The sequence below is a fragment of the Variovorax sp. OK212 genome, assembly GCF_900112425.1.
Lineage (GTDB): Bacteria > Pseudomonadota > Gammaproteobacteria > Burkholderiales > Burkholderiaceae_C > Variovorax.
Map to the genome: position 1 here is coordinate 337,534 of NZ_FOLP01000002.1, position 225,384 is coordinate 562,917.

At 68.9% G+C, this 225,384-nt stretch carries 209 protein-coding genes and 1 pseudogene (2 of these 210 cut by a window edge); 111 read left to right on the plus strand and 99 right to left on the minus strand.

The window, feature by feature from the left end; all coding sequences use genetic code 11:
• The 3 genes from BM004_RS08180 to BM004_RS08190 all read right to left on the minus strand — a co-directional run.
• On the minus strand, positions 1-811 hold the 5' portion of the coding sequence (locus BM004_RS08180; RefSeq protein ID WP_093212472.1) for a TIGR02391 family protein. The gene continues 8 nt to the left of window position 1, outside the view; only the first 811 of its 819 coding nucleotides appear in the window; the start codon lies at positions 809-811; its stop codon lies beyond the left edge, outside the window.
• Complete coding sequence (locus tag BM004_RS08185; RefSeq protein WP_093212474.1) at positions 811-1,746, minus strand: hypothetical protein; 936 nt, start codon at positions 1,744-1,746, stop codon at positions 811-813. The genes BM004_RS08180 and BM004_RS08185 overlap by 1 nt, the downstream gene beginning before the upstream one ends.
• A 102-nt stretch (positions 1,747-1,848) precedes the next feature.
• Positions 1,849-3,219: a hypothetical protein gene (locus tag BM004_RS08190; RefSeq protein WP_093212476.1), complete on the minus strand. Its 1,371-nt coding sequence runs from the start codon at positions 3,217-3,219 to the stop codon at positions 1,849-1,851.
• A gap of 505 nt (positions 3,220-3,724) precedes the next feature.
• On the opposite strand from BM004_RS08190, the gene BM004_RS08195 reads away from it, so the two are divergent.
• The 3 genes from BM004_RS08195 (at position 3,725) to BM004_RS08205 (ending at position 8,152) form a co-directional block, all read left to right on the plus strand.
• Positions 3,725-4,240 (plus strand): hypothetical protein, encoded by a 516-nt coding sequence (locus tag BM004_RS08195; RefSeq protein ID WP_093212478.1) that lies wholly within the window; start codon positions 3,725-3,727, stop codon positions 4,238-4,240.
• Positions 4,241-4,301: 61 nt separating this feature from the next.
• Complete coding sequence (locus tag BM004_RS08200; protein ID WP_093212480.1) at positions 4,302-7,406, plus strand: HsdM family class I SAM-dependent methyltransferase; 3,105 nt, start codon at positions 4,302-4,304, stop codon at positions 7,404-7,406.
• Complete coding sequence (locus BM004_RS08205) at positions 7,403-8,152, plus strand: Fis family transcriptional regulator (protein ID WP_093212482.1); 750 nt, start codon at positions 7,403-7,405, stop codon at positions 8,150-8,152. The genes BM004_RS08200 and BM004_RS08205 overlap by 4 nt, the downstream gene beginning before the upstream one ends.
• 5 nt (positions 8,153-8,157) lie before the next feature.
• On the opposite strand, the gene BM004_RS08210 is transcribed toward BM004_RS08205, so the two are convergent.
• A complete protein-coding gene (locus BM004_RS08210) occupies positions 8,158-9,519 on the minus strand; it encodes a sterile alpha motif-like domain-containing protein (protein WP_177206421.1) in 1,362 nt (453 codons plus the stop codon).
• 456 nt (positions 9,520-9,975) lie between these two features.
• Between BM004_RS08210 and BM004_RS08215 the strand changes: the two genes are divergently transcribed.
• The 8 genes from BM004_RS08215 to BM004_RS08250 all read left to right on the plus strand — a co-directional run bounded on the left by BM004_RS08215 (position 9,976) and on the right by BM004_RS08250 (position 20,058).
• Positions 9,976-10,179, plus strand: coding sequence for an excisionase (locus BM004_RS08215; RefSeq protein WP_093212486.1), 204 nt, complete (start codon positions 9,976-9,978; stop codon positions 10,177-10,179).
• A 123-nt stretch (positions 10,180-10,302) separates the two neighbouring features.
• Entirely contained in the window at positions 10,303-10,521 is a 219-nt protein-coding gene (locus BM004_RS08220; protein ID WP_093212488.1) for a helix-turn-helix transcriptional regulator, read from the plus strand.
• Positions 10,522-10,537: 16 nt separating this feature from the next.
• Positions 10,538-11,785, plus strand: coding sequence for a tyrosine-type recombinase/integrase (locus BM004_RS08225; RefSeq protein ID WP_093212490.1), 1,248 nt, complete (start codon positions 10,538-10,540; stop codon positions 11,783-11,785).
• A gap of 20 nt (positions 11,786-11,805) precedes the next feature.
• Complete coding sequence (gene mutS, locus BM004_RS08230) at positions 11,806-14,436, plus strand: DNA mismatch repair protein MutS (protein WP_093212492.1); 2,631 nt, start codon at positions 11,806-11,808, stop codon at positions 14,434-14,436.
• A 28-nt stretch (positions 14,437-14,464) separates the two neighbouring features.
• The gene (locus BM004_RS08235; protein WP_093128451.1) at positions 14,465-15,304 is read left to right on the plus strand and encodes a proteasome-type protease; all 840 of its coding nucleotides are present in this window, start codon (positions 14,465-14,467) and stop codon (positions 15,302-15,304) included.
• Positions 15,305-15,399: 95 nt separating this feature from the next.
• A complete protein-coding gene (locus tag BM004_RS08240) occupies positions 15,400-16,203 on the plus strand; it encodes an alpha/beta fold hydrolase (protein ID WP_093213042.1) in 804 nt (267 codons plus the stop codon).
• Between the two features lie 98 nt (positions 16,204-16,301).
• Positions 16,302-18,659, plus strand: a complete 2,358-nt coding sequence (locus BM004_RS08245; protein WP_143072415.1) for a hypothetical protein — start codon at positions 16,302-16,304, stop codon at positions 18,657-18,659.
• 10 nt (positions 18,660-18,669) lie between these two features.
• Entirely contained in the window at positions 18,670-20,058 is a 1,389-nt protein-coding gene (locus tag BM004_RS08250; protein ID WP_093212496.1) for an esterase/lipase family protein, read from the plus strand.
• 40 nt (positions 20,059-20,098) lie between these two features.
• On the opposite strand, the gene BM004_RS08255 is transcribed toward BM004_RS08250, so the two are convergent.
• The gene (locus BM004_RS08255; RefSeq protein WP_256219827.1) at positions 20,099-21,559 is read right to left on the minus strand and encodes an amidase; all 1,461 of its coding nucleotides are present in this window, start codon (positions 21,557-21,559) and stop codon (positions 20,099-20,101) included.
• A 136-nt stretch (positions 21,560-21,695) separates the two neighbouring features.
• Here BM004_RS08255 and BM004_RS08260 point away from each other — a divergent pair, with 136 nt between their 5' ends.
• The 6 genes from BM004_RS08260 (at position 21,696) to BM004_RS08285 (ending at position 27,779) form a co-directional block, all read left to right on the plus strand.
• A complete protein-coding gene (locus tag BM004_RS08260) occupies positions 21,696-22,958 on the plus strand; it encodes an RNA polymerase sigma factor (protein ID WP_093212500.1) in 1,263 nt (420 codons plus the stop codon).
• 78 nt (positions 22,959-23,036) lie between these two features.
• Positions 23,037-23,417 (plus strand): YciI family protein, encoded by a 381-nt coding sequence (locus tag BM004_RS08265; RefSeq protein ID WP_093212502.1) that lies wholly within the window; start codon positions 23,037-23,039, stop codon positions 23,415-23,417.
• A 108-nt stretch (positions 23,418-23,525) separates the two neighbouring features.
• Positions 23,526-24,329 (plus strand): SDR family NAD(P)-dependent oxidoreductase, encoded by an 804-nt coding sequence (locus BM004_RS08270; protein WP_093212504.1) that lies wholly within the window; start codon positions 23,526-23,528, stop codon positions 24,327-24,329.
• 103 nt (positions 24,330-24,432) lie between these two features.
• Positions 24,433-25,047 carry a GNAT family N-acetyltransferase gene (locus BM004_RS08275; RefSeq protein ID WP_093212506.1) on the plus strand — a complete coding sequence of 205 codons (615 nt, stop codon included), beginning with the start codon at positions 24,433-24,435 and terminating at the stop codon, positions 25,045-25,047.
• Positions 25,048-25,185: 138 nt separating this feature from the next.
• Complete coding sequence (locus BM004_RS08280; protein ID WP_093128442.1) at positions 25,186-25,947, plus strand: response regulator transcription factor; 762 nt, start codon at positions 25,186-25,188, stop codon at positions 25,945-25,947.
• Positions 25,857-27,779 carry a sensor histidine kinase gene (locus BM004_RS08285; RefSeq protein ID WP_093212508.1) on the plus strand — a complete coding sequence of 641 codons (1,923 nt, stop codon included), beginning with the start codon at positions 25,857-25,859 and terminating at the stop codon, positions 27,777-27,779. The genes BM004_RS08280 and BM004_RS08285 overlap by 91 nt, the downstream gene beginning before the upstream one ends.
• Positions 27,780-27,831: 52 nt before the next feature.
• On the opposite strand, the gene BM004_RS08290 is transcribed toward BM004_RS08285, so the two are convergent.
• Positions 27,832-30,192 (minus strand): cytochrome P450/oxidoreductase, encoded by a 2,361-nt coding sequence (locus tag BM004_RS08290; protein ID WP_093212510.1) that lies wholly within the window; start codon positions 30,190-30,192, stop codon positions 27,832-27,834.
• Between the two features lie 11 nt (positions 30,193-30,203).
• Entirely contained in the window at positions 30,204-31,178 is a 975-nt protein-coding gene (locus BM004_RS08295) for a Bug family tripartite tricarboxylate transporter substrate binding protein (protein ID WP_093128439.1), read from the minus strand.
• Between the two features lie 131 nt (positions 31,179-31,309).
• On the opposite strand from BM004_RS08295, the gene BM004_RS08300 reads away from it, so the two are divergent.
• On the plus strand, positions 31,310-32,119 hold the full coding sequence (locus BM004_RS08300; protein ID WP_093212512.1) for an IclR family transcriptional regulator: 810 nt from the start codon (positions 31,310-31,312) through the stop codon (positions 32,117-32,119).
• A gap of 42 nt (positions 32,120-32,161) precedes the next feature.
• Here BM004_RS08300 and BM004_RS08305 read toward each other — a convergent pair whose 3' ends face one another.
• Entirely contained in the window at positions 32,162-32,989 is an 828-nt protein-coding gene (locus BM004_RS08305) for an undecaprenyl-diphosphate phosphatase (protein ID WP_093128436.1), read from the minus strand.
• A 194-nt stretch (positions 32,990-33,183) separates the two neighbouring features.
• Between BM004_RS08305 and BM004_RS08310 the strand changes: the two genes are divergently transcribed.
• On the plus strand, positions 33,184-34,065 hold the full coding sequence (locus tag BM004_RS08310; protein ID WP_093128434.1) for a hypothetical protein: 882 nt from the start codon (positions 33,184-33,186) through the stop codon (positions 34,063-34,065).
• Between the two features lie 16 nt (positions 34,066-34,081).
• Here the strand turns inward: BM004_RS08310 and BM004_RS08315 are convergent, their stop codons facing one another.
• The 3 genes from BM004_RS08315 to BM004_RS08325 form a co-directional block, all read right to left on the minus strand.
• A complete protein-coding gene (locus BM004_RS08315) occupies positions 34,082-34,729 on the minus strand; it encodes an aspartate/glutamate racemase family protein (RefSeq protein ID WP_093212514.1) in 648 nt (215 codons plus the stop codon).
• A gap of 24 nt (positions 34,730-34,753) precedes the next feature.
• On the minus strand, positions 34,754-35,665 hold the full coding sequence (locus BM004_RS08320; protein ID WP_093212516.1) for a transporter substrate-binding domain-containing protein: 912 nt from the start codon (positions 35,663-35,665) through the stop codon (positions 34,754-34,756).
• A 67-nt stretch (positions 35,666-35,732) separates the two neighbouring features.
• Positions 35,733-37,067, minus strand: a complete 1,335-nt coding sequence (locus BM004_RS08325) for an aspartate aminotransferase family protein (protein WP_093212518.1) — start codon at positions 37,065-37,067, stop codon at positions 35,733-35,735.
• Positions 37,068-37,214: 147 nt separating this feature from the next.
• Here BM004_RS08325 and BM004_RS08330 point away from each other — a divergent pair, with 147 nt between their 5' ends.
• Complete coding sequence (locus tag BM004_RS08330; protein WP_093212520.1) at positions 37,215-38,081, plus strand: MurR/RpiR family transcriptional regulator; 867 nt, start codon at positions 37,215-37,217, stop codon at positions 38,079-38,081.
• Positions 38,082-38,105: 24 nt separating this feature from the next.
• Here BM004_RS08330 and BM004_RS08335 read toward each other — a convergent pair whose 3' ends face one another.
• Complete coding sequence (locus BM004_RS08335; protein WP_177225477.1) at positions 38,106-38,792, minus strand: GntR family transcriptional regulator; 687 nt, start codon at positions 38,790-38,792, stop codon at positions 38,106-38,108.
• Between the two features lie 460 nt (positions 38,793-39,252).
• Between BM004_RS08335 and BM004_RS08340 the strand changes: the two genes are divergently transcribed.
• Positions 39,253-39,618, plus strand: coding sequence for an SPW repeat protein (locus tag BM004_RS08340; RefSeq protein ID WP_093213044.1), 366 nt, complete (start codon positions 39,253-39,255; stop codon positions 39,616-39,618).
• Between the two features lie 94 nt (positions 39,619-39,712).
• Here the strand turns inward: BM004_RS08340 and BM004_RS08345 are convergent, their stop codons facing one another.
• From BM004_RS08345 to BM004_RS08360, 4 genes are all read right to left on the minus strand, one after another.
• Positions 39,713-41,188: an efflux transporter outer membrane subunit gene (locus BM004_RS08345; protein WP_093128423.1), complete on the minus strand. Its 1,476-nt coding sequence runs from the start codon at positions 41,186-41,188 to the stop codon at positions 39,713-39,715.
• Positions 41,189-41,201: 13 nt separating this feature from the next.
• Positions 41,202-44,462, minus strand: coding sequence for an efflux RND transporter permease subunit (locus BM004_RS08350; protein WP_093128421.1), 3,261 nt, complete (start codon positions 44,460-44,462; stop codon positions 41,202-41,204).
• 94 nt (positions 44,463-44,556) lie between these two features.
• Complete coding sequence (locus BM004_RS08355; RefSeq protein ID WP_093128420.1) at positions 44,557-47,673, minus strand: efflux RND transporter permease subunit; 3,117 nt, start codon at positions 47,671-47,673, stop codon at positions 44,557-44,559.
• Positions 47,674-47,710: 37 nt separating this feature from the next.
• A complete protein-coding gene (locus BM004_RS08360; RefSeq protein WP_093212522.1) occupies positions 47,711-49,243 on the minus strand; it encodes an efflux RND transporter periplasmic adaptor subunit in 1,533 nt (510 codons plus the stop codon).
• Positions 49,244-49,491: 248 nt separating this feature from the next.
• Between BM004_RS08360 and BM004_RS08365 the strand changes: the two genes are divergently transcribed.
• Genes BM004_RS08365 through BM004_RS08385 form a run of 5 tightly spaced genes read left to right on the plus strand, consistent with a single transcriptional unit; the run spans position 49,492 to position 53,396 of the window.
• Positions 49,492-50,103 carry a DUF6622 family protein gene (locus tag BM004_RS08365; RefSeq protein WP_371268923.1) on the plus strand — a complete coding sequence of 204 codons (612 nt, stop codon included), beginning with the start codon at positions 49,492-49,494 and terminating at the stop codon, positions 50,101-50,103.
• A gap of 45 nt (positions 50,104-50,148) precedes the next feature.
• Complete coding sequence (locus BM004_RS08370; protein WP_093213046.1) at positions 50,149-51,168, plus strand: sterol desaturase family protein; 1,020 nt, start codon at positions 50,149-50,151, stop codon at positions 51,166-51,168.
• Positions 51,165-51,458 carry a 2TM domain-containing protein gene (locus tag BM004_RS08375; RefSeq protein ID WP_093128413.1) on the plus strand — a complete coding sequence of 98 codons (294 nt, stop codon included), beginning with the start codon at positions 51,165-51,167 and terminating at the stop codon, positions 51,456-51,458. Before BM004_RS08370 ends, BM004_RS08375 begins: the two co-directional genes overlap by 4 nt.
• Before the next feature lie 53 nt (positions 51,459-51,511).
• Complete coding sequence (locus tag BM004_RS08380; protein ID WP_093128724.1) at positions 51,512-52,534, plus strand: sensor histidine kinase; 1,023 nt, start codon at positions 51,512-51,514, stop codon at positions 52,532-52,534.
• 19 nt (positions 52,535-52,553) lie between these two features.
• A complete protein-coding gene (locus BM004_RS08385) occupies positions 52,554-53,396 on the plus strand; it encodes a LytR/AlgR family response regulator transcription factor (protein ID WP_093212525.1) in 843 nt (280 codons plus the stop codon).
• Positions 53,397-53,477: 81 nt separating this feature from the next.
• Here BM004_RS08385 and BM004_RS08390 read toward each other — a convergent pair whose 3' ends face one another.
• Positions 53,478-53,822, minus strand: a complete 345-nt coding sequence (locus tag BM004_RS08390) for a hypothetical protein (RefSeq protein ID WP_093128409.1) — start codon at positions 53,820-53,822, stop codon at positions 53,478-53,480.
• 149 nt (positions 53,823-53,971) lie between these two features.
• Between BM004_RS08390 and BM004_RS08395 the strand changes: the two genes are divergently transcribed.
• Positions 53,972-55,798: a glutamine--tRNA ligase/YqeY domain fusion protein gene (locus BM004_RS08395; protein WP_093212527.1), complete on the plus strand. Its 1,827-nt coding sequence runs from the start codon at positions 53,972-53,974 to the stop codon at positions 55,796-55,798.
• Between the two features lie 69 nt (positions 55,799-55,867).
• On the opposite strand, the gene BM004_RS08400 is transcribed toward BM004_RS08395, so the two are convergent.
• Positions 55,868-56,173 (minus strand): hypothetical protein, encoded by a 306-nt coding sequence (locus tag BM004_RS08400; protein ID WP_256219828.1) that lies wholly within the window; start codon positions 56,171-56,173, stop codon positions 55,868-55,870.
• A gap of 295 nt (positions 56,174-56,468) precedes the next feature.
• Here BM004_RS08400 and BM004_RS08405 point away from each other — a divergent pair, with 295 nt between their 5' ends.
• The 3 genes from BM004_RS08405 to BM004_RS08415 all read left to right on the plus strand — a co-directional run bounded on the left by BM004_RS08405 (position 56,469) and on the right by BM004_RS08415 (position 58,352).
• Positions 56,469-57,029, plus strand: a complete 561-nt coding sequence (locus BM004_RS08405; protein ID WP_093212531.1) for a pseudouridine synthase — start codon at positions 56,469-56,471, stop codon at positions 57,027-57,029.
• Between the two features lie 96 nt (positions 57,030-57,125).
• On the plus strand, positions 57,126-57,995 hold the full coding sequence (locus tag BM004_RS08410) for a M23 family metallopeptidase (protein WP_093128723.1): 870 nt from the start codon (positions 57,126-57,128) through the stop codon (positions 57,993-57,995).
• 24 nt (positions 57,996-58,019) lie between these two features.
• Positions 58,020-58,352, plus strand: coding sequence for a hypothetical protein (locus tag BM004_RS08415; protein ID WP_093128402.1), 333 nt, complete (start codon positions 58,020-58,022; stop codon positions 58,350-58,352).
• A gap of 24 nt (positions 58,353-58,376) precedes the next feature.
• Here the strand turns inward: BM004_RS08415 and BM004_RS08420 are convergent, their stop codons facing one another.
• Together BM004_RS08420 and BM004_RS08425 are read right to left on the minus strand one after the other, a co-directional pair.
• Entirely contained in the window at positions 58,377-58,778 is a 402-nt protein-coding gene (locus tag BM004_RS08420; RefSeq protein WP_256219829.1) for a DoxX family protein, read from the minus strand.
• A gap of 10 nt (positions 58,779-58,788) precedes the next feature.
• Positions 58,789-59,724, minus strand: coding sequence for a M14 family metallopeptidase (locus BM004_RS08425; RefSeq protein ID WP_093212535.1), 936 nt, complete (start codon positions 59,722-59,724; stop codon positions 58,789-58,791).
• Positions 59,725-59,864: 140 nt separating this feature from the next.
• Between BM004_RS08425 and BM004_RS08430 the strand changes: the two genes are divergently transcribed.
• Positions 59,865-61,043 (plus strand): Fic family protein, encoded by a 1,179-nt coding sequence (locus tag BM004_RS08430; protein WP_256219830.1) that lies wholly within the window; start codon positions 59,865-59,867, stop codon positions 61,041-61,043.
• Here the strand turns inward: BM004_RS08430 and BM004_RS08435 are convergent.
• Together BM004_RS08435 and BM004_RS08440 are read right to left on the minus strand one after the other, a co-directional pair.
• Positions 61,033-62,235, minus strand: coding sequence for an ammonium transporter (locus BM004_RS08435; RefSeq protein WP_093128398.1), 1,203 nt, complete (start codon positions 62,233-62,235; stop codon positions 61,033-61,035). The two genes, BM004_RS08430 and BM004_RS08435, sit on opposite strands and share 11 nt — an antisense overlap.
• 151 nt (positions 62,236-62,386) lie before the next feature.
• Complete coding sequence (locus BM004_RS08440) at positions 62,387-63,346, minus strand: LytTR family DNA-binding domain-containing protein (protein ID WP_093212536.1); 960 nt, start codon at positions 63,344-63,346, stop codon at positions 62,387-62,389.
• Positions 63,347-63,511: 165 nt separating this feature from the next.
• Here BM004_RS08440 and BM004_RS08445 point away from each other — a divergent pair, with 165 nt between their 5' ends.
• Positions 63,512-64,771, plus strand: a complete 1,260-nt coding sequence (locus tag BM004_RS08445) for an acyltransferase family protein (protein ID WP_093212538.1) — start codon at positions 63,512-63,514, stop codon at positions 64,769-64,771.
• Here BM004_RS08445 and BM004_RS08450 read toward each other — a convergent pair.
• On the minus strand, positions 64,692-65,150 hold the full coding sequence (locus BM004_RS08450) for a PaaI family thioesterase (RefSeq protein WP_093212540.1): 459 nt from the start codon (positions 65,148-65,150) through the stop codon (positions 64,692-64,694). The two genes, BM004_RS08445 and BM004_RS08450, sit on opposite strands and share 80 nt — an antisense overlap.
• A gap of 170 nt (positions 65,151-65,320) precedes the next feature.
• On the opposite strand from BM004_RS08450, the gene BM004_RS08455 reads away from it, so the two are divergent.
• Positions 65,321-66,655: a WD40 repeat domain-containing protein gene (locus BM004_RS08455; RefSeq protein WP_093212542.1), complete on the plus strand. Its 1,335-nt coding sequence runs from the start codon at positions 65,321-65,323 to the stop codon at positions 66,653-66,655.
• Positions 66,656-66,665: 10 nt separating this feature from the next.
• Here BM004_RS08455 and BM004_RS08460 read toward each other — a convergent pair whose 3' ends face one another.
• The 7 genes from BM004_RS08460 to BM004_RS08490 form a co-directional block, all read right to left on the minus strand.
• Positions 66,666-68,846 carry a TonB-dependent receptor gene (locus BM004_RS08460; protein WP_093212544.1) on the minus strand — a complete coding sequence of 727 codons (2,181 nt, stop codon included), beginning with the start codon at positions 68,844-68,846 and terminating at the stop codon, positions 66,666-66,668.
• A 41-nt stretch (positions 68,847-68,887) separates the two neighbouring features.
• On the minus strand, positions 68,888-70,348 hold the full coding sequence (locus tag BM004_RS08465) for an ABC transporter permease subunit (RefSeq protein WP_177206427.1): 1,461 nt from the start codon (positions 70,346-70,348) through the stop codon (positions 68,888-68,890).
• A 20-nt stretch (positions 70,349-70,368) separates the two neighbouring features.
• Complete coding sequence (locus tag BM004_RS08470) at positions 70,369-71,769, minus strand: ABC transporter permease subunit (RefSeq protein ID WP_177206429.1); 1,401 nt, start codon at positions 71,767-71,769, stop codon at positions 70,369-70,371.
• A 1-nt stretch (position 71,770) separates the two neighbouring features.
• Positions 71,771-72,478, minus strand: a complete 708-nt coding sequence (locus BM004_RS08475; protein ID WP_093128389.1) for an ABC transporter ATP-binding protein — start codon at positions 72,476-72,478, stop codon at positions 71,771-71,773.
• Between the two features lie 136 nt (positions 72,479-72,614).
• Positions 72,615-72,764 carry a type B 50S ribosomal protein L36 gene (gene ykgO / locus BM004_RS08480; protein ID WP_093212546.1) on the minus strand — a complete coding sequence of 50 codons (150 nt, stop codon included), beginning with the start codon at positions 72,762-72,764 and terminating at the stop codon, positions 72,615-72,617.
• Between the two features lie 141 nt (positions 72,765-72,905).
• Positions 72,906-73,367 (minus strand): Fur family transcriptional regulator, encoded by a 462-nt coding sequence (locus BM004_RS08485; protein WP_093128386.1) that lies wholly within the window; start codon positions 73,365-73,367, stop codon positions 72,906-72,908.
• Positions 73,368-73,399: 32 nt separating this feature from the next.
• A complete protein-coding gene (locus BM004_RS08490; protein ID WP_093212548.1) occupies positions 73,400-74,521 on the minus strand; it encodes a suppressor of fused domain protein in 1,122 nt (373 codons plus the stop codon).
• A gap of 161 nt (positions 74,522-74,682) precedes the next feature.
• Between BM004_RS08490 and BM004_RS41365 the strand changes: the two genes are divergently transcribed.
• Positions 74,683-75,549, plus strand: coding sequence for a hypothetical protein (locus BM004_RS41365; protein ID WP_177206432.1), 867 nt, complete (start codon positions 74,683-74,685; stop codon positions 75,547-75,549).
• A 13-nt stretch (positions 75,550-75,562) separates the two neighbouring features.
• Here BM004_RS41365 and ylqF read toward each other — a convergent pair whose 3' ends face one another.
• Positions 75,563-76,546 carry a ribosome biogenesis GTPase YlqF gene (ylqF, locus tag BM004_RS08500; protein WP_093212552.1) on the minus strand — a complete coding sequence of 328 codons (984 nt, stop codon included), beginning with the start codon at positions 76,544-76,546 and terminating at the stop codon, positions 75,563-75,565.
• Positions 76,547-76,764: 218 nt separating this feature from the next.
• On the opposite strand from ylqF, the gene BM004_RS08505 reads away from it, so the two are divergent.
• The 3 genes from BM004_RS08505 (at position 76,765) to BM004_RS08515 (ending at position 78,434) form a co-directional block, all read left to right on the plus strand.
• Entirely contained in the window at positions 76,765-77,370 is a 606-nt protein-coding gene (locus BM004_RS08505) for a cell envelope protein SmpA (protein ID WP_093212554.1), read from the plus strand.
• Positions 77,371-77,527: 157 nt separating this feature from the next.
• Positions 77,528-77,956, plus strand: coding sequence for a CBS domain-containing protein (locus BM004_RS08510; protein ID WP_093128378.1), 429 nt, complete (start codon positions 77,528-77,530; stop codon positions 77,954-77,956).
• A gap of 118 nt (positions 77,957-78,074) precedes the next feature.
• Positions 78,075-78,434 (plus strand): HPF/RaiA family ribosome-associated protein, encoded by a 360-nt coding sequence (locus tag BM004_RS08515; protein ID WP_093128377.1) that lies wholly within the window; start codon positions 78,075-78,077, stop codon positions 78,432-78,434.
• Positions 78,435-78,761: 327 nt separating this feature from the next.
• Here BM004_RS08515 and BM004_RS08520 read toward each other — a convergent pair whose 3' ends face one another.
• From BM004_RS08520 to BM004_RS08540, 5 genes are all read right to left on the minus strand, one after another.
• On the minus strand, positions 78,762-79,694 hold the full coding sequence (locus BM004_RS08520) for an SDR family NAD(P)-dependent oxidoreductase (protein WP_093212556.1): 933 nt from the start codon (positions 79,692-79,694) through the stop codon (positions 78,762-78,764).
• Positions 79,695-79,913: 219 nt separating this feature from the next.
• Entirely contained in the window at positions 79,914-80,297 is a 384-nt protein-coding gene (locus BM004_RS08525; protein ID WP_093128372.1) for a response regulator, read from the minus strand.
• Between the two features lie 167 nt (positions 80,298-80,464).
• Entirely contained in the window at positions 80,465-82,024 is a 1,560-nt protein-coding gene (gene gshA, locus BM004_RS08530; protein ID WP_093212558.1) for a glutamate--cysteine ligase, read from the minus strand.
• A 165-nt stretch (positions 82,025-82,189) separates the two neighbouring features.
• Positions 82,190-82,507 carry a putative quinol monooxygenase gene (locus tag BM004_RS08535; protein WP_093128369.1) on the minus strand — a complete coding sequence of 106 codons (318 nt, stop codon included), beginning with the start codon at positions 82,505-82,507 and terminating at the stop codon, positions 82,190-82,192.
• 39 nt (positions 82,508-82,546) lie between these two features.
• Positions 82,547-83,218, minus strand: coding sequence for an alpha/beta hydrolase (locus BM004_RS08540; protein WP_093212560.1), 672 nt, complete (start codon positions 83,216-83,218; stop codon positions 82,547-82,549).
• Positions 83,219-83,404: 186 nt separating this feature from the next.
• Here BM004_RS08540 and BM004_RS08545 point away from each other — a divergent pair, with 186 nt between their 5' ends.
• Entirely contained in the window at positions 83,405-83,713 is a 309-nt protein-coding gene (locus BM004_RS08545; protein ID WP_093334542.1) for a hypothetical protein, read from the plus strand.
• 6 nt (positions 83,714-83,719) lie between these two features.
• Here BM004_RS08545 and BM004_RS08550 read toward each other — a convergent pair whose 3' ends face one another.
• From BM004_RS08550 to BM004_RS08570, 5 genes are all read right to left on the minus strand, one after another.
• Entirely contained in the window at positions 83,720-84,736 is a 1,017-nt protein-coding gene (locus tag BM004_RS08550; RefSeq protein WP_093212564.1) for a Bug family tripartite tricarboxylate transporter substrate binding protein, read from the minus strand.
• 74 nt (positions 84,737-84,810) lie between these two features.
• On the minus strand, positions 84,811-86,004 hold the full coding sequence (locus BM004_RS08555; protein WP_093213050.1) for an FAD-dependent oxidoreductase: 1,194 nt from the start codon (positions 86,002-86,004) through the stop codon (positions 84,811-84,813).
• On the minus strand, positions 86,001-87,191 hold the full coding sequence (locus BM004_RS08560) for an amino acid aminotransferase (RefSeq protein WP_093212566.1): 1,191 nt from the start codon (positions 87,189-87,191) through the stop codon (positions 86,001-86,003). Before BM004_RS08560 ends, BM004_RS08555 begins: the two co-directional genes overlap by 4 nt.
• A 26-nt stretch (positions 87,192-87,217) precedes the next feature.
• Positions 87,218-88,189, minus strand: coding sequence for a tryptophan 2,3-dioxygenase (locus BM004_RS08565; RefSeq protein ID WP_093212568.1), 972 nt, complete (start codon positions 88,187-88,189; stop codon positions 87,218-87,220).
• Positions 88,190-88,288: 99 nt separating this feature from the next.
• On the minus strand, positions 88,289-89,293 hold the full coding sequence (locus tag BM004_RS08570) for an AraC family transcriptional regulator (protein WP_093212570.1): 1,005 nt from the start codon (positions 89,291-89,293) through the stop codon (positions 88,289-88,291).
• Positions 89,294-89,415: 122 nt separating this feature from the next.
• On the opposite strand from BM004_RS08570, the gene BM004_RS08575 reads away from it, so the two are divergent.
• Positions 89,416-89,892, plus strand: a complete 477-nt coding sequence (locus tag BM004_RS08575; RefSeq protein WP_093128719.1) for a Fur family transcriptional regulator — start codon at positions 89,416-89,418, stop codon at positions 89,890-89,892.
• Positions 89,893-89,925: 33 nt separating this feature from the next.
• Here the strand turns inward: BM004_RS08575 and zigA are convergent, their stop codons facing one another.
• From zigA to BM004_RS08615, 8 genes are all read right to left on the minus strand, one after another.
• Complete coding sequence (gene zigA / locus BM004_RS08580) at positions 89,926-91,119, minus strand: zinc metallochaperone GTPase ZigA (protein WP_093212572.1); 1,194 nt, start codon at positions 91,117-91,119, stop codon at positions 89,926-89,928.
• A gap of 154 nt (positions 91,120-91,273) precedes the next feature.
• Complete coding sequence (locus tag BM004_RS08585; RefSeq protein WP_093212574.1) at positions 91,274-91,987, minus strand: DUF899 family protein; 714 nt, start codon at positions 91,985-91,987, stop codon at positions 91,274-91,276.
• Positions 91,988-92,111: 124 nt separating this feature from the next.
• Positions 92,112-94,265, minus strand: a complete 2,154-nt coding sequence (locus BM004_RS08590; protein WP_371268944.1) for a site-2 protease family protein — start codon at positions 94,263-94,265, stop codon at positions 92,112-92,114.
• Between the two features lie 16 nt (positions 94,266-94,281).
• Positions 94,282-95,658, minus strand: coding sequence for an efflux RND transporter periplasmic adaptor subunit (locus tag BM004_RS08595; RefSeq protein ID WP_256219831.1), 1,377 nt, complete (start codon positions 95,656-95,658; stop codon positions 94,282-94,284).
• Positions 95,655-96,494, minus strand: a complete 840-nt coding sequence (locus tag BM004_RS08600; protein ID WP_093213056.1) for an efflux RND transporter periplasmic adaptor subunit — start codon at positions 96,492-96,494, stop codon at positions 95,655-95,657. The genes BM004_RS08595 and BM004_RS08600 overlap by 4 nt, the downstream gene beginning before the upstream one ends.
• Entirely contained in the window at positions 96,494-97,999 is a 1,506-nt protein-coding gene (locus tag BM004_RS08605) for a TolC family protein (RefSeq protein ID WP_093128355.1), read from the minus strand. Before BM004_RS08605 ends, BM004_RS08600 begins: the two co-directional genes overlap by 1 nt.
• 38 nt (positions 98,000-98,037) lie before the next feature.
• On the minus strand, positions 98,038-106,323 hold the full coding sequence (locus BM004_RS08610) for an Ig-like domain-containing protein (protein WP_093212576.1): 8,286 nt from the start codon (positions 106,321-106,323) through the stop codon (positions 98,038-98,040).
• Positions 106,320-107,204 carry a sulfotransferase family protein gene (locus BM004_RS08615; RefSeq protein WP_093212578.1) on the minus strand — a complete coding sequence of 295 codons (885 nt, stop codon included), beginning with the start codon at positions 107,202-107,204 and terminating at the stop codon, positions 106,320-106,322. Before BM004_RS08615 ends, BM004_RS08610 begins: the two co-directional genes overlap by 4 nt.
• 177 nt (positions 107,205-107,381) lie before the next feature.
• On the opposite strand from BM004_RS08615, the pseudogene cysC reads away from it, so the two are divergent.
• A pseudogene (gene cysC, locus BM004_RS08620) lies at positions 107,382-107,909 on the plus strand (adenylyl-sulfate kinase); the annotation flags it as partial.
• Between the two features lie 38 nt (positions 107,910-107,947).
• Here the strand turns inward: cysC and BM004_RS08625 are convergent.
• Together BM004_RS08625 and BM004_RS08630 are read right to left on the minus strand one after the other, a co-directional pair.
• Positions 107,948-108,844 carry an SDR family oxidoreductase gene (locus BM004_RS08625; RefSeq protein WP_093212582.1) on the minus strand — a complete coding sequence of 299 codons (897 nt, stop codon included), beginning with the start codon at positions 108,842-108,844 and terminating at the stop codon, positions 107,948-107,950.
• Between the two features lie 57 nt (positions 108,845-108,901).
• A complete protein-coding gene (locus BM004_RS08630; RefSeq protein WP_093212584.1) occupies positions 108,902-109,795 on the minus strand; it encodes a helix-turn-helix transcriptional regulator in 894 nt (297 codons plus the stop codon).
• A 93-nt stretch (positions 109,796-109,888) separates the two neighbouring features.
• On the opposite strand from BM004_RS08630, the gene BM004_RS08635 reads away from it, so the two are divergent.
• Complete coding sequence (locus BM004_RS08635) at positions 109,889-110,542, plus strand: glutathione S-transferase (RefSeq protein ID WP_093212586.1); 654 nt, start codon at positions 109,889-109,891, stop codon at positions 110,540-110,542.
• Positions 110,543-110,545: 3 nt separating this feature from the next.
• On the opposite strand, the gene BM004_RS08640 is transcribed toward BM004_RS08635, so the two are convergent.
• Positions 110,546-111,448 (minus strand): LysR substrate-binding domain-containing protein, encoded by a 903-nt coding sequence (locus BM004_RS08640; RefSeq protein ID WP_093212588.1) that lies wholly within the window; start codon positions 111,446-111,448, stop codon positions 110,546-110,548.
• 155 nt (positions 111,449-111,603) lie between these two features.
• Here BM004_RS08640 and BM004_RS08645 point away from each other — a divergent pair, with 155 nt between their 5' ends.
• Both BM004_RS08645 and BM004_RS08650 read left to right on the plus strand, forming a co-directional pair.
• A complete protein-coding gene (locus tag BM004_RS08645) occupies positions 111,604-112,971 on the plus strand; it encodes an MFS transporter (protein WP_093212590.1) in 1,368 nt (455 codons plus the stop codon).
• Positions 112,972-113,023: 52 nt separating this feature from the next.
• Positions 113,024-114,127, plus strand: coding sequence for a M14 family metallopeptidase (locus tag BM004_RS08650; RefSeq protein WP_093212592.1), 1,104 nt, complete (start codon positions 113,024-113,026; stop codon positions 114,125-114,127).
• 28 nt (positions 114,128-114,155) lie between these two features.
• Here BM004_RS08650 and BM004_RS08655 read toward each other — a convergent pair whose 3' ends face one another.
• From BM004_RS08655 to BM004_RS08665, 3 genes are all read right to left on the minus strand, one after another.
• Positions 114,156-114,953 carry an enoyl-CoA hydratase/isomerase family protein gene (locus BM004_RS08655; protein WP_093128340.1) on the minus strand — a complete coding sequence of 266 codons (798 nt, stop codon included), beginning with the start codon at positions 114,951-114,953 and terminating at the stop codon, positions 114,156-114,158.
• A gap of 17 nt (positions 114,954-114,970) precedes the next feature.
• Positions 114,971-115,393 (minus strand): hypothetical protein, encoded by a 423-nt coding sequence (locus BM004_RS08660; RefSeq protein ID WP_093128338.1) that lies wholly within the window; start codon positions 115,391-115,393, stop codon positions 114,971-114,973.
• A gap of 62 nt (positions 115,394-115,455) precedes the next feature.
• Positions 115,456-115,728: a DUF2164 domain-containing protein gene (locus tag BM004_RS08665; protein ID WP_093128337.1), complete on the minus strand. Its 273-nt coding sequence runs from the start codon at positions 115,726-115,728 to the stop codon at positions 115,456-115,458.
• Between the two features lie 140 nt (positions 115,729-115,868).
• On the opposite strand from BM004_RS08665, the gene BM004_RS08670 reads away from it, so the two are divergent.
• Positions 115,869-117,074: a YncE family protein gene (locus BM004_RS08670; RefSeq protein ID WP_093212594.1), complete on the plus strand. Its 1,206-nt coding sequence runs from the start codon at positions 115,869-115,871 to the stop codon at positions 117,072-117,074.
• A gap of 30 nt (positions 117,075-117,104) precedes the next feature.
• Positions 117,105-117,317, plus strand: a complete 213-nt coding sequence (locus tag BM004_RS08675; protein ID WP_093128334.1) for a hypothetical protein — start codon at positions 117,105-117,107, stop codon at positions 117,315-117,317.
• Positions 117,318-117,347: 30 nt separating this feature from the next.
• Here the strand turns inward: BM004_RS08675 and BM004_RS08680 are convergent, their stop codons facing one another.
• The 3 genes from BM004_RS08680 to BM004_RS08690 form a co-directional block, all read right to left on the minus strand.
• The gene (locus tag BM004_RS08680; protein ID WP_093212596.1) at positions 117,348-118,256 is read right to left on the minus strand and encodes a DUF808 domain-containing protein; all 909 of its coding nucleotides are present in this window, start codon (positions 118,254-118,256) and stop codon (positions 117,348-117,350) included.
• A gap of 161 nt (positions 118,257-118,417) precedes the next feature.
• Positions 118,418-119,101 (minus strand): PepSY-associated TM helix domain-containing protein, encoded by a 684-nt coding sequence (locus BM004_RS08685; protein WP_093212598.1) that lies wholly within the window; start codon positions 119,099-119,101, stop codon positions 118,418-118,420.
• A 7-nt stretch (positions 119,102-119,108) separates the two neighbouring features.
• Positions 119,109-119,627 carry a GNAT family N-acetyltransferase gene (locus tag BM004_RS08690; protein ID WP_093128331.1) on the minus strand — a complete coding sequence of 173 codons (519 nt, stop codon included), beginning with the start codon at positions 119,625-119,627 and terminating at the stop codon, positions 119,109-119,111.
• An 87-nt stretch (positions 119,628-119,714) separates the two neighbouring features.
• Here BM004_RS08690 and BM004_RS41370 point away from each other — a divergent pair, with 87 nt between their 5' ends.
• The 3 genes from BM004_RS41370 to BM004_RS08700 are packed head-to-tail and all read left to right on the plus strand — an operon-like array spanning position 119,715 to position 120,468.
• The gene (locus tag BM004_RS41370) at positions 119,715-119,864 is read left to right on the plus strand and encodes a hypothetical protein (RefSeq protein ID WP_015866429.1); all 150 of its coding nucleotides are present in this window, start codon (positions 119,715-119,717) and stop codon (positions 119,862-119,864) included.
• Positions 119,865-119,911: 47 nt separating this feature from the next.
• On the plus strand, positions 119,912-120,184 hold the full coding sequence (locus BM004_RS08695; RefSeq protein WP_093128330.1) for a VF530 family protein: 273 nt from the start codon (positions 119,912-119,914) through the stop codon (positions 120,182-120,184).
• Positions 120,181-120,468: a 2Fe-2S iron-sulfur cluster-binding protein gene (locus BM004_RS08700; RefSeq protein ID WP_093128328.1), complete on the plus strand. Its 288-nt coding sequence runs from the start codon at positions 120,181-120,183 to the stop codon at positions 120,466-120,468. The genes BM004_RS08695 and BM004_RS08700 overlap by 4 nt, the downstream gene beginning before the upstream one ends.
• Here the strand turns inward: BM004_RS08700 and BM004_RS08705 are convergent.
• Positions 120,465-121,679, minus strand: coding sequence for an MFS transporter (locus tag BM004_RS08705; RefSeq protein ID WP_093212600.1), 1,215 nt, complete (start codon positions 121,677-121,679; stop codon positions 120,465-120,467). The two genes, BM004_RS08700 and BM004_RS08705, sit on opposite strands and share 4 nt — an antisense overlap.
• 209 nt (positions 121,680-121,888) lie before the next feature.
• On the opposite strand from BM004_RS08705, the gene BM004_RS08710 reads away from it, so the two are divergent.
• Positions 121,889-122,548 carry an RluA family pseudouridine synthase gene (locus tag BM004_RS08710; protein WP_093212602.1) on the plus strand — a complete coding sequence of 220 codons (660 nt, stop codon included), beginning with the start codon at positions 121,889-121,891 and terminating at the stop codon, positions 122,546-122,548.
• A gap of 23 nt (positions 122,549-122,571) precedes the next feature.
• On the opposite strand, the gene BM004_RS08715 is transcribed toward BM004_RS08710, so the two are convergent.
• From BM004_RS08715 to egtB, 5 genes are all read right to left on the minus strand, one after another.
• Positions 122,572-123,018, minus strand: coding sequence for a universal stress protein (locus BM004_RS08715; protein WP_093128323.1), 447 nt, complete (start codon positions 123,016-123,018; stop codon positions 122,572-122,574).
• 167 nt (positions 123,019-123,185) lie between these two features.
• On the minus strand, positions 123,186-123,941 hold the full coding sequence (locus BM004_RS08720; RefSeq protein ID WP_093212604.1) for a 2OG-Fe dioxygenase family protein: 756 nt from the start codon (positions 123,939-123,941) through the stop codon (positions 123,186-123,188).
• A complete protein-coding gene (locus BM004_RS08725) occupies positions 123,938-124,222 on the minus strand; it encodes a DUF427 domain-containing protein (protein WP_093128320.1) in 285 nt (94 codons plus the stop codon). The genes BM004_RS08720 and BM004_RS08725 overlap by 4 nt, the downstream gene beginning before the upstream one ends.
• A 772-nt stretch (positions 124,223-124,994) precedes the next feature.
• Entirely contained in the window at positions 124,995-126,014 is a 1,020-nt protein-coding gene (egtD, locus tag BM004_RS08735; protein WP_093128319.1) for an L-histidine N(alpha)-methyltransferase, read from the minus strand.
• Between the two features lie 2 nt (positions 126,015-126,016).
• Positions 126,017-127,279: an ergothioneine biosynthesis protein EgtB gene (gene egtB, locus BM004_RS08740; protein WP_093212606.1), complete on the minus strand. Its 1,263-nt coding sequence runs from the start codon at positions 127,277-127,279 to the stop codon at positions 126,017-126,019.
• Between the two features lie 167 nt (positions 127,280-127,446).
• Here egtB and BM004_RS08745 point away from each other — a divergent pair, with 167 nt between their 5' ends.
• Positions 127,447-128,793, plus strand: a complete 1,347-nt coding sequence (locus BM004_RS08745) for an NAD(P)/FAD-dependent oxidoreductase (protein WP_093212608.1) — start codon at positions 127,447-127,449, stop codon at positions 128,791-128,793.
• 26 nt (positions 128,794-128,819) lie between these two features.
• Positions 128,820-129,068: a hypothetical protein gene (locus BM004_RS08750; RefSeq protein ID WP_093212610.1), complete on the plus strand. Its 249-nt coding sequence runs from the start codon at positions 128,820-128,822 to the stop codon at positions 129,066-129,068.
• A gap of 28 nt (positions 129,069-129,096) precedes the next feature.
• Here BM004_RS08750 and BM004_RS08755 read toward each other — a convergent pair whose 3' ends face one another.
• Positions 129,097-131,025 (minus strand): PhoX family protein, encoded by a 1,929-nt coding sequence (locus tag BM004_RS08755; RefSeq protein WP_093212612.1) that lies wholly within the window; start codon positions 131,023-131,025, stop codon positions 129,097-129,099.
• Between the two features lie 108 nt (positions 131,026-131,133).
• The gene (locus BM004_RS08760; protein ID WP_093212615.1) at positions 131,134-131,703 is read right to left on the minus strand and encodes a thermonuclease family protein; all 570 of its coding nucleotides are present in this window, start codon (positions 131,701-131,703) and stop codon (positions 131,134-131,136) included.
• 122 nt (positions 131,704-131,825) lie between these two features.
• Here BM004_RS08760 and BM004_RS08765 point away from each other — a divergent pair, with 122 nt between their 5' ends.
• On the plus strand, positions 131,826-132,305 hold the full coding sequence (locus BM004_RS08765; protein ID WP_093128310.1) for a tetratricopeptide repeat protein: 480 nt from the start codon (positions 131,826-131,828) through the stop codon (positions 132,303-132,305).
• Positions 132,306-132,354: 49 nt separating this feature from the next.
• On the opposite strand, the gene BM004_RS08770 is transcribed toward BM004_RS08765, so the two are convergent.
• Positions 132,355-134,052, minus strand: coding sequence for a long-chain fatty acid--CoA ligase (locus BM004_RS08770; protein ID WP_093128309.1), 1,698 nt, complete (start codon positions 134,050-134,052; stop codon positions 132,355-132,357).
• Positions 134,053-134,340: 288 nt separating this feature from the next.
• Between BM004_RS08770 and BM004_RS08775 the strand changes: the two genes are divergently transcribed.
• Together BM004_RS08775 and BM004_RS08780 are read left to right on the plus strand one after the other, a co-directional pair.
• Positions 134,341-134,781: an OsmC family protein gene (locus BM004_RS08775; RefSeq protein ID WP_093128307.1), complete on the plus strand. Its 441-nt coding sequence runs from the start codon at positions 134,341-134,343 to the stop codon at positions 134,779-134,781.
• A 43-nt stretch (positions 134,782-134,824) separates the two neighbouring features.
• Positions 134,825-135,799, plus strand: coding sequence for a Bug family tripartite tricarboxylate transporter substrate binding protein (locus BM004_RS08780; protein WP_093212617.1), 975 nt, complete (start codon positions 134,825-134,827; stop codon positions 135,797-135,799).
• A gap of 42 nt (positions 135,800-135,841) precedes the next feature.
• On the opposite strand, the gene BM004_RS08785 is transcribed toward BM004_RS08780, so the two are convergent.
• Entirely contained in the window at positions 135,842-136,561 is a 720-nt protein-coding gene (locus BM004_RS08785; RefSeq protein ID WP_093212619.1) for a Crp/Fnr family transcriptional regulator, read from the minus strand.
• 141 nt (positions 136,562-136,702) lie between these two features.
• Between BM004_RS08785 and BM004_RS08790 the strand changes: the two genes are divergently transcribed.
• The 22 genes from BM004_RS08790 (at position 136,703) to BM004_RS08895 (ending at position 154,938) form a co-directional block, all read left to right on the plus strand.
• On the plus strand, positions 136,703-137,206 hold the full coding sequence (locus BM004_RS08790; protein ID WP_093212621.1) for an ester cyclase: 504 nt from the start codon (positions 136,703-136,705) through the stop codon (positions 137,204-137,206).
• The gene (locus BM004_RS08795; RefSeq protein ID WP_093212623.1) at positions 137,203-137,976 is read left to right on the plus strand and encodes an SDR family NAD(P)-dependent oxidoreductase; all 774 of its coding nucleotides are present in this window, start codon (positions 137,203-137,205) and stop codon (positions 137,974-137,976) included. Before BM004_RS08790 ends, BM004_RS08795 begins: the two co-directional genes overlap by 4 nt.
• Positions 137,977-138,179: 203 nt before the next feature.
• On the plus strand, positions 138,180-139,259 hold the full coding sequence (locus BM004_RS08800; protein ID WP_093212625.1) for an MBL fold metallo-hydrolase: 1,080 nt from the start codon (positions 138,180-138,182) through the stop codon (positions 139,257-139,259).
• 33 nt (positions 139,260-139,292) lie between these two features.
• On the plus strand, positions 139,293-140,663 hold the full coding sequence (locus BM004_RS08805; protein ID WP_093212627.1) for an MFS transporter: 1,371 nt from the start codon (positions 139,293-139,295) through the stop codon (positions 140,661-140,663).
• A gap of 99 nt (positions 140,664-140,762) precedes the next feature.
• The gene (locus BM004_RS08810) at positions 140,763-141,563 is read left to right on the plus strand and encodes a GntR family transcriptional regulator (RefSeq protein ID WP_093213058.1); all 801 of its coding nucleotides are present in this window, start codon (positions 140,763-140,765) and stop codon (positions 141,561-141,563) included.
• Positions 141,560-142,360, plus strand: coding sequence for a transporter substrate-binding domain-containing protein (locus BM004_RS08815; protein ID WP_093128294.1), 801 nt, complete (start codon positions 141,560-141,562; stop codon positions 142,358-142,360). The genes BM004_RS08810 and BM004_RS08815 overlap by 4 nt, the downstream gene beginning before the upstream one ends.
• A 15-nt stretch (positions 142,361-142,375) precedes the next feature.
• Positions 142,376-143,038, plus strand: coding sequence for an amino acid ABC transporter permease (locus BM004_RS08820; protein ID WP_093128293.1), 663 nt, complete (start codon positions 142,376-142,378; stop codon positions 143,036-143,038).
• Positions 143,039-143,057: 19 nt separating this feature from the next.
• Positions 143,058-143,711 carry an amino acid ABC transporter permease gene (locus tag BM004_RS08825; protein ID WP_093128291.1) on the plus strand — a complete coding sequence of 218 codons (654 nt, stop codon included), beginning with the start codon at positions 143,058-143,060 and terminating at the stop codon, positions 143,709-143,711.
• Entirely contained in the window at positions 143,695-144,474 is a 780-nt protein-coding gene (locus BM004_RS08830) for an amino acid ABC transporter ATP-binding protein (protein ID WP_093128290.1), read from the plus strand. Before BM004_RS08825 ends, BM004_RS08830 begins: the two co-directional genes overlap by 17 nt.
• A gap of 229 nt (positions 144,475-144,703) precedes the next feature.
• Positions 144,704-145,165: a P-loop nucleotide/nucleoside kinase family protein gene (locus BM004_RS08835; RefSeq protein WP_093212629.1), complete on the plus strand. Its 462-nt coding sequence runs from the start codon at positions 144,704-144,706 to the stop codon at positions 145,163-145,165.
• Between the two features lie 29 nt (positions 145,166-145,194).
• Entirely contained in the window at positions 145,195-145,692 is a 498-nt protein-coding gene (locus BM004_RS08840) for a GNAT family N-acetyltransferase (RefSeq protein WP_093212631.1), read from the plus strand.
• Positions 145,693-145,713: 21 nt separating this feature from the next.
• Complete coding sequence (locus BM004_RS08845) at positions 145,714-146,607, plus strand: LysR family transcriptional regulator (RefSeq protein WP_093212633.1); 894 nt, start codon at positions 145,714-145,716, stop codon at positions 146,605-146,607.
• Positions 146,608-146,706: 99 nt separating this feature from the next.
• On the plus strand, positions 146,707-147,687 hold the full coding sequence (locus tag BM004_RS08850; protein WP_093212635.1) for a Bug family tripartite tricarboxylate transporter substrate binding protein: 981 nt from the start codon (positions 146,707-146,709) through the stop codon (positions 147,685-147,687).
• A 2-nt stretch (positions 147,688-147,689) separates the two neighbouring features.
• The gene (locus tag BM004_RS08855; protein ID WP_371268969.1) at positions 147,690-148,661 is read left to right on the plus strand and encodes a M14 family metallopeptidase; all 972 of its coding nucleotides are present in this window, start codon (positions 147,690-147,692) and stop codon (positions 148,659-148,661) included.
• A gap of 164 nt (positions 148,662-148,825) precedes the next feature.
• Positions 148,826-149,368 carry a DUF1439 domain-containing protein gene (locus BM004_RS08860; protein WP_177206435.1) on the plus strand — a complete coding sequence of 181 codons (543 nt, stop codon included), beginning with the start codon at positions 148,826-148,828 and terminating at the stop codon, positions 149,366-149,368.
• Between the two features lie 53 nt (positions 149,369-149,421).
• Complete coding sequence (locus tag BM004_RS08865) at positions 149,422-150,381, plus strand: glycerophosphodiester phosphodiesterase (protein ID WP_371269117.1); 960 nt, start codon at positions 149,422-149,424, stop codon at positions 150,379-150,381.
• Entirely contained in the window at positions 150,378-150,656 is a 279-nt protein-coding gene (locus tag BM004_RS08870) for a hypothetical protein (protein ID WP_093212641.1), read from the plus strand. The genes BM004_RS08865 and BM004_RS08870 overlap by 4 nt, the downstream gene beginning before the upstream one ends.
• A 24-nt stretch (positions 150,657-150,680) precedes the next feature.
• A complete protein-coding gene (locus BM004_RS08875) occupies positions 150,681-151,121 on the plus strand; it encodes a hypothetical protein (protein ID WP_093212643.1) in 441 nt (146 codons plus the stop codon).
• A 137-nt stretch (positions 151,122-151,258) separates the two neighbouring features.
• The gene (locus tag BM004_RS08880) at positions 151,259-152,722 is read left to right on the plus strand and encodes a TolC family protein (protein ID WP_093212645.1); all 1,464 of its coding nucleotides are present in this window, start codon (positions 151,259-151,261) and stop codon (positions 152,720-152,722) included.
• 1 nt (position 152,723) lies between these two features.
• On the plus strand, positions 152,724-154,145 hold the full coding sequence (locus BM004_RS08885) for a multicopper oxidase family protein (RefSeq protein WP_093212647.1): 1,422 nt from the start codon (positions 152,724-152,726) through the stop codon (positions 154,143-154,145).
• A gap of 13 nt (positions 154,146-154,158) precedes the next feature.
• On the plus strand, positions 154,159-154,614 hold the full coding sequence (locus BM004_RS08890) for a DUF411 domain-containing protein (RefSeq protein WP_093212649.1): 456 nt from the start codon (positions 154,159-154,161) through the stop codon (positions 154,612-154,614).
• 33 nt (positions 154,615-154,647) lie between these two features.
• A complete protein-coding gene (locus tag BM004_RS08895) occupies positions 154,648-154,938 on the plus strand; it encodes a copper-binding protein (protein WP_093212651.1) in 291 nt (96 codons plus the stop codon).
• Here BM004_RS08895 and BM004_RS08900 read toward each other — a convergent pair.
• Positions 154,931-156,211: an NAD(P)/FAD-dependent oxidoreductase gene (locus BM004_RS08900; protein WP_093212653.1), complete on the minus strand. Its 1,281-nt coding sequence runs from the start codon at positions 156,209-156,211 to the stop codon at positions 154,931-154,933. The genes BM004_RS08895 and BM004_RS08900 overlap by 8 nt on opposite strands.
• A gap of 40 nt (positions 156,212-156,251) precedes the next feature.
• Between BM004_RS08900 and BM004_RS08905 the strand changes: the two genes are divergently transcribed.
• From BM004_RS08905 to BM004_RS08925, 5 genes are read left to right on the plus strand one after another with little or no spacing between them, the layout of a single operon-like run.
• Entirely contained in the window at positions 156,252-157,292 is a 1,041-nt protein-coding gene (locus tag BM004_RS08905; protein ID WP_093212655.1) for a P1 family peptidase, read from the plus strand.
• Between the two features lie 11 nt (positions 157,293-157,303).
• On the plus strand, positions 157,304-158,695 hold the full coding sequence (locus BM004_RS08910) for a TAXI family TRAP transporter solute-binding subunit (RefSeq protein ID WP_093128266.1): 1,392 nt from the start codon (positions 157,304-157,306) through the stop codon (positions 158,693-158,695).
• Positions 158,685-160,481 carry an aminodeoxychorismate synthase component I gene (pabB, locus tag BM004_RS08915; RefSeq protein ID WP_093212657.1) on the plus strand — a complete coding sequence of 599 codons (1,797 nt, stop codon included), beginning with the start codon at positions 158,685-158,687 and terminating at the stop codon, positions 160,479-160,481. Before BM004_RS08910 ends, pabB begins: the two co-directional genes overlap by 11 nt.
• Before the next feature lie 51 nt (positions 160,482-160,532).
• Entirely contained in the window at positions 160,533-161,030 is a 498-nt protein-coding gene (locus BM004_RS08920) for a MerR family transcriptional regulator (RefSeq protein ID WP_093128262.1), read from the plus strand.
• Complete coding sequence (locus tag BM004_RS08925) at positions 160,948-161,409, plus strand: carboxymuconolactone decarboxylase family protein (protein ID WP_093212659.1); 462 nt, start codon at positions 160,948-160,950, stop codon at positions 161,407-161,409. Before BM004_RS08920 ends, BM004_RS08925 begins: the two co-directional genes overlap by 83 nt.
• A gap of 4 nt (positions 161,410-161,413) precedes the next feature.
• Here the strand turns inward: BM004_RS08925 and ettA are convergent, their stop codons facing one another.
• Positions 161,414-163,075 (minus strand): energy-dependent translational throttle protein EttA, encoded by a 1,662-nt coding sequence (gene ettA, locus BM004_RS08930; protein ID WP_093128258.1) that lies wholly within the window; start codon positions 163,073-163,075, stop codon positions 161,414-161,416.
• A gap of 298 nt (positions 163,076-163,373) precedes the next feature.
• Here ettA and BM004_RS08935 point away from each other — a divergent pair, with 298 nt between their 5' ends.
• Together BM004_RS08935 and BM004_RS08940 are read left to right on the plus strand one after the other, a co-directional pair.
• A complete protein-coding gene (locus BM004_RS08935; protein ID WP_093212661.1) occupies positions 163,374-165,206 on the plus strand; it encodes a DEAD/DEAH box helicase in 1,833 nt (610 codons plus the stop codon).
• A 178-nt stretch (positions 165,207-165,384) separates the two neighbouring features.
• Positions 165,385-166,425, plus strand: coding sequence for an endonuclease/exonuclease/phosphatase family protein (locus BM004_RS08940; RefSeq protein ID WP_093212663.1), 1,041 nt, complete (start codon positions 165,385-165,387; stop codon positions 166,423-166,425).
• A 167-nt stretch (positions 166,426-166,592) separates the two neighbouring features.
• On the opposite strand, the gene BM004_RS08945 is transcribed toward BM004_RS08940, so the two are convergent.
• The 5 genes from BM004_RS08945 to BM004_RS08965 form a co-directional block, all read right to left on the minus strand.
• Positions 166,593-167,666 carry an ABC transporter ATP-binding protein gene (locus tag BM004_RS08945; RefSeq protein WP_093212665.1) on the minus strand — a complete coding sequence of 358 codons (1,074 nt, stop codon included), beginning with the start codon at positions 167,664-167,666 and terminating at the stop codon, positions 166,593-166,595.
• A gap of 19 nt (positions 167,667-167,685) precedes the next feature.
• Entirely contained in the window at positions 167,686-168,537 is an 852-nt protein-coding gene (locus BM004_RS08950; protein ID WP_093128250.1) for a carbohydrate ABC transporter permease, read from the minus strand.
• A gap of 82 nt (positions 168,538-168,619) precedes the next feature.
• Complete coding sequence (locus tag BM004_RS08955) at positions 168,620-169,507, minus strand: carbohydrate ABC transporter permease (protein ID WP_093128248.1); 888 nt, start codon at positions 169,505-169,507, stop codon at positions 168,620-168,622.
• A gap of 37 nt (positions 169,508-169,544) precedes the next feature.
• The gene (locus tag BM004_RS08960; RefSeq protein ID WP_093128246.1) at positions 169,545-170,927 is read right to left on the minus strand and encodes an ABC transporter substrate-binding protein; all 1,383 of its coding nucleotides are present in this window, start codon (positions 170,925-170,927) and stop codon (positions 169,545-169,547) included.
• Between the two features lie 115 nt (positions 170,928-171,042).
• A complete protein-coding gene (locus BM004_RS08965; RefSeq protein WP_093128244.1) occupies positions 171,043-171,786 on the minus strand; it encodes a FadR/GntR family transcriptional regulator in 744 nt (247 codons plus the stop codon).
• Between the two features lie 150 nt (positions 171,787-171,936).
• Between BM004_RS08965 and BM004_RS08970 the strand changes: the two genes are divergently transcribed.
• From BM004_RS08970 to BM004_RS08990, 5 genes are all read left to right on the plus strand, one after another.
• Positions 171,937-173,673 carry an IlvD/Edd family dehydratase gene (locus BM004_RS08970; protein ID WP_093128243.1) on the plus strand — a complete coding sequence of 579 codons (1,737 nt, stop codon included), beginning with the start codon at positions 171,937-171,939 and terminating at the stop codon, positions 173,671-173,673.
• Position 173,674: 1 nt separating this feature from the next.
• The gene (locus BM004_RS08975; protein ID WP_093128241.1) at positions 173,675-174,592 is read left to right on the plus strand and encodes a 2-dehydro-3-deoxygalactonokinase; all 918 of its coding nucleotides are present in this window, start codon (positions 173,675-173,677) and stop codon (positions 174,590-174,592) included.
• Positions 174,593-174,621: 29 nt separating this feature from the next.
• The gene (locus BM004_RS08980) at positions 174,622-175,263 is read left to right on the plus strand and encodes a 2-dehydro-3-deoxy-6-phosphogalactonate aldolase (RefSeq protein WP_093212667.1); all 642 of its coding nucleotides are present in this window, start codon (positions 174,622-174,624) and stop codon (positions 175,261-175,263) included.
• Between the two features lie 28 nt (positions 175,264-175,291).
• Positions 175,292-176,029: an aldolase gene (locus tag BM004_RS08985; protein ID WP_093212669.1), complete on the plus strand. Its 738-nt coding sequence runs from the start codon at positions 175,292-175,294 to the stop codon at positions 176,027-176,029.
• A 178-nt stretch (positions 176,030-176,207) separates the two neighbouring features.
• A complete protein-coding gene (locus tag BM004_RS08990; protein ID WP_093212671.1) occupies positions 176,208-176,519 on the plus strand; it encodes a hypothetical protein in 312 nt (103 codons plus the stop codon).
• Positions 176,520-176,609: 90 nt separating this feature from the next.
• On the opposite strand, the gene BM004_RS08995 is transcribed toward BM004_RS08990, so the two are convergent.
• The 4 genes from BM004_RS08995 to BM004_RS09010 form a co-directional block, all read right to left on the minus strand.
• Positions 176,610-177,323 carry an SDR family oxidoreductase gene (locus tag BM004_RS08995; RefSeq protein ID WP_093128234.1) on the minus strand — a complete coding sequence of 238 codons (714 nt, stop codon included), beginning with the start codon at positions 177,321-177,323 and terminating at the stop codon, positions 176,610-176,612.
• A 40-nt stretch (positions 177,324-177,363) separates the two neighbouring features.
• On the minus strand, positions 177,364-178,791 hold the full coding sequence (locus tag BM004_RS09000) for an MATE family efflux transporter (RefSeq protein ID WP_093212673.1): 1,428 nt from the start codon (positions 178,789-178,791) through the stop codon (positions 177,364-177,366).
• Between the two features lie 30 nt (positions 178,792-178,821).
• The gene (locus tag BM004_RS09005) at positions 178,822-180,135 is read right to left on the minus strand and encodes an MFS transporter (RefSeq protein ID WP_093128230.1); all 1,314 of its coding nucleotides are present in this window, start codon (positions 180,133-180,135) and stop codon (positions 178,822-178,824) included.
• A 117-nt stretch (positions 180,136-180,252) separates the two neighbouring features.
• Entirely contained in the window at positions 180,253-180,708 is a 456-nt protein-coding gene (locus tag BM004_RS09010; protein WP_093128228.1) for a MarR family winged helix-turn-helix transcriptional regulator, read from the minus strand.
• Between the two features lie 87 nt (positions 180,709-180,795).
• Between BM004_RS09010 and BM004_RS09015 the strand changes: the two genes are divergently transcribed.
• From BM004_RS09015 to BM004_RS09045, 7 genes are all read left to right on the plus strand, one after another.
• Entirely contained in the window at positions 180,796-181,350 is a 555-nt protein-coding gene (locus BM004_RS09015) for a PaaI family thioesterase (protein WP_093128226.1), read from the plus strand.
• A 203-nt stretch (positions 181,351-181,553) separates the two neighbouring features.
• Positions 181,554-182,624 (plus strand): Fe(3+) ABC transporter substrate-binding protein, encoded by a 1,071-nt coding sequence (locus tag BM004_RS09020; protein ID WP_093212675.1) that lies wholly within the window; start codon positions 181,554-181,556, stop codon positions 182,622-182,624.
• A gap of 34 nt (positions 182,625-182,658) precedes the next feature.
• Positions 182,659-184,347: an ABC transporter permease gene (locus BM004_RS09025; RefSeq protein WP_093212677.1), complete on the plus strand. Its 1,689-nt coding sequence runs from the start codon at positions 182,659-182,661 to the stop codon at positions 184,345-184,347.
• The gene (locus tag BM004_RS09030) at positions 184,344-185,027 is read left to right on the plus strand and encodes an ABC transporter ATP-binding protein (RefSeq protein ID WP_093212679.1); all 684 of its coding nucleotides are present in this window, start codon (positions 184,344-184,346) and stop codon (positions 185,025-185,027) included. The genes BM004_RS09025 and BM004_RS09030 overlap by 4 nt, the downstream gene beginning before the upstream one ends.
• Positions 185,028-185,143: 116 nt before the next feature.
• Positions 185,144-185,833 carry a glutathione S-transferase family protein gene (locus BM004_RS09035; protein ID WP_093212681.1) on the plus strand — a complete coding sequence of 230 codons (690 nt, stop codon included), beginning with the start codon at positions 185,144-185,146 and terminating at the stop codon, positions 185,831-185,833.
• A gap of 62 nt (positions 185,834-185,895) precedes the next feature.
• Entirely contained in the window at positions 185,896-186,309 is a 414-nt protein-coding gene (gloA, locus tag BM004_RS09040; protein WP_093128219.1) for a lactoylglutathione lyase, read from the plus strand.
• 1 nt (position 186,310) lies between these two features.
• On the plus strand, positions 186,311-186,841 hold the full coding sequence (locus BM004_RS09045) for a DUF1697 domain-containing protein (RefSeq protein WP_093128218.1): 531 nt from the start codon (positions 186,311-186,313) through the stop codon (positions 186,839-186,841).
• Positions 186,842-186,862: 21 nt separating this feature from the next.
• Here BM004_RS09045 and BM004_RS09050 read toward each other — a convergent pair whose 3' ends face one another.
• The 4 genes from BM004_RS09050 to BM004_RS09065 form a co-directional block, all read right to left on the minus strand.
• Complete coding sequence (locus BM004_RS09050) at positions 186,863-187,591, minus strand: haloacid dehalogenase type II (RefSeq protein WP_093212683.1); 729 nt, start codon at positions 187,589-187,591, stop codon at positions 186,863-186,865.
• Positions 187,592-187,593: 2 nt separating this feature from the next.
• Complete coding sequence (gene eda, locus BM004_RS09055; RefSeq protein WP_093128215.1) at positions 187,594-188,229, minus strand: bifunctional 4-hydroxy-2-oxoglutarate aldolase/2-dehydro-3-deoxy-phosphogluconate aldolase; 636 nt, start codon at positions 188,227-188,229, stop codon at positions 187,594-187,596.
• Positions 188,230-188,272: 43 nt separating this feature from the next.
• Positions 188,273-190,111: a phosphogluconate dehydratase gene (edd, locus tag BM004_RS09060; RefSeq protein ID WP_093213060.1), complete on the minus strand. Its 1,839-nt coding sequence runs from the start codon at positions 190,109-190,111 to the stop codon at positions 188,273-188,275.
• Between the two features lie 199 nt (positions 190,112-190,310).
• Positions 190,311-190,874 carry an OmpA family protein gene (locus BM004_RS09065; protein ID WP_093212685.1) on the minus strand — a complete coding sequence of 188 codons (564 nt, stop codon included), beginning with the start codon at positions 190,872-190,874 and terminating at the stop codon, positions 190,311-190,313.
• Between the two features lie 135 nt (positions 190,875-191,009).
• Between BM004_RS09065 and BM004_RS09070 the strand changes: the two genes are divergently transcribed.
• On the plus strand, positions 191,010-191,762 hold the full coding sequence (locus BM004_RS09070; protein ID WP_093212687.1) for a gamma-glutamylcyclotransferase: 753 nt from the start codon (positions 191,010-191,012) through the stop codon (positions 191,760-191,762).
• Complete coding sequence (locus BM004_RS09075; RefSeq protein ID WP_093212689.1) at positions 191,759-192,298, plus strand: superoxide dismutase family protein; 540 nt, start codon at positions 191,759-191,761, stop codon at positions 192,296-192,298. The genes BM004_RS09070 and BM004_RS09075 overlap by 4 nt, the downstream gene beginning before the upstream one ends.
• A 17-nt stretch (positions 192,299-192,315) precedes the next feature.
• Here the strand turns inward: BM004_RS09075 and BM004_RS09080 are convergent, their stop codons facing one another.
• Positions 192,316-192,903 (minus strand): nucleotidyltransferase family protein, encoded by a 588-nt coding sequence (locus BM004_RS09080; protein WP_093212691.1) that lies wholly within the window; start codon positions 192,901-192,903, stop codon positions 192,316-192,318.
• Positions 192,904-192,932: 29 nt separating this feature from the next.
• Here BM004_RS09080 and pdxH point away from each other — a divergent pair, with 29 nt between their 5' ends.
• On the plus strand, positions 192,933-193,598 hold the full coding sequence (gene pdxH / locus BM004_RS09085; RefSeq protein WP_093213062.1) for a pyridoxamine 5'-phosphate oxidase: 666 nt from the start codon (positions 192,933-192,935) through the stop codon (positions 193,596-193,598).
• Between the two features lie 24 nt (positions 193,599-193,622).
• Here pdxH and BM004_RS09090 read toward each other — a convergent pair whose 3' ends face one another.
• The 3 genes from BM004_RS09090 to BM004_RS09100 form a co-directional block, all read right to left on the minus strand.
• Positions 193,623-194,573 (minus strand): AEC family transporter, encoded by a 951-nt coding sequence (locus BM004_RS09090; RefSeq protein WP_093128207.1) that lies wholly within the window; start codon positions 194,571-194,573, stop codon positions 193,623-193,625.
• Positions 194,574-194,733: 160 nt separating this feature from the next.
• Positions 194,734-196,839 (minus strand): TonB-dependent receptor, encoded by a 2,106-nt coding sequence (locus BM004_RS09095; protein WP_093212693.1) that lies wholly within the window; start codon positions 196,837-196,839, stop codon positions 194,734-194,736.
• Positions 196,840-196,917: 78 nt separating this feature from the next.
• On the minus strand, positions 196,918-197,298 hold the full coding sequence (locus tag BM004_RS09100; protein ID WP_093213064.1) for a hypothetical protein: 381 nt from the start codon (positions 197,296-197,298) through the stop codon (positions 196,918-196,920).
• 151 nt (positions 197,299-197,449) lie between these two features.
• Here BM004_RS09100 and BM004_RS09105 point away from each other — a divergent pair, with 151 nt between their 5' ends.
• From BM004_RS09105 to BM004_RS09120, 4 genes are read left to right on the plus strand one after another with little or no spacing between them, the layout of a single operon-like run.
• Positions 197,450-198,172, plus strand: a complete 723-nt coding sequence (locus BM004_RS09105) for a TetR/AcrR family transcriptional regulator (RefSeq protein WP_093128203.1) — start codon at positions 197,450-197,452, stop codon at positions 198,170-198,172.
• Positions 198,173-198,193: 21 nt separating this feature from the next.
• Positions 198,194-198,871 (plus strand): protein-L-isoaspartate O-methyltransferase family protein, encoded by a 678-nt coding sequence (locus BM004_RS09110; RefSeq protein WP_093128201.1) that lies wholly within the window; start codon positions 198,194-198,196, stop codon positions 198,869-198,871.
• A 16-nt stretch (positions 198,872-198,887) separates the two neighbouring features.
• A complete protein-coding gene (locus BM004_RS09115) occupies positions 198,888-199,223 on the plus strand; it encodes a rhodanese-like domain-containing protein (protein WP_093212695.1) in 336 nt (111 codons plus the stop codon).
• 21 nt (positions 199,224-199,244) lie between these two features.
• Positions 199,245-200,789: a TolC family outer membrane protein gene (locus BM004_RS09120; RefSeq protein ID WP_093212697.1), complete on the plus strand. Its 1,545-nt coding sequence runs from the start codon at positions 199,245-199,247 to the stop codon at positions 200,787-200,789.
• Positions 200,790-200,926: 137 nt separating this feature from the next.
• On the opposite strand, the gene BM004_RS09125 is transcribed toward BM004_RS09120, so the two are convergent.
• Positions 200,927-202,309, minus strand: coding sequence for a 3-deoxy-D-manno-octulosonic acid transferase (locus BM004_RS09125; protein ID WP_093128196.1), 1,383 nt, complete (start codon positions 202,307-202,309; stop codon positions 200,927-200,929).
• Positions 202,310-202,330: 21 nt separating this feature from the next.
• Positions 202,331-203,713, minus strand: a complete 1,383-nt coding sequence (locus BM004_RS09130; protein ID WP_093212699.1) for a phosphomannomutase/phosphoglucomutase — start codon at positions 203,711-203,713, stop codon at positions 202,331-202,333.
• Between the two features lie 112 nt (positions 203,714-203,825).
• On the opposite strand from BM004_RS09130, the gene BM004_RS09135 reads away from it, so the two are divergent.
• The 3 genes from BM004_RS09135 to BM004_RS09145 are packed head-to-tail and all read left to right on the plus strand — an operon-like array spanning position 203,826 to position 206,984.
• On the plus strand, positions 203,826-205,436 hold the full coding sequence (locus BM004_RS09135; RefSeq protein ID WP_093212701.1) for a DNA-3-methyladenine glycosylase 2 family protein: 1,611 nt from the start codon (positions 203,826-203,828) through the stop codon (positions 205,434-205,436).
• A 6-nt stretch (positions 205,437-205,442) separates the two neighbouring features.
• Positions 205,443-205,940 carry a methylated-DNA--[protein]-cysteine S-methyltransferase gene (locus BM004_RS09140; protein WP_093128191.1) on the plus strand — a complete coding sequence of 166 codons (498 nt, stop codon included), beginning with the start codon at positions 205,443-205,445 and terminating at the stop codon, positions 205,938-205,940.
• Between the two features lie 39 nt (positions 205,941-205,979).
• Positions 205,980-206,984, plus strand: coding sequence for a DMT family transporter (locus BM004_RS09145; RefSeq protein ID WP_371268996.1), 1,005 nt, complete (start codon positions 205,980-205,982; stop codon positions 206,982-206,984).
• 31 nt (positions 206,985-207,015) lie between these two features.
• Here the strand turns inward: BM004_RS09145 and BM004_RS09150 are convergent, their stop codons facing one another.
• Positions 207,016-207,678, minus strand: coding sequence for a DUF1345 domain-containing protein (locus BM004_RS09150; protein ID WP_093212703.1), 663 nt, complete (start codon positions 207,676-207,678; stop codon positions 207,016-207,018).
• A 260-nt stretch (positions 207,679-207,938) separates the two neighbouring features.
• On the opposite strand from BM004_RS09150, the gene BM004_RS09155 reads away from it, so the two are divergent.
• Together BM004_RS09155 and BM004_RS09160 are read left to right on the plus strand one after the other, a co-directional pair.
• The gene (locus tag BM004_RS09155; protein ID WP_093128187.1) at positions 207,939-208,775 is read left to right on the plus strand and encodes a hypothetical protein; all 837 of its coding nucleotides are present in this window, start codon (positions 207,939-207,941) and stop codon (positions 208,773-208,775) included.
• A 103-nt stretch (positions 208,776-208,878) separates the two neighbouring features.
• The gene (locus BM004_RS09160) at positions 208,879-210,507 is read left to right on the plus strand and encodes a class I adenylate-forming enzyme family protein (RefSeq protein ID WP_093212705.1); all 1,629 of its coding nucleotides are present in this window, start codon (positions 208,879-208,881) and stop codon (positions 210,505-210,507) included.
• A 43-nt stretch (positions 210,508-210,550) separates the two neighbouring features.
• Here BM004_RS09160 and BM004_RS09165 read toward each other — a convergent pair whose 3' ends face one another.
• From BM004_RS09165 to BM004_RS09175, 3 genes are read right to left on the minus strand one after another with little or no spacing between them, the layout of a single operon-like run.
• Positions 210,551-212,092 carry an AMP-binding protein gene (locus BM004_RS09165; protein WP_093212707.1) on the minus strand — a complete coding sequence of 514 codons (1,542 nt, stop codon included), beginning with the start codon at positions 212,090-212,092 and terminating at the stop codon, positions 210,551-210,553.
• A 14-nt stretch (positions 212,093-212,106) separates the two neighbouring features.
• Positions 212,107-213,267 (minus strand): DUF5938 domain-containing protein, encoded by a 1,161-nt coding sequence (locus BM004_RS09170; protein WP_093212708.1) that lies wholly within the window; start codon positions 213,265-213,267, stop codon positions 212,107-212,109.
• A gap of 26 nt (positions 213,268-213,293) precedes the next feature.
• Positions 213,294-214,097 (minus strand): SDR family NAD(P)-dependent oxidoreductase, encoded by an 804-nt coding sequence (locus tag BM004_RS09175; protein ID WP_093212710.1) that lies wholly within the window; start codon positions 214,095-214,097, stop codon positions 213,294-213,296.
• Between the two features lie 201 nt (positions 214,098-214,298).
• Between BM004_RS09175 and BM004_RS09180 the strand changes: the two genes are divergently transcribed.
• Entirely contained in the window at positions 214,299-215,015 is a 717-nt protein-coding gene (locus BM004_RS09180) for a TetR/AcrR family transcriptional regulator (RefSeq protein WP_093212712.1), read from the plus strand.
• A gap of 15 nt (positions 215,016-215,030) precedes the next feature.
• Here BM004_RS09180 and BM004_RS09185 read toward each other — a convergent pair whose 3' ends face one another.
• From BM004_RS09185 to BM004_RS09200, 4 genes are all read right to left on the minus strand, one after another.
• On the minus strand, positions 215,031-216,011 hold the full coding sequence (locus BM004_RS09185) for a LysR substrate-binding domain-containing protein (RefSeq protein ID WP_093212714.1): 981 nt from the start codon (positions 216,009-216,011) through the stop codon (positions 215,031-215,033).
• Between the two features lie 120 nt (positions 216,012-216,131).
• Complete coding sequence (locus tag BM004_RS09190; RefSeq protein WP_256219835.1) at positions 216,132-217,775, minus strand: tannase/feruloyl esterase family alpha/beta hydrolase; 1,644 nt, start codon at positions 217,773-217,775, stop codon at positions 216,132-216,134.
• A 58-nt stretch (positions 217,776-217,833) separates the two neighbouring features.
• Positions 217,834-219,273, minus strand: coding sequence for an FAD-binding oxidoreductase (locus tag BM004_RS09195; protein WP_093212716.1), 1,440 nt, complete (start codon positions 219,271-219,273; stop codon positions 217,834-217,836).
• Positions 219,274-219,347: 74 nt separating this feature from the next.
• The gene (locus BM004_RS09200; protein ID WP_093212718.1) at positions 219,348-220,688 is read right to left on the minus strand and encodes an MFS transporter; all 1,341 of its coding nucleotides are present in this window, start codon (positions 220,686-220,688) and stop codon (positions 219,348-219,350) included.
• Between the two features lie 265 nt (positions 220,689-220,953).
• On the opposite strand from BM004_RS09200, the gene BM004_RS09205 reads away from it, so the two are divergent.
• Together BM004_RS09205 and BM004_RS09210 are read left to right on the plus strand one after the other, a co-directional pair.
• Complete coding sequence (locus BM004_RS09205) at positions 220,954-221,793, plus strand: phosphate/phosphite/phosphonate ABC transporter substrate-binding protein (protein ID WP_093128170.1); 840 nt, start codon at positions 220,954-220,956, stop codon at positions 221,791-221,793.
• Positions 221,794-221,886: 93 nt separating this feature from the next.
• On the plus strand, positions 221,887-222,591 hold the full coding sequence (locus BM004_RS09210; RefSeq protein ID WP_093128168.1) for a glutathione S-transferase N-terminal domain-containing protein: 705 nt from the start codon (positions 221,887-221,889) through the stop codon (positions 222,589-222,591).
• Between the two features lie 55 nt (positions 222,592-222,646).
• Here the strand turns inward: BM004_RS09210 and BM004_RS09215 are convergent, their stop codons facing one another.
• On the minus strand, positions 222,647-223,933 hold the full coding sequence (locus BM004_RS09215) for a glutamate carboxypeptidase (protein WP_256219836.1): 1,287 nt from the start codon (positions 223,931-223,933) through the stop codon (positions 222,647-222,649).
• 164 nt (positions 223,934-224,097) lie between these two features.
• Here BM004_RS09215 and BM004_RS09220 point away from each other — a divergent pair, with 164 nt between their 5' ends.
• A complete protein-coding gene (locus tag BM004_RS09220) occupies positions 224,098-224,736 on the plus strand; it encodes a TetR/AcrR family transcriptional regulator C-terminal domain-containing protein (protein WP_093212720.1) in 639 nt (212 codons plus the stop codon).
• 22 nt (positions 224,737-224,758) lie between these two features.
• Here the strand turns inward: BM004_RS09220 and BM004_RS09225 are convergent, their stop codons facing one another.
• On the minus strand, positions 224,759-225,384 hold the 3' portion of the coding sequence (locus tag BM004_RS09225) for a siderophore-interacting protein (RefSeq protein WP_093212722.1). 145 nt of this gene lie beyond the right edge of the window; the window shows 626 of its 771 coding nt (coding positions 146-771); its start codon lies off the right edge, out of view — the gene reads right to left on this strand; its stop codon occupies positions 224,759-224,761.

The following is a 225,384-nucleotide window of genomic DNA, read 5'->3' on the forward strand; positions in this document are numbered from 1 at the left end:
AAGCTACCGCCGCTCTCTGCGTGCCATCCAGTTTGCGATGAATCAATGAGACCAGCGTCAGGATGTCGAGTGCATCCTGTTCAGACATGGGCCAATTCGTCTTGGGCGCATGCGCCAACGGATTGCGAACAGCACCAAACAGTCCGATCAACAGATTTGCGAAGCCCCTCTGTTCGCTCTTCTCGGAGTCGGTGGTCAGCGGCCCTAGGACCAGGATGGGCTGCTGGCCCGCGAACACCTTGTTCACCAGGTCGGCGCCGTCTCCTGTCAAACCCGACAGCGTGCGGATCCGCTCCGCCACACCTTTGGTCGCCTCGAAGACCGCGTGGAAGTAGTTTTCGTCCAGCAACTCGGCGCGGCAGTAGTTCAAGACCTCCACATGGACGACGCGGCTCTCCAACGCAGCCTTGAGACGGCCCGCGCGAGCGCGGGCCGCGTCCAGCGTCGTCGCCTTGTCGGCATACCCCACCCTGCCGTCATCGCGCACACAGAACCCAGAGAACGCGAGCACCACGTTGAGTTCATCGCGTCGCCAGGCAAACGTCCTGGGCTCGCGCGCGTAGTTCACCGGATCCATCGCGCGGTTGATGAACATGATGAGGTGGTTGCCGATCTGATGCTTGTTCTGCGCCTCGGCGAGCGCGTTGAACAGCCGCTTCCACTTCGTCATGCCGGGCGACGGATCGGCCACCTCGATCTCTTGCAGCAGGCGCTCGATCTGCGTGCCGCTCAGGCCGCGCTCGGTGTCGGCGAGAACGCGGCAGGCGGCCTCGAGGTGCTGCGAACTGAAAGGAGCGATCCGCGCGGCCATTACCGAAGGGCGACATCGAACGGCGCATGCACCGAACGAAACGCGGTGAGGAGGCGGTCGCGGGCATCATCCAGTTCATCGGCGACACCCTGAGTGAGCATGTACGTGGGGCAATCAGGCTGGCCGCATTGGCAGTGCCGAATCCCGCCCTCCCGAAGGCGAGCAACGAAGATGCGACGCAACTCGTCCACTTGGCGAAGAACCTGAGTCAGCACCTTGCGCACGCGCTGGTCCCTGATGTGATGAATCGAAGGAATGCGCCTGATTTCGGTGCCTTCGCGTGTTCGCCACACGCCGGTGTTGAGCGCCCCGATGGTGTCCTCGATGGCTTGCTGGAAAGCCGGGAGCGAACTTTCCTGGTGGAATGGCGTGCGGAAGGCCGGCCGGTCGAACACGGCGGCCATCAGCCCCAGCGCATCGGCGTCGGACAAGTCCGGAAAGTCGTCGACGAACTTGCGGATCTCCACTTCGGCGTCGGGGAACTCGACGCCTCGCACGAAGCGGTGCAACAGGTACTCGGCACGAAGCCGAAGGTTTTCCTCGAACTCAACGCCCGACCATATCGTCACGTGCTTCACGCCGAGCACGGCCGCTGCTTCTCCGATCCGTGTTCTGCTCGCGTCGGAGACAGCACCGCGGCAGACGAACTTGAATGCATCGGGCTTGCCACCGACAGCCGCGGCAGCCTTCTCCATGTCGGTGCGGGCTTTCGCCAGCGTCAGCGTTCCACGGTTGGCGCACTGGATGATCGTCCTGCGTGCGGGCCGATCGTCAGAGTCCTCGATGCCGGAGATGTCCCTCCCCTGATCGCCGCCCGACTGGCCATGCCAGATCAGGTCATGCCAGCCAGCACGAACGTGGTACGCAAGGACAAGGCGTTCGAACTGGACGCCACTGTAGTCCTCGAAGTGAATTGGATGGACGGTGCTGGCCATGAGAAGGGATTATGCGGGCCTGATTTCGTCCAGCAGTTCGGGGCGGCGTCCAGCATGTTGAGCAGCTTGACCAGCGCCAGAGTCGCTGGCCGCCGGTGCCTGCTATTCCTGCCAGTGCGGTCCGGCCCGGTTGTCCGCAGCGGCAGGCAACACCAGGAAGATGTCGCCCAGTGGCCTGGGACGACTCTTGTTGATTGCACACCACTGCGTGGTCTCGTCAAAAGCCCAGCACTCGTCGGGCGGGCTCTCCGGGACGAAATAGTGGCAGTAGACGTAGTCCAACTGCTTGCCTGCCGGATTGAACTGGCGCGCGGTTGCCATGATCTTCTCGTAGCGAAGCCGCTCCACACGGTCCCCTTCGACTGCTTCGAAGCCGATGTGCACGATGCTCGGCCGTCCATCGGGCAGTTGCGCTGTGGCTTCGGACAACTTCTTGCGAATGTCGCGCGCCTTGGCACCGATGGCGGCCTCGGCCAGACTCTCCCAATGCAGCACCACCGCCAAGTCGCAGGCGTCCACGTAGCGGGGGTTGTCGCCCGGCTTGGTTCTCAGCATCGTTCGATAGTTGGCATGGCGCAGATAGCGCCCCGTCAGGAGTTCCAGGATTCGCATGCTGCTGCCCAGCACGAGGTCCGTCGCCAGCACCTGCTGCAGAGGGCGCAGGTCCAGCCGCAAGATCTCGCCCGAACCGATGTCATCGTCCCACGCCATGGGCGACTGGCCGGAGGCGAGCCAGCGATGTACCTTGGCGGATAGGTAGTCGGTAGGGACGGCAGCAAGCTCGACGCGGAAGCTCACGCGGCACAGCGTGTTCCTCTCGATGTTGGCAAGATGCCCGCCGCATCCGTCCCACAGCCGGCCGAGCTGCAGGCGTTCCCGCTCGCCGTACTCGCCAACCTCCATGCGCTTGCACTCAACCGCCCAGGTTTGGCCGTTCAGGATGACATCCATGTCATGCGTCTGAGCCTTGCCAGGCTGTTCCTCGACGAAGGCGACTTGAGCACCCGCGCGCCGATAGCACGCCGCGACCAAGAGCTCAAACAGGCTTCCATTGGGTTGTGCACGGTCCTCGGCGACCATGCGGCGAACCCGCGACTCAATACCCCCAACCTGCAGCAGAAGGTCAAGGTCACGTCCGATGGCCTCGAGCACGGGGACGACGCGTGAGCCAAAGACGTAGTCATAGTTGCCGATGTGGTCCAGCAAGGCGTCGGCGAGGAACAGGTACCAGCCGAAGCTGTCGCGTTTGTCGAAGAAGCGCCCATCGCTCGATTCGTCCTTGCGGCCCATCGCGGAGAGGTAGAGACGGCGGGCTGCGCGCTCGCGCCGCTGTTTCCATTCCTCGGGAGGAATGAAGCTTTTGAACCAGTCCACGGCGCGGCGCAGCACGGGGTTGTCGGGCCAGAAATCCGGACGGGTTGCCGGCGGATCGAAGAAATCGGGCGGGAACTCCAGATCATCGGGCGTGTTCATGGTTCTTGGATTCTGGTGGGCATGTGATAGCGACAGCTACACCTCTTTGCGCTCTACACAAACGTGCAGTGTAGGCATCGACTTCCGTGGCAGCCTTCTGTCAGGACAAGCCACGGAATGCCACGGGGTTCGCGCCGGACGCGAAAGCGCGAATGTCCGGCACGCGCTGACACAGCCATCGGCTTCGTGAAGCCACCGCGGTCGGGACGCTTGTCGATCACTTGCGCCGGTTCAGCAGGCATCAGTGCATCGACGCGGTTGACTTCAGCGGTCACCCCATGGCCGTGGCGCAGTTGCGCGCCTTCCTGGGGTTGATCGCTGTGACTCGAAAGCCCGCGGTCTGCAAGGCGCAGGCCCAGGCAAACCGGTAGCTGCCATCAAGCCTGTTCGGGCCTTGTCAAGCGCCCCGATCGAGGCAGCTGCGAAATCGGGTACGTTACCCGACCTAGGGGGCAGATCGGGTACAATACCCGATCTAGAAACCCCTCGTCGAAAGGAGCGGATCGTGCGCCTCGTGCCGACCCCGGTAGCGTCCCAGCTTACCGGTCTTTCGACGGAAAAACTGCGCGAATGGACCAGTCGCCGAGCGCTGGTGCCCGCTGACGTGCGACCCCAGCAGAAGGGCTCGCCTGCGCAGTTCAGTTGGCAGACCATTCTGGTCCTTCGCGTGGCGGTACTTCTGCGGGACCGTTTTGGCGTCGAGCTTCAGTTCCACAAAGAGAACTTTGCGAAGCTGCGCGAGGAGTTGCGCTCGGCGTCCTTCATCGCGCTGTGGGGGCGGCGCCTTGCGCTGACTTCGCAGGGCGAGTTGTCACTCCTTGACGATCAGGCCCCTCTGCCGGCGGGCGATGCCATTCTCATTGGCCTCGACCCGCATTTGTCGGTGATCCGGGACGGATTCGCTTTGCCCGACGCTGCGGCTGCTGCCGGACAGCTTGACATGTTTTCGCTTCCTTCCGTGCATGCCGTGACGCGTCCGTTGAAGGCTGCGAACGGCCGTGAGCGGAGGCGCTCGGCATGAATGACCATCGTGTCGGACGCGGGTTGTTCCTGTCCGAAGTTGCCTCCTTGGAGGTTTAGCCATGGCCAGTGCGTCCGTGCAGCAATGGCTCGACAGGCTCGGTTATTCAGCCGATCCTGCGTCGTTGCACGTGCGCGGAACTGCGGTCCCGGCCGCGCACCCGTATGCTATGGAGATCACCGGTCTCTTGAAGCCGAACGGGGCGATTCGGGCGCAGGCGGTGTTCGATGTCGAAGGCGTGCCGACTGTGGTCTTCGTGGGCGAAGACGGACCCCTGATGTCGTCGGCGCTCGACGACGTGCGCAAGCGCATCTGGAACCAGAACCTTGCAACAGTCGTGATCGAGCTGAGGGGTTCAGAGGCGGTCGCCTTGCCAGCGCGAAAGCTTCAGGCCGAACAACGGCTGCAGTTGGACGACGCGAGACCTGACGGGCCGTTCTCCGCGCTCGATATCGCAACGGCCAACCTGTCGCGCAGGCTACCGAAATGGTTCGATGTCAAGGCGCGGGTCGATCGCAAGCTGCTGGCCAATCTGTCGACCACAGTGAGCAAGCTGACCGACGACGGGCTGCGTGGCAACGCATCCATCGTTCCGCGCAGGCGTTTGGCCGAACTGCTCATGGGACAGGTGCTGTTTATCTCGTACCTGGAGCATCGAGAGATCGTCGGAGCGACCTATCGCGAACGTCGCGGCGTGACCCCACTGCACGAACTCGTCGCGCGCATGGATCGGGAGGGCGTTCGGGCTCTGGTTGATCGGTTGCGGGGCGACTTCAACGGTGACTTCCTAGGGGACGATCGGCACGATCCCTGGACGGCGCTCGCGGACTCGGGTTTCGAGTTGCTGAACCAGTTTCTAAGTCGAACCGACATGGAAACCGGGCAAGGGGATTTCTGGAACTACGACTTCAGCTACATCCCGGTAGAGCTGCTGTCGGGGTTGTACGAAAAGTTCCTCACACCCGAGCAGCAGGCCAAAGAAGGCGCGTACTACACGCCCCGCAACCTGGCCATGCTCGCGGTCGAACAGGCGCTCATGGCATCTCCGGATCCCTTGGCGGAGACGATCTTTGACGGGGCCTGTGGGTCCGGCATCCTGCTCACCACCGCTTACCGTCGCCTCATTGCGCTGTCGGAGGCAAATAGGGGGCAACGACTCGGGTTCGCTGAGCGCGGCGATCTGCTGGTGCGGAGCATTTTCGGCGCCGATATCAATTTCATGGCCTGCCGCGTCACGGCCTTCAGCCTGTACCTGTCGCTGCTGGAGGGACTTGATCCGGCGGACATTCTGGAGGCCCAGGAGCGTGACGGCACCAAGCTGCCGTCCTTGAGGGACACCAACCTGGCCCATGGCAAGGTGCAGGGGGATTTCTTCCGCAACTCGCACGCTTTCCATGGCCGCCGCTTCTCTCTGATCATCTCCAACCCGCCATGGGCGGAACCTGAAGGTGAGACTCGCACGTCGGCGGATGACTGGGCGGAGCGTGCACGTGTGCCCTTCGCTCGGCGGCAGATTGCAGGGGCGTATGCGTTGCGCGCGCTGGAGTTCCTGTCGGAGGGTGGTCGGGCTTGCATCATCCTGCCGATCGGCCAATTCCTCGGCGCTTCCGCTTCGAATGCCAATTTCGTGGCGCACACCTTGCGCAGCTACCGGCCGCTGCGGTTGATCAACTTCGGTGATCTGCAGGGCTTGCTGTTCCCGACGGCGGAAAACACCTGCCACGTCTTTCTCGGTGAACGCCGCAGTGGTGATCGCAGTCTCGTTCCCTTCGACGAGACCTTCGAGTATCTGGTCCCCAAGGCTGACCTGAGCCTCGCCCTGGGCAGGCTGACGATGCAGTCCGCCGACCGCCATACGCTGCAGACCCGCGCGGTGGCCGAAGATCCGCAGTTGCTGGTCACGATGATGTGGGGCGATGCGAACGATCTGGCCATCTGGACCCGGCTGACCTTGCGTGGCACCTTCGCCGATTTCTGGCACGGGCCGAAAGAGTTTCGCCGCTGGACATACCGCAAGGGCATCCATCTGCATGACAAGAGCCGTGAGGCCGTTGATGCCGGCGTGCTCCGCAAGAAACCGCACGTGCCAATCGCCGCTTTGCGAGTAGGTTCGCCGGTCCTGCACCCGGACCTGCTGGCCAAATGGCCTGCGCACCAGGACACCGTGGTGGGCCTCGGTGCGGACATCTTGAAGGTCTTCGATGGACCGCGGGTATTGTTCCCAGATGGTTTCTCGAAAGACGAGCAGAACGTGCGCGCCGTCTACTACGACGGCCCCGCCTCGTTCACGCACAGCATTGGAGTGATTGCAGGCCCGAAGGCCGACTCGGACTTGCTGCAGTTCGTCGCGGTCTATTTGCGCTCAACCCTGGCCCGCTACTTTCTGATGATGCGCGGCTGGAAGATGCTTTGCGAGCGCAACGGCGTGCATCTGAGCGATGTGGAGACCTTCCCCTTCTTCGCACCGGACGATGCGCCTGATCCTGACGCGGCACGAGCCGCGTTGCAGTCGGTCCAGGCCCGCATCACCGAACTCACCTCGCTTGCCGAGTTGGAACAGTTGCCGCGTTATGGCACGTTGCGCGGTGAACTCGACGAAGCGATCTTTGCCTACTTCGGCCTCACGAGCGAAGAGCAGATGCTGGTGCGAGAGACCGTGGACATCCTGATGCCTTCGGTGCGGCCGCGAAGTTTCAAAAGCCTGGATACCCCCGCGCAGCACCGCGTCGAGGCTGGCGATTTCGACATCTACGCCGGTGCACTCGCAGAGGCACTGACGGCATGGCGAACGAAGACGCAAGGCCAAGGACGGTTCCGGGTTGATGTCGTCGCCACTGATCCCCGGCGCGCCGGCCCCTGCGGCATTGTGCGCGTGTCCTATGTTCAGCAACCAACCGGCAAGCCAGAGGTCAGCACCAAGATCAACGATGAGGTGGTGCTTGTGAGCCTGGCGGAACTCCGACGCCTTGGGCTGCATGCCATCCCGTCGGGGAACTTTCTGACCCTGGTGCCAGACGTGCATCTGTGGATCGACGAAGCCCTGTACCTAGTGCGTCCCCTCGCCAGGCGCAATTGGACCCGAAGACAAGCCCACCGGGATGCTGAGCATATTGTGCGCAGTGTGCAGGCGCAGCCGTATGGCCAGAAGAGAGCGGAGACGGCATGACGCCAGCGAGCGCCCCGACGGAGACTCCTGCAACGAACTGGCTGGCCGCTTTCCCGATCCAGGCGGCCACGGAAGCCGTAGAGGCCTTGCGACAGGGATGGATGGAGTTGGCGCAGCGACCGCGGGCCGAATTCAATCCAAAGACGAAGGAAGATGCACTGACCAAGCGCCTGAAGGTCTACGTGGAGAACCATGTGGCCCGACAGCATGGTCTCCTTGGCATGTGGGCTGCGGAGGACATCATCGGGGAAGTGGATCCCGTCACCGGAGCGATGATCGAGGAACGCCGAACCGATATCGTGTACGGCTGGAACGATGCGGCCCGAAGCATGAAGCTCGTCTTCGAGTTCAAGCGCCTGGGTCGTCAGAAGAAGCATCGCGACCACTATCTGCTGGACCAGGGACTCGGACGTTTCGTCACCGGCATTTACAGCCGCCGGCAGGCGGTTGCCGCAATGGTGGGGGTCTTGCTCGATCCGGAGCTCGAGGTTGTGCCTCCGATCAGAACGGCGCTGGAGCAGACAACCCTGGCGACTGCGTTGCGCCTGCGCAAGACGGCTGCCGGTCTCGCATATGCACAACCTTCCGCACTTTTTGCTCATGCGGACTTCGACACCGAGCACGAGCGGGATGCCGCGCTTGCGCCCTTGCACGGCACGATCCGCGTTTCGCATTTCTTCTTCAGCTTTGGCTACCCGACCACGACCTTGAAGCAGAAAAAGTCGGCGCCCGCCGCCAAAGCCTAGCTACTCTATTTGGCGCCGTTGAACTCGCGCCAAGCGTCTTTGAACGTGGGCATCACGTCGGGCGTGCGCGCAACTGCCTCCAAATAGCGCAGCACGGCCTCTCGGGACGACGCGGCCGCCGGAAACGCCTTGTCGCGACGAATGTCGCGCGCAAGGTCACCGATGGGGTCATTGCGCTGCGACTGCTGCCCAAGCCACCGGTGAAATGGACTGCGCGATTCCTCATAGGCAGCCTGATGGGCCAAGGCTGCGGGTGCGACGACGTTCACGGGGTTGGCGGGACGGCGCACACCGCCTTTGCTCCGAGCCGGCCGACGCTGCCAGCGCTGAAGATCGGTGAAGTACCGTTCGTATGATTTGGTCGCATGCTCGCGGTCAAAGTGATCGGCCTCCACAGGCCTGTCGCACGAAGCACAGAAATACACCCCCGGCTCGTCTTCGATCTCGTCACCATGCAGGTAATGGCGGCGGGGGTCTCGGTCGAACTCCTGGACGCGGTCAAAGAAGTCCGGCCCGACCCTCACCTGCAGGGATCCATGACGAGCCTTCACCTGCTCAAGAACGTCGTCGTCGACGTTCACCTCGCTGAAGTCAAACTCCCACCCGTACACAAGCCCGTCCTCCGATGCGAGCTGCTGCAACGGCGCATCGGTCAACTCCTCAGCAGCTCCAATGTCCACATCAAGGAGATCTGCCAGCGCCTCGGCGAGCGTCAAGATATCCGGCCGGTCCCAGTTGGTATCGAGTTCGGCATCGTTGATGCGACAACCCGCCGCCCAAAAGGCGCGCCCCTGCCTCACCAGCCACAAGATTGCGCGTACATCCACGTGGTGCCCCCAGTAGGGACGCTCGGGGTCCTGTTCCATCGCGATGTGACCCGACATCTCGATCTCGTGGGGGTCTCCGTTAGACGGTACGTCATCGAATTCCAGACCTTCGATGGGCATGTAGATTTCCCGGATGCCATCGGAGTTCGTGGTTGCCGTTTGGCCGGACACGATGCCGTCGTTGGCCACGGTCAGGTTCACTTCCTCCTGCAATGAACTGCGGAACGCTTCCAAGGACATGTGCACGGGCGTTCCCACCCAGGTCTTGGAGATTGCGTCGCGAACCATGACGCAAAGTTCTTCGCCCCCAACAACCAGGCTCAATTCATGTGCTCGATCGAGCAACGCAGCCACGTCGAGCACGACATGCGTTTCTCGGTCAGGCAAGAAGCCAGCATCGGGGGACGCCTGCAGCGCCGCCAAGGAGTTGTAGCCCAGCGCCGCGGCAAAGCACTGCTGGGCGTGCCCGTGCTTGATCCGACTATCAGCTTTGGGATGGTGGGTGATCGCGAATGCGACCGATGAAATGTCGATAGCCATGAAAGCTCCATATTGGGCACAGGACGTTCGAGCGATTACCCGTCCTGCGCCATGCGAGCTCGCATGGGTTGGACAAATCATTCCAGAATCGGGACTGCTGCCTGGGCAGCGTGTCTGTTTTGAGCCGCTCGAAGCTCCGGCGGACGCCTTGCACATAAGTCTATCGTGAAATTGCGGGCAATTATTCTTGGTGAGTGCGCAACACGCTCAAAGCCTTTGGGCGTTGTAGGCCGGTACGAACCCCATGAGACCGATGGCCCGCCCGGGGCGCCTCGCGACTGACAATGCGAACTGTCGCCAGGCAGCACGACAGTTCCGGCCGGCCTGCCCACGCCCTCACGCGCCCACGCACGCCCACGTGGGTTTTGCCTTCGGCCAGTCGTTCGGACAATTCGATCCATACAAGGCCGCCATCCCTTTTTCTGCTCCTGTGGCCCGCCTTGAGCGGAGGTCATCATGGGCAATGCGAGCCAGTGGGTGCTCATCAAGCGCTTCGCCGAGATCACGGGCTACAGCGAGAACGCCGTGCGGCACAAGATCAAGGGCGGTGTCTGGATCGAAGGGCGCGTCTGGCGCAAGGCGCCGGACGGCCGCATCTTCGTGAACCTCGGCGAATTCGAGCGCTGGGTCGAAAGCGATGCCCTCATCAAGGCCTTCTAACGGCTGTCGGAAACAGCGGCGCCATGTCCAACGCACGAACGGCGCGTATGCGCTCAATGAGCGTATACTTTGACCCGTAGTACCTCCCGGTCGCAGCTGCGGCTCGGGCTTCGCTGCCGGCGCATGAACGACCCGAAACCTCACAACCCGAAACCCGACGCCATCCGCAAAGCCCGCCTCGCCGTGGGACTCACGCAAACAGAAGCCGCCCACGTGGTGCAGGCATCGCTGCGTGGATGGCAGCAATGGGAGGCTGGCGATCGAGCGATGCCGCCTGGTTTGTTCGAGCTGTTCATGCTCAAGACCGGCCAGTGGCCACTCGATGGCAAAGCGGAGAACTGAACAGTGAGGTAAGCAGATGGCGAAAACAGCGGCAACCACTACGGAATACCCCGGCGTCGAGGTACGCGGAAATTCGATCCGCGTCTTCTTCATGTTCAAGCGCGCCCGCCACAGTCACACGCTTCGGCTGGAGCCGACCCGCAACAACATCAAGCACGCCATCAGCCTGCGCAGCGCAGCGCTGTTCGCGCTGAGGAACGGAAGCTACAACGAGGCCGACTTCTTTCCTCACGCGCGCTCGGCCGCAGGCACGGCGTCCGGCAAGCGCGTGGGCGAGCTGTGCGACCGCTACAAGCCCCTCAAGGCGGTGGACATCACCCCGGAGACGCAATCGCGCTACGAGGTCGCGCTCGGCATCTGTGTGGACACCCTCGGTCGCAATCGCCTGGTGGATTCGTTGCTGCCCGAGGACATCCAGAAACTGCGCGTGGACCTGATCGCCACACGCGCCGTCTCCACGGTGAACCACTATTTGGCGACCTTCTCCGGCTTCCTCTACTGGTGCGAGAACAACCACTACTGTGATGAGCTCGGCAAGCATTGCGTGCGCTTCACCAAAAGCATCAAGGATCCGGACCCGCTGACCTACGACGAATACTTGTCGCTGATCGAGAAGGGTTGTCTGCACCCAGTCGACAAGGCTGCCGTGACCGTGGCCGTCTACACCGGCCTGCGGCCAGGCGAGCTGCTTGCTCTGGCCGTCGAGGACGTGGCGCCCGACTTCAGCCAGATCACGGTGCGCCGCTCCATCACGCAGTCGGTGACGTTCAAGGTGCCTAAGACGAAGAAGGAGCGCACCGTGTTGCTTCAGCCGCCGGCGCGCGAAGCATTGAAGGTGCTGGTCGCCGATGCCGAGCAACGCGAAGCGGCCAGTCTCACCGTGTGGCTGAACCGCCATGAGTCGCGCATCGACCATGTGCGCGTGCTGCTGTCGCCGAAGACGCAAGCCCGCAAGACGGTGGTCAACGACTACTTCGTGCCGAGCGCCTGGAACACCAAGTGGATCAACCTCGTGCGCCGCGCCGAGATCCGTCCTCGTCCGCCTTACCAGACCCGGCACACATACGCCTGCTGGAACCTCACCGCGCGGGGCAATCTCGCCTTTATCGCCAACCAGATGGGGCACAAGGACTACTCCATGCTCGTCACGGTCTACGGCCGCTGGATAGATACGGAGTCTTCCAGAGAGCTTGAGCGCATCTGGGAGGGCATGCAAAACATGGCCCAAATTACACCAAAATTACCCCAAAAACTGCCGGCTTGATCGCTAAGTAATTGATTTAAATGGACAAATTAGACTACTCAGCGCACACGCCCATGATGGCGCAGTACCTCGGCCTGAAAGCCGACCATCCGGACACCCTGCTGTTCTACCGGATGGGCGATTTCTACGAGCTGTTCTGGGCCGATGCCGAAAAGGCCGCGCGCCTGCTCGACATCACGCTCACGCAGCGCGGCCAGTCGGCCGGCCAGCCGGTGGTGATGTGCGGCGTGCCCTTCCATGCGGTCGACACCTACCTGGGTCGGCTCATCAAGCTGGGTGAGTCGGTCGCCATCTGCGAACAGGTGGGCGAGGTCGGCGCGAGCAAGGGGCCGGTCGAGCGCAAGGTGATGCGCGTGGTCACGCCCGGCACGCTGACCGATTCGGAACTGCTCAGCGACAAGAGCGAATCGCTGCTGCTCGCGGTGCATGCGGGCACACGCAATTTCTGCGGGCTGGCCTGGCTCAGCGTGACCGGCGCCGAGCTGCGGCTGGCCGAGTGCCCGGCCGACGCGCTGGAAACCTGGATCGCCCGCATCGCGCCGAGCGAACTGCTGTACAGCGCCGAAGTGACGCCCGCGTTCGAGCAGCGCCTGAAGGCCGCGCGCAGCGCCACGCCTTTCACGCTGTCGATCCGCCCGGCGTGGCAGTTCGACGGCGGCCTGGGCGAGCGCAAGCTCAGCGAGCAGATGGGCAGCAACAGCCTGGCGGCCTGGAACGCCGAGTCGCTCACCAACGCGCATGCCGCCGCGGCCGCGCTGCTGGGCTATGCCGAGCACACGCAAGGCCGCGCGCTCTCGCACGTGCAGCGCCTGTCGGTGGAGCGCGACGGCGACCTGATCGAGCTGCCGCCCACCACGCGGCGCAACCTCGAGCTGGTGCAGACGCTGCGCGGCGAAGAGTCGCCCACCATGTTCTCGCTGCTCGACACCTGCATGACGGGCATGGGCAGCCGGTTGCTCAAGCGCTGGCTGCTGTCGCCCCGGCGCGACCGCGCCGAGGCGCAGGCCCGGCTCGAAGCCATCGGCGCGCTGCAGTCCACGGTGCTCGGCGGCACGGCCGCGCCCTGGCGCACGCTGCGCGAGCAACTGAAGAACACCAGCGACGTGGAACGCATCGCCGCGCGCATCGCGCTGCGCCAGGTGCGCCCGCGCGAGCTGCTGGCGCTGCGCCTGGCGCTATCGAAAGCGGAGCAACTGGCGCCCCTGCTGCCCGCGTCCGCCGAACTGCTGGGCCGCATCACCGAGCGCCTGGCACCGCCGCCCGGCTGCGCCGACCTGCTGGTGAGCGCCATCAAGCCCGACCCGTCCGCACTGGTGCGCGACGGCGGCGTGATCGCCACCGGCCACGACGCCGAGCTCGACGAGCTGCGCGCCATCAGCGACAACTGCGACGACTTCCTGCTGAAGCTCGAAGTCAGCGAGCGCGAGCGCACCGGCATCAGCAACCTGCGGGTGCAGTTCAACCGGGTGCACGGCTTCTACATCGAGGTGACGCAGAGCGCGCTCTCGAAGGTGCCCGACAACTACCGCCGCCGCCAGACGCTGAAGAACGCCGAGCGCTTCATCACGCCCGAGCTGAAAGCCTTCGAAGACAAGGCCCTGAGCGCGCAAGACCGCGCGCTGGCGCGCGAGAAGTGGCTGTACGAACAGCTGCTCGACGCGCTGCAGCCCTCGGTGCCCGCGCTCACGCAGCTGGCCGGCGGCATTGCCACGCTGGACGCGCTGTGCGCGCTGGCCGAGCGCTCGCACACGCTGCACTGGCGCGCACCCAGCTTCGTGTCGCACCCCTGCATCGAGATTTCGCAAGGGCGCCACCCGGTGGTGGAGGCGCGGCTGGCCGAAAAGTCGTCGGGCGGTTTCATCGCCAACGACACGCAGCTCGGCCCGCAACAGCGCATGCAGGTCATCACAGGCCCCAACATGGGCGGCAAGTCGACGTACATGCGCCAGGTGGCCATCGTGGTGCTGCTGGCTTCCATCGGCTCGCACGTGCCGGCGGCCGCCTGCCGGCTCGGGCCCATCGACGCCATTCACACCCGCATCGGCGCGGCCGACGACCTGGCGAATGCGCAGTCGACCTTCATGCTCGAGATGACCGAGGCCGCGCAGATCCTGCACAGCGCCACGGCCCAGTCGCTGGTGCTGATGGACGAGATCGGCCGCGGCACCAGCACCTTCGACGGGCTGGCGCTGGCCGCGGGCATCGCGGCCCAGCTGCACGACCGCAGCAAGGCCTTCACGCTGTTCGCCACGCACTACTTCGAGCTGACCGAGTTCCCGGCCACGCACCACGGCGCGGTGAACATGCACGTGAGCGCCACGGAAGCCGGCCGCGACATCGTGTTCCTGCACGAAATGCAGCCCGGCCCGGCCAGCAAGAGCTACGGGATCCAGGTGGCGCGCCTGGCGGGCATGCCCGCGGCGGTGGTCAACCATGCGCGCCAGGCGCTGGAGGCGCTCGAGTCGCAGCATGCGCAAACGCGTGCACAGGTCGACCTGTTCGCACCGCCTCCGGTGGCCGAAACCCCCATGGCCAGCGCCGTAGAATCCGCCCTGGCTGCACTAGACCCCGACGCCATGAGCCCGCGCGAGGCGCTCGACGCCTTGTACGCCCTTCAAAAATTGAACAAACGCGAACAGGCCGCCGGCTGACCGGGCACTGTTCATGCGAGATGAACTCATGACTTACTGCGTAGGCATCAAACTCAACGCCGGCCTGGTGTTTCTGTCCGACTCGCGCACCAATGCGGGCGTGGACCACATCAGCACCTTCCGCAAGATGATCGTCTACGAGCAGCCGGGCGACCGCGTCATGGTGCTGCTGTCGTCGGGCAACCTGAGCATCTCGCAGTCGGTGCGCGAAATCCTCCAGATCGAGGAGCTGCGCGAAACCCGCGAGGACGGCTCGCAGGGCGAACCCATCACCATCTGGAACGCCAAGAGCATGTTCGACGCCGCCCGCGTGCTGGGCTCGGCGGTGCGCCATGTGTACGACCGCGACGCCGAGGCGCTCAAGCATGCGGGCCTCGACTTCAACGTGTCCTTCATCTTCGGCGGCCAGGTCAAGGGCGAAGGCATGCGCCTGTTCCTGGTGTACGCGGCAGGCAACTTCATCGAAGCCACCACCGAGACGCCCTACTTCCAGGTCGGCGAGTCGAAGTACGGCAAGCCCGTGCTCGACCGCGTGCTCACGCCCGAGACCCCGCTGGACGAGGCCGCCAAGTGCGCGCTGGTGTCGATGGACTCGACCATGAAGTCGAACCTGTCGGTCGGCCTGCCGCTGGACCTGGTGGTGTACGAGGCCAACAAGCTCGAGACCGACCGCGTGATCTGCATCGACGCCGACAACCCCTACTACCGCATGATGCACAACAGCTGGGGCCAGAAGCTGCGCGAGGTGTTCGACAGCATCGAAGACCCGGTGTGGGACGACAGCCATACCGAGCATCCGCTGAAGATGCCCGCCACGCGCCACGGCGCGCTGCGCAAAATTTCCACGCCCGACGAAAAGCTGATCTGAGCAATGGAGCCCCCCGGCTTGTCACTTCGTGTGCTTCGCCACCCCCCGAGGGAGAGGCTCGGCCGCCTTGGGGCGGCCCGGCGGCGGCCTCGATGATGCCCCCGGTCGTTTTCTCGCACGGCAACAGCTTCCCCGCCAGCACCTACCGCGTCGTTCTCGACAGCCTGCGCAACCGCGGCTTCGAGGTCGACGCCATCGAGAAGTTCGGGCACGACCCGGAATACCCCGTCACCGACAACTGGCCGCACCTGGTGCAGCAGCTGGCCGACTTCGCCAAGGCGCGCGCCGACCGCGCGGGCGCCCCGGTGTTCCTGATCGGCCATTCGCTCGGCGGCTTCCTGAGCCTGATGTGCGCGGCACGCCACCCCGAGCTGGCGCGCGGCGTGGTGCTGATCGATTCGCCCATCCTTGGCGGCTGGCGCGCGAACACGCTCAACGTGGTCAAGCGCACGCCGCTCATGAAGAGCATCTCGCCCGGTGCCATCAGCCGCAAGCGGCGCAACAGCTGGGAGCACCGCGAGGCGGTGTTCGAGCACTTCCGCAGCAAGAAGGCATTCGCGAAGTGGGACGAGCAGGTGCTGCACGACTACATCGACCACGGCACCTTCGATACGGATGACACCCGCTCGCTGAGCTTCGACCGCGACGTCGAGACCGCCATCTACAACACCCTGCCGCACAACCTGGGTGCACTGCTGCGCGCGCACCCGCTCAAGTGCAGGGCCGCCTTCATCGGCGGGCGCCAGTCGGCCGAGATGAAGCGCGTGGGCATGGCGATGACGCAGCTGGTCACCAAGGGCCGCATCGCCATGATGGACGGCACCCACCTGTTCCCGATGGAAAAGCCGCTGGCGACCGCCGCGGCGGTGGAAGCGGCGCTGCGCAACCTGATGGGTTGAGCGACCTGTCGGTTGGGTGGTTTCCGACCCACCTTATTTAAGGGATGCACGGCTGGCCCACGATTGACTAGAGTCGCCCTCCACCACTGGAGGGCTCCATGGCAACCAAAGAAAAGCAGCGGGCACCGGCAAGCACATCGCCGTCCGAGAAAACCAGCGCCGACGACGTAGTCATGACTGTGGGTTGGCCCGGCAAGCCGCAAGCCCTGCGCACGAGCGGCAGCCGGGAAATCGATCGCCAAGCGCTCTGGTGGAACTACGCACTGCTCAACCGCGAGCGCTGGCAGGGCAGCGACGTGCTCAACGTGGCGCAGCAAACAAAGGCGGTGCTGATGTGGGGTCGGCTGTTTCACCGCGACAAGAAGCAGTCGGCCCCTCCCATGCCGGAGCCGGAGGCGCCGGTCGTCGAGGTAACGATCCGCTACACCGTCGAGGATGACAACTGGCAGTACCGTGTCATGCCCTGGGAGTTCGTGCTCAATTCCGTGATTCGAGCGAACCGGCCGCACGAATTGCGCGAACTCAATCGACTGCCAGCCATCCGTCGACTGGATATGACTGGCGCCAAGACCAAGGCTGCAGCACAGACACTGCCCCCGGGCAACTGGAAGGTGTTGATCGTTCTCTCGGCGCCCGGCTTCATCAGCCGCAAATACACGCTGAAGTCCGAGCTCGACAACATCAAGGCTCAGTTGCCCAAAGCAGAGATCGAGGAGATCTGGACGCCTAAGTTCAAGGCCCTCCAGGAGAAGATTGCCGAATTCCGACCTGACATCGTGCACTTCGCGGGATGCGACACCCACCAGGCACGCGCCCTCGCCGAAAGCAACGATTGGAGGGCGAAAGAGAGCGAAGTCATCCTTGGCCAGTTGGGTGAGTGCGGGCCCGATCCGAAGATCGAAGGCATGGAGGAAGCCGACGGGTACGCGATGCTCCACGAAGAGTCCGAGTTGATGCATGGAACCAGCGCGCGGATTGCCTGCGTTTCGTATATGCGGCTGCCCGATCTGTTCAAGACGCACAAACCTGCGCTGGTCTGCTGGAACCTGTATCACTCGGCCAACCGCATTGCCGCTTTGACTGTAGGCGAGGCGCACGCCGGCGCCTCGATCGGCTTCCAGGACTTCATCGACGACGAACTGGCCGAAGAGTACTTCAAGGAGTTCTACAAGGGCCTTGCGGCGAGCCGAGGCCGCGTTGCAGTCGCTCACGTGCGTGCGTTGAAGGGATTGTGGCGGCTGCCCGAGAGCCTGCGCGGTTCGGGCATCGTGCTGTGGTCGCATGAATCCAGACTGGAGGAGTTCAATGGCATGGACACCTCAGCCGACGAACTCCAGCCTACGCGAAACGAAGAACACGAAGGCGGCCTGCTGACATCCGAGCAGTGGGAGTGCTATGTGAAGGTGCCACCCGGTCTCAACTACGCGCAATTGCATCAGAAAGAGTACCCGTTCGAGAACTTCCGCGTCTTCCTGAAAGAACCGCTGATTCTCCGCAACATGAATATCGAGGTAAGACTGAACGGCGAAGACCGCGAACTGGTCTACCGCCACCAGTTCGACATCGAGGCGCCCTTCATCGACTTGCGCAGCGACATCGAGTTTCCGCTGACATCGCCGCTCGCGCGGTCCTGCGGTGAAAGTGTGGTGACCACGCTTTACGTCAAGCTCACCTATGGCGCCCAGGTGCTGCTCAGCAAGACATACCGCACCCGCCTGCTACCCACTGACCAGTGGCGCTTCTCGATACAGAGCGCGCACACGCTGGCGTCTTTCATCTTTCCGCGCGATCCCGAGGTCGAGGCCCTCGTCTTGAAGGCGCAAAAGTACGTGCGCGTGCTGCGCGACGACGCCACGGCCGGGTTCGAAGGCTACCAGGCCGATTCGCCCGAAGCCGTCGACTTGCAGGTGCGTGCGCTGTGGTCCACGCTCGTGCACGAGTACCGGCTTGGCTACATCAACCCGCCGCCGGCTTACAGCAAAGACACCGACAGCCAACGCCTGCGCACGCCCACCATGGTGCTCAAGGGTGGCTGGGGAACTTGCATCGATCTGGCACTCCTGCTCGCTGCGGCGCTCGAGTTGGTGGACATCCAGCCAGTCATCTTGGTGCTCAAGGCGCATGCTTTCGTGGGCTACTGGCGCAGCATGGAAGGACGCGATCGCTTCCTCGAGATGACCGACAAGGCCGACGCCGGAGAAAAGTGGAGCTTCCTGCCGCGCCGCCCGATCTACGGAATGTTCCTGAGCACCTCGCTGCGCGAGATCCAGCACTACATCGACACCGGAGAGTTGGTGACGCTGGAGTCCACGCTGCTGACCATGATGGGCGGCTTCGACGAGGCCATTGCCCATGGACAGGACAACCTCAGCGATCCGCAGGACTTCGACTACATGATCGACCTGGCGAGTGCGCGCACGGCGCAGATCACGCCGCTTCCGCTGAACTTCGCCTGAGGAGCGCACCATGAACACACCGGCTTCCGTCCAGGCGAAAAGCGGTTTCCAGCTGCTGGCCACCGAGCAGCTTGCACGTGGTGCCTCGGTCACCTTCGAGGTGGCAGCGGAACACGAGGCACAGCAGCGCGCAGCGGGTGCGGCAAAGCGCGGCGTCCGCGCGACACGTAATGGCGCAGCCAGCGCCGAGGTGCTGCTGATCGAGGACAGCCGCGGCGTGCTTCACTGGGACTATCGCGTCGGCACCATGAGCAGCGGCGCACCCAGCCTGCGCCGCACCGCACTCGGTGGGCGTGGGCGTTACCGTGGCGGCTTGTTTTCGTTCGGCCGCACCATCACCCGCTCGGAGGTGGCGGAGGTTGGGCCCAACGCCATCGGCGCTGCGCTGCAGAAGCTCGACGAAAAGCTCACGCCGAACCAGGGCCTGCGTCTCTTCTCGGAGGCAACGCTCGGCGATCCCGTCAAGCCCGCCGGCCAGTTGAACGAGTGCAAGCGACTTTTGCTGCTCGTGCACGGCACCTTCAGCAAGGGCGACGTGTACTTCGAGGCGCTGCCGCCGTCGTTCTTTGCCTCGGCGCTGGCAAAGGTCTACAGCCATGTGGTGAGCTTCGACCACCCGACGCTAAGCGTAAGTCCGATCCTCAACGCCATGGACCTGGAGAACACGTTGAGCGCAGCCGGCCTGCCACTGGCCACGCCGGTGGACGTGATCTGCCACAGCCGAGGCGGGCTGGTGGCGAGTTGGTGGATCCGTTCGACGCGCTACACGGTCGAGACGCTGGTGGCTGCGGGCGCACCGCTGTCAGGTACCAGTCTCGCATCGCCGTACCGCATTCGCCATCTGCTCGACTACTTCGCAAACTACGCGCAAATGCTCAGCAACGGGCTCCAGACCAGCGCCGCATTCCCCACTTTCGCCAGCGGCTTTCTGGCCGGCGCAGGCGGATTGGTGGGCATTCTGGGCGGCATCTCGGGGACGCTCTCGGCGCTGCCGGTGGCCGACGCGGCCATTGCGCTGGTGCCGGGCCTGAACGGCCAGTCGCGCGTAACCAACAACGCCGAACTCAGGCGGCTCTGGGACGATCCGCGCTGGACCGCGGCCAGCGGCAATCCGGCGTGCTACGTGCTGAGCTCCGACTACGAGCCCAAGCGCGATGAGCCGTGGTGGAATATCGTGGCACAACTCAGGCAGCTGCCGTGGATCGCGGCGAACGGCGTCACCGACCGGCTCTTTCCGAGCGGCAATGACCTGGTGGTTGACACCGAATCGATGTCCCATCGCCGCTGGGAGCCGACGGACACGCTGTCGTATGCGAGGACCGACGGCGTACACCACTGCGCCTATTTCACGCAGCCCATGACGGTAGCCAAGCTGCGGAGCTGGCTCAAGATTCCCTGAAGGATGGGCCGGTCGCCCATACCACTCACGTCACCTCACGTCATTTGCCGGTGACATGCACCCCGGGCCGCTCGCCCGCATTCCACTTCCCACCCAGTGCCCGCTCGATCTGCGCGGCCAGTTGCAGCAGCAGGCCGTCGTTCGCCTGAGCCGCCTGCGCCTGGATGCCCAGCGGCATGCCGTTCTCCTGCGTGGCCATCGGCAGCGAGATGCCGGGCATGCCGCACAGGTTGGCCAGCGGCGTGTACGCGAAGTTCTGCCACAGGTTGGCGAACCAGTCGTGCACCGACGGGTTGGTGCTGGTCGTCAGGTACTCGCTGGTGCCGACCCGGGGCGTGGGCAGCGCGGTGATCGGCGTGAGGATGATGTCCCAGCGCTGGAAGAAGTCGCCGAAGGCGCGCGAGGTGGTGTTGAACACGGCCTGCATCTTCGAGCGCTCGGTGTACGAGGTGTTCAGCCCGGCTTCCCAGATCTTGATGTTGATCGGCTCCAGCAGCTCGGCCGGCGGACGCGCCAGCCCGAGGCGGTGCAGGTGGCCGTCGATGACCTGTGCGAAGTTGCTGATGTAGCAGGTGGTCTGCGCGGCAAAGGCGGTCTGGAAGTCGACCTCGGGCAGCACCCATTCGACGTGGTGCCCCAGCTCTTCGAGGAACTTGCCCACGCGTTCCAGCTCGGCCACGAAATGCGGCGTGGCGCGGAAGTCGCCCCACTCGTGCGACAGCGCGATGCGCAGGCGGCCCGGGTCCTTCCTGATGAGTTCGCTGTACGGCTCGGCCGGCGACCAGAAGGGCATGAACTCGCCCGGCGCGCCGCCGCGGCAGTTGTCGACGAAGGCCGCCGTGTCGCGCACGGTGCGGCTGTGGCAGCCCTGGATCGACACCAGCCCCGACAGGTCCGACAAGCCGGGTGCCAGCGAGAACACGCCGCGCGACACCTTCAGGCCGATGTTGCCGTTCACGCCGGCCGGAATGCGGATGGAGCCGCCGCCGTCGGTGGCATGCGACAGCGGCAGCACACCGGCGGCGACGATGGCAGCGGTGCCGGCCGACGAGCCGCAGGTGGTGTAGCCGAGGTCCCACGGGTTGCGCGTGACGTTGTACGCGTTCTCCACCGAGCTGCACACGCCGAACTCGGGCGTGGTGCTGCGGCCCACGATGTTCAGGCCGGCCTTGCGCAGCTGCTGCGTGAGGAAGCTGTCGGCCGCCGGGCGCTGGCCCTGCATCATGGCGGAGCCGAATTCCTGCAGGCGGCCCTTCAGCGTGGGGCCCAGGTCCTTCATCAGGTAAGGCAAGCCGGCGAACACGCCCTCGGGGTTCATGCCGTCCTTCAGCGGGTCGGCAACCACGTCGCCAAACACCTCGACCACGGCGTCGAGCTGCGGGTTGACCTTGGCGATGCCGGCCGCGGCCTGCGCGGCCAGCTCGGCGGCCGTCACGTCGCCCTTGCGGACCCGCTCGGCCAGCCCGATGCCGTCGTGCGCGGCCCATTCTTCCCAACTCATTGCAAACGTCATCTGGCGCGTTCCATTTCTATTCAAGGACATTTAGAAAACTGCTCGTCTTATTTTGCCGAGCGTGTCGGTGCGACGCATACTCGTTCGTCCTTGGGTGAGCAAGAACGAGGGACAAGCGCTTCGCATGACCGACACCGCCTGGATCGCCACCACGCTGACCGCATCGCGCCCGCGCGCGATGGCCGCGTTGCTGCGCCGCTTCCGCGAGCTCGACACGGCCGAGGAAGCCTTCCAGGAGGCCTGCCTGCGCGCCCTGCAGCACTGGCCCGCCGGCGGCCCGCCGCGCGACCCGCTCGCGTGGCTGATCTTCGTGGGGCGCAACGCGGGGGTCGACGAGCTGCGGCGGCGCAGCCGGCATGAGCCGCTGCCCGACGACGAAGACAGTGACGCTCTCTCACGCACCCTGGCCTTCGGCGACAGCGAGGCATCCCGCATCGAGCAGCTCGACCACGGGCACTACCGCGACGACGTGCTACGCCTGCTGTTCGTGTGCTGCCACCCCGCGCTGCCGCTCACGCAGCAGATCGCGCTGGCGTTGCGCATCGTCTCGGGGCTGTCGGTGCGGGAGATCGCGCGCGCCTTCCTGGTCGGCGAAAGCGCGATGGAGCAGCGCATCACGCGCGCCAGGAAGCACGTGGCCTCGGCCGGCATTCCGTTCGACACGCCGGGGCGGCGCGAGCGCGACGAGCGGCTGGCCGCCGTGTGCACCACGGTCTACCTGCTGTTCAACGAAGGCTATGCGGCCGGCGGCGGCACCGAGCATGTGCGCGCCGCGCTGTGCGAAGAGGCGATACGGCTCGCGCGGCTGCTGCTGGCGCTGTTCCCCGACGAGCCCGAGCTCATGGGCCTGGCCGCCCTGCTCCTGCTGCAGCATGCGCGCGCCGGCGCGCGGCTCGACGCCGGCGGCCTGGTGGTGCTGCTCGAAGACCAGAACCGCGCGCTGTGGAACCGCGCGCTCATCGGCGAAGGCCTGGCGCTGGCCGAGGCGGCGCTGCGCCAGCGCCGGCCGGGCCCCTACCAGCTGCAGGCCGCCATTGCAGGCACGCACGCGCAGGCCGCGCGCGCCGACGACACCGACTGGGGCGAGATCGATCGCCTCTACGCCGCGCTCGAAACCCTGCAGCCCTCGCCGGTCGTCACGCTGAACCGCGCGGTGGCCGTGAACAAGCTGCACGGGCCGCGCGTGGCGCTGTCGCTGGTCGAGCCGCTGGCCGATGCGCTGGGCGGCTACTTTCACTTTCACGGCCTGCGCGGCGCGCTGCTGCTGCAGCTCGGCCTGGGCGAGGAAGCCCGCGCGGCCTTTGCGCGCGCCCTGGCGCTGGCCCGCACGGCGGCCGAGGCGGCGCACATCCGCGGCATGCTCGACCGCGCCGGCGCGCCGCACTGAACCCGCGCCCCCTTCACCTCGCTCTTCACCTCGCTCTTTACCTCGCTCTTCACCTCCCCCAGCCTGCAAAGGAAGACCATGCTCTATTCCATCCTCATCTACGGCTCCGAATCGGCGGTGGCCGCCTGGGAGCCCGGCGTCGAAGAGGACATGCTCGAACGCCACGCCGACCTGCGCGACGACCTGCAGGCGCAAGGCCGCCTCGGCATGGTGCTGCGGCTGATGCCGGACGTGGCGACCACGGTGCGCCGCGCCGGCGACCTGCACCCGCTGGTGACCGACGGGCCGTTCGCCGAGACCAAGGAGCAGTTGATGGGCATCTACATCGTCGAGTGCGAAACGCTCGATGACGCCACGCACGCGGCGCACCGGCTGGCGTTCGAGACGGGCGTGTTCGAGATCCGGCCCGTCACCTGGTACGACCCGGGCACGATCGCGGCGCGCATTCCGCAGGTCTGAAAAAAGAATCCGAAGAAATTGCGCCGGCGTTGTCGGACCGCGCCGCCGCCGTCCGTCCTTGGCTGGAACGCCCGCACGCCGCGGGCGGCAACCCGAGGAGAAAAGACGATGTCACAGGCATTCAAGCAACGGTGCGTGGTGGTTCACGGCGGCAGCGGCGCCATCGGGGCGGCGGTGGCCCGCGCCTTTGCACGCGAAGGCGCGCGGGTGTTCGTCACGGGCCGCAACCGCGCCAGGCTCGACGCGGTGGTGCGCGACATGGTGGCCGCCGGCGGCCAGGCCGAGGCGGCGGTGGTCGATGCGCTCGACGAGCAGGCCATGCTGCGCCACGCCGCGGCGGTGGCCGAACGCGCTGGCGGCATCGACATCGCGCTCAACGCCATCGGCGTCGTGCATGTGCAGGGCACGCCGCTGTCGGCGCTTTCGCTGGACGACTACTTCCTGCCCGTGCACGTCTATACGCGCAGCCCGTTCCTCACGGCCAAGGCCGTGGCGCCGCACATGGCGGGGCGCGGCGGCGGCGTGATCCTGTCGGTGTCGACGCCGGCCTCGCGCCTGCCGGGGCCGGGCTACCTCGGGCATGCGGTGGCCTGCGCGGGCGTGGAGGCGCTGTCGCGCCACATGGCGGGCGAGCTGGCGGCGTTCAACATCCGCACGGTGTGCATCCGCTCGCACGCCATTCCCGAGGCGGCCCTGGGCGGCTCGCACAGCCATGAAGTCTTTCGCCCCGTGGCGCAAGGCATGGGCCTCACGGTCGAGGAGATGCTGGCGGCCAAGCCGGCCGGCCTGCTGGTGAAGCGCCTGCCGTCGCTCGACCAGCTCGCGGCCGCGGCGCTGTTCGCCGCGTCGGACGGGGCCGGTGCGATGACCGGCGCGGTGCTGAACCTGAGCGGCGGGGTCACGCTCGACTGAGCAAGCGTCGAATGCCAGAAGGGGAAAAGGGGCCGCTGCCTAGAATCGTGCGGACTCCCCTGCTCCCGAACCCCATGCACCCTGTGCACCCCGCACGCTCCGAATGCCGCTCGAACACCTGTCCACGCCCGCACTCGCCGACGCGCTGATCGTCGATCCCTTCTACCTGGCGATCTCCGCCGACTTCGCGCACGACATGCCGCGGCGCAAGGCCGTGCTGGCCTCGTACTTCGCCTACTCGCTGGGCGAGGCCCAACGCACCGGCCGTTGCCTGGTGCCGCAAGACCGTGAACTGGGTGCCGCGGCCTGGCTGCTGCCGCGCGCGGCGGCCGTGGACGCGGCAGAGTCGGCGGCCAAGAACGCGTTTCTCGCGGAAGCGCTCGGGCCGCTGGGCCACGCCAACTACCACCGCATCGTCGAGTTCATGGCGGCGCGCGCACCGGCGGCGGTACCCGAGGGCGCCTGGTACCTGTCGATCCTGGGCATCGCGCCCGCCGCACAAGGCCGCGGGCTGGGCGGCCAACTGCTGGTGCCGACGCTGGCCGAGGCCGACGCGGCGGGCGTGCCCTGCTTCCTGGAAACCTTCACGCCGCCCAGCGTGCCGTTCTACGAGCGCCTGGGCTTTCGCCGCGAGGCCGCGCACCGCGAGCCCGTGACCGATTCGGAGTACCTGATCATGTGCCGGCCGCCGTGCAAATCGGCCTCCGCCGCAGCCTGATGCGCAAGGATGCCGCCGCCCCGAAGCCCACGGCCTCAGGAGGGCCAGGGGATACAACCGGCAATACTTGGCAACAATCCTTGAAAATAAGTAAATACGTTCTGGCTGTCCTGCTTCGTTAGCCGAAAAATCCGCTTCATGTCCTCTTCCCTGATCGACGGCGCCGAGCCCGTGCTGCTGTCTCCTGCCCTGGTCGTCGAGGACGATCCGGCAATGCAGGAGCGGCTGCGCTACGTGCTGTCCACGCTGGGCTGCGACGAGGACCGCATCGCGGTGACCGACAGCGTTGCCGGGGCGCAGCAGCTGCTCGGGGAGCGCAACTACGGCGTGGTGCTGGTCGACATCGGGTTGTCGGACGGCAGCGGCCTGGAGCTCATCGGCTGGATGCAGGCGCACTGCCCGCGCGTGCCGGCGGTGGTGATCTCGGCCTGGCGCACCGAGGAAATCATCTTCGCGGCGCTGCGCGCGGGTGCCATCGGCTACCTGCTGAAGGAGCGCGACGACCTGGAGCTGAGCATCGCGCTGCGCAGCATCGAGCAAGGCGGCGCGCCGATCGACCCGACCATTGCGCGGCGCATCCTGTCGTGGCTGGCCACGACCCAGACGCAGCTTGCCGCGCCGCCGGCGCCGAGCGAGCCGGGCGACGCCGCCGCGGTGGCGGGCGGGCCCGAAGCGCCTGGGGCCCCCCAGCCCGCCGCCCCGCCAAGCGCCCTCACGCCGCGCGAACACAAGATCCTCGAGCTCGTCTCGCACGGGCTGAGCAACCGCGAGATGGCCGAGTCGCTCTCGATCTCCAGACTGACCGTGGAATGCCATACCAAGAACATCTACCGCAAGCTGGCCGTGAACTCGCGCACCGAGGCCGTCTTCCAGGCGCGGCGGCACGGCTTGCTGCGCTGATCGGGGCGCTCCTCTCCCTTTTTCTTCTGCTCGCGGCCACCACCGGTGCGGCCGCCGCGGCACCGCTGCAGGTCGAAGCCGTGCGCGCCGCCGGCTGGCACGACACGGCGCCACCCAGCGAAGGCTGGACACCCGTCACCCTGCCCGACAGCTGGGCCACGCGCTGGCCCGGCTTCGACGGCGTGGTCTGGTACCGGCTGACCTGGCAGCAGCCCGCGCAGCTGCGCGAAACCGGCCTGCTGCTGAACTACCTCAACATGGCCGGCGAGGTGTCGCTCAACGGCACGACGATCTCGCGCGACCCGAGCCTGGTCGAGCCGCTCACGCGCGCCTGGAACACACCGCGCTACTGGCTGCTGGCGCCGCCGCTGCTGCGGCCCGGCACCAACACGCTGCTGGTGCGCGTGTCGGGCCTGGCGGCCTACCAGGCCGGGCTGGGGCCGGTGGAGCTCGGCGAGCCGGCCGCGATGCAGGCGCGCTACGAGCGCGAGCAGCTGGTGCGCCGCGACCTGCAGGTGCTGGGCCTGGCGGTCAGCGCCGCGGTCTCGGCCTTCTTCGCGGCGTGGTGGTGGCTGCGCCGGCGCGAGACGGCCTACGGCTGGTTCGCGGCCATGTCGGTGCTGTGGCTGCTGTTCGCCTGCAACCAGGTGGCAACCAGCCCCTGGCCGTTCAGCACCAACCACGCCTGGCAGGCGCTCAACACCTCGCTGCTGCTGGTGTTCAGCGTGGCCTACATGGTCTTCGTGCTGCGCTACGGCGGGCGCCGCCTGCCGCGGCTGGAAGGCGCGGCGCTGTTGGTGGCGGTGGCCGGCGTGCTCGACCTGTGGCTGGCGCCGCTCTCCACGCTGGCCGCGCACCGCGCGGTGTGGACGCTGGCGGGCGGGCTCACCGTCATCGTGGTGAACAGCACGGCCATCGTGCATGCCCTGCGCCACCGCGGCAGCCCGTTGCGCTTCATCGCACCCTTCATGGCGCTGTCGGCGGCAACGGGCGCGCACGACCTGCTGGTGTTCACGCAGGTGATCGACAGCAACCTCTACTACACCAACATGTCGTCGTACGTGCTGCTGCTGGGCATGGCGCTCACGCAGGCGGCGCGCTTCGCGCAGAGCCTGCGGCGCATCGAGAACTTCAACACCGAGCTGATCGAGGAAGTGAACGCGGCCAAGGCCGAGCTGGCCGCCACGCTGGCGCAGCAGCATGCGCTGGAGCTCGCGCATGCGCGCATCGGCGAACGCGTGAACCTGGTGAGCGACCTGCACGACGGCCTGGGCGGCATGCTGGTGGGCAGCATCGCGACGCTGGAGCGCCAGCCTGGCAACCTCGGCGCGCCCGAACTGCTGGCCATGCTCAAGCGCCTGCGCGACGACCTGCGGCTGATCATCGACGCCACTGGCCGCGACGACGGCGCGCGCGCGCTGGGCGAGCTGCTGGCGCCGATGCGCCACCGCAGCGCGCAGCTGCTCGACGCCAACGGCATCGACTGCCGCTGGAAGGTGACCGACATCGACACGCTCGAACTGCCGCCCTCGCAAAGCCTCGACCTGATGCGCTTCCTGCAGGAGGCGCTGACCAACGTGCTCAAGCACAGCGGCAGCCAGCGCGTGGACGTGACCGTGGCGCGCACGGGCGCCGAGCTGCAGCTGAGCGTGCGCGACGACGGACGCGGTTTTGTGGTCGACAACACAGGAGGCACGAGGAGCACCGGAAACACCAGCGGCGCCGGCCTGCGCAACCTGCGCGCGCGGGCGCGCCGCCTCGGGGGCGAGCTGCAGCTGCACTCCCGCCCCGGCGAAACGCAGGTGGCGCTGCGGATGCCGCTCGCCACCTAGCCACCCGGTCACCCGGCCGCGAGGCCCGCAGCGGCCGCAGCGGCGGCCGCGGCTACAGCTCCAGCACCAGCCGCCCGCCTTCGCAGGCGCGCGAGCAGCAGGTCATCATCTTGGTGTTGGCATCGCGCTCGCTGCGCGTGAGCACCACGTCGCGGTGGTCGACCTTGCCGGCCAGCACGCGCACCTCGCACGAGCCGCACAGGCCCTCTTCGCAATCGCTCTGCACGTCGACGTTCGCGGCGCGCAGGGCCGACAGCAATGTCTGGCCGGGCGGCACGGTGAGCAGGAGGCCCGAGTCCTTCAGCTCGACCTCGAAGGCCTGTTCCTTCGACGGGTCGAGCGTGGCCAGCGTCGATTCGAAATGCTCCACGCGCAACGCGCCTTCGGGCCACGCGGCGCAGCAGCCCTCGAGCGCCTCGAGCATGCGCAGCGGGCCGCAGGCGTACACCTGCGCGCCGGGCACGGGCTGCGCGAGCAGCGCCTGCAGGTCGTTGCGGCGGCCTTCGTCGGCGGCGTGCACGTGCAAGCGCTCGCCGTGCAGCGCGGCCAGCTCGTCCACGAAAGCCATGCTGGCGCGGCTGCGGCCGCTGTAGTGCAGCTCGTAGTCGATGCCCAGCGCCTTGGCGCGGCGCGCCATCGCGCTCACCGGCGTGATGCCGATGCCGCCGGCAATGAAGATCGCCTTCTGCAGCGTCTCGTCGAGCCGGAAGTGGTTGCGCGGCCCGCGAATGCGCAGCCGGTCGCCGGCCTTCGCGTTGGCATGCACCCACGCCGAGCCGCCGCGCCCTTCGGGCTCGTGCAGCACGGCAATCTCGAACACGCTCGCCTCGTCGGGGTCGCCGCACAGCGAGTACTGGCGCGAGAGTTCGCTCGTGCCGCACTCCACGTCGATGTGCGCGCCGGGCGTCCAGCGCGGCAGCGGCTTGCCGTCGAGCGACGCCAGGCGCAGCTTGACGATGCCGTCGGCCACCGGCGTCACGCGCTCCACCACCACCGGCCGCGCAATGGCCTGCGCCGACGGCTCGCCGATGCGAACGGGCACCTGCACGTCGCGCAGACCCTTGTTCGTGCGCTCGGGGTTCGCCGCCGGGTCCCACTCGACCAGCAGGTGCTCGGGCCCGCGGAACGAGGTGTTGGGCACGTAGGTGAAGCGCTGCTGCGAAAGCCGCATGTGCGGCATGCGGCGCGTGAACTCCTCCAGGAAGATCTGCATCTCCATGCGCGCCAGGTTCTTGCCCATGCACTGGTGCGAGCCGTAGCCGAAGGTCAGGTGGTCGCTGGCGTTGTCGCGGCGGATGTCGAACAGGTCGGCATCCTCGAAGTGCCCCTCGTCATGGTTGGCCGACGAGGTCACGATCAGCAGGCGCGAGCCCGCGGGCAGGTCGACGCCGCCCACCTGCGTGTCGCTGGTGACGAGGCGGCGCCACGCGGCAACCGAGCCGTTGTGGCGCAGGCACTCTTCCACCGCGTTGGGAATGAGCCCCGGGTCTTCGCACAGCTCGCGCCACACCTGCGGGTGCTGCAGCAGCAGCTTCATGGCATTGGCGGTGGCGTTGGCCGTGGTCTCGTGCGCGGCCACGATGCCGGCCATCATCATCGAGTGCAGGTACGAGTCGGTCACCACCTCGGGGTGCAGCGCCTGCTTGCGGATGCCGTACTGCATCCAGCCGGGCGCGTCGGGGTCCTGGCGCATCTTGTCGAGCACCTTGCCCGCGTACTGCCAGAAGTTGCCGACCGCGTGCGCCACGGCCACCTGCTCCTCGGGCCTGGGGCGGCCCCAGGTGTTGACGGTGTGCGCAATGGAGTACTTGCGCAGCGTGTCCATGTCTTCCTCGGGCACGCCGAGGAAGTGCAGCGCCACGGTCAGCGGGATTTCCCACAGCATCTGGTCGACCAGGTCGGCGCGGCCGTCGTCGATGAAGCGGTCGACATAGCTGCGCGCGAGCTCGCGCACCATCGGCTCGTGGTGCTTCAGCGCCTCGGGCGTGAACGGGTCCATGAGCGCGCGGCGCCGCGGCATGTGGGCCGGCTCGTCTTCGTTGACCAGCGTGCGGTTCAGCGCGAAGCCGTAGGAGGCCAGCACCGCGTTGGCTTCGTCGCCGGTGGGCGTGATCTTCTCCAGCGCGTTCGACGGGCTGAAGGTGATGTTGTCGCGGAACACCGCCTTGATGTCGGCGTAGCGCGTGATCACCCAGTAGCCCAGCTTGGGGCTGTAGAAGATCGGCTCCTGCTCGCGCGCCCAGCGCACGTACTCGGGCGGGTCCTGCTGGTAGCCGTCCTCGAAGGGATCGAACTCGGCGGCGCGCATGCTCACGGGGCAGCCGGTGGGCGTGCGCTCGGCAGACAGCGCGCCGTGCGCGACGGGGCAGCCGGAAGTGCGCTGCGCGGGCGCGGGGTGTGCGGTGTCTGGCATGGCGTGCGGCTTCAGTCGAGGGTGATCTTGAGGTCGCGGATCAGCTTGTGCCAGCGCACCGTTTCGTTCTTGAGCAGCTCGGTGTATTGCGCGGGCGTGTTGCCCACAGGCTCCACGCCGAAGTCGATCATGCGCGTGCGCACCGAAGGCTCGTTGATGGCCGCGACCAGCTGGCGGTTGAGCGTCTTCACCACCTCGGGCGGCGTGGCCGAGGGCACCACCACGCCGACCAGCGCGGCGGCCTCGACGTTCTTGTAACCGAGCTCGGCGAAGGTGGGCACGTCGGGCAGCTGCGGCAGGCGGGTGGGGTTGGCCACCGCCAGCGCGCGCACCTTGCCGCCCTTGATGAAGCCGGAGCCGGCCGCCAGGTCGACCATCATGGCCGGCAGCTGTCCGCCGACCACGTCGGCCAGCGCGGGCGCGGCGCCGCGGTACGGCACGTGGACCATGAAGAGCTTGGCCTCCACCTTCAGCAGTTCCATCGCCAGGTGGTGCGGGCTGCCCGCGCCGGCCGAGGCGTAGTTGATGCCGCCCGGCTTGGCGCGCGCCTGCGCGATGAAGTCCTTGGCCGTGTTGAAGCCCGAGTTGGTGCCCACCACCAGGATCATGGGGAACTTGCCCATCAGCGTGACGGGCGTGAGGTCCTTGGTGGGGCTGTAGCTCAGCGACTTGTACAGCGCGGGGTTGAACACCAGCGTGCCGTTGTCGGCCGACAGCACGGTGTAGCCGTCGGCCGGCGCACGCGCGGTCTCGGCGGCGGCCAGCGCGGTGTTGCCGCCGGGCTTGTTGTCGACCAGCACCGGCTGGCTCACCTGCGTGGACAGCGTCTGCGCGACGGTGCGCGCCAGGAAGTCGGAGCCGCCGCCCGCCGCGTACGGAACGATCCAGCGGATGGGCTTGGCGGGGAAGGTCTGCGCGCCGGCACTGGCGCTCGCCACGGCAGCGAAGGAAAGAACGGCGAGGCCGCGGGCGATCTGCTTCTTCATGGGGTGTCTCCGGGGAGGATATTGTGTATTGCGTAATTATCATACGCATTGCGTAATTCAATGCCCACGGGTTTACCCGGCCGGGCCGAGCCGCCCGGCCGCTTGCGCCGACCCCCTAACATCCACCCGACATGACCTCATCGCCGGAACCCACCCCCTCCCCCGCCCGTGAACGCCGCCAGCGCGTGCAGGCCGCCGAAACCGGCATGGCCGTGCTCAAGGGGCTGGCGCACCTGGGCGGGCGCAGCAGCCTCACGGCGCTGTCGGCCCATGTCGGCGAGAGCCCGGCCAAGGTGCACCGCTACCTCGCCAGCCTGATGGAAGAAGGCCTGGTGCTGCAGGACGCCGCCTCGCAGCACTACTACCTGGGCACCGAGGCCATCCAGATCGGGCTGGCCGCGATGCGCCAGGCCGACCCGATCCGCGCGGCCGAGCCCTGCCTGATCCGCCTGCGCGAGTCGTTGGAGGTGACGTGCTTCGTCGCGGTGATGGGCAACAAGGGCCCGACCATCGTGCGTTTCGAGGAGCCGGGCCTGCCGGTGACGGTGAACGTGCGCGTCGGCTCGGTGATGTCGATGCTGTGGTCGGCCACGGGCCGGGCCTTCCTGGGCCTGCTCGACGAGTCGCGCGTGCTGGCGCTGGCCGAGCAGGAGCTGGGCGACGCCACGCCCGACATGCGCGCGCAACTCGACGCGAAAGACCCGATCGGTGAATTGCGCCGCGAGGTGCGCCAGGCCGGCTGCGCCAGCGTGAAGGACACCTACCTGCGCGGCATCAGCGCCGTGGCGGCGCCGGTGTACGACTATGCGGGCCGCGTGAGCGCGGTGATCACCGCGCTGGGCGCCACCGGCGGCTTCGACCCGGCGGTGGACGGCCCCATCGCCACGGCCGTGCGGCGCGAGGCCCGGGCCGCGAGTACCCTGCTGGGCGCCGCGGCCTGAGGAGTCATCGGGACCTCGGGGTCCCAACCGGCGGATGGGACGTCAGTCGGCCCAGACCACCACGCCGCTCCACGCGGTCGCCAGCACCACGATGCCGAAGGCGATGCGGTACCAGGCGAAGGGCACGAAGCTGTGGCTGCTGATGTAGCGCAGCAGCCAGCGCACGCACAGCCACGCGCTGATGAACGAGAACACCAGGCCCACCGCGAACAGCGGCAGGTCGGCCATCGACAGCGCCGCGCGCTCCTTGTAGACGCTGTACACGCCTGCGCCGATCAGCGTGGGAATGGCCAGGAAGAACGAGAAGTCGGTCGCCGCCTGGCGCGACAGGCCCAGCAGCATGCCGCCGATGATGGTCGAGCCGCTGCGGCTGGTGCCGGGGATCATGGCGAAGCACTGCACCAGGCCCACCTTGAGCGCGTCCCAGGGCGTCATGTCGTCCACGTGCTCGACGCGCACCGAGCCGGGCGGACGCTTCTCGGCCCACAGGATGATGAAGCCGCCGATGATGAAGGTGCTGGCCACCACGGTCGGAATGAACAGGTGCGCCTTGATGACCTTGCCGAACAGCAGGCCCAGCACCACCGCCGGCAGGAAGCCGATGAAGATGTTCAGCGCCAGGCGCTGTGCCTTCGGCTGGCGCGGCAGCGCCACCACGGTCGAGCGGATCTTCTGCCAGTACACCAGGATCACCGCGAAGATGGCGCCGGTCTGGATGGCGATCTCGAAGACCTTGCCCCGATCGTCGCCGAAGCCGCCGAGCAGCGAGCCCGCAAGAATCAGATGGCCTGTGGAAGAGATGGGAAGAAATTCGGTCAGCCCCTCCACGATGCCCATGATGGCGGCCTTGACCAGCAAAACGATGTCCACGCGTACTCCTTGAAAGAGCGGCAATTATCGCGAGGGCACCGGTCAGGTCGCGTTCAGGTGCGGGCCCATGTGCGGGCCCATGTGCGAGCCCATGTGCCGCCGGGCACAAGATACCCAGTTCTGGTGATGTTCGGATGTATCGCGCCGATACACAGTCGGACTTGCGCGGGCGTCCGCGCGCGCAGGAGTCTGGAATGCGAACGTTCATCCCCGGGAACGGACTCGAAGAGCACGTCTCGACCGCCGCCGACCACGGCGAGGACCGGCGCAAGAACGTGCACGACATCGAGCGCGAGCAATGCGACTCGGTGCGGCGCGTGGCCCAGGCCACCGGCGCCTCGGCGCACGAGCTGCGCCAGCTCATGCAGCGCCTGCTCGACATCGAGCGTTGCGGCTCGTGCGCGGGCATCGTCGCGCAGGGCCACATCGCGGCCGACCGCATGCAGTCGGGCATGCCGCTGCTCGACCTCGGCGACGGCGGCACGGCCGAACAGCGCACGGACGCGGTGCAGAGCATCGACTTCTGGCTGCTCGAGCCGCTCGACCCGGCGCACGACAAGAAGTGGTACGCGCGCTGGAAGTTCTGGAGCTTCCTTCTCGGCGCCTCGGGCCCCGACGTGGCGCTCACCTTGCAAGGCCTGGCGCTGCGGCCCAGCGAGCCGGGCGACACGCATGCCGACCTGGTGGCCAAGGCGCGCAAGGTGCTCGAAAGCTGGCGCCGCACCTCCGAGCCGATGTTCTGGGGCGCGGTCGAGTGCTATGTGCGGCAGCAGTCGTTCTCGCTGGAAACGCAGGCCTACCTGATGCACTGCATTGCCGCGGTGTTTCCGGGCGATGCCATGAAGCTGTCGAACGCGCAGAGCGAAGCGCTCACCACCGTGCTGACCGACACCTACTGCGACGCGCTCGGCACCTCGGCGACGATGCCGTCGGCCGACCTGTACCGCCGCCTGTCGCGCGGCCTGCAGGCCACCGACCGCGAGACCGCGCGCACGCGCGACCTGGGGCGCAGCGACGCGGCGCAGATCGCGATCACGGCGCTGTTCGCCATCATCGAGAACACGCGGGCACGCTGAAGCGCTGGCGCAAGTGTCAGTGCGACGCCGTGCGGCGGCGCAGCGCGCGCACCGCGCTGTCGACCGTGGTCAGCACCGGCAACCCGCTGGCGGCCTCGCACGCGGCACGGGCCCGTGCCATGCTGAACTGCGCCAGCGCGATGCGCGTGCAGCCGCGCTCGCGCAACGCCGCCGCCTGCGCGGCGATGAGCGCGTCGTGGCGCTGCGTGTCGCCGGCATTGAGCGCGTCGAGCGCGCCTTCGGCCAGCGCCAGTTCGAGCGCGGTGCCATCGGAAAACTCCGGCGGCATCGACGCCAGCGTGGGCGCGAAGGTGGCGATGAGCCCGAGCCGCCCCTGCCCCTGCGCCACCTCTTCGACCATGGCTTCGTTCGGCTTGAGCACCGCGATGCCCGCATGCCGCCGCGCCACCGCTTCGATGCATGGCCCGAAGGCCGAGCAGGTGAAGAGAATGCCCTGCGCGCCCGTGTCGACCGCGTACTGCGCGAGCCGCTGGAAGCGCTCGTGCATGGTGTCGTCGAGCCCCTTGCCGTTGCGCGCGAGATCGGCCGAGAGGCTGTCGTCGAGCAGGTTCATGCGCTGCGCCTCGGGCCAGTCGCGCGCGAAGGCGTCGTTGATGGGCGCGACCGAGTGCGAGAGTGCGTGGATCAGGGCAATGCGGGTCATGGGTGTGTCACAGGCGCCAGGCGTTCAGATGCCCTTGGACGACGGGTTCGCGAACGCGTCCTTCGTCTCGGCATTGAGCGGGTAGTTGATGTTGATGCCCTTCGGCGGAATGGGCGACATGAACCACTTGGTGTACAGCTTTTCCATCTCGCCCGACTTCATCATGCCCGACACCACGCGGTCGACCAGCGCCTTGAAGGCCGGGTCGTCCTTGCGGAACATGAGCGACTGGTTCTCGGTGCGCAGGCTCTCGCCGGTGATGACGAAGTCCTTCGGGTTGCGCGCGTTCGCGAGCTGTCCGGCCAGCAGGATGTCGTCGAGCACGAAGGCCTGCGCGCGGCCGCTTTCCACCAGCAGGAACGAGTCGCTGTGGTCCTTGCCCGCGAGGTTGGTCACGTCGAGGCTGCGGCCGCGGTCGGCCTCGCGCAGCAGGCGGAACGAGGTGGTGCCGGTGGTGGTGGCCACCGTCTTGCCCTGCAGGTCGGCGATGCCCTTGATGCCCGAATCGGCCTTCACCAGCATGCGCACGTTGTAGCGGAAGATGTCCGGCGAGAACGCCACCTGCTTCTGCCGGTCGACCAGGTTGGTGGTGGAGCCGCACTCGATGTCGACCGTGCCGTTCTGCACCAGCGGCATGCGGTTGGCCGAGGTGACGGCCTGGTACTTGATCTCGATGGCCGGCATCTTCAGCTCGCTCTTCACGGCCTCGACGATGCGGTTGCAGATCTCGATGCTGTAGCCCACGGGCTTGAGGTTGCCGTCGAGGTACGAGAAGCCGAACGACGACTCGCGGTAGCCGAAGGTGATGGCACCGCTGGCCTTGATCCTGGCGAGCGTGTCGCCTTCCTGCGCTTGCGCGGCGTGTGGCAGCAGCACCGCGAAGGCCACGGCGAGCGCGGCGGCGACAGACGAAAACAACGGACGTGGCTTGGGCATGGAACGCTCCTGTGAAGGACGGTGGAGGGGAAGGGACGCGAAAGAAAGGCGGAAGGAAAACGTGCGCTCAGCGCGCGGCGGCGCGCGTCACCGCATCGATCGATTCGGCAAGGCGCGCGGCGATCAGGCGCAGGTCGTCGCGCGTCGCGATGAACGGCGGCGCCAGCAGCACGTGGTCGCCCTGGCGGCCGTCGACCGTGCCGCCGAAGGGGTAGCACAGCAGGCCGCGCGCCATCGCGTCTTTCTTGAGGGTGGCGTGGAGCTTCAGCGCCGGATCGAACGGCGCCTTGCTGGCGCGGTCGGCCACCAGCTCGACGCCCCAGAAGAAGCCGCGCCCGCGAATGTCGCCCACGTGCGGATGCGCGCCCAGCGCCTCGGCCAGCATCGCGCCGAAGGCCACGCCGTCTTCGCGCACCTTGGCCACCAGCCCGTCGCGCCGGATCACCTGCTGCACCGCGAGCGCCGCGGCGCAGGCCATCGGGTGGCCGAGGTAGGTGTGGCCGTGCTGGAAGAAGCCGCTGCCCTTCGACATCGCCTCGACGATGCGGCGCTGCGCCAGCACCGCGCCCACCGGCTGGTAGCCGCCGCCCAGGCCCTTGGCGACGGTGATCAGGTCGGGCACCACGCCTTCCTGCTCGCAGGCGTGCAGCGAGCCGGTGCGGCCCATGCCGCACATCACCTCGTCGAGGATGAGCAGCACGCCGTACTTGTCGCACACCGCGCGCACCGCCTTGAAGTAGCCCGGCACGGGCGTGAGCACGCCGGCGGTGGCGCCACCCACCGTCTCGGCCACGAAGGCGATCACGCGGTCGGCACCCTGCGCGAGGATGGCCACCTCGAGCTCGTCCGCCAGCCGCAGGCCGTAGAGCTCTGCGCTCTCGTCCGCGCGCTGTTCACGGTACGGATAGCACGGCGACACGTGCGTGGCCGGCACCAGGATCGGCGCGAAGGGCTCGCGCCGCCACGCGTTGCCGCCTACCGCGAGGGCGCCCAGCGTGTTGCCGTGGTAGCTCTGGCGGCGCGCGATGAAGTGCGTGCGTTGCGGCTGGCCGATTTCCACGAAGTACTGGCGCGCCATCTTCAGCGCCGACTCCACCGCTTCGGAGCCGCCGCTGACCAGGTAGACGTGGCTCATGCCTTCGGGCGCGCAGCCGATCATCTCGTCGGCCAGCTGCTCGGCCACCTCGCTGGTGAAGAAGCTGGAGTGGGCGTAGGCCAGCTTGTCGATCTGCGCGTGCATGGCGGCCATGACCTCGGGGTGCGCGTGGCCGAGCGAGGACACGGCCGCACCGCCCGAGGCGTCGAGGTATTCGCGGCCTTCGGCGTCGCGGATGTACATGCCGTGGGAGCCGGCGGCAACGGGCGGGGTCTGGCGAAGGTGGCGGTGGAAGACGTGCGTCATGGCGGTGGAAGGCTCGACTTGGCTTGAGCTTGGGATTGGAACTAACGTTTCGACCGAATTATTGTTTGGAACATTTGTTCCGTCAACTGTTCCGGCAAATTGCGTCCGGTACATTTGTTCCAACGACAGCCGAAGAGAGACACCGCCATGGGCGCCCGAGACCAGATCCGCCAGCGTTTCAACGAACTGAGCCCCGCGCTGCAGCAGGTGGCGCGCTATGTGCTCGACCACCCCAACGAGGTGGTCACCGGCTCGATGCGCAACGTGGGCACGCTTTCGCAGAGCACGCCGGCCACGCTGGTGCGCTTCGCCCAGCACCTGGGTTTCGACGGCTGGCCGCAGCTCAAGGAAGCCTTCGCGGCCGACATGGGCCTGGGCTCGGAGACCTACGGCGGGCGCGCCAAGCAGCTCGTCGGCCGCGCCAGGGACCAGAGCCTGACCGGCGAGATGTTCGAGGTGCAGCGCCGCAACCTCGAGGCCACGCACCAGCAGAGCGAGCAGGCGCTGCAGAAGGCCTGCGCGCTCATCGAAAAGGCGCCGGCGGTGCATGCCGCGGGCTTTCGCGCCTGCTTTCCGATCGCCTTCTCGTTCGTCTACGTGTACCGCATCTTCCGCACCAGCGTGCACCTGGTCGACGGCCAGGGCGGCTCGCTGGAAATGCAGCAACGCGCCTTCGCCAAGGGCGACGCACTGGTGGTGGCCAGCTTCGCGCCCTACTCGCGCGAGGCGCTTCAGGTGACGCAGGCGGCCAAGGCGGCCGGCTGCCGCATCGTGGCCATCACCGACAGCGTGACCTCGCCGCTGTCGCTGCTGGCGGACGAGACGCTGCTGTTCACCATCCACAGCCCCTCGTTCTTTCCGTCGGTGGCGGCGGGCGTGGCGCTGACGGAAGCGCTGGTCGAGCTGCTCGCCAGCCGGGCCGGCAAGCCGGTGGTGAAGCGCATCGACCAGGCGGAGGCGCAGTTGTTCGAGTCAGGGGCGTACCTGGCGCCGCCGCCGGCGCGGAGCGGGTAGCCAAGGCCCTCGAGACGATTCGGCTCAGGCCGTCGTGCGGATGCGCTCGGCGTTCTTGCGCAGGTGCAGCACGAGCAGGTCGCGGTTGGACGTGATGTGCTCGCGCATCAGGGCCTCGGCCTCGCCGGCGTCGCGCCGGACCAGCGCATCGACCAGGCGGCAGTGGTCCTCGAAGGCCAGCTGCGCCTGCTCGCGGCGGAACAGCAGCATGGACGCGTCGCGGTTGTGCGGGCGCAGGTTGCTGTCGAAGATGATCGGCAGCTGCCGCGCGCGGTGCACCGCCTCGGCCAGCCAGCGGTTGTCCGCCAGCACCATCACCTTGTCGTGGAACGCCACGTTCTGGTCGTGCCAGCACAGCGCGCGTTCGTCGTCCCATTCGTTTTGCAGCAGCTCGCGCTGCGCGTCCATCATGGCCTGCAGGCCATCCTGCGACTCGGTGTCCAGGCCGCGCTCGGCAATGAGCCGGCAGGCCATGGCCTCCAGGTTGGCGCGCACGCTGAAGGCGTCGAACACGTCCTTGGCGTTGAAGCGGCGCACCTGGAACCCCTTGTTCGGCACGTAGACCAGCAGTCCTTCGTCGGCCAGCCGCGCCATGGCGCCGCGCACAGGCGTGCGCGACACGCCGAGCTCATTGGCGAGCGCGATCTCCATCAGGTGTGAACCGGGAGCAAAGACGCCGTCGAAGATGCGGTTGCGCAACGTCTCGGCCACGGACAACGCACGTGTCCGGGAAGGATCTGGGGGGGTCATCGAAGGTTGGAAACTGGGGGCCACCAGGGAAGTGGCCGCGCGGATGGTACGGCGGCGTATCGTTACTTGATATACCCAATTTCCGTAAAGAGCGCATAAACGGCAGTTTTTGGATAAATACGCAAAATTTCTTAACTGTTGTTAACAGTTGTCAACTTTCAGTTGCACATCTCCAACATGCCGATCCGCATGTTTTCCGATGGTTTGGGCGCCACGCTTCCCTGGGATCGGCCGGCTCAGCTCGTGCGGCACGCATGACGCGCGCCCGCCTCGCGGCCCGGTGCCTCTTCCGCGACCATTTCCGGACATCCCTGCGTCATCCCCGGTTCGGGAAAGCCACGACCCCGGCCACGGAACCCTTGCACGGAACCTGGAGTCGAACCCCTGTCGCGGCGCCTTGTCGCGACAGGAGGTAATGACCATGAAGCAAGTGAAGCATTGGCAAGACCCCGTCAACGCCGTCGCCGGCGCCTGGCTGATCGTCTCGCCCTGGGTTCTGGGCTTTTCGGACATGACGCCCGCCATGTGGACCATGGTGGCAACGGGCATCCTGCTCGGCGCCGTGGCACTGGGTGCGACCTTCGTGCCTCGACAGTGGGAAGAGTGGACCGAGGTCGCGCTGGCCGCCTGGCTCGCGATTTCTCCCTGGGTGGTCGGCTTCCGCGGGATCGAGTCCGCACTGGTCAACGCGGTTCTTGTGGCCGCGGTGATCCTGGTGCTCGCGCTGTGGGTGCTGGTGACCGACAAGGACTACCTGGGCCACGCGATCGATCGTCCGGCGCATTGACCACCGATGCGCCGTGACACCAGAAAGCCGGGGCGCCGCGCGCCTCGGCTGAAAGGATGAGCCCCATGTGGGGCTCGTCCGCAAGATCAGCCGATCACTGCGCGCGGGGTGCGGTGGCCTGGTCCGCGTTGATGCTGCCCCCCATCCACCCCGCCTGCCAGCCACCGCCCATCGCCTGGATCAACGCGATGGCGGTGGTCTGGCGGTTGACCTGCAACTGCACCAGGGTGCGCCGTGCGCTGAGCGCGGCGGCCTGCGCCGTGACCACGTCGGTGTAGCTCACCTGCGCCGCACGGTAGCGGTTGAGCAGTTGCTGCTCGGTCTTGTCCGCGGCCGCCGAAGCCTCGCGCCGCAGGCCTTCCTGTTCGGCCAGCGTGGCGCTCGCGGTGAGCTGGTCCTCCACGGCCTGGAAGGCGGTGAGCACGGTCTGGCGGTAACGCGCCACGCTCGACTCGTAGCCGGCCTTGGCCGAGTCGACGTTGGCGGCAATCGCACCCGCGTCGAACACCACCTGCGCCACCGAGAAGCCCAGCGACCACAGCGAGTTGGCCGAGCCGAACAAATCCTTCACGCGGCTCGCGTTGCTGCCGACCGACGCCGTGAGGTTGATGTTGGGAAAGTAGGCCGCGCGCGCAATGCCGATCTGCGCATTGGCCGATGCCACCGTGCGCTCGGCCGCCGCGATGTCGGGCCGGCGCTGCAGCAGCGTCGACGGCACGCCCAGCGGCACGCCCGGCACCACCGGCGTCCAGCGCGCGGCCTGCAGGCTGAAGTCGGCCGGCGCCACGCCCAGCAGCGTGGCAATCGCGTGCTCGTAGGTGGCGCGGGTGCGCTGCAGGCCCACGCGCTCGGCCTTGGCGTTCACCAGTTGGGTCTGCGCCTGCAGCACGTCGGTCTGCGCCGAGATGCCCGCCGCATAGCGGTTGCTCGTGATCTCGAAGGCGCGCTGGTAGCCCTGGATGGTTTCGTCCAGCAGCACGATCTCGGCATCGGCCTCGCGCAGCGAGAAGTAGTTGGTCGCCAGCTCGCCGATGGCCGACAGGCGCGCCGCGGCCAGGTCGGCCTCGCTCGCCTGCGCACTGGCCTGCGCGCTGCTCACGGCTTCGCGCAGGCGGCCCCACACGTCGGGCGTCCAGCTGGCGCCCAGCGACGCGCCGAACGCGTTCGACGGGCTGGCCGTGCCGTTGCCGCCCACCGTGCCCGTGCGCTTGCCGGTGCCGTCGAACGACACCGACGGGAACAGCGCCGCGCGCTCGCCGCGCACCAGCGCCTGGGCCTGCGTGTAGTTGGCCACCGCCGCGGCGATGTTCTGGTTCGACACCTGCACGCGGCCGGCGAGCTCGTCGAGCGTGGCGTCGCCGAACAGCTTCCACCATTCGCCGCGGTCCAGCGCATCGGCCGGCGCGGCCGGCAGCCAGCCTTCGGCGGTCTTCTGCTCTTTCCACGCGGCGGAGGCGGAGGCGGCGGTGGCGGGCCGCTCGTAGCGCGGCCCGACGGCGCAGCCGGCAAGCACCGCGGCCAGCGCGAGCGCCGAGAGTGAAAAGCGGGAGGTGGAAAGCAGTGCGTTCATGGCAGTGTTGTTCTCAGACCGGCGTTGCACGGCTCAGTTCTTGTTCGTTCCTGCCGCGGCGACGCAGCTTGTCGAGCAGCAGGTAGACCACCGGCGTGGTCAGCAGCGTGAGCAGCTGGCTCGCGATCAGCCCGCCGATGATGGCCACGCCCAGCGGCCGGCGCAGCTCGGCGCCCTCGCCGAAGCCGATGGCCAGCGGCAGCGCGCCCAGCGCGGCGGCCAGCGTGGTCATCAGGATCGGGCGAAAGCGCAGCAGGCAGGCCTCGCGCACCGCCTCCAGCGGCGTGAGCCCGCGCGAGCGCTCGGCCTCCAGCGCGAAGTCGATGATCAGGATGGCGTTCTTCTTCACGATGCCGATCAGCAGGAACACGCCGATCAGCGCAATGATCGAGAACTCCATGCGGAACATCAGCAGCGCCAGCACCGCGCCCACGCCGGCCGACGGCAGCGTCGACAGCACGGTGATCGGGTGCACCAGGCTCTCGTACAGGATGCCCAGCACGATGTAGATGACCAGCAGCGCCGCCGCGATCAGCATGACCTGCTGGCCCTGCGACTGCTGCGCGCTGGCCGCCGTGCCCGCGAATGCGCCGCGCACGTTGGTGGGCATGGCGATGTTGGCCTCGGCCTTGGCGATGGCCTCGCGCGCGTCGCCCAGGTTGGCGCCTTCGGCGAGGTTGAACGAGATGGTGGTGGCCAGCTCGCCGTCTTCGTGGCTCACCGAGGTGGCCACCGACTGCTCCTCGAACTTCGCGACCGCCGACAGCGGCACCAGGTTGGTGGCCGTGTTGCTCAGCACGTTGCCCGACGAGGCGTTGCGCAGCGCCGGGTTGGCCGACACGGGCACGGCGGCGCTCGAGCTGCTCGACGAAGACGATGTCGACGCCGTCGCGGTCGATGCCGCCACCTGCGTCGTCACCGTCTGCCCCGCCACCACCGAGGTCCTGGTGGCCGGCACGTAGATGTCGCGCAGCGCGTTGGGGCTGCGCGTGTAGCGCGGCGCCCATTCCATCACCACGTGGTACTGGTTCAGCTCGGTGTAGATGGTCGCCACCTGCCGCTGGCCGAAGGCGTTGTACAGCGCGTTGTCGATCGAGGTCGAGGTGAGGCCCAGCCGCCGCGCGCTGTCGGGGTCGATCTTGGCCACCGTCTCCACGCCGTTCTGGTCCTGGTCGGTGTCGATGTCGGTCAGCACCGGCTGCAGCTTCAGTTCGTCGGACAGCTTCACGGCCCAGGTGCGCAGGTCGGCCAGGCTGTCGCTCTTCAGCGTGTACTGGTAGGTGGAGTTGCTCGCGCGCCCGCCCGAACGCACGTCCTGCACCGTGCCCAGGAACACGCGCAGGCCCGTCACCTCGTTGAGCTGCGGACGCAGCCGCGCGATGACGGCCATGCCGCTGTCCTTGCGCTGGTTGGCGGGCTTGAGGTTGACGAACATGAAGCCGCCCCCGGCCCGGCCCGCGCCGGTGAAGCCCACCACGGTGTCGACCGCCTCGTCCTTGCGGATGATGTCCACCACCTGGCGCAGCTTGGCGGCCAGCGCCTGCGACGAGATGCTCTGGTCGGCGCGCAGGCCGCCGTTGAGCTGCCCGCTGTCCTGCTGCGGGAAGAAGCCCTTGGGCGCGGCGGTGAACAGGTACACGTTCAGCCCCACCACCGCCACCAGGATCAGCATCACCAGCCCCTTGCTGTCGAGCGCCCAGTCCAGGCTGGTCTCGTAGCGCTTGAGCACCCAGTCGTAGCTGCGCGCGGCCATGCGGCCGAACCGGCCCTGCGGCTTGCTCTTGTCGTGCTCGCCGCCGGGCTTGAGCATCCACGCGCACATCATGGGCGTGGTGGTCAGCGAGATGACGAGCGAGATCATCACCGCGGCCGACAGCGTCACCGCGAACTCGCGGAACAGCCGGCCCACCTGGCCGCCCATGAACAGCAGCGGAATGAACACCGCCACCAGCGACACGCTGATCGACAGCACGGTGAAGCCCACCTCCTTCGCGCCGAGCAGCGCCGCCTTCATGCGCGTCATGCCCGAATCGATGTGCCGGCTGGTGTTCTCCAGCACCACGATGGCGTCGTCCACCACGAAGCCCGTGGCCACCGTGAGCGCCATCAGGCTCAGGTTGTTGAGGCTGAAGCCCAGCAGGTACATGACCCCGAAGGTGCCCAGCAGCGCCGCCACCGTGGCCACCGCCGGCACGATGGTCGCGCGCACGCTGCGCAGGAACAGGCTGACCACCAGCACCACCAGGATGACGGAAATGACCAGCGTCAGCTCGACCTCGCGCAGCGAGCCGCGGATGGAGTTGGTGCTGTCCGAGGCCACCTGCAGCGTGACGTCGGGCGGCAGCTGCGCCTGCAGCTCGGGCAGCAGCGCGCGCACGCTGTCCACCGTCTCGATGATGTTGGCCGAGGGCTGGCGCGTGATGAGCACGATGATCGCGGGCTCGCCGTTGAACAGGCCGAGCGTGCGCGTGTCCTCCACGCCGTCGAGCACCTCGGCCACGTCCTGCAGCCGCACCGCCGCGCCGTTGCGCCAGGCGATGACCATCGAGGCGTAGTCGCTCGCGCGCAGCGCCGGCGTCTGCGTGTAGATCTGCAGCTTGCGCCCATCGCCCTGCACCGTGCCCTTGGGCCGGTTGGCGTTGGAGGCCTGGATGGCGGCGCGCACGTCGTCGGTGCTGATGCCGTAGCGGTTGAGCGCGAACGGCAGCAGCTCGACGCGCACGGCCGGCAGCGAGCCGCCGCCGATTTCCACGTCGCCCACGCCGTCGACCTGCGACAGGCGCTGGCTCACGATGTTCGACACCGCGTCGTAGATCTGGCCCGGCGTCTTGGTCTTGGACGTGAGCGCCAGGATGATCACCGGCGACGCCGCGGGGTTGGCCTTGCGGTAGGTCGGGTTGCTTCGCAGCGTGGCCGGCAGGTCGACGCGGCTGGCGTTGATCGCGGCCTGCACTTCTCTCGCGGCGCCGTCGATGTTGCGGCTCAGGTCGAACTGCAGCGTGACGCGGGCGGAGCCGACGGAGCTGGTGGACGTCATTTCGTTGACGCCGGCGATGGTGCCCAGGTGCCGCTCCAGGGGGGTGGCGACGCTGGTGGCCATCGTTTCCGGGCTCGCGCCGGGGATCGATGCTCTGACCGAGATGACGGGGTAGTCGACCTGGGGGAGTGGGGAGACTGGCAGGACGAAGAATGCGGCTATGCCCGCGAGCGCCACACCTATCGTGAGCAGTACCGTGCCTATGGGGCGGCGGACGAACGGCTTGGAGAGATTCATTGCTGCTCTCCTTGCGGAGGGCGGGGGCCGGGTCTCGCCCCGGCGGGCGAGACCCGGCCTCGGGAAGCAAACAAGCAGCAGGAGGCAAAACGATTCAAACCGCCTCCTCCTCGATCACAGCCCGCCGAGACCCTCCACCCAACCGATCGAACGCCAGATAGATCACAGGCGTGGTGAACAGAGTCAGCAGCTGGCTGACAATCAGCCCGCCAAAGATCGCAAGCCCCAGCGGCCGCCTCAACTCCGCCCCATCCCCAAAGCTCAGCATCAGCGGCACAGCGGCAAACAAGGCCGCCAGCGTGGTCATCAGGATCGGCCGAAACCGCAGCAACGCAGCCTGGTGAATCGCCTCACGCGGCGACTTCCCCTGAGTCCGCTCGGCGTCGATCGCAAAGTCGATCATCATGATCGCGTTCTTCTTCACGATGCCGATCAGCAGGATGATCCCGATGATCCCGATCACCCCAAGGTCGTTGCCCGTGATCATCAGTGCCAGCAGCGCACCCACGCCGGCGGAAGGCAGCGTGGACAAGATCGTCAGCGGATGCACGTAGCTCTCGTACAGCACCCCCAGCACGATGTACACGCAAACGACCGCCGCCAGGATGAGCCACAGCTGGTTCGACAGCGACTTCTCATAGGCCCCCGAAGCCCCCAGGAACGTCATCGTCACGCTCCCGGGCAACCCGATCTCCTTGGCAGCCGCGCGAATCGCATCCACCGAAGTGCCCAGCGACACCCCCGGCGCCGTATCGAAGTTCAGCGTACTGGCCGGGTACTGCGCCACGTGCGTGATCTGCAGCGGCGCCTGCTGCTCGGAGATCTCGGCAATCGCGGACAGCGGCGTCGCCGTGCCGGAGCCGGCGATCAGGTTCAGCTGCCCCAGCGTCTGCGGCGTGTTCACCATCCCCGGACGGGCTTCGAGAATCACCCGGTACTGATTGGTCTCCGTGAAGATGGTCGACACGATGCGCTGCCCGAACGCGCTGTACAGCGCGTCGTCCACCGTGCTGGCCGTGATCGACAGCCGCGCCGCCGTGTCGCGGTTCACGTTCACGAACGCCGCCAGGCCCTGCGCGCCGGCATCGCTGCTCACGTTGCGCACCTTGTCCGAGTCCTGCAGCCTGGCCACCAGCTTCTTCATCCACTCGGTGATGGCCGCGCTGTCCACGCCTTCCAGCGACACGCGGTACTCGGTGGGCCCGGTCTCGGCGTCGATCGTCAGGTCCTGCGTGGGCTGCAGGTACAGCGTCACGCCGGCCACCTGGCGCACGCGCTCGCGCAGCCGGTCCATCACGTCCTGCTGGTGGCCGCGGTCCTTCTTCAGGTTGATGAGCATGCTGCCGGTGTGCAGCATCGTGTTGTTGGCCGCGTCCACGCCCACGAACGAGCTGAGGTTCTCGACGTCGGGGTCTTCGAGGATGGCGCGCGCGGCCTGCTGCTGCAACTGCGCCATGCGGTCGAACGACACGTCCTGCGCGGCCTGCACGCGGCCTTGCAGCTGGCCGGTGTCCTGCGTGGGGAACAGGCCCTTCGGGATCGACAGGTACAGCACCACCGTCAGCACCATGGTCAGCAGCGCCACCAGCAGCGTGAGCGGCTGGTGCGCGATCACCCAGTGCAGCGAGCGGTCGTAGCGCACCATCACGCCGTCGAAGAAGCGCTGCGCGCGCGCGCCGAAGCCGTGGCCGGCCGGGTCTTTCCTGGGCTCGTGCTTGAGCCAGCGCGCCGACATCATCGGCACCAGCGTGAGCGAGACCACGGCCGAGATCAGGATGGTGATGGCCAATGTCACCGCGAACTCGCGGAACAGCCGGCCCACCACGTCGCCCATGAACAGCAGCGGAATCAGCACCGCGATGAGCGACACGGTCAGCGAGATGATGGTGAAGCCGATCTGCGTGGCGCCCTTGAACGCGGCCTGCAGCGGCTTCTCGCCCTCCTCGATGTAGCGCGCGATGTTCTCGATCATCACGATCGCGTCGTCCACCACGAAGCCGGTGGCAATGGTCAGCGCCATCAGGCTCAGGTTGTTCAGGCTGTAGCCCAGCAGGTACATGAGCCCGAAGGTGCCGATCAGCGAGATGGGCACCGCGATGCTGGCGATGACGGTGGCGCGCAGGCTGCCCAGGAACGCGAAGATCACCAGCACCACCAGCAGCACGGCCAGCACGAGTTCCATCTCGACGTGCTCCACCGACGAGCGGATGCCGGCGGTGCGGTCGCTGAGCACCTCGATCTTCAGCCCGGCGGGCAGGCCGGCCTGCAGGTCGGGCAGCTGCTTCTTGATGGCGTCGACGGTGGCGATCACGTTGGCGCCGGGCTGGCGCTGCACGTTCATGATGATCGCGGGCGACAGCCTGGCGGTGCCGTCGGCCTTGTTGCCGGCCCAGGCGGCGAGCTGGTTGTTCTCGGCGCTGTTGATCACCTGCGCCACGTCGACCATGCGGATCGGCGCGCCGTTCTTGTAAGAGACGATGAGGTTCTTGTAGTCCTCGACCGTGAGCAGCTGGTCGTTCGAATTGATGGTGTACGCGCGCTTGGGGCCGTCGAAGCTGCCCTTGGCGCCGTTGGAGTTGGCCGCCGAGATCGCCGTGCGCAAGGTGTCCAGCCCGATGCCGTTGGCCGCCAGCGCCTGGGTGTTGGCCTGGATGCGCACCGCCGGGCGCTGCCCGCCGCTGAGCGACACCAGCCCCACGCCGGAGACCTGGCTGATCTTCTGCGCGAGGCGGGTGTTCACGAGGTTCTGCACCTCGGTGAGCGGCAGCGTGTCGGACGTGATGGACAGCGTGAGCACCGGCGCGTCGGCCGGGTTCACCTTGGCGTACACGGGCGGCGCCGGCAGGTCGGCCGGCAGCAGCGAGCCGCCGGCGTTGATGGCGGCCTGCACCTCCTGCTCGGCCACGTCCAGCGTCTGGCCCAGCGAGAACTGCAGCGTGATGATCGACACGCCGGCGGCGCTGGTCGAGCTCATGCGGTCGAGCCCCGACATCTGGCCGAACTGGCGCTCCAGCGGCGCGGTGACGGTGTTGCTCATGACCTCGGGGCTGCCCCCGGGGTAGAGCGTCTGCACCTGGATGGTCGGGTAGTCGACCTGCGGCAGGGCCGACAGCGGCAGGAAGCGGAACGCCACCAGGCCGGCCAGCACGATGGCGACCATCAGCAGCGAGGTCGCCACCGGTCGAAGAATGAACGGGCGAGAAGGACTCATCGGGCGCGGCGCTTGGAGGAACGGGTCGGCGAACGGATCAGCGGATCGCGCCGCCCTGGGCGGGTGGCGGCGAGCCGGGCTTCAGGTCGGGCGCGGCCGGCGGCACCGAGGTGGCCGGCGGCGAGGTGGGCGACTCGGCCGGCGGGGCGCTGCGGGCACCGCCTGCACCTGTACCCGCTGCGCCTTGGCCGCCCTGCCCTGCTGCACCTTCACGGCGACCCGCACCGCGTTCGCCGCGCTCGCCCCGGTTGCCACGGCGCGCACCCGATGCCGCGCCCGACGCCGGCACCGCCGGCCGGTCGGCCATGGTCTGCACCCGCGCGCCGTCCTTCAGCCGGTCGCCGCCTTCGGTCACCACCTGCTCGCCGGCTTCCAGGCCCGACATGATCGCCACGTTGTCCACGCTCGACTCGCCGCGCGTCACCGTGCGCTGCGACACGGTGCTGTCGGTGTTCAGCACGTACACGTAGTCGCCGTTGGGGCCGTGGCGCAGCGCCGTCACCGGCACCACCACCGCGCCGCTCACGGTGCGCAGCAGCAGCCGCAGGTTGACGAACTGGTTCGGGAACAGCGCGTTGTCGGCGTTGGTGAAGCGGGCCTTGGCCTTCACGGTGCCGGTGGCGGTGTCGACCAGGTTGTCGAGCGTGGCGAACATGCCGCCGGCCAGCCGGCGCGTGCGCGTGCGGTCGAAGGCGGTGGCGTCCAGCTTGGCGCCCTGCGCCAGCCGCTCCTGCACCTCGGGCACGCGGTCTTGCGGAATGGAGAACTCGACGTCGATCGGCGCGATCTGCGTGATGGTCGCCACGCCGTTGGTGGTGCCGGTCGAGATGTAGTTGCCCGCGTCCACCGGTCGCAGGCCGATGCGCCCACTGGCCGGCGCGGTGATGCGGCTCCAGGTCAGGTTGAGCTTGGCGGTGTTCTCGTTGGCGCGGTCGATGGCCACGGTGCCTTCGAGCTGCTTGACCAGCGCGGCCTGGGTGTCGACGTCCTGGCGGGCGATGGAGTCCTGGCCGAGCAGCGTCTGGTAGCGCTGCAGCGTGACGCGCGCCGCGGCCAGCTGGGCCTCGTCGCGCTGGCGTGCGCCGGCGGCCTGCGCCAGCACGTTCTGGAACGGCTGCGGGTCGATGGTGGCGAGCACGTCGCCCTTCTTGACCATCTGGCCTTCCTGGAAGAGCACCGCGGTGAGCACGCCCGAGACCTGCGGCTGCACGATCACGTTGGCCACCGGGGTGACCGTGCCCAGCGCCTCGAGCTGCACCGGAATGTCGGCCTGCTTGGCGGTGGCGATGCCGACCGTGCTGGAGGCCGCGCCGCCGCCGCGCCCGCCCGGACCTCCAGGGCCGCCGGGGCCGCCTGGACCTCCGGCGCCTCCCGGCCGCCCGCCGCCCGGCCCCGCACCCGGACCGGCCGCCGGCGTCTTCGAGCGCTGGATCAGATACCAGGCGCTGCCGCCCAGCGCCACCAAGAGCAGCAAGGTCAGCAGGCCGCCCACCCAGCGGCGCCTGCGCACCGGGGGATGTGTCGGCGACACGTTGGAAGGCAGGGGCTCGGTTGGTTTTTCTTGTTCCATGGGCGGTGCGTGCGGAAGGTGCAGGGGTGCGAACCAGCGTAGTACACGCGGAATGGTAGTCGGGCTGTTTGCTGGGCCGTAAAGCGACGGTAAAGCTGTCACATGTTGCCAGCGCCGCCGCCCGCGGGCCGTCAGCCATTGGCGCTGTTTGGCGCTGTTTGGCGGCAACTCGCGCCGCCGGCGCGCATTCCGTCGCACGCCGGTGGCGGGTGCGTCCGGGCGCCGGCACAGTCCGCTCCATCGATTCGATGCCTGAACGTCCCCTCGTCGCCCCCTCTTCGCCCCCTCTTCGTCTTCCCTTCCAGATCCCTTCAACCTTCTGTCACCGGAGCGCCACCATGCTGATGCAAATCGTCCTTCACACGCCCAAGTGGGTGTTCGCCGTCTTCTTCCTGCTGCTGTGGATCGGCGCCAAGCAGCTGCTCACCAACAGCGTGGGCCTGAGCCGCGTCACGCTGATGCCCGTCGCCATGGGCGCGCTCTCGGTCTACGGCGTGGTCTCGGTGTTCGGCGACTCGTTCGGCGCGCTGCTGGGCTGGGCCGCCGCCGCGGTCGCCATGCTGGCGCTGGTGCTGCAGCGCCCGCTGCCCGCCACCACCCGCTACGACGCCGCGCAGCGCCGGTTCCACGTGGCCGGCAGCCCGGTGCCCCTGATGCTGATGATGGGCATCTTCCTGACCAAGTACGTGGTGGGCGCCGCCCTGGCCATGCACCCCGAACTGCGCCAGCAAGCCACCCTCGGCCTCGTGATCCCGGTGCTGTACGGCGCGTTCAGCGGCGTGTTCGCGGCCCGCGCGGTGCGCCTGTGGAAGCTCGCCATCCGTACTGACGCCATGTCGGGCGCGGTTCGCGCGGCCTAAGATTCCTTGGCCACCCGCCGCCAGGCCCCTCACGACACCACCGCCATGAACGCACTCCTGCTGATCCTCAAGATCTCCGTGACGGTGGTGCTCGCCGCCTCCATTGCCGAGGCGCTGGTGCTGTCCTGGCGCAACGGCTGGCGCAGCTACGACTGGAAGGCGGCCGGCATCTCGGTGTTCGACTTCCTGGTGCGCGAATACCCGCTGCGCTGGCTGCTGCCGCTGGCGTTCTGGACCGGCGCGATGGACTGGTTCTACGCCCACCGCCTGTTCACCCTGCCGATGGACCACTGGAGCGGCTGGGCCGCCTGCTTCCTGGGCCAGGAGTTCTGCTACTACTGGTACCACCGCGCGGCCCACCGGGTGCGCTGGTTCTGGTGCACCCACTCGGTCCACCACTCGCCCAACCAGCTCAACCTGTCGGCCGCCTACCGCTTCGGCTGGACCGGCCGCCTGACCGGCACGCTGGCCTTCTTCATGCTGGCGCCGCTGCTGGGCATGCCGCCCAGGGTGGTGCTGCTGATGCTCACGCTGAACCTGCTGTACCAGTTCTGGATCCACGCCACCTGGATCCCGCGCCTCGGCCCGCTGGAATGGGTGCTGAACACACCCTCGGCCCACCGCGTGCACCACGCCTCGAACCTCGAGTACCTGGACGGCAACTACGGCGGCGTGCTCATCGTGTTCGACCGCCTGTTCGGCACCTGCATTCCCGAGCGCGCCGACCTGCCCTGCCGCTACGGCCTGGTGAACCCGATCACCTCGCACAACCTGCTGGAGATCGAGTTCGGCCAGTGGCGCGCCCTGCTGCGCGACCTGGCCTCGGCCCGCTCGCTGCGCGCCTTCGCCGGCTACCTGGTGAAGCCGCCGGGGTGGAAGCCCGACGGGCCGGGCGATACGACCGAGGAGCTGCGCCAGCGCGCGGCGTTGAACGTGGCACCGGCGCACGCGCAGGCCGCGCCAGCCGCAACGGCCACGCCAGCCACAGCGGCGGCAACGGCAGCAACGGCAGCAACGGCAGCGTCCGATTTCATTCCCGTGCAGTACAACAAGGAGTTGTCATGAACTACACCTCGCCCACTCCCTCCGCTTCGGACATCGAACGCCGTGCCCGCCGCCGCGCCGGCGCCAAGATGGGCTGGTACATCCACGCCTTCGTCTACGTGCTGGTCAACCTCGGCCTGGTCACGATCTCGGCCGCCCGGGGCCACACCTGGGCCATGTACCCGCTCATGGGCTGGGGCCTGGGGCTGCTGATCCATGGCGCGGTGGTCTGGTTCGTGGCCGGCGGCGGCTTCTACGAGCGGCTGGTGGAGCGCGAACGCCGCGCGCTGGGCGCCGGGGACCGCGGATGAGCGTGGGCCCACCTGCAGCCTTCCCCAGGTTCGGGGGCGAGAACCTGCGGGACATGCTGCGGCATGGCCTGATCACCGCCGTCTTCTGCTGCCTCATTGCCTGCGCGCTCACCATCACCGACGGCGGCGGCTGGGCGGCGCACCTGGTCTATTCGCTGTCGATCGGCCTCATCAGCTGGCTGTTCATCGACACCACCCGGCTGCTGATCACCGGGCACCGCGACATCCGCTGGCCGCTGGGCGGCCGGGGCTACGTGGTGGTGGTCGTCGGCGTGACCTTGGGCTTCATGGGCGGCAACTTCATCGGCGACGCATGGACCGGCGCGCCGGCCTTCGACTTCCTGGCGTTCGGCGGCCACAAGCTGGCCACGGGGGTCGTCATCACCGTCGTCGCGACGATCGGCATGTGCTTCTTCTTCTACAGCCTGGGCAAGAGCAAGCACCTGCAAAGCCAGATCGACCTGGCGCAGCGCGACGCCACCGAAGCCCGGCTCAAGCTGCTCGAGACGCAGCTGGAGCCGCACATGCTGTTCAACACCCTGGCCAACCTGCGCGTGCTGATCACCATCGACCCGCCGCGCGCCGTGGCCATGCTCGACCGGCTCAACAGCTACCTGCGCGTGACGCTCAGCGGCTCGCGCGCGCTGTCGCATCCGCTGTCGGCCGAGTTCGACCGGCTGGGCGACTACCTGGAGCTGATGTCGGTGCGCATGGGCGAGCGCCTGCGCTACACGCTCGAATTGCCGGACGACCTGCGCGACGTGCCCGTGCCGCCGCTGCTGCTGCAGCCGCTGGTGGAAAACAGCATCCGCCACGGGCTGGAGCCCAAGGTGGAGGGCGGGCGCATCGCGGTGCGCGCGCACCGCGACGCCGACCGGCTGGTCATCGAGGTGAGCGACACGGGTGTCGGGCTCGGTGCGGCTGCGCCGTCGGACGGCGGCAGCGGCTTCGGCATGGAACAGGTGCGCGAGCGCCTGGCCACCGTGTACGGCGAGCGCAGCCGCATGGCCCTGGCACCCTCGCCCGACCCGGCCGGCGGCACCTGCGCCACGCTGAGTTTTCCGCTGCCTGCCTGACCCCCCTCACAAGAACAACATGCAAGCCACCGCCCTCATCGCCGAAGACGAACCCCTGCTCGCGCAGGCCCTCAAGGCCGAACTGGCCGCCGCCTGGCCCGAACTGCAGGTCGTGGCCACCGCCGGCGACGGCCGCAGCGCCGTGCGCGAGGCGCTGCGCCTGCTGCCGCAGGTGCTGTTCTTCGACATCCGCATGCCCGGCCTCGACGGCCTGGGCGCCGCCGCCGAACTGGCCGACTGCTGGCCCGCCGACGAGGCGCCGATGCCGCAGCTGGTGTTCGTCACGGCCTACGACGAATACGCCGCCCGCGCCTTCGAGGCCCAGGCCATCGACTACGTGCTGAAGCCCGTGCAGCCCGAGCGCCTGCGCAAGACGGTCGGCCGGCTGCAGCAGGCGCTGGCGGCGCATGCATCGTCGCCATCTCCTTCTTCCCCCGTGCCCGACGAGGCGCTGGAACGCACGCTCGCGCAATGGCGCCAGGTGCTCGGCGCCGCAGGAGGCGGCGCGGCGGCGTCCGCGCCCGCTGTCGCCCCGCTGCGCATCATTGCCGCGAGCGATGCCGGCGGCAGCACCGTGCGCATGGTGCCCATCGACGAGGTGCTGTATTTCGAGGCGGCCGACAAGTACCTGCGCGTGCTCACCGCCACGCACGAATACCTGATCCGCACGCCGCTGAAGCAGCTGCTGCCCCAGCTCGACGCCGACACCTTCTGGCAGGTGCACCGCGCGGTGGTGGTGCGCAGCGCGGCCATCGAGTCGGTGCACCGCGACGAGGCCGGCAAGATGCACCTGACGCTGCGCGGGCGGGCCGAGAAGATTCCGGTCAGCCGGCTCTACGCCCACCTGTTTCGTGCGATGTGAAATTCCAGGGCCTTGCGCCCACAAAAAAGCCGGCCCTTTCGGAGCCGGCTTTTTTCATTCAGTCACGAATGCTGTGGCAATTTAACGCCAGTGGCCGTGGCCGCGGTAGTAGCCGCGGTTGTAGTAGCGCGGGCCGTAATAGGCCGGCGGGCCGTAGTACACGGGGGCCGGACGGTAATACACCGGCGGCGGAGGTGCGTAGTACACCGGGGCCGGCGGGTAATAAGCCGGAGCGGGCGGGTAGTACGCCGGAGCCGGCGGGTAGTAGGCGGGAGCGCCCACGCCCACCGCCACGCCCGGCACCCCGACACCGATCGACCAGCTCACGTCGCTGCGGGCGCTGGCCGAAGTGGCTGCAAACAATGCACCGGCTGCCACGGCTGCGGCGGCGGCCCATTTGAAGAAATTGGAACGTGTGACGCTCATGATGTTGGACTCCTTGTTTCGGTGGGCCCGGTTCGGGTCTGAACCGCCCATGTGTGTATTGAACGCGGCAATTGCAAAGGGGGTGCACCCGGCAATGTGAAGAACGTTGCCAAAGGTAACGCGCAGGGGGTGCCCTCTAGAATGAGGCAATGACCTCCCCGACCGACAAAAACGGCGCCAAAACGACCGCTGCACCGAGCAATTTCCTGCGTCACGTGATCGAGAACGACCTCGAACAGGGCGCCTACGCTGGCCGCAAGTGGGGCGGATCGCCCGGCAGCGCCGCCCACCACGCCCAGGGCATGGCCGACCCGGCCAAGGTGCGCATGCGCTTCCCGCCCGAGCCCAACGGCTACCTGCATATCGGCCACGCCAAGAGCATCTGGCTGAACTTCGAGCTGGCCAAGGAATACGGCGGCGTGTGCCACCTGCGCTTCGACGACACCAATCCCGAGAAGGAAGACCAGGAGTACGTCGACTCCATCCGTGACGCCGTGAAGTGGCTCGGCTACGAGACCTACCTGGCCGACCGCCCGAGCGCGCCCGGCACGATGCAGCCGCACGAGTACTTCGCGAGCAACTACTTCGACTTCATGTACGAGGCGGCCGAGTACCTCATCGGCGCGGGCCTGGCCTACGTGGACGAGCAGACCGCCGAGGAAGTGCGCGCGAACCGCGGCGACTTCACCACGCCCGGCAAGGACAGCCCCTTCCGCACCCGCAGCGCGGAAGAAAACCTGGCGCGCTTTCGCGCCATGCGCGACGGCCAGGTGGCCGACGGCGCGGGCATCCTGCGCGCGAAGATCGACATGGCCAGCAGCAACATCAACATGCGCGACCCCGCGCTGTACCGCGTGCGCCGGGCCCACCACCACAACACCGGCGACAAGTGGTGCATCTACCCGATGTACACCTACGCGCACCCGATCGAAGACGCGCTCGAGCAGATCACCCACAGCATCTGCACGCTGGAGTTCGAAGACCAGCGCCCGTTCTACGACTGGCTGCTCGACCGCCTGGCCGAAGGCGGCCTCATCGCAAGTCCGCACCCGCGCCAATACGAATTCGCGCGCCTGAACGTCACGCACGTGATGACCAGCAAGCGCAAGCTGCGCCAGCTGGTCGAAGAAAAGCACGTCGACGGCTGGGACGACCCGCGCATGCCCACCATTGCCGGCCTGCGCCGCCGCGGCTACACGCCCGAGGCGCTGCGCCTGTTCTGCGAACGCAGCGGCACCACCAAGTCGGGCGGCTGGATCGACTACGCCAGCCTCGAAGCCGCGCTGCGCGACAGCCTCGACCCCATCGCCCCGCGCGCCATGGCCGTGCTCGACCCGGTCAAGCTGGTCATCACCAACTGGGGCGAGCTGATGGGCGGCCCCAACAAGGATGAAGGCGTGCTCGACGACTGCTCCGCGCCCGTGCACCCGCACCACCCCGAGATGGGCAAGCGCGAGTTCAAGCTGGGCCGCGAGGTGTGGATCGAAAGCACCGACTACGAAGACGTGCAGCCCAAGGGCTTCTTCCGCCTGTTCCCGGGCAACAGGGTGCGCCTGAAGTACGGCCACGTCATCGAGTGCACCGGCGCCACGCGTGACGCGAACGGCAAGCTCGTCGAAGTGCAGGCCACGCTGGTGCCCGACACCAAGAGCGGCACGCCCGGCGCGGACGCGATCAAGGTCAAGGGCAACATCACCTGGGTGGCCGCGGCGGATGCGGTGAAGGCCGAAGTGCGGCTGTACGAGCGGCTGTTCTCCGAAGCCAACCCGGGCAGCGGCGAGCTGCTGGAAGAGCTGAACAAGACCAGCCTGGAAGTGTGCTCGGCGTTCGTGGAGCCGTCGCTGGCAAAGGCCGAACCCGGTGTCGGCATCCAGTTCGAACGGCACGGCTACTTCGTGCGCGACACGAAGGCCGGTGCGGATGGCAAGCCGGTGTTCAACCGCGCGGCCGGCATGCGGGACAGCTGGGGCAAGTAAGCCCGCCCGCACCTTCATCCGGAAAGCCGGTGCCGTGATGGCGCCGGCTTTTTTCGTTTCAGCCCTTCGTCATTCCGGCCGCTTGTAGACCACGCCCAGCACCGCGCTGTTCTCGTCGGTCGTGCACACGGCCGAACGGCCTTGCGGCCCGACCTTCAGGTTGATCGTGTAGACGCCATCGCGTGGCGTCGAGCCGCTGTCGACAGCGATGGTGCCCGGCGGCACCCGCAGTTCACGCGCGGCCGCGGCCACGCAGTTCTTGACGCTGGCCTCGGGCGCGCCGCCGACGCGAAGCGAGGTGCTGTTGCATGCGGCCAGCAGCAGCCCTGCGGACGCAGCACATGCGACGCACGCGATGTTGATGGAGCTTCGCATCGTCATTCCAGTCCCAGGTTGTCAAGCCAGTCTTCATTGGCGCGCACGACTCTCCGATCCTGTGCAGGACAGGTCCTCGCCTGCATGTGGCCCGTCGCCGTTTTCTGAACTGAAGCAGGACGTTCTAGCTTCGGCGCTGTTGATAACGCTTTGATCTACAGAAGATTTCCGCATGGATCGGATTGGCCGGGATTTCCTTGGAAATCTCGGCGCCTGCGACGACAGTGAACAGCGTGCAACTGGTGCGAGACTATCGGCCGCGGTTGGCCAAAGGGCCACGCGACGCTCCCATTCCATGAACCAGCCCACCTACCAGCCCACCTCTTCCCGCCTGATCCGCTTCAACAAACCCTACGGCGTCCTCAGCCAGTTCACGCCCGAGGGCCGCTGGCGCGGGCTGAAGGATTTCATCGACATCCCCGGGGTCTACGTTGCCGGCCGGCTCGACGCGGACAGCGAAGGCCTGCTGCTGCTCACCGACGACGGCAAGCTGCAGGCGCACATTGCCGATCCGCGCTTCAAGATGGAGAAGGTCTACTGGGTGCAGGTGGAAGGCGTGCCCACCGACGCGGCGCTCGCGGCCCTGCGCAACGGTGTGCAGCTCAACGACGGCCCCACGCGCCCGGCCCGGGCCCGCCTGCTCGATCCGCCGCCTGCCGTGTGGAACAGAGAGCCTCCGATTCGTGAGCGCAAGAGCATTCCCACCGCGTGGCTGGAGCTGGCGATCAGCGAAGGCCGCAACCGCCAGGTGCGGCGCATGACGGCGGCCGTGGGCCTGCCGACGCTGCGCCTGATCCGCGCCGCCATCGGGCCGCACACGCTCGACGGGCTGGCGCCCGGAACCTGGCTGGACTGACGGCGCATCGGCACCGCTGCAAGAACCTTCATTCGAATTCTTCCCATGCACAAATCACTTCCCTTTTCCGGTCTCGCCTCCCTCGCCTCCTTCGACATGACCCGCCGCGGCGCCGTGCTCGGCACCCTCGGCTGGCTTGCGCTGTCGGCCACCAACGCAGGCGCGGCAACACCCGCCAGGACAAAGAAGAAGCCCGCTGCCCCCGATGTCTGGCCACACGCCTCGCAGGTGCCCGGCGGTGTGGCGCGCCTGTCGCTCGGCCCGTCTGCCAAGCGGCCGCAGGCCTTCGCGGGCGACGTGCCGCTCTTGGTTGTCGGCGACCCCATCGAGTGGACCGCGCTGGTCGGCATTGCGCTCGCGGCGGAACCCGGCGAGGCCGGCATCACGGTGCGCGCCGAAGGCAAGCCCGAACGCCAGGTCGCCTACACCGTGGCGCCCAAGCAGTACCGCGAACAGCGCCTGACGGTGGCGCCGCGCACGGTCGACCTGTCGCCCGAGGACGAAGCCCGCTACGTCAAGGAGCGCGACCACCTCACCGGCGTGATGGCCACGCTCACCGACATGCGCGCCGATGCGGCGCTGCAGATGCGCGTGCCCGTGCCGGGCCGCCGCTCCAGTTCCTTCGGCCTGCGCCGCGTGTTCAACGGGCAGTCGCGCAATCCGCACAGCGGCATGGACATCGCGGCGGGCACGGGCACGCCGGTGCTGGCGCCGCTGCCGGGAAAGGTGATCGACACGGGCGACTATTTCTTCAACGGCGGCACCGTGTGGCTCGACCATGGCGGCGGCCTGCTGACGATGTATTGCCACCTGAGCCGCGTCGACGTGAAGGTCGGCGACGTGCTGAAGACCGGCGAGGCGCTGGCCGCGGTCGGCGCGACCGGGCGGGTGACGGGGCCGCACCTGCACTGGTCGGTGATGCTGAACCGGGCGATGGTCGACCCGGCGCTGTTCGTTGCGGCCTGAGGCCATCGGGCACCCACGTCTCTCATGGCCAGCAACGCAGCACCGCCCCTGTTCGACGAGACCTGCCTCGCCGCGCCCGTCGCGCGCGCCACGTACGGCGGCATCCTCGCCCTGCTCAACGCCCGCCTGCACCCTGCCCTGCAGGCCATCGTGGCGGCCGAGGTCGCCTCGGGCAACCGCGTGATGGATGCCGGCGCCGACTGGCCCGATGCGGGCTCGGTGCACGTCACGCTCGCCAAGCGGTTCGACGACCGCCACGCGAGCACCGAGGCCATCTTCAGCCCGTGCGACGACCCGCATTACTGGCACGCCGACTACAGCACCGCAGCCAAGCCGCGGCACCTGCTCATCTGCTAGCCGTTACCCGTTAGCCGTTACCCGTTAGCCGCCAGCCGGCTTCGGGCGCGCCGTGCTCCACGCGATCAACGCGAGCAGCGCCACCTGCACCGGCAGCCGCGCGACCAGCGCCCAGTGCGGCACGTTGGCGAACAGGTCAGCGCGCTGCAGCATGTAGACATTGGCCGGCGTCACGGCCAGGGTCAGCAGGAACAGGCCGATGCCCGCCGCCCGGCGCGTCGGGCGCCACAGCAGCCCGGCCGCGCCCAGCAACTCGAATGCGCCGCTGACCCACACGGTTTCGCGCGGCCATGGAATCCACGGCGGCACGATGCGCATCTCGGCATCGGTCGCCACGAAGTGCGCGACGCCGCCGATGGCGAACCACAGGAAGACGAACGCCAGGCCCGCCACGCGCCAGCGGCCCATGGCAGGGGCCTGGTTCAAGGCACCGACCTCAGAGCGGCTTGGTGAGGTACACCGCCTCGCGCCCGACGATCGTGCGCTGCGCGGGCATGAAGATGGTGCAGTCGTCGCACAGCGCGCGGATTTCCTCGTCGCCGTTGGTCGCGATCAGCTCGCCCTTGGCGAAGGTCTCGAAGCCGATCAGCGGGCGCACGAAGGCGAAGTCTTCCGACTTGATGACGTACGTCTGCAGCAGCTGGAAGCTGCGTTGCGGCTCGGGTGCGGGCGTGGCCGGGTCCTTCTCGACGAGGCCGAAGTACGCGAGGAAGTCGTACGTGACGGCCGTGGCCAGTTCCGACGCGGAGCGCAGGAAGTGCTGGCCGCATTCGACCACCATGGCCACGCCCTTGCCGTCCGGCCCGCCGTGGCTGCCGTACTGGATCAGCGGCGTGCCCGAGCCCAGGCCGTCGGGCATCACGAGGTGCACGGAAGGGCGGCCGATGGCCAGCGCCACCTTGGCGTTGCGCTCGAACGCCGGGTAGACCCAGAACGGCACCACGGGCTGGCTGGTCGAGTGGATGTCCAGGATGTGGTCGGCCGCGTCCACCACCGGGCGCAGGATGCGCGCGCGGCGCAGCTCGGGGCTGTCTTCGCTGCCGTCGAGCCACTCGGGCGACCAGATGCGGTTGAGGTTGTGCACGATCTGGCGGCTGTCGTACGGCGACTCTTCCTTGAACGACTCGTAGGCGTCGATGTTGGCGAAGGCCACGGTGAGCGTGCCGATCTGCGGGCGCACGTTGTTGTCCAGCAAATGCGTGGCGGCCGTCATGCCGCAGATCTCGTTGCCGTGCGTGAGCGCGTTGATCAGCACGTGCGGGCCGGGCTTGCCGGACTCGAAGCGGTGCACGTAGTCGATGCCGGTGTTGCCCTCGCGGTAGGCGGAGAGGTCGCGGGGGAGGACTTCGAGGGCGGGGGGCGATTGGGTCATGGATTTGCAGGAAGTGAATCGGTCGTGGTCCGGTTCGGAAGTTTGCTACAGGTAACCAATCTGTGCATTTCTTCCCGGAAGCCCGAGCATGCGCTGCAAATTCACATTTGCGAATCATTTATTGAGCCGATTCTTCTAAGATGCGGCTCATGACCTCTTCAGCCCCGCTCTACATCTGGCAGCAGCCGGACTGGCCGGCGCTGCGGTATGACGCCGTGGCAGCCGGCCCCGCGCTCTCGCGCGCTCGAGAGCTCAAAGGCGAAGTGAGCGGTCTGGGCCGGGCCATCGGGCTGGACGGGCTGGTGGAGGTCGAGCAGGCACTGTGGATGCAGGAGGCCGTGGCCACGGCAGCCATCGAAGGCGAACGGCTCGACCTCGCGGCCGTGCGCTCCTCGGTGCTGCGCCGCCTGGGTGCAAGCCATGCGGGTCCCACCGACCGGCATGTGGACGGGCTGGTCGAAGTGATTCACGACGCCACGACGCGTTTCGACGAGCCGCTGGACGCAGACCGCTTGTGCCGCTGGCAATCGGCGCTCTTTCCGGGCGGCACCTCGGGCATCCAGCGCATCGCCGTCGGCCGGTACCGCGACCATGCCGACGCCATGCAGATCGTGAGCGGCCTGCCGGGCAGGGAAGTCGTGCACTACACCGCGCCGCCTTCTGCCACGGTCGCACGGGAAATGGATGCGTTCCTGGCATGGTTCGCTCAGACGCGGCACTGCGCGATGGACGGCATTGCACGTGCCGCCATCGCTCACCTCTGGTTCGAAACCATCCACCCGTTCGAAGATGGAAACGGCCGTGTCGGCCGCGCGGTGGCCGATATGGCACTGGCACAGGACACCGGTGCGGCAACGCGGCTCTTCAGCCTTTCGCGCCAGATGCTGGCGGACCGCAAGGGGTACTACGACGCGCTGGCAGCGGGCCAGTCGGGCGGCATGGACGTGACGGCCTTCGTGCAATGGTTCGCCGGGGCCTTCGGGCGTGCATGCATCGCGTCCGGCAACACGATCCAGTCATCGCTGGAACGCTCGCGCTTCTGGGCGCGGCATGCACAGCACGACATCAACGAGCGGCAGCGGCAGTTGCTGCAACGGCTGCTCGAGGCCGGCGACGGCGGCTTCCTGGGCGGCCTCAACGTAGAGAAGTATCTGAAGATGGTGCGCGTCTCGAAGGCCACGGCCACGCGCGACCTGTCTGACCTCGTGCGCAACGGCATGTTGTATGCGGCGGGTCAGGGCAAGGCGGTGCGCTACTACGTGAACATGCCGGGATGGACACATGGAGTGGCAGGGTCCGGCAGCCGGATCACCAGTTGACCTCCCGCTCCGGCGTGGCCGAAATGTGGTGAATCGACAGGTCCGCCCCGTCGTATTCCTCCTCCTGCGTGAGCCGCAACCCGACCGCCTTCTTCAGCGCGCCGTACACCGCCCAGCCCGCCAGCCCTGCCCACGCCACGCCCATCAGCGTGCCGATCAGCTGCGCCCACACATTCACCCCGCCGATGCCGCCCAGCGCCTGCGTGCCGAAGATGCCCGCCGCAATGCCGCCCCAGGTGCCGCACAGGCCGTGCAGCGGCCACACGCCGAGCACGTCGTCGATCTTCCACTTGTTCTGCACCAGCGTGAACATCTTGACGAAGATGGCGCCGGCCACGCCGCCCACCACCAGCGCGCCCAGCGGGTGCATCAGGTCGGAGCCGGCGCACACGGCCACCAGCCCGGCGAGCGGGCCGTTGTAGACAAAGCCGGGGTCGTTCTTGCCCATGGCCAGCGCCACCAGCGTACCGCCGACCATCGCCATGAGCGAGTTGACGGCCACCAGGCCCGAGATCTTGTCGATGCTCTGCGCGCTCATCACGTTGAAGCCGAACCAGCCCACGCACAGCACCCACGCGCCCAGCGCCAGGAACGGGATGTTCGACGGCGGGTGCGCGCTGAGCGAGCCGTCGCCGCGGTAGCGGTTGCGGCGCGCGCCCAGCAGCAGCACGGCCGGCAACGCGAGCCAGCCGCCCACCGCATGGACCACCACCGAGCCCGCGAAGTCATGGAATTCATGACCCGTGAGCGAGGCGATCCAGCCCTGGATGCCGAAGTGCCTGTTCCAGGCAATGCCCTCGTACAGCGGATAGACGAAGCCCACGATCACCGCGGTGGCGATGAGCTGCGGCCAGAACTTGGCCCGCTCGGCGATGCCGCCCGAGATGATGGCCGGGATGGCGGCGGCGAAGGTGAGCAGGAAGAAGAACTTCACCAGCTCGTAGCCGCTTCTTGCCGACAGTTCCGTGGCGCTCACGAAGAAATGCGTGCCGTAGGCCACGCCGTAGCCCACCAGGAAGTACACGATGGTCGATACCGAGAAGTCGACCAGGATCTTCACCAGCGCATTGACCTGGTTCTTCTTGCGCACGGTGCCCAGCTCGAGAAAAGCAAAACCGGCGTGCATGGCCAACACCATGATGGCGCCGAGAAGGATGAACAGCGCATCTGCGCCCTGTTTGAGTGCGTCCATGGAAGCTTCTTGCAGTTTTTGATTTGAATTGGTGCATCGCACCCGAATCAGTCGGAGCGGCGGCCAAAGAAAGCAAAAATGGTGCCTAAAGCTCGTTGATGGTGCGGAATGAACCAAACAAGGGCCTGCCAGAGCCCTTGCGCGCACCGGTTCAGCCCGCGCCGGCGCTCAATGCGTCGCGGTAGCGGCGGCTGCAGGGCACGGTGGTGCCGTCGTGCATGTGCAGCCGGGCGTCGCCACCGTCCAGCGGCTCGATCTCCTTGATGCGCCCCAGGTTCACCGCATGGCTGCGGTGCACGCGCACGAAGGTCGCGGGGTCGAGCTGGGCCAGGAAGTCGGTCAGCGTGGCGCGCAGCAGGTAGTCGTGGCCGTTCACGTGCAGGCCGACGTAGTTGCCCTCGGCCTGCAGCCAGTCGATGTCGCCGGCGGCGATGAGGAATTCGCGGCGCAGCTTGCGCACGAGGAAGCGCTCGGGGCGGGTGGGCGGCGGCGGTGGGGCCGGTGGAGGTGCCTCCGGCATCGCGGATTCGACGCCCTCCGGTTCCGTCGAAGTCCCCGGTGGCGACGGGGGCTGCAGCGGTGCCGCCCTTTCCTCCGGCGCATCGAGCACCCGCGCCTCGCCCTGCAGCCGCAGCATGAACAGCCGGTAGGCCCAGATCCCGAACACGATCGACGCGTACGCGCGCACGTCCTTCAGGTATTCGTAGCCCCACTGGCCGCTCCAGCCCGCGAAATCGTAGCGCTCGCCGACCGCCGCGTAGGCCAGCGCACGCAGCGCGAACATGGCCACCACGTGCACCACGCTGAAGGCCACGCTGGCCAGCGCGTGACCCGCGAGGTAGCGCAGCAGCTGCCGGCGCGGCAACGGCGAGAGCCAGCGCTCGACCGCCACGATGGCCGGCACCAGCGCCAGCAGCACGAGGTGGCTGGAGCCCTCCCAGACCAGGATCTGCCAGGTGGCGGGCGGCTCGGCGCGGGTGCGCGCGTCGACCAGCGCCACCGAGGTGTTGAACACGGCCTGCAGCGCCATCACAGCGATCCAGAAGCCCACCTCCACGTAGCGGCGCACCGGCTCGTAGCGCTCGTACAGGTTCTTGCGAGGGTCTGCCATGGCGGGAATTCTCGCGAAAACAGCCCCTGGGACGGCCTGCTTTCGCGCTTTTTCGTCCCTCCGGGCCACCGCTCGTCACAAACCGGGGGCGATCCATCCCCCGGCCGCGCCGCGCCGGCCGCGCCGGGCCGAGCATCGCGGCTTCTTTGCTTCGAGGAGCTTGCGATGAGCACCACCGCCACTGCCACCACCAGCGCCACCGCCACCCCCGGCCAGCGCCGCCACGACATCGACGCCCTGCGCGCGCTCGCTTTCCTGTTCGTCATCCTCTATCACGTGGGCATGTACTACGTGGCCGGCTGGCACTGGCACCTGAAGAGCCCGCACGCCGCCGAATGGCTGCCGTGGCCGATGGTGGCGCTCAACCTGTGGCGCATGGACCTGGTGTTCCTGATCTCGGGCGTGTCGCTCGGCTTCCTGAGCCGCGGCCAGGGCACCTGGGGCCTGTTGCGCAGCCGGGGGCTGCGGCTGCTGTTGCCGCTGGCCTTCGGCATGGCGGTGATCGTGCCGTACCAGGCCTATGCGCAGGGCGTGGCCAACGGCCACGTCGCGCCGGGCTTCGGCGCCTTCCTGCTGCGCTACCTGTCGATGAGCGCGCCATGGCCGAGGCAGGCCTTCGACGGCGCGGAGTTCGGCATCACCTGGAACCACCTCTGGTACCTGCCCTACCTGTTCACGTACACGGCGCTGGTCGCCCTGACGCTGCCGCTGTGGAATTCGGCCGCCGGCCAACGGCTGCGCCGCGCCTTCAACGGCCTGCGCGGCTGGAAGCTGCTGGTGCTGCCGGTGGTGCCGCTGCTGCTGTGGACCCTGCTGCTGGCCGCGCGTTTTCCGGCCACGCACAACCTGGTGCGCGACTTCCACCTGCACAGCCTCTACTTCACGCTGTTCCTCTACGGCTACTGGATGGGCGTGGACACAGGCGTGTGGAAGGAACTGGAGCGGCTGCGCCGCGTGTCGCTCGCGCTGGCCGTGGCGGTCATCGCGGTGTTCTTCGCGCTGCGCGCCGGCGCCAGAGTGCCGGCCTCCGGCCTCCTGATGGACACGCTGCGCATGCTCTACCTGTGGCTGGCCGTCGCCGCCATCCTGGGCCACGGCCACCGCCACCTGAACCGCCCGTGGCCGTGGCTGCGCTGGGCCAACGAGTCGGTGTACCCGTGGTACGTGCTGCACCAGACGCTGATCGTCGCGGGCATCACCGTGCTGGCGCCGCTGGCGCTCGGCCCGGTCGTCGAACCCGTGCTGCTGGCGGCGCTGACGCTTGCCGGGTGCTGGCTGCTGACCGACGGGCTGATCCGCCGGGTCAGCATGCTGCGCCCGCTGTTCGGCCTCAAAGGTCTTCGGGCTAGACCGGCGCCTTCGCCGGCGTTGCCGCAGCCTCTTCCACCGGAACCAGGATGGCGTTCCCCGTCGCCACGAGCTTGAGCGCACCGCCCTCACCCTCCTCTCCCTCTTCACCCTCCGCCTGCGCGTAGAGCTCCGCCGTGGCGAACACCTGCTTGCGTCCCGCCTTCACCACGCGCCCGCGCGCCACGAACGCGCGGCCCACGGCGGGCGAGATGCAGTTCACCGAAAAGTGCGACGCCAGCACGCGGCCGGCCACCGTGGCGGCCGCGAAGCCGCTCACCGTGTCGAGCAGCGCGCCGATCAGCCCCGCATGCAGGAAGCCGGCGTACTGGCCCATGTCTTCCTCGCGGAAGTCCATGCGCAGTTCGGCCTCGCCCTTGGCGGCGCTGGTGACTTCGAAGCCGGCCCAGCGGTTGAAGCCGGCGGTCTTGTTGATGGCCTGGATGGTGTCGAGCATGGCGGTGTGTTCCGGAGTTTTCCGGCGTTGAAGCGATGCGGCCCACTCTAAGAAGCGGTAACCGCATTCGTCGTCGCGCGCGTGACCGAGCGCGCGCCGCCAGTTGCCTTGGCGACAGCCGCGTGCATGCGAAACTTTGCGGCCACCATGCAACTTCGACGAAGGGCCCGATGACCGATCTGACGCCGCAACAGGAATGGAAACTCAAGACCACCAGCTACGCCGAGGCCGTGAACCGCTACGTTGAAACCGGCCTGCGCGACGGCTGGAACACGGCGGGCGAGGAGCCGCAGATGCTGAAGACCGCGCACCTTCTCGCCCCCTTGCTCGCGGCACTGAAGGCCCACAACGCCGCCGCGCCCGACGAGGCCGCGCGTGCCGCGTTCCGCGAAGACTGGCCACCGGCACACGAGCCGCTCATTCCGCGGCTCCAACAGCACGGCCAGAGCATCCCGACGGTCGCGCTGCTGGACGACGGCTCGATCCTCGCGCGCATCGGCGCCGCGCACGAAGACGGTCACCTCGTGCGCCTCACGGGCGACAAGGTCGAGCGTGTCGAGGGCATCGAATTCTTCGGCCGCTGCCCGGCGCGCCGCTTCTTCGCGGTGGCGCAGGCCGATGGCGTTCGCATCACCGACGGCTGGCAAGGCCCCACCACGGCGTTGTGCCTGTGGCCCACCGGCCTCGAAGACCTGCCCGCCTTGCCCGACAGCGTGCCCTCGCCCCGCTTCGCCGCGCCGCCCAAGCCGACGCAGCTCGTTCCCTTTCCCGACGGGCAGCGCGTGCTGCTGGTCAGTGCCTCGGGCACCTTCGTGTTGTCCGCGCAGGGCGCGCGCCGCCTGATGCCGCGCATGGAAGAGCTCGCGGAGCAACTGGCCGAGGAAGACTTCGACCCCGAGTACTTCGGCCTCGACCTCTCGATGGAGCACGGCGCCGTCTCGCCCGACGGCCAGTGGATCGCCGTCGGCGGGCAGGATGGGCGGCACCTGGTGTTCGACGCGGCGCTGAAGCTGCAGGCGCAGATCGGCCCGGTCGGCGAGTACCCGCACTTCGCGCTCTTCAACCAGCGCAGCGACCGCCTCGTGCTGAACGCCTGCCACTTCTACAACGGTGCCACGCTGGGCGTGCAAATGAAGGACGTGCCCGGCCTGGACACCGAGTACTACGCGAAAGATCCGCGCACGCCCACGCTCGAGGACGGCGCGCGCGTGTACGCGGGCGTGCATCGCGGCGACGAGTTCATCGTCGGCGACGCGCACGGCTACCTGCGTGCGTTCGGCGAAGACGGGCAGGCCCGCTGGCAGCACTTCATCGGCTCGACCGTCGGCGCGCTCGACCTCTCGGCCGACGGCAAGACGCTGGTGGCGACCACCTGCGCCGGCTTCGTCTGCGTGATCGCGCTGGACGCCGGCCGCCAGGCGCCCGGCCAGATCGGCACGGGCGGACACTTCGAGCAGCGGCGCTGGCTGCTGTGGAAGAACAGCAAGGGCCCGCTGCTGTGGTGAGCCCGATCTTCTAGAAGTCGAACTTGGCCGACAGCTCGAAGGTGCGCCGCGGCGCCAGCAGCACCTGGCTGGCCGCGCGGCCGGCCCAGGTGGCGTAGAGCTTGTCCGTCAGGTTGCGCACGCGAAAGCTCAGCAGCGTGTTGCGCATGCGGTAGCTCACGGCCGCGTCGAGCGTGGTGAAGCCGTTGATGCGGATCTGGTTGGCGTTGTCGGTGTACATCGGCCCCGTGTGGTTCAGCGACGCGAAGTACTCGAACTTCGAGCCGTCGGGCCGGTAGGTGGCGAACACGTTGGCCACGCGCTCGGGCACGTTCGGCGGCGTCTTGCCCACGCGCGAGACGTTGCCCGCTTCCACCAGCGTGTCGAAGCGCGCGTCGAGCACGGCCAGGTTGCCGGCCAGCGTCCACTCGCGCGCGGGCCGCCACACGGTCGACAGTTCGATGCCGCGCGACGACTGGCTGCCGTTGTTCACGGTGTTGGCGGGGTTGTTCGGGTCGCGCGAGAGCACGTTGCCCAGCTCGATCCTGTAGGCCGCCGCGGTCCACTCGAGGTTGGCCGCGGGCAGGCTCTGCTTGAAGCCCACCTCGGCCTGCCTGCCGCGCGACATCGGGAATGCCGCGTTCGAGGCCGACAGCAGGAACAGCGAGTTCACCGGCAGCGTGGCGTTGGTGTACTGCGCATACACGCTCGACTGCGGCGTGATGTCGTACACCGCGCCGATGCGCCCCGAGGTCGCGCGGTAGCTCGCGCCAAAGCGCGTGTAGCTGCCCAGGTTGAGGTCGGCAATGCCGCGCTCGAGCTCGGTGCGGTCGTGCCGCAGGCCGCCCACCAGCGTGAGGTTGCGCAGCGGCTTCAGCGCGTCTTCCACGAACACCGACGTGACCTTCACGTTCGACGTGGTGTTGGTGCGGTTGCCGCCGCCCGTGCTCAGCGCGGGGTTGTCGTCGAACGGCGCCAGGTAGGCACCGAACACCGGCACGCGCAGCAGGCTCGCGGTGGCCGCGCTGCTGTCGGAAAAGCGGCGCTGGCTGCCGAAGCGCGTCTCGCTGTATTCGCCGCCCACCACGAAGCGGTTGTCCATGCCGGCGAACGTGCCCTTGTGCGTGGCGTCGAAGCGGTCGAGCCAGAAGTCCTGGTCGTGCGTGATGAGCGTCTGGTCGCGCGCGATGTTGGCCGGCGCCACGAACACCGCGCTCTCCGAGTTGCGGAACACGCGGTTCGACCGGTTGGCCGAGAACTCGTTGCGCCACGACCAGCCGCCGCCCGCCTGCCCCGTGAGGCGCGCGCGCAGCCAGTAGGTCTCGGAGCTGTTGTCGTCGTCGGGCACGTTGTAGTTGTTGCGCGCCAGGCGCTTGTCGATCACACGGCCGTCGGGCGTGCGCACCACGTTCGTCGGCTGCGTGGCAAAGCTGCCCGGCACCAGCGGCGTGCCCCAGTAGGCCTGGTTGTCGTCGCGCAGGTAGTCGAAGGACAGGTCCAGCTTCACCGAGCCGCCGAAGTCGACCGTCAACCCGCTGGTGAAGTGGTCGATGCGCTCGCCGTTGCGATCGATGGTGCCGACCTTGCTGTCGTTGCGGCTGTAGTCGAGCCGGTAGGCGCTGGCATCGCCCAGCGCGCCGCCGAAGCCGAAGGCCGCGCGCGTGGCGCCGTAGCTGCCGTACGACAGCAGCGCCTCCTTGTGCGGGTTGTCGCGGTCGGGCCGCTTGGTGACGAAGTTGACGACGCCGCCGATGGCGCCCTCGCCGTCGATCACCGAGGCCGGGCCCTTCAGCACTTCGATGCGCTCGTAGTTCCAGGTGTCCTGCACGCGGTTGGTCACGCCCGCGCCGGAGCTGCGCACGCCGTCGTACAGGTACATGAGGTTGCTGAAGCCGCGCGTCGACAAGGTGGTGGGCGCGGACGGCGGCCCGCCGCCCGACAGGCCCGCCATGCCGCGCAGCGCTTCGCTGAAGGTGCGCGCGCCGCGCTGCTGCATGGCGTCCTGCGACAGGATCTCGACCGAGGCCGGCGTCTCGCGCACCGACAGCCCGAGGCGCGACGCGGTGCCGGTCGGCTCCTCCAGGTGCAGGCTGTTGGCGTCGCGGCTGCCTTCGACGGTGACGGTGCCGAGCTCGGCATTGCTTTGTGCGTAGGACGCCTGGAAGGCGGTGGCGGCGGCCACCGCCATGGCCGTGCGGATGAACATGGTCATGGGATTGCTTGAGGAGAAAGTGCGAAAGAAACGGGGGCCGCCTACGCGACGGAAAAACGGCGCAGGCGCCATGCGGCCAGGCCGAACAGCAAGAGGCTGGGCACCAGCAGCTGCAGCACCGCCCACGCGGCCTGCCCGCGCACGAGGCCGGGCGGCTCCTCCTGCCATGCGAAGGCGGGGATGCGGTCGAAGTCCGCCGGCGCAAGCGCGTCGCGCGCGTCGATGCGCGGGAAGAAGAAGCGCTTCCACGCCTCGTGGTGCGCCACGGTCTGCGCCTCGAAGCGCGCCTGCCGCCGGCTGCCCGTGCCGGCCAGCGCCGTCATGCCTTCGTAGGCCACGGCCGCGGGCGACACCACGCTGAAGCGGCCCAGCAGCGCCTGCTGCTTCGCTTGCTGCACGTCGAAGCGGTCGAGTTCGGGGCGAATGGCGTCGTCGACGTCCTTCTCGATCAGGTAGTTGCCGAGCAGCCGCCCCGCGATCTCGATCTTGCCGTCGCGCGGCAACAGCAGCGCGCCACGGCCGACGTGCTGGTAGTCGGTGCTCATGAGGGCGGCATGGCGCTTCATGGCCTCGGCCGTGACGATGCGCTGGCGCGTGGCCAGCTCGGTGCGCGACGGCGCGGGGCTGGCCTGCGTCACGGCCATGTTCAGCAGCACCGGCGCGACCAGCACCAGCAGCACCCATGCGATGACCAGCACCATGGCATTGGTCGCCGACGAAGCGCCAAAGGCGTTCACCGCCACCACCAGCGCGAACCAGAAGAGCGCGTAGGCTCCGACCAGCAGCGCCCACCACAGCGTGGCGCCCGATGCGCCGGCAAGCCCCGCCTGCCGCGCGACCAGCAGCACCGCCACCGGCAACAGCACCGCCGGCCCCAGCAGCACCGCCGCGCGCACCGTGAGCTTGCCCGCGAGCAGCGTGCGCAGGCGCAGCGGCTGCGACAGCAGCAACCGCAAGGTGCCGTTCTCGCGCTCGGCCGACAGCAGGTTGTAGCTGAGCGCGAAGATCAGCAGCGGCAGCAGGTAGACGATGACGAAGGCCAGGTCGAAGTGCCCGCTCAGCAGGTGCCACGGGCTCTCGATGTCGCTGGGGTTCATGAACACCACGCGGCTCTGGCCCGTGACCTGGAACTGGCTCGGGTACAGGTCGCTCTGCCCCAGCGCGACCGGGCCCAGCGGCGCGGTCGGCAGGATGGCATGGTGCCCGCCGTAGCCGCTGGCCATGCGCGAGGGGTCGGCCGGGTTCTCGAAAGGCGTGGGCTGCGCGGCGCGGGTGTCGCGGTCGGCCTGCGCGACGGCGGCCTGCGCGCGGTCGCGGCTCGCGGTCTGCACGAGGCCGTTGCCCAGCGCATAGGCCACCAGCAGCACGAAGAGCGCACCCACGGCCCACAGCGCGCGCTCGGCGAGCATCAGGCGGCACTCCTGGCGCATCACGGCCAGCAGGCGGCGGCCCTGCGGCGGCAAGGCGGACCGGGACCAGGATCGGGATGGGGATTCGTTCATTGCCATGTCTCCTCGGGCGGTCAAAGCGCGCGCTGCCGCACGGTGGCGACGGCCGCGAACGCGATGGACAGCAGCAGCCCCGCGCACAGCACGGCCAGGCTGCGCGCCTGGTGGCGCAGCGCCCATGCCGCGCGCGGCGGGTGGTAGTCGAACGGCGGCACGGAGGCCCACAGGCCCGGCGCGGCCTGGTAGGCGAAATGCCGGTCGCCCATGGGGTCGGCATGCGCCACGAGGTCTTCGCTCATCAGGTCCTGGATGTGGCGGCGGTGCAGCTCGGCCGCGGTGGTGAAGCTGCGGTGGTGCGCGAAGTCGGTGCCCGCCATGCCCATCGAGAAGCTGCGGATCGCGAGCAGCGGCATCAGCAGGCCGCTCCACTCCTGCACCTTCTGCTGCTGCTCCCACGTGTCCCACAAGCGGCCGTAGTGGCGGTCGTACACGGGGTACGAGGCCTGGTCGTCCAGTCGCAGCGCAATGCCCCACTTGCTCAGCGGCACGTCGCGGCCCCAGCGCTCGGTGGTGCCGAAGTTCTTCTGCCAGGTCCGGTCGGACACGGCCTTGAGCTCCGCGCCCAGCGCCTGGTTGAACTGCAGCCGCGTCGGGCTCGGGAACCATGCGCGCGACAGCTCGGACAGCACGCGCGGCGCCATCACGGCCTGCGCGATCCACAGCGCCAGCAGCAGGGTGATCGCCATGCGCGAGGTCGACGAGGCGGCCGACACGCCGAGCACCAGGAACACGAAGATGCCGAGGTACACCGCGTAGCCGAGCGACCATGCGCCAAAGCGCAGCAGCGCGTCGATGCGCTCGCCCTCGCCCGCCCCGGCGGTCACCGCAACGGCGGCGACGACGGCCGCCGGCAACAGCAGCACGCCGAGCGAGCCCGCGAGCGCCAGCGCCTTGCCGGCCAGCAGCCGCAGCGGGGACACGCCCAGGCTCAGCGTCTGGCGCAGGATGCCCTGCTCGCGCTCGCCCGCGAAGGCGTTGAAGCCCAGCACGATCACCAGCAGCGGCCCGAGCACCTGCAGGATCCAGCCGACCGACAGGTTGCCGAAGCGCTGCAGGCCGGTGGCGTCCTGCGCGGCGTTGAACTTCACCTCGCTCTGGCGGTGCGCCTGCAGCCACACGGTGCTGCCGATGAAGGGGTTGATGCCCGAGTCGATCATGGCCAGCGCCGCCTCGGGCTTGAAGGCATGCATGCCCTGGTGCGCGGCGTCGTGCGGGTGGCGGCGGTCCTGGTGCAGCCAGTCGCGGTAGTCCATGGCCTGCGCGGCCTGCTGCTCGGCGCGCGCGTCGCGCTGGTGCGCCCAGCCGACGGCCAGCGCCGTGAGCAGCAGCACCACGACCAGTCCGCCGGCCCAGTAGAGGCGCCCGTCGCGCAGGCGTTCGAGAAATTCGCGTCTTGCGATCCAGCCTTGCAGCATGTCAGCCCCTCATGTGTTGCAGGTAGAGCGACTGCAGGTCGGTGCGCGCGATCTGCGCTTCGCCGTCCAGGCTCTCGACGAGCCGGCCGCGCTTCATGATCCCGACGCGCGTGGCCGTCTGCTGCGCGTGGAACAGGTCGTGCGTGGTGGTGAGCACGGCCACGCCGTTGTCGGCCGCGCGGCGCAGCAGGTCGGAAAACTCGGCGGCGGCGTGCGGGTCGAGCCCCGAGGTGGGTTCGTCGAGCAGCAGCGCCTTGGCCTGCTTGGCCAGCGCCACCGCGATCCACACCTTCTGACGCATGCCCTTCGAGTACGCCGACACGCGCTTGTCGGCCGCGGCGTGGTCGAGCCCCACCTCGGTCATCAGCGCGAGCAGGCGCTCGCGCGGCAGCTCATGGCCCAGCGCCAGGCCCGCGAAGAAGCGCAGGTTCTCCAGCCCCGACAGCGTGCCGTACAGCGTGACCTGCTCGGGGATGTACGCCACGTCCTGCTTGGTGGCCACCGGGTGGCGCGTGACGTCGGTGCCGTTGATCTCGACCGTGCCGGCACTCGGCGCGATGAAGTTCAGGAACAGGTTGATGGTGGTCGTCTTGCCCGCGCCGTTGGCACCCAGCAGGCAGTAGATGTCGCCGGCGCGGATGTCGAGGTCGAGGCGGTCGAGCGCGGTGTGCGCGCCGTACTGTTTGGTGAGGCCGATGGCTCGGAGCATGGAGAAGACCCAGGTTAAAAAAAAGGCGCGCGCAGGCTCGCGCCGGCGCGGGTGCGCCGTGGCGTTCGTTCGGTGGTGGTGAGGTCGAAAAAAGCCGGCGCTGTGCGTGGGAACGCGCGCCGGCCGGCGCTTCGGCTCAGCGCTTGTTCTTGTTCTTCGCGCCGCCCTGGCGCGCCTTGAAGCGCGGGTTCGACTTGCACATGACGCAGGTGCGGCCGCGCCGCGTCACCAGCTGGCAGTCGCGGTGGCGCTTCTTGGCTTCCTTGAGCGAGGAAAGGACTTGCATGGCTGTACACGGGCCTCGGAGTTTCGGGACCCGCGACTATACGTTATTGAGAATTCATTCTCAATAAGATCGACATGAAGGCCGACAGGCTGCTGGCCGTGCGCTTTCGGCGGCCGACGGGGTGCCGGCCGCGCTGGTTCCTCAATGCGCCTTCGAGGAACTCCGCTTCGGCGCTGCATCGGCGCAGGTTGCGCACAGGCCGTGCAGCGTCACCTCGTGGCTCTTCACCTGGAAGCCCTTGGGCACGAGGTCGGTCATCGGGCCCGGGCAGGCGTGCAGCAGGAACACCTGGCCGCAGCTCGCGCAATGGAAGTAGTGATGGTGGTGGTCGGCCTCGTGTCCGTCGTGCTTGGACTGCCTGTGCCCGTCCGCCTGCGTGGCGGGCTTGCAGGTCACCTCGTAGCGCGCCGGCTCGCCCGGCAGCTCGACCTTGGCGATCTCGCCGTCCGCCAGCAGCAGCGACACCTGCCGGTACACGGTCGACAGGCTGATCTCGGGCACGATCTCGCGCGCATGCGCCAGGATTTCCGGGGCGGTCAGGACGCGACCGGTGTCGCTGAAAGCAGAGAAAACGGCGTTGCGTTGGCGCGTGAGACGTTGCATTTTTCGATGATAGTGGGCTGCCCCGAAGCGGGTCAGCCGATGGTGCTGACAACCTTGCCGGCAGCGTCCTTGATGGTCGTCTGCTGGACCTGCCAGCGCACGTTGTCCAGGCTGTCGAGCGTGTAGGTGCCCGCCAGCGGCTTCAGCGCGCGGGCCAGTTCGCGCACGGCGTCGTCGCTCAGGCGCAGCGTGAGGCTGCCCTCGCCTTCTTCGCCCTCGCTCACGCCGTTGGCGTCGGCGCGTTCGAAAAGCACCGAGCTCTCGCGCCCGGCCAGCCGGAAGCCGCGCCCGAACGGCAGGCGCAGCGGCAGCAGCGTGGCGAGTTCGCCGACCTGCCGCGCGCCGAGCGTGATCTCGGTGATGGGCGAACGCAGCAGCCGCTTGTGCACCTTCCAGCCCAGCACGTCGGTGAACAGGTAGCCGCTGGAGGAACCGTCGCGCTGCGCGCCGGCGTCCACCTGCGCGCGCACTTCGGCGTCGTCGAGCAGCGAGGGCCGCGCCAGGTCGGTCACCCACAGCGGCATCTTCGGCAGCAGCGCGTCGAGCAGCTGGCGTGTCTGCCACTGCTTGGCGGCGCGCTCCTCGTCGACCGTGAGGCCGACCACCTGGAGGAAGCTCATGCGGCCGTTGGGCGTGTCGATGGCCGGCAGCTCGGGGTCGAAAGCGAAGCCCATGGAGCAGATCAGCGTGTCGCGCTCCAGCGCGATGGGGCCGTTGGCGGTCATCCAGTGGCCGTCGTCGAACACGTTGCCGCTCTTGAACACATAGCGCGCGAGGTTCTGCAGAAAGTTGACGGCCCAGGCGGGCGGCTCGGCATCGGCGGGTTCGTCGGGCGCGCAGGCCAGGCGGAAGGTCAACTCGAAGCCGTAGCCGCTGGTGTCCGCGTCGTCCGACTCCTTGGCGTACAGCTCGCTGAGCCCGTAGGTCACGAAATGCCAGTGCGGCACGGGCGCCATGCGCTTCCACGCGCTCACGCCGTCGAGCGGGTCGGGGCCGCCGAGCATCCACTTGACGAGCGTGCCGTAGTGCTTTGGTTCTTGTCCGGGGTACAGGCGGTCGAGCGCGGCGCCGATGGCATCCCAGCCCGGGGAAAGGTCTTCGTCGGCATCGGTGTCGGCGCTGGCTCCGGGCAGGTCTGGCGTGGCTTCGGTCATGCGGCTCCTGGCAATGTTGCGATGTATTGGGCAATGAAATGAACGCGCGAGCCTACACGCCGCGAATGTCCTTCCTTGTGCGCCATGTCCTCAGGCGGGCGTCAGGCCCGCATGGCATCCTCGGGAGCCCGATCGACTGCTTACCCATGGGAGAAAAGAACGTGAGACGGATCCATCGGCGAGGCGCACTGGCCTTCTCGGCCGCCTGCGCGGCCTCCGCCCTGCTCGCTGCCTCGGGCTGCGGGCAACGCAGCACACCCGCATCCTCGGCGGCTTCGGCGGCTTCTTCGGCTTCGACCACCCCCGAAGCCGCCGCGCCGCCCGCCCCCGGCAGCATTGCCATCACGCAGGACGACATCGACTGGTTCCGCCGCAGCACGGCCGAATGGATTCCCTGCGAATCGGGCGCGCCCGCCATCGTTCCGCCCGACCTGTCGCTCGAGCAGTTCGGCGACGCGCTCGACGGCGGCGGCTCGACGGCCTCGCCGGTGTTCGACCGCTTCGTGAAGGTCACCGCCGCCTTCTTCCTGCACGCCAGCTTCGCACCCGGCCACTACGGCTTCCTGCCGCCGTTCGCCAGGCGCGACGCCTTCGACGTGAGCGCCGAGCACATCCGGCTGCTGCAGCACGCGAACTGGCGCACCTTCATGATCGACTGCAAGCGCCCCTACGGCGACTTCACGCACTACCAGATCGACATGGCCGACATCCTGGGCCTGAAGGTCACGAAGGACGCGAAGGGCTACGCGCAGATCGGCGCCGATGCCGAGAAGCGCATGGACGCCCTGCATGCCGACATGCTCTACGCGCTGCAGGCCTACATCCGCTTCGCGCGGCTGGGGCCGGGGCGCTACGTGGTGCCCGAGCGCGGGCTGTCGCAGACCGTGGGGCGCCCGCTGTGCCGGCCGGTGTCGGCCACGCGCATCGCGATGTACCAGCGGGCGCTGGGGGCGGCCGGGCCGCACCCGGATTCGCGGCGCACCGCGGCGCTGAACGAGGCCGCGGCGGCGCTGTTCGCGCTGGACTGAAGCGCGGGCCTGCTCAGGCTGCGCCGGCGTCCTCTGCGGGCTCACCTGCCGGCTTGCCATCCGACTTGCTGCCCGGCTTCTTCTTGCGCGCGGCCTTCTTCGCCGCGCGCTCGGCGTCGGCACGCTGCCCGTCGGCCAGCCACTGCGCGAACTCTTCGGGCGTCTCGAGCGTCACGCGCCCGAGGTTGCCCGCGCGGAACTCGTGCATGACGATTTCGGCCGCCTTCTGCAGGTTGACCTTGCCCTTGCCCAGCAGCGCGCCGCGCTTGCGGCCGATGGTGTCGAGCAGGTCCTCGTCCTTCATGCCGGCCATGGTCTGGGCGTCGAGCTCCACCAGCTTGAAGCGCGCCGCAATGCCGGCGACGTAGTTGGACTTGAGGTAGTCGAGCAGCTCGAGCGCCACTTCTTCCTCGTCGAAGGCGTTGCGGCCCACCGCGCCGCTGGCGGCCAGGTTGTAGCCGCTCTTGGGCACGATGATGCGCGGCCACAGCATGCCGGGCGTGTCCCACAGGTAGAAGTCGTCGGCCAGCGTGATGCGCTGCTCGAGCTTGGTGATGCCGGCCTCGTCGCCGGTCTTGGCCTTGCGCCCGCCGATGAGCGTGTTGATCAGCGTGGACTTGCCCACGTTCGGAATGCCGCAGATCAGCACGCGCATCGGCTTGGCCATGCCGCCGCGGTTGGGCGAGAGCTGGTGGCAGCCCTTCACGAGCTGCTGGGCGGGCGTGGTCAGGCTGGCGTCCAGGCCGATGGCGCGCGTGTCGGGCTGCGCGTTGTAGTGCGCGAGCCAGCGCGCGGTGCGCTCGGGGTCGGCCAGGTCCTGCTTGTTGAGCACCTTCAGCGTCGGGCGGCCGGCCGTGAGCTCGGCCAGCATCGGGTTGGCGCTGGAGCCGGGCAGGCGCGCGTCGAGCAGCTCGATGACCACGTCGATGTCCTTCACCCGCTCGGTGATGGCCTTCTGGGTCGAATACATGTGACCGGGGAACCACTGGATCGCCATCGGTGGGTGCTCTTTCTGCTCTTGCGCTGTCTGGGGAATCGGGGGCGGCCTCGCGGTGAGGCCGGGTGCGCATTGTGGCCCCGCTACCTGAACAGGACCTGCGCGCTACGTTTTCGATAGCTGGAAGCGGGCATTCTGCCTTTGTTCGCGGCCGCTTCGATCCTAGAATCCGCGCGCTGCCCGCGCAGCCATTCCAATAAACATTCGAGGGGAAATCCATGTCCAAGCGCCTTGCCGCTGCCGCCCTGCTGGCAGTCACCGCCGTGTCCGCCACCGTCGCCCATGCCCAGCGGCCCACGCCGCCGGCCGGCCCCCTGATCAACGGCTACCTGTGCTGCAACATGCGCACCTACGGCAGCTCGATCAGCGACATCAACTACGACGAGCAGGGCACGCGCATCGTGGCGGTGGGCACGCCGGCGCGCATCACGGCGTACGACTTCCGCTGGTTCGACGCCGACCTCGCGGGCAAGCCGCAGCGCATCAAGAACGACTACAGCCGCAACATCACGTTGCCCGCGTTCGCACAACGCTACGTGGTCACCGAAGACCCGAAGCAGAAGATGGCGGCGTTCGCGCCCGCGGTGCGCGAGGCCATCCTCGCCGTGAAGGTGATGCCCGGCATGACGCGCGAACAGGTGCTGATGGCCATCGGCTACCCCGTGGCCAGCGAGAACCCGAGCCTGGACGCGCCCGTGTGGCGCTACTGGCGCGACAGCTGGTCGGAGTTCCAGGTGAGCTTCGACGACAAGGGTCTCGTGAAGACCGTGGTGGGCGACCCGGTGGCGCTGAGCCGCGTGCTCGCCGCACCAGCCCAGCCTTAAGTTCTCGCGCATTGCGCCCGTGTTGCACACAGGCGCAATCCCCTAGAAGCTTTTGCATCGCGAAGGGGCATTCCGCACGGTATCGCCCCTATCATTTGACCGAGTGCGGCGCCCGAGCGTCGGTCGAATCGACAACCCTTTGATGGAGTGACCCGCGATGAAACCCGTCTCCGAACTGCTCAAGCGCCATGATTCCGCAGCATGGCGCACCTCCCCCGACACCAGCGTGTTCGACGCGCTGTCCACGCTGGCGCGCTTCGAGGTGGGCGCGCTGATGGTGATGGACGGAGACAGGCTCGTGGGCTTTCTCTCGGAGCGCGACTACACCCGCAAGGTGGCGCTGCAGGGCAAGAACTCCAAGGAAGTGAAGGTGCGCGAGATCATGACGCCCGACGTCATGACCGTCACCCCGCAGACCCGCACGCGCGCCTGCATGACGCTCATGAGCCAGCGCAAGTTCCGCCACCTGCCGGTGGTCGACGGCGACAAGGTGGTGGGCATGATCTCCATCCAGGACCTGATGGACGACATCATCTCGGACCACGAGGCCACCATCGAGCAGTTGACCACGTACATCCAGAGCTGAGCAAATCCGCCGCATTGCGGACCCTGCCCGGCGCATGGGTAGGGAATAGACCTACGCGCACCCGCACCCTTGTGGGCGCACAGTGGGCTTTCGTTCATCCATCCAGCAGGGACATTGCATGCAGATTCAGGTCAACACGAGCAACGGCATCACCAACAAGGACGCGCTGGAGCGTTGGGCCGACACCGAGATCAAGCAGCACCTGAGCCGTTTCGTCGAGGACGTGACACGCGTCGAGGTGCACCTGAGCGACGAGAACCACGACAAGACCGGCAGCGGCGACAAGTGCTGCGTGATGGAAGCACGCCTCGCGCACCACCAGCCCCTGGCCGTCACGCAACATGCCAGCAGCCTCGACGAGGCCTTCCGCGGCGCCGCCGAAAAACTCAAGCGCCTGCTCGACAACACGCTGGGGCGCCTGCACAACCACCGCGACCGCGGCTCGATCCGCACCGACCCGAGCTTCATCGCCGAGTAACCCTCGGGGCCCGCACGCCGCGCTTGCGCTTAGGCGCTTCGAGCGCGGGTGCTTCGGGCGCCTGTCGATGGGAACCCCCACCGGAATCAACGGCGGCCGGTGCCCGCTGGCCAGCCACTCATCGTAGAAACCGATCTTGCGGTCGACCAGCGACAGCGCCGTGTATTCGCGCATCTCGGCCATCGACACGATCGTGCTCATGGCTCGATTTCCTTCGGTTGAATGACCCGCGAGCCCCGATCGGGCCTGCGGTGGATTCATTGGAAATGCTCGAGTGCACTCGAGGTCAAGCGAGGTCGAGCTGCCCTGAACCCGGGCCGCGCGGGGTCAGCCGCGCTTGGCGTTCGCCATGGCCTTGCCGACCTCGTTGGTGCCCTGCGCCGCGCCGCTTTGCGGCACCGTTTCGCCTTCGCGCGAGGTCACCTCGGCCAGCCGGGCCGCCAGCTGCTCGGGCGCATCGGGGCCGATGCCCAGCCAGGCGCCCTGCGTCATCGTGATGTGCGCGGCCTCGAAGGTGCCGGCACCGGCGCAGAGGATGGTGCGGTTGGGCGCGTCCTGCGCGGCCAGCACCAGCATCGCGGGCACCACGGCCTCGGGCTTGAGCGCGTCCAGCACTTCTTGCGGCATCAGGCCTTCGGTCATGCGGGTGGCCGCGGTGGGCGCCAGGCAGTTCACGCGGATGTCGTTCTTCGCGCCTTCCAGGCTCAGCGTCTGCATCAGGCCCACCAGCGCCAGCTTGGCCGCGCCGTAGTTGCTCTGGCCGAAGTTGCCGTACAGGCCGGACGAAGACGTGGTCATCACGATGCGGCCGTACTTCTGCTCGTTCATGAGCGCCCAGACCGCCTTGGTGCAGTTGACGGCGCCCATCAGGTGCACGTCGACCACCAGCTTGAAGTCGGCCAGTTCCATCTTGGCGAAGCTCTTGTCGCGCAGGATGCCGGCGTTGTTGATCAGGATGTCCACGCGGCCCCAGGCGTCCACCGCCTGCTTGACCATGGCCTGCACCGCCTCGAAGTCGGTCACCGAGGCGCCATTGGCCATGGCCTCGCCGCCGGCCGCCTTGATCTCGTCGACCACCGCCTGCGCGGCGCTCACCGAGCCGCCGGAGCCGGAGCCGTCGCGTGCGCCGCCCAGGTCGTTGACCACCACCTTAGCGCCGCGCGCGGCCAGGGCCAGCGCATGCTGGCGGCCCAGGCCGCCGCCCGCGCCGGTCACGATGGCCACGCGGCCCTTGAAGTCGATGCTGCTGTTGCTGCTCATGTCTCTCTGTCGCTTTCCTAGGGAGTTGCCGTTGTTTCGTTGCCGCCGGGGCGGCAGCGTGGCGTTTTAACCCAGAAAGGGGACCGTGCGCAGTCCTCCGCGCGGGGGACAAGTCGCGGGCGCGTCAGCCGCGGTGCATCGGCGGCTCGGCAGCGATGCGGCGGCGGTATGGCGGCGGTGTGGCCGCAGTACGGCCGCGGTATGGCCGCGGTACGCCAGCTATCGGCCGTGGGCGGCGCGCACCTGCTCGCAGTACGCCACCAGCTGGTCGAGCTCGGCCGACTTGTCGAAGAACGCGTCGGCACCCAGTTGCTGCGAACGCTCGCGCATGTCGGCCGTGGCGTAGTTGCTCAGCACGATCACCTTCTGCTTCGGCGAGCGGTTGCGGCAGGCGTGGATCACGCCCAAGCCGTTGCCGCGCTTGAGGAACAGGTCGACGATCGTCAGGTCCCAGTCGTTGGAATGCAGCCGCAGCCAGGTGATGGCCTCTTCCTCGGTGCTGGCCGAGGCCACGACCTGCGCGTCAGCCACGTCCTCCAGGAAACCCACCAGGTTCTCCCGGATCACCGGACTGTCTTCGACGAGGTAGGCCTTGAATGTCATGGTTGCCATCGTCGCCCCGCACCGCGGGCGTGCGGTGGGCGATGCGGGTCAATGCCTGTAGGCCATCGGCCCCCGCGCCTGTCGTCACGCAAAAGTGCGTGACCGGCGGTGCGGCGCGAAGGCCGAACGAAAGTCCTAAGCCGCCAACAGGCAGGAAGCGAGCCGCCTCAGGCAGCGACAGCCATGCGGCCGCGCGCCATGCCCAGGCGTGCGGGCGACACGTACTGCTCGCGGTAGATCTCGAAGGGCATGGTGTCGGCCGCCTCGATGCGCTTCTGCTCCTGGATGGACTCGGCCGTCATCTGCTCGAACTCGGCCTGCTGCGCGGGCGAGAACGGCAGCGCGAGCAACCCGGCGCGCGTCTGCTCCGAGCGCTCGCGCACGAAGCCGACGAAGGAGTTGCCGTGCTCCTGCTCGATGGCGGCGAGCACGCGCGCCGAAGGCAGGCTGTCGGGGTTGCGCAGCGCGGCCAGGGCGGCCTGCACGGCGTCGGCGTGCAGCGTGCCGCTGCCCTGCGCGGCGTCGAGCGCCACGGCAATGGGCAGGCACTGCTCGACCAGCTCGGTGCCCCAGTCGGCCAGCGCCACTTCGCGCCCGCCGCGCAGCAGCTGCAGCCCCGGCTCGCGGCCGCGCGCGGCCGTGAGGTGCTGGTTCTGCGCCAGCTCGGCGATTTCCTGCGGCGTGTCGTCGGCGCTGTCACTGAGCAGGCAATGCAGCAGGAACACGTCGATGAAGCGCATGGTCTGCGCGTTGATGCCCACGGGCTCGAAGGGGTCGAGGTCCATCAGGCGCACCTCGACGTACTCGACGCCGCGCTCGCGCAGCGCATGCAGCGGGCGCTCGCCGGGGTTGATCACGCGCTTGGGGCGGATGGTGCCGTAGAACTCGTTCTCGATCTGCAGCAGGCTGGTGGCCAGCTGGTTGTAGTCGCCGCCGAGGTTGCGGATGCCGATGGCCTCGTAGGCCGGCCACGGGCGCGTGAGCGCGTCCTGCAGCGAGGCGCCGTAGCCGTCCAGGCTGTTGTAGCTCACGGCCAGCGAGGCCTGCGCCTCGCTCTGGTAGCCCAGGGGGCCCATGCGCAGCGAGGTGCCGTGCGGCATGAACATGCTGCCGTCGCCCAGCGGCTGCAGCTCGTGCGGTCGGCTCGCCACGAAGCTCGAACACAGCGCCGGCGAGGCGCCGAACAGGTACAGCAGCAGGAAGGCGTGGCGGCGGAAGTTGCGGATCAGCGCAAAGTACTGCTCGCTCGACACCTCGGGCAACGACCAGTTGTAGTGAATGCCCGAGATGGTCTGCATGCGGCGGCCATAGCGGTGGCTCAGGCCCATGCGGTACACGCTCTTGGCGCGGCCCACGTTCGACGAGCCATAGCGGCCGATCGGAATGGTCTCGTCGGTCGGCAGGCCGCAGGGCATGCTCGACACCCAGAGGCGCTCGTCGCCCAGCGCGTCGAGCACGCGGTAGGTGAACTGGTGCACCTGCGTGAGCTCTTCCAGTGCCGATTCGACGCTGGCGTGCACGCCCGTGATGAGTTCGAGCTGCGATTCGCTGAAGTCGGTCGTGATGTGCGGATGCGTGAGCGCGGCGCCCAGGGCGAGCGGGTGCGGCGTCAGCGCGAGCTTGCCGTCGGGCAGCGCGCGCAGGCTTTCCTTCTCGATGCCGCGGCGCATGGCTTTCAGTCGTGCGGCTGAAAGTGCACCCAACCTCTCCTGCAATCTGTTGCTCATATTGTTATGACCCATCAATCTTCTGAGGGGCTGGAAGGTAGCACGGGCGCGCGGGCACTGCTTGCGCAGGGAATCCCGGCCTTCGCTATTCTGTCCAGTGCTATTTTTTTGATAGCTACTTGCATAGAGTGCATGCGCGTGAGCGCTACAAATCGCTTGCGAAATTCAGGCTTTGGCGCGGCCCGCCGACAGGTCGATCTCTTCCGACTGGTAGACGTGGATCTCCGGCATGCCGTCGGCCATGGCCGCCAGCGCCTTGCCGAACGCACGAGAGGCTTCCACGCGAAAGTGCAGCTGCAGCGCGGCCATGTCGCTCCATCGCTCCACGAATGTCAGGCGCAGCGGCTGCTGCGCGTCGGTGCTGACTTCGTGCGAGATGCAGCCGGGCTCGGCGCGCGAGCGCAGCACGTGCTCCACGCTGATGGCCAGCATCGCCTGCAGCGTGTCGGGCTTTGCCAGGGCGTGTCCGATGACCAGAATCATTTTCTTGTCTCCTTCAGTTTCCAGCGGCCCGGCGGCGAATCAGCCGAGCACCCGCAGCAGGAAGCGGTTGAGGTCCGCGATTTCTTCCATGCACACCGAGTGCGCCATCGTGTATTCGTGCCACTCCACCGGATGCCCCAGCGTGGCCAGCGCGTCGCGCGAGCGCTGGGCCGCGGCCAGCGGCACCACCGGGTCCTGCCGGCCATGGGCCAGGAACACCGGGGTCTCGTGGTTGGCCGCATGCCGCTCGGCCGCCGTGGTGGCGGCAATGGGCAGGTAGCCCGACAGCCCGACGATGCCGGCCAGGCGCTCGGTGTGGCGCAGCCCCGTCATGAGCGCCATGGCGCAGCCTTGCGAGAAACCGGCCACCACGATGCGGCCGGCGGCGATGCCACGGGCCTTCTCGCTGGCGATCAGCGCCTCGATGGTGGCCTGCGAACGGCGCAGGCCGGCCTCGTCTTCCTGCGCGGCCAGGTCGGGCACGGCAATGTCGTACCAGGCGGGCATCTGGTAGCCGCCGTTGATGGTGACGGGGATCACGGGCGCGTTGGGGAACATGAAGCGCACCGGGCCCACGGACGACAGGTCGAGCTCGTTGGCGATCGGCACGAAGTCGTTGCCGTCGGCGCCCAGGCCGTGCATGACGATCACCGTGGCGGTGGGGTTCGGGGCGGTTTCGAGCTCGATGGGGGCGTTGGCGGCAAGGGACATGGTCGGGCAAAGGTATTCAGGAACGCGGATGGCCAGACCTTAGCGCATTCGGGGCCTGCCAGAGGCAAGGAAACGGCCGGTTGGCTGACTTGCACATGGTTGCGCCATGCCCAACATGGGCCGAGAACACCCCTGCGGCTACCCCGACAAATACCCCGACGAACCAAGGAATCAAGGAAACCCCGCGTGAGCCATTCCCCTCCCCTTGTCGACACCAAGCTGGCCGGCGTGGTGCTGGTCTGCGGCGACTGCGAAGAACGCAAGGACGGCCCCACCAGACTGCGGGCCCGGCAGGTCCGCAAGGACCTGAAGCACGACCTCTCGCACCTGCCGGTGCGCCTGCGCGTGGTGCAGTGCAGCTGCCTGGGCCTGTGCCCGAAGAAGGCCATGGCGCTGGCGGCCATGGCGCAGGGCCATGCGCCGCTGGCCGCCGAGGTGTGCCACGACGACGACGTGCAGGCCTTCGCCAAGGCGCTGGGCCGCTCGGTCAAATGACCGCGGTCATTCGGGCTTGATGCCGACCGCCTTCACGATCTGCGCATAGCGCTCGTACTCGGCCGACACCCGCGCCTGGAACTGCCGCTGCGGGTAGCCCGTGGCCTCGATGCCCTGCGCCGCGAGTTCGCTGCGCGTGGCCGGCGCCTGCACGATGCGCCCCGCGTCGACCGCGATGGCGTCGAGCACGGGCTGCGGCGTGCGGGCCGGCGCGAACAGGCCGAACCACGTCCCCGAGCGGTACCCCGCATAGGTATCGCCCACGGTCGGCACCTCGGGCAGCAGCGCATGGCGCTTCTCGCCGCTGGTGCCCAGCGCCACCAGGCGGCCGCTGCGGATGTGCTGCAGCGCGGGGCCCACGGCGATGAACATCACGTCGACCTGCCCCGCAATCACGTCCTGCATGCCCAGCGGGCCGCCGCGGTAGGGAATGTGGGTCACGTAGATGCCCGCCTTCTGCTTGAGCAATTCCATGCTGAGCTGCTGCGGGCTGCCGTTGCCGGCCGAGGCGTAGTTGATGCGGCCCGGGTGTGCCTTGGCGGCGCGCACGAAGTCGGCCACCGTGCGAAAGCCGGTCTTCGGGTTGGCGACCAGCACGAAGTCGATCTGCCCGAGCGACACCACCGGCACCAGGTCGCGCCGCGCGTCGTAGGGCAGGCCGGGCTGGATGTTGGGCAGGATGGTGATGGGCCCGTCCGCGCCCACCAGCAGCGAGTAGCCGTCGGGCTGCGCCTTGGCCAGCCCGTCGGCCGCCAGGATGCCCGCCGCGCCGGCGCGGTTGTCGACCACCACCGGCTGCTTCCACTGCTCCGACAGGCGCTGCCCCAGGTAGCGCGCCAGCACGTCGGGCGAGCTGCCGGGCGTGTTGGCGACCGTGATGTGCACGGCTTTCGAGGGGTAAGCCGCCGCGGGCTGTGCTTGGGCCTGGGCCTGGGCCTGGGTTTGCGCAGCCAGCGCGAACGAGGCGCCGGCGCACAGCACAAGCACCGGTTTCAGCAGCTTCGACAGGGAGGGCACGCGCATGGTGAACTTTCGATTGCAGGAGGCAAAGGGCGCGATTCTGTCGCGCCTTCTCCCGCAAGCGAACGACCCATTTGTCAGATGCTTAGCTGCGTTCGGGCATATGGAGCGATATGGAGCGCGTCCAGCTGGCGGTAGAAGGCGTCGACCTGCTGCTGCGCACCGTCGCGCATCGCCGCGTTGCGCCGTGCGCAACCGGCGGCGTCTTCCACCGCGCCGGCCTCGCCCACCTTGCGCGAGGCGTCCTGCACGAAGCGGCACATCGGAAAGCGGCGCTCGCCGAAGGCCCGCAGCGTGGCCGCGGAAATGCCGCCGTGCGCCAGCATCTCGGCCAGCACCACCGCGTCTTCGACCGCCATCGCGCCGCCCTGCCCCATGAACGGCGTCGAGGCATGCGCCGCGTCGCCGATCAGCAGCACGCGGCCCGCGTGCCAGGGCAACGGCGCCTGCACCTCCTCGACGGCGGTGTAGAGCACTTCCGAATCCGCGCCGAGCTGGTCCAGGAACTGGCGCGCCGGTCCGCCGAACTCGGCGAAGCGCTCGCGCATCTGCCCGGGCCACGTTTCCTTGGGGTACCAGCGGTCGGCCGGCTCGCTGACCGTGCCGAAGATGTAGAGCCGGTCGTCGCTGATCGGCATGATGCCCAGCCGCTTGCCGATGCCCATCAGCATGATCTTGGCGTCGAGCGTGCGCGGGCGCTCGTGCACGCTGCGCCACACGCCGAAGCCGGTGTGGCGCGGCACCACGGGCCCGCAGACGGCCTCGCGCAGCTGCGAACGGATGCCGTCCGCGCCCACCACCAGGTCGAAGCGCTGCCCGGTGCCGTCGCAGAACACCACCGACGCATGCGCGCCGCCGGCCGGCGCATCGAGCGCCGCCACCGTCGTCGCCAGCCGGATCTCGATGCCCAGCGCCTCCAGCCGCGCGGCCAGGATGCGGTGCATTTCCGCGCGCTTGATGCCCACGATGGGCGCCGCGCCGCCGCTGGAGCGCGGATAGAACACGTCGACGATGGGCGCGCCGTGGTGGTCGAGGTAGACGTTGCGCCCGTCCTCGATGGCAAAGCCCGCCTCCAGGATGCGCGGCAGCACGCCGACCCGGCGCAGCGCCTCGAGCCCGTTGCCGTAGATGAAGATGCCCGAACTCTGGAAACGCCATTCGGCCTGCTTCTCGACCAGCGTGACGCGAAAGCCCTTGTCGGCCAGCGCGATGGCGGCGGAACAGCCCGCGATGCCCGCGCCGACGATCAGCACCGTGCCTGCGGCCTTCATGGCGCGCCCTCGTTCGCGCACACGTCGGCCAGCGCCGCGCACACATGGCCGATGTTCGAGGCGTTGAGCCCCGCCACGCAGAGGCGCCCCGACGACACCACGTACACGCCGAAGCGCATGCGCAGCGCCTCGATCTGCGCCGCCGACAACCCCGAATAGCTGAACATGCCGTTCTGCGCCATGAGGAAGCCGAAGTCCCGGCCCGGCAGCGCGTCGGCCAGCCCGCGGTGCAGGCTGGCCCGCACCGCGCGCATGCGCCCGCGCATGCCGTCCAGCTCGGCGCGCCACTGCGCGTTCCACGCCGGGTTCGACAGCACCGCCGCCACCAGCGCCGCGCCCTGGGCCGGCGGGCACGAGTAGCTGCGGCGGATCGCGAGCTTCAGCTGGCCCAGCAGCCGCGCCTTGTCGGCCGCCGGCGCATGCACGCCCAGCGCGCCCACGCGCTCGCCGTACAGCGAGAAGATCTTCGAGAACGAGCTGGCCACCAGGCAGGCGATGCCGCGCCGCACGCACTCGCGCACGGCCCAGGCGTCTTCGTCCACGCCGTGTGCAAAGCCCTGGTAGGCCATGTCGAAGAACGGCAGCAGGCCGCGCTCGCCGATCACGTCGAGCAGCGCGCGCCATTCGGCCTGCGACGGATCGGCGCCGGTCGGGTTGTGGCAGCACGGGTGCAGCAGCACGACGCTGCCGGCCGGCAACGTGCGCAGCACGGCCACGGCACCGTCGAGGTCGAAGCCGCCCGTGGCCTTGTTGTAGTAGGGGTAGCTTTCCACCCGCAGGCCCGCGCCGCCGAAGATCGCCGCGTGGTTGGCCCAGGTCGGGTCGGGCATCCATACGGCGGCCTCGGGCTGCACGCCCTTGAGGAAATCGGCGCCGACTTTCAGCGCGCCGGTGCCGGCGACGGTCTGCACCACGACCACGTCTTCGACCGCACCGCCGAACACCAGCTCGCGCACCGCATGGCGATAGGCCTCGCCGCCCTCGGTCGGCAGGTAGACGCTGGGGCCTTGCACACCCACGCCCTCGGCACGCGCGGCGCGTACCGAATCGAGCACCGGCACGCGGCCCGCTTCATCGCAGTAGATGCCGATGCCCAGGTTGACCTTGTGGTCGCGCGGGTCGGCCTTGTAGACCTCGAACAGGCCGAGGATGGGGTCGTCGGCGTACGCCGGCAGTTGATCGAACACGCAAGCTCCAGAAGTGAAAGAACGGCTCACAGCTGCGTCCGCACGGACCACAGCTCGGGAAAGAAGCGGTGGTCGACCACGCTGCGCAGCCAGCCCACGCCGGCCGAGCCGCCGGTGCCGGGCTTGAAGCCCAGGATGCGTTCGACCGACACGAAATGCCGCCAGCGGTACTGCGAGAACACGTCGGCGATGTCCATCAGCGCCTCGCCGAGCCGGTACAGCTCGTTCTCGGGCGCCGGGTCGCCGTAGACCCACAGCCACGCCGCCTCCACGCCGGGGTTCGGCGCATAGGGCGCAGACCAGTCGCGCGCCAGCGCCTCGGCCGGCACGGCAATGTCGCGGCGGTGCAGCAGCGCCAGCACGTCGTCGTACAGGCTGGGCGAGTTCAGCGCGCGCTCCATCTGGGGCCACACGTCGGGGTTGTTGGCATGCGCGCGCGCCAGCGGCACCGACTTGTTGCCCAGGATGAATTCCACGTGCCGGTACATGTACGACTGCTGGCCCGACGCAATGCCCAGCGTGTTGCGGAACTGGTTGAACTCGTGCGGCGTGATGGTCGAGAGCACGTCCCAGGTCTTGCCCAGGTACTCGAGCAGCGCCCGCACGCGCGGCGCCAGCTGCAGCGCGCCGGCCACGTCGTCGGCGCGGATGCGCGCCTGCATGTTGGCCAGCTCGCAGTGCGTGGCCTTGAAGGTCAGCTCCTTGCAGTGCGTGATGCACATGAAGACCATCTCGTCGTGGCCTTCGCTGCGCATGTGCTGCAGGCTCAGCAGCAGGTCGTTGCGCTGGTGCTCCAGGTAGGGGTTGCTCGCGCCCTCGAAGGCCACCAGCGGCTCGCCGTCGGTGCTCTGCACGGTGGCGGCGCGCTGCTGGTTGTCGCCGCTGGCGATGGGCCGGACCAGCGACAGCTCGAGCGCGGGGTTGCGGACTTCGGGGATGACGCGCTTGCGGGATGTGCGCGGCGTGCGTGGTGCGCGCGGTGTGCTTGGGTTGGCCATGCGCCGATTGTTCGGTTCGCGTGCATTCGCCTCAACCTCCGGCACGCCGGATTTGGTCACCGTTCGTCCGCAAGCAGCGCCGACCGGTGCGCGATGGTCTCAACCCGCGCCGTGCCGCCGCGCGTAGGCGCTGGGCGTGAGCCCGGTCCAGCGCTGGAAGGCGCGCGAGAACGCCTTTTCGGACGCATAGCCGACCGACTCGGCCACCTGGTGCAGGCTCAGTTGCCGGTTCTTGAGCTTCTCGGCCGCCAGCGTCATGCGGTAGGAGCCCAGGTAGTGCATGGGCGTCACGCCCACCAGCGCGCGGAAACGCTCGCTGAAGACGGTGCGCGACAGGTAGCTGGCCTGCGCCAGCGTGGCCACCGACCACGGCTGCCCGGGCCGCTCGTGCATCAGCGACATGGCGCGGGCGATGCTTTCGTCGTCGAGGCCGCGCAACCTGCCGACTTGGCCGACTTGGCCCGCCTGATCGGCCTGATCGGCATGCAGGTCGGCCGGCACCTGCGGCTGCGCATACAGGTGCTCGCACAGGATGTGCACCAGCAGCAGGTCGGCCATGCGCGCCGCCGACAGCTGCCAGCCCGGGCGCTGGGCCACGGTCTCGTTCACCAGCGACTGCATGGCCTGCGCGAGCGAGGCGGTGGTCGGGATCTGCGCCTGCCGCAGCACGATGAGCGCGGGCAGGCTCGCGATGATCGAGCCCAGCCCCTGCGCCGGCATCCACAGGTGCAGCGAGAACAGCTCGGTGGCCGCCCCGCCGCCGCCGTGCGCGAACACGATCGGGTGGTCGCCGTGGCGGCCGACCGAGTGCGCCTCGATCAGCGCGCGAAACGGCAGCGGCTCGAGCCCCGGCGCCGAAGACACGGTGTGCGCCACGCCCTGCGGCAGCATGGCGATGTCGTGCGGCGCCACCTGCACCGGCTCGGCGCCGTCCACCGCGATCCAGTAGGGGGCGCCGATGCACATGCGGATCAGCGGGCCGTCCACCCCGCTCGAATGCAGCGCCCACGGGGCCGAGAGCGAGAAACGCGCGGTCACCGCCCGTTCGGACTTGTACGTTGCAAGCACATGGCTGAGTACGTCGCCGCCGCGCCCTGTGTCCATGCTGTGGTTGCCGCCCGGTGGGCTGGGTCTGTCTCGAAGCGGCCGATTATCTGGCATGGCAACCGGGCGATTCGCCGCCGCGCCACCATGGCGGCGCCGGATGCAACACAATGGCGTTTCGCATGAAGACCACGCCCTCTCGCCCGAAGCCCCCCCTTGCCGCCGCCGCGTTCGACAGCGAAGCGCTGCTGCGCGACGCCGGCCTGCGCGTCACCCGCGCTGCGCAGACCGTGCTCGGGCTGCTGGAGCACACCTCGCAGCCGCTGACGCACGAGGAAGTGGCCGCGGCCTACACCACCGCCACCGGCGAGGCGCCCGACCGGGTCACGGTGTATCGCGTGCTTGACCGGCTGGTCGAGGCCGGCCTGTGCGACCGCCGGGTGGGCCCCGACCGGGTCAACCGCTTCTCGCGGCACGTGGAAGCCGCGTCGGGCAACACCTTCGAATGCGACCAGTGCCACAAGGTGCTGGCGCTGCCCTCGGACCCGGAACTGCCCAAGGTCATGGGCCGGCTGGGCCGGGCGCTGCGCAAGCAGGGCATCGACACCCGCCACACCGCCCTCACCCTGCACGGCACCTGCGGCGACTGCGCCCGCTAACCAGCCTCTCGCCAGTCCCTCGCCAGCCGACCCTCAGGCGTTCCACGAAGGAAACGGGTCCGGAAAGTTCTGCCACCACGAGGCGCCGAAGCGCATCTCGTCCTCGGTGAGCAGGCAGGCGTCGAGCCGGGCCCGCAGCGCGTCCTCGTCCATGCCGATGCCGATCAGCACCAGCTCCTGCCGCGCGTCGCCGGTGGCCGGGTCCCAGTTCTTGCGGATCAGCTCCAGCGCATCGGCATCGCTGGGCCAGTGCTCGCGCGGCACCGCCGCCCACCAGAAACCCGCCGCACCGTAGCGGCATGCGCCGCCGGCCTGCGACCACGAGCCGGCCCGCGTGGCGCGGCTCGCGAGCCAGAAGAAGCCCTTGGAGCGCACCACGCCCTCCCATTCGCTTTGCACCAGCTTCCAGAAGCGCATCGGGTGGAACGGCAGCCGCGAGCGGTACACGAAGCTGCGGATGCCATAGGCCTCGCTCTCGGGCACATGCTCGCCGCGCAGCTCGGCCAGCCAGCCCGGCGCCTGCTCGGCCTGGTCGAAGTCGAACAGGCCGGTGTCGAGCACCCGCTCGAGCGGCACGCGGCCGAACTCCGACAGCTCGATGCGCGCGCGCGGGTTCAGGCTGCGCAGCATGGCCATGAGCCGCTCGCGCTCCTTGGCGCTGACCAGGTCGGTCTTGTTCAGCACCAGCACGTCGCAGAACTCGATCTGCTCGATCAGCAGGTCGACCACCGTGCGCGTGTCCTCGTCGCCCAGCGACTGGCCGCGCTGGCCCAGGCTGTCGGCCGAGCCGTAGTCGCGCAGGAAGTTGAAGGCGTCGACCACCGTCACCATGGTGTCCAGCCGCGCCACGTCGCCCAGGCTCTTGCCGTCCTCGCCGGCAAAGGTGAAGGTCTCGGCCACGGGCAGCGGCTCCGAGATGCCGGTGGACTCGATCACCAGCTGGTCGAAGCGCCCCTCCTTGGCGAGCCGCTTCACCTCCACCAGCAGGTCTTCGCGCAAGGTGCAGCAGATGCAGCCGTTGCTCATTTCCACCAGCTTCTCTTCGGTGCGCGAGAGCTTGGCGCCGCCGTCGCGCACCAGCGCGGCGTCGATGTTGACCTCGCTCATGTCGTTCACGATGACCGCCACGCGGCGGCCCTCGCGGTTGTGGAGGATGTGGTTCAGCAGCGTGGTCTTGCCGGCGCCCAGAAAGCCGGAGAGCACGGTGACGGGAAGGCGGTCGGGCATGGGGCGGGCTCCATATATTGCAACAGGATTGCATTATAGGAACCAATGCAACTTTGTTGCATTTGAAGATGACCCCGAACGCAGGTCGGCCGGTGGCTCACCGTGCGCGCCGATGATCGCTGGGGTCGCGCTGCGGTCGTACCGACCGGCCGCGCTAGTAGCCCAGCTTCGGGTACCAGTCCTTGCCGCGCCCCTCCGGCGTCATGTCGAGCAGGTTCCAGATCGGCATCGGGTCGGGCGCGCCGCGCGGGTCCTGGCCGGCGTCCGCGGTGCCGGCGCCCATCTCGGCGGCCCAGAAATGGCGCAGGGTGTCGCCGTCGCGGCGGAACACGTTGAAGGCCGCGTTGTCGCCGCTGTCGTCCGTCTCGCCGGCGTAGTCGCGGTTGAAGTCGGTGCCGGCCGACGAATACAGCGGCAGGTGGCGCCAGCCGCGCTCGCTGGCAAAGGCCGTCATGCGCTCGATCGGCGAGGTGGCGATGACCGCGAACGCCACGCGCTGCAGGATGTCGGGCATCTCGCCGTCGTAGGCGCTCAGCAGCGAGGTGCACATGGGGCACGGCCGCTCGCGCCGGGCGCCGAACATCCAGTTGTAGGTGATGAGGGTGTGGTGCTTGCCGAAGAGCGCGGAGAACTTCACCGGTCCGTCGGCGCCCTGGAACAGATAGTCCTCCGGCACGGGCCCGCCGGGCGGCAGCGCGCGGCGCATTTCGGCCACGTGCTCGATGCGCCGGCGCAGGTCGATTTCCTCGGCCAGCAACTCGGTGCGCGCCTTGCGGTAAGCGGCGCTTTCGCCTGGAAAGCGCACGGGGCTGGACCTGGCGAGCTGGCTGGCAGACGCAGGGCCGGTGAATTCGGCGTGGGACGGCATGGCGGGTCACCTCCTGGAGGGCACAACATTGAACCTGCCGCCATCTTGATCCTTGGGCGGGCCCTTCGCCAGTCCGCGCAATTCGCCTGCGCGCGGCGCATTTGTCCTACGCCGGCGCCCTGCTCTACAACCCGCCCTCGCGGTGCAGCACCGCGGCCAGCTGACGCAGCCACTGCCCGGCAAAACTCTGGTGCGAATTGCCGATGACGGCGCTGCCGGTGCGTTCCCGCCCGGTGCCCGGCATGCCGGTGCACTCGTGCAGCCGCACGCGAAAGCGCGCGTCGTGCGGCTGCGCCACGCCGTTGCCGTCCAGCTTGGCGGGAATGGGCCCACCGTACGGGCTGGTCAGGGCCAGGTGCTCCACGCTGGGCAAGGCGATGCGGTCGACGCTCTGCACGCGGCAGTCCACGCGCGGCACGCCGGGCTCGTCGGCGATGAAGCGCGCGGGCGCGCCGGCCTCGATGCGCGGCAGGAAGGCCTCTTCCACGTACGCATCGACCTTCACGCCCTCGGGCGCGGCCACCTGCACCAGCCGCTCGCCGCGCGCTACCCACACGCCGGGCTGCAGGGCGCTGTTCAGGCTCACCACCACGCCGTCGAAGCTCGCGCGCAGCTGCAGCTGCTGGTTGAGCGCCAGCAGGCCCGCCACTTCTTCCCTGGCGCCTTCCAGGCGTTGCAGGAGTCCCGCGCCGCTCTGCTGCAGCCGCTCGGAAAAAGGCTGCTGCTCCAGCTGCCAGCGCAGCTGCTGCTCGCGCGCCTGCGCCAGGCCCAGCTGGCGCCGCAGGTCGGACGAATCGAGCGTCAGCAGCACCTCGTCGGCCTTCACCACCTGGTGCACCGCCACCTGCATGCCCTGCACCTGCGCCGGCGCCGGCGCATACAGCCACTGGGCCTGCTGCGCGCCCAGCACGGCGGGTGCCTCGACACCGCGCGGCCACGGCACCATCACCACCAGCAACGCCACCAGCGCCAGCCCGGCGCTGCGCACCGCCTGCCGGTTCAGCCGCATGCGGGCACGCTGAGACCACCACACGGCCACTTCCTTCTGCACCGGCCGGGCAATGAACCAGCCCAGCTCCACCGCCAGCAGCAGGATGCCCAGCGCCTTGAAGAACAGGCTGTAGACCAGGAAGGCGATGCCCAGGAACAGCACCAGCCGGTAGACCCACACCGCATAGGCGAAGGCCACCAGCCCGCGCTGGCGCCGCGGCGCGAAGGTTTCCGGCGGCGGCTCGCCCCAACCGAAGAGCCATTCGCGCAGCCGCCAGCGGCCGAGTGCGAAAGCGCGCTCGTGCAGGTTGGGCACTTCCAGCCAGTCGCACATCAGGAAGTAGCCGTCGAAGCGCATGAACGGGCTCAGGTTGATGGCGAGCGTGACCAGCCAGGTGCTGGTGGCCAGCAGGAACACGCCGGCGCGCACCGGCCCGTCGGGCAGGAAGTTCCACAGCAGCGTGGCCACGGCCGCCAGCGCCAGCTCCGCGGCCATGCCGGCCGAGCTGATGAACAGCCGCGCGCGGCGCGACGGCAGCTTCCACGCCTCGTTGGTGTCGGTGTAGAGCATGGGCACCATCACCATGAAGGCCACGCCCATGTTGGGCACGCGGCAGCCGTAGCGGTACGCGGTGAAGGCGTGGCCGAGCTCGTGCGCCACCTTGGCCACGCTCAGCGCCAGGCCGATGGCCACCACGCCCTGCCAGCTGCTGTAGCCGGAGAACTGGTGCATGAAGCTGTCCCACTGCTGCGCCACCAGGTACAGCCCCAGCGCGCCCACGCCCAGCACGGCCCACCAGAACTGCGGCGTGAACACCCAGCCGATGCGCGGCAGCATGGCGCGCAGGAAGGGCATGGGCCGCACCAGCGGAATGCGAAAGAACAGGTAGTGCTTGAGCAGCCACATCGCGTGGCCCATGCGGGTGGCGTTGGCGTAGTGGGCCAGGCGCGTGTTGTCCTCGGCGCTGCGCGCCACCACCAGGTGGTGGTGGCGCAAGAAGGCGAACACCGCCTCGATGTCGGCCTGCGACACCTCCAGCGTGGTGTCGTGCCGGACGGCGGCCAGCACCTGGGCGGCCTCGCGCATCGACCAGCGCGACAGGATCTCGAAGGCCGGCCAGCCGATCTGGAAGAAGCGGTTGTCGATCGGGTCGTGCAGCGTCCAGCTCGGCACGCCGTCGGCGTCCGTCGGGCCGGGGTGAATGGCCAGCTCCTGGCGCAGCGCCGGCAGCGTGCTCAGGGGCGGCGGCGCCATGCCGTTGCCTGCAACCATGTCCGCGGGGTGCAAGGGGTGCGTCCTCGGCCTAGATGCCCAGCCACTGCCGCAGCGTGGTCAGCGGGCGGCGCAGCGCGTAGTAGAGCAGCGGCACGCGGCTGCCGTGCAGCTTGGCGGTGCCCATGAGGCCGATACGCGGCAGCGTCTCGCCGGGCTTGAAGTCGGCCTTCAGGCGGTAGGCGATCTGCCCGTCGCGCGTGGGCTCGGCGCTGTAGGCCACCTGGGTCACCACGGCGTCGTAGCTCGACAGCGGGCTGGCGTTGGGGTACAGGCTCACGGCCGCGCCGGGCTCGGCGTCGAAGCGCTCGCCCACGGGCAGCCAGATCGACAGCTCCACCTTGGCGGGGTCGGCCAGCGTGAGCACGCGCTCGCCGAGCTGCACCGTCTTGCCCTGCCACTCGTTGACGTCGGAAATCACGGCGATGCCGCCGCGGTCGGCGCGCACCTGCACGCGGCCCATCAGCTCGTTGAGGTAGCCGAGCTCGACCTTCTTTTCTTGCAGCGCGCCGCGGCGCAGCGACATGTCGAGCTTGCCCTTGTCGTCGGTCACGGCCATCTGCGCCGACTGGCGGAACTCTTCCTGCGCCGTATCGTAGGCCTTGCTGGCCACGGCCTGGCGCGCCTGCAGCGCGGCCTGGTCGAGGTTGAACAGCGGCGTGCCCGCGCTCACCGCCTGGTTGGGCTGCACCAGCACGCGGTCGACCACGCCGTCCTGCGGGGCGCGCACCAGGAACGGGTCCTTGGGAATGACTTCGGCCGGGGCCAGCACGCTCTTCTGCACCGGAAAGCAGGCCACCAGCACGGGCAGCAGCCACAGCCAGCGGCGGCGGCGGTTGCGCCGCAGGGTGTCGCGCAGCCGGTGCAGCGCCGTGGGGCGTGGCGCGAAGGCGGCCAGCGCATGGGCATAGCTGCCGCCGACTTCGGCGGCCAGGGCCATGTCGTGCGGCGTCCAGGCGCTGTCGGCCGCGAACAGCAGGTAGCCGGTGGGCGCCGCGTCGCCGCGCTTCAGCGGCACCCACAGCACGTGGGCGGGCAGCCACTCGCCCCATTCGGCGGCCAGCTCGGGCACGTCGGCCGGCGACAGTGCCGCGATGGCGTCGCTCCCCGGCCTGCCGATGGCCGCGCGAAAGAGCCGCGCCAGCCAGTGGATGTAGGGCGCGTTCGGGTTCGGCTCGGGCAGGCCCGACACCGCCGCCACGCGGCTGATGCCGGCCACCGCGGTGTCCACGCGCCAGAACGCCGCCTGCCGGTAGCGCAGCACCTGCAGGCTCTCGTTGACCATGACGAAGGCCAGCGCCTGCGGGCTGGCCGCGTCGCGCGCGCGACGCGCGAGCTGCACCAGTCCCAGGAGCTGGGCGACCGGCTCGCTCACTGTGCCGCCGGGTTGTTCGGGCGAAGTGCTCAACGTGCCGGGGTCGGTGCGGGGGTCGGTGCGGGGGTGGAGGCAGGCGCGAACGTGGCCCAGCCGCCCATGCCGGGCAGCAGGCCCGCGGCATTGCCGTCGACCACGCCGGTGACGCCGATGGTCTGGCTGACCGGGTCGATGCGCGCGCCGAGCCGCGCGATGCGCGCGCTGACCTGCGTGCCCAGCTCGTCGACCTGCACCTGGAACTTGCTGCCGACCTTCAGCCGCGAGAGCCACTGCGACGGCACGATCAGCTGGAGCTCCAGCTCGCTGGTGTCGATCAGGCCCAGCAGCGGCGTGCCCGGCGTGACGTACTGGTAGTTCGCGGCCTGCCGCTTGGCGATGCGGCCGTTGAAGGGTGCGTGGATGGTGCAGCGGTTGACCGTGGCCTGCGAGTACGCGACCTCCGCCGTGCCCTCGTTCACCCGGCCCTGGGCCTGCTGGAGTTCCAGCGCGCCGGTCGAATTGAGCTCGGCCAGGCGCTTCTGCACCACCAGCGTCTGCTTTGCGGTGTCGAGCGTGGCACGGGCCTTGCCCAGCTGCGCCTGGAACAGCGAGCAGTCGAAGGCCACCAGCGTCTGGCCGGTGCGGAAGGCGTCGCCTTCGCGCAGCGGCAGGCTGGAGATCTTCGCGGCCAGCTCGCTGGAGATGACCACCTCGTTGCGCGGCGCGAACTGGGTGCGGATGCGGTTGTCGGAAGCGCCCGGCGCATCTGCAGGCGCCTTCATGGCGGCGGCAGGCGCGGGTGCGTTCGCCGGCGTGGCGGGCGGCGCGGCCTGCACCATGCCCGCGCAGGCGGCCAGCAGGGCCGTGCCCAGGAATCGGCGAGCCAGCATCATTGCGTCTTGCTCACTTCGTCGGCCCAGCGCGCTTCCATGGTGCCGACGGCGCTGCGCAGCGCCGACAGGTCATGGCTGTCGATGCTCGCGGGCAGCGGGTCCAGGCCCAGCGTGCTCAGCATCTGGCCGTAGGCGTTCTGCATCGCGCCGTAGCTCTGGTACAGGCGCAGCTCGGAGGTGAGCGCGCTGGCGGCGGCGCGCACTTCCTGCAGCTTGCCGGTGGCGCTGGCGCGCGTGGCGTTGCGCACGTGGCCGAGGAACTTCTGGTCGACGTCGTCCATGTCCTTGCTCAGTTCGTACTGGCGCAGGCGCCCGGTGTAGTCGCGCAGCGCCACGTGGGTCTGCGTGAGCACGGCCATCGACACGGCCAGGTGCTGCTGCCTGGCCAGCTCTTCCTGCGCCTGTGCATTGGCGCGGATCGACTGCGCGTTGATCAGGTTGAACAGGTTGAAGCTCACGCGCAGGCCGGCGTCGCGCCAGTTGCTGTTCACCAGGAAGCTGTTGCTGTCGTAGTGCTGGCCGATGCCGAACTCCAGGCCCGGCAGCAGCCGCGTGATGGCCTTCTTGGTTTCCAGCACGCTGATGCGTTCGTTGTAGCGCGCTTCCATCAGCTCGGGGCGCAGCATCAGCGCGGTTTCTTCCATCTTGTCCACCGGCATCCTGAAGGTGGGCGCGGCCAGTGCGGTGGGCAGCGCGATGGTGAAGCGCGTGCCGGGCTCCAGGTTCATCAGCGACGCCAGCTGCGGCTTGGCCTGCGACAGCTCGTCGTTGATGGCCTCGAGCTGGCGGATCACGTCCAGCAGCTGGCGCTGGTAGTTCAGCACTTCCAGCGGGGCCATGAGTTTCTCTTGCTCGATCTTGCGGGAGTCGTCCAGCGCGCGGCGCGCGTCGGCGACCACCACGTCGATCTTGCTGCCGAGCTTCTCGGCGCCTGCGGCCTGCCAGTAGGCCTGGCGCACCTGCTGCATGACCTGGTGCACCGTCTTGCGGCGGCGCTCCTGCGCCACCAGCACGCGGTCGGCCTGCTGCTGCGACTGGAAGTAGCTCACGCCGAAGTCGAGCACGTTCCAGGTCAGGCCGAGGTCGCCGGTCACGCGGTCGCGGTCGGTCGAGGTCGAGGGCACCAGCGACTGGGCGCCGGTGGACAGGCTGCGCGACGACGAGCCGTTCTCGTTGTTGCGACCGGCGTAGCCGGCGGCCACGGTGAGCTGGGGCAGCAGGTCGTTCTGGCTCAGGTCGAGCTGGCGCTGCGCCAGCACCTCTTCCATGCGCTTCAGGCGGTAGTCGAGGTTGTATTTCAGCGCGCGGGCCATGGCCTCGTCCAGCGTCACCGGGCCGCTCAGGGCTTCCTGGTTGGCGGTGATGGCGGTGCGCTCGGTGGCGATGGCGGCGCGGCGCTCGCCCATCTCGATGGGGCGCGGCTGCATCGCGCAGCCGCCGAGCAGCAGAACCGCCGCGGCGGCCAGCACGGTGAGTGCCCGGGGTGCTTCGAGTTTGGTCATGGTGGGGAAAGTCTCTGGTTGAATGGGGTGGTCGCGGTTCACGAAATTTCAGCCGGTGCCTGCACGCCCTCGCGCTCGGCGGCCGCCGGGCTCAGGCGGCCCAGCAGCGCCGCGCCGTGAAGGTCTTGCGCGTGCTTGCCGAAGCGGGCGAACTGGTCGTCCAGGCTGGCGCGGCCGGCGGCATGGCGCCCGGCGGGCGTCGGGGCCGGCGCGGGTGCCGGCGCGGCCGCATCGAAGTTGAACTCGACCACGGTGCTGACCCGGTGGCCGAGGTTGTCGGTGGCGATCACCGCGATCTTCACCACCCCCTTGGCGCCCGCCGGCGGTTCGCCGGAGATCACGCCGCTGACGGGGTCGAAGCGCATCCACGCCGGCAGCGGCGCACCGCTGAGCTGGCGCGCCTCGACGCTGACGATCGCGCCCGGGTCGCCCGAGACGAAGGTGCCGTCCGGCAGGTTGAACGAGAAGCCGCGGCCCACGCGCAACGCATGCGAGCCCGAGTCGGGCACGGCCGTCAGGCCCTGCGCGCCGCTGTCGGGGAAGCGCACGAGGCCCGAGAGATTGCGCACCAGCGGCGACGCGTCGTAGTCCACCGTGCCCAGCGCGTTCAGGCGCAGGAGGTGGTCGATGGTGAGCGGTGCCGCGGCGGACACCGGCACCAGCAGCGAGGTGGCGCGCTCGTCGTGGCGCCATGCATCGAGCGAGGAGCCCACGCTCAGCGTGCCGGCTTCGAAAGGCACCGCCGCCACCGGCTCGTGCGCCTTGCGCTCGCCGAACAGCGGCGCGCCCAGCGAGGTGTCGATGACAGGCGCGAGCGTCGGCACGCTGGGCGTTGCCGCGCCGAACTTGCGCTCCTCGCCGTCGAAGCCCTGCGTCATCGCGTTGCCGGCCACGTCGGCCACGGTGCGCGCGCCCGGGCGCAGGTCGAGCTGCAGCGTGCCTTCGCCGGTGATGTCGCCGACGCTCACGCGCCAGGTGAGCGCATCGACGCGGGTCACGCCCGTGATGCTGCCGCGCGCCTGGCCGCCGGTGCGCAACGCGAAGTCGGCGCTGCTCAGGCCGTCGACCGGTTCCGAGAAATGCACGAGGTAGCTCGCGCCGCTGCCGCTGCCCGCTTCGAAGCTCAGGCCGGTGGCCGTCGGCGCGGTCACGTCGAGCACGTAGTTGGCCGACAGCGCGGTGCCCGCACCGGCATTGCCCGCTGCGTCGGTCACGCCGGCCAGGTTCAGCCGGATCGCGTTGGCGGCGGCGTCGAGGCCGGCCGTGGGCGTGAAGGTCGCGCTCCAGGTGATGCCGCCGTCGGTGCTGCTCACCGCCGACAGCGTGCCGTTGGCCACCGTGAGGTCGGCGTTGCTGAAGCCGCTCACGGCTTCCGAGAAGGTGATGGTCACCTTCGTGGTCTCGCCCGCGGCCAGGGCCGCGTCGGCCAGCACGATGGTGGCCGTGGGTCCCTGCGTGTCGATGGCGATGGCCGGCGTGGTGCCGGCCGCGCCGTCGTTGCCCGCGGCATCGGCATAGGCGCCGGCCGCCACGGTGATGCTCGCCGAGCCTGTCGCCAGGCCCGCCGTCGGCGTGAAGATGGCGGTGCGCGTCAGGCCGGTGCCGGTGATGGCGCCGAGCGTGCCGCCGCTGACGACCACGTCGCCCGCCGTGAAGCTAGCACCGGGGTCTTCGCTGAAGCTGAAGGTGATGGTCGCGGTCTCGCCGATCTTCAAGGCACCGGCGTCGCTGGTGATGGCCAGCGTGGGCGGCAGCGTGTCGATGGCGATGGATGGCGCGGCGCCGGCACCGCCGGCGTTGCCGGCTGCGTCGGTGTAGCTGCCGGCCGCGACGGTGATGCTCGCCGTGCCGGCGGCCACGCCGGCGAGCGGCGTGAAGATGGCCGTGCGCACGGCGCCGGTGGTCGTGAGGCCGCTGAGCGTGCCGCCCGCCACGGCGATGTTGCCCGCGGTGAAGCTGGCGCCGGGGTCTTCGCTGAAGGTGAAGGTGACGGTGGCCGTCTGGCCGGCCTTCACCGTGCTCACGTCGCTGGTGATGGCCAGCGCGGGCGGCGTGCTGTCGACGTCATAGGTGTTCGACGACACCACGCCCACGCCCGCGTTGCCGGCCTGGTCCGCGACGCCGCCGGCGTCCACGCGCACTGTGTTGCCGCTGTGGGTCACGCCGGCCGTCGGGGTCAGGGTGGCGGTGAAGACCCTGTTGTCGCTGGTGGCGAGCCCCGACAGCTGGCCGCTGTCCGTGAGCACGTCGCCGAGCGTGAAACCCGACACCGCTTCGGAGAAGGTGAAGGTCACTGTCGCGGTCTGGGTGGCCGACAGGCTGGTGCGGTCCACCACGATCGTGACGGTGGGCGGCAGCGTATCGATGGTGATCGATGGCGCGGTGCCCGCGCCGCCGCCGTTGCCCGCTGCGTCCGTGTAGCTGCCGGGCGCCACGGTGATGCTGGCCGCGCCGGCGTTCAGGTTCGCGCTTGGCGTGAAGGTGGCGGTGCGGGTCAGTCCGGTTCCGGTGAGGGCACCGAGCGCGCCGCCGCTCACCACGATGTCGCTGTCGATGAAGCTCGCGCCCGGGTCTTCGCTGAACGTGAAGGTGATGGTGGCCGTCTGGCCGGCCTTGACGGCGCTGACGTCGCTGCTGATGGTCAGCGTCGGGGGCAGCGTGTCGATGCTGATCGACGGCGCGATGCCGGACGCGCCGGCGTTGCCTGCGGCATCGGCATAGGCCCCGGCCATCACGGCGATGCTAGACAAGCCCGCCGCCGTGCCTGCCGCTGGCGTGAAGATGGCGGTGCGGGTCAGTCCGCTTCCGGTGAGGGCACCGAGCACGCCGCCGCTCACCACGATGTCGCCGTCGACGAAGCTCGCGCCCGGGTCTTCGCTGAACGTGAAGGTGATGGTGGCCGTCTGGCCGGCCTTCAGCAGCGAGACGTCGCTGCTGATGCTCAGCGTGGGCGCCTGCGTGTCGATCACGATCGCCTGGTTGGCGCCAAGCGAACCGGCCGCGCCCGGCGAGGCCAGGGCCAGAGCGGCATCGTTGCCGGTCAGGTCGCGAATGCTGCCGCCATTCAGCGCCAGCGCGGTGGTGGAAAGGTAGTCGAGGTCGGCGCTGGTGTCGCCGGCTTGCACCGTGTAGCGGAACGTCAGCGTGCCGGTGCCGCTGCCGCCCAGGTAGTTGACGACCCGGTCGGTGGCGCCCGTTTCCAGCGTGATCTGCGGCGTGCCCGTGACGTAGACGTTCTCGCTGAAGTTGACCTGGATGTCGATGACGTCGCCGGCCTTGTGCGCGCCGTTGCCAGCGCCCGCGGTGACCGAGTTCACGGTCGGCGGCGTGGTGTCCACGTTGGACACGGTCACGCCGTTGGTCGTGTCGGCGATCACCAGGGCGACGTCCGCGCCCGGCGCCCAGTCTTCCGCGGCCGACAGGTTGTAGGCCGTGCCGCCCGTGGAGCTGGCGCCGGCCTTGTTCATCAGCGCGGCCAGGCCCGCGGCGTCCGTGAGGCTGAGCTGCAGGGTGAAGCCGGTGCCCGAGGTGATCTCGACGTTCGCGGTATCGGTCAGCGTGTAGGTCGCGCCCCCTTGCCCCGTCAGCGTCAGCTTGCTGGCGATGATGTCGTTCGCTCCCCCCGCCGCGTGCGTGAAGCCGGTGCCCGTGACCACGAGCACGCCGGTGCCCGCGTCGTAGGTGGCGCTGGTGATGGAGGGCATCGCGACGTTGCTCACGGTGACGCCGTTGCCTGTCGTGTCCGCCACCACGACGACCGCTTCCGCGCCCGCGGCCCAGTCCTCGGCGGCCGACAGGTTGTAGGCGGTGGTGTCGGTCGAGTCCGAGCCGTTCTTGTTGGCGATCTGGTTCAGCATCGCGCGGTCGTTGGCGCTCAGCACCAGCGTGAACGACGTGGCGGAGGTGATCTCCACGTTGGCGGTGTCGCTCAGCGTGTAGGTGGCACTGCCTTCGCCGGTGAAGGTGAACTTGTTGGCGACGATGTCGTTGCCGGCGCCGCTCAGGTGCGCAAAGCCCGTGCCGGTGACGACCACCGTGCCGGTGACGGCGTCGTAGGTGGCGCTGGCAATGATGGGCACGGGCACGTTGCTGACCGTGACCACGTTGCCCGTGTCGGCGATGTTGCCGCCCGTGACGGCGCTGTTCCAGTCGTCGGAGGCACCGAGGCTGTAGCCCGCGCCGCCGGTCGAAGCGACGCCGTTGCGGTTGAACAATACGGCGACGCCCGCGATGTCGGCCCCGCTGAGCGTCACGCTGAAGCTGGTGCCGCTGGTGATCTCGACATTCGACGTGGTCGACAGCGTGTAGGTCGCGCCGCCTTCACCGGTGAAGGTCAGCTTGCTGACGGTGATGTCGTTGGTCGCGCCCACGGTCCTGACAAGGCCCGTGCCGGTGACCGTCAGCACGTGCGTGCCGGCGTCGTAGGTGGCCGACGTGATGGTGGGCGCGGTGACGTTGGACACCGTCACGCCGTTGCCGGCCACGTCGGCGGCCGTCGTCCGGCTGGCGTCCCAGCTGGCGGCCGCGTTCAGGTTGAAGGTGGTGGTGTCGACGGCCGAGGTGCCGTTCTGATTCAGGATGCCGTTGATGGCGAGCTTGTCGGTCGCGTTCAAGCTCACCTGGAACGTGGTCCCGCTGCTCGCCGTCACGTTGGCGCTGGTCAGCGTGTAGCTGCCGCCCTGGCCGCTCAACGAGAGCTTCGACACGTCGATGGTGTCGCCGGTGGTCATGTTGAGCGCGCTGACGGTCAGCACGCCGGTGCTGGCGTCGTAGCTGGCGCTGACGATGTTGGGCGGCGCGTTCGACACGGTCACGCCGTTGAGCGCGAGGTCGGCGATGTTGCCGCCGGTGACGGTGCTGTTCCAGTCGTCGGCCGCGGCGATGTTGTACGTCGTGCTGTTGCCCGACGTGGTGCCGTTCTTGTTGAACAGCGCGGCGACGCCCGCGATGTCGGCGCCGCTCAGTGTCACGCTGAAGCCGGTGCCGCTGGTGATCTCGACGTTCGACGTGGTCGACAGCGTGTAGGTCGCACCGCCTTCACCGGTGAAGGTCAGCTTGCTGACGGTGATGTCGTTGGTGGCGCCCACGGTCTTGACAAGCCCCGTGCCGGTGACCGTCAGCACGTGCGTGCCGGCGTCGTAGGTGGCCGACGTGATGGTGGGCGCGGTGACGTTGGACACCGTCACGCCGTTGCCGGCCACGTCGGCGGCCGTCGTCCGGCTGGCGTCCCAGCTGGCGGCCGCGTTCAGGTTGAAGGTGGTGGTGTCGACGGCCGAGGTGCCGTTCTGATTCAGGATGCCGTTGATGGCGAGCTTGTCGGTCGCGTTCAAGTTCACCTGGAACGTGGTCGCGCTGCTCGCCGTCACGTTGGCGCTGGTCAGCGTGTAGCTGCCGCCCTGGCCGCTCAACGAGAGCTTCGACACGTCGATGGTGTCGCCGGTGGTCAGGTTGCTGCCCGTGACCGTCAGGATGCCCGTGCTCGCGTCGTAGGTGGCGCTGGTGATGACGGGTGGCAGGTTCGACACCGTGATGCCGTTGTTGGCGGTGTCGGCAATGTCGCCGCCGGTGACGGTGCTGTTCCAGTCGTCGGCCGCGGCGATGTTGTACGTCGTGTTGTTGCCCGACGTGGTGCCGTTCTTGTTGAACAGCGCGGCGACGCCCGCGATGTCGGCACCGCTCAGTGTCACGCTGAAGCCGGTGCCGCTGCTGATCTCGACGTTCGACGTGGTCGACAGCGTGTAGGTCGCGCCGCCTTCACCGGTGAAAGTGAGCTTGCTGACGGTGATGTCGTTGGTGGCGCCCAGGGTCTGGACCAGACCGGTGCCGGTCACGGTCAGCACGTGCGTGGTGGCGTCGTAGGTGGCCGAGGTGATCGTCGGTGCGGTGACGTTGGAGACCGTCACGCCATTGCTCAAGCGGTCGGGCAGGACGCCGAGCGTTGGCTCCCAACCCAGGCCCGCTGCGACGTTGAAGGTGGTGGTGTCGACGGCTGCGGTGCCGTTCTTGTTGAAGATGCCGTTGATGGCGAGCTTGTCGGCCGCGCTCAGCGTGATCGTGAAGGCGTTGCCGCTGATCGCAGTTGCAACCCCGCCAGTCAGCGTGTACGAGCCGCCTTGGCCCGTCAACGAGAACTTGCTTCCATCGACGATGGCGCCGTTGGGCATGCCAGTGCCCGTGACGGTCAGCACGCCGGCGGCGGCGTCGTACGCGGCACCCGTGATCGTGGACGGCGTGAACGTCGTGGTCGTACCCAGGCTGCCCTGAGCTGCCGTTCCGCTGGGTGCGGCCTGGCCGTTGCCACCGCCCAGGCCGCCAACGCCGCCGCCGCCCACGTTGTTTCCTGCGGTCAGCGAGCTGGAAGTGCTGGCGTCCAGCCTCACGGCGGCACTGCTCGCAGACCAGATTCCGCCGACACCCATGCCGCCAGCACCGCCAGCAGCATTGCTTGGGCTGGCTGGATCAGCCCCGCCCCCGCCCCCGCCCCCGGCACCGATGTTGTTGGAAAGAGTGCTTGCCGCAATGGTGAGCGTGCCGGTGCCGGCGTTGTAGATGCCGCCCACGGCGTTGCCTCCTCGGCCGCCGGCAGCGTCGTAGCCCACGCCGCCGCCGCCGCCGCCGATCGACAAGCCGGCGCCGCCGTTCGCAGTGCCCCCCGCACCGCCCCCGGCGTAACCTGCGCCGGTGCCAGCCGCACCGCCGCTGGTGTTGCCACCCGCGCCGCCCAGGAAGTTGCCGTTCAAAAAGTAGCCTGCGCCCCTGCCGCCTGTGCCGGCCGAAGGACCAGCTTGAACGTAGTCTCCGAAGTTGCTGCCCCCAGCGCCGCCGAAGGTGCTCCCGAATCCGCCGCCACCACCGCCGGCACCGTTGGCAGGACCGTTGAAAAGATTGCCGCCCGCACCGCCGCCGCCGGCGGCCTTGTTATTCGTGACAGCGCTGTTCGTGATGGTGAGAGTGCCCGCGTTGTAGATGCCTGCGCCGAGGGCATCTTTGCCGTCGCCGCCAGCACCTTGCTGACGATCTCCACCGGCGCCCGTGAGGAAGCCGTTCTTGATGGTCAACCCATTGAGGGCCACCACGCTGTTTGCCGCGATGTTGAGCACCCGGGACTGGTTGTTGCCGTCGATGGTGACAAGCGGCGTGCTGCCACCGCCCGGGGCGCCGTCGATCGACAGGTTCTTGTCGACGAGCAGTTCGCCGTTGACCAGCGTGATGGTCATGCCGGCATTGAACACGATGGTGTCGTTTGCGGCCGCCCAATGAATCGCCTCGCGCAACGACAGGCCACCGCCGTCCGCCATATCGGCTGCATAGTTCGCGGCGATATTCCCGTCCGCGCCGCTGTCGAGGTTGGTGGTCACCGTCAGCTGCGCCAGGCTGTGGTCGTACGCCTGCAGCGACGCCTGCGCGAACGGCGAGGCTGCTTCGATGCGGCCGGTGGTCACTTCGAGCACCCAGTCGCCGCCCGCGCCGGTGCGGTTGCTCGACGCCGCGATGTCGGCGCCGGTCAGGCCGGCCAGTTGGCCGAGCAGTTGCGCGCCGTCTTCGCCGGCACCGGTGTTGCAGCTGTACAGCAGGATGTCGCCGCCGGCCACGATGCCCTGGCCGATGCGGGCGAAGTCGGCGCTGTGCGCCTGCACCGTGCTGTTGTCGATGAAGGTGGTGCCCAGCCAGAGGTTGCCCTCGTAGCCGTGGGCCAGCACGTGCACCGCGCTGGCGCCGGGGTGGGCGCTCAGGTAGTCGGCCATCTGCTTCACGCCGTCGGCATTGGCCGAGAGGTAGACCACCTCGGCGTCGGGCGAGATGCCCTTGAGCAGCTCGGCGCTGTCTTCCACGCGGCTGTCGACGAAGACGACGTCGTGCGCGGGGGTGGCCGCCAGGGTCGACGGGGCGACGCTGGCCGCCACGGTGCGGCTGGCATCGGCGGCTGCAGCGGGTGCGGGCACGGTATCGGTGCCGGCGCTCTTGACGGGCGCGACGGTGGGTGCCACCGGTGCGGCTGCGGGGGCCTGCGTTTCGCGCGGCGCCACGGCCGCCGGTGCGTCGACCGGGGCCACGGCGGGGTGTGCCGCCGGCGCCAGCGCCGTGTCGGCGGCATGCGCGGCCGCCGGGTCGTTGGCCACCGCGGTGGCGACGGCGGCGCCGTCGAACATGATGCGCGGCTCCAGCGCCATCATGTGGACCTTGCCGGCGCGCGGCATGGCGGCGGGGCTGGCGGCGGCGGCGGCGCTGCTGCCCGATCGCTTGCCCTTGCGCGAGGTGTGCTCGCCCACGGCCACGAAGGACTGCGTGATCTCGTTCCAGAGGGTGCTGAAAATGCGGTTCATGCGTTCTTGTCCTGCTTGGCCTGTGGGGGCGCCTGGGCATCGGTGGATGCGTCGGCGGGTCGGGCGGTGATCACGCTGGCGCGGCTGTTGGCGCCGTCCTGCCAGAAGTTCATGTTCGTGTACTGCGCGAAAAGGTCGGGCGGCAGCACCGTGCGGCGCGGTTTCAGCGAGACCTCGGGGCGCACCTTGTGCAGCCCGGCCACGCCGAGCGCGGAGTCGAATTCGGGCGCGTCGAACGCCAGGTTGCGGAAGTCGTGCCCCTCGAACCAGGGCTCGCCGATGAACTGGTAGACCAGCGGCAGCACCTTGTCGGGCGCGTTGGCCAGCAGGTCGTAGTCGACCACCAGCAAGGCGCCGGCCTGCTCGCTGTAGAAGGCTTCCTTGATCGCCGTCCAGGCAAAGCCGACCAGCCGGTTGCGCTGCGACAGCGTTTCCACGCGGCTGTAGACCGTGTTGCGCTCGATGGCGTCGTTGAACAGCCGGGTGTTCTCGTAGGGGTTGGCGCGGTACAGCCGCTCGATGCTGTCCATGACCCACGCCACGTTGCGCACGCAGGCGATCACCTTGGCGTCGGGGAACAGGTCGCGCACGGCGGGCAGCCTGGCCGACCAGACGCGGTTGGTGTCGAAGACGACGCTGCCTTCGGGCTTGTCGGCGTAGTAGCTGGCGAAGAGGCCGCGCAGCAGGCGCTGGCGCTGCGCGGTGGTCACCACGGGGCCGAACTCGGAGCCGGCGCTGACCTGGTCGAGCAGGCTGTTGACGAAGGCGCCGACCGGGCTGGTCATGCCGGCATGGAAGCGGGGGTTCTGCCGCAGGATGGCGGACAGCAGCGTGGAACCCGAGCGTGGCATGCCCGAGATGAAATGGATCTTGTTGTTCATGTTGACTGCACAGCGCTCACTGCACGTCGCTACAGCAGGCAGAAACCGCTTGTCTCATCCCGTTGTTGTGCGCCCTGGGGCTTTCAAGGCCCAACTTGGTCAGGGAATGTAAGTAAAAGTTAATAGATTACTGCAAAGCCTTACCATTCGTCCATGTTTTTTAACAAATCGCCTGGGAAGTCGTCTGCGGTGCGTTGCGTCTGGCTGACCGGCCTGTCCGGCGCGGGCAAATCGACCATTGCCGGCCTGCTCCACGATCGGCTGAACGCGCAGGGGCTGCACAGCTGCGTGCTCGACGGCGACCGGCTGCGCACCGGACTCAACGCGGATCTGGGGTTTTCCGAGGCCGATCGCATCGAGAACGTGCGCCGGGTCGGCGAGGTCGCGAAGTTGATGGCCGATGCGGGGCTGATCGTGCTGGTAGCGGTCATTTCCCCCTACCGGGCGCAGCGCCGCCTCGCGCGCGGGCTGTTCGCCGAGGGCGAATTCCTCGAAGTCTTCGTCGATGCGCCGCTGGCGGAGTGCGAGCGGCGCGACACCAAGGGCCTCTACGCGAAGGCACGCCGGGGCGAGTTGAAGAACTTCACCGGCATCGACAGCGCGTACCAGCCGCCGGAAGCACCCGAGCTGCGGCTTTCGACGGTGGACCTGGGTGCGCCGGCGTGCGCCACGCGGATCCTTCAACGGCTGGGCCTGCCGGACTGAAGCGACGCCGGGAGTGCGCCGGGCGTGCGCTGGCCCGGTTACATCTCGAAGGCCTCGACGCGCCTTCCGTCGATGTCGGTGAAGCCGTATTCGCACGCCAGGTCGGCCACGCGCAGCACCTCGCCGGTCTTGCTCATCACGTTCGCGTCCCCCGCCAGCGCGGCCACGGCCCGCCCCAGGTAGCGCGGCGATTCGGTGCGCGCGAGCGCCGGGCGCTGCTGCCAGTGCGCCTCGTCGGTCTGGTGGCCGGCCAGCACGAACTCGGTGCGCATCCAGCCCGGCGACACCGCCACCGACGCCACGCCGTGCGGCTTCAGTTCCTGCGCCATGCCGAAGGCCAGCCGCGTCATCGAGGCCTTGGCCAGGTCGTAGAACAGGTTGCCGCGCAGGTAGTGGCCGCGGTCCCAGAAGGTGGTGGTGACCATCAGGCCCTTCTCCTGCCGCACCATCAGCGGCGCGGCGCAGCGCCCGGCCAGCAGGTGGTTGCGCACGCCGCGGTCGAACATGGCGTCCCAGTTGGCAAGCGGGTGCTCCCAGAACGGCGCGTCGAACACGCCGTTGAAGCTCTCGTGCCCGCCCCAGGCGTTGTTCACGAGCAGGTCGATGCGGCCGGCCTCATGCGCCACACGGGCGAACAGCGCGGCCACCTCGTCTTCCTGCGTGTGGTCGCACCGCACCGCAATGCCGCGCCCGCCCTGGCGCGTGACCTCGTCGGCGGTGTCGTCGATGCTGCCGGGCACGGCGTCCATGCCCGACAGCGACAGCAGTTGCCCATAGCTGCCGGCGGGCTGCGCGCGCGTGCTGCGGCCGGTGACGTACACGGTGGCGCCCGCCGCGCCCAGTTCCAGCGCCATGCCGCGCCCCGCGCCGCGGCTCGCGCCGGTGACCACGGCCACGCAGTCCTTCAGCGCGCGGCTCTTCGTTTCGTTCTGCATCTTCTTCGTCGCTCCTTCGATCCGATGTTGCTGGGAGCGGCCGAAGATAGTCCGCCCTCAGCCCGCCGTCTTGGAAGAACCCGCAATCGCGCGCCCCATGAACTCTGTCGGCGTGACACCGCACAGCGCGCGGAACTCGTTGACCAGGTGCGACTGGTCGTAGAAGCCGCCCTCGAGCGCCACGTCGGCCCAGGCGGGCGACGGTTGGCGGCGCAGCGCGCGCAGGCAGCCATGCATGCGCGCGAGCCGGCTCCAGGCGCGCGGCGAGAGGCCGACATGGGCATGAAAGAGCTGCTGCAGCCGCCGCTCGCCGACACCGATGGCCGCCGCCACCTCGCGCAGCGGCCGGCGCCCGCCGGACGAGGCGATGAGCTGCGCGGCGTGCGTGGCTGCAGCTGCTGCGTTGCCTGCGGTCTCCCGGCCCTGGAGCCGCTGCTGCAGCACGGTGTGCAGCAACGCGACCCGCGCCGCATCGCTGCGCGCCCCGGCCATGCGTTCGAGCAGCAAGGCGCCCTCCCCGTGCCACAAGGCATCGAGGTGCAGCGCACTGCCGTGGATCCCGCCACTCTCGCCGATCTCGCCGGCCGGCACCCCCAGCAATGCCGCCGCGGCGCCGGTGCGCAAGGTGACCGAGAGCCCTTCGACCTTCCGGCGCATGCGCAGAACGACCGGCGTGGCCGATGCGCCGATGGCTTGCACCGCCTGCCCTTCGTTGCCGTTGGCCGACGGCGCGTCGCCGAGGTTGAACACCAGCCGCACCGCGCCGTCGGGCACCACGCGTTCGAGCACCTCATGGCCTTCGGCGAAGTTCTCGCGGTACAGCAGGATGTGCGCGATGTGGCCGCGCAAGGCCGCGCCCACCGGGAACGCACGCAGCGCGCCGGCGGGCACGCCCGATTCCGGCCCGTGCAGGGGGTCGTCGTCGAGCCGGAGGAAGAGGCGTTCGCCCATGGCGGGGATTGTGGGGAAAAACCCGCAGCGGCGCGAGTGCGGCGCCGTCGCCGAAAATCGGCCGCTCCGCCAATCGCCTCCGCCGTTCCCCGCATGCCCACCGCGCTCCCCGTCCTCTATTCGTTCCGCCGCTGCCCCTACGCGATGCGCGCCCGGCTCGCGCTGGTCGCGAGCGGCCAGGCCTGCGAGCTGCGCGAAGTGGCGTTGAAGAACAAGCCGGCCGAGATGCTCGCGGCCTCGCCCAAGGGCACGGTGCCGGTGCTGCTGGCCGAAGACGGCACGGTGCTGGAGCAGAGCCTCGACCTGATGCTCTGGGCGCTGCGGCGCAGCGACCCGCAGCGCTGGCTGCAACCCGCCACCGGCACGCTGGAGGACATGCGCACGCTGATCGCCGCGTGCGACGACGACTTCAAGCACCAGCTCGACCGCTACAAGTACCCCGAGCGCCATGCCGACGGCGGCGAGCCCGCGCGCGAGCGCGGTGCGCAGTTCCTGCGCGGCCTCGAGGCCAGGCTCTCGGCATCGGCCCACCTCGCCGGCGGCCACGCCACGCTGGCCGACGCCGCGCTGATGCCCTTCGTGCGCCAGTTCGCGATGGTCGATGCCGCATGGTTCGACAGCCAGCCATGGCCGCGCCTGCAAGCCTGGCTCGCGGGCTGGACCTCGTCGGCGCTGTTCGAGCGCGCCATGCACAAGTACGCGCCCTGGAAGAGCGGCGAGGCCGGCATCGACTTTCCGCCGGCCTGAGCGTCAGGCGTTCATCGCCATTGCGGAGGCCCGCTGGATGCACTCGATGAAGTGCTGCGCCGCCGGCGTCGTCAGCTGCCCGCGCCGGCGCACCACGCACACGTTGAGCATCGGCAGGCGCTCCTCGACCTCCACGCGGCGGATGCCGTGCCGCTTGAAGGTGAGCTTGACCAGCGGCTCGACGAACAGCCCGATCAGGTCCATGTGCCCCACCAGCCCGAGCGCCACCGTGACCGACTGGCCCTGGATGATGCGCGACGGCGGCGGCAGCCCCAGCGGCGTGAACAGCGGCGCCACCGAATCGCGCCCCCGGTGGTCGTCGCCCGGCAGGATCCACTCGGCGCCGTAGAGGTCGAGCAGCGAGCGCGCCCCGCGCAGCGGATGGCGGTTGCGCATGCCCACCACCAGCTGCACCGGGAACAGCTCGAGCGCCTCGAACTGCGCGTCGAGCGTGCCCGGCACCACGTGCGCCACCGCGAAGTCGAGGTAGCCGTCGCGCAGCCGCGCCAGCATCCACGGCAGCACCGCCTCGCTGAACTGCACGTCGACCGCGGGCAGGCGCGTGTGGAAGTCCTTGAAGGCCGCGGGCAGCACGGTGAGCGCGAACGAGGCGCTCACGGCCATCGACACCGACCCGGTGGCGCCGTCGCGGATCTGCGCGATCTCGTCGCGGGCGCGCTGCATGTCGGCCAGCAGCAGCCGCGCGCGCGGCGCGAAGACCTTGCCGAACTCGGTGAGCCGCACACCCTTCACGCTGCGCTCCACCAGCGGCGCACCCACTTCACGCTCGAGCTCGCGCACGATCTTGGTCACCGCCGGCTGCGACAGCCCCAGCACGCGCGCCGCCGCGCGGATGCTCATCTGCTCGACCACCGCCACGAAGGCGTGCAGCTGGTTGGGTTTCATCGGATGCGCTTCATAGGGTAGACCTCAAGACAACAAAAAGTTATCGTTTTGCCCCAATTATTGTCTTTTCATGACAGTACGGAGTCTCTAGCATCCGGCGCGGTCAGGCCGAACCTTCTGCCTGCCGCCCCCTCGAAAAGCACAACTGGAAAGACATGAGCATTCCTAGCCACCAGCCTTCGCCTTCATCGGTCCCGTCGGCCTCGTCTGCCTCCTCTGCCTCCTCTGCCTCCTCCCCTGCGCGGCGGCGCCAGACCATCGTCGCCACCACCATCGGCAACGGCCTGGAGTTCTTCGATTTCACGGTGTACGGCTTCCTGGCGCTGGTGATCGGCAAGCTGTTCTTTCCGACCTTCAACTCTTATGGCCAGCTGCTGCTGACGGTGGCCAGCTTCGGCGTGGGTTTCATCATGCGGCCGCTGGGCGGCATCGTGATCGGCGCCTACGCCGACCGCGCGGGCCGCAAGAAGGCCATGACGCTCACCATCTTCCTGATGGCGCTGGGCTGCGCGCTGATCGCCTTCACGCCCACGTATGCGGCCATCGGCGTGGCGGCGCCCATCGTCATCGTGCTGGCGCGGCTCATCCAGGGCTTTTCGGCCGGCGGTGAAGTGGGTGCGTCCACCACGCTGCTGGTGGAGCACGCCACGCCCACCAACCGCGGCTACATGGCAAGCTGGCAGTTCGCCAGCCAGGGCCTGGGCGTGCTGCTGGGCGCGGTGGTGGTGGGCGTGCTGACTTCCTCGCTCTCGCCCGAGGCCATGCTGAGCTGGGGCTGGCGCGTGCCGTTCATCCTGGGCATGCTGATTGCGCCGGTGGGCATGTACATCCGCCGCCACCTGGAAGAGTCGCTGCACATCTCGCCGGAGCAGGCCGCCGCGCCGCGCGAAAGCAGCCTGAAGATCGTCTGCACGCAGCACGGCAAGACGGTGCTGGCCGCCATTCTTTCGCTGGTGGGCGGCACCACGGCCGCGTACGTGGTGACCTTCTACATGCCGACCTACGCGGTGCGCGAGCTGGGCTTCACGCCGTCGGTGGCGCTGTTCGGCGCGGCGCTCACGGGCCTCATCTCGTTCGCCTTCGCGCCCTTCGTGGGCAAGCTGTCGGACACGGTGGGCCGCAAGCCGCTCATTCTCTGGAGCCGCATCGCGCTGGCCGTGATGATCTATCCGGGCTTCCTGTGGCTCAACGCCTCGCCCACGCCGGCGGTGCTGTTCACCGTGCTCGGCGTGTTCAGCGTGGGCCTGGTGGCGCAGACGGTGCCCGGCATCACGATGCTGCCCGAGATGTTTCCCAAGGCCGTGCGCGCCAGCGGCATGTCGCTGGTGTACAGCGTGGGCGTGGCCCTGTTCGGCGGCTTCGCGCCCTTCATCAGCACCTGGCTGCTGAACGCCACGGGCAGCAAGCTGGCACCGGCGTGGTACCTGGTGGCGATGACGCTGGTCTCGCTGCTCGGCCTGCTCTGGCTGCGCGACCACACCGGCCGCGACATCGACGCGGCGGGCGCGCACGCCGCGGCCTGATCGCCCGAAGCCCCGAAGCTCTCTTCATTTCAAAGCACAGGAACCCCACCTCATGCCAAGCCAACGCAGCGCCGCCACGCGGTATTTCTCGGGCACGTACGTCGAAGCCCGCGCCAAGTTCCTCGAGGCCGCCGCCCAGCGCGGCGCGGCCGTCGAGTCGTTCGTGCACCCGGCGCACCGCGGCGCGCTCGACGAAGAGCTCGCCACCGACGTGGCGCTGATCGGCGCCATCGACGCCAGGAAGGTGCTGCTCGTGACCTCGGGCACGCACGGCCCCGAAGGCTTCTGCGGCTCCGGCACGCAGGTGGCCACGCTGAACGACACCGACCTGCTCGCGCGGCTGCAACAGGCCGGCGTGGCGCTGCTGCTGGTGCACGCCGTCAACCCGCACGGCTTCTCGCACCTGCACCGCACGAACGAAGACAACATCGACCTGAACCGCAACCACATCGACTTCGACGCGCCGCTGCCGGTGAACGCGGCGTACGCCGACGTCGAGCCGCTGGTGCTGCCCGCCGCCTGGCCGCCGACGCCCGCCGACGAAGCGGCCGTGGCCGCCTACATCGGCCAGCACGGCATGACGGCGTTTCGCGCGGCCGTGACCAAGGGCCAGTACACCTCGCCCGACGGCCTGTTCTACGGCGGCACCGCGCCGTCGTGGAGCAACAGGACCATTCGCGCGATCCTGCGCAAGTACGCCGCCTCGGCCACGCACCTGGGCTGGATCGACGTGCACACCGGCCTGGGCCCCTACGGGCACGGCGAGAAGATCTACCCTGGCCGCAACACGCCCGAAGACCTGGCGCTGGCCCACGAATGGTGGGGCGCCGACGTGTTCGCGCCGTTCGCCGGCGACTCGGCCTCGGCCGACGTGTCGGGGCCGGTCATTTCCACCGCCTACGACGAATGCCCGAACGCGCGCGTGGCGCCCATGGGCCTGGAGTTCGGCACGCTGCCCGACCTGGAAGTGCTGCAGCGCCTGCGCGCCGACACCTGGGTGCGCCGCCATCCGGAAGCGCCGGAATCGCAGAAGCGCGAGATCCGCGCGGAACTGCGCGACGCGTTCTATTGCGACAACGAAGAGTGGAAGGGCATGGTGCTGGGGCAGACGCGCGTGGTGCTGCTGCAGACGCTGCAAGGTTTGCGCAAGGCCTGAGTCCGTCAGGCGATGCGCCGGGCTTCGTTCAGCCGAAGTTCGGCGCGCGCCGTTCGCGCAGCGAGGCCACGCCCTCGCGCACATCGGCGCCGGCGAAGCCCATGAACTCGAGCGCCAGCGAGGCGTCGAAGGTCGGGCCGGCCTGGCGCAGCCAGTTGTTCAGCGCGTACTTGGTCAGGCGGATGGCGCTCTGGCTGCCGGCCGCGAGCCGGTCGGCCACTTCGTAGGCGCGCGGCAGCAGCTCGGCCTCGTCCACCGCGAGCGACACCAGGCCGATGCGCTCGGCCTCCTCGCCGCTGACCGGTTCGCACAGCAGCAGGTGGTACTTGGCCTTGGCCATGCCGCACAGCAGCGGCCACACGATGGCCGCGTGGTCGCCCGCCGCCACGCCCAGGCGGGTGTGGCCGTCGACGATCTTCGCGTTCTTCGTGGCGATCGAGATGTCGGCCAGCAGGCCCGCCACCAGCCCCGCGCCCACGGCCGGGCCGTGCATGGCGCTCACGATGGGCTTGTCGCAGTTGATGATGTTGTAGACGAGGTCGCGTGCCTCTTTCCACACGCGCTGGCGCACCGCGTCGTCGGTGGTCATGTCCTGCACCATGCCGAGGTCGCCGCCGCCCGAGAAGCCCATGCCCTCGCCCCGCAGCACCGCGCAGCGCACGCTGTCGTCGGCCGACACGTCGCGCCAGATCTCGGCGAGCTCGCGGTGCCCGTCATGGCCCGCCGTGGGCAGCTTGCCGTTGGCGGCCCGCATCTGGATGTCGAGCACCGCGCCGTTCGCGCCGCGGCGCGTGATGGCGAGGGTGGTGTAGCGGGCGTAGTCCATGGCGTCTTTTCGAAAATCTATTTCCGGGCGGCCACCTCGCGGCAGCGCTTCACGTTCGCGTCGAAACGCGCGGCCAGCCCGGGCTCGCAGTCTTCGGAGGGGGCGAGCCGGCACATGCCGACCACAGCGTAGTCCATGACGGCGGCGGTGCACATCGGGTAAGCCGCGAGATCGGGGTTGGCCGTGACCTTGAAACCCCAGCGTTCCGAGAACTGCACCGTGCGGACCATGGCGCCGTGGAAGAAGCTGCGGTCCTTGGCGGCGATGGCGGCCTCCATGCGGGGCAGCTCCTCGTTCAGGTAGCCGACCGAGTCGAGCGGGAAGCCGGACGGGTCCTGCTGCGCGGTGGCCACCGATGCGGCAACGACCAGCGGCAAGACGGCCAGCGTGCGCAGGACCGGGGAGAGGGAGAAACGTGGAAGCGTGCGGTGGAAATGCATGGCTGCGAATTTTGCAACGTTTTGAAGCACTTTTGAAATGCCGCGACGCGCCGGCACCACGCCTACCGGCCCTTCTTCTGCTTGTCGAACTTGCGCCAGTACTGGAACTCGTCCTCGTGCACCTCGAGGTCGATCTCCGAGATGCGCTGCTGCAGGCGCTCCTGCACTTCGGCCACGGCCTTGTTGTAGACCAGCGGGCCGACCTCTTCCAGGAAGAAGCCGAGCAAGGCGCCCGCGCCGATGTTGCCGATCGGCTCTTCCATGTTCTCCTGGAAGTAGCGCTGGATCGACGTGATGGCCAGCTGGCGCGCTTCCTTCGAAATCTCGATGGTCATAGGTGTGCGTTTCTCAGGGGTTCGGTCGATCGATTGTGCCGGCCCCGGCCCCGGCCATGACCCGGGCCGCGAACCCGCATGCCGCGCCGCGGCGTCCTTCGCTACCATGCGCACCACACAACAACACCGGAGACAGACACATGAAGTTCCGCCCTGCCGCGCCCGCGGCCCTGGCATCGGCAGCCCTGGCCGCTCTTGCGGCCCTGTCGGGCTGCGCGCCCCTGACGCCCACCGTGCCGCAGCGCCAGCTGATGCTGGTCGCCAACGACGAGAAGCAGACGTGGAACGACGCCGGCGTCGTGGCCCTCGGCCCGATGGGGCGCGACACGGTGCAGGTGCTGGACATCGGCACCGACCCGCTGGCGCCCAAGGTGCTCGGCACGCTGCAGCTGGACAACACCATCGCCGGGCCGCCGACCAACCTCGCGATCACGCCCGGCGAAACGCTGGCGCTGGTGGCCAACTCGCTCAATGTGGTCGAGGAGAACGGCGTGCGCAAGCAGGTGCCCGACAACCGCCTCTTCGTGATCGACCTGACCACCACGCCCCCCAAGCTGCTGGACACGCTGCAGCTGGGCAAGCAGCCCTCGGGCCTGTCGATCAACCGCGCGGGCACGCTGGCGCTGGTGGCCAACCGCGCCGACAACTCGGTGAGCGTGCTGCGCATCGCGGGCAAGAAGGTCACGCTGATCGACACCGTGGCCGTCGGCGAGTCGGTGGCGCACGTGCGCTTCACGCCCGACGGCAAGCGCGCCCTGGCCGCCAAGTTCCCGAGCCACAAGATCGCGCTGCTCGACGTGAATGGCGAGAAGGTCAGCTACAACAAGGTCGACCTCGCGGCGGGCCTGTGGCCCTACAACGTCGACGTGACGCCCGACGGCAAGCTGGCCCTGACGGCCGACAACGGCAACTCGGGCGCGTCCGACGGCCAGGTCGACACGGTGAGCGTGATCGACATGGAAGCGGCGCCGCCGCGCGTGATCGACAAGGTGGTGGTCGGCGACGGCCCCGAAGGCCTGGCCGTGAGCCCGACCGGCAAGCATGCGGTGGCGGTGATCCTGCGCGGCAGCAATGCGGCGAAGAGCGCCTACTTCTACAACCGCAACGGCTCGGTGGTGCTGCTGAAGATCGAGGGCAAGAAGGTCACGCGCGCCAACGAGGTGGTGGTGCGCGGCCTGCCCGAAGGCGCGGTGTGGAGCGCCGACGGCAAGTACCTCTACGTGGGCAACTTCATCGACCAGGACATCTCGATCCTGCGCCTGGACGGCGACACGCTGGTACCGACGGGCAAGTCGTTCCCGCTGCAGGGCCATCCGGCCGCGATGCGCGGGACAATGACGCACTGACCGAACCACTTTCCCCCGAACGAAGAAGACATGGCGCAACCCAAACGACAACTCCGCACGCTCGAGCGCGGCATCCTCTGCCTGGTGATCGGCGCCGCCGTCCTGCTGGGCCCGCGCTTCCTGCAGGGCACGCGCTGGTTCGAGATGGTCGCGGGCGCGTACCTGGTCGGCTGGTTCGCGCTGGTGCTGGGCGTGGCCCTGATCGTGGTCGAGCTGGTCAAGCGCGGCAAGCCGCGCCAGTAGCCCACTGTTCCGACCGCGGCGGCAGGAGGCTCAGGCCTTCTTGCCGCGCAGCTTGCCGACCAGCTCCACCACGGCCAGCACGACGGCGCCGGCCACCAGGCCCACGCCGGCGTTCACGCCCATCGAGCCGAGCGTGCCGAACACGCCGCCCGTGGCCTTGGCCCAGTCTTCCAAGGCATGGCCGAAAGCCGGCACGCCGTGCACCAGGATGCCGCCGCCCACGAGGAACATGGCGGCCGTGCCGGCCACCGACAGCGCCTTCATGAGCCAGGGCGCCGCCCACAGGATGGCGCGGCCGAAGGCCTGCGAGGCGGCGCTGGCGCGCTGGCTCAGGTAGAGGCCCGCGTCGTCGAGCTTCACGATGCCGGCCACCAGGCCGTACACGCCGATGGTCATGATCAGCGCGATGCCGACCAGCACGCTCAGTTGCGTCAGGAAGGGCTGGCCCTGCACGGTGCCCAGCGTGATGGCGATGATTTCGGCCGACAGGATGAAGTCGGTGCGCACGGCGCCCTTGATCTTGTCCTTCTCCATCGCGACCACGTCGACCGAGGCGTCGGCCACGGCCTTCTCGTGGCGCTCGGTGCCGGCGTCGTGCTCCTTCTTGTGCAGGAACTTGTGCGCCAGCTTCTCGAAGCCTTCGAAGCACAGGAACGCGCCGCCCACCATGAGCAGCGGCGTCACCAGCCAGGGCAGCCAGGTGCCGATGGCCAGCGCCGCGGGCACGAGGATGGCCTTGTTGATGAACGAGCCCTTGCACACGGCCCAGACCACGGGAATCTCGCGCTCGGCCCTGACGCCGCTCACCTGCTGCGCGTTGAGCGCGAGGTCGTCGCCCAGCACGCCGGCCGTTTTCTTGGCGGCCACTTTGGTGAGGATCGACACGTCGTCCAGGACGGTCGCGATGTCGTCGAGCAGCAGGAGAAGGCTGGTGGCCATGGGCAAGGGGTGGGCTGAAAAAGAAGCGGCGAGCTTATCCGCTGCCACCACCCCGCCCTTGCAATAACCGTACGCATTCGCCCCGAACGTGGGGCGGATGCAGGCAAATGCGGCCCGGATGCGAACTTACGGACGAATCAGATGGCGAATCAGCGGGCGAATCAAAGGGCGCCGACCGCCAGCGTGAGCATCGCGAGCAGCGAGGCGCCGAACAGCACGAGCCCCACGCGGCGGCGGCGGTGCGTGAGCATCCACAGCGCCACGCCCGACAGCGACAGGAAGATCAGGCTGCCGGCCAGGGTGTCGACCAGCAGGATCCAGGGCAGCGGCATGCCGCCGCCCTTGTGCATGTTGGTGAGCGTGGCGACGAAGCCGTTGTGCGTGGTGGACACGCCGACCGAGCGGTTGCCCTGCCAGTACTCGGCCTGGACGATCTCGTTGGGACCGCCGAAATTGAACACCCAGTGCGCCGGCTGCGTGAGCGCCGGGGCGGTCTTGTCGCTCTTGTCGGCCCAGGCCACGGGCTTGGCCGCCTCGATGCGGCTGCTGTTGGGCGGCCCGCTCATGCGCAGCGCGCCCTGCAGCCACTGGCCCATGGCCTCGGGCGTGTCCGGCACGGGGTCGGGCAGCGCCAGCTGGGCGCGGGTGCGCTCCTGGGCCTGCGGCAGCTTCAGCACGTTGCGGTGGTTGAGCCAGATGCCGCTGAAACCGAACAGCAGCCCCAGCACCGCGCCCCACAGGCCGAACCAGCCGTGGGTGCGGCGGATCCACTGCACGACGGCCGTGCGGCGCTGGTGGGCGCGCACGCGCGCGGCGTGGTCGAGGGTGCGGCCTTCGGTGCTCATGCCGGGCTCAGGTCACGTTGCGCTTGAGGCGGATTTCCTCGACGCGCACGGAGCCCATGGCGGTCGTCTTGGCGGTCTTCATCTCGCGCTTGAAGCCGGCGAGTTCGTGGAAGCGCAGCGCGCGGTCGTTGCGAATGGGCACCCACACGGTGACGGTGGTGCAGCCTTCTTCTTCCAGGCCTTCACGGGCGGCGTCCCAGAGGGCCACGCCCACGCCCTTGTCCCAATGCTCGGGCTTGACGTAGATGGCCCAGATTTCGCCGGTGGTGGGCGGGGTCTTGGGATCGCGCGAGCGGTCGAAGCCCACGAAGCCGACGATTTCGCTGCCCAGCACGGCCACGCGCACCTGCGGTTCGCTGTACTCGATGGCTTCGCGCCACTTGGCCTCGCGCGAGGCGGGGGCCAGCACGGGCAGTTCTTCTTCGGGGAGGATGCCTTGGTAAGCGGCCTTGGCGGCCAGGGCATGGACTTCGGCGACGGCCTTGGCGTCGCGCAGGGTGGCGGGGCGAACTTCGTAATCTGACATGAATGCGGGGAAATCAATGGGACCGCGTATTGTCGCCGCACCGCTAAACTGCCCGCTGTATCCGTCGTAACAACAGGAGAAATCGACATGGCCAAAGGTCAGCAACGCGCCAACAAGGAAGCGAAGAAACCGAAGAAGGACACTTCGCCACCCAAGCCCGTGGGCACTGGCGGCATCGAGCCCGTGCGCACGATCACCACCGCCGTGATTCCCCGCGGCAAGCTCAAGAACAAGTGACCGACGACGCGCCAGCACCGGCGCCGGAAGCCCCAGCACCCGTCCCGGTGGCAGCTGCGGCCAAGAAGGCCCAGCCGCGCAACCCGCTGCACGGGCTCACGCTGGAGGCCATCGTCACCACGCTGGCCGACTACTACGGATGGGAGCACCTGAGCGAGCTGGTTCCCATCCGTTGTTTCGCGATCGACCCGAGCGTGGGCTCCAGCCTCAAGTTCCTGCGCAAGACGCCGTGGGCGCGCGAGAAGGTCGAGAGCCTCTACCTCTTCATGCTGCGCGAGCAACGCCGCGAACAGCAACAGAACCAGCCACCGCAGCCATGAAGGTCCGGCTCGAGCCCTCGGGCCTCGACTTCGAGACCGACGCGGACACCACGCTTCTGAAGGCCGCCGAGGCCGCCGGCATCGAGCTGCCGAGTTCGTGCCGCAACGGCACCTGCCGCACCTGCATCTGCCTGCGGCTCGCGGGCGAAACCCGCCACACCATCGAATGGCCCGGCCTGAGCGCCGAGGAAAAGGCCGAGGGCTGGATCCTGCCCTGCGTGGCGCTGGCGCTGGGCGACCTCTCGCTCGAGGTGCCGGGCGCGCGCTCGCTCTTCGCGGACTAGGACTGCACGGGTCCGGGCTGCGGCCGCACCGCCGGCGCAGCCACCACCAGCCGGTCGCGCCGGGCCAGCGACGGGAACAGCTTGAACCAGGTCAGCGCGACCAGCATCGTGCCCACGCCGCCCACCACCACCGAGCCAACCGGCCCGAGCAGCGCCGCCGTGGCGCCCGACTCGAACTCGCCCAGCTGGTTGCTCGCGCCGATGAAGATCGAGTTGACCGCGCTCACCCGCCCGCGCATGGCGTCGGGCGTCTCCAGCTGCACCAGCGTCTGGCGGATCACCACGTTGACCATGTCGGCGCCGCCCGAAACCGCCAGCGCGATCAGCGACACGATGAAGCTCTTCGAGATGCCGAACACCACCATGCACAGCCCGAACAGCGCAATGGCCAGCAGCAGCGTGCGGCCCACGTTGCGCTCCACCGGCCGGCGCGTGAGCGCGATGGACATCACCAGCGCGCCCACCGCCGGCGCGCCGCGCAGCAGGCCGAGCCCCCAGGGGCCGGTGTGCAGGATGTCCTTGGCGTAGATGGGCAGCAGCGCCACCGCGCCGCCCAGCAGCACCGCGAACAGGTCGAGCGAGACCGCGCCGAGCACGGGCTTGCGCTTCCAGATGAAATCGACCCCCGCGAACACCGTGGCCAGCGTGACCGGCTCGCGCGCGGCCGGCGTGTAGGCATAGCGCAGGCGCAGCACCAGCGCGCAGGCCAGCGCGAAACACACCACGCTCGCGCCGTAGACCACCGCCATGCCCGCCACGAACAGCAGGCCGCCCAGCGCCGGCCCGCCGATGATCGCGCCCTGCATGCCGGCCGAGCTGAAGGCCATGGCGCGTGCCAGCATGCCGGGCCGCACCAGCAGCGGCGTGAGCGCCTGCTGCGCGGGCATCTGGAAGGCCCGCACGGCGCCCAGCACCAGCGACAGGCCCAGCAGCAGGCCGCGCGTGTCGTGCCTGTCCATCACCGCCAGCAGCAGCACCAGCGCCACCAGCCCCTGCACCGCGAAGCACGCGGCCACGATGCGCCCGCGGTGGTGGCGGTCGACGATGTGCCCCGCCAGCAGCGCCAGCAGCAGCGCCGGCACGAACTGGTAGAGGCCGACCAGGCCCAGGTCCCAGGCGCTGCCGGTGAGGTCGTACATGTGCCAGCCGATGGCCACCAGCAGCATCTGCGAGGCGGCGGTGCCGAACAGGCGCGCCGTCCACATCTGCATGAACGGGCGTTCGCGCGTCAGGTCGGAAAAGCTGGGGGGAGAGGTGGCGCCGGCCGCCGGAACGGCGGTGGCAGCGGGAGAGGAAGCGGGGGCGGGAACAGGAGCTGGAGCGGGGCCGGACATTCATTCGAGGATATCCGAGCCTGCATGAGCGGGCCGTGAGCATGCCGCAACGCCCCCGCGGCGCGCTCTCTAAACTCGGCGTACCCATGACCGCCGCGCCGCCTTTGCACCCCGTTCACGAAGACCCTTACCTGCTGGTGCTCGACAAGCCCGCCGGCCTGCTCTGCGTGCCCGGCCGCGGCGAGGACAAGCAGGACTGCCTGAGCACGCGCGCCCAGTCGCAGTGGCCCGACGCGCTGATCGTGCACCGGCTCGACATGGGCACCAGCGGCCTGGTGGTGATGGCGCGCGGCACCGAGATGCAGCGCGCGCTGAGCGCGGCCTTTGCCGAGCGGCGCGTGCACAAGCGCTATGAAGCCGTGGTCGACGGTGCGATGCCGCTGCGCGAAGACTGGTCGCTGATCGACGCTCCGCTCATGGCCGACTGGCCGCGCCGCCCGTTGCAGAAGGTCGACCCCGAAGGCAAGCCGAGCGTCACGCGGTGGAAGGCGTTGTCATTGCCGAGCGGCGAGCCCGCGGCCACGCATGTGCTGCTGGAGCCGCTGACCGGCCGCTCGCACCAGTTGCGCGTGCACCTGCTGTCGATCGGCCATCCGATCCTGGGCGACGCGCTCTATGGGGACGCGGCCTTGCAGGCGCGCGCGCCGCGCCTGCTGCTGCATGCGAGCGAACTGGGCTTCGTGCACCCGGTGACGCGGCAAGAGCTTTGTTTCAAGCGGCCGGCTGAATTCGTGATCACCCCGTAGCCTCCTGGCTTTGGGTTTCTTTCTTAATTGAAGCCGCCCTTCACCACCAGCACCGGCATGTTGGCGTCCTGCAGCACGCGCTGCGTCACGCTGCCCAGCAGCAGTTTCTCGATGCCGCTGCGCCCGTGCGAACCCATCACGATCAGGTCGGCCGCGATGGCGATGGCCGTGTCGACGATGCCTTCGTGCACCACGTGGCCGTCGATCACGCGCTGGTCGCTGTGCAGGCCTTCGGCCGCCAGCGCCGCCACGCCGCGCGCGAGCGCCGCATTGGCGCTGGCCGTGGCGGCGGCCAGGTATTCGTTCTGGCCGAGCGCGTAGTCCGCGCCCACGCCGATGAAGGGGTAGTTGTCGATCACGTGGATCAACGTGATGCGGCTGCCGAAAGCCAGCGCGAGGCCGCTGGCCTTGCTGACGGCGAGCATGGAAGTTTCGGAGCCGTCGATCGGAACCAGGATGTGATTGAACATGGCGGAACCTCGCTTTCGTTCGCAGACAGACACGGGCGGTGCGAGTTTGAAGTCACATGGCGCCGGGTCTCGAATTTAACCGCTGTTGTGCGGGCGGGCTGTAGGACTCGGGCCAGCGACCCCGCGCTGCTTGCGCGCGTGTGCCGCCGCCCCGCTCCGGTGGGGGTTCAGTCCCCCTGGAAACCCTTGGATCGGCAGGTGACCACGAGCGTGTCGCGCCAGCCTTCGCCGCCCTCTTCGAGCGGCTGGATCGGCGTGGACTCGTGGATCACGCGCGCGTCGTCGAGCACCAGCAGGCTCCAGGGCTCGGTCATGGTGAAGCGCTCGCCGCGGCGGCCGTTGGCCTCGAACACGCGCGTCTCGCCGCCCTTGATGCCGTGCCGCCCGAGCAGCGCCACGGCCACCAGGTCGACGCCGTCGCGGTGCGCGCCTTCGGGTGTCGGGCGGCCGATGCCGCCGGCGGTGTCGATGCGGAACTGGTGCGCTTCCACGTACCAGCGCTGCGGTGCCGCGCGCATGTCGCTGCTGGCCTTGCCGAGCTGCTGCAGCAGGCGCTGCCACGCCGGCTTGGCCACGGTGGCGTCGAGCATCGGCGCGAACCAGCGCTGCATGCCGCCATGCAGCGCGTTGTATTCGACCGGCTGCCAGTGCGCGCGATGCGGCACCTGCTGCAGCGTGGCCTGCTCGTCGGCCTCGACGGTGAAGCAGGCGTGGCGGCGCGTGCGGTAGCGCCCGCCGTCCTTCAGGTAGTCGTCGGGCGGGAGATCGTTCCAGTCCACATGCAGCGCGTTCAGCTCCTCGATCGGAACCCCGAGCCATTCGCTCACGCCTTGCGGGCTCAGCACCGCGTAGCCTTGGTCGCGCAGGGCGGCGGTCAGCTCCGGGGGGGCGGTGAACGGGGGAGTGAAGGCGGCGGTGGTCACTGCGCGGCGACCTTCACGTCCTTCCAGAACGCGACGCGGTCGCGGATCTCTTCGGCTTCGGGCTTGGGGTCGGCGTAGTACCAGGCGGCGTCGGTGTTGAGCTCGCCGTTGACCAGCAGCGAGTAGTAGCTGGCGGTGCCCTTCCAGGGGCAGGTGGATTTGTGGTTGCTGAAGGTGACGTAGTCGCGGTTGAGCGCGCTCATCGGGAAATAGTGGTTGCCTTCGACGAGCACGGTGTCGTCGCTTTCGGCGATGGTGACGCCGTTCCAGGTTGCTTTCATGTCTTGGACTCCAGGGGGAGGGGTTGCGGGCGCTGGCCGTTGCGCTGCCGCACGGGGCGTTGGTATTGTGCCGTTGCTTGCGGCTTCGGCTTTTCTGTTGCCGTATCCACCCTATTTGGGTTGGTTTATTTTCCGGGGCCGGGTCTCGCCCCGGCGGGCGACCTACTTTTCTTTGCTTCGCCAAAGAAACGTAGGCAAAAGAAAGGCGACCCTACTGTCTGCGACCCCTGCGCTTCGCTACGGGGCAACCTGCGGTGCTCACGTTTCGCGGGGTCTCGCAGAACTCGCTCCACTGCGTTGCGCTCAAACAGCTGCGAGCCCTGATCCGCGAAACGCTCCGCTCCTCGGCGCAGCCAGAAGGGTTTGGGATCGGGAACCGACGCGCCATCGCTGCGCTCGGCTTAGGAACGGCCATCACAGAAAGCAGAAAGACGGTCGCACCCCGTCCTTGCCCTGCCCTGCCCTGCCCCTGGTTCAACCACTGCAGGCGCGCAGCGCCCGCAGTGCATCGGGCCGAGCGACGCGATGGCCTGTGGGTATCCACCTCCCCTCTGGCTGCGCCGAGGAGCGCAGCGTTTCGCGGATCAGGGCCCACCCTTGTCTGAGCGAAGCGAGTTTGGGTGGGACCCCGCGAAACGCGAGCACCGCAGGTTGCCCGCAGCGAAGCGGAGGGACGCGGGCAGTGGGGTCGCCTTTTCTTTGCTTACTTTCTTTTGGCTAAGCAAAAGAAAGTGAGTCCGCCGCCGGGCGGAATCCCGGCCCCGGGAAAAAACTAGGCAGCCAGCCAATGCACGCTGAAGAGCCTCTCAGGATCCGTCCAAACAGCCCCCGGCCGAAACCCCGCCCGAACAGCCAAGGCACGAAGCCCCTCAACGGTGAACTTGTGCGAGTACTCCGTATGAATGGTCTCGCCCTCCTCGAACCCAAAGGTCTCCCCATTCAAGGAAACGCTCTGGGCCCGACGGCTCACAAGGTGCATCTCGATCCTGCGCAGAGGCGCGTTATAGAACGCGGCATGCGAGAACCCATCCAGATCGAAGTCCGCATCGAGTTCCGAATTGGCACGCCGCAGCAGGTTCAGGTTGAACTCCCCCGTCACCCCTTGCGCGTCGTTGTAGGCCGCGTGCAACCGCCCCGGATCCTTCACCAGGTCCACGCCGATCAGCAGCCCGCCGCCACGCAACATCCGCGCAGCCAACTGCAAGAAGGCCAGCGCCTCCTCAGGTTCGAAATTCCCGATCGTCGACCCCGGAAAAAACCCGACCCGGCGCCCTGCTCCCGCGACAGGTGCGGGCAGCACCAAGGGCATCGTGTAGTCGGCAGCAATAGGCTGCACCAGCAACGCCGGATAGTCGGCCTTCAGCCGCTCGGCGGCCGCCTCCAGATGCTCACCGGAAATGTCGATCGGCAGATAGCGCTTGGGAGATTCCAGCGCGTCCAGCAACAGCCGCACCTTCGTCAACGACCCCGCCCCGAACTCCACGATCTCCGCGTTCGGCCCCACCTGCGAAGCAATCTCCCCCGCGCATTCGCCAAGGATTCGCAGCTCCGTGCGCGTCGGGTAGTACTCCGGCAAGTCGCAGATGCGGTCGAACAGCTGCGACCCCGCCGCGTCATAGAAGAACTTCGGCGAAATGCTGCGCGGAGAACGCGCCAGCCCCTCCTGCATCTCGCGCCCGAACTCGGACAACGGCGCTGCGGTTGCAGCTTCGGCCGCAGGAGAAACGCGGGGCTTCTGCTGCGCCTTCGCGGACACGAACGACAACGAGGAAGAAGAAATTGGATTGCGCATGATCAAAGGTCTTTCGCGAGCCGCAGCCCCGAGAACTGCCAGCGCGCCGCCGGCGGAAAGAAGTTGCGATAGCTGGGCCGCGTGTGCCCCGCGGGGGTGGCCACGCTGCCGCCTCGCAACACCAGTTGCCCCACCATGAACTTGCCGTTGTATTCGGCCGCGATGCCCGGCATGGGTCTGAAGCCCGGGTACGGGTCGTACGACGAACGCGTCCACTGCCAGACGTGCCCCGCCATCTGCGAGATGCCGGGCGCGTCGTACGCCGCTTCCCATTCGAACTCGGTCGGCAGCCGAGCGCCGGCCCATTCGGCATACGCGGCGGCTTCATAGAAACTGAGTTGCGACACTGGCGCATCCGCCTCCACCGGCCGCACGCCGTGCAGGCCGAACACATGCCAACCGCTCGCGTTCTGCGCAGCGCCCGAAGCGCCGCCAAAGCCCAGCCGAGGATCGTCGGACGCGAGCCAGTACGCCGGATGCCGCCAGCCGTTGGCCTGCACCGCGGCCCAGCCGTCGGACAGCCACAGCTCGGGGCGCTGGTAGCCGCCGTCGGCAATGAACTGCGCATAGTCGCCGCAGTTCACCAGCCGGTCGGCAATGGCATGCGGCTGCACCAGCGCACGGTGACGCGGTGTCTCGTTGTCGAACGAAAAGCCCTCGCTTGCATGCCCCACCTCGACCACGCCGCCTTCCTGCGCGATCCAGCGCATCGCAGGCGGCACCGACGCCAGACGCAGCGCGGGTCCGCTCGCGGGCTTGTACGCCGGCAGCATCGGGTTGCACGACAGCGCATGCAGGATGTCGGTGAGCAGCAGCTCCTGGTGCTGCTGCTCGTGGTTCAGGCCGAGCGTGACGATCGGTTCGACGACGGCCCAGTCGATGCCGCCCTGCTCCAGCAGCGCCACCACGGCCTCGTCGACATGGCGGCGGTACGCGTGAACTTCGTCCACGGACGGCCGCGTGAGCAGGCCGCGCTGCGGGCGCGGATGGCGCGGGCCGAGCGCCTCGTAGTACGAGTTGAAGAGGTAATGAAAACGCACGTCGAAGGGCCTGTAGCCCGTGGCGTGCGGCTCCAGCAGCACGGTCTCGAAGAACCACGTGGTGTGCGCGAGGTGCCACTTCGTCGGGCTCGCATCGGGCATGGACTGGATGCACTGGTCTTCGGCGGAAAGCGGGGCGGCGAGTGCGAGGCTGGCGGCGCGCACCTCGCGGAACTTGTCGCGCAGTGCGCCTGCCGCCTGCGGGGTCGGCCGGGAAAGCGTCATGGGGTCTCCAGTCGGGTCAGCTGCAATTTGTAGCCCATCCCGGTTACGGCGGCACGTAGGACAACGCCCCGCGGGACATCGACCGGAAGATCCGCCGGAAAATCGGCGGGCAGCCACTGTGGCACAAGATGCCGGGGCGTGCAGGGCGGCTGCGTATCATCCGTCGGATGCAAACGACCAACCCCTCGGGCAGGCCCCAAGTCGTCATCGTCGGCTGCGGATTCGGCGGGCTCGAAGCCGCGCGCAAGCTGCAGAACGCCGACGTCGACGTGACGGTGATCGACAAGACCAACCACCACCTGTTCCAGCCGCTGCTGTACCAGGTGGCCACCGCGGGGCTGGCGGCACCGTCGATCGCGGCGCCGGTGCGTTCGCTGTTCCGCAAGCAGCCGAACATCACCACGCTGCTGGGCGAGGTGAGCGGCATCGACCCGTTCACGCGCTCCGTGCACCTGGCCAACGGCGACCGCGTGGCGTACGACCACCTCGTCGTTGCGGCGGGTGCCACGCACAGCTATTTCGGGCACGACGAATGGGCGAGCGTGGCGCCGGGGCTGAAGACGCTGGCCGATGCCTTCGAGATCCGCCGCCGCGTGCTGCTGTCGTTCGAGACCGCCGAGATCACCGCCGACCTGGAACGCCGCCGCGCCCTGCTCACCTTCGTGGTTATCGGCGCCGGTCCCACGGGCGTGGAAATGGCCGGCACGCTGGCCGAGATCGCCAAGCACACGCTGTCGGGCGAGTTCCGCCACATCGACCCCGGCAGCGCGCAGGTGCTGTTGGTCGAGGGCGGCCCGCGCGTGCTGCAGGCCATGCCCGAGTCGCTGAGCCAGAAGGCGCTCGAGCAGCTCGAAAAGCTCGGCGTCGAGGTGCGGCTCAACGCGCGCGTGACCGCCATCGATGCCACCGGCCTCGAGGTGCAGACCGGCGGCGGCGCGGACGGTGCACCGGTCACCAGCTACCGAATCAATAGCAGCTGCGTGGTGTGGGCGGCCGGCGTCGCGGCCTCGCCGCTGGGCCGCCTGCTGGGCACGGCCACCGGCGTCGAATGCGACCGCGCCGGGCGCATCAAGGTCGAGCCCGACCTGAGCCTCACCGGCTACCCCGAGATCAGCGTGGTGGGCGACCTCGCCGCCGCCATGAGCCATGCGCCCGACAAGCCGCCCAAGCCCGTGCCCGGCGTGTCGCCCGGCGCCAAGCAGATGGGGCGCGCGGCGGCCGCCAACATCCTGCGCCGCATCGCGGGCCAGCCCACGGTGCCGTTCCGCTATGCCGACTACGGCAACCTCGCCACCATCGGGCGCAACTCGGCCGTGGTCGACCTGGGCACGCCCTTCGGCCCGCTGCGTTTCAGCGGCCGGCTCGCGTGGCTGTTCTGGCTGTTCGCGCACGCGTACTTCCTGATCGGCTTTCGCAACCGCATCGTCGTGATGATGGATTGGGCCGGCGCCTACTGGAGCTTCCGGCGCAACGCGCGCGTGGTGGCCGACGTGCAGGGCAAGAGCGAGTCCTGACGCTCACCGACCCAGGAGAACGCGCGATGTCGCTTGCCCTGTGGACCGTGTGGCATGCCGCCAAGGCGCTGTTCTGCCTCTGGGTGCTGCGCTGGGGTGGCGCCGAGCGGCTCGAGGCCAGCTTTGCCTCCGGCTTCATCAGCAGCTTCGCGCCGCGCTGGAGCGCCGAGGGGTTGCGCATGGCGGCGCTGATCCTGCTGGTGTTCTGCGCCGTCGGCTTCGTGGCGGGCCTGCTTGTACCCTCGCTGCGCTGCTGGGTCGGCGGCGGCTGCTGACCCCGGCACGCGACGACTTCCCCCGCCTTCAGGTCCCGATCACGCCGCCGTCGTTCTTGGTGATGGCGATGGTGGCCGAGCGCGGCCGGCCCGCGCCGTCGGGCCACTTCGACACGGCCAGCGGACGCTCGGGGTCGCTGCGCTCGTTGGCCGGCTCGCCCGGATGCTGGATGTTGATGAACAGCGTGCGCAGGTCCGGCGTGGCGGTGAGGCCCGTGATCTCGCAGCCGGCGGGCCCGAGCAGGAAGCGGCGGATCTCGCCCTTCGTCGGGTCGCAGGCCAGCATCTGGTTGTTCGGCAGGTTGGCGTACTCGCCCTTGCCCAGCGTGGAGGTCGACACGTCGGTCTCGATCCACAGCACGCCGCGCGCATCGACCATCAGGCCGTCGGGGCTGCCGAAGGTGTCGCCCTTGATGTTGCCCTGCGCCTCGTAGCGCGTCTGCTTCGGGTCGCCCGCCAGCACGAGGTGGTTCCACGCGAACCTGGTCGCGTCGAGGTCGCCGCTTTCCTTCCAGCGGATGATCTGGCCCATCGTGTTGTTCGAGCGCGGATTGGCCGCGTCCATGAACGGCTGGCCGGCACCGCCGCGGTTGCTGTTGTTGGTGAGCGTGCAGTAGACCTCCTTGGTGAGCGGGTCCACGGTGGTCCACTCGGGGCGGTCCATCTTCGTGGCGCCCAGCAGGTCGCTGGCCTGGCGCGCCTTGATGAGCACGTCGCCCTGCGTGACAAAGCCCTTGTCGGCCACCAGGCCGTTGCGGCCTTGCACCAGCGCCAGCCATTCGCCCGTGCCGTCCACGTCGAAGCGCGCCACGTACAGCGTGCCGTGGTCCAGCAGGTCGCGGTTGGCCGCGGCGCCGCCGGGCTGCACCTTGTCGCGGCTCACGAACTTGTAGATGTATTCGAAGCGCGAGTCCTCGCCCATGTAGATGACGGCGCGGCCGTCGTCGGTGAGCGCGGTGGCGGCGCCTTCGTGCGCGGCGCGGCCCAGCGCGCTGCGCTTGCGCGGCGTCGAAGCCGGGTCCTGCGGATCGATCTCGACCACCCAGCCGTAGCGGTTCGATTCGTTCGGGTGCTTCGCCGCGTCGAAGCGTTCTTCATGCTCGTGCCAGCGGTACTTGGCGCCGTTGCCCTTCTTGATGCCCCAGCGCTTGTGGTGCGCGTCGGGATGGTCGGTGCCTTCGAAGTAGTCGGCGAAGTTTTCTTCGCAGGTGAGGTAGGTGCCCCACGGCGTGTGGCCGTTCGCGCAGTTGTTGAAGGTGCCCAGCACGCGCGTGCCCGACGGGTCGGCGGCGGTGCGCAGCATGGCGTGGCCGGCGGCGGGGCCGGTCAGCGTCATCGGCGTCAGGGCGGTGATGCGGCGCGCGAAGCGCGAAGGCGCCAGCTGCGTCCACTGGCCGGCGTCGCGGCGCAGTTCGATGACCGACACGCCGTGCGCGTTCATCGACTTGCGCACCTTCTCGCGCGTCCAGGTCTTCATGCCGTCGGTGTGCAGCAGGCCGTCGTCGACGTATTCGTGGTTCAGCACCAGCAGGCCGCGGTTCGATCCCTCGAGCGGAAAGAAGGCCATGCCGTCGTGGTGCATGCCGGCCTGCAGCGCCTGTTCGTCGGCGGTGTTGGAGCCGTCGGCCTTGAAGGCGGGCATCGCGCCCGCGATGCCGGTGGCGTCGCCCCAGCGGTAGAGCACCTGCGTGCTGTAGCCCTCGGGCACGACCACCTTGTCGACCGCCGCCATCGGCACGCTCTTGAAGCCGATCGCGCGGCCCAGCGAGCTCACGTTGCTCCCCGCCGTGGTGGCGCAACCGGCCAGCGTGCCGGCCGCCAGCGGGCCGAACAGGCCGGCCACCGCGGCCGCCACGCCGCCGCGCACGAACACGCGCCGGCTCGGGTCGGACACGTCGTGGATCGTGGGGTTGGTGGAGGGGTTGGAATCCTCCATGCGGTCGAAGTCTTTGGCCATGTTCTTCTCGTGGGGGGTGGCGGGAAGCGGCGATGGTGTCGCCGTCCCGTGAATCCGCCGTGACATGGCCGGGAGGCCAGAGCCTCGAGGGGCCGGAAGCTCAAGCGCTCAGAAGAAACTGCCCCAGTGCGGCTGCTCGTTGCGCTGGCGCTTGCGCCAGTCCCAGGGCGGCGTGGGCTTCGCGTCGGCCCACAGGCCCAGGTGCCGCCCGCGCGCGCTGTCCTGCAGCTTGAAGAGGCCGCCGCCGCGCTTGGTGGCCAGGCGGTTGTAGTCGTACACCCAGGCCCAGCCGTCGGCCACCATGCGGCTGCCGGCGTCTTCGCCGTTGCAGCTCACGTCGGCCACGGTGCGCCCGTACCGGTCGGTGTCGATCTGGGTGATGAGCGCCTTCTCCTGGAAGCAGATGTCGCTGAGCGCCTGCTTGCTGCGCTGGCCGTAGGGCTGCGCCTTCTCGGGCGCGTCGATGGCGGCGATGCGGACCTTCACGCGCTCGTAGGCGCCGATGCGTCCGCAGCGCGCGGTGAGCGTGTCGCCGTCGCTGATGCCCACGACCAGGCAGGAGCGCGGTGCGGCCTGGGAGAGCGCGGGGAAGAGGGAGAAAGCCAGAAGGCCGGAAACGGAGACAACGAAGCGAAGGGAGCGAAGGGAGCGAAGGGAAAGTAGCGCGCGAAAGTGCATGAAGGAGCCGGAGATAGGCAGAATGGCCGGACCGATCGAGGCTAAGTGATCCGCACGCCCGGAGGGATCGGGACACAGACTTTTTCTTTCTTGCGAACCGCGCTTCGAAGGAGACACCTCACATGCAGGAACCCACCCAGGACGACTGGTTTTTCGCGGCAAACGACGCGTGGGACGCCGGCGCGCACAAGAAGGCGCTGTCGCTGTTCCTCAAGGCGGCGGCCGCGGGCGAGACCCATGCGCTCAACAGCGTCGGCTACTTTCTCGACCACGGCATCGGCGTGAAGCAGGACAGCGCCGCCGCGCGCGACTGGTACCGCAAGGCCGCCAAGGCCGGCGACATCGCGGGCTGCGCCAACCTGGCCATCTGCTACCGCGACGAAGGCAACTTCCGCTGGGCCCGCTTCTGGTTCGAGCGCGCCTACGCGCAGGGCGACGGCGACGCCGCACTCGAACTCGGCCGCCTCTTCCTCTGGGAAGGCCCGAACCAGAACCACCGCAAGGTGGTCGACTACCTGACGAAGGCGGTGGCCGCCTCGCATGTCAGCGTGGACGGGAAGAAGGAAGCGGGGAAGCTCCTGAAATCTCTGGGCCGAAAGTGAGGGGCCCGCCGGCCACCGCCGGCACCGTCGACTAGGGCCAGCCCTGGCCTCACTTCGCGGCGTTCTCGTCGTCCTGCAGGAACCGCCACATCACCTTGCCGCTGCCGCTCTTGGGCAGCGCGTCGACGAACTGCACCTTGCGCGGGATCTTGTAGACCGCCATGTTCTCGCGGCACCAGTCGATGATCTCCTGCTCGGTGGTGTCCTTGTGCGTGGGGCGCAGCACCACCACGGCCTTGACCGACTCGCCGCGGTAGGCGTCCTTGGTCGAGATGACGCAGGCCTCCTGGATCGCCGGGTGGCGGAACATCAGCAGCTCGACCTCGGCCGGCCACACCTTGAAGCCGCTCGCATTGATCATGCGCTTCAGGCGGTCGGTGATGAAGAAGTAGCCGTCCTCGTCCATGCGGCCCATGTCGCCCGAGCGGAAGAAGCGCCTGCCCTCGAACTCGACGAACGCCGCGGCCGTGGCGTCGGGGCGCTTCCAGTAGCCCTGGAACACCTCGGGGCCGTGGATGATGATTTCGCCCGACTCGCCGATGGGCATCTCGGCCAGCGTGTCGGGGTCGACCACGCGCGCGTCGGTGCTCATGAACGGGATGCCCAGGCATTGCTGCTTGGGGTTGTCCGACGGGTTGGTGTGCGAGGGTGCGGCGGTCTCGGTCAGGCCGTAGCCCTCCTGGTACTTCAGGCCGTACTGCTCGAACAGGCGCTGCGCCACGGCCTGCGGCATGGCCGCGCCGCCGCCGCCGATGTAGTTCATGCTCGACAGGTCGTAGCTCGCGAAGTTCGGGCTGGCCATGAGGTCGATGACCATGGTCGGGATGTTGGTCCAGGCCGTGACCTTCCAGCGCGAGATGAGCCGGCCGGCCACGTCGCGGTCCCAGCGCGGCATGATGATCAGCGTGGCCGCCGCCAGCACCGCCGTGTGCATCATGCTCACCACGCCGGTGATGTGGAACATGGGCACCACGGCCAGCACCACCGCCTCCGAGGTCGACCCGCCCCACAGCTGGCCGGCCATCGCGTTGTGCATCAGGCTCGAATGGTGGTGCACGCAGCCCTTGGGCAGGCCGGTGGTGCCGCTGGTGTAGGGCAGCAGCGCCATGTCGTTGGCGCCCACCACGTGCGCGGGCGCCGGGTGGCCCGCGGCCAGCGCGTCGGTCCAGGCCAGCGCCTGGCCGCCTTCCAGCGCGGGCAGCGGGTGGCGGGTGGTGAGCCAGTCTTTCCAGGCCGGTGCCGGGGCGTCCTCGCCCGACACGCCGGCGTCGAAGGCGTCGGTGAACTGGGTCACGATCATGTGGGCGAGCCGCTGCCCGGGCGGCAACGCATTGCTGGCCTTGGCCAGTTCGCCGGCCAGGTCGCCGGTGATGATGGCCACCTTGGCGTCGGGGTCGGTGATGTAGTGCTTGAGCTCCTCGGCCCGGTTCATCGGGTTCACCGGCACCACCACCGCATTGGCGCGCAGGATCGCGAAATGCGCGATCACCAGCTGCGGGCAGTTCTGCATGTCCAGGATCACGCGGTCGCCGCGCTGCACGCCCAGCGCATGCAGCGCGCCGGCCAGGCGCTCGGCCTGGTCCGCGAACTCGCGGTAGCTGAGCACCCGGCCGAAGAACACCAGCGCGGGCTTGTCGGGGTAGCGCGCGGCCGAGGTGGCCAGGTTGTGCCAGAGGGAGGTGGCGGGGACGGTGATCGAATGCGGGAGGCGTTTGGGCCAGAACTTGTAATGCGGGCGTGGTTGCATGGTGAGAACAGGCGGGGAAAAAGGGAAAGCGGGAGGAACGAAGAAAGGCAAAACGGCAAAAAGCGCCGCAAGGCGATTGCCCGCCAGCCTAAGCCGCCACGGCCGCCGCTCCCATCGGGGAAGCCCCCGGAACGTCGCCAAGGTGACGCCCTTTTTTCTCACTTCCAGCGCAACCGCCCCTCCCCCTTCCGGTCGACCCCGCACGCGCCGTGCGACTACAGACAGCCAGCGGTTTCTGGGCGATACCTGCCGTTCCCTCCAACCACCACCCGCACCGAAGGAATCGACATGGCAGCAGACAAGCACGCAAGCGTTCACTGGGAAGGCGCCGGCAAGACCGGCAAGGGCCAGATCAGCACCGAGACCGGTGCCCTGAAAGACTACCCCTACGGCTTCGCGAGCCGCTTCGGGGACGACAAGCGCGGCACCAACCCCGAGGAAATCGTCGGCGCGGCGCACGCCGCCTGCTTCACCATGGCCTTCGCCTTCGCGCTCGAGGCGGCCGGCCTCGCCGCCACCCGCATCGACACCAAGGCCGCCGTGCGCCTGGCCAAGGACGGCGACGGCTTCAAGATCGACCGCATCCAGCTCGAGCTGGACGCCGCCGTGCCCAACCTCGACGAGGCGAAGTTCCAGCAGATCGCGGCCGCCGCCAAGGCCGGCTGCCCGCTGTCGAAGGCGCTGGCGAGCGTGCCCGAGATCACGCTGAAGGCCACGCTGGCCAGCTGACCCCGCTGCTTATGATCGTCTCCCAATAAAAAGGAGACGGATCATGAACACCCCCATCCGGACCGCGCTCGCGGTCTTTTCCTTGGCCGTCGGCAGCGCGGCAGCACCCGCGTGGGCGGCCTACCCCGACAAGCCGATCAAGGTCGTCATCGGCTTTCCGGCCGGCGGCCCGCTCGACCAGCACGCGCGCCTGCTCACCGACAAGCTGCAGGCCGTGTTGGGCCAGCCGCTGATCGTCGACTACAAGCCCGGCGCGGGCGGTTCGGTGGGCGCCGACGCGGTCGCCAAGAGCCCGGCCGACGGCTACACGCTGATGCTGGCCAACACCGGCGTGGCCGTGATCAACGGCGCGCTCTACAGCAAGCTGCCCTACAACACGCAGCGCGACTTCGTGCCCATTGCGCGCACCGCCATGCAGCCGCTGGCGCTGCTGGTCACGCCCAAGCTGCCGGTGCAGAACCTCAAGCAGTTCGTCGACTACGCCAAGGCGCGGCCCGGCCAGGTCAACTACGGCTCGGCCGGCAACGGCGGCATCAGCCACCTGGTGCCCGAGATGTTCAAGACCGCCACGGGCCTGTTCATGGTGCACATCCCTTACCGCGGCAGCGCGCCGGCCTTCACCGACCTGATGGGCGGGCAGGTGCAGTTCATGGCCGAGTCGATTCCGCAGGCCGCCAACTATCACAAGCAGGGCAAGGTGCGCGCGCTGGCCGTGACCAGCCGCGAGCGCAACCCCGCCCTGCCCGACGTGCCGACCGTGATCGAGTCCGGCTTCAAGGGCTTCGAGGTGGTGGGCTTCTACGGCTTCCTGGCGCCGAAGGACACGCCCAAGGACGTGGTCGCCAGGCTCAGCGACGCCTTCAGGCAGGTGCAGAACAGCCCCGAGGTGCGCGAACGCATGGTGAGCCAGGGCGCCGACCCGGCCTTCCTGGGCAGCGAGGATTTCGCGCGTTTCCTGGCAACGGAAACGCCGCGCTGGGAGAAGGCGGTGAAGGCTTCCGGCGCGCGGATGGACTGACGCGAGGCCTGTCGCACCCCCGCCGCAGCCCGCCACCCGTGCTCAATTCGGCGTGGCCGCGTGCCGCTCCAGCTGCGCGCGGCTCAGCAGCTCGATGCTGCGGTAGCGCACCCGCAGCGTGCCGTCTTCTTCCCACAGCTTGAGCTGCCGGTTCACGCTCTGGCGCGACACGCCGAGCATGAACGACAGGTCTTCCTGCGACACGCCCAGCAGCGTGCCGCCGCCCTCCCCCGGCCCCTGGCCGTGCGCATCGAGCGTGAGCAGTCGGTGCGCGAGCCGCACGGGCAGCGGCATCAGGATCACGTCGTCGATCCACGCCAGCGCCTGGCGCAGCCGCAGGCACACCAGCCGCGTGAAGGCCATGTGCACATCGGCATGCTCGGCCACCAGGCGGTGGAAGTCGGCCGCGGCGACCACAGCCATCTCGGTCGTGTCGACCGCGCAGGTGTCGTAGACGCGCTCGCGCCCCACCAGCAGCGACACCTCGCCGAACCAGTGGCCGGGCTCGAGCATGGCGATCACCGCCTCGCGCCCGCCCGGCGCCACCACGCTCACGCGCAGCGAGCCGCCGACCACGCCGAACAGCGCATCGGGCGACGAGCCCTTGTGAAACAGCGACTCCCCGCGCGCCAGCGTGCGCCGGTGCGCCACCGCGAGCAGGCGCTGCTGCACGTCGTCGGCCAGGCGCATGTCGCTGTTGTGCACGGGTGAGGGCTGTGCGTCCGGCTCGGTGTGGCTCTGTGGCGTGGGCGTGCGTGGCATCGCGGGTTTGTCCGTAGCGGCGATTGCCAACACCGGACAGTCTTGTTTGTGGGGCGTGCCGATAGTACGCAGCGAGCCCGGTGCGGCGCATTCGCAGCAACCCGAGGCCCTGTCATTCACTGTCACATGGAGCACACCCCGATGAACGCCCCCACCGAACTTCAAGCCCGCCGCGAGCGCCTCGTGCTCGACCATTTCGCCGACGAGACGCGGCAGGACTTCGACGCCGTGCTCGGCACCTTTCCGCATCCGCACTACGAGCTGATTCCCAGCGGCGAGGTGCACGACGGCATCGCGGACGTGCGCCAGTACTACATCGACACGCGCCGCGCCTTTCCGGACCAGCGCCACGAGATCATCCAGCTGCGCCATGCCGAAGACTCGGTCATCGTCGAGTTCTGGCTGCTCGGCACCCACCGCGGCCCGCTCAAGGGCATTCCGCCCACGGGCAACAGCTTTCGCTGCCGCATGAACGCCTTCTTCATCTTCGAGGGCGACCGGCTGGTGTGCGAGCGCGTGTACTTCGACACCCTCACGATGCTGCGGCAACTGCTGGTCGGCGTGCCGGCGGCACAGGTCGGCGCACTCGTGGGCAGCCTGCTGGGCCAACCCGCACCGGCCCCTGCCGCCGAAGCCACCGCATGACGGCCCTGCGCAACGACGCGCTGAACGGCCGCCACGCCATCGTGACGGGCGGTGCGCGCGGCATCGGGCTGGCCATCGCGCGGCGCTACCTGGCGGCCGGCGCGAGCGTGGCGTTGTGGGACCTCGACGCGGCGTTGCTCACCGGCGCGCAGCAGGCGCTCGCCCCGCTCGGCACGGTGAGCGCCGAGCTTGTCGATGTGCGCGACGAAGCGCAGATCGCACGTGCGGCCTCGCAGTCGCAGGAGCGCTTCGGCGCCATCGACATCCTCGTCAACAACGCGGGCGTGCTCGGACCCACGGTGCCGGCGTGGGAGCACACGCCCGCGCAGTGGCGCAACGTGCTCGACGTCAACCTCACAGGCGCGTGGCTGTGCTGCCGCGCGGTGGCGCCGGTGATGCTCGCGCAGCGGCGCGGGCGCATCGTCAACGTCGCATCGGTCGCGGGCAAGGAAGGCAACGGCTTCAACGCCGCGTACTCGGCGTCGAAGGCGGGGCTCATCGCGCTGACCAAATCGCTCGGCAAGGAGCTGGCGTCGGCGGGCGTGCTGGTGAACTGCATCACGCCGTCGGCCGCCGACACCGAGGTGTTCGCGGCTGTACCTGCCGAGCACCGTGAACAGTTGCGCACCGCGCTCTTGTCGCGTGTGCCTATGGGGCGCTTTGTCGAGGTCGATGAGGTGGCTGCCATGGCTGCTTGGCTTGCTTCTGACGACTGCTCCTTCAGTACGGGCGCTGTGTTCGATATTTCTGGGGGGCGGTCGATGTACTGAAGGGAGCCGTTCGGAGTGCTCGCCGATCAACCAGAGCTCCGAACACGCTCACGTCGATGGGGTGCCTTGCGCAGCGAAATAAAGGAGGAGGCCGCAGGCCGGGGGACATTCGCGGAGCAAGGTACCCCGTCGGCGTGAGCGCTCCCCGAATGCCTCCAAGCACATCGATCCAAAGAACAAGCATTCATTTCCAGGAGACGATCATGATCCGAGACCCAGAGCCGACCGGCTTCGCCCAGCTGCCGCAATTCGACGGCACCCGCACCGCCGCCATGCCGCAAGACCGCCTGCGCGCCATCCGCCATGGTGCCGAGGCGCTGCGCGAACAACTGCTGGACGCCCCGCCCGTTCGCTTCGCGCGCAGCTTCAACCTGCTGCGCATTCCCTACCCCGCGTGGTTCGCCTTCACCGGCGTGTACTCGCAACAGTTGCTCAAGCCGCACATGGTGCACCTGCTGGCGCGCACCACGCTGATCCAGTACGACGACTTCGAAGGCCGGCTGCGCACGCTGCTCTTCACGCCCGCCGACTTCGAGGCCGGCAACGAGACGCCCTACTTCAAGCGCCTGAGCGAGCAGACGCCGAAGTTCCTTCACAAGACCATCGCGCCCATCTACCAGACCGTGCCGCAGGCGCTGGCGAGCTGTGGCGTGGCGCCGGAGCAAGTGGACTACATCACCTACGACCACCTGCACACGCAGGACGTGCGGCGCTGGCTCGGAAGCGTGGGCGCGCCCGGGCTGCTGCCGAACGCCAGGCTGCTGGTGCATCGACAGGAACTCGCGAACGTGCAAGGCCTGTTGCCAGTGCAGGCCGAGTGGTACTGCCCGCACGGGCTCGACGGCGTGGCCCCCGGGCGCGTCGTGGCCTTCGACGGCAGCATCCAGCTGGGCCGCGGCCTCGCGCTGGTGCACACGCCGGGCCATACCGAGGGCAACCATTCGCTGGTCTACCGCACCGCCGACGGGTTGCGCGTGAGCAGCGAGAACGGTGTGTCGGCCGACAGCTGGGCACCACTGCTGTCGCGCCACAACGGCATTCGGCGCTACGCACAGGCCACGGGCGCCGAAGTGATCCTGAACGGCAACACGCAGGAAAGCAGCAACGACCAGTACCTGTCGATGGTGCTGGAGAAGACGCTCGCGGGCACCTCCGCCGCGCACGGGTTCAGCAACGTGGTGCCGTCCAGCGAGTGCTCGCCGCACTGGCTCTTTCCGGGCGCGCCCACCAGCCACCTGTGGGGCGAGACGCGCTTCGGCACGCCGGTGCTCGCCGGCGCCTGAAGGTCGCCAGCAACAACAAGAAGGAGACAACCGATGAACACCGCCACCCTCGACAACGCCAGCACCAGTGCCAGCACCAGCACAAGGACGCCGACGCCGGCCACCACCGGCGATGACACCGCCCTCTTCCGCAAGATCACCTGGCGGCTGATGCCGCTGCTGTGCGCCTGCTACGTGCTGAACTACCTCGACCGCACCAACGTCGGCTACGCGCAGCTGCAGATGAAGGAGCAGCTGGGGTTCAGCGACGCCGTGTTCGGCCTGGGCGCGGGCATCTTCTTCATCGGCTACGCCGTGTTCGAGATTCCGAGCAACCTGATGCTCGCGAAGATCGGCGTGCGCGCGACCCTGCTGCGCATCATGGGCCTGTGGGGCCTGGCGTCGGCGGCCATGATGTTCGCCACCACGCCCACGCAGTTCTACGTGCTGCGCTTTCTCATCGGCGTGTTCGAGGCGGGCTTTGCGCCGGGCGTGCTGTTCTACCTGACGCTGTGGTTCCCGTCGCACCGGCGCGCGCAGGCCACGGCGCTGTTCTTCATGGCCTTCGGTGCCGCGCCCATCGTGGCGGGGCCGATTGCCGGGCTCACCATGACCTACCTCGACGGCGCGATGTCGCTGCGCGGCTGGCAGTGGCTGTTCCTGCTCGAAGGGGTGCCGAGCGTGCTGCTGGGCCTCGCGGCGTTCCGCTGGCTGTCGAACAGCCCGTCGCAGGCGCCATGGCTGTCGCCTGCTGAAAAGCAGCGCGTGGCGCGCCTGCTGGCCGACGACCAGGCCGCCCACGGCGCCACCGAGCGCCATACCTTCGGCGCGGCGATGCGCGATGGCCGGGTGTGGCTGATCGGGTTCATGTCGTTCCTGATCATCCTGGGCATCTACGCGCTCTCGTTCTGGCAGCCGACCATCCTGAAGTCGATGGGGCTCAGCGTGCTGCAGATCGGTTTCTATGCGGTCGTTCCGGCGGTGGCGGGCATTGCGGCCAACATCGTCATCGGGCGCCGCTCCGACCGGCGCAAGGAGCGCCGCTGGCACTTCGCGCTGAGCGCCGTGGTGGGCGCGGCCGGGCTGGCGCTCACCACGCTCTTCATGCACAACGCCGTTGCCGCAGTGCTGTGCCTGGCGCTGGCGTCGATGGGCATCTCGGCCGCGTTCACGGTGCTGTGGTCGGTGCCGGGCACCTTCATGTCGAAGAGCGCGGCGGCCGCGGGCATTGCGCTCATCAGCACCATCGGCGGCAGCGCGGGGCTGGTGGCGCCCATGATGGTCGGGGCGCTCAAGACCATGACGGGTGGCTTCACCGCCAGCCTGTACGTGCTGAGCGGCGCACTGGTGCTGTCGGCCTTGCTCATGCTGGTGGCACTGCCGGCCAGCGCGCTGGGCCGCGGCAAGGGCGGCGCGAAAGGCTGAGCGCGCCCCATCGCGGGGGCCCCGCGCCGGGGCCGTGATCCATTTCGGTGCACACATCTTGCATACCAGTTGGCACAGAAGCTGCTGGTATGCAGGACCATGGCCATCTCCGCATCCGAAATCAGTGCACGCATCGTCGAAGCGGTGATGGCGCAAAAGCTCGCGCCGGGTTCGCGCCTGGGCGAGCAGCAGCTGGCCATGCTGTTCGACTGCAGCCGCACCATCGTGCGGGAGGCGCTCACGCGGCTGGCGGCGCGCGGCATCGTCACGGTGAGCGCGCGGCGCGGCTGGTTCGTCATCGAGCCCTCGCAGGACGAGGCGCGCGAGGCCTTCGAGGCGCGCCGCGTCATCGAGCTGGGCTTGATCCGCAGCGCGGGCAGCGCCGGAAAAATCGAGAAGACCGCCCTGCGCCAGCTGAAGGCGCACCTCCAGCGTGAAAAGGCCGCACTGAAAGAAAGCGACGTCGGCAACCGCAGCTTCCTGCTGGGCGACTTCCATGTGTGCCTGGCCGAATGCCTGGGCAACACGCTGCTGGCCGACACGCTGCGCGACTACACGGCGCGCACCACGCTGATCGCCATGCTCTACCAATCCACGCACGACGCGGTGCAGTCGTGCGAAGACCACGTGCAGATCGTCGCGGCGCTGGAGCGCGGCGACCATGCCGGCGCCGAGGCGCTGATGGCCGCGCACATCGGCACGGTGCAGTCGGCGCTGCGCGTGCAGGCGCCCACCGACCCGCTGGCGCAGCTGCGCGACGCGCTGGCGCCGCTGCACAACACCGCCGCCGCGGCGCCCAAGCCGAAAGCCAAAGCCGATCGCCGCAAGGCCGTCCCATCCGCCGATTCCGCTTCCGATTCCGATCCTGATTCTTCGACTTACCTAGGAGCCCTGCTATGACCTTCTCTCTGTCCAAACGCCACCTCGCCCTCGCAGTGGCTTCCATCGCCATGCTGGGCGCCGCCGGCGCCGCCCAGGCCCAGAACGCACTCGACAACGTGCTCAAGGCCAAGACCATCAAGATCGCCGTGCCCACCGACTACCCGCCCTACGGCTCGGTCGACAAGAACATGAAGCCGCAAGGCCTGGACGTGGAAATGGCCGAGCTCATCGCCGCCAAGCTGGGCGTGAAGATCGAGCTGGTGCCCGTGACCAGCGCCAACCGCATTCCGTACCTGCAGACCCGCAAGGCCGACCTGGTGATCTCCACGCTCGGCAAGAACCCCGAGCGCGAGAAGGTGATCGACTTCTCGTCGGCCTATGCGCCCTTCTTCCAGGCCGTGTATGCGGCCAAGAGCATGAAGCTCGCCAGCTTCGCCGACATGGCCGGCAAGACCGTCGCCGTGACGCGCGGCGCCATGGAAGACCAGGAACTGAACAAGGTGGCGCCGTCGAACGTCGACTACCGCCGCTTCGAGGACAACAACGCGACCATCGCGGCCTTCGTGGCCGGCCAGACGCAAACCCTCGCAACCAGCGCGGCAGTCGCCGGCGACATGCTCGCCAAGAATCCGAAGGTGAGCGCCGAGTTCAAGCTGCTGCTGAAAGACAGCCCCTGCTTCGTCGGCGTCGCCAAGGGCGAAACCCCATTGAAGACCAAGGTCAACGAGATCATCGCCGCCGCCAAGAAGGACGGCACCCTGGACGCCATGTCGAAGAAGTGGCTGGGCAAGGCCGCTGGCGACCTGCCCGTCTGATCGAACTGCGCGGCCATGAACATCGAATTCGACTTCGGGGCGGTTCTGTCGGAATGGCCGCTGCTGCTGCGCGGCGTGGCGTGGACCGTCGGCCTCACGGCCGTGGGCACCGTGCTGGGCATGGCCGTGGGCACCTTCTGCGCGTGGGCGCGCTCGGGCGGGCCGCGCTGGCTGCGGCTGGTGGTGGGCACGTATGTGGAGCTGATCCGCAACACGCCCTTCATCGTGCAGCTGTTCTTCATCTTCTTCGGGCTGCCGGCCGCGGGCGTCAAGCTCTCGCCCGAGGTGGCCTCGGTGATCGCCATGGTGATGAACCTGGGCGCGTACTCCACCGAGATCATTCGCGCCGGCATCGAGGCCACGCCCAAAGGGCAGATCGAAGCCGCCGTGAGCCTGGCGCTGAGCAAGGCGCAGGTGTTCCTGCGCGTGGTGCTGCCGCCGGCGCTCAAGAAGGTGTGGCCCGCCATGGTGAGCCAGATCGTCATCGTGATGCTGGGCTCGGCGGTGTGCGGACAAATCTCCACCGAGGAGCTGAGCTACGCGGCCAACCTGATCCAGAGCCGCAACTTCCGCGCCTTCGAGGCCTTCATCGTCGCCACGCTGATCTACCTGGCGCTGTCGGTCGCGCTGCGCCGGCTGCTCGACTGGGCGGGGCCGAAGTTCTTTTTCGGTCGCTGAACGCAAGAGGCCACCACCCATGTCTGATTTTTCTCTCTGGGATATCCTGCGCAACCTGCTGCTGGCGCTGCGCTGGACTGTCGTGCTCTCGCTCATCGCCTTCATCGGCGGCGGCATCGTGGGCGCGCTGCTGCTGTTCCTGCGGCTGCGCGGCGGCAAGGTGGCGAACAAGGCGGTGGGCCTGTACGTGCAGCTCTTCCAGGGCACGCCGCTGCTGATGCAGCTGTTTCTGGCCTACTTCGGCATCGCGCTGTTCGGCATCGACGTGTCGGCATGGACCGCCGCCAGCGTGGCGCTCACGCTGTACACCAGCGCCTTTCTCGCCGAGATCTGGCGCGGCTGCGTGGCCTCCATTCCCAAGGGCCAGTGGGAAGCATCGGGCAGCCTGGCGCTGAGCTTCGGCGAGCAGATGCGCCACGTGATCCTGCCGCAGGCCGTGACGATCGCCATTGCGCCCACCGTCGGCTTCCTGGTGCAGGTGATCAAGGGCACGGCGCTGGCGTCGGTGATCGGCTTCGTCGAGCTCACCAAGGCCGGCAGCATGATTTCGAACGCCACCTTCCAGCCCTTCGTGGTGTTCAGCTGCGTGGCCCTGCTTTACTTCGTGCTGTGCTTCCCCGTGAGCCTGTACGCCAAGACCCTCGAGAGGAAAACCCATGGCCGCCGTGCTTGAACCCCAACAACCCGCCACCTCGGTGGGCGCGCCCATCGTTCGCATCACCGCGCTGCGCAAGTCCTACGGCACCAACGAGGTGCTCAAGGGCATCGACCTGGACGTGAAGCGCGGCGAGGTGATCGCCATCATCGGCAAGAGCGGCTCGGGCAAGAGCACGCTTCTGCGTTGCATCAACGGGCTGGAGGTGTTCCAGGAAGGCGCGCTCACCGTCGACGGCAAGCCGCTGCTGCACGAGAGCGCCATGGCCATGCGCGAGCTGCGCCAGCGCGTGGGCATGATCTTCCAGAGCTTCAACCTGTTCCCGCACCTCACGGTGGGCAAGAACGTGATGCTCGCGCCTACGCTGGTGAAAAAGCGCGGTGGGCTGGAAGCCGCCTCGCAGGCGCGCAAACTGCTCACGCGCGTGGGCCTGGCCGAGAAGTTCGACGCCATGCCCGACCAGCTTTCCGGCGGCCAGCAGCAGCGCGTGGCCATTGCGCGCGCGCTGGCCATGGAGCCCGCCGTGCTGCTGTGCGACGAGATCACCTCGGCGCTCGACCCCGAGCTGGTGGGCGAGGTGCTGCGCGTGGTGGAGTCGCTGGCCGACGAGGGCATGACGCTGTTGATGGTCACGCACGAGATGAGCTTCGCGCGCAAGGTGAGCGACCGCGTGATCTTCATGCACCAGGGCCGCGTGCACGAAATGGGACCGCCGGCGGAGCTGTTCGGCAACCCGCAGACGGCCGAGCTCAAGCAGTTCCTGTCGTCGCTGCATGACTGAAAGCGCGAAGCTGGGCTATCCTCTGCCCATGGCCTGCCTGCAGAACGCGTCGATTATTCGCACCATCTCAAAGATGGTGGGTTAGCGCGCGGTTCCACAAGTTCACGCCACACGACCCGCCCCAAGAGGCGGGTTTTTCGTTTCCTGGGGTTCTTTTTCAAGCCACTCACTCACCAGGAGAAACGAATTGACAGCCACCCCCAACCGCAGCCCCGCCCCCGTGCTTCACATGGTCTGCGGCAAGATCGGCGCCGGCAAGTCGACGCTCACGCGGCAACTTGCCGCCGCGCCCGCCACGGTGCTCGTCAGCGAAGACGCATGGCTCGACGCGCTGTACCCGGGCGAGATCCACGAACTGGGCGACTACGTGCGCTGCTCGGGCCGCCTGAGGAAGGCCATGGCGGACCACGTGGCGGCCTTGCTGCAGGCGGGCGTGTCCGTGGTGCTCGACTTTCCCGCCAACACCGTGGGCAGCCGAAGCTGGATGCGCGGCATCTTCGAAGCCGCCGGCGCGGCGCACACGCTGCACTTTCTGGACGTGCCCGACGCGGTCTGCAAGGAGCGCCTGCGCGCACGCAACGCAAGCGGCACGCATCCCTTCGAGACGACGGATGCGCAGTTCGACCTGATCACGAGCCACTTCGCGGCGCCGTCGCTGGAAGAAGGGTTCGACGTGGTCCGGCACCCCTGACGGCGTGCCGCCGCTATGCTCTGGCCCCGATGCAGATCGAACAAGCCAAGCCCACCGAAGCCGCCACCGTCGCGGCCGTGTTGAACGAAGCCGCCCAGTGGATCGCCGCCGAAGGCCGGCCGCTGTGGTCGGCGGCCGACATCGCACCCGAGCGCATCCAGCACGACACCGACGCCGGCAGCTACTTCATCGCGCGAAAGACCGGTGAGGTGGTCGGCGTCGTGCGCCTCGACCTCGAAGACCCGCACTTCTGGCCCGAGATCGAGAGCGGCACGTCGCTCTATGTGCACAAGCTCGCGGTGCGCCGCGCGTGGGCGGGCCACGGCGTGCCGGCGCTGCTGCTGGACTTTGCCCGCGAGCGCGCGCGCAGCCTGGGCCGCCCTTTCCTGCGGCTGGACTGCGTGGCCGACCGCGCGCCGCTGCGCGCGCTGTACGAGCGCAACGGCTTCGTGCTGCACAGCGTGATCCACAAGGGCGAGCGTGCCTTCGCGCGCTTCGAGCTGCCCGTGGCGCGGCTCGCCGACTGACGCCCTCAGCCGCGCCGCGCCATGCAATTCAAGTGGATGGAAGACTTCATCGTGCTGGCGCAAACGCGCAGCTTCACGCGCGCGGCCGAGCTTCGCCACGTGACGCACCCCGCCTTCGGCCGCCGCATCCGCGCGCTGGAGTCGTGGGCCGGCACGCCGCTCATCGAGCGCGGCAGCTCGCCGGTGGCACTCACGCCGGCCGGCGAGAGCTTCCTGGAAAGCGCCGGCCAGATGGTGCGCGGCGTGGAAAGTTCGCGCGAGGAAATGCACAGCGTGGCCGGGCGCGAGGCGCGCACGGTGACGCTGGTGACGGGCCGCACGCTGGCGCGCACGGTGATGGCCGACTGGCTGGTGCGGCTGCAGCCGGCGCTGCGCGGCGGCGAGGTGCGCGTGCTGACCGGCGCGCTGGCCGAAACGGTGCGCATGCTGGAACACAACGAGGTCGACTTTTCGCTGATCTTTCATCACTCGGCGCTGACCTTCCGGCTCGACGGGCGGCAGTTCGCGCACGTCACGGTGGCCTCCGACAAGCTGGTGCCCGTATCGCGCGCCGACGCGCAGGGCCGCGCGACGCACAGCTTCGACGCGCCCGGCGAGGTGCCCTTTCTCTCGTACGTGCGCACGCTGGCCATGGGGCGGCTGGTGGAAGACCTGCTCGCCAACAACCCGAACGCGCCACGGCTGAAACGCCGCATCGAGTGCGACTCGGCCGACGCGCTCTATGAGTACGTGCTGCGCGGCCTGGGCGTGGCATGGCTGCCGTGGTCGATGGTGCAGGCCGACTGCAAGGCCGGCCGGCTGGTGCCCACGGGCGGGCGGCGCATGGAGGTGCGCTTCGAGGTGCGGCTGTACCGGCCCAAGCGCCGGCTCGGCACGCTGGCCGAAGACGTGTGGCGCGCCATGGCGGCACGCTAGCCCGGGCCCAATCGGCACCAGCTGGTGCCAGCACGGCACCACGAAGCGGGGAACGGCTTCGCAGAATTCGCGGGTTCACTTCAAAACCCCGAGGCCACGATGCGTTTCCCCCGTGCTTTTTCTTCCTGCCTTGCGCTGGCCCTGTGCGGCCTTGCCGCATCGGCCGCCGCCCCCGCCTTCGCCGACGGCTACCCCAGCAAGCCGATCACCCTGGTGGTTGGCTACCCGCCGGGCGGCTCGACCGACCTGACCGGGCGCGCGCTGGGCGTGGAGCTGTCGCACCGCCTCGGCGTGCCGGTGATCGTCGACAACATCGGCGGAGCCGGCGGCGCCATCGGCGCGCAGAAGGTGGCCAATGCGGCGCCCGACGGCTACACGCTGCTGGTGGGCGCCAACAACGAGATCGCCATCAGCAAGCTGGTGAACGCCAGCGTGCGCTACGAGCAGAAAGACTTCACGCCGATCGGCCTGATCGCCTCGCAGCCACTGGTGCTGGTGGCGGCGCCCTCCGCGGGCGTGAAGAACGCGGGCGAATTCCTCGCGCTGCTGAAGAAGAACCCCGGCAAGTACAGCTACGGCAGCTCGGGCGTGGGCACTTCGTTGCACCTGGCCGGCGAAATGCTCAAGCAGCAGGGCGGCGTGTTCATGACGCACGTGCCCTACCGCGGCGTGGCGCCGCTCACCAACGACCTGCTGGGCGGCAACATCGACTTCGGCGTGTTCGTGCTGTCCAGCGCGCTGCCCTACATCCGCAGCGGCAAGATGGTGGCGCTGGGCACCACCGAGGCCAAACGCTCGGCCATCACGCCCGACCTGCCCGCGCTCGGCGAAACCCCGGCGCTGCAGCGCATGGACATCGGCGTGTGGTTCGCGCTGATGGGGCCAGCGAAGCTGCCCGCGCCGGTGCTGGCACGGCTGAAGAAGGCACTCGAAGAAACGCTGCAATCGCCCGACTTCCGCAAGAAGATGGAAGCCACCAGCTCGGTCGTCCCACTGGCGCCGTTGGACATCGAGCGGTTCCTCGTCACCGAAACCGCCAAATACCGGAACATCGTGCAATTCGCCAACATCAAGGAATGAGCTTGTCCGCGTCCGATTTCGAACTCCCCCCGCCCGACATCTCGGCCTGGCGCGCCGGCAACACCGGCACCGAGGGCGTCTGGCATTTCGCCTCCGGGCAGCCGGGGCGCCACGTGATGATCAGCGCGCTGGTGCACGGCAACGAGGTCTGCGGCGCCTGGGCGCTCAAGGGCCTGCTGGAGGCCGGCGTGCGCCCGCGGCGCGGCAGCCTCACGCTGGCGCTGTGCAACCTCGAGGCCTTCGACAGCTTCGACCCCGCCGACCACGACGCTTCGCGCTTCGTGGACGAAGACCTCAACCGCCAATGGTCCACCGACCGCCTGGAAGCCGGCGGCACGCGCGAACGCCGCCGCGCCGCTACGCTGAGGCCGCACGTGGCGCAGGCCGACTGGCTGCTCGACCTGCATTCGATGCACGAGCCCTCCGCGCCGCTGACGCTCACCGGCATGCAGCCGCGCAACCTGGCGCTGGCGCGGCAGCTGCGCAGCCCCGAGCACATCGTGATCGACGCGGGCCACAAGGACGGCGTGCGCATGCGCGACTTCGGCCGCTTCGGCGCACCCGACGCCGACCCGGCCACCGACGCGCTGGCGCTGCTGGTCGAATGCGGCTTCCACGGCGACACGGCCAGCCGAGCCGTGGCGCAGGACCAGTGCGCGCGCTTCCTGCGCGCGGCCGGCACGCTCGACGACGCGGCCATTGCCGACCAGCTGCCCGGTTGGCTGCAGCCCGACGCGCCGCGCCAATGGGCGCTCGACGTCACCGGCCCGGTGGTCGCGCGCAGCGAGGACTTCCGCTTCGCCAAGGCCTTCACCGGCCTGGAGGTGATCGCGCAGGCCGGCACCGTGATCGGCTGGAACGACGGCGAACCCGTGGCCACGCCGTACGACGACTGCGTGCTGGTGATGCCCTCGACGCGCCAGGCCAAGCCGGGCGTGACGGTGGTGCGCTACGCGCGCCGCAGGCCGCTCTGAGCTATGCGCGCCGCCGGCCAGTCTGAGCTATGCGCGCCGCCGGCCGCCCAGAGCCCTGAGGCCGCGGCGTTTTTCCAACGCGCGGCAGGGAAACGCCCCGGCTGTGGCAAGCTCTGGGCGGTATGCACATCCGCCCTAGCTCCCCCTTCTTTCCCCGCCGTCGGATGCTGCGCGCGCTGCTGGGCGCCGCGGCTCTGCAAGCCCCCTTCGCGGCGCTGGCCGGCTTCAATTTCTTCACCAGCGAATACACCGCCACGCGCGACGAGCTGCAGGCGCAGATCGCCAAGCGCTTTCCAGTGGCCGAGCGCTATGCCGAGATCTTCATGGTCGGCCTGCGCGACCCGCAGCTCGGCCTGAACGCCGCCACCAACCGCGCCGCCATCACGGCCACGCTGACCATCGCGAGCCCCCTGCTGGCGGCCTCGCCGGTGCAGGGCCTGGTGTCGGTCAGCAGCGCGCTGAAGTACGACGCCGCCACGCGCGCGCTGCGGCTGGACCAGCCCAAGGCCGAGCGGCTCGAGCTGCAGGGCGTGGAGGGCCGCGACGCCGAACGCCTGCAGCGCGTGGGCGCGGTGGTGGCGCAGGAACTGCTGCAAGGCCAGGTGCTGCGCAGCTTCACGGCCGACGAGCTCACGGTCGGGCGCAAGACCTACGAGATCGGCGACATCACGGTGCAGGACAACGGGATCAAGGTCCAACTCAAATGAAAAGCGCGCTTCCCCGATTCGCTTCCTTGGCTCCTTTCGCTGTCGCCCTGCTCATGGCCGGTTGCGCCTCCATCGCGCCCGCCGCCAGGCAGCACTTCGACCTGGAAGCCCACCGCGGCGGGCGCGGGCTGGCGCCCGAGAACACGCTGGCGGCGTTCGACAACGCCATCGACCTGGGCGTGAACACGCTCGAACTCGACATCGGGCTCACGGCCGACGGCGTGGTGGTGGTCTCGCACGACACCTCGCTCAACCCCGACCACACGCGCGACGCGAACGGCCAATGGCTTGCGCCGAAGAGCGGCGCGGCGATCCGCTCGCTCACGCTGGCGCAGCTGCAGACCTACGACGTGGGCCGCCTGAACCCGTCGAGCGCCTACGGCAAGCAGTTCGCGCTGCAGCAGCCGCGCGACGGCCAGCGCATTCCCACGCTGGCCGCGCTGTTCGCGCGCGTGCAGGCGCGCGGCGCCGAGGCCGCCACGGTGCGCTTCAACATCGAGACCAAGATCGACCCGGCCAAACCCGCTGAAACAGCGGCGCCCGAGCCGATGGTGCGCGCGCTGCTCGCGGAGATCGACAAGGCGAACATGGCCGCCCGCGTGACCATCCAGAGCTTCGACTGGCGCACGCTGGCGCTGGTCGGCCAGCTCGCGCCGCAGATGCCGCGCGCCTACCTCACGACGCCGCGCACCCTGAAGGACAGCCGCTGGACGGCCGGGCTCGAGGCGGGCAGCTTCGCGTCGGTGCCGCAGATGGTGAGGGCCGCGTCGGCCAACGCGCCGGGCCCGGTGACCTGGTCGCCGGCCCATGCCGACCTGACGCCCGCCGTCATCAAGGAAGCGCAGAAGCTCGGCATGAAGGTGCTGCCCTGGACCGTGAACGAGCGCGCCGACATGCTGCGGCTGATGGACGCGGGCGCGGACGGGATCATCACGGACTACCCCGACGTGCTGCGCGACCTGATGCGCGAGCGCGAGCTGTCGCTGCCGCCACCCGGGAAGAACACGCCATGAGCGCAGCGCTGCAACTCGATGCCATCGCCGCGCGCCTCGCGGCGCTGCGCTCGGACGGCGGCGGCGCCGTTGCCACGCTGTCGAACGAAGCCCGCGCCAGCACCGAACTGCTGGGCGCGCTGCCGCCGCGCTACGGCGAGGTGCTGCTGGGCCTGCTCGACCGGCTGGAGTCGAGCGCGCTGTTCAGCGAGGAGAGCTGCTCGTTCAGCCAGAAGGACCTGCTCGACAACCTGCAGGTGTGGGTGGACAAGGCCCGCGCGCAACTGGTGTCTTAGCACCCGCGTTTATCATCCGGCCGCATGCGCACCCTGCTGCTCGCCCTCATGATCGCCCTGCTGCCCATCCGCGGCTGGCTCGGCGATGCGATGGCGGTCGAGATGGTGCGGCATTCGATGCCCGCAGCCGCCGCCACTGCGGTCTCGATGGCCGGCCCGGCCACCGAAGCCCATTGCCACGATGCGATGGGCGAGATGGGTGCAATGAGCGTGATGAGCGCGATGGATGCCGGCGACACCGCGGCCATGGACATGTCCGGCCATGACGGCAACCACGATGCCGGCGGCGCCGACCATCAAGGCTGCGGCACCTGCACCGCCTGCCAGGTCTGCCACACGGTGGCGCTCGGCGGCATGCCCCTTGTCGACACCGTGCACGGCGCGCCCCAGGCGCAGCCCGCTGCACGCACGGCCCGCTTCGCCAGCGCAGAGCCCGCCCAGGGCCTGAAGCCACCCATTTCCTGATCTCCCTGCCCGTAGTCCGTCCGCGGTGAGCCCGTTCCGGCTCGCGGCGCTGATCGTCTTGCTCATGGAGATCGAGCGTGAACCCCTTTGTTGGCTGGCCATTGGCCGGCATCCGTCGCTATGAAAAACATAGCGACATGCGCACGCCTGACGTGCGCAACAGCCCTTTTTCATTCACAAGACCGGCCGCCGCGCTCGCCGCGGCGGCGGTGCTGGCCGGTTGCGCCAGCCTCTCGCCGGACGGCGGCGGCGCCGACGTGCAGGCGCTGGTCGGCGCCAACCCGCTGCTGGCGGGCGCCACGGCGCAGCGCGCGCCCGACGCGGCCTCGCAGCAGCGCGTCGACGCGCTGCTGGCCCGGCCGCTGGACGCCGAGGCGGCCGTGCGCATCGCGCTGCTCAACAGCCCGCGCGTGCAGGACGCCTTCGCCACGCTGCAACTGAGCGACGCCGACCGCGTGCAGGCCGCGAGCCTGCCGAACCCGGTGTTCGCCTTCGGCCGGCTCACCGAAGGCAGCGAGCGCGAGATCGACCGGCTGATCAGCTTCAACGTGGTGGGCCTGCTCACGCTGCCATGGCAGGCGCGCAGGGCCGGCCAGCGCCACGAGTCGGCCAAGCTGCAGGCCGCGCAAGGCGTGCTGGTGCTGGCCGCCGACACGCGCCGCGCCTGGGTGCGCGCCGTGGCCGCACAGCAGAGCGCGGTGTACCTGCGCGACGCGAAGGAAGCGGCCGAAGCCGGCGCCGAACTCGCGCACCGCATGGCCCAGGCCGGCAACTGGAGCGCGCTGCAGCGCACGCGCGAACAGCTGCTGCTAGCCGACGCCGCCGCGCAGCTTGCGCGCGCCGAGCAGGCCGCCGTGGCCTCCCGCGAACAGCTCACGCGGCTGCTGGGCCTGAGCGGCGAGCGCGCCGCCGGCTACACCCTGCCCGACCGCCTGCCGCCGCTGCCCAAGGCCGCGCCCGAGCTCGGCGACGTGCAGGCGCTGGCGCTGCGCGACCGGCTCGACGTGCGTTCCGCGCAGGCGCAGAACACCGCCGTGGCCGGCTCGCTCGGCCTCACGCACGCCACCAGCGTCATCAACGCGATGGAGCTGGGCGTGGCGCGCAACACCACCTTCGACAACGGCGTCGACCGCTCGCGCCGCACGCAGCGCGGCTTCGAGCTCGCGCTGCCGATTCCCATCTTCGACTGGGGCCAGGCGCGCAACGGCCGCGCCGAGGCGCTGTACCTGCAGTCGGCCGCGCGCGTGCGCGACGTGGGCGTGCTGGCCGCGAGCGAGGCGCGCGAAGCCTGGCAGGGCTGGAACACCGCCTACGGCATTGCCCGGCGCTACCGCGACGAGGTGCTGCCGCTGCGCAAGAAGGTCAACGAGGAGATGGTGCTGCGCTACAACGGCATGCTCGCGAGTGTGTGGGAGCTGCTGGGCGAGACGCGCGCCAGCATGCTCGCGGTGAACGCGGGCATCGAGGCGCAGCGCGATTTCTGGCTGGCCGACACCGACCTGCAACTGGTGCTCACGGGCAGCTCGCCCGGCGGCATGACGGCGCTGCAGACCGCGGCCGCGGCCGCTGCCGGCGACGCCCCCGCGGCGGGAGGCCATTGACATGAACCGCCGCAACTTCTTCGCGGGCGCAGCCACGGCCGTGGCCGCCACCACGGTGAGCCGCGTGTCGATGGCCGCGCTGCCCGAGCCCATCTCGCAAGGCTCGGCCGCGACGGCCCCGCCGCTCGCACCACCCAACGGCCGCCCCTACAACCCCGTGGTCACGCTCAACGGCTGGACGCTGCCCTGGCGCATGAACGCCGGCGTCAAGGAATTCCACCTCGTCGCCGAACCGGTGGTGCGCGAGATGGCGCCCGGCTTCAAGGTCAACATGTGGGGCTACAACGGCCAGTCGCCCGGCCCGACCATCGAGGTGGTCGAGGGCGACCGCGTGCGCATCTTCGTCACCAACCGGCTGCCCGAGCACACCACCGTGCACTGGCACGGCCAGCGCCTGCCCAACGGCATGGACGGCGTGGGCGGCATCACGCAGCCGCACATTCCGCCGGGCAAGACCTTCGTCTACGAGTTCACCGCGCGGCGGCCCGGCACCTTCATGTACCACCCGCATGCCGACGAGATGGTGCAGATGGCCATGGGGATGATGGGCTTCTGGGTGACGCACCCGAAGGCGAGCCACCCGCTGATCGAGCCGGTGCAGCGCGACTTCTGCTTCCTGCTCGGCAGCTTCGACGTGGAGCCCGGCAGCGCCACGCCCAAGGTCAACACCATGACCGACTTCAACATCTGGAGCTTCAACAGCCGCGTGTTCCCGGCCATCGACACGCTCAACGTGCGCAAGGGCGACCGCGTGCGCATCCGCGTGGGCAACCTCACGATGACCAACCACCCCATTCACATCCACGGCCACGAGTTCGAGGTGACCGGCACCGACGGCGGCCCCGTGCCGCGCACCGCGCGCTGGCCCGAGGTGTCGGTGGACGTGGCGGTGGGCCAGATGCGGCAGATGGAGTTCATTGCCGACGAGGAAGGCGACTGGTCGCTGCACTGCCACAAGGCGCACCACACCATGGGCCCGATGGGCCACGAGGTGCCCACCATGATCGGCGTCGACCACAAGGGCGTGGCCGAGAAGATCAGGAAGCTCGTGCCCGACTACATGGTGATGGGCGACAAGGGCATGGCCGACATGGGCGGGATGGAGATGCCCATTCCCGACAACACGCTGCCCATGATGACCGGCACCGGCCCCTTCGGCTCGGCCGAGATGGGCGGCATGTTCACGCTGCTGAAGGTGCGGCGCGACCAGAAGCCCGGCGACTACCGCGACCCGGGCTGGTTCAAGCACCCGCCTGGCACGGTGGCGCGCGAGGTGCCGAACGCCAGCGCGGCGAATGTGCCGCCGGCCACGCGCAGCGCGCCCGTGCCATCGGCGAACGACACCCGCGACACCCGCAACCACCCTGGCACCACCGACGCCACCGTGCGCAAGCCCTCCGGGCACGGCGCCCACAACCACTGAGGAGAACATCGACATGCAAAGAAGAACCCTGCTGGCGCTGGCCGCCGGCCTGCCCCTCGCCCCATTCACCACCGCGGCGCTGGCCGCCGCGCCGATGGTCGAGATCTGGAAAGACCCGAACTGCGGCTGCTGCCAGGACTGGGTGAAGCACCTCAACAAGAACGGCTTCGCCACGCGCGTGCACGACGAGGGCAACGGCGCCGCGCGCACCCGGCTCGGCATGCCGGCCAAGCTGGGCTCGTGCCACACCGGCCTTGTCGGCGGCTATGCCATCGAGGGCCACGTGCCCGCGCGCGAGCTGCAGCGCCTGCTCAAGGAAAAGCCCAAGGCCGTGGGCCTCGCCGTGCCGGGCATGCCGGTCGGCTCACCCGGCATGGACGGCCCGGCCTACGGCGACCAGCGCGACCCGTACGACGTGCTGCTCGTGCTGGCCGACGGCAGCACCCGCGTCTACCAGAGCTATCGCTGAATCAACCCGCAACCCGACCCAAGGAAATCATCCATGAAAAAGCTCGCCATCGCCCTCTCCACCGCCCTGCTCTCGGCCGCCGCGTTCGCGCAGGCCGCCTTGCCATCCATCGAAGGCGAGGTCCGCAAGGTCGACACCGACGCCAAGAAGATCACGCTGAAGCACGGCGACATTCCCAACCTCGACATGAGCGGCATGACGATGGTCTTCCGCGTGAAGGACCCGGCGCTGCTCACGCAGGTGAAGCCGGGGGACAAGGTGCAGTTCACGGCGGACAAGGTCGATGGGGCGTTGACGGTGCTGTCGATCGCTCCCGTCAACTGAAGCGCCGCGGGTCGAACGGCGTCGTCGCTATTTCGGGCGTCGCACCGGCCAGCAACTGCGCGGCCACGCGCCCCGTGCGCGCCGAACCGCACAGGCCCACATGGCCATGCCCGAAAGCCAGCACGATGTCCGCGCTGGCGGCGGCCGGGCCGATGCAGGGCAAGCCATCGGGCATGCTCGGACGGTGGCCCAGCCAATGCTTGACCGAAGGCGAAGGCACGCTAGGCGCCACTGTCGCAAGCCCGGGAAACATCGATTGCAGATGCCGGTGCAGGATCTCCGCGCGGCGCCAGTCGGGTGCCGCCTCGAGCCCGCCGATCTCGACCTGCCCGGCCGCGCGCAGGCCGCCGTCCATCCAGTGCGCGATGAGCTTGCCGTCGGCCACCATGGTCGGCGTGCGCGGGCCGGCGGTGGCGTCTTCGACGACCACGTGGTAGCCGCGCTCCGACTCCAGCGGCACCGGCGAACCGGCGGCCGCCGCCAGCGGGCCTGAACGCGCGCCGGCGCAGACGGCCGCGGCGTCGCAGGCGATCTCTCCGGCTTCGGTGCGCACGGCGCGCAGCCGGCCGCCTTCGATGCGAAAACCGGTCGCGCGGGCTGCGATGCGCTCGGCGCCGGCATCGCGCGCGTGCCGCGCCAGTGCGGCGACATAGGCGCCAGGGTTGCGGCAATGCCCGGCCTCGGGCACGAAGATGCCGAGCGTGTAGCGCGCGTGGAGGTCGGGCTCGCGGCGGCGCAGCTCGTCGTCGTTCCACTCCTCCCACCGGATGCCGACGCGCCCGCGCACGCGCCAGCCCAGCGCGTCGCCTTCGAACTCCTCGCGCGAGCGGTAGGCATGCAGCAGCCCGCGCTGCTCGATGAGCTGCGGCACGCCGGCCTCGGCCGCCAGCTGGGCATGCAACGCGGGCGCATCGGCCGTGCGCTGCACACGCGCCTCGGTCCAGCCGGAGGCCAGGTAGCGCAGCAGCCACGGCGTGGCGCGCGGCAGGTAACGCCAGCGCAAGGCCAGCGGACCGAGCGGGTCGGCCAGCCAGCCGGGCACCTTGCGCCACGCGCCGGGCAACGCGGGCGGCACCACGGAGTGCGACGACAACCAGCCCGCATTGCCGTAGCTCGTGGCCTGCGGGCCGCCCGGCTCGCCGGGCTCCACCACCGTCACGCGCAGGCCCGCGCGCAGCGCCTCGACGGCGGTGGCGCTGCCCACGGCACCCGCGCCGATGACGACCACGTGGCGGCGCGTGTCGCCGGCCGAGAAACTTCTTGCAACTGTCATGCCGCAGATCGTAGAGGGTGCGGTCCCATAATCGGCCGCCATGTCCGCCCCCTCTCATTCATCCCACCTTTCCCCTGGCGCCGGTTCCGGCTCCATCACCGACGTCGCCGGCATCGAGGTCGGCCACTTCTGCGACACCCGCCGCCCCACCGGCTGCACCGTGATCATGGCGCGCGACGGCGCCGTGGGCGGCGTGGACGTTCGCGGCGCGGCGCCCGGCACGCGCGAGACCGACCTGCTCGCGCCCGGCAACCTCGTGCAGCAGGTGCATGCCGTGATGCTCGCGGGCGGCAGCGCCTGGGGCCTGGCGGCGGCCGAAGGCGCGATGCGCTGGATGGAAGAGCGCGACATCGGCATGGACGTGCGCTTCGGCACCCTGCCCATCGTGCCGGCCGCCGTGCTGTTCGACCTGCCGATGGGCGACGCGCGCATCCGCCCCGACGCCGCCGCCGGCTATGCCGCCTGCCAGGCCGCGAGCACCGCGGCGCCCGCCGAAGGCAATGTGGGCGCGGGCGCCGGCGCGCTGGTGGGCAAGCTGTTCGGCGTGCACCGCGCGATGAAGGGCGGCATCGGCACCGCGTCAGTCACGGTCGGCGGTGTCACGGTGGGCGCGCTGATTGCCGTGAACTCGCTGGGCGACGTGATCGACCACAACACCGGCCAGCCCGTGGCCGGCGCGCGCACCGAAGACGGCAAGGCCCTGCTCGACACGCGCCGCGCGCTGCTGCGCGGCGAGCTGCCCAAGCCGCTGCTGGCGGGCACCAACACCACCATCGGCGTGATCGCCACCGACGCGGTGCTGACCAAGGTACAGGCCAACCGGCTCGCCACCGTGGCGCACGACGGCCTGGCGCGCGCCATCAACCCGGTGCACACCATGAGCGACGGCGACACGCTGTTCGCGCTGGCCACCGGCCGCGTGCCGCTCGAAGGCAACGCGCCCGGCATGACGGTGCTCAGCACCATGGCGGCCGAGGCGGTGGCCATTGCCACGCTGCGCGCGGTGCATGCGGCGCGCACGGTGACGGTGGGCGAGCTGCACATTCCCTGCGTGGGCGACCTCGAAGCGCCGCGAGGCTGAAAGCACACACCATGGCCATGCCCAAGACGCTCAAGCTGATCCTGCTGTCGATCCGGGACCTGATTGCCTCGGCCGGGCCGATCGTGTTCATCGTCATCGGCCTGCTGATCGCGGCCTACTGGTACCTGCAGCCGCAGCCGCCCAAGCACGTGACGCTGGCCACCGGCCCCACGGGCAGCGCCTACGCGCAGTTCGGCAAGCGCTATGCGGAAGCGCTCAAGCACACCGGCATCGAGGTCGAGCTGAAGGCCACCTCGGGCTCGACCGAGAACCTGCAGCTGCTGCGCAGCGGCGGCGCCGACGTGGGCTTCGTGCGCGGCGGCAGCGCCGACCCCAAGGCCGACGAAGAGGCCGGCCTCAACTCGCTGGGCAGCCTGTTCTACGAGCCGATCTGGCTGTTCTACCGCGCCGACACCGCGCAGAAGATCGACCGCAAGACCGGCACGCTGGGCTCGCTCACGCAGCTGCGCGGCCTGCGCGTGAACGTCGACCTGCAGGGCAGCGGACTGCCCGAGATCATGGATCGGCTGTTCAAGGCCAACAAGCTCGGGCCCGACGACCTGCTGCTGTCGAACCTCGAGCAGGGCGCGGCGGTGGGCGCGCTGGAGGCCGGGCTGCTCGACGTGATCGTGCTGTCGTCGGCGCCGCAGTCGCCGCAGGTGCAGCGCCTGCTGCGCTCGGACGACATCAAGCTGATGGACTTCGGCCAGGCCGATGCCTACTCGCGGCGCTTTCCGTTCCTGTCGGCCGTGACGCTGCCGCGCGGCGTGGTCGACCTGTCGAAAGACCTGCCGCCGCACGACGTGACGCTGCTCGCGGCCACCACCTCGCTGCTGTCGCGCGACGAGACCCACCCGGCCCTGCGCCAGCTGTTCGCGGAAACGGCGCAGTCGGTGCACAGCGGCGCGGGCTGGTTCAACCGGGCGCGCGACTTTCCGAACACGCGCACCAGCGAGCTGCCCGTGAGCCCCGAGGGCGACCGCGCCATCAACGGCACGCCGCCGGTGTGGAAGCGCTACATGCCGTTCTGGGCCAGCAACCTCATCGAGCGCATGTGGCTGGTGCTGGGCGGCCTGCTGGTGTTGATGCTGCCGCTGAGCCGCGTGGTGCCGCCGCTGTACCAGTTCCGCGTGCGCCGCCGCGTGTTCCGCTGGTATGCGCGGCTGCGCGACATCGAGACGAAGGTCGACGCCCGCACCGAGGTGAAGGAGAGCGAGCAGAAGGCCCTGCTCGACGACCTCGACCAGCTCGACCGCACGGTCAACAAGGTGGCGGTGCCGCTGTCGTACGCGGACGAGCTGTACGCGCTGCGCAACAACATCTATGCCGTGCGCAAGCGGGTGCTGGCGCGCAACGCGCCGGCGGGCAGCGAGCCGGCGAACGCAGCCAACGATGCGGCGTGACGGCGCGACGCCTGCCTTGCGTGCGCTGATCGATTTCGCCGAACCGCGAGCAAGGGATGCTGGTGTTGCGCAGCGGCTGAGGCTGGCTTTCGGTGCGCCTGCGCGCGTGCTGGCGGCACACACGGCGGCCGAGGTGAAGCCGGTGCTGGAGGCCGTGGAAGCGGCGTCGCGCGAAGGCCGCTGGTGCGTCGGCTACCTGCGCTACGAGGCCGCCGCGGCCTTCGACCCGGCGTTCACGGTGCACGCGGGCAACGATGGGCCCCTGGCCTGGTTCGGCGTGCACGACGAGGCGCTGCCATGGCCGCCAATGCCGGCCACCGCATCGCGGCCCCCTGCGCCCGACTGGCAAGCCACGCTCTCGCGCGCCGACTTCGGCCGGCACGTGCAAGCCATTCACCGCGCGATCGCGAACGGCGAGCTCTACCAGCTCAACTACACCGCCGCGTTGCATGCGCGCTTCCAGGGCGATGCGCAGGCCCTGTTCCTGGCACTGCAGCAGGCGCAGCCCGACGGCTACACCGCCTTCATCGACACCGGCGGCGAGCAGGTGCTGTCGGTGTCGCCCGAGCTGTTCTTCGACTGGCAGGGCGAGCGCATCCTGACGCGGCCGATGAAGGGCACGGCGCCGCGCGGCGCGACACCGGCCGAAGACGAGGCGCAGGCGCAGCGGCTGCGCACGGTGCCGAAGGAGCGCGCGGAGAACGTGATGATCGTGGACCTGATCCGCAACGACCTCTCGCGCATCGCCCAGCCCTTCTCGGTGCGCGTGCCGCACCTGTTCCACACCGAGGCGCTGCCGACCGTGTGGCAGATGACCTCGGATGTCGAGGCCCTGGTGCGCGGCGACACCACGCTGGCCGATGTGTTCGCGGCGCTGTTTCCCTGCGGCTCGATCACCGGCGCGCCGAAGGTCGGCGCGATGCGCATGATCCGCGAGCTGGAGCCCGAGGCGCGCGGCGTGTACTGCGGCGCGGTGGGCATGGTGCGGCCCGGCGGGCATGCGACCTTCAACGTGCCGATTCGCACGGTGACGCTGCGCGGCGGCGAAGCGCGCTGCGGCATCGGCAGCGGCATCACGGCCGATGCGCAGGCCGATGCCGAGTGGGACGAATGGCGGCACAAGCGGGCCTTTCTGGGCCAAGCAACGCGGCCCGCGGAACCCGCGTTCGACCTGCTCGAAACGCTGGCGCTGGTGGACGGTGAATTGCGCGATGCACCTGCGCACCTCGCGCGCATGGCGAGCGCGGCGGCGCATTTCGGCCGCATGTGGAACGAAGCGCCTGTCGTCGCGTGCCTCGACCGGTTGAAGGAACAGCACGCCACCGGCATGTGGCGCGTTCGCCTGTTGCTCGACGTGCACGGCGAGCCCCGTGCCGAAGCCTTCACGATGGAACCACCGCCCGCGCGCGTGAAGCTCCAATTGGCCTCCCACGCATTCGATGAAGCCCACAGCGACTTCACCCGCTTCAAGACCACGCGACGCGCCCACTACGACGCCTTCGCGCCCATCGAGCCGGGCGTGTTCGACACGCTGCTGTGGAACCCCCGCGGCGAGCTCACCGAATGCACGCGCGGCAACATCGCGCTGCGGCTCGACGGCCGCTGGGTCACGCCGCCGTTGCGCTGCGGCCTGCTCGGCGGCATCGGCCGCGCCAGACGCCTGCACAGCGGCGAGCTTGCAGAAGCCGTCGTGCGGGTGGACGATCTGCCCCGCGTGCAGGCCCTGGCCTTCGTGAACAGCCTGCGCGGCTGGATCGATGCCGACCTGCACCTGCCTTCCAAATAGTTCGACAAAGCGCTTGACTTGGAGCGCGCTCTAATTTCGAGAATCAACGCCATGGAAACCAGCCTGACCATCGCGGAAGTCGCCGAGCGCACGGGCCTCACGGCCTACACGCTGCGCTACTACGAGCGCATCGGGCTGATCGCCGCGGTGCCGCGTGCACCGGGCGGTCAGCGCCGCTATGCGGGCGCCGACATGGAATGGCTGGCTTTCCTGTTGCGCCTGCGCGAGACCGGCATGCCCATCCAGGGCATGCAGGCCTTCGCCAGGCTTCGAAGCCAGGGGGACGCCAGCGTCGGCGAACGGCGCGAGATGCTCGAGCAGCATCTCGCCGATGTTCAGGCCCGGGTGGCGGCGCTGCAGCAATCGATGCAGGCGCTGTCGCTCAAGATCGATCACTACCGCAAGGTCGAGAAGACGAAACGGCGTCCTCCTTTGTCGGGCACAGCCCCGGAAGGAAAGACAAGCGATGACGAACACACAGAACCCCGGCCACACGGCCAACGAGCGCTACGCGCGCGGACTGGCCAAGCTGCAGGAAATCGACGGTGAAGGCGGCGTCAAGGTCGTCGAGAGCCTGGCCGACATCGCGCCCGACTTCGCGCGCCTGCTGATCGAGTTTCCGTTCGGCGACGTCTACTCGCGCCCGGGCCTGGACCTGCGCTCGCGCGAGATCGCGGTGGTGGCCGCGCTCACGGCCATGGGCAATGCGGCGCCGCAGTTGAAGGTGCACATCCAGGGCGCGCTGAACGTCGGCGTGACGCGCACCGAGGTGATCGAGATCGTCATGCAGATGGCGGTGTACGCGGGCTTTCCGGCGGCGCTCAACGGCATTGCCGCGGCCCGCGAGGTGTTTGCGGCGGACGATGAAAAAAGCGCGCGGCCCCTTGCGGAACCGCGCGCTCTTGCCGAAGCCGCCGAAGCGGCTTGAAGCTTTACTTCAGGGCCTTGTAGCGCATGCGCTTGGGCTTGGCGCCTTCTTCGCCCAGGCGCTTCTTCTTGTCGGCTTCGTACTCCTGGTAGTTGCCGTCGAAGAAGGTCCACTGGCTGTCGCCTTCGGCGGCCAGGATGTGCGTGGCGATACGGTCGAGGAACCAGCGGTCATGGCTGATCACCATGACCGTGCCGGCGAACTCGAGCAGCGCGTCTTCCAGTGCGCGCAAGGTTTCCACGTCCAGGTCGTTCGACGGTTCATCGAGCATCAGCACGTTGCCGCCGGCGATCAGGGTCTTGGCCAGGTGCAGACGGCCGCGCTCGCCGCCCGACAGCGTGCCGACCTTCTTCTGCTGGTCCGCACCGTTGAAGTTGAAGCGGCCCGCGTACGCACGGCTGGCCATCTGGAACTTGCCGACGTTGATGATGTCCAGTCCGTTCGAGATGTCTTCCCACACGGTCTTCTGGTTGGCGAGCTCGTCGCGGTGCTGGTCGACGAAAGCCGCCTTGACGGTCGAGCCGATGACCACGCTGCCGGCGTCCGGCTGTTCCTTGCCCGCGAGCAGCTTGAACAGCGTCGACTTGCCGGCGCCGTTCGGGCCGATGATGCCGACGATCGCGCCCGGCGGCACCGTGAAGCTCAGGTTGTCGATCAGCATGCGGTCGCCGAAGGACTTGCTCACGCCGTGGAACTCGAACACCTGCTGGCCCAGCCGCTCGGCCACGGGAATGAAGATTTCCTGCGTTTCGTTGCGCTTCTGGTATTCCATGTCGCTCAGCTCTTCGAAGCGGGCCAGGCGCGACTTGCTCTTCGCCTGGCGAGCCTTCGGGTTCTGGCGCGACCACTCGAGTTCCTTCTTCAGGGCCTTGGCATGGGCTTCTTCGCTCTTCTGCTCCTGCGCCAGGCGTTCGCCCTTCTGCTCGAGCCAGGTGCTGTAGTTGCCCTTCCATGGAATGCCGCGACCGCGGTCCATTTCCAGGATCCACTCGGCGGCGTTGTCCAGGAAGTAGCGATCGTGGGTGATGGCCACCACGGTGCCCGTGAAGCGCTGCAGGAACACTTCGAGCCATTCGACCGATTCGGCGTCCAAGTGGTTGGTCGGCTCGTCGAGCAGCAGCATGTCGGGCTTGGACAGCAGCAGGCGGCACAGGGCCACGCGCCGCTTCTCGCCGCCCGACAGCAGGCCGATCTTCGCGTCCCATGGCGGCAGGCGCAGCGCATCGGCGGCGATTTCGAGCTGGTGCTCGGAATCGGTGCCGGCGGTGGCGATGACGGCTTCGAGCTGGGCCTGCTCGGCGGCCAGCGCGTCGAAGTCGGCGTCTTCGGCGCCGTAGGCGATGTAGACCTCTTCAAGACGCGCCTTGGCCGCAAACACCGCGCCCATGGACTCTTCGACCGATTCGCGAACCGTGTGCTCGTTGTTGAGCTTGGGCTCCTGCTCGAGGTAGCCGATGGTCATGCCCGGCATGGGCAGCGCCTCGCCCTCGAACTCCTTGTCCACGCCGGCCATGATCTTCAGCAGGGTGGACTTGCCCGAGCCGTTGAGGCCGAGCACGCCAATCTTGGCGCCGGGGAAAAACGAAAGCGAAATGTCCTTCAAGAGCTGCCGCTTGGGCGGCACGGTCTTGCTGACACGGTTCATCGAATAGACGTATTGAGCCATGTGTGGAAAGTTACCTTGGGTACGGAGATCGGGGAAAAGCGCGGTCGCCAGAAAGAGGCTTTCGGGCGCGGCAAACCACCGATTATCGACTCATGCGACAATAGCGACCGTTGCCGGGTCCAGTTGCCCGCAGCACCGGCTCTCTGCCGGGGACGAAGAAAGGTCCGATTCACCCTGTTGCAAGGGCGGACTTTCCGGCTCCCACCCCTGACCTTCATCTGCCTTGACTGGCTCGGCGTCGCCAAAGACGCCTGGCGGGCCGATGCCACTGCGCCGTGTATGGCGCTTATTGTTTCCAATGAATTTTGATGAACTGAAGCTGGCTCCCGCCATCTTGAAGGCTGTGCACGAGCACGGCTACGACTCCCCCACCCCCATCCAGGCGCAAGCCATCCCCGCGGTGCTCGAAGGTCATGACCTGCTGGGCGGCGCACAGACCGGCACCGGCAAGACGGCCGCCTTCACGCTGCCGATGCTGCACAAGCTCACCATGAGCCGCAGCGCCACCAACAAGTTCGGCGGCGTCGGCATCCGCGCCCTCGTGCTGACCCCCACGCGCGAACTCGCCGCGCAGGTCGAGGAATCGGTTCGCACGTACGGCAAGTACCTGCAGCTCGACTCGACCGTGATCTTCGGCGGTGTCGGCATGAACCCGCAGATCAGCAAGCTCAAGAAGGGTGTCGACATCCTCGTGGCCACCCCCGGACGCCTGCTCGACCTGCAACAGCAAGGCATGCTGGACCTGAGCCAGGTGCAGATGCTGATCCTGGACGAAGCCGACCGCATGCTGGACATGGGCTTCATTCACGACGTGAAGAAGATCCTGGCCCTGGTGCCCAAGGAAAAGCAGAGCCTGCTGTTCTCGGCCACCTTCAGCGACGAAATCCGCGACCTCGCCGCCACGCTGCTGAAGAACCCGCAAAGCATCCAGGTCACGCCGCGCAACACCACCGTGCAGCGCATCACCCAGGTGATCCACCCCGTGGGCCGCGGCAAGAAGAAGGCGCTGCTCGCGCACATCATCAACGAGAACAAGTGGAGCCAGGTGCTCGTGTTCACGCGCACCAAGTTCGGCGCCAACAGCGTGGCCGAGTTCCTCACCAAGAACGGCATCGAAGCCATGGCGCTGCACGGCAACAAGAGCCAGAGCGCCCGCACGCAGGCGCTGGCCGGCTTCAAGAGCGGCGACATCCGCGCGCTGGTGGCCACCGACATCGCCGCGCGCGGCATCGACATCGACGAGCTGCCGCACGTCGTGAACTACGAGATCCCGAACGTCAGCGAAGACTACGTCCACCGCATCGGCCGCACCGGCCGTGCCGGTTCGAGCGGCGAGGCCGTGAGCTTCGTGTGCCTGGACGAAGAAGGCTTCATGCAGGAAATCGAACGCTTCACCAAGCAGACGATTCCCGTGCAGATCGTCGAGGGCTTCGGTCCTGAAGACGGCGAACGCGCCGAGCCGATCGCCATGGGTCGCCAGACGATCTGGGGCGGCGCCGGCCGTCCGCCGAGCCGCGACGTGATGCAGGCGGCCGCCAAGGCCGCCCGCACCGAGATGCTGTCGCGCATCCGCGAGAACAAGGCCGGCCAGGGTGGCGGCAACGGCGGTGGTGGTGGTGGCGGCGGTGGCGGTCAACGCCGCGGCGGCGGCCAGGGCCAGGGCGGCGGTCAAGGCCGCAGCGCCAACGGTGGCGGCCAGGGCCAGGGTCAAGGCCCGCGCGGTCCGGGCGCCCGCGCCCCGCAAGGCCGCGGTCCGCAAGGTCCGGCACGCACGCCGCACCATGCACCGCACCAGCAACAGGCCCACCAGCCGCACGATGAGCGCCAACCGCGCCATCACGGCAACAGCCACAGCCCGACACAGGCCAACCAGGTCGCACACCTGCGCGCCGAAGCGGTCGCGGGCGGCGCAGCAGGCCAGCCGGATCCGTTGCGCACGAGCGTCGACCACATGGGTGGCGGACGCGGTCGCGGCCGCCCGGGTGGCGGCGGCGGTGGTGGCGGCTACGGCGGCAACCGTTCGGGCGGCGGTGGCCGTTCGGGTGGTGGCGGCGGCTACGGCGGCGGTGGTGGCGGTGGTGGCGGTGGCCGCTCGGGCGGCGGTGGTGGTGGCCGTTCGTTCGGTCGCTGACACCCACGGCAGGCTCACACCTGCTTGAAAGACAAAAGGGCACCTCGGTGCCCTTTTTCGTTGGCAGCTGTTGCCGCTGCCCTTGCCAGGCCGCCGCCAACCCTGCGGCACGCCTCGAGGAATCGCAAACGAAAGATCGCCACTCCCGCCCGGCGCGGCAAGACACAATTGTCAAGCCATGCAATACATCCCACCCAACTACGCGACCCTCTTCGTAGCCACCTGCAACCTCCTGAACCTCGCGAACCCCAACCGCGTGTACTACGAGAACCAGGACGCCTACACCGAGCGCGAGTACGAACGAAAGATCGACTGGACCGGCGAGCGCTTCCACGCGCTCAACGCCGACGTGCTGGCGGTGCAGGAGGTGTGGGACGAGGCAGCGCTCAAGGACGCCATTGCGCGCAGCGGGCTGCGCTACGACTTCGTCTCGGTGCCGGGCGCCGAGAACAAGCCGCTGCCCGGCAGCCCGCCGAGCACGCCAAACAGGCCCGGCGCGCAAGGCACGCCGCGCGTGGGCATCGCCACGCGACTGAAGGTGGACGACGTGCGCTCCTTCGCCGAATTTCCGCCGGCCTTCGGCGTCGACGTGCCCGGACTGGGCCCGCACACGCGCTTCGAACGGCCGCCGATGCTGGTCACCGTGCGCATGAAGCACGGCCAGCCGGTGCACGTGCTCACGGCGCACCTGAAGTCCAAGCGGCCGAAGTTCCTGCAGGACGCGCAGGGCAACCACCTGGAAGACCGCGACGACCGCAAGGTGGGCGTGATGGCGTCGCTGCGTTCGCTGCTCATGCGCGGCGCCGAGGCCGCCGCCCTGCGCTGCATCGTGATCGACCTGCTGCAGGGCACCAACGTGCCGCTGGTGGTGATGGGCGACTTCAACGACAACCCGCACAGCGTGACCACGCAGCTCGTGGCGGCCACCTCCGAGGTGGCCTACGACAAGGCCGCGCGCGACGTGGCGCTGTTCAACGCCTACGAGATGCAGGGCGAGTCGGCGCTCAAGAAGGACGTGGCGTACTCGCACATCCACCAGGGCTTTCCGGACGTGCTCGACCAGATCCTGGTGAGCGAGGAATTCGTCGCCGGCAGCCGCCACAGCCTGGGCGACGTGCGGCGCGTCGACTACTTCAACGACCACCTGCACGAAGGGCGCGACCGCTCGCGCTCCGACCACGGCTTCGTGCGCGCGCTGCTGCGGCTGCGCACGGACTGAGGCTCTGCATTTCTTCCTCCCCTTCCGGGCGAGGATTGGGGTGGGGGCACGCGGCCGTCGATGAGACGCAGCGACATTGCAAGCGCCGTCAGCCCCCATCCCAACCTTCCCCCGTGAGGGGAAGGCGCAAGACAAGGCCGCGCGCCGTGCCCTGTGCCCGGCCCGCTTCAGCGGCCCATGCGCTTGCCGGTCTGCCGGTCGAACAGGTGCACGCTCTCGGCCTCGATGGCCAGCCGCACGGTCTCGTCGGGCCGTGCATCGACGCGGCCGTGCACCGCCAGCACCAGCTTGGCCTCGCCCACCTGCACCAGCAGTTCGGTCTCCGCGCCCGTGGGCTCGACCACGATCACCTTGGCGTCCACGCCGTTCGAGCCGCCGCCGAGCGTCATGTCGCCGGGGCGAATGCCGTAGTGCACCGGCTGGCCGTCGGGCGCCGAAGTGGCCACCGGCACGGGCCAGCGCGCACCCTGCGATTCGACCCAGCACTCGCCGCCCGCGCGCCGCACGGTGCCTTCGATCACGTTCATCGACGGCGAGCCGATGAACTGCGCCACGAACAGGTTGTCGGGGCGGTCGTACAGGTCCAGCGGCGTGCCGATCTGCTCGACGATGCCGTCGTGCATCACGACGATGCGGTCGGCCATGGTCATGGCCTCGATCTGGTCGTGCGTCACGTACACGGTGGTGGTCTTCAGGCGCTGGTGCAGCGCCTTGATCTCGGCGCGCATGGCCACGCGCAGCTTGGCGTCGAGGTTGGACAGCGGCTCGTCGAACAGGAACACCTTCGGGTCGCGCACGATGGCGCGGCCCATGGCCACGCGCTGGCGCTGGCCGCCCGAGAGTTCGCGCGGGTAGCGGCCCAGCAGCGGGTCGAGGTTCAGGATCTTCGCGGCGCGCGACACGCGCTCGTCGGTCACCGACTTCTCGGCGTTGCGCAGGCGCAGGCTGAAGCCCATGTTCTCGCCCACCGTCATGTGCGGGTAGAGCGCGTAGCTCTGGAACACCATGGCGATGTCGCGGTCCTTCGACTCGAGGTCGTTGACCACGCGGCCGTCGATGACGATCTCGCCACCGCTGATGTCCTCCAGGCCGGCCAGCATGCGCAGCAGCGTCGACTTGCCGCAGCCCGACGGGCCGACCAGCACGACGAATTCGCCGTCGGTGATGTCGAAGCCCAGGCCCTTGATGATCTGGACCTTGCCGAAGGATTTCTGGATATTGCGAAAGGAGACGGAAGCCATTTTTTAATCCTGTTTTCGCTCAGCTCTTCACGGCACCGGCCGTGAGGCCGCCGACCATGTAGCGTTTGAAGGCGTAATAGATCGCCGCCGGAGGCAACGCGTAGATCAGGCCGGTGGCCATCAGCAACTCCCATGGCGAATCGTCGGCCGACAGGAAGTTGCCGAGCGCCACCGCCAGCGTCACGCTCCTGTCGTTCGACAGCAGCAGGAAGGCATAGAGGTACTCGTTCCACGCCAGCAGCAGCGAGTAGGTGCCCACGGCCACCAGAGAAGGCACCATCAGCGGCAGGTACACGAGGCGAAACAGCTGCAACGGCGAGGCGCCGTCCATGCGCGCGGCTTCGTCGAGCTCGTAGGGCAGCTTGTCGGAGGCCTGCTTCAGCACCCAGATGCAGTACGGCGAGGCGATGGTCACCATCGCCAATATCAGCGCCCACTGGCTGTTGAGCAGCCCGTAGTTGCCCATCGTCTTGTACATGGGCACGGCCAGGAAGGCGGCCGGAATGAAGTACGTGAACAGCGCCAGGTTCATCACCGTGCGCCCGCCGCGCACGCGCAGCCGGCTGATGGCGAACGCCGCGGTGGTGGCCACGAACAGCGTCAGCACACCGACCGACAGCGCAATGACCAGCGAGTTGCCCAGCTGCACCCAGAAGTGGCTCAGGTAGAAATGCTTCTGGTAGAAGACCGTCGCGAAGTTGTTCAGCGTCGGGTGCGTGGGCCACAGGTGGCCGCTGGTGGCGGAGTCCTTGCTCGAGAACGCGAACAGCGCCATGTGATAGACCGGAATCAGCGTCCACAGCAGCACCGGGATGCCGATGAGCAGCAGCTTGGCCTCGGTCAGCACGGCCTTGGGGGTCCAGCGCGTCATATCGCCCTCCGACGAGCCGCCTCCAGGGAGGCGAGCGCCCCCTGGGGAGGCAGTGAATACACGAAGTGATGAACGTGGGGGCTCATTTCGACAGCCTCTTCATCATGAAGTACACGAGCGGCAGCACGAGCGGCATGGCCACCACGATGGATGCCATCGACAGGTCGACCTGGTCGAGGCGCAGGTAGCGGATGCCCAGCGTGGCGAGCACGTGCGTCAGGTCGGCGGGTCCGCCGCCGGTGAGCAGGTACACGCTGTTGAAGTCGCCCAGCGTCCAGATCATCGACAGAATGAGCGAGGTGACGTACAGCGTCTTCAGTGCCGGCCAGCTCACGAAGCGGAACTTCTGCCACGAGGTGGCGCCGTCGACCGAGGCGGCCTCGTACTGCTCGCCCGGAATGGCCAGCCGCCCCGCCACCAGGATCAGCGTCCAGAACGGCAGCGACTTCCACACGTGCACCAGCATCGCGAAGCCCAGCGCGAGGGTCGGGTCGTTGAGCCAATTGGGACCATCGGCGCCGGTCAGGCGGAAGATGGTGGTGTTGATCACGCCCCACTCCGGGTTCAGCATGAAGCGGAACGACAGGATGGTCGGGATCGAAGGCATCGCCCACGGCAGGATGAAGATCGCCGAGATGATCTTGATCCACCAGCGCGAGGTCACGAAGAAGCCCGAGAGCACGAGGGCCACGAGCATCTTGATGTTGATCGCCACGACCAGGAACACGGCCGTGTTGATCACGGAGCGGAAGAAGATCGGGTCTTCGACCAGCTTCACGTAGCTTTGCGGATGGCGGGCGAGCCAGAGCCCGTAGCCCACCGGGTACAGGACGAACACCACGAACACCAGCAGGTAGGGCACGACCATCACCGCGCCCCAGAACTGCCAGCGCGCGTGGCGCGCACCCAGGTTGGCGACAGGTGCCGCGGTGGTCGCGGCGGCGTCGGAGACGGTCACGGTCGAGCTCATGGCGTCGGCTGCTGTGCGTTCGTGGGGCTCGCCGCGCTTACTGCGCCGCCACCGTCTTGATGCGCGCGATCATCTCGTCCACGGCCTTGTCCACCGGCACCTTGTCGGTCACGACGCGGCTCATGGCCTTGGCCCAGACGTTCTCGTTGTTGATCACGGTGAAGCGGTAGTTCTTGGTGAACTCGAAGGTCACGGTGCCGGCGGCGTACTGGTTGAACACCGACTTGCGGTGCGAGTCGGCCTGCCAGAACGGGCTGGCCTGTCCGGCCTTGGTGACCGGGAACCAGCGGCCCAGCGAACCCTCGACGTACGGCGTGAGGTTTTCCTCCTGCAGCAGGAAGGACACGAACTCCTTGGCGCGCGCCTTGTTCTTGCCGTCCTTGAACACCACGCCGGTCTTCACGGCCGTGCGGTAGACCATCTTGCCGCCGTCGGGCTTGCTCGGGAAACCGGCCGTGCGGATGCGCTCGGTGTAGTTCTTGCGCGCTTCTTCACGCTGCTCGGCGGTGAGCGTTGCGTTGTTCGAGTCGTCGAGCCACTTGGCCGGCAGCGAGATGGTCGCGTTGTGCGTCATCACGGTCGTCTTGTTGTGGAAGGCGACGTTGTTGTCCGGGTCCTTCCAGCTGGTGGACGAAGGCGGCGTGCAGCCCGTGAGGTAGGGCTTGGTGTAGTCGGTCATGGCGGCGATCAGGCCGGTGCGCACCTTCGGGTCGTCGACCAGCAGCTTGCCGTTGTCGTCGACCAGCTTGACGTTGTACGCGTCCATGAACGTCAGGAACGAATAGAAGGCGTCGCTCGAGTCCACGCCCATGGGCATGCCGATGCCGAAGGTGCGCTTGCCGCTCTTCTGGCGGCTCGCGGGTTGCACCTTCTCGCACCAGAAGGGCCAGTACTCTTTCCACGTGGTGGGGATGTCCGACTCCTTGAAGCCGGCCTCGGCGAGCATGTCGATCCAGTACTCGATGTGCATCGTCTGCTGCTTGATCGGGAAGGCGTAGTAGGCCTTCTTCTTCGTCTGGTCGTTGTAGAGGAAGGTGGTCTCGATCGTGTTGGTCGCGAAGCGGTCCTTCATGGGCGTGAGCACGCTGCCGATGTCCTCGAGCTTGCCGTCGAAGGCCCACTTGCCGGTGACCTGGAAGTCGTACACGTCGGCGTAGGCCACGTCGGGCGGGCTGCCCGAGTCGAGCGCGGACACGGTCTTGGGGATCATGTCCTGCACCGGGTACTGCGACAGCTCGACCTTCACGTCCTTGTGCTTTTCCTCGAACTTCTTGATGGCGGCGAACAGCGCGTCGTCCTCCGCCTTGTAGAAGCCCTTGACCCACCAGACGGTGAGCTTTTCCTGCGCGAAGGCGTTGCCTGACGCGATCAGGCCCAGCGCGACCAGGGTCGGCGCAATGAGCGATTTGGCGAGTTTCATGGTTTTGTCTCCTTCTCTTCTTGGGTGGAATTTGCTCGGGGCGCGAGCGTAGGGTGAAAGAACCGGATGCGAACTGCGGACAAACGCGTAGACGGCCTGGGCGACGCCGCCGCGCCTAGCTGGCCTTGAGCCTTGGCGGCGGCCTGCTCAGGCGTGGCAGGCGGCGCCTGGAACCGAGCACGTCCTCGATGTCCTGGCGCGCGCCGTCGATGAGCCGGATGATCGCGAGCTCGGCCTTCGACGGGTCGTGCGCAATCACCGCGTCGAGCACCGCGCGGTGCAGCGGCAGCGAGAGCGCGGGGCCGTCGGGCTTGGTGGTGGAAATCTCGAAGCTGGTGCGCAGCAGCGCGTTGAGCACCTTGCTCATCTGCGAAATCATGCGGTTGCCCGCCGCGCTCAACAGGCCGTTGTGAAAGCGCAGGTCGAAGGTGACGTAGTCGCCGCCGTTCTCCACGGCCTCCTTCATGCCGGCGAAGGCACTTTCGATTTCGTCGATGTCCTTCTGGGTGGCGCGCTCCGCCGCGAGCCGCACCGCCGCAGGCTCGACCACGCGGCGCAGGTCCTGCAGGTCGCGCAGGAACTCGGGCGTGAGGCCGGCGCGTGCCTGCCAGGTGATGACGTCGGGGTCGAACCAGTTCCACTTGTCCTTGGGCAGCACGCGCGTGCCGACCTTCGGCCCGGTGACGATCAGGCCCTTGGCCACCAGGGACTTGATGGCCTCGCGCACCACCGTGCGGCTCACGCCGAGTTCCTCGCCGAGGATGGGCTCCGCGGGGATCGACGCACCGATCGCATAGCGCCCCGCCACCACGGCTTCACCGAGCAGCTCGAGCGTGCGACCGTGGATGTTCTTGATCATGTGAGATGTGATTTCTGGTATCGCGACGCTCGAAAACACTAAGGCTCCGGCGTGTTGATCGCGCTTATCATATGATGATTGAAATCGATTTTCCGGCAGGACAAACCCTGAGGTTTGGGCCCTTAAAAGCAACAATTCGGAGACATACCCATGAGCATTCCTCCCAAGAAAAAACCCGGTGAACTGCGCAGCCAGCAATGGTTCGGACGCCACGACCGAGACGGCTTCATCTACCGCAGCTGGATGAAAGGCAAGGGCGTGCCGCACGACCAGTTCGACGGTCGCCCGGTCATCGGCATCTGCAACACCTTCAGCGAACTGACGCCCTGCAACTCGCACTTCCGCACGCTCGCGGAGCAGGTGAAGATCGGCGTGTACGAAGCGGGCGGCTTCCCGCTCGAGTTCCCGGTGATGTCGCTCGGCGAGACGCTGCTGCGCCCCACCGCCATGCTGTACCGCAACCTCGCGAGCATGGACGTCGAGGAGAGCATTCGCGGCAACCCGCTGGACGGCGTGGTGCTGCTCATGGGCTGCGACAAGACCACCCCCGCACTGATGATGGGCGCGGCCAGCGTCGACCTGCCGACCATCGGCGTGTCGGGCGGCCCGATGCTCTCGGGCAAGTGGCGCGGACAGGAGCTGGGCTCGGGCACCGGCGTGTGGCAGATGAGCGAGCAGGTGCGCGCCGGCACGCTGAAGCTGCAGGACTTCTTCGAGGCCGAGAGCTGCATGCACCGCAGCCACGGCCACTGCATGACGATGGGCACCGCGAGCACCATGGCCAGCATGGTCGAGTCGCTGGGCATCGGCCTGCCGGGCAATGCGGCCTACCCCGCCGTCGACGGCCGCCGCAACGTGCTGGCGCGCCAGGCGGGCCGGCGCATCGTCGGCATGGTGCACGAGGACATGAACATGTCGAAGATCCTCACGCGCCAGGCCATCGAGAACGCGATCAAGGTCAACGCGGCCATCGGCGGCTCGACCAACTTCGTGATCCACCTGCTGGCCATCGCGGGCCGCATGGGCGTGGACCTCACGCTCGACGACTTCGACCGCCTGGCCGCCGAGCTGCCCTGCCTGGTCAACCTGCAACCCTCGGGCCAGTACCTGATGGAAGACTTCTGCTATGCGGGCGGCCTGCCGGTGGTGATCAAGGAGATCGCCGAGCACCTGCACAAGGACATCCTCACGGTCACCGGCCAGAGTGTCTGGGAGAACGTGAAGGACGCCGAGAACTATGGCCCGCAGGTCATCCGCACGCTGGCCGAGCCCTTCAAGGAGAAGGCCGGCATCTGCGTGCTGCGCGGCAACCTCGCGCCCAACGGCGCCATCATCAAGCCCAGCGCGGCCACGCCCGAGCTGCTGGTGCACAAGGGCCGCGCGGTGGTGTTCGAGAGCGCCGAAGACCTGCACAAGCGCATCGACGACGAGAACCTCGACATCGACGAGCACTGCATCATGGTGCTGAAGAACTGCGGCCCCAAGGGCTACCCCGGCATGGCCGAGGCCGGCAACATGCCGCTGCCGCCGAAGGTGCTGCGCAAGGGCATCACGGACATGGTGCGCATCAGCGACGCGCGCATGAGCGGCACCGCCTACGGCACCGTGGTGCTGCACACCGCGCCCGAGGCCGCGGCCGGCGGCCCGCTGGCCCTGGTGCAGGACGGCGACATCGTCGAGCTCGACGTGCCCAACCGCAAGCTGCACCTGCATGTGAGCGACGAGGAACTGGCCAAGCGCCGCGAGAAGTGGGTCGCGCCGCCGGCCCCGCTCGACTCGGGTTACTGGAAGCTGTACGTCGACACGGTGCTGCAGGCGGACCAGGGGGCCGACCTGGCCTTCCTGCGCGGCCGCCGCGGGGCATTCGTGCCGCGCGACAATCACTGAGATGACGACAAGACTGGTAGCCATCGACTGGGGCACGAGTTCACTGCGCGGCGCGCTGCTGGACGCTGACGGCAAGGTGCTGGAAGAGCGCAGCGATGCGCGCGGCATCCTCACGGTGCCCGAAGGCGGCTTTCCCGCCGTCTTCGACACGCTGTTCGGCGACTGGATGCGCCTGCAGGGCGCACGCTGCCTGATCTCCGGCATGGCCGGCAGCAAGCAGGGCTGGGTCGAGGCGCCGTACTGCGCCTGCCCCGCGGGCCGCGTGGAAGTGGGCCGCAGGATCATCGACATCGACGCCATTCCCGGCGCGCGCATCGCGATCGTGCCGGGCCTGAGCGACGAGCACGACGGCGTGCCCGACGTGATGCGCGGCGAAGAGGTTCAGATCTTCGGCGCCATGTCGATCACCGGCATGGACGACGGCGTTTTCGTGCTGCCCGGCACGCACAACAAGTGGGTCACGGTGAAGAAGGGCCGCGTCGCGGGCTTTCGCACCTACATGACGGGCGAGTTCTATGCGCTGCTGAGCCAGCACTCGATCCTGGCGCGCACGCTGGACGCGGCCGCGCCGCTGGACGAAGCCGCCTTCCTCGAAGGCGTGACGCGCTCCGAGAACGGCCACGGCCTGCTGCACAACGCCTTCGGCACGCGCACGCTGGCGCTGTTCGAGCGCATGCCGAAGGAAGAGCTCGCGAGCTATCTTTCGGGCCTGCTCATCGGCGACGAGCTGCGCATGCAGTCGCTGCAGGCCGTCGGCGAGGTGGTGCTGATCGGCTCGTCCGCCCTCACCCAGCGCTACACGCTCGCCCTGCGCGCCACCGGCGTCGCCACGCGCACGCTGGGCGCCGAAGCCACCTGGGCCGGACTGCACGCGCTGTCGGGCTTTCTCGACACCGACAGACGCGCAAGCCCAACCTAAATCCCGCACCAGCCCCGTATCAGCCCCGCATGACCACACCCCTCGAAAAATTCAGCGCAGCGATGCGCGAGCTGCCCCTGGTGGCCATCCTGCGCGGCCTCGCGCCCGCCGAAGCCGCCGACGTGGGCGACGCCATCGTCGAGCCCGGCTTCCGCCTGCTCGAAGTGCCGCTCAACTCGCCACAGCCGCTGGAGAGCATCGCGCTGATGCGCCAGCGCTTTCCGCAGGCGCTGGTCGGCGCGGGCACGGTGCTCGGCGCGCAGCAGGTGCGCGACGTGCATGCCGCTGGCGGCGAACTCATCGTCTCGCCCAACTACAACGCCGAAGTGGTCGCCGAAGCCGCGCGGCTCGGCCTGGTCTGCCTGCCGGGCGTCATGACGCCCACCGAGGCCTTCGGCGCGCTCGCGTCGGGCGCCACCGGGCTCAAGCTGTTCCCCGCCGAGCTGGCCTCGCCCGCCGTGGTGAAGGCGCTGCTGGCGGTGCTGCCCGCCGGCACGCCGGTGATGCCCGTGGGTGGCATCACGCCGATGAACATGGCCGAATGGCGCGCGGCGGGTGCCGCGGGCTTCGGCATCGGCTCCGCCCTCTACAAGCCCGGCAAGACGGCCGGCGCGGTGCGCGAAGACGCGAAGAAATTCATCTCGGCCTGGACCGGCACGACGCTGGCCTGAGCCCGCAAGAACAACGGAGAACCCCACGATGTCCGCCGATTCCGAATACGCCAGCCCGGCCGTGCGCAAGCTGCGCGAAGACCTTGCGCTCGCACTGCGCGCGGCCGCCCACCACGGGCTGTCCGAAGGTGTGTGCAACCATTTCAGCGTGATGCTGCCGGGCGCGCAGGACCGCTACCTCATCAACCCGCGCGGGCTGCACTGGAGCGAGATCGGCCCCGACGACATCGTGCTGATCGACGTGCACGGCGAGGTGCTGGCCGGGCGCCACCGCGTCGAGCCGACCGCGCTGTTCATCCACGGCGCGGTGCACCGGCTCACGGGCCACGCCGTCGTGCTGCACTGCCACATGCCCTACGCCACGGCGCTCACGCTCACGGTCGACCGTGCGCTCGACCCGAGCGCGAGCCAGAACGCGATGCGCTACATGAACCGCATCGCCATCGACGCCGAATACAACGGCCTGGCGCTGGACGACGCCGAGGGCGAGCGCATTGCCCGCGCCATGACCGGCAAGGACGTGGCCTTCCTCGCGAACCACGGCGTGATCGTGGCGGGCGGCACCATCGCGCATGCCTACGACGACCTCTACTACCTGGAGCGCGCGTGCCTGCACCAGGTGATCGCGCAGTCGACCGGGCGCCCGCTGGTGCCGGTCGACGCCAAGCTGGCCGCGCATGTGGCGGCGCAGATCCAGGGCGAGCGCGAGCAGTCCGACCTGTTCTTCGAAGCCCTGCGCCGCATGCTGCCGCCGCCACGCGGCTGAGCCAACGGCCTACAACCAATGGCGCGCCCCGCCAGGCGCGCCGCGGGCGCCGCAGCCTTTAGGATCCGGGCATGCCCGCGCACGGGCTTACAGCTCTTCATCCGATTTCGCTCCAGCCTTACAAAGGCTTCACACAAGGGCGCGAGGATGAGGCTTCCAACCAATACCGGGGGATCAAGTGAAAAAGCTTACTTTTGCATTCGGCGCCGCGGCCCTGCTTTCGCTGGCCGCACTGAGCGCACCAGCCCAGGCCCAGACGGGCGGCTCGTTCATCCAGGCACAGGTGTACGTGGTACCGCCTCCGCCGCCGCGCCGCTACTACGCGCCGCCGCCGCCGCGCTACTACGGTCCGCCGCGCAACTACCACGGCGACCGCTACTACCGCGACCGCCGCTGGGACGACGGCCGCCGCCATGGCCGCCGCGACAACGACGGCGACGGCGTGCCCAACCGCTACGACCGCCGGCCGAACAATCCGTACCGCTATTGATCTTCATCGATCACTATTGATCGAGACGACAACGACCCGGGCCACGCGCCCGGGTTCTTGTTTCAGGCTGTCGCGAGCCCGGCCGTGGGCTCAGGCCGCCTCGGGCGACCCCGCATAAGGCGGCGTCGCGCTCGACAGCCCCTGCTTGAGCTGCCGCGAGACCTCGTCGGCCAGCACCTCGACCTTGCCCGCTTCCACGCCTTCGAGCGCCTGGCGGGCCACGCTGTCGGGCGATACCTTGTCGCCGGGCAGGTGCGCGGCCATGTCGGTGTCCATCAGGGCCATGTGCAGGCTCGTGACCTGCGTGCCCTGCCCCGCCAGTTCGTTGCGCAGGCCATTGCTCAGCGACCAGGCGGCCGACTTGGTCGCGCTGTAGGTCGCCACGCCCGGGAAGGTGGTCCAGCTCAGGGCCGACAGCGCATTCACCACCGCCCCGCCGCCGTTGGCCTTCAGCACGGGCGCGAAAGCCTGCGTGAGCGCCCAGGGGCCGAAGAAATTGGTTTCGAATTCGGCGCGCGCGGCGGCCACCGCGTCGGGCGAGCCGAGAAAGCTCGACCCGCGCGAGATGCCGGCGTTGTTGATCAGCAGCGTGACGTCGCCGCAGTCGCGTACCGCCGCCTCGATCTGCGCGGGCTGCGTCACGTCGAGCGCCACCGGCGTCACGCCGGGCAGCGTGATGCTCTTCGGGTCGCGCGCCGCGCCGTAGACCTTGCGCGCGCCGGCGGCCAGCGCCGCCTTGGCAAAGGCAAGGCCGAGGCCGCGGTTGGCACCGGTGATGAAGACGACCGAATCCTTGATTTTCATGACGCGCCTTTCGTTGAGAGAGTCTGTTGAAAACTGAGCTTCAGGCCTGCGCCACGCGACGCAGCAATCCGCTGGTGGTGCGCGGCCAGCCCACGCGGCCGAACCAGGCGCCGCCCGCGATGGCCGACGCGCTCACCACGCCGTACACCACCAGCGCCACGCCTTGCGCCGCGAACACGCCGGAGAGGCCGCCGCCCCAGCGCAGCGCCAGCCAGCCGCCGGTGCCCGCCACCACCAGGCGCGCGATGTTGCCCAGCACCGGCCACATCAGCCGGCCCGCGCCCTGCGACGCGAAATACAGCACCAGCCCGACACCGAAGAAACCGTACAGCGGCCCCACCACGCGCAGGTAGTGTGCGCCGGTCTCGAGCATCGCGGGGTCGTTGCCGAACAGCATCAGCCACGGCCGCGGGAACAGCGCCGCGGCCACGCCGATGGTCTCGGTCAGCGCAAAGGCCAGCGCCGCGCCGGCCCAGGTGGCGCGCAGCGCGCGCTCGCGCTGGCCCGCGCCCATGCAAGTGCCGACCATCGCGACCAGCGGTGCGCCCAGGCCGAACACCAGCGGCACCAGCAGGTACTCGAGCCGCGAGGCCGTGCCGTAGCCGGCCAGCGCGCCGGAGCCGAAGTGGCCCGTCAGCGCGGTGGCGATGCCGATCGCCAGGTTGGTGGCCACCGTCGACACCGCGCCCACGAGCCCGATGCGCAGGATGTCGCGGAACATCGGCCAGCGCAGCTGCAGCGCGCCGAGCGTGAACTTCAGCAGGCTGCGCGGCGAGCGCAGGTACGCGATGAGCGCGATCGAGCCCAGCAGGTAGTACAGCAGCAGCGCCATCGCACCGCCGGCAATGCCCATGCCCGGCAACGGACCGACGCCGAAGATCAGCAACGGCGACGCGGGAATGAGGAACACCACGCCCACCACCGTCACATTGGCCGGCACCGACATGTTGCCCGTGCCGCGGATGATGGCCGACAGCGAATTGAACAGCCACACCAGCGTTGCGCCCGCGAACACCCAGTTCGAGTACGTGAGCGCCGCGTCGAGCGCGGGTCCGGTGCCGCCCATGATCCCGTAGAGCCAGCGCCCGCCGAGCAGCAGCGCCAGCGTGAAGCACAGGCCGAAGCCCAGCGCGATGACGATGGCGTGCCACACCAGCGCGTCGGCGTCGGCGCGGCGGCGCGCACCGAGCGCGCGCGCGATCGACGAGGCAATGCCGCCGCCCATGGCGCCGCTCGACGTCATCTGCATCAGCATGACGATGGGGAACACCAGCGCCATGCCGGCGAGCGCGTCGGTGCCGAGCTTGCCGACGAAGTAGGTCTCGATGAGGCCGACGGAGGCCTGCGCCACCATCACCAGCACGTTGGGCGCGGCCAGGCGCAGCAGCGTGGGCACGATGGGCGCCTCGAGCAGGCGGCGCGTGCGCGGGTCGAGCGAGTCGAGGTTGGCGCTGTTGGAAGTGGTCATGGCGGGTGTCCCGGTGGGTTCAGGGTGCGATCAGGCACGGGCCGCGGCGGGCGTGACCGGCGTGCCGGCCTTCGCCGCCGGGCGGCGGATCATCATCACGATCACCGCCGCCACCAAGCAGGCCGCGCCTGCGGCGTACAGCGCCGGGGTGTAGGTCAGCAGCAGCGTGCGCGCAAAGCCCGCGCCATAGGCGGCCGTGGCGGCGCCCAGCTGGTGCGCGGCAAAGACCCAGCCGAACACCAGGCCGACCTTGGCGGGGCCGAAGGCGGCGCCCGCGAGCTTGACCGTCGGCGGCACGGTGGCGATCCAGTCGAGGCCGTAGAACATCGCGAAGATGCCCAGCCCGTAGATGGTGAACTCCGAATGCGGCAGCCAGAACAGCGACAGCCCGCGCAGGCCGTAGTACCAGAACAGCAGCTTGCGGTTGTCGTAGCGGTCCGACAGCCAGCCCGACAGGATGGTGCCGACGAAGTCGAAGGCGCCCATCATCGCGAGCACCGAGGCGGCGGGCACCGCGCTCATGCCGTAGTCGCCGCACAGCGAGATGAAGTGCGTCTGCACCAGGCCGTTGGTGCTCAGGCCGCAGATGAAGAAGGTGCCCGCCAGGATCCAGAAGGTGCGGTTGGTCGAGACTTCCTTGAGCACGCGGAACGGCGTGGCGAAGTTCATCAGGGGCGCCGCGGCGGCCGGCGCGGCCGGCTGCGTGCCGGGCTTTTCACCGTAGGGCAGCAGGCCGATGTCCGACGGCCGGTTGCGCATCAGGCACAGCGCGAGCACGCCGATGAGGATGCTGCCGATCACGATCGGCACGATGGCCGAGCGCCAGCCCCAGTGCTCGATCATCCAGGCCGCGAACGGCAAGAAGGCCAGCTGCCCGGTGGCCGAGCTGGCCGTGAGCATGCCGATGACCAGGCCGCGCCGCGTCACGAACCAGCGGTTGGCCACCACCGCGCCGAGCACCAGCGCCGTCATGCCGGTGCCCAGGCCCAGCATCAGGCTCCACAGCACGAACAGTTGCCACAGCTGCGAGGCCATGGTGACCAGCGCCATGCCCAGTCCGACGAGCGTGAGGCCGGTGCAGATCACGGCGCGCAGGCCGTAGCGCTCCATGAGCACCGCGGCGAACGGGCCCATGAGGCCGAACAGCGCGAAGCGCAGCGCGAGCGCGGAGGAGATCTGCTCCGTGCTCCAGCCGAATTCCTGGCCGAGCGGCTTGAGCATGGCGCCCGGCAGGCCCAGCGCGGCCGACATGGTCAGCATGGTCAGGAAGGTGATGGCGGCGACGATCCATCCGTAGTGAATGCCGCGGCGCTGCAGCCATGCGGAGACTTGGGTGGCGAACATGGGACCTCTGCTGTTGGAATTGAATGGGAGGAGGAGAAGGAAACGAAAGCGAAAGCAAGACCCGCGCGCAACGTGGCGCGTGGTGAAAAACGTGTTGTGCCGTGGTGGGTGTGAGGGTCAGTCTTCGGCGTCGGGCTCTTCGTCGCCGCCCAGCAGCGCCATCGCCTCGTCGACCAGCAGGTGCAGCGCGAGCACACGCTCCACGCCCAGCAATGCATTGATGTTCTGCTGCGCCGTCTTCCAGTGCGTCTGCGCTTCCTTGCGCTTGGCCTCGCCCGCCTCGGTGAGCGCGACCAGCCGGCTGCGCGCGTCGGCGCCGGCGCCGAGCGAGATCCAGCCGGCGGCAATCAGCGGCTGCAGGTTGCGGCTCAGGGTCGACGCGGTCATCTTCAGCTCGCCCGCCAGGTCGACGGGGCGCGACGGGCCCAGGCGCGCCAGGTTCGAGAGCAACGAGTACTGGGTGGTCTTCAGCCCGCTCTTCGACACCTCGGCGTCGTAGAACTGCGAGAGGCGGCGCGAGAGCTGGCGCACCTTGAAGCTGGTGCAGCCGCGCGGTTTGGTGAGCGTGTCCATGGGGTATTATTGTAGCTGCAACTATTGCATATGCAACCTACAGCCCATTCGGCACCTCGCACACCCTCGGACAGGAGACCCATCGGCATGACGCAGACCCCCAGCCAGAACCAGCTCGAAGCCTGGATCGCCGCAGAAAAGAAGATCACCGACCGCCTCGACGCCGGCCCCGGCCCGGGCGTGGCCCGTCCCGAGCAGGTGGCGGGCAAGACCGGCCTCGAAGTGATGCAGGCCATGCTGAACGGCGAGATCCCCTACGCCGCCATCGCCAAGACGCTGGACTTCACGATCATCGAAGTGAGCCAGGGCGTGGCCATCTTCCAGGGCACGCCGCTGGCGCAGCACCTGAACCCGCTGGGCACCATCCACGGTGGCTGGGTCGCGACCATGCTCGACTCCGCGCTGGGCTGCTCGGTGCACACCATGATGCCGCCCGGGCGCGCCTACACGACCGCCGAACTCAGCGTGAACTACGTGAAGGGCCTCACGCCCAAGGTGCAGCGCGTGCGCGCCGAAGGCAAGGTGATCCACTGCGGCCGCCAACTGGCCACGGCCGAGGCGCGCCTGGTCGGTGCCGACGGCACGCTGTACGCGCACGCCACGACCACCTGCCTGGTGTTCGAGACGCGTCCGGCGGGCTGAGCCCGCCCCGGGCGGCTCATGGCGCCCTTTCTTTTGCGCCGCCGCACGGCGCCCTGCCTTCGCGCCAAGTAGGCCTTCGGGCTGTAAGTCCAAAGGCGCGGCCCCTCCGGGCCTCCAGTGATAATTATTCGCAACACGGCCATTACGACAACAACAGGCGCCGGCGCTTTTAGAACACCTCACTGCCTTCCCGGAGGATCACCATGACCGAACGCTCACGCGTCCAAGGCCGCGCCGCGCGCGCATTGCTCGGCGCCAGCGCCACCTGGCTGGCCATCGCCGCCCTGCCCACGCAAGTCGCGCAGGCAGCGACCGATGAACTCACGCTCTACACCACGCGCGAGCCCGCGCTGATCCAGCCGCTCATCTCCGCCTTCAGCGCGCAGAGCAACATCAAGGTCAACACCGTGTTCGTGAAGGACGGGCTGCTGGAGCGCGTCAAGGCCGAAGGCGCGCGCTCGCCGGCCGACGTGCTGATGACGGTGGACATCGGCAACCTCATGGACCTGGTCGACGGCGGCGTGACGCAGCCGGTGAAATCGGCCGCGCTCGAATCGGCCATTCCGGCCAACCTGCGCGGCGCCGACGGCCAGTGGTTCTCGCTGTCGATGCGCGCACGCGTGCTGTACGCCGACAAGAGCCTGCCGCTCACCAACTTCCGCTACGAAGACCTGGCCAACCCCAAGTACAAGGGCAAGGTCTGCATCCGCGCGGGCCAGCATCCTTACAACACCGCGCTGGTCGCGGCGCTCATCGCGCACGACGGCGAGGCCAAGGCCGAGCAGTGGCTGCGCGGCGTGAAGGCCAACCTGGCGCGCAAGGCCACCGGCGGCGACCGCGACGTGGCGCGCGACATCCTGGGCGGCATCTGCGACGTGGGCCTGGCCAACTCGTACTACGTCGGCCAGATGAAGAGCGCCAAGGAAGGCACCGACGCGCGCAAGTGGGGCGACGCCATCAAGGTGGTGCGCCCGACCTTCGCCAACACGAAGAGCGGCGGCACGCACGTGAACATCAGCGGCGCCTCGGTGGCCAGGAACGCGCCGCAGCGCGCCAACGCCGTCAAGCTGCTCGAGTTCCTGGTGTCGGAGCCGGCGCAGTCGCTCTACGCGCAGGCCAACTACGAGTACCCGGTGCGCAAGGGCGTGGCGCTCGACCCGATCATCGGCCAGACCATCGGCGAGCTGAAGGTCGATCCGCTGCCGCTGACCGAGATCGCCAAGTACCGCAAGCAGGCCAGCGCCCTCGTCGACAAGGTCGGCTTCGACCAGTGACATCGAACGGCCGGGCACGCCTGCCGGCGACTGAATGACCCCCTTGAGGCGCCCACCGCCGGGCCTGCGCGCAGCAGGCCCGGCTTGGCGCTGCGTGTCATTGCTGATCGCGCTCGGCGTGCTCGCGCCGGTGCTCACGCTGGCGTGGCTGGCCTTCGGCTCGGGCGTGGGCCATTGGGGGCCGCTGTTCGCGCACGTGCTGCCGCAGGCGGCGCTCAACACGGCGCTGCTGCTCTCGGGCGTGGGCGCGCTGGTGCTGGTGATCGGCACCGGCTGCGCGTGGCTCGTCACCGCGCACGACTTCCCCGGACGCGGCGTGCTGCACTGGGCGCTGTTGCTGCCGCTGGCCATGCCGACCTACATCGTCGCCTTCGCCTACCTCGACCTGCTGCATCCCATCGGCCCGGTGCAGGGTGCGATCCGCTGGGTGCTGGGCTTCGACAGCCCGCGCCAGTTCCGCCTGCCCGACCTGCGCTCGATGCCCGGCGCGATCTTCGTGCTGGGCTTTGTGCTGTACCCCTACGTCTACCTGACGGCGCGCGCCATGTTCATGACGCAGCCCGCGCACCTGATGGAAGCCGCGCGCATGCTCGGCGAGAGCCGGCGCGGCGCGTTCTTCCGCGTGGCGCTGCCGCTCGCGCGGCCCGCGCTGGCCGTGGGCCTGAGCCTGGCGCTGCTGGAGACGCTCAACGACATCGGCGCCTCCGAATTCCTCGGCGTGAACACGCTCACCGTGGCGGTCTACACGACGTGGATCACGCGCTCCGACCTGGCGGGCGCCGCACAGATCGCCTGCGCGATGCTGTTCGTGGTGGTGGCGCTGGTCTGGCTCGAGCGCAACGGCCGACAGCACCAGCGCTTCGGCTCGGCGCAGCGCATGCGCGCCGTGCAGCCGCGCCGGCTTCGCGGCGGCGCGGCCTGGGCGGCGACCGCCACGGCCTCGCTGCCGGTGCTGATCGGCTTTGTCGCGCCCGCGCTCTACCTGGTCTGGGAAAGCGCCAAGCGGCTGCGCCAGGGCGGCGGCATTTCGCATGGGCTGGTCGCCAGCCTCGGCAACACGCTCGCACTGGCCGCGGGCGTGACCGTGGCCGCCGTGGCCGCCGGCCTGGTGGTGGCCTGGGCCGCACGCAGCCAGGGCTCGCGCCCGAACCGCGCGCGCTGGCAGGCACGCGCCGCCACGCTGGGCTACGCGGTGCCGGGCACGGTGCTGGCCATCGGCCTGCTCACGCCGGCGCTGGCGTTCGATTCGGCCCTGGCCACCGCGTTCGGCTGGCAGGGCCTGCCGCTGATGGGCGCGGGCGTGGTGCTGGTCGTGGCCTGCGCCATCCGCTTCCTGGCGATGCCGGTGGGCGGCATCGAGGCCGGCCTCGCGCGCATTCCACCCGCCATCGAGCAGGCCTCGCGCCTGCTCGGCGAAACCACCGCCGGCACGCTGCGCCGCGTGCACCTGCCGCTGCTGCGCCCTGCCCTGGCCGCGGGTGCGCTGCTGGTGTTCGTCGACGCCATGAAAGAGCTGCCGGCCACGCTGCTGCTGCGGCCCGCCAATTTCGACACCCTCGCCACCTGGCTCTACGCCGAGGCCGCGCGCGGCACCTACGAGGAAGGCGCGATCGCCGCGCTGGCCATCGTGCTGGCCGGCCTGTTGCCGGTGGTGCTGCTGGCGCGCAACCAGCTGGGCACGCCCGCTGCCGCACAAGTTCCCGGGCCCGACAAGACACCATGAGTTCCCCCCTGCACCTCGACGCCGTCCGGCTCGCCTACGACACCCCGCGCGGCCTGCACACGGTCGTCGATGGCTTCTCGCTCGCGCTGAACGCGGGCGACATCGCCTGCCTGTTCGGCCCCTCGGGCTGCGGCAAGACCACGGTGCTGCGCGCCATCGCGGGCTTCGAGCCGGTGCGCGCCGGCACCGTGCGGCTGGGCGGCGTGCTGCTCTCGTCCGCGCAGACGCGCCTGCCGCCCGAGCAGCGGCGAGTGGGCATGATGTTCCAGGAGTACGCGCTGTTCCCGCACCTGTCGGCCGCGAAGAACGTGGCGTTCGGGCTGCGTCGCCTCGGCCGTGCCACGCAGCTGGCGCGCGTCGCCGAAATGCTCGCGCTGGTGGGCCTGGCCGACGCGGGCGAACGCTATCCGCACGAGCTTTCCGGGGGCCAGCAGCAGCGCATTGCACTGGCCCGCGCGCTTGCGCCCTCGCCCGCGTTGCTGCTGCTGGACGAACCCTTCTCCAACCTCGACGGCGGCACGCGCGAACGACTGACGGCCGAGGTGCGCGGCATCCTCAAGCAGGCCGGGCAGACGGCCGTCCTCGTCACCCACAACGAGGCCGAAGCGCACGCCATGGCCGACCGCATCGGCGTGATGCACGGCGGACGAATCACGCACTGGCAAGCCACCTCGGCCTAGCACAGGCGGTCCGTTCGTCGAATGGGCTTTGCGGGAAAAGGTTGTTCGGGATCGCAAGAATCGCGGCGTTCCCAGCCACGCACCCACACACTCCCCCACCGAGAACGGAAAGCCCCATGACGCAAGCTCTCACCCTCGTCAGCCACCTGCTGTGCCCGTACGTGCAGCGCGCCGCCATCGCGCTGCATGAAAAAGGCGTGCCTTTCGAGCGCGTGGTCATCGACCTCGCGAACAAGCCCCAGTGGTTCCTCGACATCTCGCCGCTCGGCAAGGTGCCGCTGCTGAAGGTGCACAAGCCCGACGGCAGCGAGGCCGTGCTGTTCGAAAGCAACGTGATCTGCGAGTACCTCGAAGAGACGCAGCCCGGTGCGCGCCTGCATCCCGAAGACCCGCTCGCCCGCGCCGGACACCGCGCATGGATGGAGTTCGGCTCGGCCGTCCTCGCCGACCTGTGGGGCTACGAGACCACGCAGGACGCGGCGGTGTTCGCGCAGAAGCGCCTTGCGCTGGTGGCGAAGTTCGAACGCGTGGAGGCCGCGCTGGCAAGTTCAGGTGACGGCCCTTACTTCGCGGGCCCGAACTTCAGCCTCGTCGACGCGGTGTTCGCGCCCGTGTTCCGCTACTTCGAAGTGTTCGACGGCCTCAGCGACTCGCACATCTTCGACGCCCTGCCCAGGGTCGATGCCTGGCGCAAGGCGCTGGCGGCCCGCCCCAGCGTGCGTGACGCCGTGGTGCCCGAGTACCCGCGGCACCTGATGGAGTTCCTCGAGCGCCACCAGGCCCACCTGCTGACCCTGGCGGCTTGATCGCCGCGCCGGGAGGCCGACAATAGCGGCCTTCCTCTGCAACAACTACACGGCCCCACGAGATGCGATTCCTTCACACCATGCTGCGCGTCGGCAACCTCCAGCGCTCCATCGATTTCTATACCCAGGTGCTCGGCATGAACCTGCTGCGCACGTCGGAGAACCCCGAGTACAAGTACAGCCTCGCCTTTCTCGGCTTCGACAAGGGCAACCCCGAGCAGGCCGAGATCGAACTCACCTACAACTGGGGCACCGAGAGCTACGAGCTCGGCACCGCCTACGGCCACATCGCGCTCGGCGTGCCCGATGCCTATGCGGCCTGCGACAAGATCAAGGCCGCGGGCGGCAACGTGACGCGCGAGGCCGGTCCGGTCAAGGGCGGCACCACGGTGATCGCGTTCGTGACCGACCCGGACGGGTACAAGATCGAACTGATCCAGCGCAACGAAGACGCCGCCGGCGGCGGCCTGCGCTGACATGACCCGCCGCGTCGCCCTGCTGCGCGGCGTGAACGTCAATGGCATCGCGATCAAGAGCGCCGACCTGAAGGCGCTGTTCACCGGGCTCGGCTTCGGCGCGGTGCGCACCGTGCTGGCCAGCGGCAACGTGCTGTTCGACGCCGACGAGCGCGATGCCGCCGCGCTGCGCACGCGCATCGAGCAGGCGCTGCGCGAGCGCTTCGGCTACGACGCGTGGATCGTGCTGCTCACGCAGAAGCAGGTGGCCGGCATGGCCGAGGCCTACCCCTTCGAGCGCATCGACGACGAGCGCCATCCGTACATCGTGTTCGGCTCCGACGCCGCGATGCTCGACGAGATCATGGAGAAGGCCGGCACCGTCGATGCCGGCACCGAACAGCTGCAGCGCGGCAAGGGCGTGCTGTACTGGCAATGCCCGCGCGGCGAGAGCCTGGACACACCGGTGGCCAAGCTGCTGGCCAAGACGCGCTACAGGTCGAGCACCACCACGCGCAACCTGCGCACGGTGGAAAAGCTGCTCACGGGCTGAGCAGCGTGAGCAACGCGCCGGTCAGCAACCGAGCAGGTCGGCCAGCACGTCGATGTCGCGCGCGTGCAGGTTGTTGTCCGGCAGCGGCGAGACGTCCTTCGGCTGGGCGCGGCCGAATTCATGCGGGCGTTCGATGTACGCGGTCTTCAGGCCGCACACGCGCGCGGCCGCCAGGTCGTCGTGGTGCGCGGCCGCCAGCATCACCTGCCCGGGCGTCGCGTCGAACACGCCCGCCACGCCGAGGTAGGTGCGCGGGTCGGGCTTGTAGGCCTTGAAGACCTCGGCCGACAGCACGCAGTCCCAGGGCAGGCCGGCGCGCTTGGCCATTTCGGTGAGCAGGCCGATGTTGCCGTTCGACAGCGTGCAGATGGTGAACTTCTTCTTGAGCCGCGTGAGCCCGGCCACCGAATCGGGCCAGGCCGGCAGGCGGTGCCAGGCGCGGCTCAGGTCGCGCTTGGCGGCGCTGTCGAGCCGGTCGGACAGGCCGAAGTCGCGCAGCACCTGCTCGAGCATGCTCAGGTGCAGCTCGTCGAGCAGCGTGAAGCCGCCCTCGCCCGCGGCAATGCGCTCCATCACGCTCTTCATGGCGGGCTGGTAGCCCGCGCGCCAGGCCAGCGCGAAGGCGGCGCCGTCCACGCCCGGCAAGGCACTCTGCGACTCGGCCGCAATGCCGCTGTGCCAGTCGACCACCGTTCCGAAAACGTCGAACGCGATGACCTTGAGGTCGCTCGCGTCGAAATCCGCGCGCATGGTCAGCGCGGCAGCTGGCTCGCGGCGCGTGCCAGTTGCTCGATGCGGGTCCAGTCGCCGTCGCGGATCGCGTCGCTCGGCACGATCCACGAGCCGCCCACGCAGGCCACGTTCGACAGCGCGAGAAACTCGGCCGCGTTGCCCGCGTGGATGCCGCCCGTCGGGCAGAAGGTGACATCGCCGAACGGGCCTTGCCAGGCCTTCAGCATCGGCAGGCCGCCGGCCTGCAGCGCGGGGAAGAACTTCAGCTGGGTGTAGCCGTCTTCCTGCGCCGTCATGATCTCGCTGCCGGTCGCCACGCCGGGCAGCAGCGGCAGGCCGAGGTCGTGGCAGGCCTTGCCGACCGAGCGCGTGTAGCCCGGGCTCACGCCGAACCTGGCACCGGCCAGTGCCGACGCCTGCGCGTCGGCCGCGCTGCGGATGGTGCCCGCGCCGGCCACGGCCTCGGGCACTTCCTTGGCGATGGCCTCGATGCACTGCAACGCTTGCGGCGTGCGCAGCGTGACTTCGAGCATGCGGATGCCGCCGGCCACCAGCGCACGTGCGAGGGGAATGGCGTCTTTCACGTCGTTCAGCACGATGACCGGAATGACCGGCGCGTCGCGCATCACGTCGAGGGGGGTGAGTTTGTCTGTCATTTCATATCTCCATCAATTACGCGCAACGTGGGGGCGAGCTCCATCACAGCCATGAGCAGGCGCCTTCTTCTGCGGTCAATGCATTGCGGCGCATGCCGGCGAACAGTTCTCGGCCAAGGCCGTGTCCGTCGGCGATGCGCTGGGCTTCGGACAGCGTCGCGGTTTCGCGCGCATCCCATTCGTCCTGGGGCAACAACACGGCGAGCGTACCCGCTACGGCGTCGAGGCGGATCAGGTCGCCGTCGCGCACCTTGGCGAGCGGGCCGCCCGCGGCCGCTTCGGGCGAGACGTGGATCGCCGCGGGAATCTTGCCCGAAGCGCCGCTCATGCGGCCGTCGGTGACCAGCGCCACGCGGAACCCCTTGCCCTGCAGCACCGACAGCGGCGGCGTGAGCTTGTGCAGCTCGGGCATGCCGTTGGCCTGCGGGCCTTGCCAGCGCACCACGCAGACCACGTCGCGCTCGAGTTCGCCGGCGGTGAAGGCCTTCTGCAGCGCGGCCTGCGAGTCGAACACGCGCGCGGGCGCTTCGATCACGTGGCGGTCGTCGGGCACCGAGGACACCTTGATCACGCTGCGCCCGAGGTTGCCGCTCAGCAGCTTGAGGCCGCCGGTGGCGCTGAACGGGCGCTCGACGGTGCGCGTGATGGCTTCGTTCTTCAGCGGCGCGGCCGGGGTCCACTGCAGGCGCTGCTCGCTCGCGTCGCCCGCCAGCGCGGGAACGTTGGCAAATTCGCGGATGCCGCCCGAGCGCACGGTCAGCACGTCGGCGTGCATGAGGCCGGCCTCGACCAGCTCGCCGATCACGAGGCCGGGGCCGCCCGCGGCCTGGAACTCGTTCACGTCGGCGCTGCCGTTGGGGTACACGCGGGTCAGCAGCGGAACGATGTCGGAGAGCTTCGAGAAGTCGTCCCAGTCGATCACGATGCCCGCGGCACGGGCCACGGCCACCCAGTGGATCAGGTGGTTGGTGGAGCCGCCCGTGGCCAGCAGCGCGACCATGGCGTTGACGATGCAGCGCTCGTCGACCATCTCGCCGATTGGCGGGCAACTGAAGGCCACGTCGCCGGCCTTGCCGAGCACCGTGCGCACGGCTTCGCGCGTGAGCGTTTCGCGCATCGCGTCGCCGGGCTGGATGAAGGCCGTGCCGGGCACGTGCAGGCCCATGGCCTCGAGCAGCATCTGGTTGCTGTTGGCCGTGCCGTAGAAGGTGCAGGTGCCCACCGAGTGGTACGCCGCCATCTCGGCGTCGAGCAGGCCCTGGCGGCCCACGAGGCCTTGCGCGGCCTGTTCGCGCACCTTCGACTTGGCGCCGTTCGACAGCCCCGAGGGCATCGGTCCGGCGGGCACGAACACGGTCGGCAGGTGGCCGAAGTGCAGCGCGCCGATCAGCAGGCCGGGAACGATCTTGTCGCACACGCCGAGCATCAGCGCGCTGTCGAACATGTCGTGGGTGAGCGCGATGGCGGTGCCCATGGCGATCACGTCGCGGCTGAACAGGCTGAGCTCCATGCCGGGCGTGCCCTGCGTGACGCCGTCGCACATGGCCGGCACGCCGCCGGCCACCTGCGCGGTGGCGCCGAGGCGGCGGGCCTCGTGCTTGATGATGTCCGGGTAGCCCTGGTACGGCGCGTGGGCCGAGAGCATGTCGTTGTAGGCGGTGACGATGCCGATGTTGGGCGCGCGCTCGGTCACCACGCGGAACTTGTCGCTGGCCGGGATGCCCGCCACGGCATGCGCCACGTTGGCGCAGCCCATGCGGTCGGAGCCGCGGTCGCGGTTGCGGATCTCGGTGAGGCGGCTGAGGTAGGCGCTGCGCAGCCCCTGGCTGCGCTCGCGGATGCGATCGGTGACGTCGCGTACGGTGGGGTGTGTGCTGCTCATGGGGGTCGTGGGCTCGTGCTGCATGTCGCCAGGGCGACTGTGGGCCTGGAGGCCCATGGTACCAAGCCCTCTGCGAAAGGCCGATGAAATCCGGCCGCCCGGCGATACGAATCTGGCCCCTCCGGGCGCGGGTGGGCGGCAGGCGCAAAAAAGCCCGGCATCACCGGGCTCTTGTTGCGTGGACCGGAGGGCCCGGCGCTCAGTCGACCAGCTTGACCTCGACCCGGCGAGCCTCGGCGTTGTTGCCCGAACCGGCCGTGACTTCAGGCTTCTGCAGGTCGACCTTCGCGGCCGGCACACCCAGGCCCACGAGCACGTCGCGGATCATCTCGGCGCGCTTCCTGGCGAGTTGCTCGTTCACGGCGGGGTCGCCCGTGGTGTCGTGGTAGCCCGAGACTACCGCCTTGCGCCCGCTCTCCACGCCCTTGATGACCGCGGCCAGCGCCTCGGCGGCGCCCGGCGCCAGGTCGGCGCTGCCGGTCGCGAAGTAGAAGTTCACCACGCCGTTCACCACGCGAATGCTCGCCCCGTCGGGGATGGTGACCGTCACCGTCTCGGTCACTTCGGCCAATTTGGGCTCCGCACCGGGGGCCGGGGCCGAAATCACCACCGCCGGCTTGGCGGCCGCGGCCTGTGCGGCAGCAGCAGCAGGGTTGTGGCCCTTGTGCCATAGCACGATACCCACCACGAAGAAGATCACCAGGGCGATCAGCGCCATGACGAATCCGAGGATGAAATTCTGCTGGCTGTCGTCGTCGCTCATCGGGGGTCTTGCTCCGTAGGAAAGAGGGCGGTAAATAATGGTGCGGTGAACCATGATCAGGAAATTGTAGGCGCCGCCCCCGGCACTTCCGTGTCGGACCCCGCGCCGGATCCCGGTCCGCCGGGACTCGACCCCATGCCCACGCCGCTGCGCGATCCGCAGCCGATGCTCGAGCGCGCGATCGCCGACTGGGGCGGGCATGAGGACCTCTGGCTCTTCGGCTACGGCTCGCTCATCTGGCGGCCCGAGTTCGACTTCATCGAGCGGCGCCAGGCCTGGGTGCGCGGCTGGCACCGGGCGCTGAAGATGTGGAGCCGCGTGAACCGCGGCAGCGTGCAGGTGCCCGGCCTGGTGTTCGGGCTGCTCTCCGGCGGCAGTTGCCGCGGCATGGTGTTTCGCGTGCCCAAGGCCGACGGCCTGGCCACGCTGCGCCGGCTCTGGCTGCGCGAGATGCCGACCGGCGTGTACGACCCCAAGTGGCTGCGCTGCGGCACGGCCGAAGGCCCGGTGCGCGCGCTGGCCTTCACGCTGTCGCGGCGCAGCCCCAACTTCACCGGCGAACTCACCGACGAGCGCTACCGCCACATCTTCGCCAACGCGGTGGGCCGCTACGGCACCTCGCTCGACTACGCGCGCCAGACGCTGCTCGAGCTGCAGCGCCATTCGATCCACGACGCCGCGCTGGCCCGCCTGGTGGCGCTGAGCGCGGTGCAGGAACAGCAGCGCCAGCAGCAATCCGGGGCCGCCGCCGATTGCGACGCGCCGCGGCCTCCGGTATATGTTCCGGGGTCTGCAGACAGTTCTGCCGAATCCTCTTCGCAACCCTCCTCTTCATCTTCTTCGCAACCATCGTCCCGGCTCCCGGGACCGTCCAAGGAAAACACATGACCCAACGCCGCCTCGCCGCCACCGGTGCCGCCCTCCTCGCCGCCACCCTCCTCGCCGCCTGCGGCAGCATGGGCGGCAAGCCGAGCACCACCGTCGAGCTGGTGCCGACCGGCGCCATCACGCCCAACCCGACGCGCGGCACGGTGAAGTTCGCCGCCCTCGATCACGGCCTGCGCGTGTCGGGCGAAGTGCGCGGCCTGGTGCCGGGCAGCGAGCACGGTTTCCACATCCACGAGAAGGGCGACTGCGGCAACAACGGCGACGCCTCGGGCGGCCACTTCAACCCCACGGGCGGCACGCACGGAAAGTTCGCCGCGGCGGGCAGCCATGCCGGTGAACTGCCGAGCCTGGTGGCCGACGCCAACGGCGTGGTGCGCTTCAGCGTAGACGACCACTCGATCTCGCTGACCGACGGCGCCGTCAACAACGTGGCGGGCCGCGCGCTGGTGCTGCACCGCGACCGCGACGACTTCACGACACAGCCCTCGGGCAACTCCGGCCCGCGCATCGCCTGCGCCGTGATCACCAAGCCCTGAGCGGGCACGACAACCAGCTAGGCCGCCGCGCGCGCCAGCCAGAGCGCTTCGGCGCGCGCCAGCGCCTCGGGCGTGTCGATGTCGGTCACCACGCCGGCGTCGTCCACCGCCAGGTCCGCTACTGAATCGATAGCGCGCATCGCACGCAGGACGGGCGATGCACCCAGATTCCCCTCCAAGGTCGCGAGTTGGGCGCCGCACCCCGCGGCAAAGCCCACCGGGTGCCCGCGCTCGCCCTGGAACTGCGGCTGCACCGCATTGACCCGGCCGCCGAGCGCGGCGGCCACCGCGCGCAGCGTGGCGGGCTGCACCAGCGGCAGGTCGCCCGGCAGGATCAGCCAGCCCGCGGCGCCGGATGTGGCGCGCACGGCCGCGGCAATCGAGTCACCCATGCCCGGGTGCCCCGCGTCTTCCACGTGCCACGGCAGGCCGCTGGCACGCACCGCGTCGAGCGTGCGCTCGAGCACCGGCCTGCCCGCGAGCAGCGCCTGCAGCTTCGAGCCCGTGCCGCCGGCCGCGATGAAGCGCTCGCCGCGGCCCGAGGCCAGCACGATCACCACCGGCGTCCGCGAGAGGGCCGGCCTGGAGTTCACCTGCGTCGTCATGGGCCGAGTATGTGCGCAACAATCCGGCCATGACTTCCCCTCTCTCCAATGACGCACTGGCCGCGCTGCGCAAGAGCTACGAGCGCGCCGAGCTCGGCGAGGCCCACAGCGCGGGCGATCCGCTGAAGCAGTTCGAACGCTGGCTCACCGAAGCCATCGGCGCGCAGGTGCCCGAGCCCAACGCCATGACGCTGTGCACCGTGGGCAGCGACCTGCGGCCGTCCAGCCGCATCGTGCTCATCAAGGGCTGCGACGCGCGCGGCATCGTCTGGTACACCAACTACGAGAGCCGCAAGGGCCGCGAGCTGTCGGGCAACCCGTACGCGTCGCTGCAGTTCCACTGGGTCGAGCTGGAGCGCGTGGTGCGCATCGAGGGCCGCGTCGAGAAGGCCGGCGCCGACGAGAGCGACGCCTACTTCGCGAGCCGCCCGCTCGACTCGCGCATCGGCGCCTGGGCCAGCCCGCAGAGCGAAGTCATCAGCGGGCGCGACGTGCTCGTGAAGAACGCCGCCGTGTTCGCGGCGAAGCACCTGCTGTCGCCGCCGCGCCCGCCGCACTGGGGTGGCTACCGCCTGGTGCCCGACCGCTGGGAGTTCTGGCAGGGCCGCAAGAGCCGGCTGCACGACCGGCTGCGCTACCGGCTCGAAGGCGCAGGCGAAGGCGGCAATTGGGTGCGCGAACGCCTCGCGCCCTGAACGCAACGGCAAGGGCCGGGCCGTTCAAGGCAGCCAGCGCACGCACACCATCACCAGCGTGAGCGTGCCCAGCGCGAGCACGGTCGATACCGCGACGCTGGCCGTCACCAGGTCTTCGGCCGTGCGGTAGCGCTGCGAAAAGAGGAACACGTTGGCGCCGATGGGCAGCGCCGCGGCCACCACCATCACCGTGAGCGGAATGCCGCGCACGCCCAGCAGCCAGCCGATGGCGGCCACCAGCAGCGGATGCAGCAGGTTCTTCACCAGCGCCTGCGCCAGCGCGCCGCGCCAGTGCCGCCCGATGGGCGTGAGCGCCAGCGTGATGCCCACCATCACCAGCGCCACCGGACCGAAGGCCTGGCCGAGCAACTGGATGGGCTTGTCGATGACCTCGGGCATGGTCCACCCGGTCTGCGCGAACAGCAGGCCCGCGATGATCGGCAGCGGCACCGGGTGAATGATCGCGTTGCGCAGCGCGCGCAGCACGGTGCGCCCCATCGAGCGCGCCGGCGCGCCGCTGCCGGCCGCATGCTCGCGCGCCACCGCGAGCTCCAGCACCACGGTGGCACTGGTCAGCAGCACCAGCGAGTGCAGCGAGATGAGCGTGAGCAGCACCACCATGCCCGCGTCGCCGTAGGCCAGGTCGACCAGCACGATGCCGATCATCACGGTGTTGCTGTAGGTGTTGGCCAGCGCGATGACGGCCGCCGTGCGGTTGAAGCCGCGCAGCGCCATGGTGGCCGCGAACAGCAGGCCCGAGGCGATGAAGTACGCCGCCACCGGCTTCAGGCTCAGTTCCTGGACGTGCACCGTGCTCATGGCGCGGAACAGCAGCGCGGGCGCGAGCAGCAGGAAGATGAGGTTCGACAGGTCCTTCACCGCGTTGCCGCCGATCCAGCGGCGCCGTCCGGCGAGGTAGCCGGCGGCGATGAGGAGGACGACGGGAAGAAGCGAGGAGATGACGAAGGAATTCACTCGGCGAGGATAGCCGAGGGGTGCGTTCCGTCTTGCGCCTTCCCCTCCCGGGGGAAGGCGGGGATCGGGGCAAGCGGCACGCGCGAAACCGCGGCTTCATCACAGGCCGCGAGCCCCCGCCCCTGCCCTCCCCCGGCGGGGGAGGGAGAAACTCAGGCGATCAGAACGTCACCCGCACCCCGAGCTTCAGCATGCGCCCCGGCAGCGGCGCATTCGGGTAGACCGTCGTCGTGAGGATCGACGTCGGGCTGTAGGCCAGCTTGTTCGTGATGTTGTCCAGGCGCGCATACCAGGTGAGGTTGGCGCGCTGCACCTTCATGCGGTAGCTGATGGCCGCGTTCCACAGCGTGTACGCATCGGTCTCGCGCGCGCCCACGCTCGGAATGCGGTGCTGCGCCGCGTTGTAGTCGAAGCCGAAGCGCGCCGTCCACGGGCCGCTGCCATAGGCCAGCGTCGCGCCCAGGCGCAGCGGCGCGATGCGCGGCAGCGGCTCGCCGGAGTCGAGATTCTTGGCGCGCACGATGTCGCCGCGCCACTCCAGGTCGAGCGTGTCCGCGTTGGCCATGCGCGCGAAGCCGTCGGCGCCCAGCAGGCGCAGGTTGCCGTTGGCCTCGATGCCGGTGAAGCGCGCGCGCACGCCGCCGTACACGTACTCGGCCAGCGTGTCGGTGGCGCCGGGCTCGGCCACGTTGCCCTCTTCGTCGAGGTTGCGGCCCGACGCCGTGAGGCCGATGTAGTTCTGGAAGCGCGTCACGTAGGCGTTGACGCGGGCCGTGTTCGGGCCCGACTTCCATTGCGCGCCCAGGTCGATGCCGGTCGACTTTTCCTTCTTCAGGTTCGGGTCGCCCACCTCCCACGCGGCCGTGGCCACGTGCGGGCCGTTGGCCAGCAGTTCGTAGTCCTTCGGTGCGCGCTCGGTGTAGGCCAGGTTCGAGGTCAGCTGCCATTGCGGCGCGAGGTTGACCAGCGCACCGACGGCCGCGCTGTGCGGGTTGAAGGTGCGCTCGCCGATGGCGAAGCGCGTCACGCTCGGGTCGTCCGGATAGCCCAGCGAGCGGATGCGCACGCGCTCCGTGCGCGCACCGAAGCTCAGGCGGCCCCACGAGGTGCCCAGCTCTTCATGCAGGAACAGCGCGGTGGAGCGCGTGCGGCTGTGCGGCGCAAAGGCTTCCTCGCCGTCGGCGGCGAAGCGGTTGGTCTCGCTGCTGAAGCCGACCAGGCCTTCGAAGTTGCCGATCTTCTGGTGGCGCGCCTCGATGCGCAGGTCGTTGCTCATGTTCGAGAAGGTGGTGCCGGGCGTGCCGCCCTCGAACTCGGTGTGGCGGTAGTCGGTGTGGCTCAGCTTGGCGTGGATGCTGCTGATGAAGCCGCCCGGACGCCACTCGCCTTCCAGCGCGTAGCGGTCCGACTTCATGCCGATGGTCACGTCGTCCTCGGCCACGGTGCCGTAGGTGCTGCGGTAGGTGCTGACCGAGGCGCCGAGGTAGCCCTGGTCGAAGAACACCGTGCCGCCGATGGCGCCGCCGTGCGCCTCGTTGGCCGAGTTGCAGATCTTGCGCGCCGACCACGGCGAGCCGGGCTTGCTGCATTCGAGCGTGATCGGCACCGACACGTCATTCGAGTCGCGGTTGAAGGCGTCCACGTGCACGGCGATGCGGTCGTTGCCGCCTTCGAACACCACGCCGCCGTTCTTTTCCTTGTTGCCGGTGGCATAGCCCAGGTCGGCGCGGCCGCCGAAGCCGTTGATGGGCTCGGTCGGGATGCGGTTGTCGATCACGTTGACCACGCCGCCCACGGCGCTGCCGCCGTACTGCAGCGCCGACGGGCCGCGCAGCACCTCGACGCGCTCGGTGACCAGCGCGTCGACCGGCACCGCGTGGTCGTAGCTCAGCGCCGAGGCGTCGGGCGCGCCGCCGCCGTTCTGCAGGATGCGGATGCGGTCGCCGTCCTGGCCGCGGATGATCGGGCGGCTGGCGTTGGGGCCGAAGTAGCTGCTGCTCACGCCGGGCAGGTTGTTGAGCGTTTCGCCGAGGGTGGACTCGGAGTGCAGCAGCAGCTTGTCGCCCGACAGCGTGGTGGTGGGCGCGATGAGATCGGAGGCGCCGAGCGGGTTGCCGGTGACGGTGACTTCGCGCAGGCTGGCGGCGTCAGCGGGTTGGGCTTGCGGCTGAACCTGGGACGGGGCCTGGGCCTGCGCCAGGGTCGCGAAGGAGGCGAGCGAAAGAATGGCAGCGCCCACGGCGTTGCGACGGAAATTGGGAGTCATGAAAGGACATTCGTTGAATCAAGGGACGACCGGCCGCCCCCGCGCAAGGCGGGTGCAGCAACCGGCACTCGGGGGGATTCAGCGAATGGAAGGCGGGCCGCGCGCGTCGAACAGCGCGACCCATCGGGCGACGGCTTCGCCCTCGAGAAAAGCGAAGGTGGCCGCCGGCAGCAGCATCGGCAGCACCACCAGCGGCACGCCCGGTGCGCTGGCGCCATGCGCCAACTGGTCGTACAGCCGGCATTCGGCGTCGCTGTGCTCGCCGAACAGGCTGGCCAGGTGATGGCCGGCATGCTTGTGGGGTATCTGCAACGCATGCTCCGCGGCGGCCGGCAGGCCGGGCACGTGCAGCGAGCGGTGCATCAGCCCCAGCGTGCCGGCGAACCACACCGCGACCATCAGCGCGATGACGAGCGCGCGGGTCGAACGGGTACGGGATTGACGCAGGGAAAGTTGCACGGGGCTCAAGAGCGCAGGGTCAGGGCGTCGGCGACGGTGAAGACGGCGAGGCGCTGTTGCGGCGGGTTGGAAAAAGGCAAGCCCGATATTGTCGCGGCTTGACGTGGCGAATGCCGGTCACTACATTACTAACCCGCGAGTCATTAACACCATGCCAACGCCCCGTTCCTTCGTCGACAAGATCTGCCCGGTCCGCTCCAAGCGCGAGCGCCGGAAAGAGGCGCGTCCCGGCGAACTGCTGGCCGCCGCGCTCGACCTGTTCGTGGAAAAAGGCTTTGCGGCCACCCGTTCCGAGGAAGTGGCGGTACGCGCCGGCGTGTCCAAGGGCACGCTGTTCCTCTATTTTCCGAGCAAGGAAGAGCTGTTCAAGGCAGTGGTCATGGAAAGCCTCGGCGGCCGTTTCACCGAGTGGAACGCCGAATTCGAGGCCTTCGAGGGCACCACCGCCGACATGCTGCGCTACTGCATGAACGTGTGGTGGGAACGCGTCGGCATGACCCAGGCCTCGGGCCTGACCAAGCTCATGATGAGCGAGGGCGCCAATTTCCCCGAGCTGGCCGAGTTCTACCGCCGCGAGGTGGTCCGCCCCGGCCACGACCTGCTGCGGCGCATTTTCCAGCGCGGCATCGACAGCGGCGAGTTCGCGCCGATGGACGTCGAGCACGCCATCTACGCGGTGGTGGCGCCCATGGTCTTCCTCATGCTCTGGAAGCATTCGGCCATGGTCTGCGTCGACGGCGTGTCGGCCCTGGAGCCCGAAAAGTACCTCGCGACCCAGGCCGATGTGGTCATCAACGGGCTCACGGCGCGTCCCGGAAGGCCGACTGCGCCGCCGGTGTCACCGGCGCCACCTAAAATTGAAGGTTTGTCCTGAGCCCACTAGGAAAGCCACGCCATGAACCCCACCCCCACCCTCGAGCGCTTGCGCTTCAACATGATCGAACAGCAGATCCGTCCCTGGGATGTGCTGGAGACGGACATCCTCGAACTGCTGGCCCAGATCCATCGCGAGGACTACGTGCCCGACGCGCACCGCACCCTGTCGTTCTTCGACATGGAACTGCCGCTGCTGGACGGCTCCGTGCCCGGCGAATTCATGCTGTCGCCCAAGGTCGAGGCCCGCACGCTGCAGGACCTGCACATCCAGAAGCATGAATCGGTGCTCGAGATCGGCACCGGCTCCGGCTTCATGGCCGCCCTGCTCGGCGCCCGCGCCGCCCAGGTGCTGTCGCTCGAGATCAACCCCGTGCTGGCCGCCCGCGCCGCCGCAACGCTGCGCCAGAACGGCGTGACCAACGTCGAAGTGCGCCATGCCGACGGCGCCGTGCCCCTGGCCAGCGGCCCGAGCTTCGACGTGATCGTGCTCAGCGGCTCGGTCGCGCGCATTCCGCAGAACCTGCTGGGTTCGCTCAAGGTCGGCGGCCGCCTGGCAGCCATCGTGGGCGAAGAGCCGATGATGCGCGCCCACTTCGTCACCCGCACCAGCGAAAGCAAGTGGGACACGATCCAGCCCTGGGACATCGTGGCGCCGCGCCTGCTGAACTTCCCCGAGCCTTCGCGCTTCTCGTTCTGAGCCGGCGGTCCACCGAATGATCGACCAAGTCCGCCCCGCCGACCTTGCCGCCTGGTTCGCCCAGAACGCCGACGCCACGCCCGTGCTGCTCGACGTGCGCGAACCCTGGGAGCTGCAGACCGCGAGCGTCGTGCCCCAGGGCTTCACCCTGGTCGCGATTCCGATGAACGAGATCCCCGGGCGGCTGGCCGAGCTGAATGACGGCCACCGCATCGCATGCCTGTGCCACCACGGCGCGCGCAGCCAGCGCGTGGCCGCCTTCCTGAACCAGCACGGCTTTGCGGAGCTGGCCAATGTGGCCGGCGGCATCGACGCCTGGTCTTCGCACGACCCCACGGTCCCGCGCTACTGATTCTTTCTTCAAGGACGTTCAATGCCTTCCAGGCCCCGGCTTTCGCCTCTTTCCGCAGCGCTCGCAAGCCTCTTCGCAGCACTGCTCGCACTGCCGGCCCAGGGCCAGACACTGAACGAACTCTATGACTCCGCGCGCGGCTTCGACGCCACCTACCAGGGCGCGCGGGCCCAGTACGACGCCAACGTGGCACGCGCCGCGCAGGCCAAGGCGGGCATCCTGCCGGCCGTCGGCCTCACGGCCGGCGTGACCCGCAGCGACATCGAGATCGACACCCTCACGGGCACCGGCCGCGGCAGCACCACGCCGCGCGACTTCAACACGCAGAACGTGGGCATCAACGCCACGCAGCCGCTGTACCGCCCCGCCAACTGGGCCACCTACGAGCAGGGCAAGCGCCAGGCCGACATCGCGCAGGCGGTGTTCACGGTGGCCGAGCAGGACCTGATCGTGCGCGTGAGCCAGGCGTACTTCGACGTGCTGGCGAGCCAGGACAGCCTGGCGCTGGTGCGCGCGCAGAAAGTGGCCGTGGCCGAGCAGCTGGCCTCGGCCAAGCGCAACTTCGAGGTCGGCACCTCGACCATCACCGACTCGCGCGAGGCGCAGGCCCGCTACGACCTGGTGATCGCGCAGGAAATCGCGGCCGAGAACGACCTGCAGGTGAAGAAGGTGGTGCTCGACCAGCTGGTCGGCCGCCCCGGCAGCGTGCCGGTGCCGCTGGCGGTGCCGGTGGTGCTGCCCACGGCCCTGCCCGCGGACATCAATGCCTGGGTGGCCCAGGCCGACACCGTGCACCCTGCCATCCAGCAGGCGCACCTGGGCGTCGACGTGGCCGGACTCGAGGTGGAGAAGGCCAAGGCCGGCCACAAGCCCACGCTGGACGCCAACCTGGGCTACAACGTGACGCGCAACCCGACCGGCACCACCACCAGCACGGTGGGCACGCGGGTCAACGCCACCACGGTGGGCGTCGTCTTCAACATGCCGCTGTTCGCCGGCTTTGCCACCGAGAACCGCATCAAGGAAACGCTGGCGCTCGAAGACCAGTCGCGCAGCGTGCTCGAAGGCACGCGCCGCAACGTGGCGCAGGCCACGCGCGCGGCCTACCTCGGGCTGGTGTCGGGCGCGGGCCAGGTGAAGGCGCTGGAGGCGGCCGAATCCTCGAGCCAGAGCGCGCTGGACGCCAACCGCCTGGGCTACCAGGTGGGCGTGCGCATCAACATCGACGTGCTGAACTCGCAGAGCCAGCTGTTCCAGACCAAGCGCGACCTCGCGCAGGCGCGCTACAACGTGCTGCTGGGCAACCTGAAGCTGCGCCAGGCCAACGGCACGCTGACGACCGATGACATGAACGCGATCAACGCGACGCTGGCAAGCAACGGCAGCGTGCCGGCCGTGCCGTCGGCCACCGCGCCGGACCGCGGCACTCCGGCACCCGTGGTGCCGGTCGCTCCGCCGAGCATTCCGGTGATTCCGCCGGTGCCGGTGCAGCCGTTCAATCCGCCGGCGCCGACGATGCCGACGGCACCGGTGCCACCGGTGATCCTGAATCCGCCGGTGCGCTAAGGGGGGTTTTCTCCCTCCCCTGCTGGGGAGGGCCGGGGTGGGGGCACGACGGCCGTGGCCCCATCACCGCGCTCGTTGGGCGCTGCCCCATCCCTGCCTTCCCCCAGAGGGGGAAGGAGCAAGACTCGAATACGGGCTCAGTCGAGCGTGGGTTCCGCGCGCGGCGGCTCGCTGTCCAGCGGCGCGTTTTCCGTCGCCACCGGCTCCGCGGCCTGCGCGATCGCCAGCACCGCCGACGCCGTGCGTTCGGCCGCGCCGCGGTTCGACGACGAGAACGCCAGCGCGGCCTGCGCCATGGCGGCGCGGCGCTCGGGGTTCTCCACCAGCTTCAGCGCGGCCGTGACGGCCTGCTCCATGCCCTCGACGCGCAACGACGCGCCCGCCGCCAGCGACAGCTGCGCAGCCTCGGCGAAATTGAAGGTCGACGGGCCCATCACCACCGGGCAGCCGCAGGCCGCCGGCTCGATCAGGTTCTGCCCGCCCAGCGGCTCGAAACTGCCGCCGAGCAGCGCCACGTCGGCCAGGCCGTAGTACAGCGCCATCTCGCCCAGCGAATCGCCCAGCCAGATCTCGGCTTCGGCCGGCTGCCCCGCCGCACTGCGGCGCGCCACGGCAAAGCCTTCGGCCTCGATCAGCGCGGCCACTTCGTCGAAGCGCTGCGGATGGCGCGGCACGATCATCCATTGCACGTCGTGCACGCGCTTGGCAATCGAGCGGATCGCGCCCTGCTCGGGCGGCACGGGTGAGGTGGCGCCGAAGCGCTTGAGCACCTCGAGCAGCAGCCGCTCTTCGCCGTCGCGCGAGCTGGCGAGCACCACCATCGGCTTGGGCAGGCGCTCGCGCAGCGAGGTGGCCGTGGTGAGCTGGCGCGCGTCGGGCGTGGCGTCGAATTTCAGGTTGCCGTACACGCCGGCCACCTTGGCGCCCAGCGACACCAGCCGGTGCGCGTCGGCCTCGGTCTGCGCCCACACGGCGGTCAGCGCCGAATACGCGGGGCGCGCGAGCCAGGCCAGGCGCTCCGCGGCGGCCAGCGATTTCTCGTTGAGCCGCGCATTGGCCAGCACCAGCGGAATGCGGCGCTCGGCGCAGGCGGCGGCCATCACGGGCCAGACCTCGGTTTCCATCAGCACGCCGATGCGCGGCTCGAACTTGTCGAGAAAGCGCGCCACGGCGCCCGGCGTGTCCCACGGCTGCCACACCTGCGTGTCGCCGGGTTCGAGCAGCTTGGCGCCCTCCTCGCGGCCGGTGGCGGTGCCGTGCGTGAGCAAGATCGGCACGCCCGGGTACTGGCGGCGCAGCTCGGCGATCAGGATGGCGGCCGCGCGCGTCTCGCCGAGCGAGACCGCGTGCACCCAGCACTGGGCCTGGCCGGTGATGGCGGCGTCGTAGTGGCCGAAGCGCTCCTCCACGGCCACGCCGTAGCCCGGCTCGGCCTCCGCGCGGCGGCGCAGCTTGCGGCGCACGAGCGGTTGCACAGCGGTGGTGAAGACGCCGTAGAGGCGAAGCAGCAGGGAACGCACAGGCTCAGTTCAACGTGGGGGTCAGTGGGCAGCTTCGGCCAGCTTGGCGTCGGGCTTGACGGTGCGCAGCAGGGCCAGCATCTCGGTCTCGATGCGCTTGAGCGCGGCATCGGTCTGGCCTTCGAAGCGCAGCACCAGCACGGGCGTGGTGTTCGACGCACGGATCAGGCCGAAGCCGTCGGGCCAGTCCACGCGCAGGCCATCGATGGTCGAGACCACCGCGGGCGCCGCGAAGCTGGCGCCCTTCACCAGCGTGTCGACCACCGCGTGCGGCTCGCCTTCGGCGCAGGCCACGTTCAGTTCGGGCGTCGAGAAGCTGGTGGGCAGCGCGTTGAGCACGTCGCTCGCGTTCGGGCTCTTGCTCAGGATCTCGAGCAGGCGGCAACCCGCATAGGTGCCGTCGTCGAAGCCGAACCAGCGCTCCTTGAAGAAGATGTGGCCGCTCATCTCGCCGCCCAGCGGCGAATCGATTTCCTTCATCTTCGCCTTGATCAGCGAATGGCCGGTCTTGTAGATCATCGGCTTGCCGCCCGCGGCCTCGATGGCCGGCGCCAGGCGCTGCGAGCACTTCACGTCGTAGACGATGGTGCCGCCCGGCACGCGCGAGAGCACGTCCTGCGCGAAGAGCTGCATCTGGCGGTCGGGGAAGATGTTCTGGCCGTCCTTGGTGACGATGCCCAGGCGGTCGCCGTCGCCGTCGAAGGCCAGGCCCAGCTCGGCGTCGCCGCCGGCCAGCGCGGCCATCAGGTCCTTGAGGTTCTCGGGCTTGCTCGGGTCGGGATGGTGGTTGGGGAAGTTGCCGTCGACCTCGCTGTACAGCTCGGTCACTTCGCAGCCAATGGCGCGGAAGATGGCCGGGGCCGAGGCGCCGGCGATGCCGTTGCCCGAATCGACCACGATCTTCAGCGGGCGCGCCAGTTTGATGTCGCCGGCAATGCGCTTCACGTAGGCGTCGGTCACGTCGACCTTGCGCACGCTGCCGCCGGGGGCGAGCTGGGCGGTGCCGGCTTCCATGGTCTTGCGCAGGCCCTGGATCTCGTCGCCGTAGATCGCGCGGCCGGCCAGCACCATCTTGAAGCCGTTGTAGTCCTTGGGGTTGTGGCTGCCGGTGACCTGGATGCCGCTGGTGCACAGCGTGTGCGCCGCAAAGTACAGCATGGGCGTGGTGACCGCGCCCACGTCGATCACCTCGATGCCGGTGGCCACCAGGCCCTTGATCAGCGCCTCGGCCAGCGTGGGGCCCGACAGCCGGCCGTCGCGGCCCACGGCCACCGACTTCTCGCCGGCCGCGCGCGCGGCGCTGCCGAAAGCCCGGCCCAGCGCCTGCGCCACATCGGCATCGAGTGTGGAGGGCACGATGCCGCGGATGTCATAGGCCTTGAAGATCGACGCGCTGAGCTGCATGGAAAGGCGTTTCCCTGTTGGTTTTTCGAACGAGGCATTGTAGGCAACGCTCCGGCAGGGCACATGTCCGAAAACGGCCAGTTGAAACGACTCGAAACCTTATCATTTCCCCATGCCTACCAGCCACAGCCCCACCGAAGCGCTCGAGAGCGACGCCTGCTACCTGGCGATGAAGACGCACGACGCGCGCTTCGACGGGTCGTTCTTCACCGCCGTGACCTCCACCGGCATCTATTGCCGCCCGGTCTGCCGGGTCAAGCTGCCGCGGCGCGAGAACTGCAGGTTCTTCCGCCATGCGGCACAGGCCGAGGCCGCGGGCTTTCGCCCCTGCCTGCGCTGCCGGCCCGAACTGGCCCCGCGCGCCACGGGCGCGGCCAACTGGTCGACCGAAGACGCCTCGCGCATCCTCGCGCTGCAGGCCGCGCGGCTGATCGACGAGCCCGACGCCTGGTCGGAAGAAGGCCCCGGCGCGGCCCAGATCGCGGCGCGCCTGGGCGTGAGCGACCGCCACCTGCGGCGCATCTTCGAGGTGCAGTTCGGCGTTTCTCCGCTGCAGTACCTGCAGACGCGCCGCCTGTTGGCCGCCAAGCAGCTCATCGCCGACACCCGCCTGCCGATGACGCAGGTGGCGCTGGCCAGCGGCTTTGCGAGCGTGCGCCGCTTCAATGCCGCCTTCCTGGAGCACTACGGCCTGAATCCCAGCGCATTGCGCCGTGTCGGCGGTGCCACGGCCGAAGGCGGCGAAGGCAAGGCCATCGAGGTGCGGCTGGGCTTTCGCCCGCCTTACGACGCCAACGCCATGCTCGGCTTCTTCGCGCGCCGGGCGCTGCGCGGCGTCGAGGCGGCCTCGACCGCGGACGGCAAGGCGCCCGTGAAGGGCAGCACGCCTACCTATGTGAAGCTGGCCCGCACCCTGCGCGTGCAGCAAGGCGGCCAGGCGCATGCCGGCTGGCTGCAGTTGCGCTTCGACCTCGAACGCGAGCAGGTGCTGCTGTCGGTCAGCGACTCGCTAGCAGCGGTGCTGCCGATCGTCATCAGCCGCGCCCGCGCGCTGTTCGACCTCGACGCCGAGCCCATGGCCATCAACGCCACACTGCACGCGGCCTTTCCGCACGGCGACGGGCTGCGCGTGCCGGGCGCGGTCGACGGCTTCGAGCTCGCGGTGCGCGCGGTGCTGGGCCAGCAGATCACGGTGGCCGCGGCGCGCACGCTGGGCTCGCGGCTGGTCGAGGCCTTCGGCGAGCCGCTGGCCACGCCCATCGACGGGCTCGACCGCCTGTTCCCCACGCCCGCGGCCATTGCCGCGGCCAGCGGCGACGCGCTGGGCCAGCTCGGCATCGTGCGGCAGCGCCAGACCGCGCTGCACGCCATCGCCCGCGAGGTGGCGGCCGGCAAGCTGGCGCTGCATGCGGGCGCCGACGTGCCCGCCACCATCGCCGCGCTGCAGGCGCTGCCCGGCATCGGCGCCTGGACCGCGCAGTACATCGCGATGCGCGCCCTGCGCTGGCCCGACGCCTTTCCGGCGGGCGACGTCGCGCTGCAGAAGGCACTGGGCGTGACCACCGCGCGCGCGGCCAGCGAAGCCTCGCAGGCCTGGCGGCCATGGCGCAGCTACGCGGTGCTGCGGGCCTGGCACGCGCCCAAGGACACGTCTACGGCCACGGCCACGGATACAGCCGCCACCGGATCTCCCCTCATCACCACGGCAGGCCTCACCGCCTGAAATGCCATGAAGTTCAAGAGCAAAGTCATCTACACCTCGCACATCGACACGCCGCTGGGCGGCATCACGATGGCGGCCACCGACCAGGGGCTGGCCGGCGTCTGGTTCGACCAGCAGCGCCATTGGCCCGACACCGCGGGCTGGATCGCGAAGGACGACCACCCCGCGCTCATGGAAGCGGCCGCGCAGCTGCGCGACTACTTCGCCGGCAAGCGCGACAGCTTCGACATGACGCTCGACCTGTCGCACGGCACGGCGTTCCAGCAGAGCGTGTGGCAGCAGCTGCTGGCCATTCCGGCCGGCGCCACCACCAGCTACGGCGCGCTCAGCGTGAACGTGGGCAACCCGGCCGCGGTGCGCGCGGTGGGCGCGGCCGTGGGGCGCAACCCGATCAGCGTGATCGTGCCCTGCCACCGCGTGCTGGGTGCCGACGGCTCGCTGACCGGTTACGCTGGCGGGCTCGAACGCAAGACCGCCCTGCTCGAACTCGAAAAGGCGCTCTGAGAATCCGCAAGAAGAGCCGAACGCAAGACGCAAAGACGCATGACCACAACGAACAACAACATCGCCGCCAAGCCCACCGCATCCATGGCGCCCACTGCATCCGCCACACCCGCCACAGCGGCCAAGGCCGCCGCACCCGTCGCGCCCTCCGCCTGGCTCATCGACCTGGTGCTGCTGGGTGCGCTGTGGGGCGCGTCTTTCCTCTTCATGCGCATCGGCGCGGCCGAGTTCGGCGCGCTGCCCGCGGCCGCCGTGCGGGTGGCGATTGCCGCGCTGTTCCTGCTGCCCATCGCGCTGCTGCGCGGCCAGGGGCCTTCGCTGGCCAAGCACTGGAAGGCCAGCTTCTCGGTCGGCGTCTTCAATTCGGGCATGCCGTTCGCGCTCTTCTGCTTCGCGCTTCTGACCATCAACACCGGCCTGGCCGCCGTGCTCAACGCCACCACGCCGATGTTCGGCGCGCTGGTGGCCTGGGCCTGGTTCCGCGAGCGCCCGGCCGGCTCGCGCATCGTGGGCCTGGTGATCGGCTTTGCCGGCGTCGCCATGCTCGCCAGCCGCAGCGCCGGCCTGCATGCGGGCGCCAGCGGCCATGCGGCGCTGTGGGCCGTGCTGGCCTGCCTGGGCGCCTGCCTGTGCTACGGCATCTCGGCCAGCGCCGCGCGCGCGCACCTGGGCGGCGTGCCCGCGCTGACCACGGCCACCGGCAGCCAGATCGGCGCCACGCTGTTCCTCGCCATTCCGGCCATCTGGCTGTGGCCCGCGCAGATGCCCAGCATGCGCGCGTGGCTCGCGCTGCTGGCGCTGGGCGTGGCCTGCACGGGCGTGGCCTACATCCTGTTCTTCCGCCTGATCGAGCGCGCCGGCCCGGCGCGCGCGCTCACCGTGACCTTCCTGGTGCCGGTGTTCGCGCTGTTCTACGGCGCGGTGTTCCTCGGCGAGAGCATCACGCAGTGGATGCTGATCTGCGCGGCGGTCATCGTGTGCGGCGTGGCGCTGTCCACCGGCATCGTCAAGTTCAACCTGCCGCGCAGCAAGGCCTCGGCATAAGCGCTTGTGCAGCCGTGCGTGGCGGAGCGGCCTAGATGGCGCCCGCCACCACGTTGATGGAAAGCGCCAGCACCAGCATGTTGAACGCGAAGGCCATCACGCTGTGCAGCAGCGTGATGCGCCGCATCTCCTTCGACGTGGCCTGCACGTCGGAGACCTGCGAGGTCATGCCGATCACGTACGAGTAGTAGAGAAAGTCGAAGTAGTCGGGCGCGTCGTTCTTGCCCGGAAAGTCGAGCCCGCCGTCGGGCGCGCCGTCGCGCTGGTCGATGTAGTAGCGGTGCGCGTAGTGGAACGCGTAGATCGAATGCATCATGAGCCACGACCCCGCGAGCGCCACCAGCCCGAGCACCACGTGCGCCGCGCGCTCCCAGCCGCTGAGCAGCTTCACCTGCTGCAGCAGCATGGCGATGGCCACCACGCTGGCGCCCACCACCACCAGCATCGACACCAGGATCACCACGTTGGGCTGGTCCAGCGACTGGGCCCGCGCGCGCGTCTGCGCGGCGTCGAAGGTCTCGGCCAGCCACCACGTGAGCACCTGGTACACCAGCACGCCGGCGCACCACCCGGCCAGGGCGCGCGCCATGCCGCTCAGCGGCACCGGCATGAGCGCCGCGGTGGTCGCGACGCCGGCAACGGCGCCGTAGAAAAGACGCTGCGGCCCGGTGGTGGTGGAGAGGTGTCTGCGCATGCGGCACTGTAGCGCGCACCGTTGCCACCCGATAGCGCATTCGACCGTCGAAAAAGTCCTACACGCACAACGGCAATCCGCGCATTCGGCGAGCCCGCGCGCGCCCCTATCGTGGTGCCCGCTCGAGAGAGTTTTGAGTTTTGCCCGGAGGCACGAGCGCCACGCCAGTGCGCACTGGCGGCGTCTACTCTTCGATCACGTGCCCGCGGCAGTCACCGTCATCCGTCATCTTTCACCCCAGGTCACCAAGGACTTCATTCATGCTGCTACGCAACCGCCCCTTCGACTGGACCGCACGTTTCGGCGCCGTCGGCGCACTGTTCGGCACCGGGTTTCTGCTTGCCGCCACGCCGGCCCTCGCCGACCCCTCGCCCGCGCTCGACCGCTTCAGCTTCTCCGTCGGGGCGTTCAACGCCGACCCCAAGTTCAACGCCTCGGTCAGCACGCCCTACGGCTCGCTGCAGTCGGGCGACATCAAGCCGGGCCGCGTGACGATGCCGCGCGTCACCGCCGACGTGCTGCTCGGCGACAGCCAGGGCATCTCGTTCGACTACTACCAGTACAAGCGCGACTACTCGGGCGGCGTGGCCAACAACACCTCGTTCGGCAGCTTCGGCACGCTGAACACCTTCGGCAATGCCACCGTCAACACCAAGCTCGACTTCGCCAAGCTCTCGTACAAGTGGTGGATCGGCTCGGGCAACACCGTGCTCGGCCTGGGCGCCGGTGCGGCCTACTACCGCGCCACGCTCGGCGTGACAGCGCTTGCCTCTGTGAACGGCCAGGTCGGCACGCTCAGCGAAAGCGCCAGCGACAACGCGATCGCGCCGCTGCTCGAAATCGGCGTGCGCCACGCCATCACGCCCGACCTGCGCCTGTTCGCCGACGCCTCCGGCGTGTGGAAGAGCAGTGGCCGCTTCCACGGCAACATCTACAACGCGTCTGCGGGCGTGGAGTGGTTCCCTGTGAAGAACGTGGGCCTGGTGCTGGCGTACGGCGTGACCAACATCGACCTGACGCGCTCAGCGGACTTCGGCGACGCGCGGCTGAAGGTGCGCCTGCAAGGGCCTTCGGCGTTCCTCAAGGCGCGCTTCTGAGCCTCGCCGCGCGCAGGCGTTGCGCGTAGCCAGTCTTCGCAAGACGTTGCGTGGCGGCCAGCCTTAGGCTGCGCCCCACCAACGAAGAACGGAGACACCCAGCATGCCTGCAGCCGCCTACGGCCCCGCGCCGTCGCAGTCCGATTCCACCGTCTCCCTCGCTTCGCGAATCTCGCGCATCGCGCTGGGCGACGTGCTCCACCGCAGCGCGCGCCGCTTCGGCGAGCGCACGGCGCTGCTCGAGGGCGAGCACCGCATGTCCTACCGCGAGCTCGACGCCGCCTCGAACCGCTTCGCGCACCACCTGCTGGGCCTCTGCCTGCACAGCGGCGCGCGCGTGGGCATGCTGTGCAACAACTCCATCCAGATGGTGGTGGCGATGCTGGGCATCCAGAAGGCGGGCCTGGTGTGGGTGCCGATCAACACCGCGCTGGCGGTCGATGCCATCGGCTACATCCTGGCGCACGCCGAGGTGCGCCACCTGGTGATCGACACCGCGCTGCATGCGCGGCCGGAACTGCGCGCGCTGATTGAGGACAAGGGCATTGCGCCGCTGCTGTGCGTGCTCGACGGCGACACCCCGCCCGGCGGCCTGCCGACCGTGGCGCAGGCCATCTCGCAAGGCCCGGCCACGCTGCCCGACGTGCCCATCGACAGCACGCAGCTCGCGCTCATCATGTACACCAGCGGCACCACCGGCCGCCAGAAGGGCGTGATGCATTCGCATGCCTCGGTGCACTCGGTGCTACTGAGCAACATGGTCGAATGGGGCAGCAGCCCCGAGCGCGCCGACGTGTGGAGCAGCGTGCTGCCGCTGTTCCATTGCGGCCAGCACACGGTGCTCATGTCGGCGCTCGCGGTGGGCGGCGCGGTGGTCGTCCTGCGCGGCTTCGACCCCGCCGCGGTGCTCGGCGCCATCGAGCGCCACGGGATCAGCGTGATGGTCGGCCTGCCGATGATGTACGGCGCGCTGCTGGCGCATCCGCAGCGCACGGCGCGCGACCTGTCGAGCCTGCGGCTGTGCGTGTATGCGATGGCGCCGATGTCGCGCACGCTGCTGATGCGCCTGCTCGACGAGTTCTGCCCCAACTTCGCGCTGGTCTCGGGCCAGACCGAGATGTACCCCGGCGCCACCATCTTCGAGGCGCACGAGCAGCGCAGGCGCTTCGGCTCGTACTGGGGCGTGGGCACGCTGGTGAACGAGGTCGCGGTGATGGGCGACGACGGCGACCTGCTCGGCCCCGAGCAGGTCGGCGAGATCGTGTTTCGCGGCCCCAACGTGATGCTCGGCTACTACAAGGACCCGGAGGCCACCGCGCAGGCGCAGCGCTTCGGCTGGCACCACTCGGGCGACCTGGGCAAGCTCGACGGCGACGGGCAGCTCATCTTCCTGGACCGCCTGAAGGACATGGTGAAGTCGGGCGGCGAGAACGTGGCGTCGATCAAGGTCGAAGAGGTGCTGCTGCGCCACCCCGCCGCGCTCAACGCGGCCGTGGTCGGCCTGCCGCACGCGCACTGGGGCGAGGCCATCACGGCCTTCGTGACGCGGCGGCCCGACGCGCCGGCCGACTTCACCGAGGCCGCGCTCACCGCGCATTGCAAGGAACACCTCGGCGGCTTCGAGGTGCCGAAGAACATCGTCTTCCTGCCCGCGCTGCCGATGACCTCGACCGGCAAGATCCAGAAGTTCGAGCTGCGCAAGGCGCACCAGGACCTGTACCGGGCGGCCTGAATCGGGCGGCCTGAATCAGGCGGCCCGGTTCGGCCGGCCGGACTCAGCCGGCCTGATCCGCCAGCAGCGCCGAGCGCACGTCCTTCTTCAGCACCTTGCCCACCTTGGAGCGCGGCAGGTCGAGCCACACCTCGACCTGCTTGGGCGCCTTCACGCTGCCGATGCGCGCCTTCACGAAGGTCTTGATGTCCTCCACGTCGACCTGCCGGCCGGCGTGCAGCTGCAGCACCGCCACCACGCGCTCGCCCCACTTCTCGTCGGGCAGGCCGACCACGGCGCTGTCCTGCACGTCGGGGTGCTGCATCAGCGCCTGCTCCACTTCGGCGGAGTAGACGTTGAAGCCGCCCGAGATGATCATGTCCTTGGCGCGGTCCACGATGTAGAGGAAGCCGTCGGCGTCGAGCCGCCCGATGTCGCCCGTGTGGTGCCAGCCGAAGCGCGAGGCTTCTTCGGTGGCGCGCGGGTCCTTGTAGTAGCCCAGCATCACGAGCGAGCCGCGCACCACGATCTCGCCGCTCTCGCCGGTGGGCAGCAGCTCGCCCTCGGCGTTCATCACGCCCACCTGCACCAGCGCGCCGGGCCGCCCGGCCGACGACAGGCGATGCACGGCCACGCTGCCGTCGGCGTTGAAGTGCTCGCGCGGCGACATCATCGAGATCATCATCGGCGCCTCGGTCTGGCCGAAGAGCTGCGCCATGACGGGGCCGATCTTCTGCAGCGCCTCTTCCAGCCGCGCGGCCGACATGGGCGCCGCGCCGTACCAGAAGCACTGCAGCGAGTCGAGCCGGGTGGCGGCCAGCTGCGGGTGCTGCAGCAGCATGTAGATCAGCGTGGGCGGCAGGAAGGTGTGGGTGATGCGGTGCTCCTCGATCAGCCCGAGGAACTCGCCCAGGTCGGGCTTGGGCATGATCACCACCTGCCCGCCGAGCGCCATCACCGGCAGGCACAGCACGCCGGCCGCATGCGTGAGCGGCGCGAGCGCCAGGTACGCGGGGCGGCCTTCGAAGGGATAGCCCATCAGGGTCAGCGCCGACATCGCCTCGAGGTTGCCGCCCGAGAGCATCACGCCCTTGGGTTGGCCGGTGGTGCCGCCGGTGCCGGCGATCATGGCCACGTCGTCGACCGGCGTCACGTCGAGGGGCGCGTCGCTCTCGCCGGCCAGCCACTGCGCCAGCGAAGGCGCGAACGGCACCTCGCGGTCGAGGCACACGAGCGTCTTCAGCTTGGGCAGGTCCGCGCGCATCTGCTCGACCAGCGGCGCGTAGTTGCTGTGGAAGATGAGGCAGCTGCAGTCGAACGCGTCGAGCACGTAGCGGTTTTCCGCCGCCTCGTTGCGCGGGTTGACCGGGCACCACACGGCCGCGGCGCGCGACAGGCCGAACACGCAGCCGAAGGCGATGGGGTCGTTTCCCGAGAGCACCGCCACCTTGCTGCCCGGCGCGATGCCGCGGCGCTGCAGCGCGCGCGCGACGCGGCAGCTCAGGCGCTGCACGTCGCTGTACGACAGCTGCACCGCCCCCATGCGCAGGCAGGGCGCACCCGGCCCCAGCGAAGCGCCCTTGTCCAGGTAATCGATCAAGCGCATGGCAGCCTCCGCGCTCAGCGATGCACCGTCAGCACCGGCTCCATCACGAGGCCGAAGCTGCGCAGAACGCCCAGCAGCTCGCGGTGGCCGAAGGCCTGGCAGCCCGAGGCCAACCCCACCTGCCTGGGCGGCTGCTGCAGCAGCGAGTGGGCCGCGTAGGCCTGCAGCAAGCCGGTCTGCTTGTAGTTGCAGTTCCCGAAGATCACGCAGTGCGCCCGACCCAGCGGACCGGAGGCATGCACCGAATCCACCGACTTGTTGAGGCGCGGGTTCTCCCGCGGCGGCATCGTGTTCATCACGCCCGATGCGGTCTTGGCCAACGCGGCGTAGCGGTCCTCCTCGTTCATGCCCTCGGTGGCCTGCAGCGCGGCGGCCACGATCTGCGGCACGCCCTGCATCAGCGCCTTGTTGAAGACGCCGCCGAGCACCTTCACCGTGGCCACGCGCGGATCGCGCTTGAACCACACCGGATGCGAGGTGCCGCCCCAGGGCAGCGCCAGCGCCGCCTCGTGCTGGCCGGGAATCGACAGGTGGTACAGGCCCGCGTCGGGTTGCCATTCCACGTACTCGTTCTGCTCCAGGCAGTAGGCCTTTGACGTGGCCGCGTTGACCAGGATGGTCTGGGTCGAGGCGATGGTCGGGCTGCCGCCCCAGAACACGGCGATGTCCAGCGTGTCCAGCCCGGGCGTCTCCAGGCACAGCTGCGCCGCGATCTCACCGGTGGTGTACATGTGCGCCAGGCCCGGCGAAAGCAGCAGGCCCGCGGCGGCGAACCTGTCGCTCCACGACTGCTCGAGCGTGATGAGCCAGTCCTGCTCGCCCGTGGTGTCGGTGTAGTGGCACCCGGCGGCCAGGCAGGCCTCGACCACCTCGGGACCGAACTTGGAGAAGGGCCCGACCGTGTTGAGCACCACCGACGCGCCGGTGAAGAGCTCGGTGAGCGCCCCCACCGTGTGCGCCACCTCCACCACCTCGTAGTTGGCGGTCTCGATGCCGGGCACGTGGGACTTCATGGCCGCTTCCAGCTTCTGCGCGCTGCGGCCCGCGGCAATGAAGGGAATGTTGTACTCGCGCAGGTACTCGCAGACGAGGCGCCCGGTGTAGCCGGAAGCGCCGTAGACGACGACCGGCTTCTTCTTGCTGGCGCTGGCGCTGTTGCTCTTGCTGGTGCTCATGCTGTGTCTCCTTGATGTTTGTGTGCTCACATGCCCATGCCGCCGTCCACCGCCAGGCCCGCGCCGGTGATGAACCGGGCCGCGTCGCTGCAGAGGAAGACCACCACGTCGGCCATGTCGCCGACCTCGCCCAGGCGCCCGAGCGGCGTCTGGCCGACCACGTCGCCCACCGCCGCTTCGACGCTGGGCGCCAGGCCCGCGGCCACGATGTCCTTGGCCAGCTTCATGCCCATGTCGGTGGGCACCAGCCCCGGGTAGATGCAGTTCACGCGCACGCCGTAGCCCAGCTTGCCGGACTCCATGGCCGCCACGCGCGTGGCGCGGTCGACCGCCGACTTGGTGGCGGAATAGCCCGCGATGGCCGGGAACGCGATGGTGGCCGCGACCGACGCGATGTTCACCACCGCCCCGCCGCCGGCCGCGCTGCCGCCGGGGCGCATGGCGCGGAACGCGTGCTTCATGCCGAGCAGCGTGCCGGCCACGTTCACGTCGAGCATGCGGCGCAGGTCGTCGGCGTCGACGTCGATCACCAGCGACGTGATCTCGATGCCTGCGTTGTTCACAAGGATGTCGAAGCCGCCGAGCTCCTTGACCGTGGTCTCTGTGGCGCAGGCCCAGTCGGCGTCCTTCGTGACGTCCAGCGGCACGAAGCCCACCTTCGCACCCGACGCCGACAACCTCGAAGCGGTTTCCCGCCCGAGGTCGGCGAGCACGTCGCCGATCATCACGGAAGCGCCCGCCGCCGCCAGCGCCTCGGCGATGCTCGCGCCGATGCCGCGCGCACCACCCGTCACGAGCGCCTTGCGCCCTTTCAAGTCGAACTTGGCCATCACTTGTCTCCTGTGGATATGGTTGTGAGATGGAAAGGCCATGCTAGAAATGGCCTTGACGTGTGTCAAGTTTTTCTTTGACACACGTCCAGACTTTCTAGAATGCATCGGTGGCACGCCGGATGCGGGTTCTCCCGCTTGCGTGCTATGGTTTCGAATCACGAAGAACACAATGGCCGGCACGCAGCGGCCCGGCTTTCAATGACGACACATCAACGGGTCAAGAAACACGCGCAACGGGTGCCCAAGGCACGCGTCGACAAGTTCTCGGAGCGGCGCGCCGAACTCGGCGAGGCCGCGCTCACCACGCTGGCCGCGCTCGGCTACGCGCGCACCAGCCTTCGCGAGATCGCGCAGAACTCCGAGTTCTCGCACGGCGTGCTGCACTACTACTTCAGCGACAAGGTCGACCTGATCATCTGCAGCGTGAAGCAGTACAAGGCGCGCTGCGTCACGCGCTACGACCACGCGGTGGAAAGCGCCACCACGTACGACGAGCTCATGGAAGGCTTCCTGCAGAGCCTGGGCGACACGCTGCGCGACGAAGGCCACGTGCACCGCCTCTGGTACGACCTGCGTTCGCAGGCGCTGTTCGAGGAGGCTTTTCGCGCCGATGTCGTGCAGATCGACAAGAGCCTGGAAAGCATGATCTGGCGCATCATGAGCCGCTTCGCCGAGCTCTCGGGCCGGCCGTCGGGCATGCCGCCATCGGCCACCTACGCGCTGTTCGACGGCCTCTTCCAGCAGGGGCTGCTCAAGCACCTCTCGGGCGACACCCAGGCCGTGCCCGCCATGCAGGCCGATGTGCGCCACGCGATCTCGCACCTGTTCGCCGCGCCTGCTGTGTCCGACGTTGCTGCCAACTCGACGATCTCGGCCCTCCCCGCCAAGGCCCCGGCCCGCAAGCGGGCCGCCTGACGCGAAGGGCCGCGGCTAAGCCCTCGGCCCCTTGGGTTGCCTGGCCTTCTGCACGGGTGCGACGGCACGCGCGCCCTCCCACTGCCCGCTCTCGCACAGATCGCGGATCACCTCGCCGATCAGCGCGCACACCGCGCGCTTCGCGTTGGTGGTCGGCAGGTGCACCGACACGCACAGCCCCAGCGTGCGGAACATCGACGGCGAGTCGATGCGGTGCGCGGCCAGGCGGCCTTCCTGCACTTCGCGCTGCGCGAGGCCCAGCGGCATGATGGTCGGGCCGAGCCCCGCTTCCACCGCCGCCTTGAGCGTATAGACCGAGTTGATTTCCGCCGCCACCTGCGCCGCGGAATGCCCCGCGCCTTCGAGCACGGCGTCGACCAGCCAGCGCGTGCAGTGGCCGTGCGCGTTGGCGGGCCACACCAGCGGCCGCGCGGTAGCCTGCGCGATGCTCACGTCGCCGGGCGGCAGCGCATGCGGGCTCTGCGGCGACTCGAGGAACACGAAGTCTTCTTCCACCAGCGGCGTGAACACGATGTCTTCGGCCGGCATGGTGGGCGAGAACACCGCCACGTCGACACGGCCGCGCAACAGCTGGTCGGCCATGTTGCCGGTGAGCTCCTCGTTCAGGTGCAGCACCACGTCGGGGTAGCGCCGCGCCGCCGCGCGCATCAGCGGCAGCGCGATCATGGGCGACACGCTCTGCGGCAGCGCCGCCACCACCGAGCCCACCACCGAATCGGCCGCCACCAGCACCGCGGCCTTGGCGTCGCTCACCTGCTTGGTGATGCCCTGCGCGTATTCGTAGAACACCTTGCCGGCCTCGGTCATGGCCACGCCGGTGCGGCTGCGCAGCAGCAGCTGGGCGCCGAGCTCGGCCTCGAGCTCGGTCATCTGCTTGCTCAAGGCCGACTGTGCAATGAAGAGTTGCTGCGCCGCGCGCGACAGGCTGCCGCAATCCACGATGGCAACGAAATACTTGAACTGGCGCAGTTCCATCGGCAGGTCTCCGGCCGCGCGCCCGCAGAGAGAAAAGGGGTGTGGCGGCGGCCGGCAATTCTAGGCCGCGCCCTCGCGGGCCGCGGGTCGGACAACGCCCCGCAAGACGTCTGAAGAGCGTCAGTTCACGCAGTCGAAACTGGCCGCGTCGTTCACGTCGCCCGTGCCCTTGTAGCGCGGATAGGCGGGGTACTTGCACATCGGCCTGGACAGCGCGACGGCACCGCTCGCGGCATCGACCTTGCGCTGCACCAGCTTCTGCGCCGAGGCCGGCACGCCCTGCTCCACCCACGTCGACATCGCCTTCAGCAGGTCGACCTTGTCCGCACCCGGACCGCCATAGCAATGGCCCACGCCGGGCGCCAGGAACAGCTCCACCGTGTCGTCGGCCTTCTGCCGGCCCAGGGTGCTCACGACCTGGTCGTAGTAGCGCGACGTGTCGCGCGCGGTCACCGAGGTGTCGTTGGTGCCGTTCCACATGATCAGCTTGGCGCCGCGCGCGTGCAGCCCGCTCAGGTCCGGGTCGGCCGCGCTGAACAGAGCGCCGATGACGCCCATGCGCGCGAGCCACTGGTCGGGGTTCCAGGTGAGCGTGTCGAAGCCGGGGTCTTGCGTGATGAACGAGCGCACGAAGCCGTCGGAGAACATGCCCTGGACCGAGTTGCCGACCAGCGCCGCCTGCGGCCAGATGTACGAGCCCCAGCCTTCGGCGGTGTTCTCGAGCCCGAAGTTGTAGCCCGGATGCGACCACGCGTTGTCCGACGTGGCCACCGCCGAGGTGATGGTGTTCACCGTGCCGATCTGCGCGTCCGACAGGCAGCTGTCGCCCGTGTCGCCGCCACCCGCGCAACGCAGCGGCGTGGGGTCGTAGTTGCAGGCCGCGGGCCTGGAGACGATGCCGTCGGCCACGCCGTCGAGCGCGTCGCACTGCGCGAGCACCGCGTCGGCCAGCAGGGTCTGCTTGGCCGGGTCGAGCGTGTTAGCCGGCGTGCGCACCCGCTTGGCGATGCGGTTGAACTGCATGAACAGGCCCATGATGTTGCCCGCCGGTGCGCGCGCCACGATGCCGTCGAAGTCGCCGGGGAAGCGCTGCGCCTGCATCAGCGCGTCGTGCCCGCCCATCGAGCAGCCTTCGAAATAGCTGCGCGCGGGTGCGTTGCCGAAGAAGGCCGAGATCACCTCCTTGCCCGGCGGCAACGCGCGGTGTTCCGATTGCTGCGTGAAGTCGAGCAGCTTGGCCGGGTCGGCCGCGAAGGCCGCCGCGAAATAGCCCGCGTCGGCGGGCCCGCCGTGGTCGTAGCCGCCGTTGGTGCCGATGGTGGCGTAGCGCTCGCTGAAGATCGACGGGCTGAACTGCGGATCGCTCGCCTTGGGCAACTGCCCGTCGAAGCCTCCGCCGCCGATGAAGGCGAGCTTGCCGTTCCAGCCCGAGATGGGCAGGCGCGCCTCGAAGCGCAGGCCCGAGCCCTTGAAGCTCGCGGTGACCACGCAGTACGCGGGCTGCGCCGCCACGGCGGCCACCACCTTGGCGTCGTCGACGGTGACCGTGCCCGCGCCGAAGGCCCGGCCCTTGAGCGTGGGACATTTATCGGCGAGCGACATCGCCGGCGGTGCGTCGGCCGGAGGGCTCGCGGGCGGCGGCGCGGAGGGCAGTAGAGGAAGCACACCGCCGCCACTCCCGCCACCGCATCCGGCGGCCATCGTGGCAACGGCCGCTGCAACCAGCACGCGGCGCGCCATGCAGCGCACGGGGGAGTTCTTCATGTTCTTGTCTCCTGTCGGTGTTGTTGTTGTCATGTCGAATGTCGAATGCGGAGTGCGCTCAGGCGCCGGCCGGGCCGACGACCTTTCCGGGGTTGAAGATGTTGTGCGGGTCCAGTGCCTGCTTCACGGCGCGCATCAGCGCCACCGTGGGCTCGCCGTGCTCCTCGACCAGGTACTTCATCTTGTGCAGGCCCACGCCGTGCTCGCCGGTCGAGGTGCCGCCGTGGCGCAGCGCGCGCTGCACCAGGCGGTGGCTGAAGGCCTCGGCGGCTTCGTTCTCGGCCGCGCTGCCGGGGTCCACGAGCACCAGGCAATGGAAGTTGCCGTCGCCGACATGGCCGAACAGCGGCGACAGCAGGCCGTGCGCCGCGATGTCGGCCTGCGTCTCGTCGATGCATTGCGCCAGTGCCGACAAGGGCACGCAGGCGTCGGTGGTCAGGCTGCGGCTGCCCGCCTTCAGCTGCAGGCACGCGAAGTAGGCGTGATGGCGCGGCGTCCACAGGCGCGAGCGCTCCTCGGGCCGGTTGGCCCACTGGAAGGCACCGCCGCCGTGGTTGCCCGCGATCTCGCGCACGATGTCGGCCTGCTCGTCGATCTGCGCCTTGCTCGCGCCGAACTCCAGGAACAGCGTCGGGTTCTCGCTCAGCGTGGTGCGGCTGTGCGCGTTCACGGCGCGGATGGTCAGCGCGTCGAGCATCTCGGCACGCGCGAGCGGCACGCCCATCTGGATCGACTCGATCACGCAGTCGACCGCCGCGCGCACCGTGGGGAAGTGCACCACCGCCGCCGCATAGGCCTCGGGGTGCGGATGCAGGCGCACGGTGGCCTCGGTGATGAGGCCCAGGGTGCCTTCGGAGCCGCAGTACAGCTGCGTGAGGTTGTAGCCCGCCGAGCTCTTGCGCGCCTGCGAGGCGGTGCGCGCCACGTCGCCGTTGGCCGTGACCACGGTGAGGCTCACGAGGTTGTCGCGCATGGTGCCGTAGCGCACGGTGTTGGTACCCGACGCGGCCGTGGCCACCATGCCGCCGATGGACGCATCGGCGCCCGGATCGACCGAGAAGAAGAAGCCGGTTTCCAGCAGCGCCGCATTCAGCTGCCCGCGCGTCACGCCGGCCTCCACCGTGGCCGTGAGGTCGCCGGGGCGAATGGCCAGCACCTTGTTCATCTGCGAGAAGTCGATGCAGACGCCGCCTTCGACGGCCAGCAGGTGCCCTTCGACCGACGAGCCCACGCCGAAGCCGATGACCGGCACGCGCTCGCGGGCACAGGCCCGCACCACGAACGCGGCCTCGTCGGTGCTGTGCACGAACACCACCGCGTCGGGCGGCTGCGGCAGGTAGGCCGACTCGTCGGTGCCGTGCTGCAGCAGCACGGCCTGGCTGGTGGAAAAACGCTCGGCGAACCTGCGCCGCAGCAGCGCGACCAGCTCGGGCGATGGGGAACGCCGGTCCACGGCGGGCGCGTTCGAACGCGCAGGGGTACTCACAACCGCATCCATGGGGTTCTTTCAAAAAGCGGGGGAAAGGCACCGCGGGCGAACGCCGCGGCGCGGGGAACGATCCGGCTAGCGCATCAGGGCTTCGGCGCAGCCCGCTCGGGCTTGACGAACAGCACCAGCACGGCGCCGACCACCAGCAGCCCGGCGAGCATGTGCAGGCCGGCGTCGGTGCTTTGCGTCGCGTCCTTGATCAGGCCGATGAGGAACGGCGCGCTGAAGCCCGAGAGGTTGCCGAAGGAGTTGATGAGCGCAATGCCCGCGGCGGCCGCCGCGCCGCCGAGGAAGGCCGTCGGCATGCCCCAGAAGATCGGCAGCGTCGACATGATGCCCATGGTGGCCAGCGTGAGGCCGGCCATGGCCAGCGTCGCGTTGCCGTGGAAGGCCACGCTCAGCACCAGCCCGAGCGCGCCGGCGACGGCCGCCAGCGCGCTGTGCCAGCGGTACTCGAGCCGGCGGTCTGCGCTGCGGGCCATGAGGTACATCGCGACCACGCCGAAGCTCCACGGTATGGCACTGAGCAGGCCGATGTCGAGCGCGCCCTTCACGCCGATCGCCTTGATGATGCTGGGCAGCCAGAACGAGATGCCGTACAGCCCCGAGGTGTAGGCGAAGTACACCAGCGCCAGCAGCCACACGCGGGCGTTGCTCATCACGCTGAGGATGCGCGGCTCGGCCTTGCCCGCGCCGTCGGCGGCGATGTCGCGTGCGATGAGCTCGCGCTCGGCCGTGCCGAGCCACTGCGCGTCCTTCACGCGGTCGTCGAGGTAGCGCCACACCACCAGGCCCAGCGCCACGGTCGGCAGGCCCTGCAGCAGGAACAGCCACTGCCAGCCGGCCCAGCCGTTGACGCCGCCCATGCCCTGGAGGATCCAGCCCGAGATCGGCCCGCCCAGGATGCCCGCGAACGGGATCGCCGCGAGGAACAGCGAGGTGGCCTTGCCGCGGCGCGCGGCCGGGTACCAGTAGGTGAGGTACAGGATGATGCCGGGGAAGAAGCCCGCCTCGGCCGCGCCCAGCAGGAAACGGATCACGTAGAACGACATCGGCGAGCTCACGAACATGGTGGCCGCCGACAGCACGCCCCAGGTGATCATGATCCGCGCGATCCAGCGGCGCGCGCCCACGCGGTGCAGCACCACGTTGCTCGGCACCTCGAAGAGAAAGTAGCCGATGAAGAAGATGCCCGCGCCCAACCCGTAGACCGCCTCGCTGAACTGCAGGTCGCCCTGCATCTGCAGCTTGGCGAAGCCGACGTTCACGCGGTCGAGGTAGGCCACGATGTAGCAGAGAAACAGCAGCGGGATCAGCCGCCAGCCGACCTTGCGGTAGACAGCGTCGGAGACTGCGCTGGAGGTGCTGTCGATCCCGCCCTTGTACGGCTGCGTGCCCGCGGCGGTGGTCGTGGTGATGCTCATGGGTGCGTCGCTTTCTTTCGTTCTGCGTTCGGTTGCAGCCGATGGTCGCGTCCGCACCCCGGCGCACCGCAGCGGGTTTCTACGCAAGATTCATATGGATTGAAGATCGGCGTATCTCCGATCGAGATGCGCGCCACCGCCGCATTCCGGCGCGCGGAAGTGTTGTTTCATCGGTGCTAACCCTGCGTCCGGGCCCGTTCCTCCTGCATATGATGAATGTAAGAATTTCGTTACAACAACATCGACTGCAAGAGGAAAGTTCTCCATGACACGCCGCACCCTTCATCCTTCGCTTCGTGCCACCACCCGCGGTGTGGCGGGGTTGCTCATGGCGGGTTGTGCGTCGGCGCATGCCCTGGTGATCGGCGTCAGCGAAGGCGTGAGCTACGACGTGCCCGACGCGCAGATCACCGCGCGTTTCGAACCCATCGCCGAGCTGCTGGCCAAGGCGCTCAAGCAGCCGGTGACCATCAAGGTGCTGAACACCTACAACGGCGCGCGCAGCGCGCTGCAGCAGCAACAGGTCGACTTCGCCTTCGTCCACCCCTCGCACGTGGCGCTGGGCGCCATCAAGGGCGGCCAGTACCGCGCCTTTGCATGGACCACCGGCTACACCGACTACAAGGTGTCGTTCCTGTGCAAGGAGCAGCAACCCATCTCCGACTGGAAGAGCGTGGCCGGCAAGCAGCTGGTGATGCCCGACGCCGACTCGATCACCGCGGTGATCACGCGCGCGATGCTGCGCGAGCAGGGCCTGCAGGACGCGGGCGCCGTCAAGGTCACCAACACGCGCTTCCAGGAGGCCGTGCCCTTCTACGTGCAGAACGGCTTCGCGGCCTACGGCGCCACGGCCGCCGCGAGCGTGGTCAAGACCTGGAAGGACGGCGGCGGCAAGGTGTGCGCCGAATCGCGCGCGGTGCCTGTCAAGCAGTGGCTCGCGTCGCGCAAGCTCGACGCGGCCACCGTGAACACGGCGCGCGATGCGCTGCTGAGCCTGGCGCAGACCGACGCCGGCAAGCGCGCGCTGGCAACCTCGACCTATGTCGGCTTCGTCGCGCCGTCGGCCGACATCGAGTCTTCGCTCATGCGCTGGCTGGGCATCTGAGCGGTCATCCGAGGGCAATTCCGCACGCGCACCCCGTTGCGCGATCGCGGGCAGAATCCGGCGCTTGCAGCACCTTCCCCAGGAAACAAGCCCATGACCGATCTCTCGAACTTCCCCATCACCAAGAAATGGCCCGCGCAGCACCCCGAGCGGCTGCAGCTGTATTCGCTGCCCACGCCCAACGGCGTGAAGGTGTCGATCATGCTGGAGGAAACCGGCCTGCCCTACGAGGTGCACCTCGTGAGCTTCGAGACGCAGGACCAGATGTCGCCGGAGTTCCTGTCGCTCAACCCGAACAACAAGATCCCCGCCATCCTCGACCCCGACGGCCCCGACGGCAAGCCGCTGCCGCTGTTCGAGTCGGGCGCCATCCTCGTGTACCTGGCCTCCAAGACCGGCAAGTTCATGCCGAAGGACACCGCCGGGCGCTACGAGGCCCTGCAGTGGGTCATGTTCCAGATGGGCGGCATCGGCCCGATGTTCGGCCAGCTCGGCTTCTTCAACAAGTTCGCCGGCAAGGACTACGAGGACAAGCGCCCGCGCGACCGCTACGTGGCCGAGTCGAAGCGCCTGCTCGGCGTGCTCGACAAGCACCTGGCCGGGCGCAAGTGGATCCTGGGCAATGACTACAGCATTGCCGACATCGCCACCTTCCCGTGGATCCGCAACCTGGTCGGCTTCTACGAAGCGGGCGACCTGGTGGGCTTCAAGGACTTCAAGAACGTGGCGCGCGTGCTCGAGGCCTTCGTGGCGCGGCCCGCGGTGGCCCGGGGCCTGAACATTCCGAAGCGGGGCTGAACCCCGCGCCTGTGCCGGGCATCCCCCACCAGCACAGGCCAGCTGGATCAGCGGATCAGTTGTTGGCCGACAGGTCCATCAGCATGCGCGAGAGCAGGTAGAGCCGCGGCACCACGCTCTCGACCTCCGCATACTCTTCCGGCGTGTGGATGCCGCCGCCCACGATGCCGAAACCGTCGAGCACCGGAATGCCGACGCCCGCCACCAGGCTCGCGTCGGCCGCGCCGCCGCTGCTCTCGATGGTGAGCTTCTTGCCGATCTCCGCGTAGATGCCCTCGGCCATCTTCACCAGCTTCTCGGACGCAGGCAGGCGCGGCATCGGCGGCAGGCCGCGGCTCAGGCGCACGCGCACCTCGGTCTCGGGAATGAGCTTGTTCTGCGCGATGCGCACCATGTCCTTCTCGACGCGGTCGAACTCCTCGGGCGTGGCCACGCGCACGTCGGCCTTGGCGCTCGCGGTGGCGGGAATCACGTTGGTCGGGCCGTTGGCCGTGAGCACGGTGAAGTTGACGGTGGTCTTCTTCGCGGCGTCCGCCGTCTTCGACAGCTGCAGCACCTGGTGCGCCACTTCCATCGCGGCATTGCGGCCGGCCTCGGGCGCCACGCCCGCATGCGCGGCCACGCCCTTCACCTCGAGCAGCGCGGTGGCCGAGCCCTTGCGCTCGACCACCAGGCCGTCGGCCGGACGGCCGGGTTCGAGGTTGAGCGCCACGTCGTGCTGCTTGGCGATGCGCTCGATCAGCGCGCTGGTGCCCACCGAGCCGACCTCCTCGTTGGTGTCGAGCAGGAAGGTGATCTGCCCATAGTCCTTGAAGCCGATCTGCTGCAGGATCTTCAGCGCATACAGGCCGGCCACCACGCCGCCCTTGTCGTCCATCACGCCCGGGCCGTAGGCGCGGCCGTCCTTGATGTAGAACGGCTTGGCCGCGGCCGTGCCTTCCTTGAACACGGTGTCCATGTGCGCGAGGATCAGGATCTTCTTCTTGCCCTGGCCCGTCAGCGTGGCGACCACGTTGGTGCCCGGGTGCGGCTCGGCCGGAAAGGTCTCGATGCGCGCGCCGAGCTTGCGCAGCTCTTCCACCGCCATCTCGCGGACCTTGTCCAGCCCCTCGGTGCTGGCCGAGCCGGAGTCGATGTTGACCATGCGCTCCAGCATCTTCAGCGCCTCGTCCTTGCTTTGCGTGGCCGCGTCGAGCGCGCCCTGGTGCGGCTTCTGCGCCATCGCCTGGCCGGCGAGCAGTGCGCATGCGAGCACCGCACCGTGGCAGGCCGTGCGCGCCCAGCGGCGCGAGCGGGTCGGCAGGGAGAAAGTCGAGGCGATGGGGCGCGTGCGAGTCGTCATGGAGTCCGTTCTGTTCTTGGGATGCGAGATTTTGCGAAGGGCCTGCAAGGGCGGCGGGCAGGCTATCACCCGCTTTGCGAACGGGTCAAGCCGCTGACTACACTAACAACGTTAGCCTTACCCCGCGCAGAAGAAACAAGAGAACCACGAGGACCGGACCCACGATGCGAATCCAGCGCGACCAGATCATTGCCACGGCCCTGGTGCTGCTCGACGAGAACGGCCTCGACGGCCTCACGATGCGCGCGCTGGCACTGGCGCTGCAGGTGCAGGCGCCTTCGCTGTACTGGCACTTCCCCAACAAGAAGGCGCTGATCGACGGCATGGCCGACGCACTGGTCGAAGGCGTGGCGCGAACGCCGGCCGGCGATGTGCCGTGGCAGGAAGCGATCCGCACGGTCGGGCAGGAGCTGCGCCAGGGCCTGCTGGCGCACCGCGACGGCGCGCGCGTGTATGCCGGCACCTACGTGACCTCGGACAACACGCTGCGCATGGGCGAGGCGATGGTGGCACCGCTGCTGCGCGCCGGCGCCAGCCCCAAGCTCGCGGGCTGGGGGTCGTTCAGCATGATGTATTACGTGCTGGGCTTCGTGATGGAAGAGCAGGCGCTGTGGCCCGCGGACGGCGTCGATGCCATCGAGAACAAGGCGGAGTTTCTAGCGCTGTCGCAGCAACGGTTCCCCTCGGTCTTCGCGTGCGCCGACGCGCTGTTCGACACCGACCTGGAGGAGCGCTTCGCGCTGGGCCTCGACGTGTTCATCGCGGGGCTGGCCCACAGGATCAAGGCCTCGAAACGCGCGTAGCGTCCCCTGGCGCCCGGTCGGTTCAGTCGAGTCCGCGCTTTCCCGCCGCCCAGTAGGCCTTGGCCTGGATGCGCCGCGACTCGACGCCCTGTGCCTTGAGCGCGCGGCTCATCTGGCGGATCGACGAGGCCTTGCCCGTCAGCACGTAGTGCGCGCCGCCGCTCATCGCCGAGTGGAGTTCCGCGAGGTGCGAGTCGTCGGTGCGGCGCTCCATCAGCGCCCGCGGCCGGATGCCCAGCGCGTCCAGCACCTGGCGCGATTCGGCGATTGCGCCGACCTCGAAGACGGCCTGCACCCTCTGCACTGCCTGCACTGCCTGCACTGCCTGCACTTCGGCATCTCTTCCGCACAGCGATGCCGCGAGGCCGAACGAGGTCTCGTCGCCGAACAGAACCGTCGCCGCGGGCAGCGGCCGGAGTTCGAGCGAGCGGCGCGGGCCGAAGACCTGGCAGCGCTCGCCCGGCCGCGCGCGGCGCACCCACTCGCTGCCCGGCCCTTCGCCGTGCGCGAACGCCATGATGCGCGTCACGCCACGCGCGCCGTCCCAGCGCAGCGGCGTGTAGGTGCGCGTCTCCAGCGTGCCGCCGGTCTTGATCTGCACCTTCTGGCCCGGCGACCAGCGATGGCTTTCGAAAGCCACGCATTCGA

Coding starts and splice junctions, on each gene's coding strand:
- BM004_RS09205 (WP_093128170.1), top strand. CDS start 220,954: ATGACACGCCGCACCCTTCATCCTTCGCTTCGTGCCACCACCCGCGGT.
- BM004_RS09050 (WP_093212683.1), bottom strand. CDS start 187,591: ATGCGCGCGGATTTCGACGCGAGCGACCTCAAGGTCATCGCGTTCGAC.
- gloA (WP_093128219.1), top strand. CDS start 185,896: ATGCGATTCCTTCACACCATGCTGCGCGTCGGCAACCTCCAGCGCTCC.
- BM004_RS08880 (WP_093212645.1), top strand. CDS start 151,259: ATGCGCACGCCTGACGTGCGCAACAGCCCTTTTTCATTCACAAGACCG.
- BM004_RS08645 (WP_093212590.1), top strand. CDS start 111,604: ATGAGCATTCCTAGCCACCAGCCTTCGCCTTCATCGGTCCCGTCGGCC.
- ettA (WP_093128258.1), bottom strand. CDS start 163,075: ATGGCTCAATACGTCTATTCGATGAACCGTGTCAGCAAGACCGTGCCG.
- BM004_RS08395 (WP_093212527.1), top strand. CDS start 53,972: ATGACCTCCCCGACCGACAAAAACGGCGCCAAAACGACCGCTGCACCG.
- BM004_RS08370 (WP_093213046.1), top strand. CDS start 50,149: ATGAACGCACTCCTGCTGATCCTCAAGATCTCCGTGACGGTGGTGCTC.
- gshA (WP_093212558.1), bottom strand. CDS start 82,024: ATGAGCAACAGATTGCAGGAGAGGTTGGGTGCACTTTCAGCCGCACGA.
- BM004_RS08875 (WP_093212643.1), top strand. CDS start 150,681: ATGCGCACCCTGCTGCTCGCCCTCATGATCGCCCTGCTGCCCATCCGC.
- BM004_RS09185 (WP_093212714.1), bottom strand. CDS start 216,011: ATGGAACTGCGCCAGTTCAAGTATTTCGTTGCCATCGTGGATTGCGGC.
- BM004_RS08650 (WP_093212592.1), top strand. CDS start 113,024: ATGCCAAGCCAACGCAGCGCCGCCACGCGGTATTTCTCGGGCACGTAC.
- BM004_RS08680 (WP_093212596.1), bottom strand. CDS start 118,256: ATGGCCACCAGCCTTCTCCTGCTGCTCGACGACATCGCGACCGTCCTG.
- BM004_RS08185 (WP_093212474.1), bottom strand. CDS start 1,746: ATGGCCAGCACCGTCCATCCAATTCACTTCGAGGACTACAGTGGCGTC.
- BM004_RS08630 (WP_093212584.1), bottom strand. CDS start 109,795: ATGGGCGAACGCCTCTTCCTCCGGCTCGACGACGACCCCCTGCACGGG.
- BM004_RS08980 (WP_093212667.1), top strand. CDS start 174,622: ATGACCACACCCCTCGAAAAATTCAGCGCAGCGATGCGCGAGCTGCCC.
- BM004_RS08535 (WP_093128369.1), bottom strand. CDS start 82,507: ATGATTCTGGTCATCGGACACGCCCTGGCAAAGCCCGACACGCTGCAG.
- BM004_RS08415 (WP_093128402.1), top strand. CDS start 58,020: ATGGCCAGCAACGCAGCACCGCCCCTGTTCGACGAGACCTGCCTCGCC.
- BM004_RS09145 (WP_371268996.1), top strand. CDS start 205,980: ATGACCACAACGAACAACAACATCGCCGCCAAGCCCACCGCATCCATG.
- BM004_RS08205 (WP_093212482.1), top strand. CDS start 7,403: ATGACGCCAGCGAGCGCCCCGACGGAGACTCCTGCAACGAACTGGCTG.
- BM004_RS08200 (WP_093212480.1), top strand. CDS start 4,302: ATGGCCAGTGCGTCCGTGCAGCAATGGCTCGACAGGCTCGGTTATTCA.
- BM004_RS08660 (WP_093128338.1), bottom strand. CDS start 115,393: ATGCATTTCCACCGCACGCTTCCACGTTTCTCCCTCTCCCCGGTCCTG.
- BM004_RS08330 (WP_093212520.1), top strand. CDS start 37,215: ATGGGCGCCCGAGACCAGATCCGCCAGCGTTTCAACGAACTGAGCCCC.
- BM004_RS08390 (WP_093128409.1), bottom strand. CDS start 53,822: ATGAGCGTCACACGTTCCAATTTCTTCAAATGGGCCGCCGCCGCAGCC.
- BM004_RS08845 (WP_093212633.1), top strand. CDS start 145,714: ATGCAATTCAAGTGGATGGAAGACTTCATCGTGCTGGCGCAAACGCGC.
- BM004_RS09110 (WP_093128201.1), top strand. CDS start 198,194: ATGAACCCCACCCCCACCCTCGAGCGCTTGCGCTTCAACATGATCGAA.
- BM004_RS08280 (WP_093128442.1), top strand. CDS start 25,186: ATGTCCTCTTCCCTGATCGACGGCGCCGAGCCCGTGCTGCTGTCTCCT.
- BM004_RS08565 (WP_093212568.1), bottom strand. CDS start 88,189: ATGGCCAACCCAAGCACACCGCGCGCACCACGCACGCCGCGCACATCC.
- mutS (WP_093212492.1), top strand. CDS start 11,806: ATGGACAAATTAGACTACTCAGCGCACACGCCCATGATGGCGCAGTAC.
- BM004_RS08315 (WP_093212514.1), bottom strand. CDS start 34,729: ATGACCCGCATTGCCCTGATCCACGCACTCTCGCACTCGGTCGCGCCC.
- BM004_RS08765 (WP_093128310.1), top strand. CDS start 131,826: ATGCAGGAACCCACCCAGGACGACTGGTTTTTCGCGGCAAACGACGCG.
- BM004_RS08475 (WP_093128389.1), bottom strand. CDS start 72,478: ATGCTCCGAGCCATCGGCCTCACCAAACAGTACGGCGCGCACACCGCG.
- BM004_RS09180 (WP_093212712.1), top strand. CDS start 214,299: ATGACGACACATCAACGGGTCAAGAAACACGCGCAACGGGTGCCCAAG.
- BM004_RS08550 (WP_093212564.1), bottom strand. CDS start 84,736: ATGCGCGTGCCCTCCCTGTCGAAGCTGCTGAAACCGGTGCTTGTGCTG.
- BM004_RS08890 (WP_093212649.1), top strand. CDS start 154,159: ATGCAAAGAAGAACCCTGCTGGCGCTGGCCGCCGGCCTGCCCCTCGCC.
- BM004_RS08610 (WP_093212576.1), bottom strand. CDS start 106,323: ATGAACCGCATTTTCAGCACCCTCTGGAACGAGATCACGCAGTCCTTC.
- BM004_RS08920 (WP_093128262.1), top strand. CDS start 160,533: ATGGAAACCAGCCTGACCATCGCGGAAGTCGCCGAGCGCACGGGCCTC.
- BM004_RS08965 (WP_093128244.1), bottom strand. CDS start 171,786: ATGATCAAGAACATCCACGGTCGCACGCTCGAGCTGCTCGGTGAAGCC.
- BM004_RS08940 (WP_093212663.1), top strand. CDS start 165,385: ATGCAATACATCCCACCCAACTACGCGACCCTCTTCGTAGCCACCTGC.
- zigA (WP_093212572.1), bottom strand. CDS start 91,119: ATGCCCGACCGCCTTCCCGTCACCGTGCTCTCCGGCTTTCTGGGCGCC.
- BM004_RS08485 (WP_093128386.1), bottom strand. CDS start 73,367: ATGCAACGTCTCACGCGCCAACGCAACGCCGTTTTCTCTGCTTTCAGC.
- BM004_RS09135 (WP_093212701.1), top strand. CDS start 203,826: ATGCCTACCAGCCACAGCCCCACCGAAGCGCTCGAGAGCGACGCCTGC.
- BM004_RS08635 (WP_093212586.1), top strand. CDS start 109,889: ATGCCCACCGCGCTCCCCGTCCTCTATTCGTTCCGCCGCTGCCCCTAC.
- pdxH (WP_093213062.1), top strand. CDS start 192,933: ATGACTTCCCCTCTCTCCAATGACGCACTGGCCGCGCTGCGCAAGAGC.
- BM004_RS08600 (WP_093213056.1), bottom strand. CDS start 96,494: ATGCTGGCTCGCCGATTCCTGGGCACGGCCCTGCTGGCCGCCTGCGCG.
- BM004_RS09210 (WP_093128168.1), top strand. CDS start 221,887: ATGACCGATCTCTCGAACTTCCCCATCACCAAGAAATGGCCCGCGCAG.
- BM004_RS09120 (WP_093212697.1), top strand. CDS start 199,245: ATGCCTTCCAGGCCCCGGCTTTCGCCTCTTTCCGCAGCGCTCGCAAGC.
- BM004_RS08585 (WP_093212574.1), bottom strand. CDS start 91,987: ATGCCGTCCCACGCCGAATTCACCGGCCCTGCGTCTGCCAGCCAGCTC.
- BM004_RS08975 (WP_093128241.1), top strand. CDS start 173,675: ATGACGACAAGACTGGTAGCCATCGACTGGGGCACGAGTTCACTGCGC.
- BM004_RS09195 (WP_093212716.1), bottom strand. CDS start 219,273: ATGGATGCGGTTGTGAGTACCCCTGCGCGTTCGAACGCGCCCGCCGTG.
- egtD (WP_093128319.1), bottom strand. CDS start 126,014: ATGCGCAATCCAATTTCTTCTTCCTCGTTGTCGTTCGTGTCCGCGAAG.
- BM004_RS08520 (WP_093212556.1), bottom strand. CDS start 79,694: ATGAGCAGCAACAGCAGCATCGACTTCAAGGGCCGCGTGGCCATCGTG.
- pabB (WP_093212657.1), top strand. CDS start 158,685: ATGCGGCGTGACGGCGCGACGCCTGCCTTGCGTGCGCTGATCGATTTC.
- BM004_RS08290 (WP_093212510.1), bottom strand. CDS start 30,192: ATGCCAGACACCGCACACCCCGCGCCCGCGCAGCGCACTTCCGGCTGC.
- BM004_RS08470 (WP_177206429.1), bottom strand. CDS start 71,769: ATGCTGCAAGGCTGGATCGCAAGACGCGAATTTCTCGAACGCCTGCGC.
- BM004_RS08345 (WP_093128423.1), bottom strand. CDS start 41,188: ATGAACGCACTGCTTTCCACCTCCCGCTTTTCACTCTCGGCGCTCGCG.
- BM004_RS08700 (WP_093128328.1), top strand. CDS start 120,181: ATGAAGGTCCGGCTCGAGCCCTCGGGCCTCGACTTCGAGACCGACGCG.
- BM004_RS08640 (WP_093212588.1), bottom strand. CDS start 111,448: ATGAAACCCAACCAGCTGCACGCCTTCGTGGCGGTGGTCGAGCAGATG.
- BM004_RS08425 (WP_093212535.1), bottom strand. CDS start 59,724: ATGACCCAATCGCCCCCCGCCCTCGAAGTCCTCCCCCGCGACCTCTCC.
- BM004_RS08255 (WP_256219827.1), bottom strand. CDS start 21,559: ATGAGTTGGGAAGAATGGGCCGCGCACGACGGCATCGGGCTGGCCGAG.
- BM004_RS08945 (WP_093212665.1), bottom strand. CDS start 167,666: ATGGCTTCCGTCTCCTTTCGCAATATCCAGAAATCCTTCGGCAAGGTC.
- BM004_RS09160 (WP_093212705.1), top strand. CDS start 208,879: ATGCCTGCAGCCGCCTACGGCCCCGCGCCGTCGCAGTCCGATTCCACC.
- BM004_RS08960 (WP_093128246.1), bottom strand. CDS start 170,927: ATGAAACTCGCCAAATCGCTCATTGCGCCGACCCTGGTCGCGCTGGGC.
- BM004_RS08605 (WP_093128355.1), bottom strand. CDS start 97,999: ATGACCAAACTCGAAGCACCCCGGGCACTCACCGTGCTGGCCGCCGCG.
- BM004_RS08725 (WP_093128320.1), bottom strand. CDS start 124,222: ATGAAAGCAACCTGGAACGGCGTCACCATCGCCGAAAGCGACGACACC.
- BM004_RS08525 (WP_093128372.1), bottom strand. CDS start 80,297: ATGACATTCAAGGCCTACCTCGTCGAAGACAGTCCGGTGATCCGGGAG.
- ykgO (WP_093212546.1), bottom strand. CDS start 72,764: ATGCAAGTCCTTTCCTCGCTCAAGGAAGCCAAGAAGCGCCACCGCGAC.
- BM004_RS08905 (WP_093212655.1), top strand. CDS start 156,252: ATGTCCGCCCCCTCTCATTCATCCCACCTTTCCCCTGGCGCCGGTTCC.
- edd (WP_093213060.1), bottom strand. CDS start 190,111: ATGAGCAGCACACACCCCACCGTACGCGACGTCACCGATCGCATCCGC.
- BM004_RS09140 (WP_093128191.1), top strand. CDS start 205,443: ATGAAGTTCAAGAGCAAAGTCATCTACACCTCGCACATCGACACGCCG.
- BM004_RS09025 (WP_093212677.1), top strand. CDS start 182,659: ATGACCCCCTTGAGGCGCCCACCGCCGGGCCTGCGCGCAGCAGGCCCG.
- BM004_RS08295 (WP_093128439.1), bottom strand. CDS start 31,178: ATGAAGAAGCAGATCGCCCGCGGCCTCGCCGTTCTTTCCTTCGCTGCC.
- BM004_RS08355 (WP_093128420.1), bottom strand. CDS start 47,673: ATGAGTCCTTCTCGCCCGTTCATTCTTCGACCGGTGGCGACCTCGCTG.
- BM004_RS09020 (WP_093212675.1), top strand. CDS start 181,554: ATGACCGAACGCTCACGCGTCCAAGGCCGCGCCGCGCGCGCATTGCTC.
- BM004_RS08810 (WP_093213058.1), top strand. CDS start 140,763: ATGGCCATCTCCGCATCCGAAATCAGTGCACGCATCGTCGAAGCGGTG.
- BM004_RS09115 (WP_093212695.1), top strand. CDS start 198,888: ATGATCGACCAAGTCCGCCCCGCCGACCTTGCCGCCTGGTTCGCCCAG.
- BM004_RS08245 (WP_143072415.1), top strand. CDS start 16,302: ATGGCAACCAAAGAAAAGCAGCGGGCACCGGCAAGCACATCGCCGTCC.
- BM004_RS08515 (WP_093128377.1), top strand. CDS start 78,075: ATGCAGATTCAGGTCAACACGAGCAACGGCATCACCAACAAGGACGCG.
- BM004_RS08260 (WP_093212500.1), top strand. CDS start 21,696: ATGACCGACACCGCCTGGATCGCCACCACGCTGACCGCATCGCGCCCG.
- BM004_RS09065 (WP_093212685.1), bottom strand. CDS start 190,874: ATGAGCGACGACGACAGCCAGCAGAATTTCATCCTCGGATTCGTCATG.
- BM004_RS09010 (WP_093128228.1), bottom strand. CDS start 180,708: ATGGACACGCTCACCAAACCGCGCGGCTGCACCAGCTTCAAGGTGCGC.
- BM004_RS08775 (WP_093128307.1), top strand. CDS start 134,341: ATGGCAGCAGACAAGCACGCAAGCGTTCACTGGGAAGGCGCCGGCAAG.
- BM004_RS08895 (WP_093212651.1), top strand. CDS start 154,648: ATGAAAAAGCTCGCCATCGCCCTCTCCACCGCCCTGCTCTCGGCCGCC.
- BM004_RS08455 (WP_093212542.1), top strand. CDS start 65,321: ATGACCGATCTGACGCCGCAACAGGAATGGAAACTCAAGACCACCAGC.
- BM004_RS08950 (WP_093128250.1), bottom strand. CDS start 168,537: ATGACGCGCTGGACCCCCAAGGCCGTGCTGACCGAGGCCAAGCTGCTG.
- BM004_RS08375 (WP_093128413.1), top strand. CDS start 51,165: ATGAACTACACCTCGCCCACTCCCTCCGCTTCGGACATCGAACGCCGT.
- BM004_RS09215 (WP_256219836.1), bottom strand. CDS start 223,933: ATGACGACTCGCACGCGCCCCATCGCCTCGACTTTCTCCCTGCCGACC.
- BM004_RS08250 (WP_093212496.1), top strand. CDS start 18,670: ATGAACACACCGGCTTCCGTCCAGGCGAAAAGCGGTTTCCAGCTGCTG.
- eda (WP_093128215.1), bottom strand. CDS start 188,229: ATGACAGACAAACTCACCCCCCTCGACGTGATGCGCGACGCGCCGGTC.
- BM004_RS08575 (WP_093128719.1), top strand. CDS start 89,416: ATGAAGACCACGCCCTCTCGCCCGAAGCCCCCCCTTGCCGCCGCCGCG.
- BM004_RS08935 (WP_093212661.1), top strand. CDS start 163,374: ATGAATTTTGATGAACTGAAGCTGGCTCCCGCCATCTTGAAGGCTGTG.
- BM004_RS08820 (WP_093128293.1), top strand. CDS start 142,376: ATGAACATCGAATTCGACTTCGGGGCGGTTCTGTCGGAATGGCCGCTG.
- BM004_RS41370 (WP_015866429.1), top strand. CDS start 119,715: ATGGCCAAAGGTCAGCAACGCGCCAACAAGGAAGCGAAGAAACCGAAG.
- BM004_RS08715 (WP_093128323.1), bottom strand. CDS start 123,018: ATGTTCAATCACATCCTGGTTCCGATCGACGGCTCCGAAACTTCCATG.
- BM004_RS08190 (WP_093212476.1), bottom strand. CDS start 3,219: ATGAACACGCCCGATGATCTGGAGTTCCCGCCCGATTTCTTCGATCCG.
- BM004_RS08955 (WP_093128248.1), bottom strand. CDS start 169,507: ATGAGCTCGACCGTGACCGTCTCCGACGCCGCCGCGACCACCGCGGCA.
- BM004_RS08360 (WP_093212522.1), bottom strand. CDS start 49,243: ATGGAACAAGAAAAACCAACCGAGCCCCTGCCTTCCAACGTGTCGCCG.
- BM004_RS08510 (WP_093128378.1), top strand. CDS start 77,528: ATGAAACCCGTCTCCGAACTGCTCAAGCGCCATGATTCCGCAGCATGG.
- BM004_RS08440 (WP_093212536.1), bottom strand. CDS start 63,346: ATGGCAGACCCTCGCAAGAACCTGTACGAGCGCTACGAGCCGGTGCGC.
- BM004_RS08350 (WP_093128421.1), bottom strand. CDS start 44,462: ATGAATCTCTCCAAGCCGTTCGTCCGCCGCCCCATAGGCACGGTACTG.
- BM004_RS08540 (WP_093212560.1), bottom strand. CDS start 83,218: ATGTCCCTTGCCGCCAACGCCCCCATCGAGCTCGAAACCGCCCCGAAC.
- BM004_RS08325 (WP_093212518.1), bottom strand. CDS start 37,067: ATGACGCACGTCTTCCACCGCCACCTTCGCCAGACCCCGCCCGTTGCC.
- BM004_RS08790 (WP_093212621.1), top strand. CDS start 136,703: ATGAACGCCCCCACCGAACTTCAAGCCCGCCGCGAGCGCCTCGTGCTC.
- BM004_RS08825 (WP_093128291.1), top strand. CDS start 143,058: ATGTCTGATTTTTCTCTCTGGGATATCCTGCGCAACCTGCTGCTGGCG.
- BM004_RS08925 (WP_093212659.1), top strand. CDS start 160,948: ATGACGAACACACAGAACCCCGGCCACACGGCCAACGAGCGCTACGCG.
- BM004_RS08615 (WP_093212578.1), bottom strand. CDS start 107,204: ATGAACAACAAGATCCATTTCATCTCGGGCATGCCACGCTCGGGTTCC.
- BM004_RS08995 (WP_093128234.1), bottom strand. CDS start 177,323: ATGAAAATCAAGGATTCGGTCGTCTTCATCACCGGTGCCAACCGCGGC.
- BM004_RS08445 (WP_093212538.1), top strand. CDS start 63,512: ATGAGCACCACCGCCACTGCCACCACCAGCGCCACCGCCACCCCCGGC.
- BM004_RS08505 (WP_093212554.1), top strand. CDS start 76,765: ATGTCCAAGCGCCTTGCCGCTGCCGCCCTGCTGGCAGTCACCGCCGTG.
- BM004_RS08770 (WP_093128309.1), bottom strand. CDS start 134,052: ATGCAACCACGCCCGCATTACAAGTTCTGGCCCAAACGCCTCCCGCAT.
- BM004_RS08275 (WP_093212506.1), top strand. CDS start 24,433: ATGCCGCTCGAACACCTGTCCACGCCCGCACTCGCCGACGCGCTGATC.
- BM004_RS08465 (WP_177206427.1), bottom strand. CDS start 70,348: ATGAACGAATCCCCATCCCGATCCTGGTCCCGGTCCGCCTTGCCGCCG.
- BM004_RS08450 (WP_093212540.1), bottom strand. CDS start 65,150: ATGCTCGACACCATCCAGGCCATCAACAAGACCGCCGGCTTCAACCGC.
- BM004_RS09150 (WP_093212703.1), bottom strand. CDS start 207,678: ATGCGCAGACACCTCTCCACCACCACCGGGCCGCAGCGTCTTTTCTAC.
- BM004_RS08750 (WP_093212610.1), top strand. CDS start 128,820: ATGTCGCTTGCCCTGTGGACCGTGTGGCATGCCGCCAAGGCGCTGTTC.
- BM004_RS08400 (WP_256219828.1), bottom strand. CDS start 56,173: ATGCGAAGCTCCATCAACATCGCGTGCGTCGCATGTGCTGCGTCCGCA.
- BM004_RS09075 (WP_093212689.1), top strand. CDS start 191,759: ATGACCCAACGCCGCCTCGCCGCCACCGGTGCCGCCCTCCTCGCCGCC.
- BM004_RS08970 (WP_093128243.1), top strand. CDS start 171,937: ATGAGCATTCCTCCCAAGAAAAAACCCGGTGAACTGCGCAGCCAGCAA.
- BM004_RS08860 (WP_177206435.1), top strand. CDS start 148,826: ATGCTGCGCGCGCTGCTGGGCGCCGCGGCTCTGCAAGCCCCCTTCGCG.
- BM004_RS09030 (WP_093212679.1), top strand. CDS start 184,344: ATGAGTTCCCCCCTGCACCTCGACGCCGTCCGGCTCGCCTACGACACC.
- BM004_RS08870 (WP_093212641.1), top strand. CDS start 150,378: ATGAGCGCAGCGCTGCAACTCGATGCCATCGCCGCGCGCCTCGCGGCG.
- BM004_RS08835 (WP_093212629.1), top strand. CDS start 144,704: ATGGTCTGCGGCAAGATCGGCGCCGGCAAGTCGACGCTCACGCGGCAA.
- BM004_RS08665 (WP_093128337.1), bottom strand. CDS start 115,728: ATGACCATCGAGATTTCGAAGGAAGCGCGCCAGCTGGCCATCACGTCG.
- BM004_RS08760 (WP_093212615.1), bottom strand. CDS start 131,703: ATGCACTTTCGCGCGCTACTTTCCCTTCGCTCCCTTCGCTCCCTTCGC.
- BM004_RS09015 (WP_093128226.1), top strand. CDS start 180,796: ATGACGCAGACCCCCAGCCAGAACCAGCTCGAAGCCTGGATCGCCGCA.
- BM004_RS09130 (WP_093212699.1), bottom strand. CDS start 203,713: ATGCAGCTCAGCGCGTCGATCTTCAAGGCCTATGACATCCGCGGCATC.
- BM004_RS08430 (WP_256219830.1), top strand. CDS start 59,865: ATGCGGCTCATGACCTCTTCAGCCCCGCTCTACATCTGGCAGCAGCCG.
- BM004_RS08745 (WP_093212608.1), top strand. CDS start 127,447: ATGCAAACGACCAACCCCTCGGGCAGGCCCCAAGTCGTCATCGTCGGC.
- BM004_RS08270 (WP_093212504.1), top strand. CDS start 23,526: ATGTCACAGGCATTCAAGCAACGGTGCGTGGTGGTTCACGGCGGCAGC.
- BM004_RS08655 (WP_093128340.1), bottom strand. CDS start 114,953: ATGGACTACGCCCGCTACACCACCCTCGCCATCACGCGCCGCGGCGCG.
- BM004_RS08365 (WP_371268923.1), top strand. CDS start 49,492: ATGCCTGAACGTCCCCTCGTCGCCCCCTCTTCGCCCCCTCTTCGTCTT.
- BM004_RS09070 (WP_093212687.1), top strand. CDS start 191,010: ATGCCCACGCCGCTGCGCGATCCGCAGCCGATGCTCGAGCGCGCGATC.
- BM004_RS08555 (WP_093213050.1), bottom strand. CDS start 86,004: ATGAAGGCCGCAGGCACGGTGCTGATCGTCGGCGCGGGCATCGCGGGC.
- BM004_RS08840 (WP_093212631.1), top strand. CDS start 145,195: ATGCAGATCGAACAAGCCAAGCCCACCGAAGCCGCCACCGTCGCGGCC.
- BM004_RS09200 (WP_093212718.1), bottom strand. CDS start 220,688: ATGAGCATCACCACGACCACCGCCGCGGGCACGCAGCCGTACAAGGGC.
- BM004_RS08690 (WP_093128331.1), bottom strand. CDS start 119,627: ATGTCAGATTACGAAGTTCGCCCCGCCACCCTGCGCGACGCCAAGGCC.
- BM004_RS08225 (WP_093212490.1), top strand. CDS start 10,538: ATGGCGAAAACAGCGGCAACCACTACGGAATACCCCGGCGTCGAGGTA.
- BM004_RS09005 (WP_093128230.1), bottom strand. CDS start 180,135: ATGTTCGCCACCCAAGTCTCCGCATGGCTGCAGCGCCGCGGCATTCAC.
- BM004_RS08320 (WP_093212516.1), bottom strand. CDS start 35,665: ATGCCCAAGCCACGTCCGTTGTTTTCGTCTGTCGCCGCCGCGCTCGCC.
- BM004_RS09170 (WP_093212708.1), bottom strand. CDS start 213,267: ATGAGCACCAGCAAGAGCAACAGCGCCAGCGCCAGCAAGAAGAAGCCG.
- BM004_RS08910 (WP_093128266.1), top strand. CDS start 157,304: ATGGCCATGCCCAAGACGCTCAAGCTGATCCTGCTGTCGATCCGGGAC.
- BM004_RS08460 (WP_093212544.1), bottom strand. CDS start 68,846: ATGACCATGTTCATCCGCACGGCCATGGCGGTGGCCGCCGCCACCGCC.
- BM004_RS08805 (WP_093212627.1), top strand. CDS start 139,293: ATGAACACCGCCACCCTCGACAACGCCAGCACCAGTGCCAGCACCAGC.
- BM004_RS09190 (WP_256219835.1), bottom strand. CDS start 217,775: ATGAAGAACTCCCCCGTGCGCTGCATGGCGCGCCGCGTGCTGGTTGCA.
- BM004_RS09080 (WP_093212691.1), bottom strand. CDS start 192,903: ATGACGACGCAGGTGAACTCCAGGCCGGCCCTCTCGCGGACGCCGGTG.
- BM004_RS08670 (WP_093212594.1), top strand. CDS start 115,869: ATGAAGTTCCGCCCTGCCGCGCCCGCGGCCCTGGCATCGGCAGCCCTG.
- BM004_RS08340 (WP_093213044.1), top strand. CDS start 39,253: ATGAAGCAAGTGAAGCATTGGCAAGACCCCGTCAACGCCGTCGCCGGC.
- BM004_RS08490 (WP_093212548.1), bottom strand. CDS start 74,521: ATGACCGAAGCCACGCCAGACCTGCCCGGAGCCAGCGCCGACACCGAT.
- BM004_RS08210 (WP_177206421.1), bottom strand. CDS start 9,519: ATGGCTATCGACATTTCATCGGTCGCATTCGCGATCACCCACCATCCC.
- BM004_RS09175 (WP_093212710.1), bottom strand. CDS start 214,097: ATGGCCAAGTTCGACTTGAAAGGGCGCAAGGCGCTCGTGACGGGTGGT.
- BM004_RS08380 (WP_093128724.1), top strand. CDS start 51,512: ATGCTGCGGCATGGCCTGATCACCGCCGTCTTCTGCTGCCTCATTGCC.
- BM004_RS09220 (WP_093212720.1), top strand. CDS start 224,098: ATGCGAATCCAGCGCGACCAGATCATTGCCACGGCCCTGGTGCTGCTC.
- BM004_RS08410 (WP_093128723.1), top strand. CDS start 57,126: ATGACCCGCCGCGGCGCCGTGCTCGGCACCCTCGGCTGGCTTGCGCTG.
- BM004_RS08405 (WP_093212531.1), top strand. CDS start 56,469: ATGAACCAGCCCACCTACCAGCCCACCTCTTCCCGCCTGATCCGCTTC.
- BM004_RS08815 (WP_093128294.1), top strand. CDS start 141,560: ATGACCTTCTCTCTGTCCAAACGCCACCTCGCCCTCGCAGTGGCTTCC.
- egtB (WP_093212606.1), bottom strand. CDS start 127,279: ATGACGCTTTCCCGGCCGACCCCGCAGGCGGCAGGCGCACTGCGCGAC.
- BM004_RS08795 (WP_093212623.1), top strand. CDS start 137,203: ATGACGGCCCTGCGCAACGACGCGCTGAACGGCCGCCACGCCATCGTG.
- BM004_RS08265 (WP_093212502.1), top strand. CDS start 23,037: ATGCTCTATTCCATCCTCATCTACGGCTCCGAATCGGCGGTGGCCGCC.
- BM004_RS08300 (WP_093212512.1), top strand. CDS start 31,310: ATGACCTCATCGCCGGAACCCACCCCCTCCCCCGCCCGTGAACGCCGC.
- BM004_RS08685 (WP_093212598.1), bottom strand. CDS start 119,101: ATGAGCACCGAAGGCCGCACCCTCGACCACGCCGCGCGCGTGCGCGCC.
- BM004_RS08800 (WP_093212625.1), top strand. CDS start 138,180: ATGATCCGAGACCCAGAGCCGACCGGCTTCGCCCAGCTGCCGCAATTC.
- BM004_RS09165 (WP_093212707.1), bottom strand. CDS start 212,092: ATGCGCTTGATCGATTACCTGGACAAGGGCGCTTCGCTGGGGCCGGGT.
- BM004_RS08570 (WP_093212570.1), bottom strand. CDS start 89,293: ATGGACACAGGGCGCGGCGGCGACGTACTCAGCCATGTGCTTGCAACG.
- BM004_RS08215 (WP_093212486.1), top strand. CDS start 9,976: ATGGGCAATGCGAGCCAGTGGGTGCTCATCAAGCGCTTCGCCGAGATC.
- BM004_RS08675 (WP_093128334.1), top strand. CDS start 117,105: ATGGCGCAACCCAAACGACAACTCCGCACGCTCGAGCGCGGCATCCTC.
- BM004_RS08785 (WP_093212619.1), bottom strand. CDS start 136,561: ATGCCACGCACGCCCACGCCACAGAGCCACACCGAGCCGGACGCACAG.
- BM004_RS08985 (WP_093212669.1), top strand. CDS start 175,292: ATGTCCGCCGATTCCGAATACGCCAGCCCGGCCGTGCGCAAGCTGCGC.
- BM004_RS08385 (WP_093212525.1), top strand. CDS start 52,554: ATGCAAGCCACCGCCCTCATCGCCGAAGACGAACCCCTGCTCGCGCAG.
- BM004_RS08780 (WP_093212617.1), top strand. CDS start 134,825: ATGAACACCCCCATCCGGACCGCGCTCGCGGTCTTTTCCTTGGCCGTC.
- BM004_RS08900 (WP_093212653.1), bottom strand. CDS start 156,211: ATGACAGTTGCAAGAAGTTTCTCGGCCGGCGACACGCGCCGCCACGTG.
- BM004_RS09095 (WP_093212693.1), bottom strand. CDS start 196,839: ATGACTCCCAATTTCCGTCGCAACGCCGTGGGCGCTGCCATTCTTTCG.
- BM004_RS08830 (WP_093128290.1), top strand. CDS start 143,695: ATGGCCGCCGTGCTTGAACCCCAACAACCCGCCACCTCGGTGGGCGCG.
- BM004_RS08240 (WP_093213042.1), top strand. CDS start 15,400: ATGCCCCCGGTCGTTTTCTCGCACGGCAACAGCTTCCCCGCCAGCACC.
- BM004_RS09105 (WP_093128203.1), top strand. CDS start 197,450: ATGCCAACGCCCCGTTCCTTCGTCGACAAGATCTGCCCGGTCCGCTCC.
- BM004_RS08625 (WP_093212582.1), bottom strand. CDS start 108,844: ATGCAGAACGAAACGAAGAGCCGCGCGCTGAAGGACTGCGTGGCCGTG.
- BM004_RS09155 (WP_093128187.1), top strand. CDS start 207,939: ATGCTGCTACGCAACCGCCCCTTCGACTGGACCGCACGTTTCGGCGCC.
- ylqF (WP_093212552.1), bottom strand. CDS start 76,546: ATGGCGATCCAGTGGTTCCCCGGTCACATGTATTCGACCCAGAAGGCC.
- BM004_RS08710 (WP_093212602.1), top strand. CDS start 121,889: ATGACCGCCGCGCCGCCTTTGCACCCCGTTCACGAAGACCCTTACCTG.
- BM004_RS08310 (WP_093128434.1), top strand. CDS start 33,184: ATGCGAACGTTCATCCCCGGGAACGGACTCGAAGAGCACGTCTCGACC.
- BM004_RS08705 (WP_093212600.1), bottom strand. CDS start 121,679: ATGCAGATGTGGACGGCGCGCCTGTTCGGCACCGCCGCCTCGCAGATG.
- BM004_RS08755 (WP_093212612.1), bottom strand. CDS start 131,025: ATGGCCAAAGACTTCGACCGCATGGAGGATTCCAACCCCTCCACCAAC.
- BM004_RS08435 (WP_093128398.1), bottom strand. CDS start 62,235: ATGGACGCACTCAAACAGGGCGCAGATGCGCTGTTCATCCTTCTCGGC.
- BM004_RS08220 (WP_093212488.1), top strand. CDS start 10,303: ATGAACGACCCGAAACCTCACAACCCGAAACCCGACGCCATCCGCAAA.
- BM004_RS08285 (WP_093212508.1), top strand. CDS start 25,857: ATGCCATACCAAGAACATCTACCGCAAGCTGGCCGTGAACTCGCGCAC.
- BM004_RS09045 (WP_093128218.1), top strand. CDS start 186,311: ATGACCCGCCGCGTCGCCCTGCTGCGCGGCGTGAACGTCAATGGCATC.
- BM004_RS09000 (WP_093212673.1), bottom strand. CDS start 178,791: ATGACCACTTCCAACAGCGCCAACCTCGACTCGCTCGACCCGCGCACG.
- BM004_RS08885 (WP_093212647.1), top strand. CDS start 152,724: ATGAACCGCCGCAACTTCTTCGCGGGCGCAGCCACGGCCGTGGCCGCC.
- BM004_RS09035 (WP_093212681.1), top strand. CDS start 185,144: ATGACGCAAGCTCTCACCCTCGTCAGCCACCTGCTGTGCCCGTACGTG.
- BM004_RS08865 (WP_371269117.1), top strand. CDS start 149,422: ATGGCCGGTTGCGCCTCCATCGCGCCCGCCGCCAGGCAGCACTTCGAC.
- BM004_RS08850 (WP_093212635.1), top strand. CDS start 146,707: ATGCGTTTCCCCCGTGCTTTTTCTTCCTGCCTTGCGCTGGCCCTGTGC.
- BM004_RS08235 (WP_093128451.1), top strand. CDS start 14,465: ATGACTTACTGCGTAGGCATCAAACTCAACGCCGGCCTGGTGTTTCTG.